Genomic DNA, 172724 nt, shown 5'->3' with positions numbered 1-172724 from the left:
CTTTACAATTAAATTATTAAGTAAGTTGATGTCTATCTAATGCACTTCTTTTCCAAAGACGATTTCGGATGGGGCATATAGAACATCCCTCATTCCTACGAAAATCAGAAAAATTGATAGAAAGAGCAAAACATTTTTCTCATTCTTCGATAAATTTGTATTATCTCATTATTTTTCAACGTATTATATGACTAGTTGATATTCAAAGGATTTTTATTTATTCCTTAGTTTACTGCTGAATTCTTTTTCTTGTTCATTGCGATTCCTCCCTTTTTAGAAAAATGAAAAATACTCACTGTTTTTTCCGCTTGCGCTTATTTTCATCCAAAATGATTTTTCGAAGTCGAATAGTATAGGGAGTTAATTCTACGTATTCATCTTCTTTGATATATTCTAAAGCTTGTTCTATACTAAAAATAACTGGTGGAGATAAATGAACCTTGTTATCGCTTCCTGACGCCCTAATATTTGTTAATTTTTTGGATTTAGTCACATTTACTCCTATATCTCCCTCTTTACAATGCTCTCCAATAATTTGTCCAGCATAAACGTTTGTTTGCGGATGAATAAAAAATTTTCCACGATTTTGCAGTTTATCTAATGCATAAGCATAAACATTTCCTGTTTCTATTGCAATAATCGAACCATTTTTTCTTTTTTCTATTTTTCCTTTCCACGTTTGATATTCTTTGAAACGATGTGTCATAATAGCTTCCCCTGCCGAAGCTGCTAATATGTTATTAGTTAGACCAATAATGCCTCTTGAAGGAATAATAAATTCTATGTAAGTACGATATTTTTTGTATTCCATAGATACCATTTCTCCTTTTCGTTTGGTAACTATGTCAATAATTTTACTGGAATATTTTTCAGGTAAATTTATTGTTAATTGTTCTATAGGCTCCATTTTAATCCCATTTTGTTCTTTAATAATTACTTGTGGTTGTCCTACTTGCAATTCATATCCTTCACGACGCATTGTTTCTATCAAAATAGATAAATGAAGAATCCCGCGTCCATGTACCATCCATACATCTGCAGAATCGGAAGGAAGAACTCGTAAAGCTAAATTTTTATCCATCTCTTGTATTAATCGTTTATAAATATGATGAGAAGTAATGTATATACCTTCTTTTCCAAAAAAAGGAGAATTATTAATAGTGAATAACATGGACATAATTGGTTCGTCAATAGCAATAGGTACCAGTGGTTTTGGATTTGTCGAATCAGTGATTGTATCTCCAATTTCGAAATTTTCAATACCTACTATTGCACAAATATCTCCTGATTTTACAGATTGTATCTTAATTCTTCCTAACCCTTCGAAAACGTTTAGTTCCTTAATTTTTGATTTTAAAATAGTGCCATTTTTTTTACATAGAGCTATTTCCATTCCTTCTTTTAATTTACCACGATGAATACGTCCTATAGCAATCCGTCCTACATAACTTGAATAATCTAATGAAGTAATTTGCATTTGTAACGTGCCTTCTAATATTTTAGGAGCTGGAATATGGTCTATGATTGCATCTAAAACAGGATGGATATTGTTTGAGGATTTTTCTAAGTTATTAGACATCCATCCTTGTTTGGCTGATCCATAAATTGTAATAAAATCTAATTGTTCTTCTGTTGCATTAAGAGAAAACATTAAATCGAAAACTCTTTCTTGAACTTTTTCTGGGAAACAATTAGGCTTATCCACTTTGTTTATTATAACAATTGGTTTCAACCCTAAATTAATAGCTTTTTGAAGTACGAAACGTGTTTGAGACATTGGACCTTCAAAAGCATCTACTAGCAGTAATACACCATCTACCATATTTAACACTCGTTCTACTTCACCTCCAAAGTCTGCGTGTCCAGGAGTATCTATAATATTTATTTTATGATTTTTGTAATTGATAGAAACATTTTTTGCAAGGATAGTAATACCTCGTTCACGTTCTAAATCGTTACTGTCAAGTAATTGATTAAATTCAGTTTTGTCATCCCGAAATAATTTTCCGGCAATAAGCATTTTATCTATTAAAGTAGTTTTCCCATGATCTACATGGGCAATAATAGCAACATTTCTAATTTTTTGCATATTTTTATATATCTTGATTGTGACAAAAATACAAATAAATGTTCGTTTTATTATTTATAAGTAATGCTCGAATAGACAATGTCTCATTTGTAATTTTTGTACATCTTACATTAAAAATAATGATGTACTCATTAAAGTAGAGAAAAATGTATAGAACAAATACTTGCGGAGAACTTCGTGTTACAAACACAAATCAGGAGGTAATTTTATGTGGTTGGGTACAAAAAATACGTAAAATTGGAAAATTAATTTTTATTGATTTGCGAGATAGATATGGAGTTACACAATTAGTTTTCAACCAAGAGGTAAATGCAAATTTGTGCAATAAGGTATTTGAATTAGGTCGAGAATGGGTTATTCAAATAGAAGGGAAAGTTGTAGAACGTTCCAATAAAAATTTAAATATTTCCACTGGTGATATTGAGATAATTGTTTCGAAACTTAACATATTAAATCCTTCAGAAGTTCCTCCATTTACTATTGAGGAAAATACTGATGGTGGAGATGATTTACGAATGAAGTATCGTTATTTAGATTTACGTCGTACATTGATTCATTCTAATTTAGAGTTACGGCATAAGATGGTTTTTGCCATTCATAGTTATTTAAATAAGCACAATTTTATGGAAATAGAAACACCTGTTTTAATTAATTCTACTCAAGAAGGAGCACGTGATTTTATAGTTCCTTCTCGAAAAAATCAAGGTGAATTTTATGCTTTGCCTCAATCTCCACAGTTATTCAAGCAATTACTAATGGTAGCTGGATTTGATCGTTACTTTCAAATTGTAAAATGCTTCAGAGATGAAGATTTTCGTTCGGATCGTCAACCAGAGTTTACGCAAATAGACTGTGAGATATCATTTGTGGAACAAGAAGATATATTGAATATTTTCGAAGGACTGACTAAGTATTTATTTAAAACAATTAAAGGGTTAGATATCCCTAATTTTTCACGGATCTCATATGTTGATGCAATTCGGTTTTATGGATCGGATAAACCAGACATTCGGTTTGGAATGCGACTTATTGAAATAAAAGATATAATAATTAAGAAAGGATTTTCTGTATTTGATAAATCTGAATACATAGGAGCTATTTGTGTAGAAGGTTGTGCTTCTTATAGTCGTAAGCAAGTTGATGAATTGATAGATTTTGTTAAACGTCCACAAATTGGAGCAAAAGAGTTGATTTATGTTCGTTACAATTTTGATGGTTCTTTAAAATCGTCAGTAGATAAATTCTATTCCGCAGAGGACTTACTAAAGTGGAAAGATAAAGTAGGAGCTAAACAAGGAGATTTAATTCTTATTTTGTGTGGAAAAACAAAGGAGACACAAAAGCAATTAGGAGAGCTTCGTCTTGAAATAGGTTCTCGTTTGAAATTAAGAGATAAAAATCAATTTAAATGTCTTTGGATAATTGACTTCCCTCTACTTGAATATGATAATGAATCAAGTCGTTTTTTTTCTAAACATCATCCTTTTACAAGTCCTAAGAAAGAAGATATTCCTTTATTGGAAACAAATCCTGAAACCGTTAGAGCAAATGCTTACGATATGGTAATTAACGGAGTAGAAATTGGAGGGGGGTCTATTCGTATTCATAATTGTGAGCTACAAGAGAAAATATTTACCATACTGGGTTTTTCAAAGAAACGAGCCCAGTCACAGTTTGGTTTTTTAATAAATGCACTTAGATATGGCGCTCCTCCTCATGGAGGTATTGCATTTGGACTTGATCGTTTTGTTGCTATTTTTGCTGGATTAAATTCCATTAAAGATTGTATTGCTTTTCCTAAAAATAATTCCGGTCGAGATGTAATGACAAATGCTCCTTCAGCTGTTTCTTATGAACAACTGAAAGAATTACGGATTAAAGTTGAAAAATAAGCAAATGTTTTAGGGTGAAATTTTATTTTTTGTAATTGTTGATTGATATCTTTTTATATAAAAAGGTTCAAAATACGCTGTGTTTGCAAACTCCTTTTTAGCAAAAGCGCTTTCTGCCAAGTAAATCATAGCATTTGCGGTAGGATGAATATCATTGATAAAAATAGCATTGGTGGATTTGATCACATTAGTACATTTGTTTGAACCATTCCCAAAAAATATGATGGTATATTTTTTTAAAAATTCTTTATAACTACTTTTATCAATGATATCCGCTTTTGTGGAACAAATTTCATTAAGGGTTGCATCATATAGTGCAGTGAAGACTTCCATCCTTCGAGCATCAATCATAGGGCAATATATTGAATTAGGAAATAGGTGAGATAAGCTATGAATAGCTTGAAATGCCATAATTTTTAAAGTTGGAATAGCTATCAGAGGAATGCCGAACCCATAGCATAATCCTTTAGCTTCAGATATCCCAATTCTCAATCCTGTATAGGATCCTGGACCTGCACTTACTGCAATTGCATTTATTTTATAATTGTTTTTACGTGCATATTCTACGGCTTCGAATAAAAAAACTCCTAATAGAGAAGCATGAGAAGTTTTTTTTGTATAAATCCTACTCAAAACAGATTCACCAGTAACAGACAAAGTCACCGAACAGATTTGTGTAGAAGTTTCTATCATCAGTAGGCAAGGCATTTCTCATAGGTATAAATTCAAATATATATAATATTTAGATTTATACTTTAAATAGAGGGAAGAAATTATGTATATTTGTGATAGTATAATAAAAACTCGGAAGTGTTTCATGTCATTTATTATGGATAAAGTTGTTATGGATGGATTGACTTTTGATGATGTTTTATTAATTCCTTCTTATTCCGAAGTTTTGCCTTGTCAAGTAGATCTTTCTACAAAGTTTTCAAAAAATATTTCTTTGAATATTCCGCTAATTTCAGCAGCTATGGATACAGTTACTGAAGCTAAATTAGCGATTGCAATTGCACGTGAAGGAGGAATAGGAGTAATTCATAAGAATATGAGTATTGAAGAACAAGCTAAGCAAGTACGTTCAGTGAAAAGGGCTGAAAACGGTATGATTTCTAATCCAGTCAGTATTAAGAGAAATAAAACGATTGGAGATGCTTTGGCTCTGATGTCTGAATATAAAATTGGAGGTATTCCTGTAGTAGATGAAAATAATCATTTGGTTGGTATTGTAACTAATCGTGATTTGCGGTTTCGAAAGGATACCTATCAATTGATAGATAAAGTAATGACTTCCGAAAATTTAATAACTACTAGCCAATCTACCGATTTAGAAAATGCTGCTGATATTTTACAATCTTATAAAATAGAAAAACTTCCTGTTGTAGATACTCATAATAAGCTGATAGGATTAATTACTTATAAGGATATTACTAAAGCTAAAGACAAACCTTTTGCTTGCAAAGATTCAAAAGGGCGCTTACGTGTAGCTGCAGGGGTAGGAGTTGCATGTGATACATACGACCGTGTTGAAGCTTTAGTTGAAGCAGAAGTTGATGCTATCGTCATTGATACGGCTCACGGTCATTCAAAGAGAACAATTGCTATTTTAAAAGAAATCAAAAGAAAATACAATATAATAGATATTGTCATTGGTAATATTGCAACAGCAGAAGCAGCTATGGCATTAGCGGAAGCGAAGGCTGATGCTATAAAAGTAGGTATTGGTCCTGGTTCTATTTGTACAACACGAATTATAGCAGGAGTAGGGGTTCCGCAATTGTCAGCTATTTATGAGGTTTCAAAAGTATTAAAAAAAATAGATATCCCTATTATAGCAGATGGAGGTTTACGTTATTCCGGGGATATAGTTAAGGCTTTGGCTGCAGGAGGTTCATCAGTTATGATAGGTTCATTATTAGCTGGTGTAGAAGAATCACCAGGAGAAACCATATTGTATAACGGTCGTAAATTTAAGGCCTATAGAGGGATGGGTTCATTGGAAGCTATGCAAAAAGGTTCTAAAGACCGATATTTTCAAGATGTAGAAGACGATGTAAAAAAGTTAGTTCCTGAAGGAATAACTGCTAGAGTACCTTACAAAGGTTTATTATATGAAGTGATTTATCAACTAGTAGGGGGTCTAAGGGCTGGTATGGGATATTGTGGAGCAGTAAATATAAAACAGCTACACGGTGCCCGGTTTGTGAGAATTACAAATGCTGGAATGACAGAAAGCCATCCTCATGATGTGGCTATTATACAAGAAGCTCCTAATTATAGTTTTCATCGCGAGTAATTTATTTTAGTATTCGTCTTCATTGAAAAGAAAATCATCTTTACTTGGGTAGTCTGGCCAAATATCTTCTATATTTTCATAAATTTCATTCTCTTCTTCTAATTCTTGTAAATTTTCTATTACTTCGTCTGGGCAGCAAGTACGTGATGCATAATCAACTAATTCTGATTTGGTTGCAGGCCAAGGCGCATCTTCCAAATATGAAGCTAATTCCAATGTCCAATACATACTTTATTGTTTATTTTTAGTTAAACCTAATTTAATATTTCTTTTTTAACTTTTATGCTTTTTGATGTATGATTTATTTATAAGATTTTCTATAACATAACTTCCCTAGTAGAATGAATAAAACTTTGTTTTCTTGCGAGTAAGAAGAAATAGTCTGATAAACGATTAATATATTCCAATGCTGAAAAGTGAACAATTTCTTGTTCTGCAATGCGAATAATGCATCTTTCAGCTCTTCTACAAATAGTACGACATATATGTGATAATGCATTGGATGAACAACTCCCAGGCAATACAAAAGAGTATAAAGGTGGCAGTGATTTATCTATTTTGTCTATTTCTTTTTCTAAGTTTATTAGTTTTTCATCTAAAATAGAATAATTTTCTTCTTTAATTTCAGTTGCTAAATAACCTCCTAAAGTAAAAAGATTGTGTTGGATTTGTAACAAAAAAATCCGATCATCATTTTCACTTATTTTGTTTAAAAGATAACCTATAAATGAATTTAATTCGTCTATTGTTCCATAAGCCTCTACACGTAAGTGAGTTTTTATTACTCGTTTTCCACCGAATAGTGAAGTATAACCTTTGTCACCAGTACGTGTATAAATATGGGATTTTTTCATAGTTAACACTATTTTTTTGTATCTTGTATTGAATATTTATCAAAATAAAAAACAATTCCTCCTTTATATAATTATAAATCTAAAATAGTTTTTATCGAGATATTTCTCTTTATTTTCTCACAAAAACGTTTCATTTTTTTCATCTGGGGTTATGTTTTTTAATAAAATGTTTTTACAATAAAATTGTAACGATGAAAATATTTTTTTATTTCTAATTCTACTGAGCAAATAATTAATAAAAATTAATTCTAATTTGAGAATTATTTTCAAATCAATAGTAGTAATTATTTCAATAATTGTTTTCTTCCAGACATTGTTTAATCATTTTTATGACATATAATTTCCAATCTTATAAACCATTCTCTATTTTACCATATAACAAATACTTTTGCTCTTTTTCAAAAGCTTATAGCAATGTATAATAGTAGAATTTCTTATTTCAATTGATATAGAAACATAAAAAGACTCATTAAGTAAATGAGAAGATATCTAAACAAAAAAAACAAGAATTCCTTTTTTGTAAAAAAAGCTTATTATATTATTTAGAGATTTTCCCATTCAATTCTCTATTTCTGAAAATGTATAAAAAGATTTTTTTATACATTTTATTTCAATAATGAATTTGGGAACAAGAGGTAAATATATTGTGCAATATCTTTTTTATAATTTTTTTTAGTTTAACTCCAGTTAATCTATTTTACTAGTAGATCTTTTATTCTTAATAAAATTCTCTTATTAAGAATAATTATTCATACAAGATACAAAAGCAATTTTTTGAAATTAATTCACAGTTTTATAGCTAGACTAATTGGATTTTATGTACTTCTATAAAATTATTTCTTTAAATTTAGATTTCAAAATTTTATTAGAATTTTATAGTAACTTTTAATTTTCATCTCGTTAATTACTGTAATAACTGTGGATATAGCAGAAGTTCTGTAAGCAAACTCAAAACATCCTCCCCATCCTCTTTATAAATATTTAACTTGTCATAAACATTAGATTTAAATTTTATTAAAATAGATAATTTCATTATTCTTACTTGTATTGAAAAAAATTAATATACATTTTTCTCTTTTCTTATTTATACTTCTCAGAGAAAGTAATTCCATATTTTAACCCTTAAGTACTAAGAATTAAACTTACATTCTATGTAATAGAATTTTATATCAAAACTTTCTAATTTTACAAAAAAAAGACTAAGCTCAAAGCTTAAACGAATTAGATTATCTCAATAATCTTCTACATTATTTATAATATAATTTCCATATCACAAACAGTCTCCTTTTTTATTCACATGCATATGTGTTTATACATAATTTCTTAAATTGAAACTTAAAAAAGTCCTTTTTATTGGTATTGTATAAAATTGACCCTGCACAAACCTTCTCTGTAAAAGTCAACAAAAGAGCAATAGAAAAGAAATGTACGGGTACGTATACTTTCTAAATTATATGATTGTGAAATCGGATGATAAAACTGGGACTTTTTTCACAATGTTTATTTAATATTTAAGTATAATTAACCTAAGTGGATTTTCTATGATTTTTTTCTAAATTTTCATTATAATTTGTAATTGTGAATCCTGCTTGTGATAAATCCTTCCAGTAATTTGGATAAGATTTACTAACTACGCCAGGTGTATCTATATTAATTTCTTTCAATTTCAGACAAGCTGGAGCAAAAGCCATTGCCATACGATGGTCTTCATAAGTAAAAATAACAGGGTTCTCTTCTCGTTTGCATCTTTCACCTCTCCATTCTATAATATTAGAGCAACTTCTAATAATATACCCTAATTTGCGCATTTCTTTCTGTAGAGCAGAAATACGATCTGTCTCTTTTATTCGCAAGCTTTGTAGCCCTTTAAAACAAAAAGGAACATCAAGTAAACAACAACTTACAACAAAAGTTTGGACTAAATCTGGTTCATTAACAAAATCATAGTCTAATATTTCTCTTCTAATGAGAGGCATAATGGGATACAAAGTTGTTAAAACTTCTTCTTTTCTACCTAAATATTTTGGAAAATTAAATACTGTTTGTACCCCTAATTTTTCGAATAAAAATCTCCCTTTTGAATCTCCTTGTATACTATTTTCTTTTAATCCTAATAATTCTATTGAAGATTTTTTTGAAGCTAAAGCCATTATTTCATACCAATAAGAAGCTGCTGACCAATCATTTTCTATTTTGAAAGGACGTACATAATATGACTGAGGGCGAATCCATATGACATTTTCTTTCCACTCAACTTGAATTCCAAACATTTCCATTAAACGAATAGTCATTTCAATATAAGGTTTTGAAATTATAGTACCCTTCAATTGTAAAGTTAGACCCTGATCTAAAACAGGAGCAATCATCATCAACGCAGAAATATATTGAGAACTAACTTCGCTATTCAAAGTAATCATTCCTCCCTTCAGTTTTTTACCGATAATATGCAAAGGTGGAAATCCTTTTTTTTCAATAAAATTAATTTTAGCACCTAATAGGCATAAAGCATCCGTTAATGTCCGAATTGGACGATTTTTCATTCTTTCTGTTCCTGTAATAATCCAATTTCCTTTTCTTTGAGACAAATAAGCTGTAAGAAAACGCATGGAAGTTCCTGCAGCTCCGATGTCGAAATTAGTACTAGATAATTGTAAAGCATGCTTCAATACCTGAGTATCATCACTATCCGAAAGATTTTTTATAAAACATATATCATTTTTACTCAAAGCATTCAGAATTAAAACACGATTACTGACACTCTTGGAAGCAGGTAGTTGCACGGATGTATGTATATACAAATTAGTAGGTGGTTGTATTTTATAAATCATAATTTAATTTGAGAAGTGAATATAAATTTATGTATACTAAAATTTCCATCAATATTATGATGGAAGACGTATTAAATATATAATAACGTCAATATATAAATATAAAATAAACAGAAATATAAAATTCCCAAAATTCAATTACATTTGTCATGTGACTGAAAAAGTCACCTAAACAAACGATCAGCAAGCATAAATTTAGATAAAAATGAAAAAAGATAGATTGATTTTTAAATTAATAGAGCAAGAAAGTCATCGACAACATGAAGGAATAGAACTAATAGCTTCAGAAAATTTTGTAAGTTCTCAAGTATTGGAGGCAGCAGGTTCGATATTAACTAACAAATATGCCGAAGGTTATCCAGGAAAACGATATTATGGAGGTTGTCAAGTGGTAGATGAAATAGAACAAACGGCTATAGATAGACTAAAGCAACTTTTTCATGCCGAATGGGTAAATGTGCAACCGCATAGTGGAGCACAAGCTAATATGGTTATATTTTTAGCCTGTCTTCAACCAGGTGATTATTTTTTAGGGTTAGGACTTTCCCATGGAGGGCACCTCAGTCATGGAGCTCCTGTTAATTTTTCTGGACTTTCCTACAGAGCTTTAGAATATGGTACAGAAAAAGATAGTGGACAAATTGATTATCAACAACTAGAATACATTGCAACAGAAAAAAAGCCTAAATTGATCATTGCTGGTGCATCTGCTCACTCTCGGGATTGGAATTACCAACGTATCCGATACGTTGCTGATAAAATTGGAGCAATTTTTATGGTAGATATGGCTCATCCTGCAGGATTAATTGCTGCTCAGCTTTTAGAAAATCCACTTCGTTATGCTCATATTGTAACTTCTACTACGCATAAGACACTAAGAGGTCCACGAGGAGGAATTATTTTAATGGGGAAAGACTTCGAAAATCCTTGGGGCAAAACTACTACAAAAGGTAAGATTAAAATGATGTCTGAAATATTAGATTCGGCTCTGTTCCCTGGTGTGCAAGGGGGACCGTTAGAGCATATTATTGCAGCTAAAGCTATTGCTTTTTATGAAGCTTTGCAGCCAGAATACATTGTATATCAAAAGCAAGTAAAGAAAAATGCCCAAGAAATGTCAAAAGCATTAAATAGTAAAGGATATAAGCTTATTTCTGGAGGAACAGATAATCATTTAATGTTGGTAGACCTCCGTTCAAAATTTCCTACATTAAGTGGTAAAAAGGCGGAAATAGCACTTGTCAGTGCGGACATTACTGTTAACAAAAATATGGTTCCTTTTGACAATCGTCCTCCGTTTCTTACTTCCGGCTTACGCTTTGGAACAGCAGCTATTACTACACGTGGAATAAAGGAACCTCTTATGGAGGAGATAGTAGAATTAATAGATACAGTTTTATTCAATGTAGATAATGATAAAGTCATTCGTTCTGTTAAAAAGAAAGTAAATATCTTAATGAAAAATTATCCTTTATTTGCATGGTGATTGAAATACTATAATGAAATACAAGCGTATTCTTCTTAAACTTAGTGGAGAATCTTTGGTGGAAGAAAAGCACTATGGATTTAATGGAGGTCGTTTGTCTAATTATGCCAAACAGATAAAAGAAATAAGTAAAGTAGGTATTCAGGTAGCTATAGTAATGGGAGGAGGAAATATTTTTAGAGGACTGGACGGAATATCCAAAGGATTTGATAGAGTAAAAGGGGATCAAATGGGCATATTAGCAACTGTTATCAACAGCTTAGCTTTAACTTCTATTTTGGAAAAAGAAGGAATGAGAGGAAAAGTGTTCACATCTATAAGAATGGAGCCAATAGGGCGTCTTTATTCTAAAGAAGATGCTATAGAAACATTAGAAAAAGGGGAAATAGTAATTATATCAGGTGGAATAGGTAATCCATTTTTCACAACTGATACAGCTTCTGTTCTACGAGCTATAGAGTTAAATGTTAATATTATGTTAAAAGGAACTCATGTAGACGGAATATATAGTGCTGATCCTAAAAAAAACTTAGAAGCGACTAAATTTGATAGAATTTCCTACGATGAAATATACAACAGAGGGTTAAAAATTATGGATTTAACTGCTACTGCTTTGGCAAAAAATAATCATTTACCGATTATTGTTTTTGATATGAATACTAAGGAAAATTTAAAAAAAATATTACATGGAGAGAAAATAGGAACTTTAGTTCACGACTAAAGCAGAATATATTATTTAATCTAAAGTTTTTACAGAACATGAATACAATAAAAAATATAATTGAGTGTAATGAAAAAAAAATGATCTGTACGCTAACTCATTTTGAAGAGACTCTTTCTCGTATTCGTGCAGGAAAAGCTAGTATCCATATACTGGATGATATAAAAGTGGAATATTACGGAAACCTTGTTTCACTACCTAGTGTGGCTAATATTTCTATCCTTAACGCAAAAACAATTACAATTTTAGCATGGGAAAAATCTATGATAAAACCAATAGAAAAAGCAATACAAGATTCAGATATAGGTATTACACCTGAAAATAATGGAGAAATAATTCAATTAAATATTCCTTCATTAACAGAAGAGCGCCGTAAGCAATTAGTAAAACAATTACGTGGAGAAGCAGAAAAAGCGAGAGTTAGTATTCGTAATATTCGTAGAGAATCGAATGATATAATAAAAAAAATCGTCAAAGAATGTATTTCTGAAGATGAAAGGAAGGGAACAGAAATAGTTGTACAAAAACTTCATGATAAATATTTTAAAAAAATTGACAAAGTATTTACTGCTAAAGAAAAAGAGATAATGACTGTATAAATATACAGATGTAATAATCCTAAAAAAAGTTTTTTTGTTAAACTAAAATTAAAACAATGCAAACAGTTGATAATTTTTCTTTTGATGGACATAAGATTTTTGTTCGTGTAGATTTCAATGTACCGTTAGATGCGAATTTTATAATTACTGATGACACTCGTATTCGTTCCGCAATGCCAACTTTAAAAAAAGTTATCGCTGATGGAGGGAGTTTAATTATCGGTACTCATTTGGGAAGACCCAAAGGAATAGATCCTATGTATTCCTTGAAACACATTTTACCAAGAGTTTCTGAATTATTGGGTACTAGAATAGATTTTGCTGAAGATTGCTTGAGTAAAGAAACTATTAAAAAAGCAGCTTCTTTACAGTCTGGAGAAGCTTTGTTATTGGAAAATCTTCGTTTTTATACTTCTGAAGAAGGTGAATCTTACAACTTGGGGAGTAACATATTTAAAAAAAACAAACAAGCCGGAAAAGAAAACCAAAAGAGTATGGCAAAACAATTAGCATCTTATGCTACAGTTTACGTAAATGATGCTTTTGGTACTGCTCATCGAGCCCATGCTTCTACTGCTATTATGGCAAATTACTTTGATAGAGAGCATAAACTTTTTGGATATTTAATGCAAAAAGAAATCAATGCTGTAGAAAAAATATTAAAAGATACTGCTCATCCTTTTACAGCCATTATGGGCGGATCTAAAGTTTCTTCTAAAATTAATGTTATCGAAAACTTATTAAATAAGGTAGATAATTTGATTATTACAGGAGGAATGACCTATACATTTACTAAAGCAATGGGAGGGAAAATTGGCAACTCTATTTGTGAAGAAGATAAATTAGGGTTAGCTTTGAGTTTAATCCAAAAAGCAAGAGAGACTAACGTTCGTTTGGTTTTAGCAGTAGATTCCAAGATTGCCGACAGTTTTAGTAATGATGCTCGTACACGTATAGTTGAAGTAGACAAAATTCCTGATGGTTGGGAGGGGTTAGATATTGGAAATGAAACAGAAAAAATCTTTGCTGAAATAATAAAAAATTCCAAAACAATTCTTTGGAATGGCCCTGCCGGTGTCTTCGAATTTGATAATTTTTGTAAAGGTTCTCGTTCTATTGGAGACGCTATTGTTTGTGCTACTCAAAATGGAGCATTCTCGTTGATAGGAGGTGGGGATTCTGTTGCATGTGTCAATAAATTTAAAATTGCTGATAAAGTAAGTTATGTGTCTACAGGAGGAGGTGCGTTACTTGAATTTATAGAGGGGAAACAATTACCAGGTATTAAAGCTATACGTGGTTACTGAACCATTAAAAAAATATTACTACATATAGATAATCCCTATATCAACTTGTTATTGTTGATATAGAGATTATCTATACATTTGTTAAGTACATAAATAAGAGCTAAGTCAAAATACATTCTAATATGTACTTTTAGGAAATAACATATTTGAGGCAATTTTTTCTGTTTTTTTCTTCCCTTTCAATTCAGTTATAATGGAAAAAGCAAAATCAAAAATAAACGCAGGACCTTTTCCTGTAATGATATTATCATCTTTTACTATACCATCTTTAACATAAACTGCTCCAAATAGTTTATCTTCAAACCCAGGGTAAACCGTCGCATTTTTCCCTTTTAATAAATGTAATTCACCTAACAAAAAAGGGGCAGCGCATATTGCCGCAATTTTTTTCTTTTTTGAGTCATATTGTTTGAGGAGTTTTTTTAATCCTTCGTGAGCATTTAAATTTTTTGAACCAGGCATTCCTCCAGGTAATACTAACATTTCTCCACAAGAGAAATCAGTTTCAGAAAATAATTTATCAGCTATGACTGAAACATTATGTGCTCCTGTAACCGTATTTTTACTTGTAATAGATACAGCTGTTATTTTTATTTCACCTCTGCGAAGAATATCTATGATACTAATAGCTTCTATCTCTTCGAATCCTTCTGCTAAGAAAATAAAAACTTCTTGCATACTATACTTAATGTTTTTTTTAAAAAAATTGTTCTCATTTAACACTATCCCTATGATGTATTTTTACTAATAAAATGTAACAAAATATCATACCTTATTGAAGATTAATTCTAAATCTGTTTCCAAAGTTACAATTTTTGGTAAAAACTCTTCGTATAAAAACACGAATTTTTATAAATTTAAATAAATATTTATGTTAGAACAAATATTTTTTACATTTTTCCTAAATTTACATAATGGAGTTAAACGAAAAATGTTTTTATTGCTATGAAAATAGGAATATTTGGAAGTAATTATCAGAAAGGTACCCAAAGTTTTATCAAAAACCTCTTTTATCAATTATTAAAATTAGGAGCAAAGATTTGGATAGATGAGCCCTTTTATAATTATTTATCCAAATCTTTTTCTTTCACACCCAAAATAGAGGGATTTGTTCATCAAGAGATATTTCTATTTGATATGATTTTTAGTTTAGGTGGAGATGGAACTTTTTTACGAACAGTAGCTTGGGTAGGAAACAAAAATATTCCAATTTTAGGAATAAATACTGGTTATTTAGGATTCCTTGCAGATATAAGTACATCTGAAATTACTAAAGCATTAGAGGAGATTTTTCATGGGAAATATCGTATAGAAGAACGAAGTTTATTACAATTAGAGGCTTCTCCGAAATGTCATGAACATCATAGCTATGCTTTGAATGAAATTTCTATTTTGAAGAGAGATACTTCATCTATGATTACTATTTATACTTATTTAAATGATATTTTTTTAGCTAAATATTTGGCAGATGGATTATTGTTAGCTACTCCAAGTGGCTCTACAGCTTATAATTTGAGTGTAAATGGTCCAATCATCATTCCTCAAGCTCGTAATTTTGTTCTAAGTCCGGTTGCTCCTCATTCTTTGAATGTACGTCCTTTAGTTATTCCTGAAGATTATAAAATAAGACTTACTGTAGAATCTCGCAGTGAAAATTTTTTAGTTTCTTTGGATGGACGTTCAGAGATTTGTCCTTCTGGAAGTGAATTCCAAGCAAAAAAATCGGATTTTACCATTAAAGTTATTAAAAGACTTAATCAAAATTTTTACAACACTCTACGAGAAAAGTTACTGTGGGGGACAGATGTTAGAAAGAAAAGAGAAGAAGTGTAAATAAAATTTGAGAACTGGCTTGTGTAAAAATATGAGAAATTTAATATAAAAATTTCAGAACAAAATTGTAAGCTTGTGTAAGCTTTTAAAGCAAAAAATGAACACATTTATCTACTAAAAGTAGATAAATGTGTATTTATGCCTATTTAAAATAGGCATAAATAAGTATAAACACGTATAAAGTGTAAAATTTTCTCTACCAAATTGTGTAGTATTAACATGTCCTGCTTGAAAAAATTGTAATTTTTATTTCTGTAATATTTTTTTTAAAAAATCGTTAATAATAGAATTTTTTATATTTACATCAAAAGTTCTCATTATTTCTCAACTATCCAATAAATACATCCTGTAAGGTTATGATAAATTGCGTTTATCATTAATTATGTAATATGGATTCGGGGAAAAATAAATACTAATACCTAGCAAAAGTTTTTTTTTAAAATTCGAATATCAAAAATGTTTTTTTTGAGAGAGATATATAGAAGAAGTCATTGATTCTAAAATGAGTATTTTACTTTCACTTATATAACTCATTTAAAGTAATAAAATTTTATTTTTATATAAACTATGATATTAGGAAACTCTCTTTTACAAGAGCTATATAAACTACATCCAGGAATAAAGCAAATATTACATTCATTAAAAAATGAATGTAATATTTACTTAAAGGGATTATCTGGAAGTGCAGAAAGCCTGGTTTGTTGTTGTATATTTAAAGAAATAAAAAATCAACATTTGCTTTGTGTATTAAATAATTTGGAAGAAGCAGGTTATTTTTACCACGATTGTTGTCAAATATTGGGGGAAAAAGATGTATTATTTTTTCCTTCTCAATTTAAGCAAAATATTCGTTATGGAAAAAAAGATTCTGCAAGTGAAATATTACGTATGAAAGTTTTAAGTCGATTAAATAGTGATATACAACCTTGTATCATTATTTCTTATCCAAATGCACTTGCAGAAAAAGTAGTTGCTTCTAATGAATTAAAAGCTAATACATTAACGATAAATATTTTTGAAAAGATAGATAGCTTATTTGTCATAGATATACTAAATTCTTACAAATTCAAACGTGTTGATTATGTATATGAACCAGGTGAATATGCAGTAAGAGGCTCTATTATTGACGTTTTTTCATTTTCTAGCGAATATCCTTACAGGATAGATTTTTTTAGCAATGAAGTGGAGAGCATTCGCAGTTTTGATATAGAAACTCAATTATCTAAAGAAAAATTAAATTTTATTTCCATTATTTCTGCAAAGCCAGGAAACATGGAAACAACATTATTTTCTTATCTTCCTATAAGAACAAATTTGATATTTAAAAAAGAAGATTGGATTTATGAAAAAATTCATTCTTTGTGGAATAAAGAAACTACGCTAACTAATGAAGAAACTTTTTCATCTATAGAACAAATACAAGTGTTTTTAACTCCAAAAAAAACTATTCAATCGTTAACGGAAAATTATAAAAAAATTCATTTGAGTAATCCTTCTCACAATAAAAAAAATATAACTATTGACTTTTTTACTGAATTACAAGTATCCTATTATAAGAATTTCGATTTAGTATCCTCTTCTTTGAAAGAAAAGTTACAAAAAGGCTATACTCTTTATATTTCAAGTAATAATGAAAAACAAATCAAACGTATTAAATCTATCTTTGAAGATAGGGGAGAATCTATTCCATTTATATTTATTCCCCATACACTTCATACTGGTTTTGTAGATAAAACTTTACGAATTAGTGTATTAACTGATCATCAATTATTTGGCCGTTTTCATAAATATAATTTAAAATCAGAAAAAGCTCGTTCTGGTAAAATCGCTTTGTCTTTGAAAGAATTACAGCGATTTCAATTGGGAGATTACTTAGTACATATAGATCATGGTATAGGTAAATTTGGAGGATTAGTTCGAGTAGAAATCAACGGAAAGATACAGGAAGTTATCAAAATGACCTTCTTAAATGAAGATACCATCTTTATTAGTATTCACAATTTACATAAAATTTCCAAATATAGAGGAAAAGACAATAAACCTTTACGACTAAATAAGTTAGGTTCAGGAGCATGGGAACATTTAAAAGAAAAAGCAAAAAGAAAAGTTAAAGATATTGCTAAAGATCTTATCCAACTTTATTCCAAAAGAAGAAAGGAAAAAGGCTTTGCTTTTTCCTCTGATACTTATTTACAAAGAGAATTAGAAGCTTCTTTTTTTTATGAAGATACTTCTGACCAATCAAAAGTAAATATAGAAATCAAAAAAGATATGGAAAGCGTTAGACCAATGGATCGCTTGGTCTGTGGTGATGTTGGATTTGGTAAAACTGAGATAGCCATTCGTGCTGCATTCAAAGCATCAACAGACGGTAAACAAGTAGCAATTTTAGTCCCTACTACGCTTTTAGCTTTTCAACACTACAATACTTTTAAAGAGAGATTAGCTAATTTTCCAGTAATAATAGATTATATCTCAAGGGCAAGAACTACTAAGGATAGTAAAATTATTACTAAAAAATTGAAAGAAGGAACAATTGATATTCTAATAGGAACACACAGAATGATTAGTAAAGATATGCAATTCAAAGATTTAGGATTATTAATTATTGATGAAGAGCAAAAGTTTGGTGTAAAAGTGAAAGAAAAATTGAAACAAATAAAAGTAAATATTGATTCACTTACTTTAACAGCTACTCCTATTCCTCGTACATTACAATTTAGTATAATGGGAGTAAGAGATTTATCTAAAATATCTACTCCACCATCTAATCGTTACCCAATTCATACAGAATTACATAGTTTTGAAAAAGGTATTATTCGTGAAGCTATTATCTATGAGATGAATCGTAATGGTCAGATTTTTATCATCGATAATCGCATTTCTCATCTAAGAGAACTTGAAAATTTTGTAAAAAGAGAGATACCGGATGGACGAATTGCTATCGGACATGGACAGATGGACTCTGTCAAATTAGAGCAAATTATTACAGATTTTGTTAATTATGAATATGATATTCTGATTTCTACCACTATTGTTGAAAATGGTATTGATATTCCAAATGCTAACACAATTATTATAAATAATGCACAAGATTTTGGACTAAGTGATTTACATCAATTGAGAGGTCGTGTAGGACGAGGTAATCGTAAGGCATTTTGTTTTTTACTTTGCCCTTCTCTTTCTGATCTAACACCTGAAACAGTAAGGCGCTTACAAGCTATTGAAAATTTTTCAGAATTAGGTAGTGGCATACATATAGCTATGCAAGATTTAGATATTCGCGGGGCAGGGAATATACTTGGATCTGAACAAAGTGGGTTTATTGCTGATTTAGGCTACGAAACTTATCAAAAAATACTATCCGAAGCTCTTCAAGAGCTGAAAAATGAAGAGTTTGCATTTTTATATAAAGATGCAAATCAAACTGATACAAGAGAAGATTATGTTATAGAAACCAATGTGGAAAGTGATTTTGAGGTATATTTTCCTACATCATATATTTCTAATGATTCTGAGCGTATTTTGCTTTATCGAGAATTAAATGAAATGGAAGAAGAAAATATAGAACAATTTCGTATTAAGATGCAAGATAGGTTTGGTAAAATTCCTGTTGAAGGAGAAGAGTTAATAAGAATTGTCTGTCTTCGTAGAATAGCGAAAAAACTTGGTATAGAAAAAATAGTTCTTAAAAACGCCAAAATGATATTGTATTTTGTCAAAAATTTTAATTCTCCCTATTACCAAAGCAAATTATTTGATAAAATAATGGATTTTGTCAAAATTAATTATGAGCATTGTAATTTTTTAGAAAAAAATAATCGCAGAATGTTGAATATTCAAAATATTGACACAGTTGGAAAAGCAATAAAGATTTTAAAAAAAATCAATAACTAGTAAATATGACTTACGAGCAAACTATTAAATATATTTGCAATGTTTTTCCTATATTTCAACAAACAGGAAGTAATGCTTATAAGAAAGGAATAAAAAATTCTTTACTAATTGATAAATACCTAAATCATCCACATACTAAATATAAAACTATTCATGTAGCAGGAACAAATGGAAAAGGTTCTACTTCTCATTTATTAGCCTCAGTTTTACAAGAAGCTTATTATAAAATAGGACTTTATACTTCGCCACATTTGTTAGATTTTAGAGAAAGAATAAAAATAAATGGTGTTTCTATAAATAAAAATTTTATAATTGACTTTATTGCTAAACATAAAAAATTCTTTGAATCCATTCGCCCTTCATTTTTTGAATTGACAACAGGCATGGCTTTTTCTTATTTTTCAGAACAAGCAGTAGATATTGCTATTATTGAAGTTGGATTAGGAGGACGACTAGATTGTACCAATGTAATTACTCCTATTTTGACTATTATTACCAATATAAGCTTTGACCACACTAATTTATTAGGAAATACTTTAACCCAAATTGCAAAAGAAAAAGCAGGAATAATTAAACTTAATGTTCCTGTAGTCATTGGTAAAGCAGATGGAGAAGTCAAAAAAATATTTTTGGATGTAAAATCCAAAATGAAAAAGACAAAATTTGTGTTTGTACAAGACGAAAATTTTATTCTTTCCTCTAAACTACTGTTTTCTGGATACTGGAAATTTGACTCAAAAGAATATCCTAATTTAATTGACGAATTGGGTGGGTATGCTCAGATACAAAATGCAGAAACAACTCTATGTGCTATCAATGTATTAAAACAAGATTTTTTAAATATTCCCTCTGAAGCTGTATATAAAGGATTTCGTTATGTAGTAAAAAATACTAAAATTAGAGGACGTTGGCAAATATTGCAATACGATCCTAAAATCGTTTTTGATATAGGGCATAACATCGGAGGATTAGAGTATATTGTACAACAATTAAAGTCAGAAAGATATGAAAAACTCCATATTGTCTTTGGTATGGTTAATGATAAAGACATCACATCTATCTTTAAAATCTTACCTAAAGATGCTGCTTACTATTTTACTCAAGCAAATATTTCCCGTGCGTTGAATGCTCAAGTACTAATGAATTATGCTAAATCTTTTAGATTAAATGGAAATATTTATTCCACAGTTGCCCGTGCATTTGCCTCTGCTAAACATTTCGCTACAAAAAAAGATTTTATTTTTGTAGGTGGAAGTACGTTTGTTGTTGCCGATGCATTATTAACTTTTCAAAATTTTCAATATTACTAAAATAAATTATACAACTGCGCTAGGGAAAGTTTCTTTGCTGGCTTTGTGGTAATGAGCACATCATCCACTGATATTTCAAATGTTTTTGGATTAATATCAATGCGAGGCATATAGTTATTTAACTCCAAATCTTTTTTTGAAATTACACGGCAATCTTTTACAGTATTTAGTATTTTACTAAGTCCATACTCTTTCACATTTTCAAACGAAACTTCGCTTATGAACAAATAGGAAATTGTAGCAGCTGATTTTCCAAATGCACCGTACATAGGACGAGAAATATAAGGTTCTGTGGTAGGAATAGAAGCATTAGGATCTCCCATTTGTGCATAGGCTATTACTCCACCTTTTATGACTGTTTCCGGTTTAGTCCCGAAAAATTCAGGCTTCCAAAGAACAAGATCTGCTAATTTACCTTTTTCAATAGAGCCAATTGCATGAGATAGACCATGTGCAAGAGCAGAATTAATAGTATATTTAGCAATAAATCGTTTTACACGATAATTATCATTTCCTGTATTTTTATCCTGTGAAAGAACTCCTCGTATTTCTTTCATTCGCGAGGCAGTTTGCCACGTACGACATATAATTTCACCTATACGACCCATAGCTTGAGAATCGGAAGTAAAAATAGAAATTGCACCCATATCATGTAAAAAGTCTTCTGCTCCAATTGTTTGCTGACGAATACGACTCTTTGCAAAAGCGACATCTTCAGGATTATTAGAGTCAAGATGATGACATACCATCAACATATCTAGATGTTCATCTACTGTATTTACACTATAAGGGTTAGTTGGAGTAGTAGATGATGGAAGGATATTTACATATTCACAAACTTTCATAATATCAGGTGCATGTCCACCTCCTGCTCCTTCAGTATGATAAGCATGTATTGTTCTTCCATCTATAGCACGAAGAGTATCTTCAATATAACCGCACTCGTTAATAGAATCAGTATGAATACAAATTTGAACATCGTATTCATCAGCAACTTTAAGACTTGTATCGATAACTGAAGGAGTAGAACCCCAATCTTCATGTAATTTCAGACCTAATACCCCCGCTTTTATCTGACGTTCAAGAGTATCTGGTTTACTAGAATTACCCTTCCCAAGGAACCCAAAATTAATAGGAATATTATCGGTTGCTTCCATCATTTTTCGAAGATACCAACCTGGAGTGCAAGTGGTAGCATAAGTACCTGTAGCAGGTCCTGTACCTCCTCCTACAAAAGTTGTAATTCCAGAGGCTAAAGCTTCATCTATTTGTTGAGGACTGATGTAATGAACATGGGTATCAATAGCCCCTGCTGTTAAGATTTGTTTTTCTCCTGAAATAACTTCAGTAATTGTGCCAATAATAAGTCCAGGAGTTATACCTGATTGAATATGTGGATTTCCTGCTTTACCTATACCTTTTATTTTTCCATTTTTGATACCCACATCAGCTTTATATATACCTTTATAATCAATAATCAAAGCATTAGTTATTACCATATCTAATACTTCTTTGTCACAAAAACCTGATGCTTGTCCCATACCATCACGAATAACTTTACCTCCTCCAAAAACACATTCTTCTCCATAAATAGTGTAATCTTTTTCTACTTGTATTTTTAAATTTGTGTCACCCAAAGTTATCGTATCACCTGTAGTAATACCATACACAGAAGCATACAATCTTCTATCAATCTGTGCCATAAAATTAGATTTTTTTTGAATCTAAAATAAAACCTCGTTTTTTCATAGAAAGAATTATTTTTTCTTGTTTACCTTCAAATGAACCATTTACTAATTCATTTCCTCCCCATATTTGTTTATCTCCAGTAATTTCAACTAGCTCTACATTTTTTGTCTCTCCAGGAGAAAATAGAACAGTTGTTCCTGCAGGAATATTCAATCGGAACCCAATAGATTTTAAACGATCAAAAGACAAAGCTTTATTAGTTTCTTCAAAAATACAATGTGAACCAACCTGTATGGGACGTGTCCCTGTATTAGTAACACGAATACTAACCGTTGTACGATTAGTATTATAAAATATAGGATCATCCTTTGTTTCTACAAATCCTGGTATGACTCCCATAGTATTATCCGATTCTATCCGTTTAGACGACCTAGTTAGCCCCGATCCATAAAGAGCAAGCATTGAAGAAACAGTTTCATGACAAATAGGTTGACGGACAGAGACTAATTTAGTCCCATCTATAAAAGTTCCTTCTACTTGTACTTGTAGTAACATTTCTGCTACTCCAGGTAATACATCATTTTTTCCTAGTATTTTTTTCCCAAATTTTACTAATTGAGAAAGATTATACCCATCACGAATCAGTTCAAGTAATTGACCAGATAGAAGAGCTATTGATTCAGGATAATTCAATTTCAATCCTCGTGCATATCTTTTCTGTGCAACTACACAAGCAGTATGTAACATTAATTTTTCTACATCTCTTGGAGTAAGTCTCATAATATTATATGGATAAACATGTCTTTAATTCTTCAAAGTCGACCTCTTCCTTGTCTACGTGTTTGACAATTTTACCTCTATCCATAATATAATAATAATCGGATAGAATACTAGCAAAATTAAGTTTTTGCTCCACCAATAGAATACTTAAACCTTTATCAACTAGATGATTTAATATTTCAGCTATTTCTTTAGTAATAGAAGGTTGTATCCCTTCTGTTGGCTCATCAAGAATAAGCAAACTTGGATTCCCAACTAATGCGCGCGCAATAGCTAATTGTTGCTGTTGCCCACCACTAATATTTCCTCCCAAACTGTTACGAAAATCCTTTAACATAGGAAAAAGTCCATATATTTCATTCTTGTCAAATGAATGAATAGAATCTTTCCGTGATTCTGTTCCTATTAATATATTTTCATAGACAGTAAGTTTAGAAATAATTTCTCTGCCCTGCGGGACATATCCAATTCCCTTTTTAGCTCTCTTATATGTAGGAAGAAATTGTATCTCTTCTTCATTAAAAATGATTAGCCCTTTAATTTTAGTTAAACCCATAATAGTACGTAAAAAAGTTGTTTTACCTACACCATTGCGTCCCATAATAGTAGTTACTTTTCCTCTTTGGACTTTTATATTTATATCCCAAAGGATACGGTTTTCTCCATAAGAAGCCTGAACACTTTTTGTTTCTAATATAATACTACTCATCATTTTATCATTTTATTATCTTCTTTATTTTGGTTGAATTAGGAAAACCTAAATAACAATCAATGACTTCTTTATTATTTTTCACTTCATAAAAAGAACCTTCGGTGAGAATTTTACCACGTGCAAGAACAGTTACTTTTTCTTGAGCTATTTGCTCTACAAAATGCATGTCATGTTCAATAACAATTACACTATTTTCTTTAGCTAATTCACAAATTAATTCACCAGTTTTAGCAATTTCTGAATCAGACATTCCTGCTGCAGGTTCATCTATAAGCATTAGTTTCGGGTCTTGTAAAAGGACAATTGCTAATTCTAACCATTGTTTCTTTCCATGAGAAAGCGAGGCTGCTGAATAGTGAAGTTCATCTTCCAAACAAACATACTTGGCTATTTCATATATCTTGTCCGACTGTTCTCTTGTGAGTTTAAAAAATAAAGAAGAATAAAATCCTCTTTTACCTTTTAATCCTATCATCAGGTTCTCGAAGACAGTGAGCCCTTCAAAAATGGATGATTTTTGAAATTTACGTCCTACACCCATACGAGCAATTTCTATATCAGACTTACCTACAAGGTCTACACCATTAAATAAAGCACTACCTCCATTTGGTTTTGTCTTTCCACATAACACATCCATAAAAGTAGATTTTCCAGAACCGTTAGGACCAATAATAACTCGTAATTCCTTATTTTTTAGCTCAAAGCTATTCAAATTTAGAGCTTGTACCCCTCCAAAAGACACACTTAAATTAGATATTGATAACATAAATATTTATTTTGAAATCGATATTTTTTTTCGTACATAAACACTTACCTCATCTATTAATCCTGTAATACCATTATTCATATAAAGAACTGTAACTAGGTACAACATACCGAGTATGTAAGGCCACACTTCTGGCATCAATGAAGTGAAGATACTATAAAGAGCATTAACTATCAAAGCTCCCATAACAGCTCCTTTCAAATTACCTCTTCCACCAAGAGCTACCCATATTAACATTTCTATAGAGGCCTTTATATCCATACGACCGGGTGTAATAATTCCTGTTTGGGGAAGATAGAGTATACCTGCTATGGACGCTATAAATGCTCCAATAACAAAAATAGCAGTCTGATACTGTATTACTTTATAACCTGTAAATCTTAGTCTCGATTCACTATCACGTATACCAATAAGTATTTTACCAAATTTAGAAACAACTAACTTTTTAGACAGGAGAAATGTTAAAACAAGTATTAATATTGTAATTAAGTAAATTCCCTGTTTCACATTTTCAGAATATAAGTCAAAACTAAGTAAATAGCGAAAATGAGTTAATCCGTTAGAGCCTCCCAGCATAGTTTCATTACGAGAAAAAAGCAAATACATTGCCAAAGAAAGAGCTTGTGTAATAATAGTAAAAAAAACTCCTTTTATTCGTCGGAGAAAAATGAAGTAACTGAACAGAAAAGCAAAAATACTTGTAACTAATAATCCACAAATTAATGATCCTAAAAATGTTTGAAAAGGCAACCAAAAAGCAGGTAACGTTTTTACCTGATTCCACAACATAAAATCAGGCACCAACTGCCCTTTAGGTAAATTGATTATTGTCATATACATTCCCATTCCATAAGCTCCTAAAGAAAAGAAGAAAGCATGGCACATTGTCATAATACCTGTGTACCCCCAAACAAGATCTACACCAATAGCCGCAATAGCGAAGCAACAATAACGTCCCAAAAGAGTCAATGTATTTATTTCAATAAATCCCAATACATTCGCTATAGGAATTAAAATAAGAAAGACAAACAAAAATAATGCATAAAACAATTTATCTCTCATACATTAACGTTAATTGTCTTCTATTCTACCTTTGTCGAAAAAAAACCCTTTTGGTTTATATTGCAAAAATATAATGATTAGCACTAATATAAGTACTTTTCCGTATAATGATTCAAGTCCAATCTCAAATATCTTAGAAAAAACACCAATTCCAATTCCTGCAATTACACAACCAAACAATTTACCTATTCCTCCCGTTACCACCACAAGAAATGAATCTACAATATAAGTTTGTCCCATATCTGGCCCAATATTTCCTATTAATGTGATAGCACATCCAGCAATACCTGCAAAACCTGAACCTATCATAAAAGTAATCATATCTACCTTTTGTGTAGATATACCTACACAAGCACTAATATTACGATTTTGCGTAACTGAGCGAATTTGTATGCCTAATCTTGTATTCTTAAGGATAATATATATCAGAATAAATAAAATAACACTCATCATCATAATAAATAAGCGATTATAAGGCAACATGAATTTACCTTCAATAATTTCGAACCCACCAGACAAAATTACAGGAGTTTTTATGGATGTTAAATCTCCAAAGATATTCCTTGATATTTGTATGAGTATCAAACTTACTCCCCACGTTGCAAGCAGACTTTCTAATGGACGATTATATAAGTGTCTTATAACCAACCTTTCAACAATTAACCCAAAAAAAGCTGACGATAGAAAGGATATAGGCAATGAAACAAAAAAAGCAATATCAATCCATGTAGAAGAGAGAAAAGTAATAAATAATTGTTGAACACAATAAGTAGTATAAGCTCCTATCATAATAAACTCACCATGACTCATATTGATAACACCTGCTAATCCATAGATAATGGACAAACCTAATGATACCAATACAAGAATACTACCCAAACTCAATCCACTAAATATATCCTGCATAATACTCATCTAAATTATTCCTTATACACAGAAAATCTCTAAGTTTGTGAAGCATTTCCAGCTGCATTGTTCACTCTAAACCATCACTAAGAAACAATACAACATCTAGCTCCAACTATTCAATTAAATAAATCAGGATCATACTTCCCCAAAACGCCATTATTTACATAAAAGCAGTTATTTTCCTCCCATTAGCTTTCTAGTTATCTAACTTTATAAAGTTTTTTCACAACCAAATTTTCCTTGGTTATTTGTCAAATAACACATTTATTTTAACTTCATCAATCCATTAAGTAAACTATTATTTAGCAAATTCGCTAAAAGGCTCTGGACTTATTAAGTCTTTCGTTTCCCAAATAATCTTGAACTGCCCGTTCGACAATATTTTCCCTATTAAAACTTTTTTCTCTAAATGATGATTGTCTTTATGCATTTTAACTAAGCCTGAAGGAGATTCTACTTCCATATTAGAAAGAGCTCTTTTAACAGCTTCAACATCAAAAGAACCTGCTTTTTCTACAGCTACTTTCCATAATTTTAAACTTGTATATGACCAACAGATGGGATCATCTGTTACACGATTTATTCCTCCGGGCAAATTATGTCTAAAACAATAATTTTTGAAATCTCGTACAAATTTAGTGTTTGTCTCATTGTTTATAGACTGATAATAATTCCATGCTGCTAAATGTCCAGTAAGGAATTCAGTATCTATTGCTCGTAATTCATCCTCAGCGACAGAAAACGCCATGATAGGACAAGTAGAAGCACTTAATTTTTGACTAGCAAATTCTTTATAAAAAGGCACATTGCTATCTCCATTAATTGTACTTAATACGGCAGTCTTACCAGTTGCAGAAAACTGCTTAATTTTAGAAACAATAGTTTGATAATCTTGATGATGGAAAGGAGTATATTCTTCAACAATATTTCTAGCAGGAACCCCTCTTGCTAATAAAAAGTTTTTAAGAATTTTATTAGCTGTGCGTGGAAATACATAGTCTGTTCCAAGTAAATAAAATTTTTTATAACTCCCTCCTGCTTTACTCATCAAATATTCAACAGCAGGAATAAGTTGTTGATTAGGAGTGGCTCCTACGTAAATGATGTTTGGGGAATATTCTTGTCCTTCGTATTGTACAGGGTAAAAAAGTAACCCATTGTATTCCTCAAAAATTGGCAATACTGATTTGCGAGATACAGAAGTCCAACATCCAAAAACAGCTGCTACTTTATCTTTATTTAATAATTCTCTTGATTTTTCAGCAAACAAATCCCAATCTGAGGCAGGATCTACAATTTTTGGAATAATTTTTTTCCCTAGAATGCCACCTGAAGCATTGATTTCATCAATTTCCATCATTAATACATCACGTAATGAAACCTCAGAAATAGCCATAGTGCCACTAAGAGAATGTAATATTCCTATTTTTATAGTATTTTTATCTGTGTTATTTGATTTTTTCAGAGAACACCCAGTCAATACCATTAAACTTGTTATTATAATGACAAATACATATAATGAGAATTGCTTCATTTTGTAATTATACTTCAGTATACAGCAAAAGTAAAAAAATTGAGTTAAACAAAAAATTTTTGTTCATATATACGAAAATTAATAAAACTAACTGAATAACAAAAAAACACTTTGCTTTTAAGTATCAATTAAATATAATTTTTCTATCCTCATTAAGGAGGAATAAAATTCATCTTTTTTTTATGTATTAACACCCAGATAGGGAATTAATCAAAGCAGATAACATTTATATCCGTTCAATGTTATCTATAATCTATAAAAGTTTTATTATATAAGGAGAAAAAACAGTCACTTATTTTTTTATAGATTTATAATTGTTTCATTTTCTTAAAAGTTGATCATTACATGTAAGTATATATACAATTGAACATGACTATCTATCCCATAACTTAACTTTACTAACAAATTAATTAGAGTTCCAATAAGGATAGTATTTAACTAATTTCATTTTGGTTACCCGCAAAATTATATTCCTTTCAACAATTTTAAATATAATATTTTTCTAGCTTCTTACATTTCCATAAATCTTTGTATACACAATTCTATACAGAATGAATCTGCAATGTTCATATTTGTTTTTATTCCATTAAAAGTTTAAACCACTGGGTTAATCAGTTTTAGTTAGTATCATTAGTGGACTTGTATATTTGTAATTAACATTACTGAAAATACATACCCCTCCTATTAAATGTAATTACGATATCTATTCCAACACTTCATTGAAATCTATATAGTTTTCGAAACTAACTATAACTAATAGAAATATTTTGGAACTATCAATGCAAAAGCAAAATCTTACTTATTTTTTTTATTTTTATTTTACACATTTAGATAGAGAAAATATTTGAAACACTCCACTTTCTATTACCATTATCATCGCAATCTTCCTACTTGTTCCAATATTTTGATGCTTGATAACGAATTAAAGATGATACGTATTATTTGGAATAATTTCCAAGTGAATATCTCTTTCTAATTTTCTGAAATACGCTACACTAATAATATCTAAAACACCTAAACGTGAAAATTGGATTTTAATAATTTATGTTCTGTAATAATTGAACCATCACGGAACTGGTTTTACATCTAAAGTACAGTTTAAAATTTATAAACTCAGTAAGTGATGTTATCTATCAGTCTAATTTTTCCAACATAAACTGCAATACATCCTACAATATGTTTTGAATCCTCCCAATTTATTACAGGTCGTAATGTATCTCTATCTACTAAATCAAAGTATTCTACTTGAAAATCAGAAACACAATTGATTTTATTTATCACTATTTGTTTTAATATTGAAATAGAGAGACGGTTTTTTTCTTTTCGACTTTCAGACAAAGTTTTAAAAATAATCCATGCATTTTTTTTTTGAGCTGAAGTTAAATGAACATTTCTACTGCTTAAAGCCAACCCGTCTAGTTCACGAACAATGGAATGAGAAATAATTTTAATATTCAAGTTTAACTGTTTAACTAATGCACGAACTATTACTAATTGTTGAAAATCTTTTTCCCCAAAATAGGCATGATTAGGTTTTATAATCTCAAAAAGACGGCTTATTACTTGTGCTACTCCATTAAAATGCCCTGGCCGTAATTTTCCTTCCATAATTGTTTCTAAATAGCCAAATTTGAATTGTTTAATTTTTGAATCAGGGTAAATTTCTTTTACTGAAGGTATAAAAACAAAATGATTATCAGTTTCTTTCAAAAGCAGTCTGCAGTCTGCATTCAATGTCCTCGGATACTTCAATAAATCATTTTTGTCGTTAAACTGAACAGGATTAACAAAAATACTAACTATGGAAATGGAATTTTCTAATACTGATTGTTTAACTAATTCAATATGCCCTTGATGCAAAGCACCCATAGTTGGAACAAATCCAATAGATTTATTTTGTTCTCTTATTTTTAATAGTACTGCTTGTAATTCTACAATTGTTTTAATTAGTTTCATAATTAAAAATTTTTGTTAAAACTTGCGAAGTTAATAAATAAGCACCTATTCAATAAGATTTATTGTGAAGTTTCCTATTCTTTTTTTTTAAAATTAATAGTCTTTTTATTATCTTTGACAGTCTGAGTTAAAAAATATGGATCGAAAAAAAGTTTTGTTTATTACAACTGAGATGTCTCCTTTTCTACCAGAAACGGAAATGTCTTTTTTAGTACAAAAACTTTCTCAGGGTATCTATGAACGTGGAAAGGAAGTTAGGAATTTTATGCCCAAGTTCGGTATCATTAATGAGAGAAAATATCAATTACATGAAGTAATTCGTTTTTCTGGAGCAAATCTTATTATTGGAGACTTGGATTATTCTTTGTTTGTAAAGGTAGCTACAATTCCATGCTCTCGTATACAAGTTTATTTTGTACACAGTAAAGAATTATTTCAAGAAAAAAATATTTTACATGATAATACAGGGAATGAATTACCTGATAATGATGAAAAAAGTATTTTTTTTGCTCGTGGAGTAATGGAAACCGTAAAAAAATTAAGATGGTCTCCTAATTTGATTCATTGTCATGGTTGGATGACAGCATTAGTGCCTCTTTATTTAAAAAAACATTATAATACTGATCCCTGTTTTAAAAACACGAAGGTGGTGTATTCTATATATAATGATAAATTTCAACAACCATTTGAAAGGCATTTTCTAAAAAAAATAGAAATAATTACGGAAAATGATATTGATCATATTAATGATAAGGTAGACTTCAAGTCTTTAACCAAATTGGCTATTAATTTTTCAGATGGACTTATTCAATCAAGTATTGAAATTTGTCCGGATATAAAACAATACATACAACAAAAAGAGGGTGTACCTTTTCTTAAACATCAATCAGAAGATATATATATAGATGCATACAATAATTTTTACGACCAAATACTAGATAAGTAATAAAAATAAAATAGAAAGGGTCTTATTAGTTAGCATTTATTTTAAGATTTTTAATTCTTTGCAATAACGTGGGGTGTGAGTAGTGCCAAAATACTACCAATTTATGCGGATTAAGATTACTTAAAGATTGAATTGACAGTTTTTTTAATCCACTTATTAGTGTTTCTCCTAATCCAAAATTAGCAGCATACAAATCTGCTTCATATTCATTTTTTCTTGATAAGAATAAAAAAATCAAGTTTGTAAGTTCTGAAATAGAGGTAAATAAAAAAGAAAAGCCAATTAATCCTAAATGAAAAGAAGAAATATTTCCTCCTAAGGCTTTGGTTAATAGTAGATTATCTAAAAATAAAGAAAGTATATAAAATGCTATTCCTGTAGATATAAAGGAACTAATTATGGAGTACATAATATGTTTTTTCTTGTAATGGCCGATTTCGTGAGCTAGTACAGCTACAATTTCTTCTGTGCTTAATTCGTTGATTAACGTATCAAAAAGAACAATTCGTTTCTTTTTTCCCAATCCTGTAAAATAAGCATTCCCCTTTATACTTCTTTTAGAACCATCTATTATATAGATGGTTCTAATTTCAAATCCAGTTTTTTGAGTAAATATCTCAATAGCATTAAACAAATCACCCTCCTTTAGAAGGGTTTGTTTATTAAATAGAGGGACAATCCATTCAGAGTAAAACATATTTATTAATAAAGAAAATGTGGAAGTTACTCCCCAAGCTAGCAACCAAAACAATTTACCAGTATATTGGTAAACACAAATGATAATTCCTAGAATCAATCCTCCTATAAGTATATTTAATAAAATACTTTTGAACCAATCTGTTATGAACAGCTTATGGGTAGTTTTATTGAACCCAAATTTTTCTTCAATTATGAAAGTTATGTACCAATTAAATGGGAAATTTATGATCATGTTAATCAACATAATGATACAAAAAAATATTAATGGTAATAAAATCATATTAGATAGATGTTTCCTTAAAGTATTATCCAACCAACCAAAGGCTCCCATAAACAGAACTATTAAAATAACTGCAAATGAAAAACCTTTAAATATTAGTTCAAAACGACTGCTTTCCTTTTGATATAGTTGTTGTCTAGCATATGCTTCTGGTTTATAAATTCCTTTTAGTTGTTCAGGGATTTCAATACTCATCTGTTTTCGATTTAGATGACTTAGAATCTGTTCCCAAGTAAAATCAAGAACAACAATCGTAATAATTGTGTAAAAATAAATATTATACATATCAAATAATTATTTGTGCAAAAGGGATAATATTTATTGGACAAAATGTTTTGTCCAAATATTTAAAATAACCGTTTGTTGCTACCATAGCAGCATTGTCAGTAGTAAAAGCAATAGGTGGAATATGGATTTTCCAATTGTATATTTTTGCATATTTGTTAAATGTTTTTCGTAATTCAGAATTAGCAGAGACACCTCCAGCAAGAGCTACCTCTTTAATATTTAAATCGATAGTTGCTTTGTGTATTTTTTTCATTAAAATATCAATAATAGTTTTTTGTAAAGAAGCACTTAAGTCTGCTTTATTTTCTTCTATAAAGTGAGAATTTTTTTTTAATTGATTTTGTAATAAATAAAGGAATGAAGTTTTTAATCCACTGAAGCTGTAATTATATCCTGATAGTAGTGGTTTACTTAAATGAAAAGCATCAGGATTTCCTTCTTTCGCTAAAGAATCGATAATTGGTCCTCCAGGATAGGACATACCCATCATTTTAGCACATTTATCAAATGCCTCCCCAGCTGCATCATCAATAGTTTGTCCAATTACTTTCATTTTGTTTATGGATTTTACTAAAATAATTTGAGAATTACCTCCAGAAACCAATAGACATAAAAAAGGAAATTGAGGTTGATAATTATCTATTTCATTTTGTTTAATAAAATGTACTAAAACATGTGCTTGTAAATGATTCACTTCAATTATCGGAATATTCAAAGCTATAGACAATCCTTTAGCAAAGGAAATTCCTACCAAAAGAGAACCTAACAGACCAGGTCCACACGTAAAAGCTATCGCTGATAGGTCTTTTTTTTGTATTCTCGCTTCTTTAATTGCTCTGTCTACAACAGGAATAATATTTTGTTGATGTGCTCGTGAAGCTAATTCTGGCACTACACCACCATAAAGTTTATGAATTTTTTGACTGGCTGTAATATTAGACAAAATAATACCATTTTTAAGAATTGAAGCCGAAGTATCGTCACAAGAGGATTCTATTCCCAATATTATTATATTCTCCTCCATAATCAGTTCGATTTTAAAATAGCTAAAAACGCTTTTTTCGGAACATCTACATTACCAATTTGTTTCATTCTTTTTTTTCCTTCTTTTTGTTTTTCAAGAAGCTTGCGTTTTCGAGTAATATCTCCTCCATAACATTTTGCAGTCACATCTTTACGAATGGCTTTAATAGTTTCACGTACAATGATTTTTGTTCCAACAGCTGCTTGAATAGCAACATCAAATTGTTGACGGGGAATTATTTTTTTCAATTTTTCGCACATTCGACTTCCAAAATTAATTGCATTTTCGGTATGAGTAAGTGTAGATAAAGCGTCTATCGGTTCCCCATTAAGGAGAATATCTAATTTAACAAGCTTTGAAGGTCGATAATCACGTATATGATAATCGAAAGAAGCATACCCCTTAGAAATATTTTTTAATTTATCGTAAAAATCAATAACTATTTCCCCCAATGGAAGGTCGTAGACGATTTCTATACGGTCTCCAGAAATATAGTTTTGTTCAACTAGAATACCTCTTTTCCCTAAGCAAAGTGTCATAATTGAACCGATATACTTAGTTCTTGTTATAATAGAAGCACGAATGAAAGGTTCTTCTATATAATCTATTAAGGTCGATTTAGGTAAACTGGCAGGATTATGAATGTCTTTACAATTTCCTTGTTTGTTATACACCTTGTACGACACATTAGGGACAGTCGTAATTACATCCATATTAAATTCTCTATCTAGTCGTTCTTGGATAATTTCCATGTGAAGTAGTCCAAGAAATCCACAACGGAACCCAAATCCTAAGGCAATAGAAGATTCAGGTTGGAAGGTTAAGGAGGCATCATTTAATTGAAGCTTTTCAAGGGACGAACGAAGATTTTCAAAAGCTTCGCTTTCTACTGGATAAATACCAGCAAAAACCATTGGTTTAACTTCTTTAAACCCATCTATAGCTGAATCACAAGGATGTTTTACGTGGGTGATTGTATCTCCCACTTTTACTTCTTTTGAAGTTTTAATCCCAGAGATAATATAGCCAACATTTCCACAAATTATCTCTTCTTGCGGAATCATTTTTAATTTTAGAATACCAATTTCGTCTGCCTCGTATTCTTTCCCGGTGGCTATGAATTTCATTTTGTCACCTCTTTTGATAAATCCGTTAACAACTTTAAAATAAATGATGATTCCCCGAAAAGAATTAAATACTGAATCAAAAATGAGTGCTTGCAGTGGTGCTTCTTTATTACCTTTAGGAGCTGGGATTTTTTCTACAATAGTATCTAATAAAGCAAGAATCCCAACCCCAGTTTTAGCACTGGTATGCAAAATGTCTGTTTTTCTGCAATTTAATAAATCTATAATCTGGTCTTCAGTTTCTTCTATTATGGCATTTGTTAAATCAATTTTGTTTAAAACTGGGATAACTTCCATATTATTTTCTAATGCCATATATAGATTGGATATAGTTTGTGCTTGAATACCTTGTGTGGCATCTACAATTAACAACGCTCCTTCGCATGCAGCGATGGAACGTGATACTTCATAGGAAAAATCTACATGTCCTGGAGTATCAATCAAGTTAAGTGTATATTCTTTCCCTCGATAGTTATATTTCATTTGAATAGCATGGCTTTTGATTGTAATTCCTCTCTCACGTTCCAAATCCATATTATCTAATACTTGCGCTTGCATAAGTTTTTCCTCTATAGTTTGAGTATATTCCAATAAACGATCAGCGAGAGTACTTTTTCCATGGTCAATGTGTGCAATAATACAGAAATTTCTGATGTATTTCATGTTATAACAAAGAAAACAATTTTGATTACTTACATTTCTGTAAGCAACAGTTACAAATTTTATTAAGATGATTAAAGACTAAGATGGCAAAGATAGCAATAATTATAAGAAAGTAGTCTTTTAAAAGGTTGATTATTAAACATAAGTAACTTGTAGCCAATAATCATAACAAAACAATATCAATAGTTTTAAATAAAGCTGTTTTTGAAAAAATTAATAAGTTTTTTTAGAGTAATAGAAAATTGAGAACCGGACTGCATATTTTTGATAGTTAATTTATTTTCAATTATTTCAGTAGTTCCTATAAAAGCAACAAAAGGTATTTGATTGTTGTGTGCATAAGATAATTGTTTTTTGATTTTAGCCCCGTGTGGATATAGTTCAGCGTTAATGCCAGCTCTTCTGATAGAAAATAAAATAGGAAGCACATAAGTTTCTTCTTTTTCTCCAAAATTAACAAACAGGATTTGAGTATGTGAACTATTTGTCTCAGGATAAAGATTTAACTGATTAAGAATATCAAAAATTCGGTCTGCTCCAAAAGAAATTCCTACACCAGATAAGTTAGGTAAACCAAAAATACTTGATAAATTATCATATCTTCCCCCTCCTGAAATACTTCCAATGGGAATATTCAAACATTTAACTTCAAAAATAGTACCCGTATAATAATTTAATCCACGCGCTAAAGTTAAATCAAGTTCTATTGTATTTCTAATAGGGACTAGATTAAGTTTATTGAAAATGATTTCAATTTCTTGTAATCCTTTTATTCCTGAAGGTGCTGTAGCAAATACATTTTTTAAAATTGATACTTTAGTTTGGTTTGAACCTTTAAGCATGAAAATTGGTTGTAGTTGATCTATAGCCTGAGTAGAGATTCCTTTTTGGAATAATTCTTCATTTACTCTTAGTAGTCCAATTTTATCCAATTTATCAATGGCAATTATGATATCTACGATTTTTTTTTCTTCACCAATAATTTCAGCAATACCATTTAATATTTTACGATTATTTATTTTAATTGAAATATTGATAGACAATTTATGAAAAATATCATCAATAATTTGTATAAGTTCTACTTCATTTAGTAATGAAGTACTACCAATAATATCTGCATCACATTGAAAAAATTCTCTATAACGTCCTCTTTGTGGACGATCCGCTCGCCAAACGGGTTGGATTTGGAATCGTTTGAAGGGAAACGTAATTTCACTTTGATGCATTGCAACGAAGCGAGCAAAAGGAACAGTTAAATCATATCTTAACCCTTTTTCAGAAATTTGTTGCGTCAGTTTGGAAAATTGGTAATTGTTCCAATCAACAGGATTTATATTAGAGATAAAATCACCAGAATTGAGTACTTTAAAAAGCAACTTTTCGCTTTCTTCTCCATATTTTCCTAACAGGGTGGAAAGATTTTCTAAAGCAGGAGTTTCAATTTGTTTAAATCCATATAAATAAAAAACACCTCGTATAGTATCAAAAATATAATTGCGTTTATCCATTTCATTAGGAGTAAAATCTCTTGTTCCTTTTGGTATAGAAGGTTTTTTCATGGTAATGATTGAACAGTTACATCAATGAATATTATACTCATAGTTATTAAGTTTAGATTTAACTATCATTATTCCATATTTTATTTATTTTAATCAATAGTACTCAGTTTTTAAATCAATTCAAACTTTCACCGTTCTATGCATTACAGATATTCACAACAATAGTCCTGTACTTATCATATAATTCGTTGTCATCTACTATAACTATGGGGAAGCTACTCTTAATATGAAATAATCTATAATATATATCAGATTTTCAATCTGATCCTTTCTATTCAAACACTACTAAACTGTATAATATCTATACTAATACTAAGTGTGTCATTACTAATTATGCAGTCCCTTATAAAACTAAATATTACAAACAATCCACCGAGATGCTTACTTCGAAATGTGTATAAAGATCATCAATTTCTTGTGAGTTAAAAATTTTCCTAAAATTCTTTCTAGGTATCATACCTTCCTTTTCATATTTGCACTAAATCTTATTTTAATTAATCATATTCTTATTATTTTTTAGAGCAATTGTGATAAAAATATAAGAATATGGTTTCTATTTAGGAATTATTTTAAACGTATCAATGTATTTATGTTTCAATTTATTTAAAAAAAACTAAACAAAACAAAATAAGTTCTAAAAGTGGTCTATTAAATTCACTATGGTACATACATAAAAACAATCTAATCAATTCCTACTGGTTTATAAAACCATATATTTTTATATTTATCTTACCTCCTAAATATGTATGGAATTGTAAAAAATGAATTTAAATAATTTACTAAGGTTGAATTCAATATTTCAGCTGGAACGCAGTATGTTTGATTTAGGATTTTTTTGTAACTTAGTTCCTGAAAGTTAATAGATTGAATTGTTTTTTATTGAATCAAATACTGAGGGATGAGATGGATAATCGTCAAGATAAAATTTTACAAGTTGACATAAAAGATCAGGTAGAAAAAGCATACATTGATTATTCAATGTCTGTTATAGTCTCGCGCGCATTACCTGACGTAAGAGATGGGTTAAAACCAGTACATCGCCGAATATTATTCGGAATGAACGAATTGGAAAATCATTCAGATAAACCTTATAAAAAGTCTGCAAGAACTGTGGGTGATGTATTGGGAAAATATCATCCACACGGGGATAGTTCTGTCTATTTTGCTTTGGCTCGTTTAGCACAAAATTGGTTGTTACGTTATCCTTTGATAGATGGACAAGGGAATTTTGGTTCGGTAGATGGAGATGCTCCAGCAGCTATGCGCTATACAGAGGCTCGATTAAGTCATTTGGCGGAAGAAATGTTACAGGATATTAGCAGAGGTACAGTAGATTTTAATCCTAATTTTGATAATACTTTAGAAGAACCTTCTGTTCTTCCAACTCGTATACCTAATTTATTGATAAACGGATCTTCTGGTATTGCAGTTGGTATGGCTACTAAAATGCCCCCCCATAATCTTACTGAGTGTATTAATGGAGTTGTTGCTTATATTGACTCAAAAGGAAAAATTGATATAGATGGGTTAATGAAATATATCAAAGCACCTGATTTTCCAACAGGTGCAATTATTTACGGTTACCAAGGAGTAAAAGAAGCTTTTGAAAAGGGTAAAGGGCGGATATTGTTAAGAGGTAAAACTGATATCGAAATCCATAACAATAGAGAAAAAATCGTTATCAAGGAAATTCCTTATTTAGTAAACAAAAAGGAATTAATAGAATTAATTGCAAAATTAGTTGGCGAAAAAAAAATAGAAGGAGTGTATCATATAAATGATGAATCCGACCGAGAGGGTATGCGTATCGTAATAGATGTAAAAAAAGATTTCAATTCGAATGTGCTTTTAAATAAATTATATAAACTTACTGATTTAGAATTTTCTTTTTATGTCAACAATATTGCTTTGGTTAGAGGCAAACCAAAGACTTTAAATTTAAAAGAGTTAATCTTCTTTTTTTTAGAGCATCGAAAAGAAGTGGTATGTCGTCGTACAAAATATGATTTAAATAAGGCTGAAAAACGAGTTCATATTGTAGATGGTTTGATAATTGCTTCAAATCATATTGATGAAGTTGTTGCTATTATTCGTTCTTCAAAGAATTCGAATAAAGCAATTGAGAGGCTAATTAAATGTTTTAATTTGACAGAAATGCAATCACATGCTATTGTTGAAATGCGTTTAAGGAAATTAACTGGGTTAGAACAAACTAAACTTCGTTTAGAATTCGATGAACTTCAAGAAAAGATTGCTTTTTGTAAGAAAATTCTTTCTAACGAGGAAACTTTAATGAAAGTTATCAAAAATGAACTAATAGAGGTGAGAAATAAATTTGGAGATGTAAGAAAAACAAATATTGTCTATAATACAGAAGATATAGCTCCTGATGATTTTTATATTGATGAAGAGATGATTATTACTATTTCTCATTTAGGATATATTAAACGAACTCCTTTAGTAGAATTTAGGTCTCAAAATCGTGGTGGAGTAGGAGCAAAGAGTTCAGAAACTCGTGAAAAAGATTTTGTCGAATACATTTATGCAGCGAGTATGCATGCTATGATATTATTTTTTACTCAAAAAGGAAAATGTTATTGGTTAAAAGTTTATCAAATTCCAAAAGGATCAAAAACATCTAAAGGACGTGCCATTCAAAATCTGTTGAATATAGATACAAATGATAAAGTAAATGCTTTTATTCGTGTGAAATATTTAAATGATAAGGATTTTGTAAAATCGCATTATTTAATATTTTGCACCAAAAAGGGGATTATTAAAAAAACATCTTTAGAAGCTTATTCTCATCCTCGTCAAAATGGGGTAAATGCAATTATTATTCATGATGGTGATGAAGTAATAGCAGTAAAAATGACCAATGGTAACAATGAAATTATTATTGCTAACCGAAAAGGGCAAGCGTTACGTTTTAGTGAAACCAAGGTACGTAGTATGGGACGTTTGGTCGTTGGAGTAAAAGGCATGACTCTTAATCTTGCAAATGACGAAGTAATAGGTATGATTGTTATTAATAACAATGTTAGAGAAAATGTGTTGGTTGTCTCAGAACAAGGTTATGGAAAACGTTCAATGGTAGATGACTATCCTATTACCAATCGAGGTGGAAAAGGAGTCAAGACTTTAAATGTTACTAAAAGAACTGGTTACTTGGTAGGTATTAAAAATGTAACCGAAAGTAATGATGTAATGATTATTAATAAATCAGGTATTGCAATTCGTATAAAAGTTTCTGATTTAAGTATTATAGGTAGAGCCACTCAGGGTGTTCGTCTTATTAATCTTGAGAAGAGGAACGATGAAATTGCTTCAGTTTGTAAAGTAATATCAGAATCTGATATGGAATAATAATGACAAAAACAACTGAAATATATTGAAATAGAAAATAGGATTAAATACAGATTAATTATTTCAAAAGTGCTAAATGTTAACGCAGAAAATAATTAATAATAGTTTGGATTGCAGGGAGAGTAAACTGAGTTCTGAAGAGCAGAATAGCGGAGTTTGTTTTCATTAAACTAAAAGTTATAGTTGGTTCTCTTTAAGTTTTTTTTAATCTTTAGATGTTTGTTGGTTCTATAAATTATTTTCGCTTTCTAAATTCACCTTTTCCTTCTAGTGTATGTCATGAAATACTTTTTAAAATTAAAAAAAGAAATACCAACAGGAACTGTATTTAGTTAAGAAACTAGGTTGACAAATTTTATTCATTAATTAAAATTCTCATTAAATCGGTAAAATATTTCTAGTTTATATTTTAATTAGCGAAAAGATTGTATTGAGGATTTTTAAAAAAAATCTTAAGAAGAAGGGTTATATTTGAAAATTTCAAAGAAAAAATATAGGAATGATGCAAAGAAATGTTATACTTATATCGTGATAAAGAGCTTATGATTATACGAACCCCACCCAATTATAAATAATAATTATAGCTGATAAATTAAAACATTAATAAAATTAATGTAATACCAAAAATTTCATAATTTTAGATTGAAACATTTTTTTCAAAAAAAGGAAGAGATTGAATAAAACGTTTGTTAATATAGTTTTTTGTTATCAAGTGCTTGTACAATATCTTCTTTCAGGTCTTCAATGTTTTCTAGTCCTACAGAAAGACGTAGCATTTCATTAGGAATTTCTACCATTTTTTTACATTCATCACTCAAAGTTCCATAGATAGTAGATAGAGGATGGATAATGAGAGATTTATTATCGAAAAGATTTGTTGCTCGGCGAATGACTCGTAATTGGTTAAGAAAAGCAAAACACGTTGGACGGTCTTTCAAATTAAAAGTTAGCATAGATCCAAAGTTTTTCCCAAATTGCCTGTTACTAATTTTATAAAATGGATTATTAGACAGTCCGATATAGTTAATTTCTTTAATTTGTGGAATAGTTTGTAAAAATCTTGCTAGTAATAAACAATTTTTAGATGATTTTTTAAAACGTAAACTCAAGGTCTCTAACCCTAGATTTTGTAAATGTGCAACGTAAGGAGACATATAAGTCCCTGTATTTCGAGATATTTCACTGCGAAGTTTAATTGCAAAAGCTTGTTTTCCAGTAGTTTTAGATAATTCTCCCAATCGTGGTGAATCTGACCAGTCAAAAGTTTGATGGTCTATTATTAGACCGCCTATACTAGTTGCTCCACCAGAAATATATTTTGTACTAGAAACAATTTCCAAATCTACTCCTAATTTTTTTGCATTAAAAATAGGCCAAGGGCTCAAAGTACTATCAACTATCAATGGTATATTTTTACTGCGAGCGATCGATGATAGGAGTTGTAAATCAACCACTTCTAGGTGTGGATTCGTTATTGTTTCAACAAATATAGCACAAGTTTTCCTATCTATATTTTTTCCCACTTCCTTTTCATCTAATAGATTACAAAATCTTGTTTCCACTCCAAAAACTTTTAAGGTAAAATTGAATAAAGAAAATGTATTTCCGAACAAATGAGGAGAAGTGACGATATTCCCTCCAGCGTAAGCAATAGTCATAAAAATATTCAAAATAGCCGCCATACCTGAAGATGTTGCTAATACATGCTTAGAACCACTAATTTGTTGTATTCTATCTTCAAATATTTCTACTGTTGGATTGGAAATTCTCGAGTAAGTATGTTTACCATTTTTACCCAAAAAAGCATTTTCCATTTCTTCAGCAGTATCAAATTCAAAAGCTACTCCTCCGTAGATGGGCATTGAAATAGAATTATAGGTGTCTTTTTGTTGAAATCGCCTATTTAATATTAGACTTGAAATATCTTTTTGTTTTTTATTCATTATTTATAATATTAAATGTATAAATACATATCAATGATATGTAAATAAAAAATAGAACTGATTATTTTATAATATTGCAAGATTGATGTTTCTTTTTTTTATAAAAAAATCAATTTTCAACTATATATTGTTAAATTAATTATATTTAATTAACTATTTAAAACGATACAACTACTTAATCTTCAGTGTGAATGTTTTAATATGAATATAGTAACGATAACTGTTTTTATTGAAGAATTATGAAAAAAAATACCACTAAAATTGAACAAAATAAATTTGCCGATAATGTTGAACGTTTTGCCGATGTGGATATTTTACGTTATTGGGTAGAAGGATGGGAAAGTCTTTCTTTAAATCAAAAGAAATTACTTTACTGTCTTAGTGAAGCAGCTTTACAAGGAAGAGATATTATTTTTGACCAAAATAATCATTACAATCTAGCTATTAGACGAATTTTAGAAGCTATTTATTCTAACTATAGAGGTGATGTAATGAGTAAAGATTATAAGGCCTTTGTAATTTATATGAAAAAGATTTGGTTTTCTAATGGTATCCATCATCATTACAGTGAAGAAAAAATTTTGCCAAGTTTTTCTAAAAACTTTTTTGTAAAAGCAGTAAAATCTTTAGATATTTCTCTTGTCCCTACAAAAAAAGGACAATCAGTAGATAATTTCCTTACAGAAGTAATTCCTGTTATGTTCGACATAGATAGTTATGCTAAGAAAGTTAATCAAAACGCTGATCTTGATGCTGTTGTTACTTCTTCTAACAATTATTATGGAGAAAACATTACTCAGGAAGAAGTTGAGCATTTTTACCATACAATGAAAAAATCTCCAAATATCGCTCCTGTTGCTTATGGATTAAATAGTCGTTTGGTTAAGAAAAACGATCTTCTAACAGAAGAAGTGTACAAAATTGGAGGATTATATTCTTCTGCTATAGAACAAATTGTCTATTGGTTGAAAGAGGCAATTCAATATACTGAAAATATGCTACAAAAGAAAGTTATTAGTCTATTAATTGAATATTACCAGACCGGTTGTTTAAATAAATATGATGAATATTCTATTCACTGGGTTCAGGATACGGAATCAAGGGTCGATTTTGTTAATGGATTTATTGAATCTTATGGCGACGCTTTAGGAATTAAAGCAAGTTGGGAATCCATTGTAAATTTTAAAGACTTAGAAGCTACATCCCTTTCTAAACTCATTAGCGATAATGCTCAATGGTTTGAAGATTATTCTCCTATTGCCTTGCAATTCAAAAAAAAAGAAGTAAAAGGTATAACTTCTAAAGTGGTTATTGTTTCCACTTTAGGGGGTGATTGTTATCCTTCTACTCCTGTTGGAATAAATTTACCTAATTCTAATTGGATACGCAAGAATTATGGTTCAAAATCTGTTACTATATCTAATATTGCTGATGTTTATAATAGAGTATCAGCAAGAAATGGACTTATAGATGAATTTGTTTACGGAGAAAAGGAAAAAAAACTAATTAAACAATATGGAAATAAAACAGGTAACCTTCATATTGATTTGCATGAATGTCTCGGACATGCTTCAGGACAACTTTTACCAGGAGTCGATCCTGATGTTTTGAAAATTTATGGTTCTGTTATTGAAGAAGCACGTGCAGATCTTTTTAGCCTTTATTTTATGCCCGATAATAAAATATTAGAACTTGGTTTATTACCTAATTCTGAAGCTTATAAGGCTGAATATTATAAATTTCTAATGGATGGTGCTATTACTCAACTTACTCGCGTTGAATTAGGAAAGCAGATAGAAGAAGCCCACATGCGAGCTCGTGCTCTAATCGTTCATTATATTTTTGAAGTTGGGTATAAAGAAAATATCGCTGAATTGGTAAAAAAAAATGATAAAACTTACGTTATTATCAATAATTATGAAAAAATGCGTGAATTGATAGGTGAATTACTTGCAAAGGTACAACGTATCAAAAGTGAGGGAGATTTTAACAAAGCCCAATATATAGTGGAAAAGTATGCAATTCAAGTAGATATTAACATACATAAGGAAGTATTGAAAAGATATGCACGTTTAAATATTGCTTCTTATAAAGGTTTCATCAATCCTAATTATGAAGCTATTCGTGATGAACATGGTTACATTGTAGATGTAAAAATTAGTTATAATGAAAATTATACCGAACAAATGTTGAGATACTCAAAAGATTATTCCCATCTACCTACTTACAACAATTCATAATAAATATTTAAGAAATTTCTCAGAAGGAAAACTCATATGAAAAGATTCTTAATAATGTCTTGTTTAATATACTTGTATAATAACATTTAGTTAAAAATTTACTTAAAAAATTTACTTAAAAAATGGATGGATTAGTTATTATTAAAGTTGGAGGAGAAATCATCAAAAATCCTGAAGCGCTAAATTCTTTTCTTAAAAATTTTTCGAAAATTGCTGGATATAAAATGCTGATTCATGGAGGAGGAACTGTTCTTACAGAACTTGCTAAAAGTCTTAACATTGAAACCAAAATGATTGATGGACGTAGAATTACTACTAAAGAAATCTTAAAATTAGCTGTTATGGCTTATGCAGGGTTAGCCAATAAGGAGATTGTTGTAAAATTGCAGGCATTTGGTATAAATGCTTTTGGACTTACAGGAGCTGATGCAGATATAATACGTTCTGAGAAAAGGCTAGCTAAAAATAATATTGATTATGGTTTGGTAGGAGATATAGAAAAAATTAATGTACAATTTGTAAATGAATTTCTTAGTAAAGGTTATGTACCTGTTTTTGCTCCAATTACTCATAATGGAAAGGGACAATTGCTAAATACTAATGCTGATAGTATAGCCGGAGAAGTAGCAAAAGTTTTAGCTTACAATTATAGTGTTAAATTAGTTTATTGTTCTGATAAGCAAGGAGTTTTGTATGATGAAAAAGATGAAAATAGCACTATTAGTACATTGAATTATATTGATTTTCAACGATATAAAGAGAAAAAAATCATTATAGGAGGGATGTTACCTAAATTGAATAATGCTTTTAAAGCCCTTTTTGCAGGAGTAAAAGAAGTGGTTATTACGTGTGCTTCTAATATTAATTGTGAGTGCTGTGGTACTCGTTTAGAATTATGAAGTCAAATAAAAATGAAATAGAATCAAAGAAGAAGAAATGAAGAATATTTTATTATTAGGAAGTGGAGGAAGAGAGCATGCTTTGGCATGGAAAATTAGGCAAAGTTCTAAAGTCGGACAACTCTACATTGCTCCAGGAAATCCAGGTACAGCAACAGTTGGAATAAATGTAAATATTTCGATAGTCGATTTTGAAAATTTGAAACAGTTCACTTTAAATAATGCTATCAATATGGTACTAGTTGGACCCGAAGAACCTCTTGTAAGAGGTATTTACGATTTCTTCAAACAAAATGAAAAATTAAGAAATATTCCTGTAATTGGGCCTTCCCGTATGGGAGCAATGATGGAAGGAAGTAAAGATTTCGCAAAATCTTTCATGTTTAGAAATTATATTCCAACCGCCAAATATTTAAGTGTAACTAAAGAAAATTTGCAAGAAGGAATATGGTTTTTAGAAAAAATGAAAGCCCCTTATGTATTGAAAGCTGATGGCTTAGCTTCTGGTAAAGGTGTGCTAATTATTAGTCGTTTAAACGAAGCAATTAAGGAATTGAAACTTATGTTGGGTGGAAGTTTTGGAAAAGCAAGTGAAAAAGTAATAATTGAAGAATTTCTTTATGGTGTGGAATGTTCTGTATTTGTAATAACAGATGGAACGCACTATAGAATTCTTCCAGAAGCAAAAGATTATAAACGAATAGGAGTAGGAGATACAGGTTTGAATACAGGAGGTATTGGTGCTGTAAGTCCCGTACCATTTGTCGATAAAGTATTTATGAAAAAAGTAGAAGAACGTATTATTATTCCAACTATAAATGGGTTAAAGAAAGAAAATATTGATTATAAAGGATTCATTTTTATTGGACTGATTAATGTAAATAATGAGCCAGTAGTCGTTGAATATAATTGTCGTATGGGTGATCCAGAAACAGAAGTTGTTATGCTTCGTATACAATCAGATTTATTTGATTTACTGGATGGTATTGTTAAGGGAAATCTTTTGGATAGAGAATTAATTTTTGATAGTAGAGCAGCTGCAACAGTTATGTTAGTATCTAATGGGTACCCAGGTATTTGTGAAAAGGGGAAAATTATTAGAGGATTAAGCAAAGTACAAGGAAGTATTCTTTTTCATGCTGGAACAAGCCAAAAAGAAGGCAGAATTGTGACTAATGGAGGACGAGTATTAGCAATTAGTTCTTATGGTAAAAACAAGGAAGAAGCTTTACAGAAAAATTTTAAAAACGCAGAATTAATAGATTTTGAAGGAAAATACTACCGGAAAGATGTTGGTTTTGATATTTAATTCTTTATACGGTTGGATACTAAAATAATACACAGAGTAATTACTACCAATTGGGTCGCTATATTCTTTTCTATATTGGTATTTATTGTCTTACGATTATTTGATAATACAAATTTTTGTTCCATTCTATGGTGGATCTCTGCATTTATTCAAATAATAATTGCGTTGCTTCTTTTTTTTCTTTCTAAAACATATGTCATTGTTCGACAAAAATCACTACTTCCTACTTTTTTCTATCTTTTGTTTGTAGGAACGGATCCATTATTATTTGATAATTTGACTGGAAGTATTTTAACAGTACTTATTACAATTTGTTTTTTCTTTTTATTTGCTACATATCAAAGTTTACTACCGCAATTTTATTCTTTTAATATTGCGATATTAATAACAATTGGAAGTTTATACTGGATTCCTTTGTTCCTCTTTTTTCCATTATTTTTGTATGGTATGTATTTATTGAAAAGTCTTAATCATAAGAGTTTTTTTGCCTACCTTCTGGGTTTTTTTATCGTCTATTTATTTTTATGGACACTAAATATTTTTTCAGAAAATGATCTCAGAGTTTTTTTAAAAAATATTTTCATCTTTAAAGATTTTCAGATTGTCCATGCGTTTTTTTTCGAATTAGAGGAATGGATCGCGTATGGAGTTTTATTCATTTTTCTTTTTCTTATTGGATTGAAAATTTTTTTATCTAATATCTCTGAGAGAGTTCGTATTGTAATAATATTAAAATATCTCTGGATACTGTCTTGTGTTCTTTTTGCGCTATTGTTGATACTAAATCAATGGAAAAATGAATGGTTATTACTTTTGTATAGTCCCGTTTCTTTGTTAGTTGCTTATTTTTTTACTTTTTCACAAAAAAAGTCGGTGTCGTGGTTGTTGTTAAGCACAATTACAAGTTTTTTAGTATTATTTCTTTATAGAATATTTTAGAGGAATTTATTCCTCATTTTTGAATCTATAGCGATGCTTGTTGGAAGTTCATTGTCAGTTAATTCTACTTTCATAATAGTTAAATACTCTGAACTATAATAATTTTATTTAATGACAAAATCGAAAACTCTATAAAATTTTTATATAAATAATTGTTTTTTTCCTTTAACTCAAGTATATGAATGGTAATTCCTTTTCTAGTATATGTAAATAAAGTAAATTATGTAATACACAATAACTCTAACTCATCTTTTTCTTTGTCAATTTCTTCAATTCTAATATTAGCAATTCCACAACCTATGTCTTATTGATGATTTTAGTTGACAGACCCACTGCAGGAGATATACGTTTTTTAAAAATTAATACGAAAACGATCACCTTTTTACAGTAAATTCTATAAAAGGGGTAAGCTTTACTACATCGCATCGCTACAACCAACTACCCTTGCTGCTGTCAAACCCTGAGGGATTCGAAGGGAGCTGACCGTGTAGGACTTACCCCAGTGCAAAGCTAGAATATATATCTTAGAATAAGATATTAAATTAATTGTTTTTTTTTATTTTGATAGATTGAATTTGTATTTTTTTATAATTTTATAAGAGTGATTAGTAGAAAACAGTAGATAGTATTTTGTTTTTATGATAAAAAAAGCGGTATACTATACACTTGGATGTAAGTTGAACTATGCAGAAACTTCTACTTTAAAAGAATATTTTTTGAAAGCTGGAGTTTTAACAGTACAGGAAGAAGAAAATCCTGATATTGTAATTATTAGCACTTGTTCAGTAACAGAAGAAGCAGACAAAAAATGTCGTAATTTAATTCGTCGTACTAGGAGAAAATATCCGAGTGCCTTCTTAGTAGTTACAGGTTGTTATGCCCAATTGTATAGCAGAGATATAATGAAAATAGAGGGAATTGATTTAGTAGTAGGTTTAATTAGAAAGAGAGATTTATGTGAATATGTTTTGAATGGAAAAAAGGGAATAATAATATCTTCAGTAACAGACAAGCAGGAATTTATTCCTGCTTGTTCATATAATGACAGAACACGATCATTTTTAAAAATACAAGATGGTTGTGATTACTCTTGTAGCTATTGTTCTATACCTTTGGCGAGGGGAGGAAGTCGAAATAATCCAATATCGGATATAGTTAGAGATGCAAAAAAATTAGGAGAAAAAGGAATAAAAGAGATTGTTTTAACTGGAGTAAATATTGGAGATTTTGGTAAAAGTACTGGAGAAAATTTTTTAGATTTACTGAAAAGTCTGGATAATATTAAAAATATTAGTCGTTTTCGTATATCATCTGTTGAACCAGATTTATTGAGTGATGAGATAATAGAATTTATTGCATTTTCAAATCGTTTTGTTCCCCATTTCCATATCCCATTACAATCCGGTAGTAATGCTGTACTACAATTGATGCACCGAAAATATAATAGAGAGTTATTCCTATCTAAAATAAAGAAAATAAAAACCTTTATGAAAGATGCATTTGTTGGACTTGACATTATTGTAGGAATGAGAGGAGAAACTGAAGAATATTTTAAAGAAAGTCAACTTTTTTTGGAAAATTTGTCATTTAGTCAATTACATGTATTTACTTACTCGGAACGTTTGAATACTATAGCTTTGAATATTAGTCAGGTAGTTCCTTTAAAAAAGAAACAAGAACGAAGTAAAAAATTATTAGAACTATCGGAAAGAAAATATAAAGATTTTTATTTTTCACAGATAGGAACAAATCATAGTGTTTTATTTGAGAGTAGTCGTAAAGGTAATAAAATGTATGGCTTTACTGAAAATTATATTAAAGTGGAAATTGGATACAATGAGAAATTTGTTAATCAATTGGTTGATGTGACTTTAGGTGAATGGAATGAAAATGCAATGGCATTAACATTGAAACTTTAGTATTTAAAGTAAAATATGAAAATAATTTTAATGGGTTACTGTTTTTAATGATGAAGCAGACAGCTATCGTAATTCTTAATTGGAATGGTCATAAATTATTAGAAAATTTTTTGCCTTCTTTGTTAATGCGTGTTCCAAAAGAACACGTAGATATTATTGTCACTGACAATGGTTCTACAGATGATTCTTTAGAGTTTTTACATTTGCATTATCCTATGTTGACAGTTCGAATTTTTAATAAAAATTATGGCTTTGCAGAAGGGTATAATCGGGTATTGTTGAATTTAAATTATAAATATGTTGTATTATTAAATACAGATGTAGAAGTAGGAGAGGGTTGGTTTTATCCAGCAATAAATTATTTAGAAACTCATGAAGATGTTGTCGCTTTGCAACCAAAAATTTTGTCTCTTTCAGATAAATCTTCATTTGAATATTCTGGTGCAAGTGGTGGTTTTTTAGATAAATATGGATATCCTTTTTGTCGTGGTCGTATTTTTCATATGGTAGAAAAAGATAATGGACAATACAATAATCCAATACAGATATTTTGGGCAAGTGGAGTATGTTTATTTATTCGTTTAGAAGATTTTAAAAAAATAGGTGGATTTGATCCTGTATTTTTTGCTCATCAAGAAGAGATAGATTTGTGTTGGCGATTGAGCAACTTACAAAGAAAGAAAATTGTATGTTTACCTTGTTCGTACGTTTACCATTTAGGAGGAGCAACACTCAACAAGAAACATCCTCAAAAAATCTATTTTAATTTTAGAAATAATCTTTTAATGCTTTATAAAAATTTGCCGGATACTTGTTATATTAAAGTGATGATTATTCGTTTTTTTTTAGATAATTTACTTGCTCTGTATTTTTTATCAATAGGACAACTTCATATTGCAAAAGCAATATGGAGGGCAAGGTCAGATTTTAGAAAATTAAAAAAAAACTATCAAATTATTCGAAGTGAAAATCAAAAACTGTCTTCAACTGTTTTTCATGAGTGTATAATTTGGCAATATTATTTCAGAGGTAAAAAAAAATGGAACTCCTTGAATATTTCTTCGAAAACAGATTAATAAATATTGTTTACAATATTTTCAAAAGCAAAATTTTTAATGTATACATTCTGTGCAAGTTCCCAACTTTAGCTACAAATTTATCCTACGTATAATGAAAATTCAAGACTTTGATGCAATTATTAAAAATAATAGAATAATCGCGTATAACAATTATAAGTGGCTTAAATAGTTTAATAAAATCAATAGTTTTGAAACATAATCCAAATCAATTAATATTTTTTGAAATTACGAATTTTGTTTACGATGATATAATTTTTTCAGCAGTCATTTCCTAATAAAATTATTACTAAACAGTAAGTGTAAGCTAAAAATAGCCCATTCACTTCAATGGGTTATTTTATTATGGTATTTTTTTCAAAAGACTGGATTCTTCTCTTCAAAACTTTGAAATACAAAAGATTCTGCTCTTTTTGATACTAATATTCCAGTCTTTATCTGACTTTCTGTTTTTTGGATTTTAATTTAATCTTTACCAGCAGTTCTTTGTTATTCTTGTATTTTAAGTTCCAATGCTTAACTGTTTGGTATTTTTCCATGATTCAAATTTACTTTCAGCGTCTGCTTCAGAGAAAGCGCCTTTGGTAACTCCTTCTAACAAATGTTTTTTAAAAAAAACACCTTCATGAGAAAGGATATTTCTTGTAGTATCTGTCGGCTGAGCCCCTACATTTAGCCAATACAAAGCTCTTTCGAATTTCAAACGTATTGTAGCAGGATTCGTATTTGGATTATAAAATCCAATCCTTTCTATAAATTTTCCATCTCTTGGAGCTTTATTATTTGCAATCACAATATGGTAGAAGGCGTATCCCCTTCGACCGTGTCTTTGCAATCTAATTTTTGTTGCCATTTGATCTAATTAAACAAATTTAAATTAATATTTACATTATAACATGTACAAAGGTAAGATTTTTAATGAAATACTTGAGCATATTAAAAAAATCTCTGTATTTATTTGTATTCACACCCTACCAATTAATTACATATAAAAGTTTTATCAAGATTAAAAGTAATGATACTTAATTGTTTTGAAAAAATTCATAAGAACAACGAATAATATAATTTTTCCTATCTTCAATAGTAAAAAATAAAAGCCGTTTTATATCAAATCTTTTTAATAATCTATTAACCTCAGATTAGTATCTAAACGAACACTCTCTTCAATTTTTTTGATTTCTGTTGCTCATTTTATTTATTACCGTTCGATACTAACTACCAGTACTTTTTATAACTTTTCATACTAAGTATAATTGATATAATCAATACGAAAATGCCTCTGTTTACATAGTACCCCTACATTTGTTCTATTAATAATAAAGGACTATAAAAGGTAATCATCACAATATGATCGTAAGAAAAAACAAACGAATTAAATAAAGAATTCATCAAAAAATAAATTCTTTATTAATTTGTTGGATGAAGAATTATCCGATAATAAAACAGAAGATAATAGTCAAACTAACCCCCACCCACAAATTTTAATATTTCAAGAGAATCTCCTTCTTGTAATAAAATTTTCTTAAATCTTATCGGTCTAATAATATCGAAATTATACTCTATGGCTATTCCCTTATAATCAATATCATTGTATCGCAAAAAATCTTGAATAGTAAGATTTTCTTGAATTTTTTTGTTTTTTCCATTAAGCTTAATAGTAATCATTAATTATTTCCTTTGCTTTATTTAATGTCTCATTAATGTTTTCTGATCCAACAATCTCGGTAACCATGCAAATGTTTTCAGGTTTAAGTTTAGCAACTTCTGAAAGATTAGCAAGCTTTATTCCTCCTATAGCAACTTTAGGAATTTCGATATGCGTAATACAGTATTCCATATATTCCAAACCTACAGCATCTACTACACCTTCTTTTGTAAATGTCTGAAATATAGGTCCTACTCCTATGTAATCAGCACCATTAAAAACAGCCTTATTTGCTTGTTTGAAATTATGTGTAGAAACACCTATAATCATATTTTCCCCTACAATTGTACGAGCTCTTAATAGGGGAAAATCATCTTGCCCAAGATGAAGTCCATCGCTACAGACAGACATCGCTATATCAATGTCATCATTAACGATAAAAAAACAATTGTAGTCTAATGTCAGTTGTCTTATAATTTCGCATTGTTTCAATTTCTCTAATTTTGTTTTTTTCTTTTCACGATACTGTAGAATTTTAATACCAGCATCAAGTAACTCCTTTACTATTTCAATATTGTTTCTACCATTTGAAAAAAATTCAGCAGTAATGGTATATAAGCCTTTTGGAATTGCTCTTTTCATAATATCCAATCCTTCAAAATTGGTTGATAGCCTTTTTTGTAAATCATATCTTTTATTTGTTTCACACTAGAATGATCATTTATTATGAATTGTCCTTCAGTTTTATTCTTGTTAGAATATCCTCCTATTTCTGTTCTTGAACCTGCAGATAGTTTAGTTATACCTAGAGGTATGAGATTGTTCCTTAACTTATTACTTTCTCTGGTAGATATAGAAATGTTTATTCTATTCATAAAAAGTCGAATAGCACAAATGGCTTGTACAAGATTTTCATCTAAAATAATAGTTTTTGGTTGATAATTCCCAACTGCTGGGCGTAATCTTGGAAAAGAAATACCTATTTCTACATGAGGAAAAGTTTTTTGTAAATATTTAGCATGAAGACAGGCAAAGAAAACTTCACTTATAAAGTCATTCAATCCGAGTAACGACCCAACGGTTAAACTAATGTATCCAGCTCCAGCCGCTCTTTCGCAAGTTTCTAATCTATATCTGTAATCTGCTTTTGCTCCTTTGGTATGAAGCATTTTATACAAAAGTTCGTTATAGGTCTCTTGATAAATTGTTAATCCCTGAGCTCCGGATTTTCTCAGTTGTAAATATTCAGTCATTTCAAGTGGATAAACTTCTATATCAATATAATCAAAATGATCACTTAAGATAACAATACATTCTTTGAGGTATTGAACAGACGATTTAATACGACTTTCTCCAGTAACAAGCAAGACATGCCTTATACCGTAATCAGTAAGAACTTTGCATTCCTGTTTTATTTCTTCCAAGGTTAATATATTCCGCCTAATTTTGTTTCTTGAAGAGAATCCACAATAGATACAATCATTAGTACAAAAATTGGATACGTATAAAGGTGCATACAATAAAATAGATTTTCCAAAATATTTATTAACAATTTTATGAGCTTTTTGTGCCATATCTTCAATACAAATGAAAGCCTGTGGAGATAGTAAATTTAAAAAGTCCATCTCATCAAGGGATTCCTTGCTTAGTGAATTTTCTATTGTTTTCTTTGAAAGATTTTTTATGTATTTATTAAAATCAAACTTATCATATTCTTTTTTAATATCGTAAAAATTCATAAAACAATTGTTTTAGGATATTGAATCCGATTTTACAATTAAATCGCTTAATTGTTTTTTTTATTTATCTCTCTATCTTCCCCAAAAGTATCTGTCTCGGTTTGAGACAGATACATCTCCCCATTAGTATTGAATGTTTTTTAACAATATTTTGATTTTTTCTGAAAAACGAGTATTTATATGCTTCTTAATCACAGTTGTTGTAACGCTTCCAACAATTGTTCACTTTCTTCTTTTATTTTCTCTTTTAAAATATTATTTATGAGTTTCAATACCTCTCGTTCTCTACCTTTCAAATCTTTCAACCAGATAGATTTTTTATCATTTAAATTGTCTCTTTGAATAATTAAATTATTAAATGGTTCCCCACTCTTGTTTTGTAACATACGATCTACATAGACCTCTTTATCTATTAATTCTGATAAATGTTGTGATAATTCTTTCGCTTTTTCTCCCATGATTAGTTAGAAACTGTGTATTTGAATTAATTGATTATTATACAGCATAAGGTCTCATTCTCAAATTTTCTATCTGTAATTAATATAATAATTCAGTTACTATTTCTCATTTAAAAAGTTTGTTAAAGGAGACGATGCTTTCGCTGTATTTGAGACTATTCCAAGTTTGGCAAGATATGCCTTTCTACCTGCTTTTACTGCATATTTAAAGGCTGACGCCATTAAAATAGGATTTTCACTTGAAGATATAGCAGTATTAGTCATTACAGCTGTACAACCTATTTCCATACATTCACAAGCATCAGAAGGTTTTCCAATACCTGCATCAACTATTATAGGAGTATCTATTTCTTCAATTAAAATCCGTATCATTTCCTTTGTTTGTAATCCTTTATTTGTCCCTATTGGAGCTCCTAAAGGCATAATTGCTAAAGCTCCAGCGTTCTGCATATCACGTGCTGCGTATAAATCTGCATTCATATAAGCAAATACCTTGAATCCTTCTTTGACGAGAAGTTCACATGCCTTTGCTGTTTGATAATTATCAGGAAACAAATATTTATTATCGGTCATTATTTCTATCTTTATTAAATCAGTTTTTACAACAGTTCGAGCAATATTCGCGATTCGAACAGCTTCTTCTGCATTTTTTGCTCCTGAAGTATTAGGCATTAAAAAAATATTTTTAGGTATAAATTCGAGAATATTTTCATTGGGATTATTGAAATCAAATCTTCTTACAGCTACAGTTATTATTTGAGATTGTGAAGCTTGTATAATTTTAGGAATGAGCCTATTATTAGGAAATTTTCCACTTCCTATAAAAATTCGACTATTTAAAGTCAATCCTGCAATATTCAATAAATCTTTGTTCATAAACGAACATTATAAATTTTAACGAAATACAGTGAGTTAATGATTTGTGATTACATTAAATATCAGTTACTTTGTATTATATTATGTTTTTTTAATTAAAAAAGACAGTTTTCAAAATCTAGATGAAGCCTCCCCTAGTGTATAAATTTAATGATTTTTTCAAAAAAAACATTTCCTATTGATAATTTTTTTTGTTCAATTCTTTTTTTTAAAAAATGTCAAGTATATGAAAATTGCACAATTACAATATATATCTTGTACTATAAACCCCTGTATTTCAAATATTATATTGTTAACTCAAAATTAATGCTTAATGAAAGTTATTATTGGAGGAGGAGGTACTGGAGGACACATTTTTCCTGCCATATCTATTGCTGAAACGTTAAAAGTACGATATCCATCCGTTGAAATACTATTCGTTGGAGCTGAAAATCGTATAGAAATGAGTCTTGTTCCTAATTCTGGCTATAGAATTATTGGATTACCTATTGCAGGATTCAATCGAAAAAACTTATTTCAAAATATTCCCGTACTTTGGAAATTGTTTAATAGTTTGTTAATAGCCTATAAGATTATTAGTGATTTTCAACCCGATATTGCTATCGGAGTAGGTGGTTATGCAAGTGGTCCAATATTACAAGCTGCCGCGGGAAAAGGTATTCCAATTTTAATCCAAGAACAAAATTCATACGCTGGTATAACTAATAGGTTATTAGCAAAAAAGGCAGCGCGAATTTGTGTTGCCTATGATAAAATGGAAAAATTTTTTCCAAAAAAAAAAATTATACTTACTGGTAATCCTATTCGTCAGGATTTGGTAATTACTAAAGAAAAAAAGAAAGAGGGTTATATTTATTTTGGATTAAATCCCCAAAAAAAAACTGTTTTAATAATTGGTGGAAGTTTAGGTGCAAAGACAATCAATGAAAGTATTTTATCTTCAATGAAGATAATAGGAGAAGGGGATTTACAGTTAATATGGCAATCTGGAAAACCTTTGTCCCCTTTTATAGATACATTACCTTCTAATATTTATTTTACAGAATTTATCTCTCGTATGGATCTAGCATACTCAGTAGCAGATTTAGTCGTTTCACGTGCAGGAGCAGAGTCTATATCCGAACTATGTTTGTTAGGTAAACCAACTATTCTTGTTCCATCTCCTAATGTGGCAGAAAATCATCAGGAGAAGAATGCTGCAGCATTAGTACAGAAAAATGCTGCTATTATGGTTTTTGATAGAGAAGCTGTTGAAAAATTAATTCCAAAAGTATTAAAACTTATCCAAGATGAAGGTGCATTAAATGTATTAAGCAAAAACATTTTGAAAATAGTCTTACCAGACTCAGCGAATAAGATTGTAGATGAAATAGAGAAAATATTCCAACTCCATCCTTCAAGAATTGAGAGTTATTGTGAAAATATTTGGTCAAATATCTATTTTATTGGAGCAGGTGGCATTGGTATGAGTAATCTAGTGAGATATTTTCTTGCTAAAGGGAAAAATATTTCTGGGTATGATAAGGAGGAGTCTATTCTTTCTAAACAATTAAATAATTTAGGAGCGTCTATCCATTATGTTGATAACATAGGTTTGATTCCCAATTTATTCAAAGATAAAAAAAAAACATTAGTTGTAGTTACTCCCGCTATTCCACATAATCATTCAGAATGGACTTATTTTCGTAATAAAGGGTTTAACATTGTGAAACGAGCACAACTTTTGGGAGAAATAACAAAAACTAAGAGAGGGATATGTATATCAGGGACACATGGAAAAACTACTATATCTTCTATGATTGCTCATTTGTTAAAACAATCAAAAATAGATTGTAGTGCGTTTTTAGGAGGTATATTAAAAAATTATAATAGTAATTTACTGTTATCAGATACGAGTGATATAACTGTCATTGAAGCTGATGAATATGACCATTCTTTTTATTGGCTTTCTCCTTTTATTGCAGTGATTACCTCTGTAGATACTGATCATTTAGATGTTTACGGTACAGAAGAAAATTACAAAAGAGCTTTTGAACATTTTACTTCTTTAATTCGTAAGGGTGGAATATTGTTAATGGAAAAAGAAGTAGATATTATTCCCCGTTTGCAAGATAATGTGCAGATATATCGTTATTGTGGAGATATTTCAAAAGTAAGAGGGGGGAATAAACCTGATTTTTATGCACAAAATGTACGTATGGATAATGGAAAAATTCATTTTGATTTTTTGACACCTAATACTATTATTGAAAATATTCAGTTAAGTATACCTATAGAAATTAATATTGTTAATAGCATTGCCGCTTTAGCAGTATCTTGGCTTAATGGTGTAACTGTCGAAGAATTAAAGCAAGCTATGCTATCTTTTATGGGAGTTAAGAGACGTTTTGATTTCCACATAAAAACTAATGATTTAGTTTTAGTGGATGATTATGCCCATCATCCACATGAATTAGAAATCTCTGTAAAATCGATAAGGACATTATTTCCTGATAGAAAATTAACAGTTATTTTTCAGCCACATCTTTATTCTCGTACTAATAATTTTTACAAAGAGTTTGCTCAATCCCTATCTTTAGCAGATGAAGTAATTTTATTACCAATTTATCCAGCAAGAGAAAAGCCAATTTTTAATACTTCTTCTCAGATGATACTGGAATTACTAACTATGCCTCATAAACAATTAGTAAATCACGGCGATTTAGTTTCTTTTGTTGTTAAACAAAAGAAAGATGTAATTTTAGTTGTAGGAGCAGGGGATGTTGAACTATTGATAGATCCATTGAAAATGGCTCTAATGACTTGTCGGTAATTATTTCCATGCCCTCAATCTTATCCAACTAATACGATTAGTTTAGTATTAGCTCATAGAGAAATTTTTATTCTTTATGTGTAAAGAGTTGTTATTGCAATAACAAGATTAAATTATTTCATATGTTTTTTAATTAACTTCAATCAAATCGATTTAAAATACCTTAATGGCTTTCCACACAATTTCTTAGATGAAGTAGGTCAACCACAATCACTATGTAATGTAATTCTGTCTATTTCCCCCCCCCTACTAAAATACATTTCCCAACTTTTAAAGCCCTTAAAATGGGTTTTGATATTTATTGCTACTATTATACACGAATATCGGTGGCTCCTCGAGGAGGATACTATCCAAAGTATTTAGTACCGCCCATTAATAAATAATATTTCTGTTTGAATTAAATATTATTTATTACACCGTTCTTGAAAATTGCAATATTTACAATTTTCAATTGTTTTAGTTTGTTGAAAAGGAATATTAGGATTAAACAATTCATGAATTTTTTTAAAGAGTAAATTTTTGAATTCAATTCTAAATTTATTGAAATTGTTTATAGGTGTGTTTTCATAAGTTAAAATTGGAGAATATTTTTCTTTAGTAATTTGTTGGATATATAATAGAGAAGGTATTATAGGTTTCTCTTTCTCTTTTTGAGAAAAGAGCATAGAATAGACAAAAATTTGAAAAATGTCTTTATTTTTGCTACAAAAAAGTTCGGATAATTTTTTGAGAGAATTTTTTTTGTAGCCAGTTTTATAATCTATGATGATATATTTTCCGTCTTTTTTTTGTAATCGATCAATAATTCCATTGATATTAACGCAAATATTTTCTCTTTTAAGTGAGAAAATTCCATTTATGGGATATTCTAATTCAAGAATTGAGAAGGGTATATGTTTTTGATCAAATCGTATTAAACGATCTAACATTTTACAGAGGATATGTAAATTCATTAACTGTTCTCCACTATAATCTTTTTCTTTAACATATCTTTTAAAAAAAATTTTTTGGAAAGCTTCTAACGCAATATTTCGTATGCGTCTTGGAAATTGAATATAAGAGTTAAGAATTTTGAAATCAATTTGTTTTATACCAATCTCTTTGTAAAGAAGTTTAGCAGCTTGATGAAATATAGAGCCAAAAACAGAATTGTCAATTTCAGAAGTTAGCTCTTCTTTATTTTTTAATTCCTGAATATATTCTAAGTAAAAACGATATGAACAAGAAAAAAAACAAGCTAAAGCTGTTGTCGATAAAGCTTTAGCTTGTAAATTAGTATTTAAGTCATATTTATTTTTAATTTTTTCCAACAAAAAACTGTCTTTATCTATTGTGACATGTTGAAAATGCATAGGAATAATACTTGCTTGTAAAGCAAATCGTTCAATGTAATTTTTTAATCGAATATCTACTAATAATTGTAGAAGAAACCGACTTAATTCAGCTTTACCTGTTTGTGTTTTGTTTGTAGTATACATAAGTGTGATATTTTTTGCTCGGGTAATTAGCCGATAGAAATGGTAAGCGTATATAGAATCGTTATGTTCAATAGTATTCATTCCAAAATACTTTCTCAAAAATTGAGGAATAAAAGTGTTTTCGTTTTTACCTCCAGGAATATGTCCTTCGTTAACATTAAAAATTAATAAATTATTGAAGTCCAATGTACGAGTTTCTAGCATACTCATTATTTGTAGTCCTTGTACAGGTTCTCCATTAAAGGAAATTTTTATTTTAGAGAAGTATTTTTTAAACAAACGAAAAAAGGTTGTTTTGTTAATATTAAAATTTTCAGTAGATAGTATTTCATATAAACGATTTATAACTAAATGAGAGTGAAAAATGGAGTCTTGATATAATCCAGCGTATATATTTACATTTTCATTTTTATGAAGTTGTTCTATTTTTTTTATAATATTTAAAAGATATTCTATTAAACTTAATGTGTCTGGGGCATAGGTAAAAAGAATTTCATCTTGTAGTTCAATTAATGTAGGGGAAAGAATATTTTTTTTTATTAATCTTTTTTCTACTTCAGGAGCCTTTGGGAAAATAAGAATTGTATAAGGATGCCTTAATACAGGAAGCACATATTTATATCCAAATGATTGATCTGAAGAACGATACCCTTTAGTTTGCATTTCAATGAGTATTTGTAGAAATCCACTAATAGCTGTTTGTACAATTGGAAAGCCCATTGTAATATTGATATTTTTTATTTTATCAAATGGGATAGTGTGTATTATTGTCGGTAAAATTGCTTCGTTACACAATACAATTGCCGAGTCAGGTTTTGTAAAGGAAGATTCTCTCTTTAAAGAGTCTATCCACTGTGGAATAACTGCCGATTGACCACTTTCAGAAAAAGAACTCAGAAAAGTAATTTTTTTATCTGAGTGTAAAAAAACATCAAATTGCTGAGGAGGTAAAAATGAGCTAAATTTATAAATATTTTTTTTTATAAATTGTCCCGCTTCAGTTTCTAGATAGTATTTATCATAATCCCAATAAAAGGAAGATTTCTCTTTTAATTGTTCAAATAATTGTTCTTCACATTTATTTAATGCATTAAATCCCACAAAGGCATAGTGTTTTTCTTTGAAAAGATTTTTTATATTTTCTATTACTTGCTTCATTAACATTCCGGAATAAGCAATATTTTTTTTTATTAACCTTTTTTTGAAAGAAATATATACTTCACCTAATACATTCCAGATATTGAGAAAATTATTTTGTAATAATGTATTCCCCTGGAAAGTAAATTTGAAATGGCGAATTATAGTTTGAATTTGGGTTTCAGACAAATGAGGAAAGTTATCTCGTAATGCATTTAAATCTTGCAAGTTTTTAAATAAAACCTTTGCATTTACGTTATTTTTATCTATTTCATCAAAATCATTTAGAAGCATTTCTCCGAAAAAAAAAAAATCGTCTAAAGTTTCTGTAAAAGGCTTTTTAAAATGATTATTGTGTATTTGGTTATATGTTTTGTAAAGTTCAAAAATTAATGAAATGTTATCACTAATTTGAAGAGATGAAGATTCCTCGAACAAACTTTCTATAGTTTTGTATTGAGGAGACCATAAAGAAGTCTTAACGTGCTGATAAAGGTAACTATTAAGAAATAATTTTGCCCGCATACCTGGAAAAACCACAACAATATCTGAAAGATTTGTTCCAAAACGAGAAATAAGATTTTTTGCAACCAGATTAAGAAAAGAAATAGGAAAACACTTATTCATTTTTTATACGTGAAAGAAAAATAAAAAAACTTAAATCCTATATTATATTGATAAAAATTCCCCATCAAAATAATAACTTTATATAAAAGTAATCGTTTTTTTAAAAAAAATATTTCACCAAATCCTGTAGATTTTTTAAACTTTTCAAAAGATTTTTTTATAGATATTTATAAAATTGATTGATTTTTAATAGAATTTTGCAAATTTGCATTGTTTAAATGCTTATTGTAGCAAGTCGAAGATTAAAAGATTAGATAAAAAAAGATATGTACAAAGTTGTATAGTTACTTTTTAAATGTAATTATAATGGGACTAAAATTAGAAGAGCTTCCTGTGATTGCAAGAAAATTTGTTTCTTGTATGAAGGATAGCAAAGTATTTGCTTTTATTGGCGGGATTGGAGTTGGGAAAACAACATTCATAAAAGAAATTTGTGATGTATTAGGTGTAAAAGATATGGTAAATAGTCCTACTTTTTCAATTATAAATAAATATTATTCAGAATTTTTAGAAAATTATATTTATCATTTTGATTTCTATCGGATAGAAAATATAAAAGAGGTAATTAATATTGGTATAGAAGATTATTTTGAAAATGAAGAATTGTGTTTTATGGAATGGGCAGACAAAATAGAAAGTATCTTACCTAAAAAGACAATATTTGTGAATATAGAAGAACAATTAGATGGATTAAGAGATATCAATTGGAAATAGCAATTAAATAGTAATTTGAAATTATTTGTTATTTTTTGTAATGTTATAAGTTTTTTAATGAAAAAAATAATATTGTCACTTTTTTTGTTCTTTTCTTTTTTTTGCTTACAAGCAAGGGAAATGGACAAAGATCAGGCTATTACGTATGATTTAAGTAATAATAAAATATATACTATTGCAGAAATAAAAATTAGAGGAGTGGAAAGTTACAATTACGAAGATTCTATATTAACAAATATATCAGGGCTTTCAATAGGAGATAAAGTAAATGTACCTGGAGATAAAGTCACGTCTGCACTTAAATCACTTTTGAGACAAGGTTTATTTTCATGGGGAAAAATTTTAGCAACCAAGCAAACAGCAGATAGCATATGGCTTGAAATTGTTTTACAACCTAATCCGATTATATCCAGTGTTAATTTTATGGGAATTAAAAAAAATGAAGAAGAAGAGTTGAAAACTAATATAGGTATAAATAGTGGTTCTCAATTAACATTGAGCTTAATTAATTGTGTTGAAAAACGAATAAAAGATTATTTTTTTGAAAAAGGGTTCAGCAACACCGAAGTGAGGATAGAACAAAAAAATAATATTGTTGATAAGAGGAAAGTAATATTAGACATTACAGTGAACAAAAATCAAAAAACTAAAATTAGATGTATCCATATTATTGGGAATAATGTATTGTCAGATTACGATCTAAAAACAGTAATGCAAAGTACTAATGAAGAATTTTCTTTAAGAAAAAGACCGAAATTAAGTTTACTAAAAATTTTTAATTCTAAAAAATTTATTAAAAAGAGGTATAATGAAGATATTGAAAATATAATTCTTAAGTATAATGAAAAAGGATATAAAGATGCTTGTATTGTTAACGACAGTATAGCTTTTATCAATGATAGTCAAGTAGATATTTATTTGACAATAAACGAAGGTCGTAGATACTATATTCGTAATATTAATTGGATTGGAAATACATTGTATTCTTCTGAAAAATTGAATAGTATATTAGATATGAAGTTAGGCGATATCTATAATCAGAAAAAAATCAATGAGAGACTTTTGATGAATGAATATGCTGTGTCTAATTTGTATTATAATAAAGGTTATATTTTTTCTTCCATAAGTCCAATAGAAGTATGTATTGAGAATGATTCTATAGATTTGGAAATTTCTGTTTCAGAAGGTATTCAGGCATCTATTAATCATATTTTTATTAATGGAAATGATAGGATTTATGAAGATATTATCCGTAGAGAATTGCTAACAAAACCAGGACAGTTATTTAGTAAAGAGGTACTAGCTCGTTCGTCACATGAGATAGTTCAAATGGGTTATTTTGATTCAGAAAAAATTGATATTCAACCTATTATTGACTCTGAAACTGGTATGGTAAATATTAATTATAATTTAACACCTAAAGCAAATGATCAACTTGAATTTTCAGCAGGATGGGGAGGAAAAGATAATGGAATTGTTGGGTGTTTGAATTTGAAATTTTCAAATTTTTCTATAAAAAATTTGATTAGTCCTAAAAAATATAAAGGAATTGTTCCACAAGGAGAAGGCCAAACATTAACTTTAAATGCTCAAACCAATGGAAATTATCATTCATTTGGTATTTCGTTTTTAGAACCATGGTTTGGTGGTAAACGTCCAAATAATTTATCTTTGAATGCTAACTATAGGACAGAAACGAAAAAAAATACATTAGATACGTTGTTAAACATATTTGGTTTTTCTACAGGTTATAGTAAAAAATTGAATTGGCTCAGTGATTATTTTATTTTAATGTCTGAACTTTCTTATCAACATTATCAGTTGGAAAACTGGCAAGATTTTCCTATTCATAATGGTATAGCACATAGTATAGCTTTAGGATTAGAATTAAGCCGTAACTCTACGAATAACCAGGTATATCCGAGTTATGGTTCTATCTCTTCTTTATCTATTAATACAACTCCACCTTATTCATTATTTCCTTCCTGGAAGGATAAAGAGTGGAAGTGGATAGAATACCATAAATGGAAATTCAAAAGTAAAATATTTGTTCCACTAGTCGATAGGAAAAAATCAAAATATACACCAGTTTTGATGAGTCGTATTGAATACGGTTTTAATTATCCTTTAGGAGATAATCTTTTTGGAAATTTTTGTATGGGAGGTGAAGGAATTGCAGGTTATTCTACAATATGTGCTAATGAAACAGTTGGGTTGAGAGGCTATAAACCTAACACAGATACACCTAAAAATATTTATACAAGATTAGCTCTAGAGTTACGTTATCCATTTGTACTTGAACAAACGACTACTATTTATGGATTAGCATTTATAGAAGCAGGTAATACATGGACGGCTATTAGCCCTTTTACTTCATTTTATTTGAAGCGATCGGCAGGAATGGGCATTCGTATCTTTTTTCCAATAATTGGTTTAGTAGGGGGTGATTTGGCTTATGGTTTTGATGAACCATTTGGTAATTCTGAAATTAAAATTTCAGGATTACAATTTCATTTTATTTTAGGTCAAGAATTTTAAAAAATAGGTCATAACTTCGTAGTTATTTTTTTAAAGTTTATGAATGGAATTAATAATTCCAGTTAAAAATGTTAAAAAATATTGTGTCATTTGCTTTTTTATTGGCTATTACAGGAGTATTTGCACAGCAAAAAATTGCTTACGTTAACTCTTCCGAAATAATTAAAATTATGCCTGAATATATTCAAATGCAAGATTCTATAAAGAAAATCCAAACGGCAATACAAAATGAAATGACTATTTTAGAAGAGGAGTACAAGAAAAAATGCGAATTGTTTCAAAATGAAGTGGATAATCTTGTAGAAAGTGTTAAAATGAGAAGAATGCAAGAAATTAAAGATATTGAAGAGAGATCAGAAATTTTTCGTGAACAATCTCAAAAACATTTACAACAAATGATGGAACAATTATTTTATCCTATTCGGAGGAAAGTGCAAGAGGCTATAAAAATGATAGGTGAAGAACATCAGTGCACTTACATATTTGAGGGAGAAGTATTTTTGTATATTAATCCTACTGCTTTTAATGTTACTTCTCTTGTAAAACAAAAGCTAAAATTAAAATAAACTTATAATTTGTTAATTCCGAAATTATTTAGATGAAAGGATTTATTGGAATATTTGATTCAGGATATGGAGGGTTTACTATTTTTGAAAAAATGCGTCATTGTTTGCCTGAATATGATTTTTTGTATTTAGGTGATAATGCGCGTACTCCTTACGGTACGCGTTCATGTGGAATTGTTTATGAATTTACATTACAATCTGTAAGAAAGCTTTTTGAAATAGGTTGTTATTTGGTCGTTTTAGCTTGTAATACAGCATCAGCAAAAGCATTACGAACTATTCAACAAAAAGATATACCTAATATCGCCCCTCAAAAAAAGGTGTTGGGAATAATTCGTCCTACAGTGGAGGCTGTAGGTACACTAACTAAGACACGTCATGTTGGTGTATTAGGAACACAAGGAACGATTCTTTCTAATTCTTATTCTAAAGAAATACGGAAATTATTTCCAGATATTGTTGTAACTGAAGAAACTTGCCCTATGTGGGTTTCTTTGGTTGAAAATGGCGAATACGATAAACCCGGTGCAGATTATTTTATCAAACAGCATATAGATTCCATTTTAAACAAAGACCCACTAATTGATATACTTATTTTAGGTTGTACTCATTATCCCTTCTTAGAAACTAAAATTAGACAGTGTTTGCCAAAATCAATCTCTATTCTGTCACAAGGAGAATATGTTGCTAAAAGTTTAGTTGATTACTTATATCGACATCCAGAAATTGATATGCATTGTTCTAAAAATGGTGTGGAATATTTTTATACTACTGAATCGGAAAAGAAATTTGCAAGTATGGCTGATATTTTCTTAAAAGGAAAAAAGATTGATGTTCACCGAATTGGTTTAAAATAAAAGAATACTAAAATACTTGGTATCAGTTATTAAAGAAACTAATAGCTAAAAGAAAAGTTCATTGAATTACAAATAAAAAAAAGTTATTTTTGTATCTGATTATATGGTGGTCGTAGCTCAGTTGGTTAGAGTGTCAGATTGTGGTTCTGATGGTCGTGGGTTCGAATCCCATCTTCCACCCAGTTGGTTTTTGTATTATTTTGATTTTAATGGATGTTGGTTCTTCATAACAACATCCAAATCTAGGATTACTTTTTACTAAAAGTCTCATTATTCCGAAATGCTGTAGGGAATTTTTCTCGCTATACATACAGTCAAAATATTTCTAACAAAAATAATGTTGCTAAGAAAAATATAAATATTCAGAATTTTCAAATACAAGAACAGATTGTTTTCGTATACTCTCATACAATGTTTCCCTTCATTTTCTGTGATTGTTCCTTTTTTCTATATATATCTTTGAGATATGAATTAAGATGATTAAAATGCCTTTATGCCAATTGTGACTAATTAACATAAATACAAGTATCAATATAAATAAATTTACTGGGAGACAAATTTATTATTTTCCGATATAATTTATTAAATGTGTATGATTATTATCAATTACGAGGTAAACATAAATAATATTTCTTGATTCTTTTAGCTAATAATTGAATATTTAGCATATCAGATACTTTTGATATGTTTCGTGTAGTACCATCTTTATACAAAATATCTATACTATCGTCAGTTTCGTCATACATATCAGTAGATATTTCATCGTGAGCCATAAGATAAACTGCCTCTTGAAATGAAATATGATAAGTGTCTGCAATTTGTTTTTGCTTGTTCTCAATGTATGAGATGTTAAAAGGAGTAGATTTTATTTTTATTTGAAATAATTTGTGATGTAATAAATTATTGCTTAATAATGAGAGAATTTTATCATCGTGTTGAGACCATACTTTCATTGCAGAAAGAATATCATTATCATCTAAATTGATAAAATGTTCTATTGCTTGCGATTCATTTTGAAAAATAGATTTATCAACAGATTGGTAAAGAAAATAATGTAAAGCAGGAGAAGCAAATAACTCTACTCCCTGTTTTGCTAATTGTTGTGCTCTATTTAGAAGATTTATCAACATTTTCTCTGCTGCAATCACTGTTTTATGCAAATAAACTTGCCAAAACATCAATCGTCTTGCCATAAGGAAATTTTCTATAGAATAAATTCCTTTGGCATCTATAACCAAACGATCATCTTTTATGTTTAACATCTTGATAATACGAGCTGAACCAATATTGCCTTCAGTAACACCTGAGAAAAAACTATCTCTTCGCAAATAATCTAACCGATCTACGTCTAATTGTCCACTAATTAATTGGTGGAGAAATTTCTTAGGATATTCATTTTTAAAAAGTGAAATAGCTAAATCTAGCCTATTCCCAATTTTTTTCTTAATTTTTTCTATCAGTAATAAAGAAATTTCTTCGTGACAAATATTTTTTACTAATATATTTTCCAAAGCATGGGAAAAAGGAGTATGCCCTAAATCATGCATCAAAATACAAGCTAAAGCGGCTTGTTTTTCTTTAAAAGTAATTAAATGTCCTTTAGAACGTAGTTGAATAATAGCTTCGTTCATCAAATACATTGCTCCGAGTGAATGATTCATTCGAGAGTGTTGAGCTCCTGGATAAACTAGATAAGTTAATCCAAGTTGTCTAATACGCATCAAACGTTGAAAATAAGGATGCTGAATAATATTATAAATAAATTTATCATTGATATTAATGAATCCAAAAACAGGATCATTAATTATTTTTTTAGGATGATAGATTTTCATGAATTCAAGGTATATATTTCATCAAATATTCTGCCATTTCTGATTGTAATTTTTTTGCTTCTTGAATGGTTGCTTTTGCAAACTTTTTAGAAGAGTCAGCATAAATAATTTTTCTAGATGAGTTTATTATTAAACCACAATGACTGTTCATTCCGTATTTTGCCACATTTTTTAAATTTCCTCCTTGTTTCCCTATACCAGGTACTAATAAAAAATGATTAGGAATAATTTTTCGGATATTACTTAATGTTTCAGTTTGCGTTGCACCTATTACATACATTATTTGTTCATCTGTTGCCCATGTTTTTGATTTTTGTAATACTTTCTCAAAAAGGTATTTACCTGTTGAGTCAACAGATAGTTGAAAATCATGTGAACCCTCATTTGATGTTAATACTAATAAAATTACCCATCTATTGGAATAAGTAAGAAAAGGTTTGATACTATCTTCTCCCATATAAGGATTTACTGTTACTGCATCATAATCTGCATAGTCGAATACAGAACGGGCATACATCTCTGATGTAGTACTTATATCTCCTCGCTTTGCATCAGCAATTATAAAATGTTCAGGATAACTTTTTCGAGTGTATTCTATTGTTTTTATTAAGCTAATTAACCCGTTAATACCTGATGCTTCATAAAAAGCTAAATTTGGTTTATAAGCTATACAGTACTGCTGAGTGGCATCAATAATGATTTTGTTGAAAGAAAAAATAGGATCTTCTTCTTTTAGTAAATGGGGAGGAATTTTCCTTATATCAGTATCTAATCCTATACAAAGAAAAGATTGTTTTTTTACAATATTATTAAATAATTGTTGCTTGGTCATAAAATGATTTTTTTCTTTTATTAAAGTTCGTTTTCTTTTAATTTTTCATAATTTTCTGCTATAATTAATTGATCTATAAATTCTTGAATATTCCCATTTAAAAATGATAGCAGATTGTATGTCGTATAATTTATACGATGGTCAGTTATTCGTCCCTGTGGATAATTGTAAGTTCGAATTTTTACTGATCTGTCACCGGTAGAAACCATTGTTTTTCTTTTTAAAGCAGTTTCATTTATTCTTTTTTGGTATTCCATATTATAAATGCGAGAACGAAGCTCTGTCATAGCTTTTTCTTTATTTTTAAGTTGTGATCTTTCGTCTTGACATTGGACAAAGATACCTGTTGGGATATGCGTTAAACGAATGGCAGAATAGGTAGTATTTACTGATTGCCCCCCAGGACCAGAAGAACAAAATGTATCAGTACGGATATCCGAATCTTTAATTTTTATATCAACATCTTCGATTTCAGGGAATACGGCTATTGTAGCTGCAGAAGTATGTACTCTACCCTGTGTTTCAGTGATAGGGATACGTTGTACACGATGTACACCAGATTCATATTTTAATATACCGTACACATTTTCCCCACTCACAGTAAAAATAATTTCTTTGAAGCCACCGATAATTCCTTCACTAATACTTGTTACTACCAATCCCCATCCTTTGGATTCACAATATTTAGAATACATCTTATAAAGATCACCAACAAAAAGAGCGGCTTCATCACCACCTATTCCACAACGAATTTCTACAATAGCATTTTTCTCATCTTGAGGATCGGTAGGAATTAAAAGTAATTTTATTTTTTCCTCCAACTGAGGAAGGAGTAAAGCAGATTCCTCTAATTCTTCTTTAGCTATTTCACGCAGTATTGTATCCGATTCTTTTTTTAAAATAGTTTGAGCATCTGCTATACTAGTCAATATTTGTTTATAACGATTTCGGATAAATAAAATTTTCTCAAGTTCACGATATTCTTTACTAAGCTTAACAAAACGTTCCATATTGGTAATAGTATCTGGATTGCTAATTAGCTTACCAATTTCTTCATACCGCATCACTAAAGTATCTAATTTTTCTAATAAAGAAACCATTTTTACATTTTAAGGAGTTTATTATCCCTTTTATCTATTTGTTGTCCCTTTGCTTATACTTGCTGATTTTTTCTTTGATATTTTGATATTCGGAATCTAATTATTTCCACATCTTAACCAAAAATTCTTCATAAAGCAGGAAAAACCTTTCTTCATTTCTTTTTATTTTTTTTAAAACTTTCATTTCAAATTTATACATTTTATTATCAACATATTTACACTTTTTTCCCGTTATATAATAAAATCATATGCCTTGATTAACGTAACTAATGATACAATATGATACAATATGATACAATATAATTCAATATAGGGAAAGGAAGATAAAAGCATTAATACAAATTGGGATGCTCAGAATATTTCATCAGTGTACTTTTTTCAAAGTATTCCTGTTAATAACATTATGCTTTATGAGTAAAATTTAACCATAAGTTATTGTATTTTTACTTTTTAACAGTAAAAAAGGATTTTTTCAAAAAATATTAATTTATTAATTATGATTAATAAATTAATAATAAAAATAGAAGTACGTTATGATTTTGAAGAATTAAATTTTTACGGAAAAATTTTAGTAGCAAATTTTTTCAAATTTTCTGCAAATATTTCCCATGAAAGAGATTTTTTCACTTTTTTAATATGAATAACAAATTTTTCTATTCCAACAGTGAAAATTTTTTCTATTCCAACAGCGAAGTCTCTCGCTTGAGGTTGACAAATTATTCCCGTATTAGATTTTTCTATTATTTCTTTTAAATTTCCTACACTAGTTGCTACAATAGGTATTTCGAAATGGTAAGCAATAGAAATAACCCCACTTTGAGTTGCAGATTTATAAGGCAATACCAAAATATCAGTAGCGGAAAATAATAAAGAAACTTCTTTATCGTCTATGTATCTATTTAAAACTAAAATTCTATCTCGTGTATAAAAAGTATTGATTTTTCGTTGATATTTTTCGAATGAACTATAAGATTCTCCAGCAATTACCAATTGGTAAGACTCGTCTAATAAATAAAATGCATTTATTAATAGGTCTAATCCTTTATAATTACGGATTAATCCAAAAAAAAGCAAAGTTTTCTTATTCGGTAGAAGATTTAATATTTTCTTAGCAGTATTCTGTTCTATTTTTTCTCCAAAATGATTATAAATAGGATGAGGAGATAAGCAGTAAAGAGCATCAGGTTTTAATGCTAATAAATTATTTTTTACAATTTCACTCATTACTATAAACCCATCACTTTGATTAAATACCCAACGAGTGAGACATTTATCAAAAAAAAAGGGTTCGTGAGAGATTACATTATGAAGTAGAAAAATAATTTTTGCCCTGTTTTTAAAATATTTGGAAATATATCCGTAGGGAAGAGCAAGGATTGATATCCAATAAACAATTACTAATATATCTGGTTGAAATTTTTCAATACTTTGACATATTTCACAATAAGAAAATGGATTAATGATATCCAATAATTTTTTAGAAGGGACAAAGATAGCTTTATCTTTTGTTTCCACATACTGTGTCCGGCCAGGGAAAAATAGTTTTGGATATAAACGAGAAAAAGAAAAAGCTTTTACTCGATGTTCTTTTTCTAATGCTCTATAAAGTAAGGCACCAAATTGGGCAATGCCTCCTCTATATGGATAAAATGGAGAAAGGATAGTAATTTTCATAAAAACTAAAATGAATTATAGTAGATATAAGTAAGATTATAAGAGAGAAACTTAAAATTTTCCTTTTTACTTATTAGTAAATTATAACTTTACAAATTTACTTAAAAAGTAATTTAATAATCTCTGATAATCTACAATCAGAAAAATGTAGTTTTTAATATGTTTTTACAGAAACTAAAAATAACATGATATAAATAATTATTTGATAATTAGGATATAAAAACAATTGTTTTACAAATTTTGTTACTGAATGTAAAACAAAATTTCAGTTTTAGAAAAAAATATTAAAATTTAATGAGTAAAAGTTGTAGGAATAATTATTATTTCGTTTTCATACGATAAAAAAAATAATTGCTAAAAAAGTGTGTACCAAAACCAATTTATTTCAAATATCAGTGATACATATGAACACAGATTTCTATTTTCATTATGAATCAATTCTTTAAATCTACATTGCTCAAAAGTTGAAAAAACTTTTGAGCAATGTTCAAAAGAAAAAATGAACCGAAAACAAATATGTATACGAACAAAGTATTTTTTTTAAAAAAAAACTTTCAAAACAGAATAAATATTGATTTCAGAACTAAAGAAACCACAGAAGCAATCATTAAATTCTTTTTTTTTTGAGGGGAGGGGGGGGGAAAATTTAATGCGTTGCAAAATATCAAATATTTTTTTCTAGAACAGACAATACAGTTATTCTTTATCCTAAGATAGACAGGATATGTGTCAATATAGTTAATAAGATTTTGAATAAACGTTCTGAATCGGAAACAAAAAAACTAGTTTTTTTCTAAAATTATATTAATTCGTGTCAATATTTCTTTGTAAAGCTTTTGGTCAAACTGTAGTGGATCTATTTTTTTTATATTACTTTTTAATTTGTAAAAATAAGCGGTATGAAAATGTCCAGTTTTGTAACTGTAAACTTTATTACAAAGTCGAACAGTCTCAAATAAATGCCCTGTTCTTAAGATTGTTTTTATTGAACGTTTATTTTCCGTATCACACATTATTTCAATACGATAAAAACCAATACTAAAAAGATAGTATTCTAATACTAGTATAGCTTCTGATATGTAACCGTACCCGGCATGATTTTTATCTAAAAGAAACCCAATCTCTGCAATTTCATTATGACAATCGATAACAGTTTTAATTTCTCCGATAAAACTATTATTCTTCAAATATATGGCATAACGTAGCTCTTTTACTTCTTGCCAAATATTAACTGAATTCTGAATGTAATGTTTAACATTGGTTTCACTATTCCACTTGTAAATGGTTTCCCTCCAAAAGCCAACATATTCTAAATCTTTATCATAAAACTTTAACAACTCCTCTATAGTTGTTTTGTTGTTAACATATTTTAATAGGGATAATCTGTTACTTTCAATTCTTTCTCGAGGTTTTATGTTGTTCATAGGCCTATTCTACTGTTACACTTTTTGCCAAATTTTTAGGTTTATCTATATTGCAATTTTTCAATTTAGCTATTTGAAAAGCTAACAATTGTAAAGTCAAAATAATACTGAATGGTTGAGCCATCATTGGTAATTTTTTAACAACAATTTTATTATTAAAATCTAGTACGTCTTTATTTGTAATAACCAACACAGTTGCCCCTCTCGCACTAACCTCTTTCATATTGCTAATCGTTTTCTCTCGGATATTATCATCTGTTACAATAGCAATCACAGGAGTGTTTTTTTCGATTAGCGCAATTGTACCATGTTTAATTTCACCAGCAGCGTATGCTTCACAATGAATATATGATATTTCTTTAATTTTTAAAGCTCCTTCCATGGCTATAGCATAATCAACACCTCTACCTAAAAAATATATATGTTCTGCTTTATAAAGTTGATAAGCAGATTTAATAATATCTTCCATTTTACTACTAATAATATAAAATAATTCATTTGTTAGTCCCTCAAATAAAGTTTTATCATTATTGATAAGAAGAGCTATATTCAATAATTGAGCCATGTAAGCTTTTGTTGTGGCAACTGACACTTCTTTACCAGCTTTCGTATAAATAATATTATCGGCTTCTCTTGCAATACTACTATCAATAACATTAACAATAGCTAAAGTTGGTATTCCTGATACTTTTGCTATTCTAGTAGCAGCGAGTGAATCAGCTGTTTCTCCACTTTGAGAAATAATAATTATTAAACTATTGTCTTGTACAATCAACTTTTTGTAACGATACTCACTGGCTATTTCAACATTGGTAAAAATATTGAGTTGTTGTTCAATCCAATATTTAACTAATAATCCAACATTGTAAGAACTTCCACATGCAACGATATCAATACGACTATATCGTTTTAAATCAAAATATTCTCTTGTAAAACTATGTAATGTTTCATAGATTATATCTGGTTCTTCATAAATTTCCTTAAGCATATAGTAATCAAAATTACCTTTATCTTTAAACTCACTAGTATTAATTATTGGTTTGATCATACGACTTACCTGTCTTTTATGATGAAAAATTGTTACGATTGGATCTATTTCGGCAATATCATCATCTTCTAATAAAATATAAGAGTCAGTATAAGAAGCTAAAATAGAAGCATCTGAAGCAAGAAATCCTTCGTTATTATTATAACTAACAACAAGTGTACTATTTCTTTTCATGGCATAGAGTTTTTTGTTCCCTTTAACCATGACACCAAAAGCAAATGAACCAACAAGCATATTATTTGTCAGATAGAGTGCTTCAATAATGTCTTTTGTATCATTATAAATACTATCTGTAAGAGCACATGCCACTTCTGTATCAGTCGTTGAATTAAATTGATAACCTTTGTTTTGTAGATAACTTTTAATCTCTAAATAATTTTCAATAACACCATTGTGCGCTAAAGTAATAGCACCAATATTGTGTGGATGACAATTATCAATATTTACTTCTCCATGTGTTGCCCATCGTGTATGACCAAGCCCAAGATTAGATCTAATATGTTTATTTACTTTACTAATAAGATTATCAACACCACCAACACTTTTGTTTATTTTTAATTCACTATTAAATAAATAAGAAATACCCGCCGAATCGTATCCTCTATATTCCAATTTAATTAATCCGTCTAAAATAACTTTTATAGCATTTCCATTAGCACCACAATATCCAATAATACCACACATAGATATTTTTATTACTCCCCATCAGTAATCATTTTAGCATTTTAGCATTTTAGCATTTTAGTACTATCAGGAGAAGAGTTAATAGATTTTATTTCAATATTTTAAGTATGTACACTATACACATTTTGATTTTTTAGTATCTCAAAGTTAAGCGAATAAATATTAAGATTTAAAGTTGTCTTTTATCTTAATTTTCAAACGTTATCTTAAATTGTGAATTGTATAATCATAATAAAATAAAATTTCTGATACCAAAAAAGTTTATGAAAAAAAACTTCGATCCTTCACTTATTTTTAGTGAAATATTATTTTTATCTACAAAAAATAGCTTTACTAGAAATTTCTCTTTTTTCAATAAAACCAACTTATTAAAGTTACGTATTAGTTTTTTATAATTTAGTATTCGTTGAATAATCTTTGAACAAAGATTATTCATAATAGCTCTTAACAAGAACAAACTCTCTACCAATGTTTTATGGTTTTTCTACAATTCTAAATCAGATATCTACTCTAACTTAGAGTGGTGGTTTTTATAAAAATTAACCTCTTCCTATAAATAATCTCTCCCATAAAATTTAAGAAGAAATTTTTTCTTACAAAATTTAAGAATATACGTAACTATCCTTAAATTTTGTTATGTAAAATATGAGTTACATTAAATTGTGTTACTTGTCAATTTTAAAAGAATAATTGCAGGGTAGGATTTTCTACTAACCTGTGAAAATTTTATCATTTCACTACCATTGTAAGCTGTAATACTTGCAGATATCACAAATTTCTAGCATATCTATTCTAAATTTTGAAAATAATGTCTTATTACCTTTCTTGAACACAATTTTATTCAGTATGGATATAGAACTTATTAGAGTATTGGTTAATATTCTAGTAAATTTTTAGACCAAATTCCTAAAATTTGTGCAACAATTTTAATTACTTTCTTTCTGAAAGTAAAATTTACTTTTTAGTAAGATATTTTAAGAGGTTTATTTTTTATAGCCGTGATACTCGCTGACAACCGATGTCACAGCAAACCTTGAAAAATTTATGGACACTTACTATCACTATCCTTTGTTCACAAAAACATGAGTTATAAAAAAGTTTTTCAAAAAATTGGTATGCTAGATGTATATTGGCTATATGAGATTTAGGAATTATAAGAATATACCAATATATAAATTTTTGAAATAAAATACTCGTTATGTTATAAAACATTATCCAATACTATATACTGTAATAAATGACCGATATTAGAATCGGACGTTTATATAGAAAGGTGAAAAATTAAAGTGTTATTTAGATAAATTTTACTTTTTAAGGAAGACATATAATTTTTTGCTCAAGTCATATTGTTAAGTCTAATATTTTATAGTTCATAATTCATTGAAATTTAATGAATTTCTGTATACTTAGACAAAAATCACACTTAAATTTTCTTTATAGTTACTTTTTAAAAAAATATGAATATTTATTAAATAAATTGTGTATAAGCGTTAGCTATAATATATTTTTGCTATTTTTTTTGAATTATTCTTCCTTAAATAAAACTAAAAGAACTCTGTATTGAATATTATTATCAGAACAATTACTGAGATCCTAAAATATTCATTCGTTAAATATATATACAAGGCTCAGTATAAATAAGTTTAATTCTTCATTAGGAAAAATATAATTTATGATTATTAGATGAGAATCATAAATTATTCCAAAAAAGTAGAGTATCTTTTATAAAAAAAATTAATTGTATTTGCTTAAAGAGATGAATATTCATTATATCTAGTTAATTGTATGAATTATTTGATTGTATCTCACATTCAAGAGTCTTGGAACAATTTATTTTACTATAAATGTATCTTCTATGCATTAAAACTTTTAGAAACTTGATAATAATATCAATACAAAGTATTTTAATTTGAAATTATTGATAGATAGAAAACGTTTAGAGTTAATTTGTAATAATGAAAACATTAATGTTTGGATGGGAATTTCCTCCTCATATTTTCGGAGGGCTTGGTACAGCAAGTTATGGATTAACTAAAGGGATGGCTCTTCAGTCTGATATGGAAATAACTTTTGTTATGCCAAAACCTTTGGGTGATGAAGATAAAAGTTTTTTAAGATTGATAGGAGCTTGTAATACTCCTATTGTATGGAAAAATGTGCATTGGAACTATGTCCAAAATAGGATTGGTAACTACATAGATACTCAGTTATATTATGATTTGAGAAATCATATTTATGCCGATTTTAATTATTGCTATACTAATGATTTAGGTTGTATTGAATTTTCTGGAAAATATCCTGACAATTTATTGGAAGAAATAAATAATTATTCTATTATCGCTGGAGTGATAGCTCGCACAATAGATTTTGATATTATTCATTCACACGATTGGCTTACTTACCCTGCTGGTATTCACGCTAAATATATTACAGGTAAACCACTTGTTGTCCATGTACACGCAACCGACTTTGATAGAAGTCATAATAAGGTTAATCCTGCAGTTTATGGTATCGAAAAAGATGGAATGGATAATGCTGATCACATTATTACTGTAAGTAATTTGACTCGTAATACAGTAATAGAAAAATACTACCAAAATCCTAATAAAGTGACCACTATTCATAATGCCGTGGAGCCAATAAGCTCTAAAGTAGCAGAGATAAAATCTCAAAAAAAAACAGAAGACAAAGTTGTTACTTTTTTAGGACGTATTACTATGCAGAAAGGGCCAGAATATTTTGTAGAAGCAGCAGCAAAAATACTAAGAAAAAAATCAAATATTCGTTTTATCATGGCAGGTTATGGTGATATGATTAATCAAATGATTAGTTTAGTTGCTCAGCTAAGCATCTCTGATAGATTTCATTTTACTGGCTTTATAAAAGGAATAGAAGTGTCCAAAATATTGAAATCCAGTGATGTATATGTTATGCCTTCTATTTCAGAACCTTTTGGTATCTCTCCTTTAGAAGCTATGCAATGTGGTGTACCAAGTATTATTTCCAAACAATCAGGTTGTTCCGAAATTTTAGAAAAAACTATTAAAATTAATTATTGGGATATAGAAGCTATAGCAGATGCTATGTACTCTATTCTTACTTATCCTAGCATAGCAAAATATTTGCAAGTGGAAGGTAAAAATGAAGTAGAAAGAATAACATGGGAAAAAGTAGGGAATAGAATTCGCAGTGTATATAATAGTTTAGTTTAAACTAAATTATTATATACAACTTTGGATAAAATCCAAGATAATTTTTAGTATCGTCTATTAACATAACAATAAAATCTATCAAGATTTTATTGTTATGTTAATAGAAATATCTCGTGGATTTAAACCTCTAGTACGTAAAAAATTGTTTTCCTAATTAATAGTCCTAATGAATTTTTATTAATTTTCATCCTTCGTTTCTACATTGTTTGTTTGGGACAAGTCTTATTAGGTTTTTATTATTTTTACTCACTATTCTTGTACTCTCTTCAATTTTTTAATATCCTTGAAAAAATCATACTAAATTTTTAGTTGTATTTAGAAAAAATGACATCTTTTAACACATTCTTCATTTGTTAGCACAATCAATATCTTATGTTTCTATCTTAGAATTTTAAAATATAACTAAATTCAAGGTAAAGCAAAGAAAACTTTGAATATTATTCAATTACATTTAGCATTACTTGATATATAAGGTGAAGGGAATATTTTTATCAATTTTGTTTTCTATAAATATTTTGTGGTTTTTCAAAAAAAGCTATGTACTATCAGTGATCTCCTATTATTTTTTCTTAATCTAGTAGAAAACAAAAAAATGATTATGAATTTCTATATTTTACCTTTATAAAGGTCACTGCATTATTACCGTTATTTAACTTCCATATAAATCCAATAAGTTTTGTCGATAATTCACTGTTAGATTTCACAATCTAGTTTCAATATTAAATTATTTAGATTTGGATACACATTATTGCATGAATAATCCATAGCTTATTCAAAATTATCAGCTATATGTTGATAATATCCATGCAACTCACAGTTGCACATGTATTTTAATTTTACTCTTGCTGAATTCCTATAAAAAACAACTTTTTAAAAAATTCTATCTCTACAATCAATATGTCTTGCTCTAACAGAAATAGCAGAATTAAGAAATAGAATTTTAATTGTTGAAAAAAACGTTTTATCAATTTGCTTAGAAAAGTATTTCTGTTTTTAGTAATTATTTACTTTTGATAATTTTTTCAAACTTTTTACTAAAAATGTATAATTTGTTAGTTTTTTAGTTTTTTTTAAAAAAAAATGTTCTCTAAAGATAGCAAATTCAATTTTAGTAAAATTTTGTATACATAATACGATGTAAGCAATAAATTTTAGAAATTTCGTTTAATGACATACTGAGATTCAAATTACAGTCAGTAATTACCATTAAGGTGATTTTTTACATTAAGAAGTTTTTTTTGTTTAATAAATAAGACAAAACATAGAAGAAATAGGATTATCCGCATAACTTCTAAATTCTAATTTACATACACAATAAAGCATTTGAACAAAAATTTTAACTCAAATAGTAATTGTAGTAATTATAGTAAACCACGTTTGTCAGCAATTATTATATTCTGAAATATTTAACATAAATGTCTTTTTCTTCTTAATTTCAGTTTTACTTTGCTAGAATGAGATATATTCAGAAATTCATTGATGTCCTAGCTAGTCATAATAATATACCGTTTTCTAAAAGTAGAAGTAGTTAGGGAGACTTGATACTTCCTTGTGCGGCTGAAGGGACTCGAACCCCCATGCCTTTCGACACCAGATCCTAAATCTGGCGCGGCTACCAATTACGCCACAGCCGCTTAATTGCCACAAAAATACAACTTTTCTTTTAAAAAAAAGTTGCATTTTTCTGTGTTATATAAAAATCTCCTATCTTTGTTAAGATTTCGTTCGTCTATGAAAAATGGAATCTAAATAATTTTAGTAGTAAAACAACAAAACGTTTATAATATTCGTAGGTGGAAGAGTACTGTTAATAGCCTGGATATTTAGGATTTTGAAAAATCAAACTATCAGTTACAAAACGGGATTTTCGTGGGTCTCAACCATATAATCATGAAAGCAATTTGTTTTTGTTTCCAAGTTCACCAACCCCTTCGTTTCAAACGATATCGTTTTTTTGATATTGGTACTGAGCACTACTATTATGATGACCTTGTTAACAAAGATTTTATTTGTGGAATAGCAGAACGTACCTATCTCCCAGCAAATAATTTACTATTAAACATGATCAAAAAATATAATGGGGAATTAAAAGTTACTTTTTCTATTTCCGGAACTGTGTTAGAACAGTTAGAAGCCTATGTTCCAGAAGCGATTGAGCAATTTAAGGAATTGGCAAAAACTGGTTGTGTAGAGTTTTTAGCAGAAACATATAATCATTCATTAGCTTCTCTTATTAATCCAGAAGAGTTTGTAAAACAAGTACAAGTTCATTCAGAAAAAATTCAGCTTCTCTTTGAACAAAAACCTAAAATATTCCGAAATTCTGAATTAATTTATTCCGATAATATTGCCTTACAGGTGTCAAATATGGGGTTTGAAGCTATATTAGTAGAAGGAGCTAAGCATATTTTAGGATGGAAGAGTTCCAATTATTTATATTCTTCTGCTTTTGTCCCCACATTAAAATTGTTAACAAGGAATACAAAACTCAGTGATGATATTTCTTTTCGTTTTTCTAGTCATAATTGGATTGAATATCCGTTAGTTGGCGATAAATTTGTAAAATGGGTTACCGATACTCCAGATTCTGAACAGTTAGTGAATATTTTTATAACTTACGATACACTAGGTGGATTGCAAGCCGCATCAACAGGAATATTTGACTTTTTCGAATCAATTCCTCGTTTTGCTTTAGTGAAAAATATTAAATTTTTCACCCTTTCTGAGGTTATTGACAAACTGAATTCAGTAGGTGAATTAACTGTTCCTTATCCTTGTTCATGGGCAGGGGAAAAAAAAGATATCAGCAATTGGATGGGTAACCTTCTTCAAAAAGAAGCAATAAATAAATTGTATGGTATTACTAAAAAAGTTCACCTGATAAGTGACTACAGAATTTTACAAGATTGGAACCATCTGCAAACCACTGATAATTTTCATTACATGAATACAAGACACTTTTCTGGACAAAGTGTTTTTAGTCCCTATGAAAGCGCCTATGATGCTTTTAATAATTATATGAACATACTAAGTGATTTCAGTATTAGAGTAAATGAGCAATCTCCTGAAGAAGTTGAAAACGAAGAACTTAGTTTTTTAAAAAAAACTATTTTAAATCAAAATAAAGAAATTGAACGCTTGAAACAAGAATTAAGAAAACAAAAAAGTAAATCACCGTGAATTAATAAATGAAAGTGTTACTAATAAGGTAATACTGAGACAATCAATACTAGTACTCCTCCGAGTTAGTATCTATTTAGCTTATGTTGGTATTCTTAAGTATATGGAAAAACAATGATGTGCTCTACTGAGAGAATTTTATTTCCTTAATTGCCAATAATGAACTACAAGTGACGGAGTTGATTAGAAATTTAAAGCCTAGTTGTGTTATTAGTTTTATTTCTCTTGTTCCCAACAAACTTGTACAAGAAGCTATCAGTATAAAAAATTTTTGAATTTTACTCATCAAAAATTACCTTCTACTTCTAATTACAGAGTTACTAACTCTACATCTTTTGTTAATCTTTGTTAGCAATGTTTATGAAAATCAGTTATATGTACAATTTTTTAAAAAATTGTACATATAACTGATTTTCAATATCAATTGTTAGACCAATTTTTACTTAATATATACGTATTTTATACCATTTTGAATTGGTACAAAAAAAAATGTTGGAGACAAACTGATCATTATTTATTAGAGTTTTTTGAAAAAATAACCCTTAGTAATTTTTCTAAGAAATTATAATTAACAATATTCTTTTATTTCAAACTTAAGTTTGAAATAAAAGAATATTGTTAATTATAATTTCTTAATTTAGATAAACATAGAAATTTTAACTGTTAGCTTTAAAAATACACCCAATAGAAAAAATAAGATTATGATAACATCAATGGTATACAATACCAAAAAAAAACGTTTAAAATTACCTGAATATGGAAGAAACATTCAAAATATGATAGATTATTGCATTTCTATTCCTGATAAAGGAATGAGGACAAAATATGCAAATGTCATTATTAGTATTATGGGTAGTATGTTCCCGCATTTGAGAGATGTAAATAATTTTAAGCATATTTTATGGGATAATTTGGCAGTTATGGCAGATTTTTCATTAGATATTGATTATCCTTACGAAGTAGTGAAAAAAGAAGATTTATATATTAAACCTTCAAAATTACCCTATCCGCAAAGCTCTATTGCTTATAAATACTATGGGAAAAATATGGAAAAAATGATTCGAAAAGTTGTAGAATATGAAGAGGGCGAACGGAAAAAACGCCTTATTAATCTCTTGGCAACTCATATGAAGAGATCTTTTCTTATTTGGAACAAAGAAGGAGTAGATGACCATAAAATTTTTGAAGATCTTAAACAACTTTCAAATGGTAGCATTGCTTTAGATGAAAATCATTATAAGTTAATAGAAATAAAAAGAACATCATATAAAAACTCCGGAAATAATCGTTTTCTTCACTTGCAAAGATTCAGAAAATGATTTTTATTCATGCGATCTTTCATATTTTGTGAATGAAAGAAAAAAAGGATTTCCTGTATTAGCAGGAATTTTTCTGCAATATGTCTTATTCCATTCACTATAATTAATGATAGGGAAAAAAACATTAGCTTCTGGAAAAGAAGCGTGAATTTTAGTCAAATAAAGCCTATTTGCAATAGGTAATGTTTGTTGATAAATCTGGGAACCTCCAATGATAAAAATCTCTTCTTCATCTATTAATTTTGATAAAGCACAATTTAATGAGGTATAAATCTTGACATTCTTTATTGTCAAATTTCTATTGTGACTGATTATAATATTTCTTCTATCAGGAAGGGCACCGTTAGGAAGAGAATTGAATGTTTTTCTTCCCATAATTATGGTACGTCCTAGTGTTATTTCCTTAAAATATTTTAGGTCAGCAGGCATATGACAAAGCAAATCGTTTCCTTTTCCGATTTCATTGTTTTTCCCTAGAGAAACAATTATAGAAAGTTTCACACTGAATCTGTCATTTACTAAGTTTAAGATTAAAAATAAAATTACACATTTACTTCTCCCTTAATAAAGGGGCTATATACATAGTCTTCTAATTTGAAGTCTTCGTACTTAAAACAAAATATATCTTTCACTTCTGGATTGATAGTCATTGTAGGAAGTACTCTTAGTTCACGGTTTATCTGTAATTTTACTTGATTCAAATGGTTAAGATATATATGTGAATCTCCTATGGTATGTATAAAATCTCTAGGGATTAGATCAGTAACCTGTGCGACCATCATCAGAAGTAAAGCATATTCAGCTATATTAAATGGCAAACCAATAAACACATCTGCACTCCTTTGGTACAGCTGCAAAGATAAACTATTATTGCTAACATAGAATTGGAAAAGGACGTGACATGGAGGAAGTTTCATTTTAGAGAGAGCATAAGTATTCCACGAATTAACTATCAATCTACGAGAATCAGGATTTTTTTTTATCATCTCTATTACTCTCCCAAATTGATTCTGTCTATTCCATTGTTTCCCATATATTGGGCCTAAATTCCCATTTTCATCAGCCCATGCATCCCAAATGTGAATATCATTATCATTTAACCACTTAATGTTTGTATCACCTTTAATAAACCACAATAATTCATAAATAGCCGCCTTAATATTAATTTTTTTTGTTGTTAAAAGTGGAAACCCATCTAGTAAGTTAAAGCGCATCTGATAACCAAAGATGCTGAGTGTACCAGTACCTGTACGATCTTTCTTTTCAACACCTTCAGAAAGTATTTTTTTACAGAGATTTAAGTATTGCTGCATCTATATAATCGTTTTTATTCTGCAAAAATAGAATATTTTTTGTATTTTGATCATTATGGATTTTAATAATATGTCAACAACAGTGGAAAGATTATGATAACAACAGACCAATTACGAGAAGTTTTGAAACGCCAATCCGCGTTAAGGAGGCATCTTTGAAATTGATGATAAAATAATTCAGTTAGAAGAGGAAGAACTCAGTACAAGAGCTCCCGATTTTTGGGAACATCCTGAATGTGCAAAAAAAAAAATAAAAACGATAAGTATTACCAAGGCTTTGGTAATTGCATATAATGAAGTTCAATCAGCTGTCAAAGAATTGCAATTAGCTTTTGATTTTAATAAAGAAAATCTTGTTAGCGAAGAGGAAATTAATAAAATTTATAAAAATGCTATTGTTTTAATTGAAGAACTGGAGTTGAAAAATATACTTCAGTCAGAAGAGGATCATTTAGGGGTAGTATTAAAGATTAATGCTGGAGCAGGAGGAACAGAAGCCCAAGATTGGGCAGCAATGCTTTATCGAATGTATAGTCGTTGGTGCGAAACGAAAAAATACAAAGTAACTATTACTAATTGGTTAGATGGTGATGATGCAGGTATAAAAACAGTTACTTTACAAGTAGAAGGAAATTATGCTTTTGGTTATCTAAAAAGTGAAAACGGTGTACATAGATTAGTACGTGTTTCACCTTACAATGCTCAAGGGAAAAGAATGACCTCTTTTGTTTCTGTTTCCGTTGTTCCTTTAATAGATGATACTATTGAAATTGATATTAATTTGGGAAATATTACATGGGATACTTTTCGATCAAGTGGGGCAGGAGGGCAAAATGTTAATAAGGTAGAAACAGGTGTACGCTTACATTATAATTATAGAAATCCTGATACAGAAGAAGTTAACGAAATTGTGATTGAAAATACCGAATCTCGTTCTCAGTTTGGGAATAAAAATAATGCTATTCGTTTATTAAAATCACAACTGTATAAATTAGAATTAGAAAGACGTAAAAAAGCTTCTGCAAAGATAGAAGCTAACAAAAAAAAAATAGAATGGGGATCCCAAATTCGTTCATATGTTTTTGATGATAAACGAGTAAAGGATCATCGTACTAATTGGCAAACTTTCAATGTACAAGCAGTTATGAACGGAGATATAGATAATTTTATTAAAGCTTATTTGATGCTAACCAGTAATGGACACTAAAAATCTAAGTATATGTATAATCTAAGTATATGTATAATCTAAGTATATGTATAATCTAAGTATACGAGTATACTAATTTAAATAGATCATAAATAATTATCTGTTTAGATTAAACTGTTTAAAATTGAAATTCTATGGAAAAGGAGAATACAAAGTAGCTCCATTGTTAAACTCTCTAGTAGCTCTTTTTAGAGAAAGTGATAGGGGAAGCCTCCCTATTTAGATAAGTTTTTTTATAAAATAAAAAGAGTTTTTACTAATAATTAAGATTTAAATCCTTTACTATTAGTCTAAGACTATTCGAATAGTTTTAGTATACAAATGAAAAATAAAAGTTCTCCGCTTGTTTTAGGAACAGAAAAAATAAGTAAGTTATTAATACAATACGCTGCTCCAGCAACAATTGCCATGACAGTTACTTCGTTGTATAATATTATTGACGGTATCTTTATTAGTCAAGGAGTGGGTGTTCTAGCTTTTTCAGGATTAACGATTACTTTTCCTATAGTGAATTTTGGATCTGCTTTTAGCACTTTAGTCGGTGTTGGAGCATCTACTTTGCTATCTATTAGAGTAGGAGAAAAAGATTATAAAACTGCTAACAATGTATTAGGAAATCTAGTCATTTTAAATTTAATTACAGGTATAACAGTAACATTGATAACTCTTCCTTTTTTGAACGTCATTTTACATTTTTTTGGTGCAAGCTCAGATACATTCCCTTATGCTCACAGTTTTATGTTAATAGTTGTTTCTGGAAATGTTATTTCTCATTTATATTTTGGGTTAAATGCTTTGCTTCGCTCAATCGGACATCCACAAAAAGCTATGTTAGCAATCTTTTTTTCTGTATTTATCGATTTAATATTAAACTCTTTATTTATTTTTTACTTTAACTTGGGAATACAAGGAGCTGCCTTCGCGGAAATTATTTCGCAAACAATTGTTCTTTGTTGGCAATTATATTTATTTAATAATAAAAGCTTTTTTATTCATTGGAGAAAAAGAATATACCGATTGGATAAGAAAATAGTAACTGATTCCTTAACCATTGGATTAGCACCTTTTGTAATGCATGCTGGTAGTTGTTTGATAATTATCCTTATTAACAAACAATTGGTATGTTATGGAAGTGATTTGGCAGCTGGAGCTTATGGAATAGTTAGTAGAGTAGCTTTTTTATTTATTATGATTATTATGGGCTTAAATCAAGGAATGCAACCGATAGTAGGTTATAATTATGGAGCAAGAAAATATGATAGAGTTATTGTTGTATTGAAACAAGCTATTTTCTGTGCGACTCTTGTTATGATTATAGGATTTACAGTAGTTGAACTATTTCCGCATATAGTTGTATCTATGTTTACAAAAGAAAAACAATTAAAGGATATTGCTATCGTTGGATTGCGTTGGGTATTTGCTATTTATCCGTTAGTTGGGTTTCAAATGGTTAGTTCTGCTTTTTTTCAAAATATAGGAGATTCGAAAAAGTCTATTACTTTATCATTAACCCGTCAGATTATTTTTTTAATACCTATTCTTTTTGTTTTACCTCATTATTTGGGAGTATTGGGAGTATGGGTAAGTATATGTATAGCTGACTTTTTATCTGTATTATTATCAGGTGTATTATTGTATAAAAAATTGAGAACTATAATATTATAACTTTTTTTTAAAATTTAGTATTAACATCTCTATACAAGGTATTCAAAAAATATAAAAAGAATTAAAAAAATTTGGATTTATATGAAAAGTTATTTAACTTTCTGTCGATTTGTGTTCCGTCTAGTTAGATTGTTTACTTAGTATAGTAATAAATAATACGAATAATGTATTTGCTTGGGTATGATATTGGAAGTTCTTCTGTAAAAGCATGTTTAGTAGAGGCAGAGTCAGGGGAAGTTGTCGCGCAAGATTTCTCCCCGAAAATAGAAATGCAAATCATTGCTAAGAGAGTGGGGTGGGCAGAGCAAGAACCAGAATCATGGTGGGTCAATTTAAAATTGGCTCACGAGTCAGTATTAAAACAATCGGGTGTTGCTGCCGCAAGTATTAAAGCTATCGGTGTTTCTTGGCAGATGCATGGACTAGTTCTAGTAGATAAATTTAAAAAGGTACTGCGTCCTTCTATTATTTGGTGCGATAGTAGGGCAGCTTCTTACGGTGAAAAAGCTTTTGAAATTCTTGGAAAAGAAAATTGCCTGGAGAATTTACTCAACTCTCCAGGCAATTTTACTGCTGCTAAACTAGCATGGATTAAAGATAAAGAACCTTGTATCTACGAACAAATATACAAGTTCATGTTGCCTGGAGATTATATTTGTATGCGTTTAACAAATAAGATTGTGACTACTGTAGAAGGTTTGTCCGAAGGTATTTTTTGGAATTTTAAGAAAAATTGTCTATCTGAAGAGATTTTAAGTTATTTCGGCTTTGATGAAAGTCTTGTTCCAGAAATTAAACCTACCTTTGGTATTCAAGGGTTTGTTTCTGCTGAGATAGAAAAGGAATTAGGATTGAAAGAAGGGACTCCGGTATCCTATCGAGCTGGCGATCAACCTAATAATGCACTTTCATTAAATGTATTTAATCCTGGTGAAATTGCTTCAACAGCAGGTACTTCCGGTGTGGTTTACGGTGTGTTAGGTCAAATAAATTATGATCCCCTTTCACGTGTAAATACTTTTGCTCATGTTAATCATGAAGACAAGCAAATTCGTTTAGGAGTTTTATTATGTATTAATGGCACAGGAATATTAAATTCATGGATTAAGAAAAATATTGTTTCAGTAGAAACATCATATAATGATATGAACAGTATAGCTTCCAAATCCCCTATTGGTAGTAGGGGAATTTCTATTATTCCATTTGGTAATGGAGTGGAACGTATTTTAGAAAATAAGGGAAAAGGATGTTCTATTCATGGAATTAATTTCAATACGCATAACCGATCAGATATTATTCGAGCTGCTCAAGAGGGAATCGTTTTTTCTTTTCAATACGGAATGAATATAATGAAAGACATGGGAATAAGTATACAGGTTATTCGTGCAGGCAATGCTAATATGTTTTTAAGTCCAATTTTTTGTCGAACTTTGGCAAGTATCAGTGGTAGTATTATTGAGCTTTATAACACTAATGGAGCAGCAGGAGCTGCTAAAGGGGCTGGTATAGGCGCAGGTATTTACAGAAACACCCAGGAAGCATTCGCTGACCTTGAAAAACTTACTATAGTTGATCCAGAAGTTATAGAAAAACAGCAATACCAAGAAGCGTATGAAAGATGGGAGAGTTTTTTAAGTAAATAATCTGCTTGAATTTTTCTTTTAGCAGGGATATAGTATATTTTGAGAAAGGAGTCGGAGGTTATTTCAATGTAGTAAGTAAATAGTAAGATTTTCATCTATTAAAAAGTAACTTTCGATAGATAATAATAGATGACTGGTGCAGAGTTTAATTTTTTGAAATTAAAATTTTTTATGCTATGAATGTATTAAATATCAAAGAGTTTTTCCCAGGGATTGAGAAAGTCAAGTTTGAGGGAATAGAAAGCAAAAATCCATTGGCTTTTCGTTGGTATGACGAGAATAGAGTCATTTTAGGGAGAACCATGAAAGAATGGTTGAGGTTTTCTATGGCTTATTGGCATACTTTATGTGCTGAAGGTTCCGATCAGTTCGGTGGTGGAACTAAAAAATTTCAATGGAATAAAGGTTCAGATATTATTAGTCGTGCTAAAAAAAAGATGGATGCTGCATTTGAATTTATGACAAAAGTAGGTATCCCATTTTACTGTTTTCATGATACAGATTTAATAGAAGAAGGTGATTCTTTTACAGAATATGAAAAGAATTTAGCTAAAATCATAGAGTATGCTAAAGAAAAACAGGTTGCTACTGGTATTAGATTACTTTGGGGCACAGCTAATGTTTTTGGAAATCAGCGTTATATGAATGGAGCTGCCACTAATCCTAATTTTGCTGTTGTCGCCTGGGCAGGAGGTCAAATTAAAAATGCAATCGATGCGACGATTGCATTAGGAGGTGAAAATTATGTATTTTGGGGTGGTCGTGAAGGTTATATGAGTTTGTTGAACACAGATATGAAACGTGAAAAGGAACATTTAGCTCAAATGTTGACTATGGCTCGTGATTATGCACGGAAGCAAGGATTCAAAGGTACTTTTCTCATTGAACCTAAACCAATGGAACCGTCTAAACATCAATATGATGTAGATACGGAAACTGTTATTGGTTTTTTGCGTTATTATGGATTAGATAAAGATTTTAAAGTAAATATTGAAGTAAATCATGCCACTCTAGCAGGTCATACTTTTGAGCATGAATTACAGGTAGCTGTTGATGCAGGTATGCTGGGTTCTATAGATGCTAATCGTGGCGATTATCAAAACGGATGGGATACCGATCAGTTTCCTATTGATATTTACGAATTAGTACAAGCACTTTTAGTCATTGTTGAGGGAGGTGGTTTTTGTAATGGAGGTACGAATTTTGATGCAAAAACTCGTCGTAACTCAACTGATTTGGAAGACGTTTTTATCGCTCATATTTCCGGAATGGATATTTTCGCTCGTGCTTTAGTTTCAGCTACAAGTATACTTAAAGAATCGGATTATAAAAAAATGCGTTCAGATCGTTATGCTTCCTTCAATTCTGGAGACGGAAGAGCCTTCGAAAATGGGGAATTAACTCTTGAAAATTTACGTAATATTGCGTCAAAAAATGGTAAACCTACTCAAATTAGTGCCAAACAAGAACTATACGAAGCAATAGTAAATATGTATATTTAAATTTTAGAGTTGTTAGTGTATTAATTATTGATTTTTAGTTAGCGCATTTTACGTATATAAATTAATTATAAAATTAGAATTATGAAGCAATATAATCCGTTGTATGTTTTTTTTATCACTTTAGTAGCAACCATGGGTGGATTATTATTCGGGTATGATACTGCAGTAATTTCTGGAGCCGAGAAGGGGTTGGAAGGATTTTTTTTAAGATCGGCTGATTTTCATTATAATAAAATTTGGCACGGAATTACGTCTTCCAGTGCTTTGATCGGTTGTGTAATAGGTGGATTAATGTCTGGATTGATGGCATCTAGATGTGGTCGTAGAAATTCATTACGATTTGCATCTGTATTGTTTTTTTTATCAGCACTAGGTTCTTTCTATCCAGAATTTTTGTTTTTTCCAAAAGGAGATCCATCTCGTAATCTTTGGATAGCTTTCAATCTATATCGTATTTTAGGAGGTATTGGTATAGGATTGGCATCTGCTATTGTGCCTATGTATATTGCCGAAATAGCTCCTTCGCAAATTCGTGGAAAATTAGTTTCATATAATCAATTCGCTATTATATTTGGTATGTTGGTGGTTTATTTTATAAATTATTTAATAATGGGAGATCATACTAATCCAATAATATGCAAGGATAGTTTAGGTAAATCTGTTGTCGATATTTCTTCAGACCAATGGACTATTGAGCATGGTTGGCGATATATGTTTGGTTCAGGAGCTTTTATAGCATCAATATTTGGGTTTTTACTTTTTTTTGTACCTAAAACACCTCGTTATCTAGTATTGGTAGGTCAAATACCTCAAGCATTATCTGTTCTTACTAAAATAAATGGGGCAGAGAGAGCAAAAGAAATTTTATCTGATATACAAAATACTTCAAAAGAAAAGACAGAAAAATTGTTTTCTTATGGCATTATGGTAGTAATTATCGGAGTCATTTTGTCAATTTTCCAGCAAGCGATTGGAATTAATGCTGTGTTGTATTATGCTCCTCGTATTTTTGAAAATGCTGGTGCTGAAGGTGGTGGTATGATTCAAACAATTATTATGGGTATTGTAAATATACTATTTACAGTAGTGGCTATTTATATGGTAGATAGTGTTGGACGCAAACCTCTACTTATCATTGGTTCTATTGGTATGGCAATAGGCGCTTTTGGTATCTCTATATGCGATCATTTTAGCTTAAAAGGATTTATTCCTGTGCTTGCTGTTATTGCTTACGCAGCTTTCTTTATGATGTCATGGGGGCCTATTTGTTGGGTATTAATTTCTGAAATATTTCCAAATACTATTCGTAGTAAGATTATAGCTATAGCTGTTGCTTTCCAGTGGGTGTTCAATTATATAGTATCATCTACTTTTCCATCACTTTACGATTTTAGTCCGGTAATCTCATACGGATTATACGGAGGAATATGTATACTTGCAGGTGTTTTTGTTTGGAAATGGGTTCCTGAAACTAAAGGAAAAACTTTGGAAGATATGAGTATCTTTTGGGAGAAAAAGAAGTAGAGAAATTAGGAGGAGTCGTGTCATTATAAAAAAAGAAAAGGGGGGAATTATATTTCACATTCCTCCTTTTCTCTTTTAAATTAAAGAGTTTGATAACTAAAATCAAAAAACCAACTCCATATCAATATCATCCTCACAACTAATGAAAATAAACCAAGAAATTCATTTTTTCAAAAAAATATATAACCTTATTAGTTAATAAACTAACTAATAAAAATATTAATATCCTATTCTTATCCTATATGTTGTAAATAGAATCTACATTTATACAATATTTTGGATTATTAATAACTAGGGTTCCCCCTATTTCACTTCTTCAAAATCTACATCTGTAACATTATTCTCACTATTAGAAGTATTATTTTTTTGTGTGTTATTTCCAGAAGAATCGCTGGCTTTTGCTTGTGCATTATTATACAATTCCTGGCTTATTGCTTGAAAAGTATTATTTACTTCTTCAATAGCAGTATCAATACTCGATAGATCTTGTACTTTGTAGACTTCTTTCAATTTTTTTAAAGCAATTTCAATGGAAGTTTTTTTATCAGACGGTATTTTATCTCCCAAATTTTTCAGTTGTTTTTCTGTTTGAAAAATTACACTGTCAGCATGATTTAATTTGTCAACACGTTCTTTAGATTTAGCATCTGCTTCAGCATTAATAGTAGCTTCTTCTTTCATACGTTTAATTTCAGCATCACTTAAACCACTAGAAGCTTCAATACGAATACTTTGCTCTTTACTCGTAGCTTTATCCTTCGCTGATACACTCACCACTCCATTTGCATCAATATCAAACGTTACTTCAATTTGAGGAACCCCACGAGGTGCTGGCATAATACCATCTAAATGAAATTTTCCAATAGTTTTATTATCTTTTGCCAGTGAACGCTCACCTTGCAAAACATGTATTTCTACCGATGGTTGATTATCTGCAGCTGTTGTAAATGTCTCTGATTTTTTTATTGGAATAGTCGAATTGGCTTCAATTAGTTTTGTCATTACATTTCCCATTGTTTCTATGCCTAAAGAGAGTGGAGTAACATCCAACAATACCATTTCTCCTAAATTACTGTCTCCAGATAAGATAGCTCCTTGAATAGCTGCTCCTACAGCTACTACTTCGTCTGGATTTACACCCTTGGAAGGAGCTTTACCAAAAATCTTTTCTACTTCTGCTTGAATAGCTGGAATACGAGTTGACCCTCCTACTAAAATAACTTCATTTATATCTTTCGCTGTTAGACCAGCATCCTTTAATGCTTTTTCACAGGGTTCAACTGTAGTACGAATCAATTTATCAGACAATTGTTCAAATTTAGAACGATTTAGTGTAACTACTAGGTGTTTTGGCATACCATCCACTGGCATAATATAAGGCAAATTAATCTCAGTAGAAGTTGAGCTCGAAAGTTCAATCTTTGCCTTTTCAGCAGCCTCTTTCAGACGTTGCATTGCCATAGCATCTTTGCGTAAATCAAGACCTTCATTTTTTTGAAATTCATCTGCTAAAAAGTTGATGATTACATAGTCAAAATCATCACCTCCCAAATGTGTATCCCCATTAGTTGATAAAACTTCGAATACTCCACTTCCTAACTCGAGGATAGAAATATCGAATGTTCCACCACCAAGGTCAAATACAGCAATTTTTATATCTTTGTTGGCTTTTTCTAGTCCATAGGCTAAAGCAGCAGCTGTCGGTTCATTAATAATACGTTTCACTTTCAAGCCTGCAATTTCTCCCGCTTCAATTGTCGCTTGACGCTGCGAATCACCAAAATAAGCAGGAACAGTGATAACAGCCTCTGTTACTTCTTGACCCAAGTAATCTTCAGCTGTTTTTTTCATTTTTTGAAGAACCATTGCAGAAATTTCTTGTGGAGAATATAGACGTCCATCAATGTCCACACGTGGAGTATTATTACTACCACGTACAACCTTGTAAGGCACACGATTAATTTCATTGTATACTTTATCATAAGTCTCACCCATAAATCTTTTGATAGAAAAAATAGTTTTGGTAGGATTAGTAATTGCTTGACGTTTCCCAGGATCTCCCACTTTTCGTTCACTATTAACAAATGCTACTATAGATGGTGTTGTCATTTTTCCTTCACTGTTAGGTATAACTACTGGCTTTCCTCCTTCCATTACAGAAACACAGGAATTAGTCGTTCCTAAATCAATTCCGATAATTTTTCCCATAATTGTAATATGTTTAATTGTTTAAATTTAATCTCATTTCAATAGATACTTCGTCAAACGATATGCCAAAACGTAGGACTGACAATAAGTCAGTTCTACGTTTTGGCAATCAGTAAAATATTTCGAGACATAGAGTATACGTTATAAAATTGAATAATAATTAATAATTTCTTTTACTAAATCAAATGATCAAAATTTAATGATTAAAAATTTCTTGTACTCAGATATTTTTTTATAAAAATTTTAAGAAAAAGCATTAAATGTAAAATGAATTAATCCTATTTATAATCTCTTTTAATGCTATGGACAATCCATTTATATTTTTACCCCCTGCAGTAGCAAAATGAGATTGTCCGCCCCCATCTCCTTTAATAGCTTTAGCAGCTTCGCATACAATTTGTGAAGCATTTAACCCGCTTTTTATTAAGTCATTACTAATCATAACAGTAAGTAATGGTTTTCCTTTTGAAATAGTTGCTGCAGCAAAGCAAAATTTTTCTATAAATTCTCTTTCAATTTGAAAAGCAATATCTTTAATCATTGAGGAAGAAAAAGCGCCTTCTAATATGAACAAATTAATTCCATTTAAAGTTCGTTTTTTCGTTTTTATAACTCTTTTTTTAACAAAAATCGTTTTTTCTTTAGTATACTCCTCTACTTGTTTTTTTAATGAAATATTTTCATTAATAAGTTTTTTAATCGTTTGCGACAAATCTGATGTATAATTTAATAAAATTTTAATATTGCGAATAGCATCTTGTTGAGTATAAAAAAAATCCTCTACTGTTTCTGCTGTAATTGCTTCCATACGACGAATATTTGCAGCAATAGAAGATTCTCTTACGATACGAAAACTTCCAATATTTCCAGTTGAAGTAGTATGTGTTCCACCACACAATTCAATAGAAGAACCAAATTTTATTATTCGAACATTTTCTCCATATTTTTCACTAAATAATCCTATTGCTCCATTTTTTTTTGCTTCAACAATAGGAACACAACGTTTTTCTTCTAAAACAATATTTTGACGTATTTTTTCAGTAACACTCTTTTCTATTTGGCGAATTTCTCCCTCTGTTACTTTTCGAAAATGAGAAAAATCAAAACGCAAAATTTTAGAAGAAATATAAGAACCTCTTTGTTCAACATGCATTCCCAACACTGAACGTAACCCCTCGTGTAGCAGATGAGTTGCAGTATGGTTACATTCTATTGACCGTCTTTTCTTAATATCTACTTCCGCTTTAAAAATATCATACAAGTTTTTTGGCAACTGATTGGTTATATGAATTGTTATATTATTTTCACATTTAGTATCTATAATAGATAAACTTATGTTATTAGAATCAATTAATCTTCCACTATCTCCCACTTGTCCACCCATTTCCGCATAGAAGGGTGTTTTATCTAAAATAATATGATAATATTCTATATTTTTTTGTTTAACTTTCCGGTAACGAATGATTTTAGATTGGATTATTGTATTATCATACCCAACAAATTCAGTATCTCCTTCTTGTAAAATTGTCCAATCTTTAATTTCTATTATAGAAGCATTATGAGCCCGTTTTTTTTGTTTTGATAGCTCAGTATTAAAACTGGTCTTATCAATTTTCATATTTTGCTCGCGAAGTATCAATTCTGTTAAGTCAGATGGAAATCCATAAGTATCTTTTAAAACAAAAACATCTGTACCATTAATAATAGTTTTATTTTTCTTTTTTACTTCTTGAATTCTCTGATCTAATAGTTTTATCCCTTTTTTAAGTGTCTGTAAAAATGAACTCTCTTCTTCTTTAATTATTTCTTCAATCATTTTTTTTTGATCAATTAATTCTGGATAAGCTTCTCCCATAGACTTAATTAAAGATGGAATTAATTTATAAATAAATGCTTTTTTTTGTTCTAAAAAAGTATAACCATATCTAACTGCACGACGAAGTATTCTTCTAATAACATAACCAGCTTTTGTATTAGAGGGTAATTGTCCGTCAGCAATAGAAAAAGCAATAGTTCGAATATGATCGGAAATAACACGTATAGCAATGTCCCTTTTAGCATTTTTTCCGTAACTGAATCCTGTAATTATGGCAACTGTTTGAATAATAGTCTGAAAAACATCGGTATCATAACTAGAAATTTTTCCTTGAACAGCCATACAAAGTCGTTCAAATCCCATTCCTGTATCAACTACCTTTTTGGGAAGGTTTTCCAATGAACCATCAACCTTTCGATCAAACTGCATAAAAACTAAATTCCAAATTTCAATTACTTGAGGATGATTTTTATTAATTAGAGTTAAACTATTTACTCTTGCTCGTTCTTCATTTGAACGAATATCTATGTGAATTTCTGAACAAGGACCACAGGGTCCAGTATCTCCCATTTCCCAAAAATTATCTTTTTTATTTCCTTCTAAAATTCGATTTTTAGGAAGATATCTTTCCCAATAATTGGCAGTTTCTATATCTCTCTCCAATTTTTCGGAAAAGCTACCTTCAAAAAAAGTTACATATAATCTGTCTTTATTCAATTTTAATATTTCAGTTAAATATTCCCAAGCATATTCAATCGCTTCCTTTTTAAAATAATCACCAAAAGACCAATTACCTAACATTTCAAACATAGTATGATGATAAGTATCATGTCCTACCTCTTCCAAATCATTATGTTTTCCACTTACACGTAAACACTTTTGCGAATCAGCTATTCTTGTGTATTTAATCGGAAAATTTCCTAAGATAATGTCTTTAAATTGATTCATTCCCGAATTAGTAAACATTAAAGTAGAATCATCTTTAATAACGATAGAAGAAGAAGGAACAATTTTATGATTCTTACTCTCAAAAAAATCTTTAAACGACTGACGTATTTCTTTAGCTATCATACTTAATTTACACTTTAATTCTTTGTGAAAATATAACAAATATTTTATTTTTGTTTAGAGCTGAATAGTAAAAACACTTCTATCTGTTAAATATGGAGTTTAAAAAAGAAAAACTATTTTATTCTATCAAAGAAGTAGCTAGTAAATTGAATGTCAATGAATCTTTATTAAGGTTTTGGGAAAAAAAATTTGCATCTATTCGTCCTGTTAGGACAACTAAAGGAACTCGTCAGTATTGTTTGAAAGATATAAATAAAATTCGTCTTGTACATTATTTGGTAAAAGAGAAAGGAATGACTTTATCCGGTGCTCAGAAAAAACTCAAAGAAAATAAAGATGAATTGATACGAACTAAGGAAATTATCTATCATCTAAAAAATATTCAAACAGAACTTGTCAATTTAAAAGCTGAATTTGATGAATTAGATAAATTTTTATGAAAAATTGATGACAAATGGACATATTTTCAAAAATTGAAAAACTTATATTAATTTCAAATCCTTCAAAAACTCTGGGATGCTTTGTTCAAAGTTGACTCCAAAACGAATATCTGTTCTTGCATCTGCTGTTTTTTTTATAGAAGCAACTGTAAAACGAGTAGCAATAGATGCTGAAATATCTAAAGTAAAATTATTTAATAATCCCGATAACAAAGCCGAGCCAAATATATCACCTGTCCCGTGAAAACAATTTGAAATTCGTTTTTCTAAAACATAAGTTATTTTTCCAACTGAAGTATCATATGTTGCTACTCCCAATTCTTCATCTTTAAAGAATACACCTTTCAAAACTATTTTTTTAGGACCCAATACACTCAATTTTTTCAATATTCCTTCAATATACTCTCTTGTATAAGGTCCTGGATGATACTTTTCTTCTATCAGCAAAAGCGCTTCTGTAAGATTAGGGACAATAATATCTGCTTTTTTACATAATTGACGCATTCCATTTACAAATTGTAGAGTAAATACTTTATATAATTCTCCATTATCTGCCATAACAGGATCTACCAAAATAGTATTATTACTATTTTGGAAAGTTTTTAAAAATTCCATCACCAAATCCAATTGTTTAAAAGATCCTAAAAAACCTGTATAAATAGCATCAAAAGCAACATTAAGACTTTTCCAATGAGCTGTTATGGGCATTATATCTTCCGTTAAATCACGATAAGTAAAATCTGTAAAACCTCCTGTATGAGTAGATAATACTGCAGTAGGGAGAACGCTCGTTTCTATTCCTGCCGCCGAAATAATAGGTAATGCTACTGTTAAAGAACATTTACCAAAACAAGAAATATCATGAATAGCAGCAACTCTTTTTAGTCTTTTCATATCATAGAATATAATTAAATTTTAACATACTATTTAACACACTGAATTCAATTAAAACCTTCTATCCAAATTATTTTATTTTTGTGCACAAATACAACCATCTGAAATTAATTTATAAAGCTTTTCTAAATATATAATTCAAACCATCCTATTCTAATTCAACTTATCATTTACTCACCATATTAACAACAAATATAATAATTTGTTACTTTTCAGAATCCTTTAATTTAAATTATCTATTTCTTCGTTACAATTACTATTCTGGTGTTTAATTACAGAACCCAGCGAACCATTCTATACTCTCTAATATCAATTTTTCAAAAAAGAGACAAAATTCTGAAACTTTTCACTGTATTCCTATATATTTCCAAACAATTTTACTAGAACATAGAACCAATAAGATACTGATGAATATCATTTTCCCCTCTTTTAAAATTATTTAACATCACTTAAAAATCATACAATTATAAAACCTACGATAAACGAAAAACTTCCTCGTTATTACATTCATAACAATTTGCAAGACATATACATTTAATTTATACTAACTGGTAACATACTTTTTCAAAAAAGTATTATTAGTCAGTATATTACAAAATATATCAATCGTAATATTTCTCTATTCAATTTTTTATTCGTTAAATAAATTCAAAAAAATAAAATATCATACTATGATGTTTTAATAATTTAAAATTACCTAATTTTAGGTAAAACAAGATTAACTATGAACACCGTACAAAATAAGTAAATTATGAAGCGTTATTTACAAAGAGGAGTATCGGCTGAAAAAGAGGATGTTTATCGTGCTATAAAAGATGCTGATAGAGGATTATTTCCAAAAGCATTTTGTAAGATTATTCCAGATATTCTAGGAGGTAATATAGAATATTGCAATATTATGCACTCGGATGGATCAGGAACTAAATCTTCACTTGCTTACTTGTACTGGAAAGAAACTGGTGATATTTCTGTATGGAAAGGCATTGCACAGGATGCTTTAGTGATGAATGTAGACGATTTACTTTGTGTTGGTGCTACGGATGATATTCTATTATCTTCTACTATTGGAAGAAATAAGCAATTAATACCTGGAGAAGTTATTTCAGTTATTATTGAAGGAACAAATGAGTTTTGCAAGGAATTAAGTCAATTAGGCATAAATATTTATTCAACTGGAGGAGAAACCGCCGATGTGGGAGATTTGGTAAGGACAATTATTGTAGATAGTACAGTTTTTTGTCGAATGAAAAGAAAAGATATAATTAATAATGCTCATATTCAATCCGGAGATGTAATTGTTGGTTTGAGTTCTTGTGGGCAAGCAACTTATGAAAAGGAATATAATGGTGGAATAGGTAGTAACGGATTGACTTCAGCAAAACATGATATTTTTTCTAATTATTTAGCAACAAAATATCCCGAAAGTTATGACTACAATCTCCCAGAAAAATTGGTTTATTCAGGGGGAAAAAAACTAACAGATAAAATTGAAAATTTGGGAATTGATATCGGAAAATTAGTTCTTTCCCCTACTCGCACTTATGCTCCAGTAATTAAACAGATATTAAACAAATGGCGTCCTTACATACACGGAATGGTACACGTATCTGGGGGAGGACAAACAAAAATATTGCATTTTGTAGACAAAGTGCGAATTTATAAAAATAATTTATTCCCTTTACCTCCATTGTTTCAGCTGATCCAACAGCAATCTAAAACTGAATGGAAAGAAATGTATAAAGTTTTTAATATGGGACATCGTATGGAAATTTATCTCCCTCCACAGTATGCAACTGAAGTAATAACAATTTCTCAATCTTTTAATATTAACGCGCAAATTATTGGAACGGTAGAAAAATCACGACAAGCAGAATTAATTCTTGAAACTCCTTATGGGACTATTGTTTATCCATAAACAAATAAATTCATTGATGTAAAAAAAATAACAGAAAATTTTTATTTGTATAGTTTTTTTAGGTTTTTTATTGTTGAATTATTAATGCGATGGCGAAAACCGCTATACCTTCTTTTCTTCCGATAAAACCCATTTTTTCAGAAGTAGTTGCTTTAATAGAAATATTTTCTTTGTCGGTTTGTATAATTTCAGCAAGACATATCTTCATTTGAGGGATAAATGGATTGAGCTTGGGCTGTTCAGAACAAATAGTAACATCTAAATTATTTAATTCGTATTTTTGGGAGTGAATGATATCCATTGTTTGTTTTAATAAAATTTTGCTATCAATATTTTTAAATTTTTCTTCCGTATCAGGAAAAATTGTTCCAATATTTCCTATATTAGCAGCTCCTAATAAGGCATCACAAATAGCATGAATGAGTGCGTCGGCATCTGAATGCCCCTTTAACCCCTTTTTATAAGGTATTAATATTCCACCTAACCATAATCCGTAGTTGGCCACAAATTGGTGCACATCATAACCAAACCCAACACGTACTCTCATGTTTTTCAATTTTATCAAATTTTTAATTCTAGGGGTATTTTTACCATTATTTTACATAAAAGTCAAGAAATTTTTCATTGTTAATATATCCATGTAGATGATCATTGACGTTTAACCTTCCAATACCTTCTGGTGTACCTGTAAAGATTAAATCACCAACTTTGATCGTAATAAATCGACTTACGTATTCTATGATTTCATCTATTTTAAATACCATATTTGATGTATTTCCTTTTTGAACTGTGTTATTATTAATGTTTAAATGAAATGGCAACTGATTTATATCGCATTTTAATTTTTCTATTTTTATAAATGTACCTACTACTGCTGAATTATCGAAAGATTTACAAAGTTCCCATGGAAATCCATATTTTTTAAATCGTTTTTGCAAATCTTTTGCTGTCATATCTATCCCAATCGTAATCTCTTCAAAATATCGATGAGCAAATTGACGATCTATGTTTTTTCCCAAACGATTAATCCGTATTACAATTTCTGCTTCGTATTGAATTTCTGACGAAAAATCAGGAATGTAAAAAGGTTTTCCATCTTTCAATAAAGAAACATCAGATTTCATAAAAATAATGGGTTCTTTTACTATAAACTTATCATAAGTTATCTCATTATTGTAAGAAGCATAATTCAAAGCTACACAAATAATTTTCATAGATGTTTGTAATTATTTCTAAATAAATACTAATTTTTATTTTAAAGTAATTTATCCTTTTCTTCTATTTGTTTTGTAATTATTTTTCTTGATTATTTTCACGAATTACTAAAATTGAAATGACTGTGCTAATTTTCTTAGAACTACTTCAAATTTATATAAATACCTCTCACTACTCGTAGTATAACTATCTATTGTAAATTATATCTATTTCTTCTATTTTATTTATAAAAAGTCACTTTAGCTTGCAAAACAAATAATACTGATATTATTTGTTTTAAACAAATCTTTTCTACCTAATTTTATCTACTTGCCAAATATAAAAAGTTGTTTTGATTACTTAACATTTTATTTTTTTATCAAAATTTTACATTAACCTTCCTAATAAGGAGAAATTTAAAATAAATCTGCATTGTATATAACCACAATACAAATCAAATATGAAAATTATTTAATAGTTCGTATAACTACAATCACTTTTTAAGAGTTATTATAGGCAAATAAAATAGAAAAGTCTAAAAAGACTTGTTTCTTAGATTTAACGTACTCTTTTCAGTATCAATCTATATGGTACTCCAATAAGATCAATAGTTTGAATCTCTAATTATTTTATTAAATCGTAAAGTATTAATTGTTGTTTAGAGACTGCTTACTTATTTATTCAAAATCTAACGTTTTCTTATTTGTGCTTAATCAATGCTTTTTTTATTTAATAATATATATTCAAAAATTAAGGTTCAAGAAACCACTGCTATTTCTTTTCTTATATTATTTAAGAAACACATACTAATTAGTTTCACTTTATATAATCAAGAACTCCTTATTCTTTCTTTTATAAGAATTAGCTAAACCTTTTAAAAAATTCTAACTTATTGGTGATAAGTTAATTATTTTTTATATAAATGATGATATCAAATTTATTGCTATCAGTTCTGTATTAATTAGCTAGATCTATAATAACAAGCCATGAACTAAAGATAAGAAAATGAGGAGTAAAGACCTACATCTGTTACAAATATCATTAAACTTTTCAAAGGTCAGTGTATACTTTGTAACACACATCATTGGTGTTTGTTTATTAAAATTTTTGATTTTAAATTTGGTGTGCTATGTGAGTCTAATTTTTCAAACTTGATTGGGATGCTTACTATAATGAGATTATAGCAACAAATTACATAGAAAATATAAGCTTTGAGCTTAAAAAAAAGCATGAGTCTATCTAAAATATGTTTAGTATCTTAATTAAGATATAGATATATATAACAAAATATGCTATTAACCAACTAAAAAAAATTAACATTAATTATTACTATTGAGTAAGAGTAGTAAGTAAATACACATACAGTAAAAGCTATTACTACATTAGTAATAATCCAAAAAGAGCACTGGGAACATTGAGTATGATTTCTATCATACATATATGATAACTATTACTGATACCCATTAACTCTATAATAGGGTTGATAACCCTAATAATTTGATATATAAATACGAATTTAAAATAAATTGTAGTATTAGAAAAGGAAGAAAAGGCTTTTATTAGCTAATACTTAGGTTTTCCTATATAATATTTATAACTTTAAATTAAACTAATAATTTGTATTATTCTTTGTTTCCTGGATGCTATAGCTCTATTTTTGAAACTTTGGCTAGCACATCAGACAACTTAGGAATTGAAACCTATGTTGTAGGGGGAGTTGTTCGCGATGGGTTTCTTTACCGTTCATCTAAAGATATTGATGTTGTATGCGTAGGAGATGGTATCCTATTAGCCAGAGAAGTCTCTAAGCGTTTAGAAGGGAGCAGTTTTGCTATTTTTAAGAATTATGGTACAGCTCAATTAAGATATAAAGATATAAAGATAGAATTCGTAGGATCCAGAAGAGAATCTTATTGTTGGAATTCTCGAAATCCAATAGTAAAAGAAGGAACCTTAGAAGATGATATGAATCGTAGAGATTTTACGATTAATACGTTAGCAGTATGTATGAATCATAATCGTTTAGGAAAATTAATAGATTTTTTTGATGGATTAACTGATTTAAAGAACTGTATTATTAGGACACCTTGTAACCCAAATGTTACTTTTTCAGATGACCCTTTACGGATGTTACGAGCAATTCGTTTTGCCTCGCAATTAGGGTTTTTTATAGAATCTAAAACATTTGAAGCTATAAGCAATAATTGTAATCGGATAGCTATTGTTTCAAGAGAACGAGTGGTTAATGAATTAAATAAAATAATTCTTTCCCCTCGTCCTTCAATAGGTTTTGAACTTTTAGAGAAAACAGGATTATTACGTCTTATTCTTCCTGAACTTACTGATCTTAAAGGGACAGAAACCAAAGAAGGTGTGGGACATAAAGATAATTTTTATCATACGCTAGTAGTTGTTGATAATCTTTCTAGAAAGAGTAGTAAATTATGGTTACGCTGGGCAGCTTTGCTTCATGATATAGGTAAGCCTTTTGTCAAACGATTTAATAGACGATTGGGTTGGACTTTTCATGGGCATGAACGTAAAAGTGCAAGTATGTTAAAGGAAATTTTTGTACGTATGAGAATACCAATGAATGATAATCTTCGGTATATAGAAAAAATAGTTTCCTTGCATATGCGGCCTATCGCATTGTCGAATAATGAAGTGACAGATTCTGCTATTCGTCGTTTGTTATTTGAGACAGGTGATGATATTGACGATTTGATGTTACTTTGTGAAGCTGATATTACTTCTAAAAATATTGAAAAAGTAAAAATTTTTTTTTATAACTTTCAGTTAGTAAGAAATAAATTGAAAGATGTAGAAAAAAGAGATAGAGTGAAGAATTTTCGATTTCCGATAAATGGATTGGAAATTATGAGAATGTTTTCTTTACCTGAGGGAAAAAAAATAGGAGAATTAAAATCAGTAGTAAAGGAAGCTATACTAGATGGGAAAATCCCTAACGAATACGAAGCCGCACGTAATTATTTAATCGATTTGTTCAAAACAAAGTAAAACAAAATGAAAATATTTATATTTTTACATTTATAAGTAGTATTTTCATCAAAAAAGCTTCTAATTTATTTGATTGTTAATTATTAGAATTCCTGAAAGTTTATTATTCCATTTTATAACTTTGATCATAAGCGGTTCTTAGTTTATCCGTAATAAAAATAGCATACCTATTATTTTGGAATCGGCACAACTTCTTAATGAAGTTTTTATTATTTACTCTAACCAATAATACCATTACATCAATAATACTTTAATAGTTGCAGTTAATCAATTTTTAGTCATAGTATATATTTTTTTGGGAAAAATCGTACAGGTGAAAAGTAAATAAAAATGAGAAAAACAATATTTATACAAGCGTGTTTTTAGTATCATACACTCAGATAAATTAAGTTCCGCGTTTCCTACAATAAAACTGACATTTTCTTGTTAGTAATAGGGCGCTTTTTAATTTTTTGTAAACAGTTGAAAATAAAAACAAATATCTCTTCTTTTCTAATACTATGAAGTAATGATAGGAAGGGTGAGAGGGAGATTTAGGAAAATAATGTTGGGTGTTTTTAATCCTTACATAGAACTGTAGTGTAATACAAAAAGTAAAATTTACAAAATTCAGTAGATAAGATTAATGTTTTTAAATTCTTTAAAACTGAGATATAGTTTTTATATTACACCAGTCAATTTTATACAATTGACTAAAAAAATAAGAATTTGAACATTCGAACGATATTAAAAAGTAAACCTGAAGATAGTAATTTTTGAGTTTATACCAAAAATTTTCATTAGATACTATCTCTTCTCATATGCTAACGAACATCTCTATAAATTCTCTGACCTAATTGATTAGAGAAGTTTCTACAAATAGGTCTACAAAGATGCAATCTTTGTGATAAAAGCTAAAATTACTACTTCATTGATTATTTGTTCATTCTTTCTTTATCTATAATAAATTCTTTCATCATTCTGTTCCCTGTCCGTTTTTATCCGACAACGAATGTGCGCTTCGCTAATCATTTTACGGATATGATTTATTGATTTTTTTGTTGGTTTTTCTCTTAAAAATGATTCTACATGACGTCGTTTCTTGTCTTCAAAGATATCATGAATGTCTATCAATATCCCAGTTTCTTCTACATTACCAAATTTTTTGTTTAAAACTGTTCCAAAAACAAGCATACTTGGCGATAAATTCATATAAGCATTTATTATAGGAGGAATGTTTATTCCATACTTTCTTACTGCTAAAGAAAGTATTTTATAATCTTCTTTATAAATATTTTTATTAAAAAGATTTTCTAATGCTTGATAGTCTATATGGACTTTTAAAGTATAAATAGGAGTAACTAAATTTTCTTTGTCTTTAAAATATTTGTTAAGAAAGAAAAGAATTGTATTGCGTGCCTCTTTGTTATAAGTTTTATACATTGTCACTTTTCCGAAAAAAAAACGAAGGTGAGGATCTATTACAGACAACGCACCTAAACCATCCCAAAGATTATCTAATGCAAAAAGTCCTTTTGTTCCGATTCTACTAGCTTGATAATTTAAAGATACAAACGATCGTCCTAACTCTACCATTTGTGGCAAATAAATATTCTTAAACTTTTGAGAAAAATAAAACAAACTGCTTGTAGCAATATTATTTGGCTGACCATTATTTCCAAAAGAAATTTCATTTCCACATCGGAATCGATATCCTCCAAGTATCTCTTCATCTTCAGGACTCCAAACAACCAACTGGCGATACGGTATTTTCATTGTATCAAATTCATCTATATCCACTGATTTCCCTGTTCCACCACCATAATACCGAAAAGCTTCTTCTCTCAAACGACCTATTTCTCTCATCAAATGAGGAGCATTATGAGCAGTAAATATATATATTTCATTGCTCGATTTATTGGTTTTCCTAAAAAGTTTTTCTTCCGTTAGTTCAGATTTAATTGAAATACGGTCAATTTTAGGTATTATTTTTTCCATAAAAAATAAAATTTATTGCTTATTATTCATTTTTCATAAGATAAACTTTATTTTTCACTTCATTTGCCCATTGTGAAACTGTTCTAGATGAATCAAATATCTTCCATGGAATAGATTTCCCAAAATGAATAGTAAATTTACTTCCGAATGCCTTAAACATCTCACTAGACAAAAATAGCATTTCCAAATTGAACTTTATACCTAATCGTTTCCGAATATCAGCAATAACATAAAACAAAAAAGAATTAGCAGCTTCGAAATATACTGGAACAACATTTCTACAATATTCAATTGCTTTTGAAACAAACATTTTCTTCCATTCAAGGTCTTTAATTTTTCCTTTAATTTTTCTTGAACAGACTCCTGCTGGAAATATAATGATTTGATTATTAGAAATAAATACTTCATTCAAATAATTAACCGAATTTCTATTTTGTCTCCCACACATGTTGACAGGAACAAAAATACTTTGTAACGGCTCTATAAAATAGAGAACATCATTGACTAGGCATCTAATATTTCCGTTATATTGCTTTCCAAGTATAGTAGATAGACAAATCCCATCCAATCCACCCAACGGATGATTAGATACAAAAATACACTTTTCATCATTTACAGGTAGATTCTCTATTCCTTTTAAATAAAAAGTAACGCGACTATTTCTAATAATATTTTCCATAAACTCTATACCTATAAAACCAGCATTTAGCTGAAAATATTCATTTAGTTTATTTTGACAAACAAGTCGGGCTAACCATTTAATGACAAATGTTGGCATTTTTATATACAAATCAGGATATTTTCTCAAAAAAAATTCCCAAATGTCTATCTGAAAAGCCTTCATCATATTTTACTTACTTAATAAAAGTAATAATCTAATATAAAAACAAACCAATAATACCTGCAAATAAAATCAATAAAATAGGATGTAATTTCCAAAATAAAGTCAAAAAAAAAGCTATAATAAAAAAAATATAACTTTTATAATCGATAAAATTCTCTTTGTTTATCAACATAAGAGTTGTTGTTGCAATTAATCCAACCATAGTAGGACGTAGCACTTTAAAAATACTATCAATGTAACGATTGGAACGGAAACGTTGATAATTCCTAGCAATCAGAATGATAATTATAAAAGATGGTAAACAAATAGACAAAGTGGCAATAATACTGCCCAAAGCACTACCAACAATTGTATAACCCGTATATGTAGCTAAATTAATAGATATCGGTCCTGGTGTCATCTGAGAAACTGCTACAATAGAAGTAAATTCACTAACACTTAGCCATCTATATTCTTTCACTATTATATGTTGTATATAAGACAAAATAGCATAGCCTCCTCCAAATCCAAAAAGACCAATTTTAAAAAAAGTATAAAACAATTGCCAATAAATCATTTCTATTGTATGCATTTCACAATAAAGGCAATCTATTATTATGATTGCCTTTATTGTAATTATCTTCTCAAAATCTATATTCCATATATTTGAGATGCTAAACGCTTATAGCTATTTAATCGCCACTTAGCATTAGCTTGTGTTATGAAAAATAATTCTTGAGCCTTTTTAGGATGTTGTTTCATTAAAGAAGAAAATCGGATTTCATTTTTCAAAAAATCCTGAAATTTACTCCAATCTGGTTCTTTAGAATCTAATTGAAAGGGATTTTTTCCTTCAGCTTCCAAACATGGATTAAAACGCCATAGATGCCAATAACCACATTCAACAGCTAATTTTTGTTCTTCTTGAGCTTTCCCCATCCCTTTTTTTAAACCATGATTAATACAAGGTGCATAAGCAATTATCAATGAAGGACCATTATAAGATTCTGCTTCACGAATAGCCTTTAGAGTTTGCATCTGATTAGCTCCCATTGCTATTTGAGCCACATAAACATACCCATAAGTCGTAGCAATCATACCCAAATCCTTTTTACGAGTACGTTTTCCTGAAGAAGCAAACTTGGCTACTGCACCAACAGGAGTAGATTTAGACGATTGCCCACCAGTATTAGAATATACCTCAGTATCCAAAACAAGAATATTTATATCTTGCCCAGAAGCGATCACATGATCTAATCCACCAAAACCGATATCATATCCCCAGCCATCACCACCTATGACCCATTGCGAACGTTTTACAAAATAGTGTGATAATCCAAATAGTTTTTTACAAATATCATCAACACCACTTTTTATCAGTGGTATCAATTTTGTAGCTACTTTACGTGTTTTTTCATAATCATTGCGATTATCAATCCATTCACGAAATAATTTTTTTTGTTCTTCTGAACAATGAGGAGAAGATAATCCTTCTATCATCAATCGTTCTACACGTCCACGCATTTTTTCAGTACCAATATTCATACCCAATCCATACTCAGCATTATCTTCAAACAAAGAATTTGCCCATGCAGGACCATGTCCCTCTTCATTTTTGGTATAAGGCGTTGAAGGAGCAGAACCTGAATATATAGAAGAACAGCCTGTAGCATTGGCTATCATTTGGTGGTCACCGAATAATTGAGAAATTAACTTTACATAAGGCGTTTCCCCACAACCAGAACAAGCTCCAGAAAATTCAAATAAAGGGGTAGCAAATTGTGAATTTCTTACATTCAACGAAATATCTACCAAGTGTTGCTTAGTTTTTACTTTTTCTATGCAAAAATTCCAATTAGCCTGATTAGTATATTCATTTTCAATTGGAGACATTTTCAAAGCCTTTCCATGTTTGTTCCCAGGACAGACATCAAAACAATTGCCACATCCTAAACAGTCCAGTACATTAACTTGAATTCGAAAATTCATTCCTTCAAATTGTTTTCCTATAGATTTTAATGTATTCAAGTTAACTGGAGCTTTAGCTTGTTCACTATCATTTAATACAAATGGACGAATAGATGCATGAGGGCAAACATATGCACACTGGTTACACTGAATACAATTATTCGAAATCCAAACAGGAACATGAGTTGCTACACCTCGTTTTTCGTAAGCAGAAGTCCCTTGTTCCCAAGTACCATCCTCATAACCACAAAAAGCAGAAACTGGAAGATCATCTCCTTTTTGTGCATTAACAGGATAGACAATCTTAGTGACAAAATTAGGAACATTTTCTTTTATTTTTTCAGTTTTCAACTGAATATTTTCCCATTCTACCGGCACTTCAATTTTCACTACATCACCTCCTCGATCAACCGCCGCGTAATTCATATTTATAACATCTTCACCCTTCTTTCCATACGACTTTACAATAAATTTTTTCATTTGTTCTATTGCTAAATTGTAAGGAATAACTCCTGTTATTTTAAAAAATGCCGATTGGAGAATTGTGTTAGTACGATTCCCTAATCCAATTTCATGAGCGATATTAGTTGCATCGATAATGTAGAAATTAATATGATTAATAGCTAAATATTTTTTTACATTATCTGGAAGATTTTTTTTTACTTGTTTTTCATTCCAAACCGTATTCAAAAGGAAAGTCCCATTTTTTTTTAAACCTTTAGTTACGTCATATAAACGAAGATACGCTTGAACATGGCAAGCCACAAAGTCAGGCGTATTTACCAAATAGGTAGAACGAATGGGGTTATCTCCAAAACGGATATGAGAAGAAGTAAAACCTCCAGATTTTTTAGAATCATAAGCAAAATATGCTTGACAATATTTATTTGTGTTGTCGCCAATAATCTTAATGGAATTTTTGTTAGCACCTACTGTACCGTCTGCTCCTAACCCATAAAATTTAGCTTCAAAAGAACCACGTTCAAAAGCTAACTCTTTCTTCTTTGGAAGAGATGTAAAAGTAACATCATCTACAATACCAACAGTAAAATTATTCTTTGGGTTAGATAAAAACAAATTTTCATAAATGGCAAGAATACAAGATGGAGTCGTATCTTTTGAAGACAAACCATAACGTCCACCTACAATCAAAGGATATTTCTTTAAAGCATAAAAACAACTCTTTACATCCAAATAAAGCGGTTCTCCAACAGCTCCTGGCTCTTTAGTACGGTCAATAACAGCTATACGTTTAGCTGTTTTAGGAACAGTTGCAAAAAAATGTTTTGAAGAAAACGGACGATACAAATGAACAGATACCAAACCCACTTTCTTACCCTTATTAGTCAAATAATCAACCGTTTCTTTAATAGTTTCGGTAACTGACCCCATAGCAATAATTACGTATTCAGCATCTAGTGACCCGTAATAATCAAATAAGCTGTATTTACGCCCTACTATAGCAGAAAGTTGGTTTGTATAATTTTCTACAATGTCTATTACTCTATTGTAATATACATTACAAGCTTCACGAGCTTGAAAATAAATATCCGAATTTTGTGCCATACCACGAGCTACCGGATCATCCGGATTTAATGCTCGTTTACGAAATGCTTCCAAGGCCTTTTGATCAACCAGCGAAACTAAATCCTCATCATTCAATTGTTCTATCTTCTGAATTTCATGAGAAGTACGAAACCCATCAAAAAAATGTACGAAAGGGATACGGGAACTAATTGCTGCCAAATGAGCCACTGCTGACAAATCCATTATTTCTTGTACTGATCCAGTAGCAAACATAGCACACCCCGTTTGTCGAATAGCCATTACGTCTTGATGGTCACCAAAAATAGACAAAGCATGCGAAGCCAAAGCGCGAGCTGAAACGTGATAGACCCCTGGCAATAATTCCCCCGCCACCTTATACATATTAGGAATCATCAACAACAAACCCTGAGAAGCCGTAAATGTAGTAGATAATACCCCCGCTTGTAATGCTCCATGCATGGCACCAGCAGCACCAGCTTCTGATTGCATTTCATCCACACGAACAACTTCTCCAAAAATATTTTTTCTATCTAAAGTTGCCCATTCATCAATATACTCTGCCATAGTAGAAGAGGGAGTAATAGGATAAACTGATGCAACTTCACTGAACATATAAGCAATATGAGCTGCTGCTTGATTACCATCACAAGTCAAAAAAATTTTCTTCTTAGACATAATTAATTATCTGAAATCATGAAATATATTCGTTCCACTCTTTGTTAAAGGTAAAGATATATTTTCAAATAGCAAAGGATTGAAGTAAACTGATTCTGAAATCTCACTTTCGTTATGATATCTGTCGTAAGAAGTAACAGCATAATAACATCCTCCTATGCAAAAACTATCTATTGGAATAGATAATTTATAATTTGTAATTCGGGTAGCAATTAAATTTCTGGAATCATTAATATCTATATATTCATTTTTCGAACGATATACATTGTAAAATACATTTTCTTTTTTAGGACAATTAGCAGATTTCCAATCTAATAATAAGTTAGAAGTATCAACCGTTAATCGTAAGTATTTTGGAGGAATAGGTCTAATTACATTTAGCCATATTAAAGGTGGAAGTAAAGCGGGATAATTATAAAAATTATTTTTGATTTCATCCATAATTCCTTTTTTGTTATCAATTAAAAAACTCGATCGAAAAAAAGCATTCCCTTTTGTATTACATTTGCGAGAACATTGAATTTGTTTCGTTATCATATGTACATCCCAATTAAAATCTTTTTCATCAATTCGGTAAACTCCTAATCCAGGAACCACGAAACGTCCATAACTCCTTAAAATCCAATCTTGAATAAATGAACAAAACAAATTATCAGAATAAGAATAATACATCATGGGAACAATAAAATCATGTTTCCCCATCCGAACCCATTGTTCCACATCTTGACATACTTCATAAGCACTCCAATGTTTTTCTTTATTGCCAGATATTTGAATATATATACTTGCTACTGCACTACTTACTTGCACCCAAGGTTTTTTACTTTTTACTGTATTATATAATTTACTTACAAATCGATTAATGTTATTTTTTCTCCATTCAATTTTATTTTCTCCTTTACCATAACGTTTATAAGTAACATCATCAGGAAATTCTGTGGATTGCTCAGGATAACGAATATAATCCATGTGAATGCCATCAATATCATACTTTGCTACTATTTCTCTTACAATAGAGAGAAGATATTTACTTGTTTCAAAATCACCCGGATCTAAATAAGTTAACCCTTTATATGTTTTTGTTCGCAATTTATTCCGCTTTATAGCATGAGAACAATTGATTCCTTCTTCAATTCCTGACTTTCCTAAAAGATATGTTACTAACCAAGCATGACATTCTAATCCTAACTTATGGCATTCTTCAATAAGAAAAGACAATGGGTCATATATTTCTTCACATTCCATATTTTTTATAAAAGGACTTATTGGTTCTATTTTAGACTCATAGACAACATCTCCCCGTATGCGGGTTTGAAAAAAAATCATATTAAAATTGGCTTTTTTCAAGCAATACAAAATATTCTTCAATTCTTCTTTTTGTTTATCAATATCATCAAACGTTTTAAATGGTTTTGTAGGCCAATCCATTGCATTATTTGTTGCTATCCAAACAGCACGAATTTCATTTTTTGGTATTTGTGCTGTAATTTTTACAGTCAAAAAAAAGAAATAAAAAAAAAATAGAATAATCTGTCTCATAATTAAATACAAATTTATGCATTAATGATATAAACTCAGCAAAAATATATTTTTACACATTGAAAGAGTTGTTGGTAGAATTGGTTATACTTTTGAGATAATCACAAAATTTATAAAAATTAAAATTTTTTATATTCTCCGCTAATTGTAACTTTGTATTGCGTAATATCTTTTTCGGTATTATGTAATTCTTTTGATGAATCTTAAGTTTATGCTATCTTTCATTACATGGGAAATAAATCCTGTTATCTTTACTCTCCCGATTATTGGAAGAGAGGTTCGATGGTATGGTATTTCCTTCGCAACAGGATTTGCACTAGGTACATGGATTGTTCAAAAAATTTGGAGACAAGAAAAATTAAACGTAGTATGGTTTGATAAATTATTCCTTTATGTGGTAATTTCTACCATTATAGGTGCCCGGTTAGGACACTGTTTATTTTACAATCCAAATCATTATTTATCTCATCCTTTTGAGATAATTAAAATTTGGGAAGGGGGATTATCTAGTCACGGAGGAACTATTGGAATCATTATTGCAATTTGGATTTATTCAAAAAAAATAACCCACAAAAGTATATTGTGGACATTTGATAGGTTAGTAATTCCTGTTGGTTTTGTAGCTGCATTGATTCGTTTAGGGAACTTAATGAATCATGAAATATATGGTTATCCAACAAATGTACCTTGGGCATTTCGATTTATAAAAAAAAATCCTGTACAAGATATAAATCCTATCTTTACTCCCCCTTCTCATCCAACTCAACTTTATGAAGCATTTTTTTATGTACTTATTGCCTACGTTTGCCTTTGGATGTATTGGAAAAGAGGATGTCATAAATATCCAGGACTCATTTTCGGTACATTTTTGGTAGGTATTTTTATTCCTCGTTTTTTTATTGAATTTTACAAAATTGTACAGGAACCATTTGAAGAAAATATGCTATTAAATATGGGTCAATTGTTAAGTATTCCATTCATTATCACGGGAATATGGTTTATATATAAAGGATTAAAACTAAAAAACAAAAAATCTATGAAGTTATGAAGTATGAACAATTGATAACTAATCAATATTGCTAACGTAGCAAATTTTCTACAAGAGAATACCAGACACCTAAGCAAATGATAATTCAACTATACTTATTTGTCGTTCACATTTTTATATTATTTTTTTCGAAAAATTATTGTTCAAAACAAAAAACACAGTTAATGAAAGTATGTATCATATCTTTAAATTATGTATCCACATTTTTTCATTACCCTTTATTTTTTATACTTACCTATTCGATGAGTTCCTTTTTTTATGAAAATTAAACTTACTAAGTTAAATTGTAAACGGTGAAATAACTCTTCATTATGTAAAAAACAATTCATTTAAAATCTGCAATTATACATTTTTTGTAGACCTACAAAAAATGAACAAACCTTTAATTCAAAAATCACATATAATGGATAATCATTAATTTTTAACTTAACTATAGTCCATCATCTATTCGGGGTAATAAGGTGAGGAACAATATTTTTAGAATTTTTTAACAAAAACTGACCATTTTCATTTTGAACACGTATTTTAAAACAATATAATTGACAAAACTGCTATTTTACTCATTTCAGACTTTAATTAAGAGAGTATTTATATCATTTAGCTGGTTTAATAATTTTTTATTTTTCCGGTACAATACTCTAAATAAAATAAAACCTAATCATCCTTTAAATTTACCTTTCTCTATAAAAAACTACAATTTTTTATCGATGAGAACATACTTTAATAAGTAATTCAAGTGTAGTCATAATAGCGTAAATTGGATAAGTATTGTCGTAAATTACGAAGAAAACAGAATCCTAAAAATTAGGTATATTGACTTGCTTTTTCTTGTATCAATAAATTGATATCACAGTTTAATATAAAGTTATGCAAATAGTAATGGGGATGGGAATGATATAAATTTTATTTCTTTCAAATTTAAAGACTTTTAACTTCTTTGTGTCATCCAATCAAAATGATTTATTAAGTAGCATTCTGTAATTTACTTTTAGTAATATTAATAATTCCTCGAAAACATAAATTTTTTAATAATTTAAGCAACAATGTATCATTCCCTCTTTTATGATTTTTTTAAAAAAATATTCCCCATAATCTAAATCTATAAAGTAGTATACCAAGAAAAAACAAATTATAACAGCAACTAAATATAAACACTACTTAGAAAATTATAAACATCTAAATTTTACAGAGCTCTTAGATTATCAATCTATTAAATAGATATTTTAAAAGCATTACAAGGAACTTTTTATTTATCATTGAAATTATATACCTTCGTATGTATATAACCTAATTAAAATTAGTATGAATGTTAATTTATATATAGCATTATGAGCTTAAAAATCATTGTATTAGCAAAGCAAGTACCTGACACTCGTAATATAGGAAAAGATGCAATGAAAAATGACGGTACAGTTAATCGTTCTGTCTTACCGGCCATCTTCAATCCAGAAGATTTAAACGCTCTAGAGCAAGCACTTTGTTTAAAAGAACAACATTTTGGTTCCGTAATAACTTTATTAACAATGGGACCTCCTCGTGCAGCTGAAATTATTCGAGAAGGTCTGTTTAGAGGAGCTGATAATGGTTATCTTCTTACTGATCGTGTCTTTGCCGGTGCAGATACACTAGCTACCAGCTATGCTTTACATATGGCCATCAAAAAAATAGGCAGTTTTGATATAATTATATCTGGTCGTCAAGCAATAGACGGGGATACAGCACAAGTAGGTCCCCAAGTAGCTGAAAAATTGAACATTCCACAAATCACTTATGCTGAAGAAATTCAATCAATTAAAAATAAAAAAATCGTTGTAAAACGTCGTCTAGAACATGGAATAGAAATAGTAGAAGGAGAACTACCCATATTGGTAACTGTTAATAACTCTGCTCCTGAATGTCGTCCAAAAAATGCACGACTGATTCAGAAATACAAATATGCAAAAACTCCTTCTGAAAAAGGAACAGAAAACAAACTCTATACCGATTTATATGAATCTCGTCCTTATCTTAATTTAATTGAATGGAGTGCTTCTAACATAGAAGCTGATAATAAACAGTGCGGACTTCACGGATCACCTACAAAAGTAAAAAAAATAGAAAATGTTGTTTTTCAAGTGAAAGAGAGCAAAGTATTTAATTCTTCCGATACACAAATAGAAGAATTAATAATAGAGTTAATTACCAATCATACAATCGGATAATTTATGAATAATTTATTTGTATATCTTGAAATAGAAAATAATAAAATAGGAGATGTTAGTTTGGAATTACTTACAAAAGGTCGTTCATTAGCAAATCAATTAAAATGTCAATTAGAAGCTGTTGCCATTGGCAATCAATTAAATAAAATTGGAGAACAAGTGTTCCCATATGGCGTAGATATACTACATACTTTCGATGATACTTGCCTATACCCTTATACATCTCTGCCTCATACTTCCATACTAGTTAGACTTTTTAAAGAAAAAAAACCACAAATAGTCTTAATTGGAGCTACAAGTATTGGTAGAGATCTAGGACCTCGTATTTCTTCAGCTTTGTTTAGCGGCTTAACAGCCGACTGTACATCCTTAAAAATTGGTGACTATGAAGAAAAAAAAGGAAGCAAAGCATATACTAATCTTTTATACCAAATTCGTCCAGCTTTTGGAGGAAATATTGTAGCAACTATTGTTAATCCAGATAATCGACCACAAATGGCAACTGTTCGAGAAGGTGTAATGAAGAAAGAAATTTACAACGCTAATTATAAAGGTAAAATTATTATACATGAAGTTAGCAAATATGTTTCCAATTCTGATTTTATAGTGAAAATTATTAGACGACATATTGAATCTTCAAAAGTGAATATTAAAAGTGCTTCTATCATCATTGCTGGTGGTTATGGGATTGGATCGAAAGAAAATTTTGGATTACTCTATGATTTAGCAAGAACTATTGGAGCCGAAATTGGAGCCTCAAGAGCTGCAGTGGATGCTGGTTTTGTTGAAAACGAACGACAAATCGGGCAAACTGGAATTACTGTTCGTCCTAAATTATATATTGCCTGCGGAATTTCTGGACAAGTTCAACACATTGCTGGTATGCAAGGCTCTTCCATGATTATTGCTATTAACAATGATCCAAACGCACCTATTAACGCCATTGCTGATTATGTGATTACAGGAAATTTTGAAACTATTGTTCCAAAAATGATTAAATATTACAAAAAGAATAGTGAATAGACTGTAAATTGTGGTAGAAAACTAATTTGATGACATCAAAAAAAGCATACACGATACATATATCACAAAAAAAACTAAGAGTTAAATAATAAAATTATGGCAAATTTTTATTTAGACAATCCTTCTTTAAAACATCATCTTTATCATCCTTTGATGAAACGTATCGCCAAATTAAAAGAACGAAATTACACAGATAAAGATCAATTTGACTATGCTCCAGTTGATTTTGAAGATGCAATAGATAGTTATGAGAAGGTAATGGAAATTGCAGGGGAAGTAATTGGTAATGTCATTGCTCTCAATGCAGAAGATGTCGATCATTTAGATTGTAAGGTAGAAAATAATCGTGTACAATATTCTCCTGGTACAATACAAAACTTACAAATAACCACTCAAGCTGGTTTAATGGGACTTTCAATGCCACGTCGCTTTGGTGGTTTGAATTTCCCGATGGTTACTTTTATCATGGCTTCAGATATGGTAGCTCGTGCCGATGCAGGATTCTGTAATCTCTGGTCACTACAAGACTGTATCATAACCTTATATGAATTTGGAAATGAACAACAGCACAAACAATTCATTCCTCGTGTTTGTGCTGGAGAAACCTTATCTATGGATTTAACTGAGCCAGATGCTGGTTCTGATTTGCAAGCAGTAATGCTAAAAGCTACCTATGATGAAAAGGAAAAATGTTGGAGACTAAACGGAGTAAAACGGTTTATTACTAATGGGGATGCTGATATTCACCTCGTTTTAGCTCGTTCGGAAGAACAAACAAAAGACGGTCGTGGACTTTCTATGTTTATTTATGATAAACGAGATGGAGGGGTTGATATTAGAAGAATTGAAAATAAAATGGGTATTAAGGGATCACCTACTTGTGAATTAATTTATAAAAATGCTAAAGTACAACTGTGTGGAGAACGTAAATATGGCTTAATTAAGTACGTAATGTCCCTAATGAATGGTGCTCGTTTGGGTATTATGGCTCAAGCAACTGGACTTTCGGAAGCTGCCTATCGTGAAGCAGTGGCGTACGCACGAGAAAGAAAACAATTTGGAAAAACCATTATTGAATTTCCAGCAGTTTATGAATTGATTGCTAACATTAAGGCAAAGTTAGATGCTTCTCGTTCTATTCTTTATGAAACTGCTCGTTTCGTAGATATATATAAAATACTGGAAGAAATTTCCAAAGAACGTCAACTAAATGATGAAGAAAAATCAGAATTAAAAAAATATAAAAGGTTGGCTGATGCATTCACTCCGCTCGGAAAAGCTATGAATACTGAATATGCCAATCAAAATACTTACGATTGTATACAAATTCACGGTGGATCTGGTTTTATAAAAGATTATCCTTGTGAGCGTTTATATCGTGATGCTCGCATTACTAATATATATGAAGGAACTACACAATTGCAAGTTGTAGCTGCTATCCGGCATGTGCTGACTAACACTTATCTAAATCAAATGGAAGAATATCAGGCATTGCCCTTAAGATTGGAACTAGATAGTTTAAAACAAAGATTATCTGAATTAGTAGAAATCTATAAACAATTAATTAAAAGGGTTATTTATACAAAAAATACTGAATATATTGATTTTCACTCTCGTCGTCTAGTAGAGTGTGCAGGACATATTATATTAGGTTACCTATTATTATTAGATGCTGACCGAGATTCTGTAAAGTTTACCCATTCTGCGGAAGTATATATCAATTATGGAGAAGCAGAGATAAAAAAAAATCAAAATTTTATCAATCATTTTAATACTGAAAATTTAAAATTTTATAAATAATATATTATTTTCAGAAAATTTAAATAACCCTTTGGGGGTTTGGTATATTTTTTATAGTGCTAGGATACACCCAAAATGAAATGTTTATAAAATCTATCTTTTTAAAAAAATGCTCATTCGACTTTACAAAGTTTGTTTTTTTATTTTTTAAAAAAATCATGGAAAAAAAATGCATGCAAAACAGTTCATTCTTCAACTTCAACAAGTTGCTTAATGCTTTCCAAAACAAAAATATTGAATCTATGGCCGATCTGCAAAATCAGTTTTCAAAAGTATATGAGGCATTTAATTCCAATAAATAATTTTTACAGCTACTTCTAAATCTCTTATGCAAGTGTTTAGTTTATGATTATAATTTTTGTCTCACAGATGTGAGCCTCATATATCAAGCACAATCAATTTGTCTTTTTATAAATTTCCTATTTAAGAAAAGAATATTTATATCAAAAAATACAAAGTAGCTATACATTAAATACTCTAAAAAAGATAACAAAACAAAAAACGTGAGACACAATTTTAGAAAATATGTCTTCTCTCATAATACAACTATCTTAAATTTATTTAAAAATTCATTTTTACTTTTCTACCCTGAACTATGTATTAATTGTTCAAAAATTTTGCTAGATAAATGAGATATTTTTAAAAATATGTTTTCTAAATATATCGAAGCTACATTACAAAATGTAATGATAATTGCTTACATAATAGATTTTATAGAGAAAAGTTCTTGCTTAAAAAAAATACCTTTCACTTACACTAAAAAACTTGTTTTTTTTAAATGGCGTTAATTTTATTTGTTTCAGTTTCATTCTTTACAAAGATTTAATTAGTGTAATATATAAGTTGGCAAAATGTTATATTTATATGAACTAAAGCTAATTTAAATCAAACAAAAAAGAGTATGTAGGACATTTGAAGTAGAAAAAAATTTAGATTAATTTACATTTACAGGTATCATTTAATAATATTTTATTAAATGATACCTGTTTTGCTGTTGCCAATAGCTCTTGAGAGAGGTATGAATATCAAATAAACCTTTTCCTCTAGCAGTTACATGATTTTTTCTGTTCTAGAATAGAACAGTTCAGTATTCATAAATCAATTGGAACAATTATCTAAATATATTTCTCAATTAAACAAATTAGCATTAATTTGTTTAGCAAAATTTTACTTTTTTCAAGAAATCATAATTTAAATAATTAAAATTATGATTTCTTAGTTCTCATTTAAATGATTACCTTTGTAAAAGGTGCGATTTTTTTTAACCAATAAATGTAATGAAAACGTTAAAACGACAATTAGCAAAAAAATTACTTGACATCAAAGCAATAAAATTTCGATTTACTAATCCTTTTACATGGGCATCTGGTTGGAAATCTCCTATCTACTGTGACAATAGAAAGACCCTTTCTCATCCTTTTATTCGCAATTTTATTAAACTAGAATTGGCACGAATTATTTTTGAAAAATATGAAAATGCAAATATAATCGCTGGGATAGCTACAGGAGCCATTGCTCAAGGAGCAATGGTTGCAGAAGAATTAAATCTCCCTTTCATTTATATTCGTTCAATTCCAAAAAACTATGGGCTGGAAAATATTATTGAAGGTGACTTGAACCCAAAAGCCAAAGTTGTAATAATTGAAGACTTAGTTTCCACAGGAGGGAGTGCTCTTCGAGCTATTGAGGCTGTACGTAACGCAGGATGTCAGGTAATGGGAATGATAGCTACTTTTACTTATGGATTTACCATAGCTGAAGAAAAATTTAAAAATATTAAAGTTAAATTAATTACACTTTGTAATTACAATACTATTTTGGAAGAAGCGTTAAAAATGAATTATATTAAGACATCTGAAATTGAAATTCTCCAAGAATGGAGAAAAAATCCATCCAAATGGGGAATCAATCATAATAGTTTATGACTAAACGACAAGCACATAGAAATATCTTTTTGTAGTCAGTCACGAATATGTAAAAAAGAGTCAAATGCGATTAATCTCGATAAAATTCCTGACAATGGAATTCAGGATTTTGCTTTTGAATCAAGTTTTTTCTATGAATCATATTTTGGAGGAAAGTTTCTGTTACCGAACATATTCCTCTAAAAATCACTAAATCTTCTTCTAAGTCAGTTCAGTATAAAAGCCTATATGTAGATTTATCTGGATCAAAAAACAAAAAAAACAAACAATATTATTAATATTTACCCTACACAATGAAATTGTGGCAAAGAAGTACTAGAGTTAATAAAGAAGTAGAAAATTTTACGATTGGTAATGATCGTAAAATAGATTTATATTTAGCAAAATCAGATATTTTAGGTTCTATAGCTCATATTACTATGTTAGAAAACGTAGGATTATTGACTGATAAAGAACTCGAACAATTACTCACTGAACTCAAAAATATCTACCAATTAGCTAATCATGGGCAATTTTCAATTGAAAAAGGAGTAGAAGATATTCATTCTCAAATAGAATTAATGCTCACTAGAAAATTGGGAGATATAGGGAAAAAAATTCATAGTGGGCGTTCTCGAAACGATCAAATATTATTAGATTTAAAACTATTTACACGAGATGCCATTCAAATTTTAACGAAGGAGATTTCTGAATTAGTAGATTTTTTAATTATTCAAAGTGATAAATATAAAAATATCCTGCTCCCAGGATACACTCACTTACAAATAGCAATGCCTTCATCTTTTGGTCTTTGGTTTGGATCTTATGCCGAAAGTTTAGTAGATGATTTATTATTGTTACAAGCTGCTTATAAAATATGTAATCGTAATCCTCTAGGATCGGCAGCTGGGTATGGTTCTTCTTTCCCTTTGAAAAGACAACTTACTACAGATTTATTAGGTTTTGATTCTATGAATTACAATGTGGTATATGCTCAAATGGGAAGGGGAAAAATGGAACGAACAGTAAGTTTTGCTCTAACAGGAATTGCAGCAACTCTTTCTAAATTAGCCTTTGATATGTGTTTATATAATAGTCAAAATTTTGGATTTATTGAACTTCCAAATGAGTTTACTACTGGTTCGAGTATTATGCCCCACAAAAAAAATCCAGATGTATTCGAATTGGTACGAGCAAAATGTAATTGGATACAAAGTATCCCTCAACAGATAACTTTAATTATTAATAATCTCCCTTCAGGGTATTTTCGTGATATGCAAGTCACTAAAGAAATATTTTTACCTTCTTTTGATGAATTGTTGGAATGTATTCGTATGATTTCTCAAGTAATACAAAAAATAAATGTTAACACTTCTATTTTAGAAGACGATAAATATTCTTTTCTATTTAGTGTAGAAAAAGTCAATGACTTAGTCTTGGAAGGAGTACCTTTTCGCGATGCATATAAGCAGGTAGGAACGGAAATTGAGAATAACAATTTTATTCCAAATAAAAAAATAAACCATACACATGAAGGAAGTATTAATAATCTTTGCAATGACAAAATTTCCACAATGAAAAAAATAATTATAGGCGAATTTAATTTTGAAAAAGTTAATAAAGCAATACAAAATTTGCTAAAATAAATAGTTAAGAACTACTATGATTAGTAGCATAAAGGTAAAAGTTCAGAAATAATTTCTCAAAGTTTAAATAACTTTGTAAGTTCTATAAATTCCTCTACCGATAATTGTTCAGGGCGCTTATTAAAAAGTGAGTAAGTGAATCCGTTATTCCATTTTCCAAACAAAGGCCTTAACGAATTTCTTAATGTTTTACGTCGTTTATTAAAAGCCATTTTAACAATGACTTTAAATAAAGATTCATCACAACCTAAATTTTTTCTCTTATTACGAACCATACGAACAACAGCAGATTCAACTTTTGGAGGAGGATAAAAACAATCAGGGGAAACTGTAAAAAGATATTCTATATCATACCAAGCACTTAACAAGACAGTAATAATTCCATAAGTTTTCTTCCCTGGTAAAGAAACTAAACGCTCTGCAACTTCTTTCTGTAACATTCCAGAACAAAAAGGAATTTTATCTTTATGTTCCAATATTTTAAAAAATATTGGAATGGAAATATTGTAAGGATAATTGCCAATTATATAAAAACATCCAGGGAATAAATCATCTAAATTCAATTTGAGAAAATTTGCTTCAATAATTCGGAGATCTAACTGCGAATAATGTTTTTTTAAATAATCTACATATCTTTTATCTATTTCTACAACTACCAAATCTCTTTTACATAACAAAAGAAATTGAGTAAGAATACCCATTCCTGCCCCAATTTCCAATACTGGAAGTTTAGGATAAAAAGAAATAGTTTCAGCAATACGTTTAGCAATCAACAAATTATTTAAAAAATGTTGTCCTAAAGATTTTTTAGGGCGAATCCTACAAATATTTGACATAATAATTAATAAAAATTAAAACAAAGATAAGTTTTCATAATAACTTTGAATTCCTATTCAAAAAAAAAATGATCTATGCGCATATATGAAAATTATTCATTACTAAAACACAATACTTTTCATTTGAACATTAAAACTCGTTGGTTTATAGAATATGAATCAGAGGAAGATTTACAAAAATTACAAAAAGACAAATATTTTTGTTCTCAATCAAGTTATCATATTGGACAAGGCAGTAATATATTATTTTTAAAAAATTTTGAAGGTATAATTATGCATTCCAGAATCAAAGGAATTGAAATAATCGAAGAAGACAAGGAACACATTTACCTTAAAGTAGGAGCTTCAGAAAATTGGGATTCTTTCGTATCTTATTGTGTTGAAAAAGGTTGGGGGGGAATTGAGAATCTTTCTTTAATTCCTGGTGAAGTAGGATCAAGTGCTTTTCAAAACATTGGTGCCTACGGGGTAGAAGCTTCTAATGTTATAGAAAAAGTATATACTTATTCCATCGAAACAAAATCAAAACAAATATTTTCGCACAGAGAGTGTAACTATTCTTATCGTAATAGTTTTTTCAAAAAATCAAGAGGGATGTTTTACATTACACACGTGGTATATCGGCTTTCTAAAAAGCCGCAATTCAAATTAGATTATGATAACATAAAATTTTTAAAAAAACAAAATAATAGTTTATCTACCATACGAAAAGCTATTATTTCTATTCGTCAATTATATCTTCCTAACCCAGAAGTTTTTGGAAATGCCGGTAGCTTTTTTATAAATCCATACATTTGTATTACTCATTATAAAAGAATAAAAAAACAATACACAGATATTCCTTGTTACCCTATTAATAAAAAAATAGTAAAAATTCCAGCAGCTTGGCTTATTGAACAATGCGGATATAAAGGAAAAAAATTAGGAGGTGCGGCTACTTACGAAAAACAGCCTTTAGTCATTGTTAATCTCGGAGATGCTACTAGTAAAGACATTGCACAATTGGCAGAAAAAATTCAAACCATAGTAAAAAATACTTTCGGAATAGAACTTCAATTAGAAGTAACTTACTTATAACCCTAACACATCACATATAATTGCTTGCCGAGCGAAAATACCATTTTTAGCTTGTTTGAAATAGTATGCTTTAGGACTAGCATCTACATCTGGAGTAATCTCGCTTACACGAGGTAAAGGATGTAATATTCGAAGATTATCTTTACTATCAGCAAGCATATCATTAGAAAGAACATATACATTTTTCACCTTTTCATATTCCATAAAATCAGTAAAGCGTTCACGCTGCACACGAGTCATATATAATATGTCAGATTGGTTGATTATGTCTACCGAAAAATCTGAATGTTCAAAATATTGAATACCATTTTTATTCATAAATTGCTTATAAATAACGGGTAGCTCCAATTCTTCAGGAGCAATAAAATGAAAAGTAGGATTAAAATAAGACATACCATTAAGAAGAGAATGAACAGTTCTACCATATTTCAAATCTCCTACTATTGTAACAGTCAAATTACAAAGCGTTCTTTGTGTTTTATATATAGAATAAATATCTAATAAAGTTTGTGAAGGATGTTGATTCGATCCATCACCAGCATTAACAATAGGTACATTTGTTATTTCAGAAGCATAACGAGCTGCTCCATCCAAATAATGCCTTATAATAATAACATCAACATAGTTGCTTATTATTTTTATCGTATCTTTTAAAGTCTCACCTTTAGAACTGCTTGTGGTAGCAGCGTTAGAAAATCCAATAACTCGACCATCTAAACGATTAATAGCTGTTTCAAAACTCAAACGGGTACGCGTAGATGGCTCAAAAAAAAGTGCAGCACAAACTTTATCTTTTAGTAAACGCTGATCTAGATTTTGTTCAAAATATTCTGTTCGTTCAATCAAATGTAAAATATCTTGCTTGGAACTATCTGTAATAGACACAAAACTCTTTTTTCTCATAAAGAAATAAAACCGTTTTTACAAAAAAACTTAAAAGAACTAAAATCTGTTTTTTTTAACCAAACTCTTTCTTTTAATTTTTCTTTCATTCATAATATCTTTTCAATCATAACTATTCAATTAGATTTATACCCTATTCAAATAATCTATCTTTCCAGAGATAGGCGTTTTACAATAAACGAAATACTCAAAAGAAACTATAACTACAATATTTAAATACTTTTAGTAATAGTTTTTTTTATTTATTACGATTTTTAGTACCCCCCTATTCTAGAGGTGAAAATACTCAACTTTTGTCAAACATAAAAATCCTACACTCAATTCTTATCTCAAGAAAAAATCAAAACAAATAACAGTTTTTCACTTCTTTCAAAAAGTATTTATAATATTTGAATTTATTATTTACCGTATGATATGTCCACTGTTTTTCTCTCTATTTTTACTTCAAATGTTTTTAAATCGTTAGTGGGAAATTTTTTAATGAACTTTTAACATGGCCTTTGATTTCCATTCTTTTTCAAAATCATAGTAAAAATTTATTAAAATGTGATGAACTGATTATTGCTGCTCCCACTATATTCTTATGATTTTTTCGTTGATTGTATTGCCTCATACGATTTAGTGTGATAATTCGTTGATATAAAAAAATCTTCTATAAATCATGGAAATTAAAATCAAATTTAAAATGAATAGTTTAAACTATTTTGTAAACTTTTATAGAAAACTGATATAATTATTATTGCTATTTTTTTTGCTTTTTTAAATAGGATACCATCTATATGATATAATAGGGTGAGAGTGACATTAAATTTATAGCTCTTCTTTAATAGGAAGAGAACTCTTTCTCATTAAATATTCTCGTTTGTAAAAGTTAATAAAAATTACCTATTACATATTCTTAAAAGTTATATAAATATTTATACAACTTTTCACTATTCCTCTTATCTTTATGAGTGAAGAAGTTTCAAAAATACGATCAGAAAAACATAAATTTCTTGTATTACCAACGAATAAAAGAGTTAATTTAGAAACACTTTTTTAGATAGTGTTTGTATATGGAAAATAGTATTAATTAACTGCATAACTTTTAAAAATTTTCTTTGAAATAACATGTAACGAAAATAATGAAAATGACTATTTCAAATGATTGATATAAAACCAGAATTAAGATTCTAAAATGATAGAAAATTGTAAATGCACAATAGACAAATTAAACTCCAAGCTTTTTCTCATTTATTAGATATATTAGATGAGTTACGAGTAAAATGTCCTTGGGATAGAGAACAAACTAACGAAAGTCTTCGTACATATACAATAGAAGAAACTTATGAACTTTCTAATGCTCTTATTCAAAATGATATTTTAGAAATAAAAAAAGAACTTGGTGATGTACTTTTTCAGATTATCTTTTACTCAAAAATTGCAGAAGAAAAACGGCAATTTGACATTGCTGATGTTTGTCAATCAATTTGCGATAAATTAATTTTTCGACATCCTCATGTTTTTGGAAATGTGGAGGACATGGATAATGTTTCACAAGTATCCAAAAATTGGGAACAACTTAAACTCAACGAAAAAGGAACTCAACATACAATACTTGGAGGTGTTCCTACTTCTTTGCCTTCTTTAGTAAAGGCTTGTCGTATTCAAGGTAAGGCTAGTAGTGCTGGATTTAATTGGAATAGAAAAAAGGATATTTTGGAAAAAATTCAGGAGAATTTCTCTGAACTAAAAAAGGAAATACTTCGAATGGATAAAGATAGGATGGAAAATGAATTTGGTAATTTATTTTTCATCCTTGTTAAGGCTGCTCAACTTTACAAAATCAATCCAGACAATGCTCTAGAACGTATTAATCAAAAATTCATTTCTCGTTTTAATTATATAGAACAAAAAGTTTATGAACAAAATAAAACTTTAAAAGATATGATCTTTTATGAAATGGAGACACTATGGAAAGAAGCAAAAAAAAAATATAAATAGATTTTTGATATTTTCTTATTATTGATTTCTTACAGTGATACCTTCTTTCCAGAGGTAATTTTTCAATTCTTTTATACTAATTTCTCCGAAATGAAAGATACTTGCGGCAAGGGTAGCGTCAGCTTTTCCTAAAAAAAAAGCATCACGAAAATGCTCTCGTTTTCCAGCTCCACCAGAAGCAATAATCGGAATATGTAGTGAATTTGAAAGGATAGAAAGAGCTTCGTTCGCATAACCATTTTTTACTCCGTCATGTGTCATACTAGTGAATAGTATTTCTCCAGCACCACAATTTTCCACTTCATTAGCCCATTCAAATAAATGCTGATTTGTTTGGATACGCCCACCATTTAAGTAACAAAGCCATTGTCCGTCAGATTCAAGTTTAGCGTCAATGGCAACTACACATACTTGACTTCCAAAGTTTTTTGCAATATTTTCAATTAAAGATGGCTTATGTAAAGCAGCAGAATTTATCGCTATTTTATCTGCACCAGCGTTAAGTAGTATATCCACATCTTTCATTTCACTAATACCACCACCCACAGTAAAGGGGATATTAATATTTGCTGCTACTTTTTTTACTAATTCGGTAAGAGTTTTACGTCTTTCGTATGACGCAGTAATATCCAAATAAACTAATTCGTCAGCACCCTGCTTACTATATTGTTTTCCTAATTCGGCAGCATCACCAGCATCACGAAAATTAATAAAATTAACTCCTTTAACAGTTTTTCCATCTTTTACATCAAGACAAGGAATGATTCTTTTAGCAAGCATATTTTTCTAATTCTTTCAAGTGTATTTTATCTTCGTAAATAGCTTTTCCAATGATTACCCCAGATAATCCAGCTTCTTGTAGCATATCTATATCATGAATGCAACTTACTCCTCCACTAGCTATTAAATATATATTTGTATCTTTCTGTTTAATTATCTTATACAGCTCTATGCTCGTACCTTTTAACATTCCGTCTTTGCTTATATCCGTACAGATAACTTTTGTAATACCACATTCACGCCATTTTTTTATAAATGGAATTATCTCTTCATTAGTTTTTTCTGTCCAACCATTTACTGCAATTTTGTTGTTTTTACAATCAGCTCCTAACAAAATGTGTTCTCCACCAAAATTATTAATCCAATTTTGAAAAATTTTTGGATTTTTTACAGCAATACTCCCTCCTGTAACCATTTTTGCTCCATTATTAAAGGCAATTTTTAAATCAGAATCAGATTTCAATCCTCCACCAAAATCAATGATAAGAGATGTATGAGAAGCTATTTTTTCAAGTATTTTATAATTGATTATACAATTAGCTTTTGCACCATCCAAATCTACCAAATGAAGACGACGAATTCCATAGTTTTCAATTTTTTTTGCCATTTCCAATGGATCCTTATTATAATTTTTTTTTTGTCCATAATCACCTTGAGACAAACGAACAACCTTACCTTCGATAATATCAATAGCAAGAATAATTTCTATCATAATCCTATACAATTAAAGTAAAAAGCAAGTAAAAGATTTTTCATAAAGAAAGAAAATTATTTAATATTTTTTCGCCAATTTTTCCACTCTTTTCAGGATGGAACTGAGTTGCATAAAAGTTATTCTTTTGTAAAGAAGCACTAAAGGATTCTACGTATTGTGTTGTAGCAATTGTATACTCATTCGTAGGAACATAATAACTATGTATAAAATAAACAAATGATTCTTCTTTAATTCCTTTGTATAGATGTTTTTTAAGGGATGTAAGTGTATTCCAACCCATATGTGGAATTTTATATTCATGATTTTTTGACTGAATTTTTAGTACCGGAGTATCGAAAATTCCCAAACAATTTACATTTCCTTCTTCAGAAAAACGACACATCAGTTGCATACCAATACAAATACCTAAAACGGGTTGCTTTAATTCTTTTATTAATTCGTCTAGACGATATTTTTTTAAGTATTGCATAGTTTTAACTGCTTCTCCCTGGCCAGGAAAAATTATCTTATCAGCCTTTTGCAATAATTCTTTCTCGTCAGTAATTATCGGGTTGATCCCTAAACGTTTAAGTGCATAATGAACTGAATAAATATTACCTGCATTGTATTTTATAATTGCAACATTCATAATTGTAAAAAGTTTAACAAAATTCTTTACGGAAAATTGTTATTTGGCAAATGCTACGGATCTAGTTTCTCGGATTACCGTAATTTTTACTTGTCCTGGATAAATTATCTCACTTTGTATTTTACGAGCTATTTCATTAGATAATTTTTCAGTTTCAACATCATTAATTTTATCTGCTCCTACAATAACTCGTAGTTCTCTACCGGCTTGAATAGCATACGTTTTGATTACACCAGGGTAAGAAAGAGCTAATTGCTCCAAATCGTTTAACCTCTTAATATAAGATTCTATAATTTCTTTTCTTGCTCCTGGTCTTGCACCAGAAATTGCATCACAAACTTGAACAATAGGAGCTAACAAGGTCTCCATTTCCATTTCATCATGATGAGCACCAATAGCATTACATATATCAGATTTTTCTTTATGTTTTTCAGCGAGTTTCATACCTAATATGGCGTGTGGTGATTCAGGTTCGTTATCTGGAACTTTACCGATATCGTGTAGTAGCCCTGCTCGTTTAGCTCTCTTAGGATTTAATCCTAATTCCGAAGCCATAACTGCACATAAATTAGCTGTTTCACGAGAATGCTGCAATAAATTTTGTCCGTAAGAAGAGCGGTATTTCATACGACCTATCATGCGAATCAATTCAGGATGTAATCCATGAATACCTAAATCAATAGTTGTACGTTTCCCTATTTCTATAATTTCATCTTCCACTTGCTTACGCATTTTTTCTACTGTTTCTTCTATGCGTGCTGGATGTATGCGTCCATCTTGAACTAAATAATGCAACGCTAAGCGAGCAACTTCTCTTCTCACTGGGTCGAATCCAGAAAGAACGATTGCTTCAGGGGTATCATCTACAATAATTTCTACGCCAGTAGCTGCTTCTAATGTACGTATATTTCGTCCCTCACGGCCAATAATTCGTCCTTTTATTTCATCAGAATCAATTTGAAAAATGGTAACTGAATTTTCAATAGCAGTCTCCGTTGCTATTCTTTGTATAGAGTGAACAACAATTTTTTTAGCCTCTTTATTTGCTGTCATTTTTGCTTCCGCCATTACTTCATTAATATAAGCATCTGCAGATGTTCTTGCTTCTTCTTTTAAAGATTGAATCAAATATTTTTTACCTTCTTCTGCAGATAATCCAGAAAGAGATTCTAATCGTTCTATTTCCATTTTATGAATTTTATCCATTTCTTTCTTTTTCTTTTCTATAATTTTTAATTGATTAATTAAGTTTTCACGAACAACTTCCAATTCATTATTCTTTTTGTAAAACTCTTCCTGTTTTTGTCTAAGAATTGATTCTCTTTGTTTTAAATCAACCTCATACGATTGGAGTTTTGTATTACGTTCGTTTACTTGACGCTCTATATCAGCTTTCATAGAAAGAAATTTACTTTCCTGTTTTAAAATTTCAATTTTTTTAGCTGATTCCAATTCTTTTTTTGTTTCTTCAAGCATTTTTTTACTTTTTATTTCATATATCGAACTGATTTTCAGCCATGCAATATACCCTAGTATTGCAAGAAATAACATTATTATAAGTACTATTGTTGTTGTCATAAATTTTTGTCTATTATAATTATTAATAATTGAGTTTTCAATTAAATAAAAAGGCACCAATTCTTTTCTTAAGTATAAATTAAACTTCAAAAAGATGATTGGTACAAAAAACATTAAAATAAACAACTATTCAGAATTTTTTATGTATTCCTCTAGTTCTCTATTAAGTTGCTCAATTATACTAAAAATTGGTGATTTATCCTGTTGGTTCTCTTTGTTAAAAACTTCTAAAGCAAAGTGAAAACTTACTAATACAAGTAAATCAGTTTTTTCTAGAGAAGGATAACAAGAACTATAAGCCAAAAACTTTTCGGTAAGATTCGCTGCTGCCTTTCTTATATTTTCTTCTTCTGAACGTTTACACGTATATGGATAATATTTATCGAGTAACTTTAATTGTATTTTAAAAAAATCTTTACTCACAATATTGTTCTATTTGTTTAATAATGCAATGCATCTATCAACTTCTCTTAAAAGTTTTGTTAATTTATTTTTAGTAATCTTAAAAGCATCTTGCTTTACTGAAATAATTCGTGCTAATTTAAGATTGCTATATTTATCTTTCAATATTTTATTTTCTTGTTCTAATTTTTTACATATCCCTCGTAACATTTCTTTCTGAATTTTTAGATCATTGTACAAAAACAGTAAGCGACGTACACGACCTTCAAGAACAGACAGCAACTTACTCTCTTCTTCCGTCATAACGAGAAATAAAATAAAGATAAGAAATGAATAATAATATTTCAATAAAGAAAATGTAAAATACCTAACACATTTTACAAAATCCCCTTTGTGCTTGGCAACTCGTAATTAAAAATATCACGATGGATAGCCATTTTGATAGCACGAGCAAACGATTTAAATATTCCTTCTATTTTATGATGTTCATTTAGTCCTTTTGCTTTGATGGTCAAATTTATTTTAGCAGTATCACTTAAAGATTTAAAAAAATGAGGAAACATTTCTGTTGGCATATCTCCTATTTTTTCCCTATTAAAATCCACTTCCCAAACTAACCAAGAACGACCTCCAAAATCTACAGAAACTAAGCATAAACAATCATCCATTGGTAAACAAAAACCATATCTTTCTATTCCTCGTTTATCAGTTAAGGCTTGTGATAAAGCACTCCCTAATGCGATTCCTGTGTCTTCTATTATGTGATGTTCATCTATATTTAAGTCTCCTTTTACTTTCACAACTAAGTCTATACCAGAATGTTTACCGATTTGTTCCAATAAATGGTCAAAAAAACCAATTCCGGTAAAAATATCAACTTTACCTTTTCCATCTATATTTATTTCTATGTAAATATCTGTCTCTTTAGTCATTCGTTGAATAACAGCTTTTCTTTCTCCAGCAAATAAAAATTCACTTATTTTATCCCAATGAACTGTTATTAAAGAAGTGTTCATAATTGGATTTGTTTCATGACTCAATAAAATAGACTTACATCCTAAGTTTTTAGCTAATTCTACGTCTACTAAACGATCACCGATAACATATGAACCATTCAAATCATAGCTATCGGAAAAGTATTGAGTGAGCATTGCTGTACCAGGTTTGCGAGTAGGCAAATTATCTTCTGGAAAGGATTTATCAATAAAAATATTATCAAAAAAAATTTCTTCGTTTTGAAAAATATTCAACATTTTCTTTTGAACTATATCAAAATTATTCTGTGGATAAACCGATGTTCCTAACCCATCTTGATTAGTAACCATTACTAATTCAAAACTTAAATATTTACGAATAAAATACAGGTTGCGAATTACACCTGGTAGAAATTCCAACTCTTCCAAATTGTTTATTTGGAAAGTTATAGGTGGCTCTACAATTAATGTCCCATCTCTATCAATAAACAAAACTTTTTTTTTCATTTTATATTTTTTAATGCTTCAATCAATTTCTTATTCTCTTTCTCAGTACCTATTGTTATTCGTAAACAATTACTACATAGTGAAATAGAGTCTCGATTACGAACAATAATACCTTTTTTTACTAAATTGTTATAAGCAGTAGTAGCATTTTTTACTCTTATTAAAAGAAAATTAGCATCGGAATGATAAACTTTTTCAACTATGTTATTTAATGATCGCAACTCCTTAGTGAGTATTTGTCTCTGGGTTAAAATTATTTTTACCCATTCGTTTTTTTTATTTTCTTCATTCAAACGTTCGTTAATGAAATTTTGAGTAAAAAAATTAATGTTATAAGGATACTTCACTTTATTAAAAAAGTTGATAATTTCTTCTGAAGCAAAAGTCAATCCACAACGGACAGAAGCCATTCCCCAAGCTTTTGAAAAAGTTTGCAAAACAATCAAATTTGAATGCTTATCTAAATTAGATAACCAAGAAACATGGTTAGAAAAATCAATATATGCTTCATCTATAACCACAATTCCTTGAAAAATAGAAATAATTTTCATTATTTCTATTTCGTTTAACAAATTTCCAGTTGGATTATTTGGAGAACAAAGAAATATCACTTTTGTGTGTTTATTAGTCGCACTTAAAAGTTTTTCAGCACTTAACTGAAAATTTTCATCTAATAAAACTTTTTTATATTCTACATGATTAATATCTGCAGCAACTTGATACATTCCATAAGTAGGTTCAATAGTGACTGCATTATCTTGTTTGGGTTCGCAAAAAATACGAAATACCAAATCTATAGATTCATCACTACCATTACCTATCATAATTCGACAAGGATGTATTTTTTTTAGTTTTGCTATCTTTTCCTTGAGCGAATACTGTAAAGGATCCGGATAACGGTTGTAAGGTTGATTATAAGGATTTTCATTAGCATCTAGATAAACAGAAGCTTCACCTTTAAATTCATCTCTAGCACAAGAATAAGGGTTAAGATTTAAAATGTTCTTTCTAACCAAATATTCTAATTCCATAGTTTAATTATTACAAAAAGTGTATTCGTCTATCATGTCAAATACTAATATTTGACATGATAGACGAATGATTAAATATTATTAGCTAGTTTTCTAAGAGTAATTGCATTTTTATGTGCTTGCAGTTGTTCGCTTTCTGCCATAATTTCTATTGTAGAAGCTAATTGTTTTATTCCCTCTTTAGTTATTTCTTGAAAAGTTATCTTTTTTATAAAGCTATCAAGATTAACCCCACTATAGGATCTGGCATAACTGTTAGTTGGAAGAGTATGATTAGTACCAGAAGCATAATCTCCTGCACTTTCCGGAGTATAATGTCCCAAAAATACAGAACCAGCATTGACAATTTTCTCTGCTAATTCTTTATAATTTTTAGTTTCAATAATTAAATGTTCAGGAGCGTATTGATTAGTTAGTTCCATAATTTCTTGTTGATTTTGAAGAATAATAATTTTACTGTTTGACAATACTTTTTGAATTATCATTTTTCGAGGGAGTACTTGTAATTGTTTAGTAAGTTCCGAAAGAACTTGTTTCACAAGTTTCTCAGAGAGAGTTAGCAAAATGACTTGACTGTCTACACCGTGCTCTGCTTGTGATAATAAATCAGAAGCGACAAAAGCAGGGTTAGCTGTTTCATCTGCAATGATCTCTACTTCAGAAGGTCCTGCAGGCATATCAATAGCAACTCCTTCAATAGAAACTAATTGTTTGGCAGCTGTTACATACTGGTTCCCTGGTCCAAATATTTTATAAACTTGAGGAACAGACTTTGTCCCATAAGCCATAGCACCAATTGCTTGGATACCTCCTATTTTAAATATTCTATCTACTTTTGCTTCTTTTGCTGCAAAAATAATCGCAGGATGAATATTTCCTTCGGAATTAGGAGGAGTGCAAAGAACAATTTCTTTACAACCGGCTATTTTTGCCGGAATAGCCAACATCAAAACGGTAGAAAAAAGCGGAGCTGTTCCTCCAGGAATATATAAACCTACTTTCTCAATAGGAGAAGCTTTTTGCCAACAAACTATACCCGTAGATATTTCTACTTTTGGAAAAAGATTTTTTTGAGCAGAGTGAAATTTTTCTATATTTTTTTTTGAAACAAGAATAGCTTGTCTAAGTTGATTGGAAACTAAATGATCAGCAATATTTTTTTCTTCCAACGAAACTTCCAATCTGTCAAGGTGTACATTATCAAATTCTAACTCATGTTCTTTTATTGCTATATCTCCTCGTTGTTTTATATCCTTTAGAATATTTTGTACAACTTTAAATAACCGAGTGTTATCAATTAAAGGACGATGAATAATTTCATTCCATTGTTTTTTATGAGGAAGTCTTAATATTTGCATAAAAATTATAAAATCATTTTTTCAATTGGAATAACGAGTATTCCTTCTGCACCCGCATTTTTTAATTTAGCAATAATTTCCCAAAATTGGTTTTCATTAATCACAGAATGAACAGAACTCCAACCTTCTTGGAGCAAAGGAAGAACAGTTGGGCTTTTCATACCAGGAAGAATTCGAAATATTTTTTGTAAACTGTCATTCGGAATATTTAAAAGAATGTATTTTTTATCATTAGCTGTTTTAACAGCATCTATACGAAAGATTAGTTCTTGAAGTATTTTATTCTTTTCTTTATTTAAATTTTTGTTACTAATTAATATTGCTTCAGAACGCATCACTATTTCTACTTCTTTTAAGTGATTACTAATCAATGTACTTCCAGAACTAACAACATCAAATATTGCATCAGATAATCCTATCCCTGGTGAAATTTCTACAGAACCATTTATAAAATGAATATCTGCTTCAATAGCATTTTTTTTTAAAAAATTAGACAAAATTCTTGGGTAAGAGGTTGCTATTTTCTTTTTGGAAAACCAATGCAATCCGGTATACTCTTCCTCTTTTGGGATAGCCAATGAAAGCCTACAATGACTAAATCCTAACTGTTTTGTTACAATTGCTTCTTGCTTTTTTTCTTGAAATTCATTTTCACCAACAATTCCTACATCGGCTACTCCATTAGCAACTGCCTGAGGAATATCATCATCTCTGAGAAAAAGAATTTCTGCAGGGAATGTGTTGGATTGTATCAATAAAGTCCTTTTTGCTGCTGGAAGTCTAACTCCAACTTCATCAAGTAAAACAGTTGTCTTTTCGTGTAGACGACCTTTTGTTTGAATTGCAATTCGTAACATAATTTTATTTTTGATATATTTTGGGAGTTTATTATTTCTTGAAGTTTCAATTAAATTAATTGACAATCATTATCATATTATATAACGAATTTTCCACCCCCCCCTTTATTTTATGAAAGGAGCTCTACCTTTCCAATTATTCACATCCGATTTTTGGTTTCCCATAATTACAATTAAGTATTTTTTTCAAAAAAAATACTTAATTACTCCTTTTTGATTAATTCAGCACCCTCAAATTAAATGACATTAATTTATGCAATTAATACCTTTCATTCATTGCAATCTCTTCGAAAAATTATAATAGTTGTGGAATCTAATTAGCCTGTAATAAAACATATACTAGTAAATTCTGTACGATTGAATTTTATCAAAAAACCATTTTTTTGAGGTGCTTATTAGGAATAAATTCTAAATGAATTAAGCACACATAGATCTACTTATTTTTTTCTTTCTTTTCGACCAAAAAATATTAAATCCACACAATTAATTATTTAACACACAAGAACCGTGCAAAAATAAAATACTCAATCCTTCTATTTTCTTCACTCCCAACAAAACCAACTATCACAATCTTGATCCAAAAAAGCAAGAAATTTCATAATCTAATCGCTAATTCACTAACCCAATTTTAAATATAACTTCCCCAAAAATTATACTTTAGTTGTCCTTTTCGTACTCTTCAGAAGAAGAGCATCAATCATAAGTATTAAATAAATTTTACATACCAAACAGAAGCCACCCTGATTTGTCGGCAATAACACTAGTAGAACACTGCCAGAAAACACATCGGTGAAGTTACTATTTTTTTTATACAAAGTATAAAATATTTGAAAAATATAACTGCTAAATATATTTATTTATTGATTTTTTACTGTTATAATAAATATTAATATGTTTAGTTTAATTGATTTTTATTAAAAAATGATTAACTTAGGATATTATGTTATTTTTTCAAAATGAGACATATTAATCTTGAGGGGATGGGTGTAGCTCTCATTACTCCATTTAAGTCCGATGGTTATGTTGACTACTCTGCTTTATCTTGCTTAGTAGATTATCAGTTACAGAATGGTACAGATTATTTAGTTGTTCTGGGTACAACAGCAGAAACTTCTACGCTTACTTCTGAAGAACAAAAAAAAATCATCCAATTAGTTGTCTCTAAAATTAACGGAAAGATTCCTATTGTTATAGGTATAGGAGGAAACAATACACAAGAGGTAGTTCATAAGCTTCGTGTGGAAGAGTTTATAGGAGTTGATGCTATACTTTCAGTAGTTCCGTATTACAATAAACCTGCTCAAGAGGGAATATACCAGCATTATAAACATATTTCGGAAGCTACATCTTTACCTGTTATTCTTTATAATGTTCCAGGTAGAACAGGTGTAAATATGACTGCCGAAACTAGCTTACGTCTTGCTAATGAATTTGAAAACATAATTGCAATAAAAGAAGCTTCTGGGATAAAAGATCAAATAAATACAATTATTGAAAATAAACCTAACAATTTTCAGGTGATTTCCGGAGATGATAAACTTGCAGTATCTCTAATAGAAATAGGAGTAAGAGGTGTAATTTCAGTTATAGGAAATGTTTTTCCTAAGGAATTTAGTAAAGTGATACATTTTGCTTTAAATGGAGATAATAGTAATGCTTGTACTGTTAACAATCAATTTTCAGAATTATTCGAATTGTTATTCATAGAAGGCAATCCATCTGGTGTAAAAAGTATGCTAAATATAATGGGTTATATTGAAAATAAACTCCGTTTACCCTTAGTACCAGTCTCAAAAGCAATATATAAAAAAATACAGAAAGCTTTATTGATGTTCAGAACGCAATAAATCGTTAACTGTTTTTACAGGATTGAAAGTTTCTATTGGAACTTCCACGAGTACTGTATTCCAATCCGACATAGCTCCATTCCATAGGCCAGGTAACTCTAGTATTTTGAGTTGTTTCCCATTTTTTGATTTCAAAGAGACAAAACCAGTGTTTTTATTTACATACTTAAGTAAATCAAATCTTTTCCCTCTATAATTTTTTAAGGAACAAACTAAATCTACAGGGTTAAAATGTGTTCCACTTTCAAATAAAGCTTTTTTTTCGAGATTTTTTAAATCTATTTGAGAATTTTCTAATATTTGCAAAGAAGTTGTACCATCTGGATTAACTGCTAAAAATGGACCACCTCCTGGTTCTCCTTCATTGCGCACCATCCCACAAACTCGCAAAGGACGATCTAATTTAGATTTAATATATAATACGAGTTCCCTCTCCTCTAATTTTTTAGTTTCTGAATTTTTGATACACAAATCATTTTGAAGAAAAAGTAACATTTCTAACAAATTTTCATGTATATGTTTTCCGGAATCAATTAAATTTAGATAATTGAATATTTTTTGTTGATAGGTTATTAATACACCAGCAAGTAATTGTTTATATCGGATAGTTGTTGCTTTAAATGAATCGGGAACAACATTATCTATATTTTTTATAAAAACAATGTCAGCAACGATATTATTTAAATTTTCAATTAATGCTCCATGTCCTCCTGGACAGAATATTAATCCATTTTTGTCACGAAAAGGACGATTTTCTTCATCTACAGCTAGAGTATCAGTAGATGACTTTTGCTCACTAAAATTTACATAATATTTCACATTAAACAGACGAGTATAAATATCAATTTTTCCTCTAAGGAAAGATTCAAAAAAAAATTGGTATCCAGGTGGAATAGTAAAATGTACTCTTACCTCTCTATCCTTGTTCCCTGCATAAAAAGCTCCTTCTACTAAATGCTCTTCCATTGCTGTACGATAACCATTGGAGCTAACATGAAAAAGTATCAACCCTTTAGGAAGTTGTCCATAATTAAGCCCCCATTCAAAAAGTAAATTTTCAACAATAATTTTATAATTGTTATCAGTTATCAATTCAGCTATTGATTTCCCTTTATTAGTAGTACAGATTTGGTTTAAATCTTCATAAAAGGCAAAACGACGAATTTCAGAAAAAAATTTTTGTTCAAAATCAGTAGTTGGGACAGCATACTTGGATGATAGAAATTTAAATAAATTTTTAAACATTCGACTGGCACTTCCTGAAGCTGGAACAAATTTGACTATTATTTTACTTTGATCTAGATAAGAAAACCACGCATTTGTGTAAATTTGTTTTTCTTTATCAGATATAGCTTTTATTTCTCTGTTTATAGAAGCTGATGCAACAATAGGTAGATAAGGAGGCTCTTTTCGGAAACATTCTAATTGTTCTCTAATTTGGTAAATGGATATACCTTTAGACTCAATTTGTTTGATATCTGCCTGCGAAAACATAATTTTTCATTATCTACATTCTTATATACAGCAACAACTACTTTAGCATTGAAAGCTACGAAGATAAACTCTCATTCGATATTTTACAAGTAAATTTTAGATATTTTTTTTACTTTTACTTTTATACGATTATACATTTATACATCGATAATGCAATAATTCAGAATTAATTTTCGTTTAGAATTTAAACATTAAAAATTATGATACAAAAGGAACAGTTTGAAAATATAATAGCCATTTGTCGTAATTTATTTAAAAATAAACTCAAAGATTACGGTGCTTCTTGGCGTATAATGCGTACGCAGTCTATTGCCGATCAAATTTTTATAAAAGCTAAACGTATTCGTAACATAGAAACAAAAAAATGTTATATGGTAAACGAAACTATAGAGGATGACTTTATAGCAATTGTCAATTATGGGATTATTGGATTAATTCAATTGGAGATGGGATTTTCTGATACAGTGGATATTCACAATGAACAGGCGTTGAATTTATATAATAAATATATTGTTGAAACGCAAAGGTTGATAATTGAAAAAAATCATGATTATGATGAAGCTTGGAAAAATATGCGTACAAGTTCTTATACTGACTTCATTTTGACAAAAACCTTCCGTATCAAAAAAATAGAGGAAAATGAAGGTGAAACTTTGGTATCAGAGGGAGTATATACAAATTATATGGATATAATCAATTATGCGCTATTTGCACTAATTAAATCCGGATCATGAAGAAACAATTATGATTAAGATGAAGTATTGAAGAATACATATCATAATAATATTATGACATGCATTATTTCCGCTATTATAAATTAATAATAGTAGAAATAAGATAGATAGATAGATAGATAGATAGATAGATAGATAGATAGATAGATAGATAGTATAGCTCCTTATACCATTTTAAAAAAAACCTAGATCTGGAGTTCTCTTTTATTAATTATGAAATAGAATATTTCATTAATTTTTCAAATTTTGGATATTTATTATCTCTTATTTATGTTTGGATAATTGTTCAAGAACGAAAACTTCATTGCAAAAGATAATTCTTAAATTCGAAGAAATTCTTCTCTAACTTAACTTTTTGTTTTTTACCTATAATAAAAGCTTGTAGTTTGATTGGAATATCTATATTAATTCCTAATATACTATCTACAGTACTTTTAAATTTAGCAGGATGCGCAGTTTCTAAAAAAAGACCACCTTTATCAATATTAAGGGATTCATCTATCAATGCTTGATAGGCAATAGCTCCGTGAGGATCAAGTATATAGTTATATTGATCATATACATGTTTCATAATTTTGGCAATTGCTTTGTTATTGTAACTATATCCAGAAATTTGTTTAGTAATAAATCGGTGGGGATTAGGATAATTACTAAATAAATCTATAATACGTTTAAAATTGCTTGGATCACCCACATCCATGGCATTAGCATAAGTAGTAACAGAAGGTTTTGGAATATACATCCCTGTATTTAGATAATTAAGAAATACATTATTTTTATTATGAGCTGCAATGAAGTGTCTAATAGGTAATCCCATTTTTTGAGCTACTAATCCGGAACAAAGGTTCCCAAGATTTCCACACGGAACACTAACTACCAATTCTTTTGCTTTATTTATTTTGTCCAATTGAGCATAGGCGTAAAAATAATAAAAAGATTGAGGAAGAAAGCGTGCAATATTGATGGAATTTGCAGATGTCAATCGTTTCTTTTCATTTAGTTCTTTATCTATAAAAGCAGCTTTTACGAGAGCTTGACAATCATCAAAAGTTCCATCTATTTCTAATGCAAAAATATTTTTTCCTAATGTGGTAAATTGGGATTCTTGTATATCACTCACTTTATTTTTAGGATAGAGTACATATACGTTGATACCTTCTACTTCAAAGAATCCATTTGCCACAGCACTACCTGTATCTCCTGAAGTGGCAACCAATACATTTATATCCTTCACTTCTTCTTTTTCGATAAAGTACCTAAGTAAACGTGACATAAACCGAGCCCCTACATCTTTAAATGCCAATGTAGGTCCATGAAAAAGTTCAAGAGTATATATATTGCTATGTATTTTTACAACAGGCACTTCGAATTGAAGTGTTTCGTTTACAATATGCTCCAAGACATCTGCTTCTACATCACTACCAAAAAATGATTGTGCTACAATGTTTCCTATTTGTTGGAAGTTCATGTTTTTCATATTACTTATTATACGGCTATCTATCAAAGAAATATTTTCTGGCATATACAATCCCTTATCTCCCGCTAACCCATTGATTACTGCTTGTCCCAATGAAGCAAAAGGAGCTTGTTTACTCGTACTATAGTATTTCATTTTTTATTTTATTAATATTTTTCATTTACAGGGTTTAATACATTTCTTAGATCCAAACAGTTATTTGAAACTAAGTGATTATGATATTTTTTTGTCAAAAAAAATATCATAATCACTTAGTTTCAAATAAACAAGGAATTTCCAACACACCCTGCATCTTCTAGAACCTATCATACATATTTTGTATGAGCTAGACTTAACCCTTCCTCCATTTTAGATGACAAAAGACTTATGATTCAATCAACTATTTCAAAATTTAAATAATTCTTTAATAAAAGAATTACCTTTTATTATACCAAATGTCCCATCTTTCACAGAAAATTCATTAAACTCTTCAACAGAGTCCGGTTGATTCCCTTGTTTATAAATAAGAAAAGGAACAGGTTTATTAGTATGGGTACGGATAGCACAAGGGGTAGGATGATCAGGAAGAACACTGATAGTAACTAAATTACTGTATTGCTGTAAAGTCTCATAAATTGGGCGTACAACACGACTGTCTATATCTTCTATCGTTTTTACTTTTAACATAATATTCCCTTCATGTCCTGCTTCATCGCTGGCCTCTATATGGAGATAAACAAAATCGTTTGTTTTAAGTGCCTCTATAGCTGCTTTAACTTTTCCTTCGTAATTGGTATTGTAAAGCCCTGTAGCACCTTTAACATAAATATTTTCTAATCCTGCGTATATTCCAATACCATGAATTAGATCTACAGCTGATATTACAACACCTTTTTTTAATCCATACATTTTTTGCAATGTTTCCATTGCTGGTCTGTATCCTGGAGACCATGGCCAAATACTGTTAGCAGGATCTTTACCCGCAATTGATCGTTGCTGATTTATTGGATGATTTCTTAATATCTCTTGCGAATGAAGTATCATATTGTTTATCAAAATAGCCGTTTCTTCAGCTTCTGGTTTTGTTGCTTGTATCATCAATGAATGGAAATAATGTAATGGCACATCGTGCGGAGGAATACATTTTAAATATTTATTTCCACCTTTAATTAATAGAAGATGACGATATGAAACGCCTGTGTGAAATTTTACCTGTTTTGAGCCTAATTCTCTATTTAAGTATTGGATTAAAACATCTGCTTCTTCACTATTAATATGTCCAGCCGAATGATTTTTTATTAAATTATCAGATATACATATTAAATTACAACGCATTGCTAATTCGTCAGGTTGCAACGTAACACCCAAGCTTGCAGCTTCTAATACACCACGCCCTTCATATACTTGAGTTAAATCGTATCCCAGTATAGAAAGATTGGCTACTTCACTCCCTGGATGAAATCCATCAGGTATTGTTTGTAATCTTCCTGTAATACCTTGTTTTGCCAACTTATCCATATAAGGTGTATAAGCATATTGTAAGGGTGTTTTTCCTCCCAACATATCTATCGGTTCATCTGCCATTCCATCTCCCAATATAATAATGCTTTTCATAGTTTAAATACGATTTAATTACATGTACATAAGTTCTGCTATTCCATAACTGGCTTCATACTTCCTGTACTTTAATATAGTTAAAACTATTACATATGAATTTTGTGTTAGGACGCTAGATTAAACGACAACTATTACATTTTCAATAAAAACGTAATTACTAATAAAAGTATTCATATTTTTTTATTCTTATTATTTAGTAAAGTTTTTTAACGTATGTTTGCTATGGAAATGATATCTGAAAATACTCCTGCAGCAGTTACGTCATCACCCGCTCCATAACCTTTAATAACTATTGGGTAGTCATTATACCTCTTAGTAGATATCATAATAATGTTGTTACTCCCTTCTAATTCATAGAAGGGATGATGACTATCTACCTCTTGCAATCCAATTTCACATCTACCTTTTTCCATTTTTGCAACTAATCGAATTCGTTTTTTTTCAAACTCTACTCGTTGTCTCCTATTTTCAAATTCTGCGTCTAATTCTCTAATATTTTTCCAAAAATCATCTAGTGAACCTCTAAAATATTTTTCAGGAATGAATAGGTTAATTTTAACATCTTCTTGTTCTATTTTGTACCCAGCTTCACGTGTGAGAATAACAAGTTTACGAATTACATCGCTACCATTTAAATCTATACGAGGATCTGGTTCAGCATAGTGAGCTTCTTCTGCCATACGGATAGCTTTACTAAATGGAATTTCTAAACTCAAAGTATTGAAGATAAAATTAAGAGTTCCAGACAAAACAGCTTCCATTCGTAGAATACGATCACCACTATTTATCAAATTATTTATAGTATTAATTATTGGAAGACCAGCGCCTACATTTGTTTCAAACAGAAATTTCACGTCTCGCTGACGAGCCGTTTCTTTCAAATTTAAATAATCAGTATATCTAGATGATGTTGCAATTTTATTTGATGTAACTACCGAAATATTGTTTTTTAACAAAGGTACATAAAGATTTGCAATGTCTTTGCTAGCAGTACAGTCTACAAATACAGAATTGTATATATTTAATTCTAAAATTTCTTTGCACAAATAATTAGGGAAATTATCTTTTCCTTTTTCTTTTAATTCTGATATACAAGTACTAATGTTAAGTCCATCTCGACAAAATAAACATTTCTTGGAATTAGCAATACCCACCAAACGTAAATTTAGACTATTTTGCTCCATTAAAGTTATTTGCTGTGTGCGAATTTGATCCAATAATTTCCCACCTACTGTTCCTAAACCTATAATAAAAAGATTTAGTACTTTATATTCAGACAGAAAAAAAGAATCATGAATAGAATTAAGAGCTTTACGTAAATATTGTAATTTGATAACAAAAGAAATATTGGTTTCTGAAGCACCTTGAGCACAAGCAATTACACTGATACCTGCACGTCCCAATGTTCCAAATAGTTTACCAGCAATACCCGGCGTCCGTTTCATATTGTCACCTACAATAGCAACAGTAGCCAATTCTTTTTCAGCTTTTATAGCACTTATCTCACCATGTTCAAGCTCTAATACAAATTCTTCTTTTAATGCCTTTACAGAAAGATACGCATCTACATTTCGAACAGCGAAAGAAGTATTATTTTCTGAACTTGCCTGAGATATCATAAATACACTGATGCCATTATTGGCTAATGTTTTAAATATTCTATAATTAATACCAATAATACCTACCATTCCCAAACCTTGCACAGTAATCAAACACGTGTCATCGATAGATGATATCCCTTTTATTAAAGATTTACTAACAGTTATTTTTTTTTTATTAGAAATAAAAGTACCTGATGTACTTAAATTGAATGTATTAAGAATTCGTATTGGAATATTTTTATGATATACAGGGTAAATTGTAGGTGGATAAATTACCTTAGCTCCATAATTACACAGTTCTATTGCTTCATTAAATGTAAGATGTTCTATTACATAAGTAGAACTGATTATTTTTGGGTCAGCAGTCATGAAACCGTCTACATCTGTCCATATTTCCAAGATGGAAGCATCAAGGGCTGCAGCCAGAATAGATGCTGTATAATCTGACCCTCCACGTCCTAAATTAGTTATTTCGTTAGTTTCTTTATCAGAAGAAATAAAGCCTGGAACTAACGATATTTTTGGAAATGAGGTGAAAATACTCTTGATTAACTGATTTGTTAATTCAAAATCTACGATGTGTTTGTCAAAATGTTTTTCTGTTTTAATAAATCTTCGAGAATCAAATAGTTGAGCATCTTTTATTACGTATAATAAAATTAGAGAGGATATACGTTCTCCGTAACTTACGATTGCATCAGAAGTCTTAATTGACAAATCCTTAATCAGATACACTCCTTTAAATATATTAAGCAATTCGTTTACTAAATTTATTACTCCATTCTGCGCTGAAGTACAGAGTTGTGGACAAGGAATTACTTCTTTAATAAGCTCCAAATGTCGGATAGCTATTTTAGATAATTTTTCTTCATATTCATCATTACCCAATGAAGCTATTTTAGATATATTTATCAATTGATCTGTAATACCTCCTAAAGCAGATAAAACTACTATAACCGGCTCGTTTGTTTCTTCTATTATTTTTTTTACATTCAAGATACTTCGTTTACACCCTATGGAGGTCCCTCCAAACTTCAATACTTTCATATTTGCTGTTCAATTTTGATTTACAATTATAAAGACAATTGGCTTTCCTCCCTTGATAATTAATTTTCCTGATTGATTGATGAAAATATTGTTTAGGGATTAAGATGATATAACAAAATTCAACTATTCAAGACAACTCACAAAACAATTTGCAAATTTAGGTATTGTTTTTGAACATACAATTATTGAACTCAACAAATGAGATTTTATTTTTAGTTACTTTTTTTGCCTCAACTACTGTTCCATTATCTAGCTTTATTTATGGAATAATAAATGATTCCAACACAATTTTCAGAAAATTAACACAACAATTTTACGTTTTCTAATTAAAATGGAAGATTTGTCTTGATTCGTTTATATACAGCTTTTCCAAAAAAAGGATAAATATTTTAAATATTTCTTTTACAGCTATTTACAGAATTTTAAAATAATCAATCTAGAATATTTTCCAGAATTTCAGATAATACTAAAATATTCTACATACAAATTTGGAAGGCAATATGAAAAATATTTATCCATTGAAAAATTGTCTATAAATTTAACAAAAACGCAATGAATATTTAGCTGACTTACTGAATTCGCGTAAAATTTTCAAAATAAACTTGCTCAATCTCTTACTATTCTGAAACATTAATTTTAAAAGACAGTTGAAAATTAGCCAATACTTTGTCATTTGACTAGTACAAAAAATAAGCTGAAAATATTAGTTGAATATTATTTCGGTAAGTATTTTTTTAGATGATTTTCTTAAAATATTCTAAAAAAGTGAGATGTAATATGAAATATTTTTTTGAAATACTCTTCAAGCAATGCTATAACACGATAGTTGAGTTGGAAAAAAGCTGTGCAAAATTTATCAAAAAAATTACAGTAACATACAAATGACTAGAGAAGAATATTTTTTTTGTTCAAAAAATACAATTCATGAATAAAATAAAAAAGTAAAATAAAACTTATGAGTTTCAGGTATTACTTCTTTTTGTTAATGTTAGGTACCAATGATGTTAATCTATTATAGTTATTTTATTGAATGAATATATAAATAATTTGTTACATCTCTGGGAAAAACAGCTATTACTATTCTCTGAACCAGCAAATAAATGAATTTTGAAAGAAATTATACTAAAATTTTACTCTATTATAAAACTTGGAAGATTTATGAGACTATGTACGTATAATCAATGTGACATTATGTATGTCACATTGATTATACGTGAGAAACTTTTATTAGTTCAGTATATTTTCAATTCTATGCTTAGATCTATGAAATACGAAAAAGTTGTCAATAAAATTTTCACGAAAATAAAATGGGAAAAATTACTCTTTTAAGCCTAGGATAGAATTAAAAGAGTAGGGTAGAGGAGCTTTATTCAAAGTAAGATGGATGTCTCTGAACTTTTGTCTATTCTAGATATACAAGCAAGCATCATACTCATTCCTGTGTATGAGTATGATGGAAAATCATGAGAGAAACAAAAGTTTACAAAATAACATAACGATGATAATAAATCCCTATCCAGGTAGAATGACACAAAGCTTATCCAATCTAGAATCATCTAAATTACAAATCTACACATAGAGTTAGTTTAATAGATTAGACAATCAGAGAAAGCATAAGCTACTAAGGGACAAAGAGAACTACCCGATTATAGTCTCCTTATTTTCCTATTTTGAAGTTATTTTTCTTTTCATAGATACACTTACTAACTCTATCAGAATATTCATCCACAAGAGTTGCTACTCCCTTGCTATGATCCTTATCTTCATAGATATCTTTATACATCATCCTCAATATATCAATTGAAAGACCACCCTTTATTTGTCCTTCAAACACTGTGATATAATGAGCTAAACTCACTACATTCTTTATTTTCTCTGTTGGACTTACTCTAAGTCTATTTGTTAAAAAACCAATATAATGTTGAGCATTCTCCCTAGATGAATAAAGTTCCATAATTTCACTGAGAGACGTTCTATTCAAATCATAATATATCAGGAGCACAACACCAAATCCTGCAATAGCTCCGTCTTCGAGTGTATCAAAAATTGCAACCCCATTCTCTTCTTTTAGATACCCATGCCTTACTTTAACGAAATCACTCCCCTTAACATTAAATGGATTGTTTCGTTCATTTTGTAAAATTCCCGTAATTTTCAACATAACAAATAAAATTTAATTTTTATTAATTCTCAAATTCATGCACAATTATTCACTTAAAAAATTTGCATTATATTTTATCTTTCACAAATATTTTAGATTATTTCATTATTAAATCGAGTCTTTTAAAGTCTAAATCTTACTATGTAGATTACTGTCAACTTTTTAAGTTTGCATTCCCCAAGTTCCAAGTGCAAAGATACTTAAATTAAACAGTTTTTTTATTATAAAGCAGTCAATTTATAAGCCGGATTCTGTTGCCTAATAACTCAGACAAACTGTCATTTATCTAGATTTAATGTTTCCATTAAATTCAAGCGATCTACCCCCCGACATCGGACGAGTAGTCCTAAATAGGCGTCGGTATACACGACCTTGCAACCCCCAAGTAGTACAGACTTTTTGCATTTCTGCAAAAACTGGTAAGCTCTTACCTCACCTTCTCACCCTTACCTTAAAAAATTTAAAAGGCGGTTATTTTCTTCTACTTAAACTCTATTCTTGCAAATAGCTATCTGTTAGATAGTAAGGTACTCTACGTTGTCCAGACTTTCCTCTTTTCAATAATGTAAAGAAAAGCGACAGTTAAATTAACTACTTTATAGTAATGAATGTACGAAACATATATAATATATACAAACATTTAGATACGTAAACAAATTCGATTAATTATTTTTATATATAGAAAAATAAAAATATATAATGTATTAAAAATCAGTATGATATATATTAATAATTAAACTTTCAATCTAAATATTTATTGTAATTTATATATTATTAATTACGTGAATTACAGTAAATATATTATTTATAATAATATATTTACTGATAATCAATATATTAGCTTAATTTATTAAATTGATAAATTAAGCTAATATAGTACGCATAGATATTGCAAACCATAGAAACATCTACAAATGCAAAGTATACATTTGTCTGTAATTTTATATACATTTGTCTGTAATTTTATATACATTTGTCTGTAATTTTATATACATTTGTCTGTAATTTTATATACATTTGTCTGTAATTTTATATACATTTGTCTGTAATTTTATATACATTTGTCTGTAATTTTATATACATTTGTCTGTAATTTTATATACATTTGTCTGTAATTTGTTTATATGATAAAAGATGAATTTGGGAACAGAATTAAAATACTAATGGAAAAGGAAAACATTAGCCTTACATCTTTTGCTAATGAAATAGGTATTACCCTAGGAGGATTGAATCATATTTTAGCTGGAAGGAATAAACCAAGGTATGATATGTTAATAAAAATTATTAGTAAATATAGGAATATAAGTTTGGATTGGTTGATGCTGGGTTGTCTACCTATGTACAAAAAAGAGGATTCAATTTTGCCTCCTACAACAAAATTAACTTCATTTAATACAAGTTCTTTGAAGAATATTAGTGAACCAAAAAAACCACCAATTGAATCTTTTAAGTCCTTCGTAGGAGAACTTTCTATATCTGAAGCTATCGAAGAAATAAGGATTTTTTTTAAAAATAGAACTTATTTAGTATTAAAACCAGAAAAATAAACATAATAAACATTATCCATCCAATTTTAATTTAATTCCAACAAATTCGTATAAATAAATTTATGAATAAATACATATCAGATTGGAAAATCAAAGAAAATATACTTCTAAATAGCAATTATTTTTTGCTAAAATTAGTTTCAACAAAGTTTTTGCCAGAAATTTTACCAGGTCAATTTGTTCAAATTAAAGTAAAAAATTTGGAAAATGTATTTTTGCGCAGACCTATTTCAATTCACTACGTGGATAGAAAAAACAACGAAATTTGGTTATTGATCCAAATTGTAGGAAAAGGAACTCGTAAATTATCTGAAATACAACCAAATAAATATCTAAATTTAATTTATCCTTTAGGAAATGGTTTTACTATTTTTTCTAACTTGGATAAAGATAAAAAATTACTCTTGATTGGTGGAGGAGTAGGTATTTCTCCTTTACTATATTTGGGGTCTTATTTAAGAGATAGAAATCTCAACCCCACTTTCTTGCTTGGGGCAAAAACAAAAAATGATCTACTTCAATTATCTGAATTTCAAAAATTCGGAACTGTACATATCACTACTGAAAATGGGATGTTTGGAGAAAAAGGGTTTGTAACCAATCATTCTTCACTATTTACAACATATGCTGATTTTATTTATTCTTGTGGATCCAGACCAATGATGCTTGCTGTAGCTCGATATGCGAAACAGCGCAATATACCTTGTGAAGTTTCTCTTGAGAATTATATGGCTTGCGGGTTTGGAGTCTGCCTTTGTTGTGTTGAAAACACAACAAAAGGGAATATCTGTGTATGTAAAAAAGGTCCAATATTTAACATAGACCAATTAAAATGGCAGATCTGAATATCAATATAGGCAAATTAAAATTTAAAAATCCAGTACTAACAGCTTCCGGAACATTCGGCTATGGAATAGAATACTCAGATTTTGTAGATTTATCTCAAATAGGTGGAATATTCATAAAAGGGATAACCACTTATCATAGAGAAGGTAATGATTATCCAAGAATGGTTGAAACATCTTCAGGAATGTTAAATTCTGTAGGTTTGCAAAATAAAGGAATAGATCATTTTATTAATGATATTTATCCAAGAATTAAAAATATAGATACCAACATAGTAGTAAATATTGGTGGTTTAACTGTTGAAGATTACGTTACTTGTTCAGAAAAAATTAATGAATTAGATAAAATTCTTGCTATTGAATTGAATATTTCTTGTCCTAATATAAAACAGGGGGGGATGACTTTTGGGACCAGCCCTTCTAATGCTTCAAAGGTTGTTAATGCTGTTAGGAAAGTGTATCGTAAAACATTAATAGTTAAACTATCTCCAAATGTAACAGATATTACTGAAATTGCTAAAGCTGTTGAGGAAGTAGGAGCTGATGCTATTTCTCTAATCAACACGCTAATAGGAATGGCAATCGACATTAAGAAAAAGAAACCAATATTATCTACGATTACAGGAGGATTATCCGGTCCTTGCATTAAACCAATCGCCTTACGAATGGTTTATCAAACTTATAGAGCTGTGAAAATTCCTATCATTGGGTTGGGAGGAATATCTAATTCCGAAGATGCCATCGCATTTATTTTAGCAGGAGCTACTGCTATACAAATAGGTACTTACAATTTTATTGATCCTACAATTTCTCTGAAAGTGGTGAGTGAAATAAACAAATATTTAGACAAAAATCGACTCAAATCAGTAAAAGAATTAATAGGAACATTAATAATTTGACAAGTATACCCAACCAAGCGCATCTATACATACATTAGTACTTGGATGAGATTTTATTATATCTTTTAATAACTAATTGATTTTATTGGATGAAAATTCCACTACATCGTCACGCTTAGTATGACATATACTAAACTCTTCAAAAAGTTAAAAAAACAGAGACATCTTTTGAAGATACAGATATATTTACTGATAGCATCTTTATTCAAATCAGCAACTAAAATAGTTGATCACTGATAAAAGTACATAAATATTTCACGGAAATTAAATGACACATTTCGAACAATATATTGTTAAAACAACAATAAAAGAACTTACTATTAAAGGAATTTTAAATATCTTTAGAAGATACACCATTAACACAAAGTACAAAAAAAAGATAAGTAATTTCAAACATTAGTGAAAATAAAAAATTTGAAAAATAAAACTATTCATACTAACACAATAGCAAACAACAAATACAATTTAACCTATTAAAATTCAACAAAAAAAATAAAACAAATAAAGGATTAATTACCTTATATCCACCATCATTAAAATTCTACAAGTCCTTATTTTTTGACAATTACTTCCTATTTAACTAATTTTATACATAACTTTTTTACAAAACAAAATTAGGATTATGTTTGAATATTTAGCCGATAAATTGGATCGATCTTTAAAATTACTAAAAGGAGAAGGGAAAATTACTGAAATTAATGTTGCTGAAACTATCAAAGATATTCGTAAAGCATTACTAAATGCAGATGTTAACTACAAAGTAGCCAAATCATTCACCGATACAGTTAAGAAAAAAGCATTAGGACAAGATGTACTTAAATCAATAAAACCGGGCGAGTTGATGGTGAAAATTGTTCACAATGAACTATCCGAATTAATGGGAAGTGCCACTTCTGAATTGGACTTATCCAGCAAACCAACAGTCATTCTAATGTCTGGCTTGCAAGGTTCAGGTAAAACAACCTTTTGTTGCAAGTTAGCAAAAATGCTAAAAGATAAAAAAAACAAAAATCCACTTTTAGTTGCCAATGATATTTATCGTCCAGCTGCAATAGAACAGCTAAAAATTTTAGGTAATCAGATCGGTGTGTCTGTTTATTTAGAGTCTAACAACAAAAAACCGGTGCAAATTGCTCAAAATGCTATTAAACAAGCCAAACAAAATGGAAACGATGTAGTGATAATAGATACAGCAGGACGTTTAGCTATAAACCAACAGATGATGGAAGAGATTACATCTATCAAAAAAGCTATTAATCCTGATGAAATATTATTTGTAGTGGATTCTATGACCGGACAAGATGCTGTAAATATAGCAAAAGAGTTTAATAGTCGTTTGAATTTTAGCGGAGTTGTTCTTACTAAATTGGATGGAGACATGAGAGGTGGAGCTGCTTTATCTATTCGTAGAATTGTTAATAAACCTATCAAATTTGTAAGCAAAGGAGAAAGAATGGAAACAATTGATGTTTTTCATCCAAAACGTATGGCTGACCGTATCTTAGGTATGGGAGATATAGTTTCTCTAGTAGAAAAAGTACAAGAACAATACGATGAAAAACTTTCTAAATATTTGCAAAAAAAAATCGCTAAAAACAAATTCGATTTCAACGATTTTCTTACTCAAATAAAACAAATTAAAAAAATAGGAAATTTAAAAGATTTGGTTTCCATGATTCCTGGTATTAGTAAAATGATAAAAAATATAGATATTAATGATAATTCTTTCAAAAAGATTGAAGCAATTATTTATTCTATGACACCTACCGAAAGAGCTAATCCGTCTATTTTAAATGTAAGTCGAAAAAATCGTATAGCCAAAGGTAGTGGAAGAGGAATGTCAGAACTAAATCAATTACTCAAACAGTTTGACCAAATTCGAAAAATGATGAAAACGAAGACTATTCAAAATTCATTAAATAAAACATTCCAACACAAATAAAAATGATATAATGAATATCTCATATAATTGGTTAAAAGATTATCTCTCATTTGACCTATTTCCTAATCAATTGGCAAATGTTTTGACTTCCATTGGTTTAGAAACAAGTAGTATAAAAAAGGTAGAAGCTATTAGAGGTGGATTAAAAGGATTAATTATTGGGCAAGTACTTACATGTAAAAAACATCCTAATTCTGACTATTTACATATTACAACTGTTGATTTAGGTATGAATAATCAACAACAAATTGTATGTGGGGCACCTAATGTAGGTGTTGGTCAAAAAGTGGTAGTAGCAACTGTTGGTACTACTCTATATTTTGGTGACAAAACTTTCACTATCAAAAAATCCAAAATTAGAGGTATTGAATCTAATGGGATGATTTGTTCCGAAAATGAAATAGGTATTGGATCAAGTTATGATCAAATTATTGTTCTTCCTGAAAGCACCAAAATTGGTATTTCTGCAAATGAATATTATCACTTAGAAAGTGATTACATTTTGGAAATAGATATTACTCCTAATCGTATAGATGCAGCTTCTCACTATGGAGTTGCCCGTGATTTAGCTGCTTATTTGTCTTTTAATCATTCCCAATCAGTTGTTCATAATTTTAATATAGATGCTTTTAAAATAGAAGATACAACACCAGCAGTTATTGTTAAAGTTGAAGATGCTTTAGCTTGCCCTCGTTATACTGGAATTACTATCAAAAATGTACAAGTAAAAGAAAGCCCTCAATGGATAAAAAGACGTCTGGAAGCTATTGGAGTACGTCCTATCAATAATGTTATAGACATTACTAATTATATTTTATACGAAATAGGCCAACCTCTTCATGCTTTTGATCTAAAAGCAATTAAGGATAACAAAATTTTTATTAAAACATTACCAAAAAGGACACCTTTTATAACACTAGACGGCGTAAAAAGATTACTTTCTGATAAAGACTTGATGATTTGTAGTGATAGGAAAGGTATGTGCATTGGTGGAGTCCTAGGTGGATTAAGTTCTAGCGTGACAACATCTACAAAAGACATATTCCTTGAATCGGCTTATTTCAACCCAACTTACATTCGCAAAACTACTCGTTTTCACGGACTAAATACAAAAGCTTCATTTTATTTTGAACGTGGAATCGACCCTAATAATACTTTATATGCATTGAAACGAGCTGCACTTTTAATTAAAGAAATTGCTGGTGGAATTATTACCGGAGAAGTACAAGATATCTATCCAAATAAAATTACCAACCGAATTGTGGAATTGGATATTCACAAAGTTAATAATTTGATAGGAAAAAATATACCAAAAAAAGATATAGAAATTATTTTCAAAAGTCTTGAAATAACTATTTTAGGTAAGAAAAATTATACATGGAAATTATGTATTCCTACTTATCGTGTAGATATTACACGCGATGTAGATGTTATTGAAGAAATTCTTCGCATCTATGGATATAATAATGTAGAAATAAAAAAAGAAATAAAATCCACATTTTCTTTTCAGACCTTTACAGATAAAAGCCACGAATTACAGAATCTCATATCGGAACAACTTATAGGGAAAGGATTTAATGAAATTTTAAACAATTCACTTACTTCTGATACTTATTATGATGGGTTAACTTTCTTTCAAAAAGAAAAATGTATATCACTGTATAATCCATTAAGTTCTGATTTGAACGTAATGCGTCAAACGTTGTTATTTGGAGGATTAGAATCTATTAAATACAATTGTAACCGTAAAAATTCAGATTTGAAACTTTACGAATTTGGGAATACTTATTTTTATTCCTCCAAAAGAAAAAAAGGAAATGATTCTTCACTCTCTGTTAAAGAAAAAAAAAAATTAGCTTTGTGGATTACAGGTAATTCAATAGATGGAAATTGGGTACGCTCAACAGAAAAGTCTTCTATATATGAATTGAAATCTTATATAGAAAATATTCTATATCGATTAGGTATCAATCCAAAAAAAAATGTTTATACCTTGTGTGAAGATGATATTTTTTCATCTAATTTATCTATTAAAACACTTTCTGATAAACAATTAGGAGTCTTAGGAATTTTGAAAAAAAGTATTTGTAAAAAGTTCACTATTAACACAAAAGTCTATTTTGCTGAATTAAATTGGGATTTATTAATGGAAGAAACCAATAACATACGTATAAAACAAACTGATTTACCTAAATTTCCATTTGTAAAAAGGGACTTGTCATTATTACTCGATAAAAGTATTCTTTTTTCTGAAATAGAAAAAATTGCCTATCAAGTAGATAAAAAAATCTTAAGAGAAATAAAATTATTTGACGTATATGAAGGGAAAAATTTACCAGAAGGAAAAAAATCATATGCTGTAAGTTTTATTTTGCATGATGAAAAAAAAACACTAGACGACAAACAGATAGAAAATTTAATGAATCTTATTAAAAATAATATGGAAGAAAAACTTAATGCACAATTAAGATAACTCTAAAATAGTATGGGGAGAGCATTTGAATATAGGAAAGCAACAAAATTAAAACGATGGGGTAATATGGCTCGTGTATTTACTAAATTTTGTAGACAAATTACGATTTCCGTAAAAGAGGGTGGTACTAACCCAAATATTAATCCGCGCTTGCGAGTTTTAATACAACAAGCAAAAAAAGAAAATATGCCAAAAGAAAATGTGGAAAGAGCAATTAAAAAGGCTTTCTCTAAAGAGATGATAAAATATAAAGAGATAATTTATGAAGGGTATGGTCCTTACGGTATAGCCTTTATCATAGAAACAATAACAGACAATCCAACTCGAACAGTAGCCAATGTACGAAGTTATTTCAACAAATATGGTGGTTCACTAGGAACAAGTGGGAGTTTACAGTTTCTTTTTAGTCGTAAATGTGTATTCAAAATTACACATAAAAAAGAAATAGATTTGGAAGTATTAGAATTAAAATTAATTGATTTTGGAATAAATGGAGTTGAATTAGACAAAGAGGAAAATGCCATACTAATTTATGGAGAATTTCAGTCTTATTCAGTTATCCAAAAATATTTGGAAGAAAATGACTACGAAATTCTCTATGCTGAATTTGAACAAATTCCTAAGAACTACAAAGAAGTTACGAAAGAAGAGCGTATTTTACTCGAAAAGCTTTTCTTAAAATTTAAAGAAGATGAAGACGTACAAAATATCTTTCACAATATGAAGTAATCTAGTCATCTATTTTACCTTTATTAAGTTTTTCCCTGTCATCTCTTTAGGTTGTTCTAGTCCTAAAATATGAATAATAGAAGGTGCTACGTCAGATAATTTCCCAGACTCTACTTTTAAATTCCTATTTTTGGATACAAAAATAAATGGAACTGGATTCAGTGAATGAGCAGTATTAGGAGTTCCATCATTATTTAAAGCATAATCAGCGTTCCCATGATCGGCGATTATAATGACTTCATATCCATTAACTTTAGAAGCTTCAATAGTTTCTTTTAAGCATGCATCTACAGCTGATACGGCTTTTTTGATAGACTCATAGACGCCTGTATGTCCTACCATATCTCCGTTAGCATAATTAACCACAATAAAATCAAATTGTTGCGATTGAATCTCTTCTACCAACCTATTTTTAATTTCATAAATAGACATTTCAGGTTTTAAATCGTAAGTAGTTACTTTAGGAGAAGCTACTAAAATACGTTTTTCATTTTTATACGGTACTTCTCTACCTCCATTAAAAAAAAAAGTAACATGCGCATACTTTTCTGTTTCCGCAATATGAAGCTGCTTTAACCCCAAATTAGAAAGAAATTCTCCTAAAGTATTATCTACATGTTCTTTGTCAAAAATAACATGCACATTTTTAAATGTAGAATCATAAGGAGTCATTGTAAAATATTGAAGATCAGGAATAGTTGTCATCCCTTCCTCAGGCATATTTTGCTGAGTAAAGACAACCGTTAATTCTCTGGCTCGGTCGTTTCTATAATTAAAGAAAATTACTACATCTCCTTTTTCCACTAAAGCAACAGGATTTTCATTTTTTACATGAACAAGAGGTTTAATAAATTCATCTGTTATACCTTCTGAATAGGCTTGCTCTAAAGATTTTATTAAATCCTCAGTAGGTGTACCTATCCCCTTCACCAACAAATCATATGCTTCCTTTATTCGTTCCCAGTGTTTATCTCTGTCCATAGCATAATAACGCCCTACAATAGAGGCAATTTCTCCAACAGTTTGCTTTAAATGAATCCCTAATTTCCGAATAAATCCAAGTCCACTTTTGGGATCCGTATCTCTTCCATCCATAAAACAGTGTACAAAAACTTTATCTATACCATAAAATTTACTAATGTCTATCAATTTAAACAAATGTTCCAAACTACTATGAACACCTCCATCAGAAACTAAACCAATTAAATGTATTTTTTTATTATTTTCTCTAGCATATGAATATGCTTTTTGAATGGAGTGATTTTCAAGTATAGAATTATTTTGTATGGCAATATTAATTTTTACTAAATCCTGATAAACTATACGTCCAGCACCAATATTTAGATGGCCTACCTCCGAATTTCCCATTTGTCCTATAGGCAATCCCACATCTTCCCCTGATGCTTGCAACAGGGAGCTAGGATAATTTTCCAGCAGATAATCCCAATAAGGAGTTTCTGTACTGTATATCACATCCCTTTTAGTATGGTCACCACACCCCCATCCATCAAGAATGACTAAAAGTACTTTTTTTTTATCCATAAACCTCATATTTCGGAATTTTCTCAATATAAAATCGAAAAAATAAATATTTATTTCTACCAATTCTTAATATTTTTTTTCTAGTCTAGAACAAATACGCTACAATGTAACTTTAAAAATATTCATTATTTCAATAACTTCCTTCTAGATTTCAAATCAAAACCATAACAGAATTCTAATTGTGTATATAAAACCACTATGCTGCCAACCATAAATCTAACTCATTTAGATTTATTCTCATTACTTACTTTTCTCATGTTAAACTAAATCATATTCAAAATAAAATCCTATATAAACAAGTTAATTTATACTATTTAAGTACGCAAATACTTCTAACTTAGAAAGGAAATTATTTACTTCAAATATCATTATTAGGGAAATTTTACTAAGATCTAAATAACAAAAAAAATTATCAATTTGTCAAATTATACCGAATATTTATCAGTATAATTAATTATCAAAAACTATTTTTTACTAAAAGTAACTAGCAGTACATTCTATGGTTTGAAGCAAATTTTTCTATGATACCCTAAGAATTCTGAAAATACTATTATGAGTTGAAATAGTCATATTTTCATTATTATCTAACAAGGGTTTTTATAAATTTAACTCAAATTATTTCTTTCTGATTTTTTATTCCGAATCTTCATAATTTTGACTTAATTTTTCTACTTAAATCTTTCGAAGGTTGAATTGAAATATATAAGCACGGAGCATATATATTTCAATTCTTTTTTCTTAAATCGTTTGTTTTGCTAAAACAGTGAGATTCTTTAATCTCTTCTCGCTACAATTTATTCAAATAATAATTACTGTTCAACTGTCAATAGAATCCCTATACAATTCCATTTTTACAGAATTAAGAGTGAAATTTTATTCACTAAAACGATCTGCATTTGCAAAATGAAGAATAATCAAGTATTCATAATTAGGAAACAGTGATTTATTGCTAATCAAAAAAACATAATTTACCTTCATTCATCCTTATAGAATAATGATTTATGCATAGAAAAAGCTGCTTTACGTCCATCTCCCATTGCTAAAATCACAGTTGCACCACCCCTTACTATATCACCTCCTGCATAAACATCAGTCAAATCAGTCTGTAAGGTATCTTGATTTACAATAATTGTTCCTAATTTATTTACTTTAAGTCCTTTAAAGGAATTAGGCACAAGTGGATTAGGAGAGACTCCAATGGCTACGATGACTATATCCACATCTAAAACTTCAATTGCATTAGGAACCGACACGGGTTTTCTTCTACCAGAAGTATCTGGTTCTCCTAAAGCCATTTGCTGAAGAATTATTTGTCTTACCTGTCCTTTTTCATCTCCAATATACTCAATTGGATTGTAAAGATTCATAAAAATAATACCTTCTTCTTTAGCATGTTTTACTTCTTCTATGCGTGCCGGCATTTCTTCTTCTGAACGACGATAAATAATCATAGCTTTTTCAGCTCCTAAACGTCGAGCTGTTCTTACAGAATCTATTGCTGTATTTCCCCCACCAATAACTGCTATATTTCTACCAAAAAAAATAGGAGTATCGTTTTCTTTCCGATTAGCACCCATTAAATTAACACGAGTCAAATATTCATTAGAAGATAAAATCTTTGAAAAATTTTCTCCAGGAATATTCATAAAATTAGGCAAACCAGCACCTCCAGCAACAAAAAATCCTCTATAGCCCTCGTTATGTAAATCTTGATAGGTAATAGTCTTACCTACAATTATATTTTTAATAAATCGAACACCCATTTTATTCAAAATATCAATCTCTACATCTACAATGTAATTTGGCAAACGAAATTCAGGAATACCATACTTCAATACCCCACCAAATTCATGCAAAGCTTCAAAGACTGTTACTTCGTATCCTAATTTAGCCATACCTCCTGCAAAAGATAATCCTGCAGGACCTGAACCAACCACAGCAATTTTAATTGCATTCTTTTCTGCAATTTCAGGAATAGATACTAAACTATTTTCTCGTTCAAAATCGGCAGTAAAACGTTCTAAATAACCAATAGCCACCGGATCTCTTTTAGTTTTTAAATAAATACACTTGCTTTCACATTGTTTTTCTTGAGGGCAAACCCTACCACAAACTGCTGGCATAGCAGAATTTTGTTTCAATATTTTGGCAGCTTTCAAAATATTATTCCTCTCAATGTTTTTAATAAATTTAGGAATATTGATTTCTACAGGGCACCCTGTTATACACTTCGGGTCAAAACAATCCAAACAACGTTTAGCTTCCAATAGTGCTTGCTCTAACGATAATCCTAAACTTACCTCATCGTAACTATGACTCCTATAATCTGGATTCATTTCTCTCATATTAACACGTGGAATACTAATACGTTCTCGATTTTTCATACTCTTGCGTAAATTTTCTCGCCAAGATTCATTCCGTTGAGATTCCAAATATTCCTTATCAATCATGATTTTCCTTAATTTATAATTAATTATAAGCATTTAGCCGTATTATCATTTCATCAAAATTAACCTTATGAGCATCAAATTCAGGTCCATCTACACAAACAAATTTAGTTTCTCCATCCACTGAAACACGACAAGCACCACACATTCCCGTTCCATCAACCATAATAGTGTTCAAAGAAGCAATCGTAGGAATACTATATTTTTTTGTCAAGAGAGCAACAAATTTCATCATAATAGCAGGTCCAACCGTTATACAAAAATCTACTTTTTCTTTCTTGATAACTGTCTCTACACCACTAGTTACAAGCCCATTTGTCCCGTAGGAACCATCATCAGTCATTATTATTACTTCATCCGAAAATTTCCTAATTTCTTTTTCCAAAATAATTAACTCCTTAGTTCGTGCAGCTAAAATAGCAATTACTTTATTTCCTACTTTTTTCATTGCTTCTACAATTGGCAACATAGGAGCAGCTCCAATTCCACCACAAGCACAAACAATAGTCCCAAACTTATCAATATGAGTTGCCGTACCTAATGGTCCAACTAAATCAGTAATTTCATCTCCTTCATTCATGGCGCAAATCTTTTTAGATGATTCTCCAACTCGTTGAATAATAAGAGTAATCGTACCATTTCGAACATCTGCATTTACAATAGTTAATGGAATACGTTCCCCATTTTTACCTACTTTTACTATTACGAAATGTCCTGCTTTTCTTGATTTAGCAATTAAAGGAGCTTCTACTTTCAATTTAATCACATTTTCAGAAAGAATTTCTTTTTTAACAATTTTATTCATTTAGTATTTTTTTAGAAAAAGTATTACAACAAGAGTAATCAAAAATAAAGATTTTAACTGTACTTTTATCAATCTACAAGTTCATTTTTTCTTAATTAGAACTGATTCAACAATTTACAAAAATGCTCATTTTAAGAAAACAACTTTGAGATAATTAAAAACAATTGAAGATGGTAACATTAAACAACTTATCTATCTTGCTTATAAGTTGTTTTTTCAGCAGCTGCAATTACGAAACTATCTAACCCAATAAAGGGAAATTCCTCAATTTTTAAAATCAATAGGATATAAAAAACCAACCCAATTATAATTATCCTGTAAACGAATATGAGAAATTCATTAAAATTACAAATGACAGATATTATTTTTCTATATCATAATCTGATATTCCAATATAAGTATTGGAATAAATATTTTTGACAGGATTTTTCGATAGACTTGGTTGTCAAATAGTATGAAAATATCTGTACATCACCTTAGCAAAAATATTTTATTATATATAAAACAATAATTTTATTACTACTAACTCACTTTTTAGAAAAAAAAGAAAGCAAATTCAATCATCCTTTAAAAAGTATAGCAAGCGTATTATGCTACTTACAAGGATAAAAGAAGAAAATTGAATACTAAATCTTTAATTGAAAAATAACTCAAAACTGAAATAAACAACAAAATACATAATAACATTTAATAGTAAAAATATAACGACAGACTAGAAAAACTAAAGAAACTGAAAAATAAACGGAAATAAACGAAGTAGTCGAGTATGTACTAATTATTTAATTTATTATAATTTATGAAAAGTTTAATAGTAGTGTTAGGTCCTACTTCAGTAGGTAAGACAAAGATAGCTCTCTTTTTAGCAAAATATTTTCAATCGCCTATCATTTCTGTGGATTCTCGACAATTTTACAAAGAAATACCTATTGGAACAGCAGCTCCATCTATTGTAGAATTATATCAAGTAAAGCATTATTTTATAGCTAATCTTTCAATTTTTGATTATTACAACGCTAACAAATTCGAACAAGAAGCAATAAAGCTTATTTCTCATCTTCACCAAAAACATCAAACAATCATTGCCTGCGGTGGATCTATGCTATACCTTGATGCTCTTTGTCAAGGTATAGATGAAATTCCAACAATAGATCCTCAATTGCGTATGGATATTTCTTCTCTTTACAAAAAAGAAGGCATATACTCTATTCGCCAACAATTAAAGATTCATGATCCTACTTTCTACAACACAGTAGATCTAAAAAATCATAAAAGAGTAATTCATGCTTTAGAAATTTGCCTCATGACAGGAAAACCATATTCTCAATTTCGTTGTAAAAATATAAAAACACGTCCATTCAATATTATTAAAATTGGATTAAATAGAGAACGTCAAGAGCTTTATAATAGAATTAATACCCGTGTAGATATGATGGTAAAAAATGGACTTGTTGAAGAAGCTAACAAAGTTTATCCCTATCGTTACCTTAACTCTTTAAATACAGTCGGATACAAAGAGCTTTTTCAATTTTTTGATGGAAAATATACTCTAGATTTTACTATTGAAAAAATCAAAAAAAATACAAGAAATTATTCTCGCAAACAGATGACGTGGTTTAAAAAAGACAAAAAAATTAATTGGTTTTATCTACATAAAAATGATGAATTTATAGTCAATCATTTACTTGATAGTATTGAAATTTCTTTATCCCATTTACCATATCAGACGCCAGTCAGTTTAAAATCCCATTCAATTCAGTAGTTATTAAATACATTCTACCTTTTATCTTTAAAAAAATTCCTCATTAAAAGACTGGATTCCTCTGCCAATACTCCATTAGTAACTCTCGTTTTAGGATGTAGAATAGAAGGAAACACCTTGTTATATCCTCGCTTCTTGTCTTCTGTTCCATAAACAATACGTTTTATTCGAGACCATGCTAAAGCTCCAGCACACATTAAACATGGCTCTAGTGTTACGTAAAGTATACAATCTGTCAAATATTTTCCTCCCAAAGCTCCTGCTGCAGCGGTAATTGCTTGCATTTCTGCATGTGCTGTTATATCATTAAGCATTTCCACAAGATTATGTGAACGAGCAATAACTCGTTCATCCAAAACAATCACTGCTCCAATGGGAACTTCTGCTTTTTCAAAAGCTTTTTGAGCTTCAAACAAAGCTTGCCTCATATAATATTCATCCTCTTGTAGCATCATCATTAACTAATAAAAGAAATTACTCATTTTAAATACAAATACAATTTTCAAAATTGCATGCACATTTTATATTACAAAAAAAAATAACATGAAAACATAATCGAATAAATACCAACAGTCACAAAAATATTCAAGAATAATCCCTCCTCACGCAAGGTACAAAAAATGAAGGAAGCTTTCAATAAGAAAAATTTCCTTTTCATTTTTATACAAAAAAAGTATTATTTTTGTTGGGTTCTACTCGAGTATGTAAATAAGTGAAAAAGAGAGTTTTGTCAGTGAACGTATTTATGATAGAAACATTAAAAAATAAAATTTGAAAATCTTATTTATAAATACTTCCTTAACTATAGTACAAGAAGGACATGCTCAATTAAATAGTCATATTGGAATTATATAATTCTGTATTGGGCTCAGTTTGTAGCTTTTTTGAAAAATCACTAAACTACAAAAATTCAATAAAAAATGAAATAACAATAAGCCACAGAATAAAATTGCGTTTATCACTTTTAAAGCATGTTACAAATTATAGAAAATTTATTGAATAATGTTGACTTAATAGAAATTAAGACATACTATGAATAAGAAAAAAAACAATAGAAATATATTTTCGGGTAATAGAAAGCCTATCAAATTTGGAATCAACTGGGTATTTTTTTTAATACTAGCTGTATTTGCTTACATTTTCTTTTTCAACCGTAGTACAGTAAATAATAAAGATGTTAATTGGACTGAATTTCAACAGCTTGCTCGGAAAAATTTTTTCAGTAAAATGGTAGTCAATCTGCATGATAATAAAGTAACAGCTAAAATTAAAAAGGAGAAAGCTTTAGATATTTCAGACATAAATACTTTTCCTCATTCATATCCATTCATAGGAAAAAAAATAGAAGGGACTGTTTCTACAACAGTCCCTTCTACAGAGTTTGCAAGCTTTTACAAAGAAGCAGTCTCCCAAAGTAATATAGATGCTACAGTAGAATATGACGAGGGGCATAATTTATTATGGTATCTATTTGGAAATCTTTTACCAATTCTTTTCTTCGCTTGTATTTGGATATTCATTATGAGGAGGATGTCTGGAGGAGGGGGAGGAGGAATATTTAATGTAGGTAAAAACAAGGCACAAGTATATGATAAAAGTTCATCCGATTCTAAAAAAATCACATTCAAAGATGTAGCCGGATTGTCAGAAGCTAAACAAGAAGTAGAAGAAATTGTTGATTTTTTAAAAAATTCTAATAAGTATACAGGGTTAGGAGCAAAAATTCCGAAAGGAGTTTTATTAGTTGGTCTTCCAGGAACAGGAAAAACGCTTTTAGCAAAAGCCGTGGCAGGAGAAGCTGATGTTCCATTTTTTTCCATGTCAGGTTCTGATTTTGTAGAAATGTTTGTAGGAGTAGGGGCTTCTCGTGTTCGAGATTTATTTCGTCAAGCTAAAGAAAAAGCACCATGCATTATTTTTATTGATGAAATAGATGCTGTTGGAAGAGAACGTGGAAGAAATCCAAATATAGGAGCTAATGATGAAAGAGAAAACACATTGAATCAGTTACTAACTGAAATGGATGGCTTCGGTTCAAATAGTGGTGTAATTATTTTAGCAGCTACGAATCGTGTAGACATTTTAGATAAAGCATTATTGCGTGCCGGTCGTTTTGATAGGCAAATCAACGTAGATTTACCAGAACTAAATGATCGAAAAGAAATTTTTGTAGTTCATTTACGAGATATTAAAACAGACAATTCTGTAAATATGGATTTTCTGGCTCGTCAGTCGCCAGGATTTTCAGGAGCAGATATTGCAAATGTTTGCAATGAAGCTGCTTTAATAGCAGCTCGTAATGGAAAAGAATTTGTTCAAAAAGAAGATTTTACAAATGCTATAGATCGCATTGTTGGAGGGTTGGAAAAAAAATCAAAAATAACAACTACAGGAGAGCGTCAAACCATAGCTTTACATGAGGCAGGTCATGCTACTTTAAGCTGGATGTTAGAGTATACCAATCCTCTGGTAAAAGTGACCATTGTCCCTCGAGGAAAAACTTTAGGGGCAGCTTGGTACGTACCAGAAGAGCGAAAAATCACTACTTGCCAACAGTTACAAGACGAATTATGTGCCACTTTAGGTGGAAGAGCTGCTGAAGAATTATTTTTAAAAAAAATTTCTACTGGTGCTGCTAATGATTTAGAACGAATAACAAAGCAAGCATACGCTATGGTTGTTTACTATGGGATGAGTAAATATCTACCAAATGTAAATTACTATGACGCTACAGGCCAAGATTGGGGATTTTACAAACCTTATAGTGACGAAACAGCCTATCTAATAGATAAAGAAGTACAACGAATAGTGGAAGAACAATACAATAGAGCAAAAATAATTCTTACAGAGTATAATAAGCAACATCAACAATTAACAGATATTCTACTGGAACGAGAAGTAGTTTATGCTGATGATTTAGAACAAATATTTGGGAAACGCAAATGGTTATCTCGATCTCAAGAAATATTGGAACAGCAAAACTATCCGAATCAACAAAATAATCAAGAGGATAAACAAAAAGTTTTTGAATGAAAAATTTCTTAATAAGAGCTTTTTCCAGTCTTATATATGTTTTTTTTATAATATTAGGCATCTTGCATTGTTATACATTTCTCATTGTATTTTCTATGATAACTTTTCTTTGTTTGCATGAATTTTACAGACTAGTTAATATTAAACAAAAAACTGTCATTCATTATTTACATTGTTTAGGAGGTGTATTGCTGTTTGTTATCACTTATTTATATACTTCGGGTATCTTTCCTCATCTTAATATTTTTCTATTTTATTTGCTCTACATTGTAACTATATTTACCCTAGGATTATACGATAAATACAAAAACCCTATTACTCATATAACATTTATTTTGTTTGGACAATACTATGTAGCACTTCCCTTATCATTACTAAATGCTATAGCTTTTGAAAAAAACATTTACTCCTACAAATTACTGTTAGCTTTATTTGTATTTATTTGGATAAACGACTCCGCTGCTTATATCGTAGGAACTAACTTTGGAAAGCACCAATTATTAAAACACATTTCTCCTAAAAAATCGTGGGAAGGATTTTTTGGCGGATTTATTCTTACTCTTATTTCTTCCTTTATATTTGCCCGTTTTTTTTCAAAAATATCTCTTTATAATTGGATAGGAATGGCTATTGCCGTAACAGCATTTAGCACATTAGGTGATTTAATAGAATCTCTTATAAAACGTACATGGAGAATAAAAGATTCAGGATTTACTATCCCTGGGCACGGAGGATTTCTCGATCGTTTCGATAGTTTACTTTTTGCTACATATGCTCTACTTTTTTATGTGAAATGGTTCATGCAATAACTCTTGCTTATACAAAAGCAACTAAAATCATCATTTTGAAAAATATTTGTATCTTTGTCCTAAAACGATTATTGAATAATGACGAAACAGAATGAAAAAGATAGAGTGTTCGTTTTTGATACTACTCTACGAGACGGTGAGCAAGTACCTGGGTGTCAATTGAGTACTATTGAAAAAATCCAAGTTGCACAATCCTTAGAAAATCTTGGCGTAGATGTTATTGAGGCAGGGTTTCCTATTTCTAGTCCAGGAGATTTTAATTCAGTAGTAGAAATTTCTAAATCTGTAACGTTGACTACAATATGTGCATTAACTCGTGCAGTGGAAAAAGACATCGATATAGCTGCCGAATCACTCCAATATGCTAAAAGAAAAAGAATTCACACTGGAATAGGTACGTCTTACTATCACATTAAATATAAATTCAATTCAACACAAGATGAGATTATAAAAAGGGCAATAAAAGCTGTAAAATATGCTAAAAAATACGTCGAAGATATTGAATTTTATTGTGAAGATGCAGGGAGAACAGATAATGTTTATTTAGCAAAAGTAGTAGAAAGTGTTATAAAAGCCGGAGCAACAGTAGTAAATATTCCCGATACTACAGGATATTGTCTTCCAGCAGAATATGGAGCAAAAATTAAATTCCTTATGGAAAATGTAAAAGGCATTCAGAATGCTGTTCTCTCTACTCATTGTCACAATGATTTAGGTATGGCAACAGCTAATACTGTTTCTGGAATTATAAATGGAGCGAGACAAGTAGAAGTGACTATTAATGGTGTAGGAGAAAGAGCTGGGAATACCTCTTTAGAAGAAATAGTAATGATCATTAAGAGTCACAAAGAATTGAATGTCAAAACTAATATCAATACCAAACATATTTGTCCTATTAGTCGTACAATTTCTAATTTGATGAATATGCCGGTTCAACCTAATAAAGCTATTGTCGGAAGAAATGCTTTTGCTCATTCTTCAGGAATTCATCAAGATGGTATATTAAAAAATCGGGAAAATTACGAAATCATGGATCCAAAAGATGTAGGAATTAACGATAATACTATTGCTTTAACCGCTAGGAGTGGTCGTGCTGCTTTAAAACACCGATTAAATATTTTAGGAATTAAATTTTCTCAAAAAAAACTAGATAATATTTATGAAGAATTTCTCAAGTTAGCTGACCAGAAAAAAGATATTAATGATGATGATTTATTAATACTTACTGGCAAAGACCGAACCAAATCTAATCGTATAAAACTAGAATATTTGCAAGTTACTTCTGGAATAGGAATTTTACCGGTAGCTTCTGTTTGTTTAAATATTGCAGACGAAAAATTTGAAGCTGCCTCTTCAGGAAATGGACCTATAGATGCAGCTATTAAAGCAATAAAACAGATTGTTCACAGACAAGTAGTTATCCATGAATTTCTAATTCAAGCTATAAACAAAGGTAGTAACGATATAGGTAAAGTTCATATGCAAGTAAAGCATAATGATATCAATTATTACGGTTTTGCAGCCAATACTGATATTGTTGCCGCTTCAGTAGAAGCATTTATAGATGCGATAAATAAATTTGTAGAATAATAAAAAAATTGCCTTTATGGGACAAACTCTATTTGAAAAAATTTGGAATAAACATGTTGTAATTACTGTAGAGAATGGTCCTACACAATTATACGTAGATCGCATGTATTGTCATGAGGTAACTAGCCCACAAGCATTCGAAGGATTGCGAAAGAGAGGATTGAAAGTTTTTCGTCCAAAACAAATTACTTGTATACCTGACCACAATGTTCCAACTCAAAATCAAAATCTACCTATTCAAGACTCTATTTCAAGAAAACAAATATATACTTTAGAAAAAAATGCTAGGGAATTTGGAGTTAATTATTATCCAATAGGACATGCTTTCAATGGTATTGTACATGTAGTTGGACCTGAAATAGGACTTTCTCTACCAGGAATGACGATAGTATGTGGTGATTCTCATACTTCTACACATGGAGCCTTGGGAGCAGTAGCTTTTGGTATCGGAACAAGTGAGGTAGAAATGGTTTTGGCTACACAATGTGTTTTTCAAATTCCTCCAAAAACTATGCGAATTACAGTAAAAGGGAAGCTAAAATCAAGTGTTAGCGCTAAGGATATAGCACTATATATTATTTCTCAGATTACTACTGGAGGTGCAACTGGATATTTCATAGAATATGCTGGAGAAACGATTGAAAGTCTCTCTATGGAGAGCCGTTTGACATTGTGCAATCTTTCCATAGAGATGGGAGCAAGAGGAGGAATAATTGCCCCAGATGAAATAACATATGAGTATATTAAAAACTGTGAATACGCTCCAAAAAGGAGAGATTGGGATAAATCTCTAGCTTATTGGCAAACACTAAGGAGTGATAAGGATGCCTTTTTTGATAAAGAAGTTATTTTTGATGCAGATAACATTGAACCTATGGTGACTTATGGAACAAATCCTGGAATGAGTATAGGTATTAATGATACTATTCCTTCAGTAGAAAATATAGGAGAAACAAGTCGAACCTCTTTTTTAAAATCGTTGAAATATATGAATTTTAATCCTGGAGAAAAAATCATAGGAAAGTCTATTGATTATATTTTTTTAGGAAGTTGTACTAATGGACGAATAGAAGATTTCAGAGCATTCTCTAATTTCGTAAAAGGGAGAAAAAAAGCAGATAATATCACTGCATGGCTTGTCCCAGGTTCACAAAAAGTAGATAAACAAATTAAAAAAGAAGGATTAGATAAGATTTTAAAAGATGCCGGATTCGAAATTCGTCAGCCAAGTTGTTCTGCATGTTTATCTATGAATGAAGACAAAATTCCTGCAGGTAAATATGCTGTATCCACTTCCAATCGTAATTTTGAAGGTAGGCAAGGACCAGGAGCAAGAACGATTTTATCAGGAGTATTAGTTGCTGCTGCTTCATCTATAACAGGGAAAATAACAGATCCAAGAACAATTTTCTAATAAAACAATTTAAAATATCTCAAGAAAATTTAATTTATATATTATTAATAATTATATAAAGAATATAAAACTATCACATGGAAAAATTTGTAATATTAACAAGTACGGTTGTACCTTTACCAATACAGAATATTGATACTGACCAAATTATCCCAGCACGTTTCCTAAAAGCTACTTCTAAAGAAGGGTTTGGCAACAATCTTTTTCGAGACTGGCGTTATGATAAAAATAATAATCTGATATCGTCTTTTGTATTGAATGATTCTATTTATAGTGAAAGTAAAATATTAGTAGCTGGGAAAAATTTTGGTAGTGGATCTAGTAGAGAACATGCAGCATGGGCAATTGCAGACTATGGATTCAAAGTGGTAGTTTCCAGTTTTTTTGCAGATATCTTCAAAAATAATGCAATGAACAATTTTGTCCTTCCAATAGTTGTTTCAGAGATTTTTCTTTTTCAAATATTTGAAAAAGTTAATAAAGATCCAAAAACAACATTAACTATAAATCTTGAAAATCAAACAATTATCAATAATACTACTAAAAAATCGGAAAAATTTGAGATTAACACTTATAAAAAAGAATGTTTTTTAAACGGACTTGATGATATTGATTATTTGCTGAAAAAAAAAGATAAAATAGAAGAATACGAAGTTAACTGTGAATATTGAAATATTAGATACAACTTTACGCGACGGAGAACAAACTTGTGGTGTCTCTTTTTCTAGTAGTGAGAAGTTGCATATTGCTCGTATTTTGTTGGTGGATTTAAACATTGATCGCATAGAAATTGCTTCAGCAAAAGTATCAGAAGGGGAATATGAAACTGTAAAGCGAATTGCTCATTGGGCTATCTCCAACAATTATATTGACCGTATAGAAGTATTAGGTTTTGTAGATAACAAAATTTCTTTGAATTGGGTAAAAAATGCTGGGTGCAAAGTAATGAATTTACTGTGCAAGGGTTCGCTCAAACATTGTACTAAACAACTCAAAAAAACGCCTGAACAGCATCTTGCTGATATCAAAGAAGTATTGAAAAATGCGAAAAAAATGGATATTACTATTAATATTTATTTAGAAGATTGGTCAAATGGAATGTTGGATGATCAGGATTATGTTTTCTTTTTGATGGATAACTTAAAAAATACAAATATCAAACATTTCATGCTTCCAGATACATTAGGAATTCTCAATCCATTTAATACTAACATATTTTGTAAAAAAATTCGAGAAAAATACTCTGATATTCAGTTGGATTTTCATGCACACAACGATTACGATTTAGCAGTAGGGAACGTTCTTGCTGCTGTTAATGCTGGAATTACAGGAATTCACTCCACTATTAATGGTTTGGGAGAAAGAGCAGGCAATGCTCCATTAGCAAGCGTTATTGCTATTCTCCATGATCAATTGAAAATAAAAACTAATATTGCAGAAGAACATTTAAACTGGTCAAGTCGTATAGTAGAATCCTATTCAGGTATTCGAATCCCAAATAATAAGCCGATAATTGGAGATAGTGTTTTCACTCAATGTGCTGGAATTCATGTGGACGGTGATAGTAAAAGTAATCTCTATTGCAATGATCTATTACCAGAGCGTTTTGGACGATTAAGAGAATATGCTCTTGGTAAAACTTCTGGAAAATCCAATATTAAAAAAAATCTAGAAGAAGTAGGTATTGAATTAGAAGAAGAGTCTATGAAAAAATTAACTGAACGAATTGTAGAACTTGGAGATAAAAAAGAAATCGTTACTCAGGATGACTTACCTTATATTATCTCAGATATTCTTAATTCTGGAAATACCGAAAAAATACGAATTGTTAATTATTCATTGTCTTTAACACATGGTCTGAGACCAATTGCTACTGTAAGAATTGAAATTAATGGAAAAGAATATGAAGAAACAGCAGCAGGTGATGGGCAGTATCATGCTTTTTCTAAAACACTTTGGAAAATTTATACCCAATTAAATAAACCAACACCAATTTTAAAAGACTATAATGTATCTATTCCTCCAGGAGGACGCACTGATGCCTTAGTCCAAACAACTATTGTTTGGAATTTCAACGATAAAGATTTTAAAACACATGGGTTAGATGTAGACCAAACAAAATCTGCTATCAAAGCAACCATCCGAATGTTAAACAGAATAGAAAGTATGTGGAAATATAATGAATAAGTATCCAACACAATAATTAAATTCATTTTGCTTTTAACCCATCCAAATTTACTATATAGAACACAGATTAGAACTATAACTTAAAGATTAATAACGCTAGCCTCCTGTGTCAATTTCATTCAAAAGCTATATTAACTTCAAAATTTAGCTCCCTATAAATACTAAAAACATAATTTTTAACCCTTATTTATTTATTTTTAGGAATAAAAAATTCCTAAATTAAAACCTAAAATAAGATATTTTTTTACTGAGCTCATCTAAACGCTTGCAGAGAATGTGTCGCATATACCCAATTTTACCAATGTAATTCTCTGATTCAGAATTCAATTACATATAAGCTCGAGAAATGAACACAACACCTATACAATAACAGAAATTTATTTTTTAATGTTTTTTTTCTGTAATTCACAATTCCATTTTAGAGAGAGAAAAAGAAAACTATTAAAGCTCTAAAATTCATTGAAAGAATAATTCTCTATATTATGTTGCATTCTTATCTATATCGTGCTATTCCTCATAAACTTTCCAATATTTATCTCATTATTATTATTAATATCTTAGTTTTAAAAACTAAATTCTGAATTATTAACACATGTCTAAAAACAAAAAATCAAATAAGCGCAGCAAATTTCCATTATTTATTATAAATTTTATACTTAAAATTTATAATTGAGGCCCTGCCAAGACTAAATCTTTTCCTTCTGGCAAATATTGTTCAAAATTCTTAATATATTTCAAAGCAAGTGATTTTGCCTTTATCTTCCACTCTTCTTGATTAGTATATGTATCACGGGGGTCAAGAATACCTTCAGAGACACCTTTTAGTAGTTTTGGAACATATAGATTAAGAATAGGAATATGTACCTTTTCTTCTTTTTCAATAGATCCGTCAATAATAGCATCTATAATAGAGCGCGTGTCTTTAATAGAAATACGTTTATTTGTACCATTCCAACCAGTATTCACCAAATATGCCGTGGCATTATGCTCTTTCATTTTCTTAGAC

120 protein-coding genes, 2 tRNA genes, 1 other RNA gene and 2 pseudogenes (1 of these 125 only partly in view) are annotated in these 172724 nt (G+C 29.6%); 57 read left to right on the top strand and 68 right to left on the bottom strand.

Translation table 11 applies throughout. The features are described 5' to 3' along the window. Window positions 1–292 precede the first annotated feature (292 nt). Window positions 293–2089 (bottom strand): translational GTPase TypA, encoded by a 1797-nt coding sequence (gene typA, locus ACZ5QM_RS03885; RefSeq protein ID WP_464182780.1) that lies wholly within the window; start codon window positions 2087–2089, stop codon window positions 293–295. A 146-nt stretch (window positions 2090–2235) separates the two neighbouring features. Here typA and aspS point away from each other — a divergent pair, with 146 nt between their 5' ends. Further along, window positions 2236–3981 (top strand): aspartate--tRNA ligase, encoded by a 1746-nt coding sequence (aspS, locus tag ACZ5QM_RS03880; RefSeq protein ID WP_464182779.1) that lies wholly within the window; start codon window positions 2236–2238, stop codon window positions 3979–3981. 9 nt (window positions 3982–3990) lie between these two features. Here the strand turns inward: aspS and tsaB are convergent, their stop codons facing one another. Continuing rightward, on the bottom strand, window positions 3991–4689 hold the full coding sequence (gene tsaB, locus ACZ5QM_RS03875; protein ID WP_464182778.1) for a tRNA (adenosine(37)-N6)-threonylcarbamoyltransferase complex dimerization subunit type 1 TsaB: 699 nt from the start codon (window positions 4687–4689) through the stop codon (window positions 3991–3993). Between the two features lie 109 nt (window positions 4690–4798). Between tsaB and guaB the strand changes: the two genes are divergently transcribed. Beyond that, complete coding sequence (gene guaB / locus ACZ5QM_RS03870) at window positions 4799–6277, top strand: IMP dehydrogenase (protein ID WP_464182776.1); 1479 nt, start codon at window positions 4799–4801, stop codon at window positions 6275–6277. 6 nt (window positions 6278–6283) lie between these two features. On the opposite strand, the gene ACZ5QM_RS03865 is transcribed toward guaB, so the two are convergent. From ACZ5QM_RS03865 to ACZ5QM_RS03855, 3 genes are all read right to left on the bottom strand, one after another. Further along, a complete protein-coding gene (locus tag ACZ5QM_RS03865) occupies window positions 6284–6505 on the bottom strand; it encodes a DUF2795 domain-containing protein (protein ID WP_464182775.1) in 222 nt (73 codons plus the stop codon). Window positions 6506–6594: 89 nt separating this feature from the next. Continuing rightward, on the bottom strand, window positions 6595–7131 hold the full coding sequence (locus ACZ5QM_RS03860) for a cob(I)yrinic acid a,c-diamide adenosyltransferase (protein WP_464182774.1): 537 nt from the start codon (window positions 7129–7131) through the stop codon (window positions 6595–6597). 1526 nt (window positions 7132–8657) lie between these two features. Further along, window positions 8658–9959, bottom strand: coding sequence for a 3-phosphoshikimate 1-carboxyvinyltransferase (locus ACZ5QM_RS03855; RefSeq protein WP_464182772.1), 1302 nt, complete (start codon window positions 9957–9959; stop codon window positions 8658–8660). 205 nt (window positions 9960–10164) lie between these two features. Here ACZ5QM_RS03855 and glyA point away from each other — a divergent pair, with 205 nt between their 5' ends. The 4 genes from glyA to ACZ5QM_RS03835 are packed head-to-tail and all read left to right on the top strand — an operon-like array spanning window position 10165 to window position 14072. Beyond that, window positions 10165–11445 (top strand): serine hydroxymethyltransferase, encoded by a 1281-nt coding sequence (gene glyA / locus ACZ5QM_RS03850; protein WP_464182770.1) that lies wholly within the window; start codon window positions 10165–10167, stop codon window positions 11443–11445. 10 nt (window positions 11446–11455) lie between these two features. After that, entirely contained in the window at window positions 11456–12166 is a 711-nt protein-coding gene (pyrH, locus tag ACZ5QM_RS03845) for a UMP kinase (RefSeq protein WP_464183335.1), read from the top strand. Window positions 12167–12204: 38 nt separating this feature from the next. Further along, the gene (gene frr, locus ACZ5QM_RS03840; protein WP_464182769.1) at window positions 12205–12765 is read left to right on the top strand and encodes a ribosome recycling factor; all 561 of its coding nucleotides are present in this window, start codon (window positions 12205–12207) and stop codon (window positions 12763–12765) included. 56 nt (window positions 12766–12821) lie between these two features. Then, the gene (locus ACZ5QM_RS03835; RefSeq protein ID WP_464203012.1) at window positions 12822–14072 is read left to right on the top strand and encodes a phosphoglycerate kinase; all 1251 of its coding nucleotides are present in this window, start codon (window positions 12822–12824) and stop codon (window positions 14070–14072) included. Between the two features lie 117 nt (window positions 14073–14189). On the opposite strand, the gene ACZ5QM_RS03830 is transcribed toward ACZ5QM_RS03835, so the two are convergent. Further along, complete coding sequence (locus ACZ5QM_RS03830) at window positions 14190–14750, bottom strand: DJ-1 family glyoxalase III (protein ID WP_464182767.1); 561 nt, start codon at window positions 14748–14750, stop codon at window positions 14190–14192. Between the two features lie 267 nt (window positions 14751–15017). Here ACZ5QM_RS03830 and ACZ5QM_RS03825 point away from each other — a divergent pair, with 267 nt between their 5' ends. From ACZ5QM_RS03825 to ACZ5QM_RS03815, 3 genes are all read left to right on the top strand, one after another. Then, entirely contained in the window at window positions 15018–15905 is an 888-nt protein-coding gene (locus ACZ5QM_RS03825) for an NAD kinase (protein WP_464182766.1), read from the top strand. Between the two features lie 567 nt (window positions 15906–16472). Next, a complete protein-coding gene (gene mfd / locus ACZ5QM_RS03820) occupies window positions 16473–19802 on the top strand; it encodes a transcription-repair coupling factor (protein ID WP_464182765.1) in 3330 nt (1109 codons plus the stop codon). Between the two features lie 5 nt (window positions 19803–19807). Next, the gene (locus ACZ5QM_RS03815) at window positions 19808–21112 is read left to right on the top strand and encodes a bifunctional folylpolyglutamate synthase/dihydrofolate synthase (RefSeq protein WP_464182763.1); all 1305 of its coding nucleotides are present in this window, start codon (window positions 19808–19810) and stop codon (window positions 21110–21112) included. Here ACZ5QM_RS03815 and ureC read toward each other — a convergent pair. The 8 genes from ureC to panC form a co-directional block, all read right to left on the bottom strand. Next, window positions 21109–22815, bottom strand: a complete 1707-nt coding sequence (ureC, locus tag ACZ5QM_RS03810) for an urease subunit alpha (RefSeq protein ID WP_464182761.1) — start codon at window positions 22813–22815, stop codon at window positions 21109–21111. The two genes, ACZ5QM_RS03815 and ureC, sit on opposite strands and share 4 nt — an antisense overlap. Window positions 22816–22819: 4 nt before the next feature. Next, entirely contained in the window at window positions 22820–23581 is a 762-nt protein-coding gene (gene ureB, locus ACZ5QM_RS03805) for an urease subunit beta (RefSeq protein ID WP_464182759.1), read from the bottom strand. A gap of 4 nt (window positions 23582–23585) precedes the next feature. Continuing rightward, the gene (urtE, locus tag ACZ5QM_RS03800) at window positions 23586–24293 is read right to left on the bottom strand and encodes an urea ABC transporter ATP-binding subunit UrtE (RefSeq protein ID WP_464182757.1); all 708 of its coding nucleotides are present in this window, start codon (window positions 24291–24293) and stop codon (window positions 23586–23588) included. 4 nt (window positions 24294–24297) lie between these two features. Next, complete coding sequence (gene urtD, locus ACZ5QM_RS03795; protein ID WP_464203011.1) at window positions 24298–25059, bottom strand: urea ABC transporter ATP-binding protein UrtD; 762 nt, start codon at window positions 25057–25059, stop codon at window positions 24298–24300. A gap of 6 nt (window positions 25060–25065) precedes the next feature. After that, complete coding sequence (gene urtC / locus ACZ5QM_RS03790) at window positions 25066–26121, bottom strand: urea ABC transporter permease subunit UrtC (RefSeq protein ID WP_464203010.1); 1056 nt, start codon at window positions 26119–26121, stop codon at window positions 25066–25068. 9 nt (window positions 26122–26130) lie between these two features. Beyond that, window positions 26131–27027 (bottom strand): urea ABC transporter permease subunit UrtB, encoded by an 897-nt coding sequence (urtB, locus tag ACZ5QM_RS03785; protein ID WP_464203009.1) that lies wholly within the window; start codon window positions 27025–27027, stop codon window positions 26131–26133. A 301-nt stretch (window positions 27028–27328) separates the two neighbouring features. After that, window positions 27329–28564, bottom strand: a complete 1236-nt coding sequence (urtA, locus tag ACZ5QM_RS03780) for an urea ABC transporter substrate-binding protein (RefSeq protein WP_464203008.1) — start codon at window positions 28562–28564, stop codon at window positions 27329–27331. 1113 nt (window positions 28565–29677) lie between these two features. Continuing rightward, window positions 29678–30520 (bottom strand): pantoate--beta-alanine ligase, encoded by an 843-nt coding sequence (gene panC, locus ACZ5QM_RS03775; RefSeq protein WP_464182749.1) that lies wholly within the window; start codon window positions 30518–30520, stop codon window positions 29678–29680. 136 nt (window positions 30521–30656) lie between these two features. On the opposite strand from panC, the gene ACZ5QM_RS03770 reads away from it, so the two are divergent. Continuing rightward, a complete protein-coding gene (locus ACZ5QM_RS03770; RefSeq protein WP_464182746.1) occupies window positions 30657–31466 on the top strand; it encodes a glycogen/starch synthase in 810 nt (269 codons plus the stop codon). A 25-nt stretch (window positions 31467–31491) separates the two neighbouring features. Here the strand turns inward: ACZ5QM_RS03770 and ACZ5QM_RS03765 are convergent, their stop codons facing one another. From ACZ5QM_RS03765 to hisS, 4 genes are all read right to left on the bottom strand, one after another. Then, window positions 31492–32640, bottom strand: coding sequence for a M48 family metallopeptidase (locus ACZ5QM_RS03765; protein WP_464182745.1), 1149 nt, complete (start codon window positions 32638–32640; stop codon window positions 31492–31494). A gap of 91 nt (window positions 32641–32731) precedes the next feature. Continuing rightward, window positions 32732–33757: a tRNA (adenosine(37)-N6)-threonylcarbamoyltransferase complex transferase subunit TsaD gene (tsaD, locus tag ACZ5QM_RS03760; RefSeq protein WP_464182744.1), complete on the bottom strand. Its 1026-nt coding sequence runs from the start codon at window positions 33755–33757 to the stop codon at window positions 32732–32734. Window positions 33758–33759: 2 nt separating this feature from the next. Further along, window positions 33760–35547, bottom strand: a complete 1788-nt coding sequence (gene lepA, locus ACZ5QM_RS03755) for a translation elongation factor 4 (RefSeq protein ID WP_464182742.1) — start codon at window positions 35545–35547, stop codon at window positions 33760–33762. Between the two features lie 188 nt (window positions 35548–35735). Then, complete coding sequence (gene hisS / locus ACZ5QM_RS03750; RefSeq protein ID WP_464182740.1) at window positions 35736–37106, bottom strand: histidine--tRNA ligase; 1371 nt, start codon at window positions 37104–37106, stop codon at window positions 35736–35738. A gap of 903 nt (window positions 37107–38009) precedes the next feature. Here hisS and gyrA point away from each other — a divergent pair. Continuing rightward, on the top strand, window positions 38010–40472 hold the full coding sequence (gene gyrA / locus ACZ5QM_RS03745) for a DNA gyrase subunit A (RefSeq protein ID WP_464182738.1): 2463 nt from the start codon (window positions 38010–38012) through the stop codon (window positions 40470–40472). A 689-nt stretch (window positions 40473–41161) separates the two neighbouring features. Here the strand turns inward: gyrA and ACZ5QM_RS03740 are convergent. After that, on the bottom strand, window positions 41162–42415 hold the full coding sequence (locus ACZ5QM_RS03740) for a PLP-dependent transferase (RefSeq protein WP_464182737.1): 1254 nt from the start codon (window positions 42413–42415) through the stop codon (window positions 41162–41164). Window positions 42416–42654: 239 nt separating this feature from the next. Here ACZ5QM_RS03740 and ACZ5QM_RS03735 point away from each other — a divergent pair, with 239 nt between their 5' ends. The 5 genes from ACZ5QM_RS03735 (at window position 42655) to ACZ5QM_RS03715 (ending at window position 50797) form a co-directional block, all read left to right on the top strand. Next, window positions 42655–44655: a dipeptidyl-peptidase 3 family protein gene (locus ACZ5QM_RS03735; RefSeq protein ID WP_464182736.1), complete on the top strand. Its 2001-nt coding sequence runs from the start codon at window positions 42655–42657 to the stop codon at window positions 44653–44655. A 122-nt stretch (window positions 44656–44777) separates the two neighbouring features. Further along, window positions 44778–45554, top strand: a complete 777-nt coding sequence (argB, locus tag ACZ5QM_RS03730; protein WP_464182735.1) for an acetylglutamate kinase — start codon at window positions 44778–44780, stop codon at window positions 45552–45554. Between the two features lie 37 nt (window positions 45555–45591). Continuing rightward, window positions 45592–46863 carry a phosphoribosylamine--glycine ligase gene (gene purD / locus ACZ5QM_RS03725; protein ID WP_464182734.1) on the top strand — a complete coding sequence of 424 codons (1272 nt, stop codon included), beginning with the start codon at window positions 45592–45594 and terminating at the stop codon, window positions 46861–46863. A 1577-nt stretch (window positions 46864–48440) separates the two neighbouring features. Continuing rightward, window positions 48441–49721 (top strand): tRNA (N(6)-L-threonylcarbamoyladenosine(37)-C(2))-methylthiotransferase MtaB, encoded by a 1281-nt coding sequence (gene mtaB, locus ACZ5QM_RS03720; protein WP_464182732.1) that lies wholly within the window; start codon window positions 48441–48443, stop codon window positions 49719–49721. A gap of 50 nt (window positions 49722–49771) precedes the next feature. Next, the gene (locus ACZ5QM_RS03715; RefSeq protein ID WP_464182731.1) at window positions 49772–50797 is read left to right on the top strand and encodes a glycosyltransferase family 2 protein; all 1026 of its coding nucleotides are present in this window, start codon (window positions 49772–49774) and stop codon (window positions 50795–50797) included. Window positions 50798–51317: 520 nt separating this feature from the next. Here ACZ5QM_RS03715 and rpsP read toward each other — a convergent pair. The 6 genes and pseudogenes from rpsP to ACZ5QM_RS03685 all read right to left on the bottom strand — a co-directional run. Further along, window positions 51318–51650, bottom strand: a pseudogene (rpsP, locus tag ACZ5QM_RS03710) (30S ribosomal protein S16); the annotation flags it as partial. A 608-nt stretch (window positions 51651–52258) separates the two neighbouring features. Then, window positions 52259–52462 (bottom strand): sulfur carrier protein ThiS, encoded by a 204-nt coding sequence (gene thiS / locus ACZ5QM_RS03705; protein ID WP_464182730.1) that lies wholly within the window; start codon window positions 52460–52462, stop codon window positions 52259–52261. Further along, a complete protein-coding gene (gene thiE, locus ACZ5QM_RS03700; protein WP_464182729.1) occupies window positions 52449–53084 on the bottom strand; it encodes a thiamine phosphate synthase in 636 nt (211 codons plus the stop codon). The genes thiS and thiE overlap by 14 nt, the downstream gene beginning before the upstream one ends. Next, window positions 53081–54181 (bottom strand): 2-iminoacetate synthase ThiH, encoded by a 1101-nt coding sequence (gene thiH / locus ACZ5QM_RS03695; RefSeq protein WP_464182728.1) that lies wholly within the window; start codon window positions 54179–54181, stop codon window positions 53081–53083. The genes thiE and thiH overlap by 4 nt, the downstream gene beginning before the upstream one ends. 191 nt (window positions 54182–54372) lie before the next feature. Next, window positions 54373–54639 carry a hypothetical protein gene (locus ACZ5QM_RS03690; protein ID WP_464182727.1) on the bottom strand — a complete coding sequence of 89 codons (267 nt, stop codon included), beginning with the start codon at window positions 54637–54639 and terminating at the stop codon, window positions 54373–54375. 99 nt (window positions 54640–54738) lie between these two features. Further along, complete coding sequence (locus tag ACZ5QM_RS03685) at window positions 54739–55515, bottom strand: thiazole synthase (protein ID WP_464182726.1); 777 nt, start codon at window positions 55513–55515, stop codon at window positions 54739–54741. A 313-nt stretch (window positions 55516–55828) separates the two neighbouring features. On the opposite strand from ACZ5QM_RS03685, the pseudogene murG reads away from it, so the two are divergent. Then, window positions 55829–56875 (top strand): annotated as a pseudogene (gene murG, locus ACZ5QM_RS03680) (undecaprenyldiphospho-muramoylpentapeptide beta-N-acetylglucosaminyltransferase); the annotation flags it as partial. A gap of 63 nt (window positions 56876–56938) precedes the next feature. Continuing rightward, complete coding sequence (gene murC / locus ACZ5QM_RS03675; RefSeq protein ID WP_464183334.1) at window positions 56939–58327, top strand: UDP-N-acetylmuramate--L-alanine ligase; 1389 nt, start codon at window positions 56939–56941, stop codon at window positions 58325–58327. A 404-nt stretch (window positions 58328–58731) separates the two neighbouring features. Here the strand turns inward: murC and ACZ5QM_RS03670 are convergent, their stop codons facing one another. Then, complete coding sequence (locus ACZ5QM_RS03670) at window positions 58732–61569, bottom strand: PD-(D/E)XK nuclease family protein (protein ID WP_464182724.1); 2838 nt, start codon at window positions 61567–61569, stop codon at window positions 58732–58734. A 306-nt stretch (window positions 61570–61875) separates the two neighbouring features. On the opposite strand from ACZ5QM_RS03670, the gene tsaE reads away from it, so the two are divergent. The 5 genes from tsaE (at window position 61876) to ACZ5QM_RS03645 (ending at window position 66425) form a co-directional block, all read left to right on the top strand. Continuing rightward, entirely contained in the window at window positions 61876–62283 is a 408-nt protein-coding gene (tsaE, locus tag ACZ5QM_RS03665; protein ID WP_464182722.1) for a tRNA (adenosine(37)-N6)-threonylcarbamoyltransferase complex ATPase subunit type 1 TsaE, read from the top strand. 57 nt (window positions 62284–62340) lie between these two features. Further along, window positions 62341–64821 (top strand): BamA/OMP85 family outer membrane protein, encoded by a 2481-nt coding sequence (locus ACZ5QM_RS03660; RefSeq protein WP_464182721.1) that lies wholly within the window; start codon window positions 62341–62343, stop codon window positions 64819–64821. 68 nt (window positions 64822–64889) lie between these two features. Continuing rightward, the gene (locus tag ACZ5QM_RS03655) at window positions 64890–65387 is read left to right on the top strand and encodes an OmpH/Skp family outer membrane protein (protein ID WP_464182720.1); all 498 of its coding nucleotides are present in this window, start codon (window positions 64890–64892) and stop codon (window positions 65385–65387) included. 32 nt (window positions 65388–65419) lie between these two features. Beyond that, window positions 65420–66244, top strand: coding sequence for a glutamate racemase (gene murI, locus ACZ5QM_RS03650; RefSeq protein ID WP_464182719.1), 825 nt, complete (start codon window positions 65420–65422; stop codon window positions 66242–66244). Window positions 66245–66349: 105 nt separating this feature from the next. After that, window positions 66350–66425 (top strand) — tRNA-His (locus tag ACZ5QM_RS03645). 421 nt (window positions 66426–66846) lie between these two features. Here the strand turns inward: ACZ5QM_RS03645 and ACZ5QM_RS03640 are convergent. The 6 genes from ACZ5QM_RS03640 to glmS all read right to left on the bottom strand — a co-directional run bounded on the left by ACZ5QM_RS03640 (window position 66847) and on the right by glmS (window position 74838). Beyond that, window positions 66847–68076: an HD domain-containing protein gene (locus tag ACZ5QM_RS03640; RefSeq protein WP_464182718.1), complete on the bottom strand. Its 1230-nt coding sequence runs from the start codon at window positions 68074–68076 to the stop codon at window positions 66847–66849. Between the two features lie 4 nt (window positions 68077–68080). Next, window positions 68081–68908 (bottom strand): orotidine-5'-phosphate decarboxylase, encoded by an 828-nt coding sequence (pyrF, locus tag ACZ5QM_RS03635; RefSeq protein WP_464182717.1) that lies wholly within the window; start codon window positions 68906–68908, stop codon window positions 68081–68083. A 20-nt stretch (window positions 68909–68928) separates the two neighbouring features. Further along, window positions 68929–70008, bottom strand: a complete 1080-nt coding sequence (prfA, locus tag ACZ5QM_RS03630) for a peptide chain release factor 1 (RefSeq protein WP_464182715.1) — start codon at window positions 70006–70008, stop codon at window positions 68929–68931. Window positions 70009–70563: 555 nt separating this feature from the next. Next, window positions 70564–71682 carry a glycosyltransferase gene (locus tag ACZ5QM_RS03625; protein ID WP_464182714.1) on the bottom strand — a complete coding sequence of 373 codons (1119 nt, stop codon included), beginning with the start codon at window positions 71680–71682 and terminating at the stop codon, window positions 70564–70566. 782 nt (window positions 71683–72464) lie between these two features. Continuing rightward, window positions 72465–73106 (bottom strand): GNAT family N-acetyltransferase, encoded by a 642-nt coding sequence (locus ACZ5QM_RS03620; RefSeq protein WP_464182713.1) that lies wholly within the window; start codon window positions 73104–73106, stop codon window positions 72465–72467. A gap of 4 nt (window positions 73107–73110) precedes the next feature. Continuing rightward, window positions 73111–74838, bottom strand: coding sequence for a glutamine--fructose-6-phosphate transaminase (isomerizing) (glmS, locus tag ACZ5QM_RS03615; RefSeq protein ID WP_464182711.1), 1728 nt, complete (start codon window positions 74836–74838; stop codon window positions 73111–73113). A 1955-nt stretch (window positions 74839–76793) separates the two neighbouring features. On the opposite strand from glmS, the gene ACZ5QM_RS03610 reads away from it, so the two are divergent. Next, the gene (locus tag ACZ5QM_RS03610) at window positions 76794–78050 is read left to right on the top strand and encodes a glycosyltransferase (RefSeq protein WP_464182710.1); all 1257 of its coding nucleotides are present in this window, start codon (window positions 76794–76796) and stop codon (window positions 78048–78050) included. Between the two features lie 1552 nt (window positions 78051–79602). On the opposite strand, the gene ACZ5QM_RS03605 is transcribed toward ACZ5QM_RS03610, so the two are convergent. Then, window positions 79603–79684: transfer RNA gene (locus ACZ5QM_RS03605), tRNA-Leu, on the bottom strand. Between the two features lie 256 nt (window positions 79685–79940). Between ACZ5QM_RS03605 and ACZ5QM_RS03600 the strand changes: the two genes are divergently transcribed. Together ACZ5QM_RS03600 and ACZ5QM_RS03595 are read left to right on the top strand one after the other, a co-directional pair. Continuing rightward, window positions 79941–81230, top strand: a complete 1290-nt coding sequence (locus ACZ5QM_RS03600) for a glycoside hydrolase family 57 protein (RefSeq protein WP_464182709.1) — start codon at window positions 79941–79943, stop codon at window positions 81228–81230. Between the two features lie 713 nt (window positions 81231–81943). Beyond that, complete coding sequence (locus ACZ5QM_RS03595) at window positions 81944–82549, top strand: DUF4290 domain-containing protein (protein WP_464183333.1); 606 nt, start codon at window positions 81944–81946, stop codon at window positions 82547–82549. Between the two features lie 3 nt (window positions 82550–82552). On the opposite strand, the gene ACZ5QM_RS03590 is transcribed toward ACZ5QM_RS03595, so the two are convergent. Then, window positions 82553–83050 carry a dihydrofolate reductase gene (locus ACZ5QM_RS03590; RefSeq protein ID WP_464182708.1) on the bottom strand — a complete coding sequence of 166 codons (498 nt, stop codon included), beginning with the start codon at window positions 83048–83050 and terminating at the stop codon, window positions 82553–82555. A 41-nt stretch (window positions 83051–83091) separates the two neighbouring features. Next, window positions 83092–83862, bottom strand: coding sequence for a thymidylate synthase (locus ACZ5QM_RS03585; RefSeq protein WP_464182707.1), 771 nt, complete (start codon window positions 83860–83862; stop codon window positions 83092–83094). 93 nt (window positions 83863–83955) lie between these two features. Here ACZ5QM_RS03585 and prfB point away from each other — a divergent pair. The 5 genes from prfB to xylE all read left to right on the top strand — a co-directional run bounded on the left by prfB (window position 83956) and on the right by xylE (window position 91403). After that, window positions 83956–85069, top strand: a protein-coding gene (gene prfB / locus ACZ5QM_RS03580; protein WP_464182705.1) for a peptide chain release factor 2 whose coding sequence is annotated in 2 segments (ribosomal slippage) — window positions 83956–84018 and window positions 84020–85069 — 1113 coding nt in all. Because the reading frame shifts where the segments join, the coding sequence is not laid out codon by codon here. A gap of 321 nt (window positions 85070–85390) precedes the next feature. Then, window positions 85391–86734, top strand: a complete 1344-nt coding sequence (locus tag ACZ5QM_RS03575) for an MATE family efflux transporter (protein ID WP_464182704.1) — start codon at window positions 85391–85393, stop codon at window positions 86732–86734. A gap of 164 nt (window positions 86735–86898) precedes the next feature. Then, window positions 86899–88377 (top strand): xylulokinase, encoded by a 1479-nt coding sequence (locus ACZ5QM_RS03570; RefSeq protein WP_464182702.1) that lies wholly within the window; start codon window positions 86899–86901, stop codon window positions 88375–88377. Between the two features lie 176 nt (window positions 88378–88553). Then, window positions 88554–89879, top strand: coding sequence for a xylose isomerase (xylA, locus tag ACZ5QM_RS03565; protein ID WP_464182700.1), 1326 nt, complete (start codon window positions 88554–88556; stop codon window positions 89877–89879). 81 nt (window positions 89880–89960) lie between these two features. After that, complete coding sequence (xylE, locus tag ACZ5QM_RS03560) at window positions 89961–91403, top strand: D-xylose transporter XylE (protein WP_464182699.1); 1443 nt, start codon at window positions 89961–89963, stop codon at window positions 91401–91403. A gap of 303 nt (window positions 91404–91706) precedes the next feature. Here the strand turns inward: xylE and dnaK are convergent, their stop codons facing one another. Both dnaK and alaS read right to left on the bottom strand, forming a co-directional pair. Further along, on the bottom strand, window positions 91707–93611 hold the full coding sequence (dnaK, locus tag ACZ5QM_RS03555; protein ID WP_464182697.1) for a molecular chaperone DnaK: 1905 nt from the start codon (window positions 93609–93611) through the stop codon (window positions 91707–91709). A 256-nt stretch (window positions 93612–93867) separates the two neighbouring features. Next, complete coding sequence (gene alaS, locus ACZ5QM_RS03550; protein ID WP_464182695.1) at window positions 93868–96498, bottom strand: alanine--tRNA ligase; 2631 nt, start codon at window positions 96496–96498, stop codon at window positions 93868–93870. 92 nt (window positions 96499–96590) lie between these two features. On the opposite strand from alaS, the gene ACZ5QM_RS03545 reads away from it, so the two are divergent. Next, on the top strand, window positions 96591–96938 hold the full coding sequence (locus ACZ5QM_RS03545) for a MerR family transcriptional regulator (RefSeq protein WP_464182693.1): 348 nt from the start codon (window positions 96591–96593) through the stop codon (window positions 96936–96938). A 42-nt stretch (window positions 96939–96980) separates the two neighbouring features. On the opposite strand, the gene ACZ5QM_RS03540 is transcribed toward ACZ5QM_RS03545, so the two are convergent. Beyond that, window positions 96981–97832, bottom strand: coding sequence for a pyridoxamine kinase (locus tag ACZ5QM_RS03540; protein ID WP_464182692.1), 852 nt, complete (start codon window positions 97830–97832; stop codon window positions 96981–96983). Window positions 97833–98583: 751 nt separating this feature from the next. Here ACZ5QM_RS03540 and ACZ5QM_RS03535 point away from each other — a divergent pair. Continuing rightward, complete coding sequence (locus ACZ5QM_RS03535) at window positions 98584–99747, top strand: AIR synthase related protein (RefSeq protein WP_464182691.1); 1164 nt, start codon at window positions 98584–98586, stop codon at window positions 99745–99747. A gap of 67 nt (window positions 99748–99814) precedes the next feature. Here ACZ5QM_RS03535 and ispF read toward each other — a convergent pair whose 3' ends face one another. Together ispF and ACZ5QM_RS03525 are read right to left on the bottom strand one after the other, a co-directional pair. Beyond that, on the bottom strand, window positions 99815–100294 hold the full coding sequence (gene ispF, locus ACZ5QM_RS03530; RefSeq protein WP_464182689.1) for a 2-C-methyl-D-erythritol 2,4-cyclodiphosphate synthase: 480 nt from the start codon (window positions 100292–100294) through the stop codon (window positions 99815–99817). Window positions 100295–100340: 46 nt separating this feature from the next. Further along, the gene (locus ACZ5QM_RS03525) at window positions 100341–100961 is read right to left on the bottom strand and encodes a fumarylacetoacetate hydrolase family protein (RefSeq protein ID WP_464182688.1); all 621 of its coding nucleotides are present in this window, start codon (window positions 100959–100961) and stop codon (window positions 100341–100343) included. Window positions 100962–102606: 1645 nt separating this feature from the next. Here ACZ5QM_RS03525 and ACZ5QM_RS03520 point away from each other — a divergent pair. Next, window positions 102607–103959: a CCA tRNA nucleotidyltransferase gene (locus ACZ5QM_RS03520; protein WP_464203007.1), complete on the top strand. Its 1353-nt coding sequence runs from the start codon at window positions 102607–102609 to the stop codon at window positions 103957–103959. Between the two features lie 933 nt (window positions 103960–104892). On the opposite strand, the gene ACZ5QM_RS03515 is transcribed toward ACZ5QM_RS03520, so the two are convergent. The 5 genes from ACZ5QM_RS03515 to ACZ5QM_RS03495 all read right to left on the bottom strand — a co-directional run bounded on the left by ACZ5QM_RS03515 (window position 104893) and on the right by ACZ5QM_RS03495 (window position 112489). Then, the gene (locus tag ACZ5QM_RS03515) at window positions 104893–105936 is read right to left on the bottom strand and encodes a GNAT family N-acetyltransferase (protein ID WP_464203006.1); all 1044 of its coding nucleotides are present in this window, start codon (window positions 105934–105936) and stop codon (window positions 104893–104895) included. 22 nt (window positions 105937–105958) lie between these two features. Next, on the bottom strand, window positions 105959–106783 hold the full coding sequence (locus ACZ5QM_RS03510) for a 1-acyl-sn-glycerol-3-phosphate acyltransferase (RefSeq protein WP_464182684.1): 825 nt from the start codon (window positions 106781–106783) through the stop codon (window positions 105959–105961). A 28-nt stretch (window positions 106784–106811) separates the two neighbouring features. After that, window positions 106812–107336, bottom strand: a complete 525-nt coding sequence (locus tag ACZ5QM_RS03505) for a chromate transporter (protein WP_464182682.1) — start codon at window positions 107334–107336, stop codon at window positions 106812–106814. Window positions 107337–107410: 74 nt separating this feature from the next. Then, on the bottom strand, window positions 107411–110950 hold the full coding sequence (nifJ, locus tag ACZ5QM_RS03500; protein WP_464182681.1) for a pyruvate:ferredoxin (flavodoxin) oxidoreductase: 3540 nt from the start codon (window positions 110948–110950) through the stop codon (window positions 107411–107413). 6 nt (window positions 110951–110956) lie between these two features. After that, a complete protein-coding gene (locus tag ACZ5QM_RS03495; RefSeq protein ID WP_464182680.1) occupies window positions 110957–112489 on the bottom strand; it encodes a glycoside hydrolase family 10-like protein in 1533 nt (510 codons plus the stop codon). 211 nt (window positions 112490–112700) lie between these two features. Between ACZ5QM_RS03495 and lgt the strand changes: the two genes are divergently transcribed. From lgt to argH, 6 genes are all read left to right on the top strand, one after another. After that, the gene (lgt, locus tag ACZ5QM_RS03490; protein WP_464182678.1) at window positions 112701–113537 is read left to right on the top strand and encodes a prolipoprotein diacylglyceryl transferase; all 837 of its coding nucleotides are present in this window, start codon (window positions 112701–112703) and stop codon (window positions 113535–113537) included. 1328 nt (window positions 113538–114865) lie between these two features. Then, window positions 114866–115738 carry an electron transfer flavoprotein subunit beta/FixA family protein gene (locus ACZ5QM_RS03485; protein WP_464182676.1) on the top strand — a complete coding sequence of 291 codons (873 nt, stop codon included), beginning with the start codon at window positions 114866–114868 and terminating at the stop codon, window positions 115736–115738. A gap of 3 nt (window positions 115739–115741) precedes the next feature. Then, window positions 115742–116761, top strand: a complete 1020-nt coding sequence (locus ACZ5QM_RS03480; RefSeq protein WP_464182675.1) for an electron transfer flavoprotein subunit alpha/FixB family protein — start codon at window positions 115742–115744, stop codon at window positions 116759–116761. A 96-nt stretch (window positions 116762–116857) separates the two neighbouring features. Next, window positions 116858–118561: an acyl-CoA dehydrogenase family protein gene (locus tag ACZ5QM_RS03475; protein WP_464182674.1), complete on the top strand. Its 1704-nt coding sequence runs from the start codon at window positions 116858–116860 to the stop codon at window positions 118559–118561. A 1277-nt stretch (window positions 118562–119838) separates the two neighbouring features. Continuing rightward, window positions 119839–120486, top strand: a complete 648-nt coding sequence (gene pyrE / locus ACZ5QM_RS03470; RefSeq protein ID WP_464182673.1) for an orotate phosphoribosyltransferase — start codon at window positions 119839–119841, stop codon at window positions 120484–120486. 293 nt (window positions 120487–120779) lie between these two features. Continuing rightward, window positions 120780–122111, top strand: a complete 1332-nt coding sequence (argH, locus tag ACZ5QM_RS03465; RefSeq protein WP_464182672.1) for an argininosuccinate lyase — start codon at window positions 120780–120782, stop codon at window positions 122109–122111. 56 nt (window positions 122112–122167) lie between these two features. On the opposite strand, the gene rsmA is transcribed toward argH, so the two are convergent. Continuing rightward, window positions 122168–122947: a 16S rRNA (adenine(1518)-N(6)/adenine(1519)-N(6))-dimethyltransferase RsmA gene (rsmA, locus tag ACZ5QM_RS03460; RefSeq protein WP_464182671.1), complete on the bottom strand. Its 780-nt coding sequence runs from the start codon at window positions 122945–122947 to the stop codon at window positions 122168–122170. Window positions 122948–123022: 75 nt separating this feature from the next. Between rsmA and murB the strand changes: the two genes are divergently transcribed. Next, window positions 123023–124024, top strand: coding sequence for a UDP-N-acetylmuramate dehydrogenase (gene murB / locus ACZ5QM_RS03455; protein ID WP_464182670.1), 1002 nt, complete (start codon window positions 123023–123025; stop codon window positions 124022–124024). On the opposite strand, the gene pyrB is transcribed toward murB, so the two are convergent. Beyond that, window positions 124019–124927, bottom strand: a complete 909-nt coding sequence (pyrB, locus tag ACZ5QM_RS03450) for an aspartate carbamoyltransferase (protein WP_464182669.1) — start codon at window positions 124925–124927, stop codon at window positions 124019–124021. The two genes, murB and pyrB, sit on opposite strands and share 6 nt — an antisense overlap. 1194 nt (window positions 124928–126121) lie before the next feature. On the opposite strand from pyrB, the gene mazG reads away from it, so the two are divergent. Then, entirely contained in the window at window positions 126122–126910 is a 789-nt protein-coding gene (gene mazG / locus ACZ5QM_RS03445) for a nucleoside triphosphate pyrophosphohydrolase (RefSeq protein WP_464182668.1), read from the top strand. Window positions 126911–126928: 18 nt separating this feature from the next. On the opposite strand, the gene hisF is transcribed toward mazG, so the two are convergent. The 10 genes from hisF to hisG all read right to left on the bottom strand — a co-directional run bounded on the left by hisF (window position 126929) and on the right by hisG (window position 135740). Beyond that, window positions 126929–127690, bottom strand: a complete 762-nt coding sequence (gene hisF / locus ACZ5QM_RS03440) for an imidazole glycerol phosphate synthase subunit HisF (protein WP_464182667.1) — start codon at window positions 127688–127690, stop codon at window positions 126929–126931. Next, window positions 127680–128402: a 1-(5-phosphoribosyl)-5-[(5-phosphoribosylamino)methylideneamino]imidazole-4-carboxamide isomerase gene (gene hisA / locus ACZ5QM_RS03435; protein WP_464182666.1), complete on the bottom strand. Its 723-nt coding sequence runs from the start codon at window positions 128400–128402 to the stop codon at window positions 127680–127682. The genes hisF and hisA overlap by 11 nt, the downstream gene beginning before the upstream one ends. A gap of 40 nt (window positions 128403–128442) precedes the next feature. Further along, on the bottom strand, window positions 128443–129033 hold the full coding sequence (gene hisH, locus ACZ5QM_RS03430) for an imidazole glycerol phosphate synthase subunit HisH (protein WP_464182665.1): 591 nt from the start codon (window positions 129031–129033) through the stop codon (window positions 128443–128445). A 39-nt stretch (window positions 129034–129072) separates the two neighbouring features. Then, a complete protein-coding gene (gene rny, locus ACZ5QM_RS03425; RefSeq protein ID WP_464182663.1) occupies window positions 129073–130611 on the bottom strand; it encodes a ribonuclease Y in 1539 nt (512 codons plus the stop codon). Between the two features lie 126 nt (window positions 130612–130737). Next, window positions 130738–131034 carry a cell division protein ZapA gene (locus ACZ5QM_RS03420; RefSeq protein ID WP_464182662.1) on the bottom strand — a complete coding sequence of 99 codons (297 nt, stop codon included), beginning with the start codon at window positions 131032–131034 and terminating at the stop codon, window positions 130738–130740. 9 nt (window positions 131035–131043) lie between these two features. Continuing rightward, on the bottom strand, window positions 131044–131316 hold the full coding sequence (locus tag ACZ5QM_RS03415) for a hypothetical protein (protein ID WP_464203005.1): 273 nt from the start codon (window positions 131314–131316) through the stop codon (window positions 131044–131046). 74 nt (window positions 131317–131390) lie between these two features. Beyond that, window positions 131391–132494, bottom strand: coding sequence for a bifunctional histidinol-phosphatase/imidazoleglycerol-phosphate dehydratase HisB (hisB, locus tag ACZ5QM_RS03410; protein ID WP_464182660.1), 1104 nt, complete (start codon window positions 132492–132494; stop codon window positions 131391–131393). Beyond that, window positions 132491–133525: a histidinol-phosphate transaminase gene (gene hisC, locus ACZ5QM_RS03405; RefSeq protein ID WP_464182659.1), complete on the bottom strand. Its 1035-nt coding sequence runs from the start codon at window positions 133523–133525 to the stop codon at window positions 132491–132493. Before hisC ends, hisB begins: the two co-directional genes overlap by 4 nt. A gap of 71 nt (window positions 133526–133596) precedes the next feature. Continuing rightward, on the bottom strand, window positions 133597–134883 hold the full coding sequence (hisD, locus tag ACZ5QM_RS03400; protein WP_464182658.1) for a histidinol dehydrogenase: 1287 nt from the start codon (window positions 134881–134883) through the stop codon (window positions 133597–133599). A 5-nt stretch (window positions 134884–134888) separates the two neighbouring features. Then, window positions 134889–135740, bottom strand: coding sequence for an ATP phosphoribosyltransferase (hisG, locus tag ACZ5QM_RS03395; protein WP_464203004.1), 852 nt, complete (start codon window positions 135738–135740; stop codon window positions 134889–134891). Between the two features lie 956 nt (window positions 135741–136696). Between hisG and dapA the strand changes: the two genes are divergently transcribed. Further along, complete coding sequence (gene dapA, locus ACZ5QM_RS03390) at window positions 136697–137587, top strand: 4-hydroxy-tetrahydrodipicolinate synthase (RefSeq protein WP_464182656.1); 891 nt, start codon at window positions 136697–136699, stop codon at window positions 137585–137587. On the opposite strand, the gene ACZ5QM_RS03385 is transcribed toward dapA, so the two are convergent. Further along, window positions 137564–139081: a DUF4301 family protein gene (locus tag ACZ5QM_RS03385; protein ID WP_464182654.1), complete on the bottom strand. Its 1518-nt coding sequence runs from the start codon at window positions 139079–139081 to the stop codon at window positions 137564–137566. The two genes, dapA and ACZ5QM_RS03385, sit on opposite strands and share 24 nt — an antisense overlap. Window positions 139082–139281: 200 nt before the next feature. Between ACZ5QM_RS03385 and ACZ5QM_RS03380 the strand changes: the two genes are divergently transcribed. Then, a complete protein-coding gene (locus ACZ5QM_RS03380; RefSeq protein WP_464182652.1) occupies window positions 139282–139815 on the top strand; it encodes a DUF1599 domain-containing protein in 534 nt (177 codons plus the stop codon). Between the two features lie 301 nt (window positions 139816–140116). On the opposite strand, the gene thrC is transcribed toward ACZ5QM_RS03380, so the two are convergent. The 5 genes from thrC to rnpB all read right to left on the bottom strand — a co-directional run bounded on the left by thrC (window position 140117) and on the right by rnpB (window position 148292). Further along, window positions 140117–141427: a threonine synthase gene (gene thrC, locus ACZ5QM_RS03375; RefSeq protein WP_464182650.1), complete on the bottom strand. Its 1311-nt coding sequence runs from the start codon at window positions 141425–141427 to the stop codon at window positions 140117–140119. A 249-nt stretch (window positions 141428–141676) separates the two neighbouring features. Beyond that, window positions 141677–142885 carry a cofactor-independent phosphoglycerate mutase gene (locus ACZ5QM_RS03370; protein WP_464182649.1) on the bottom strand — a complete coding sequence of 403 codons (1209 nt, stop codon included), beginning with the start codon at window positions 142883–142885 and terminating at the stop codon, window positions 141677–141679. A gap of 209 nt (window positions 142886–143094) precedes the next feature. Then, complete coding sequence (thrA, locus tag ACZ5QM_RS03365; protein ID WP_464182647.1) at window positions 143095–145536, bottom strand: bifunctional aspartate kinase/homoserine dehydrogenase I; 2442 nt, start codon at window positions 145534–145536, stop codon at window positions 143095–143097. A 1657-nt stretch (window positions 145537–147193) separates the two neighbouring features. Continuing rightward, entirely contained in the window at window positions 147194–147697 is a 504-nt protein-coding gene (locus tag ACZ5QM_RS03360; RefSeq protein ID WP_464182646.1) for a hypothetical protein, read from the bottom strand. A 224-nt stretch (window positions 147698–147921) separates the two neighbouring features. Then, window positions 147922–148292: RNase P RNA component class A (gene rnpB, locus ACZ5QM_RS03355), an RNA gene on the bottom strand. A gap of 568 nt (window positions 148293–148860) precedes the next feature. Between rnpB and ACZ5QM_RS03350 the strand changes: the two genes are divergently transcribed. From ACZ5QM_RS03350 to ACZ5QM_RS03325, 6 genes are all read left to right on the top strand, one after another. Continuing rightward, window positions 148861–149244, top strand: a complete 384-nt coding sequence (locus ACZ5QM_RS03350) for a helix-turn-helix domain-containing protein (RefSeq protein ID WP_464182643.1) — start codon at window positions 148861–148863, stop codon at window positions 149242–149244. Between the two features lie 62 nt (window positions 149245–149306). Then, entirely contained in the window at window positions 149307–150089 is a 783-nt protein-coding gene (locus ACZ5QM_RS03345) for a dihydroorotate dehydrogenase electron transfer subunit (RefSeq protein ID WP_464182641.1), read from the top strand. Continuing rightward, entirely contained in the window at window positions 150077–150988 is a 912-nt protein-coding gene (locus ACZ5QM_RS03340) for a dihydroorotate dehydrogenase (protein ID WP_464182639.1), read from the top strand. The genes ACZ5QM_RS03345 and ACZ5QM_RS03340 overlap by 13 nt, the downstream gene beginning before the upstream one ends. Before the next feature lie 622 nt (window positions 150989–151610). After that, entirely contained in the window at window positions 151611–152930 is a 1320-nt protein-coding gene (ffh, locus tag ACZ5QM_RS03335; RefSeq protein WP_464182638.1) for a signal recognition particle protein, read from the top strand. Window positions 152931–152940: 10 nt separating this feature from the next. Beyond that, window positions 152941–155403, top strand: a complete 2463-nt coding sequence (gene pheT / locus ACZ5QM_RS03330; protein ID WP_464182636.1) for a phenylalanine--tRNA ligase subunit beta — start codon at window positions 152941–152943, stop codon at window positions 155401–155403. A 12-nt stretch (window positions 155404–155415) separates the two neighbouring features. Continuing rightward, entirely contained in the window at window positions 155416–156132 is a 717-nt protein-coding gene (locus ACZ5QM_RS03325; protein ID WP_464182634.1) for a YebC/PmpR family DNA-binding transcriptional regulator, read from the top strand. A gap of 9 nt (window positions 156133–156141) precedes the next feature. Here ACZ5QM_RS03325 and gpmI read toward each other — a convergent pair whose 3' ends face one another. The 3 genes from gpmI to ACZ5QM_RS03310 all read right to left on the bottom strand — a co-directional run bounded on the left by gpmI (window position 156142) and on the right by ACZ5QM_RS03310 (window position 160926). Next, the gene (gene gpmI, locus ACZ5QM_RS03320; RefSeq protein WP_464182633.1) at window positions 156142–157674 is read right to left on the bottom strand and encodes a 2,3-bisphosphoglycerate-independent phosphoglycerate mutase; all 1533 of its coding nucleotides are present in this window, start codon (window positions 157672–157674) and stop codon (window positions 156142–156144) included. A gap of 974 nt (window positions 157675–158648) precedes the next feature. Next, entirely contained in the window at window positions 158649–160124 is a 1476-nt protein-coding gene (gene gltA, locus ACZ5QM_RS03315; RefSeq protein ID WP_464183332.1) for an NADPH-dependent glutamate synthase, read from the bottom strand. 19 nt (window positions 160125–160143) lie between these two features. Continuing rightward, the gene (locus tag ACZ5QM_RS03310; RefSeq protein ID WP_464182632.1) at window positions 160144–160926 is read right to left on the bottom strand and encodes a sulfide/dihydroorotate dehydrogenase-like FAD/NAD-binding protein; all 783 of its coding nucleotides are present in this window, start codon (window positions 160924–160926) and stop codon (window positions 160144–160146) included. A 796-nt stretch (window positions 160927–161722) separates the two neighbouring features. Between ACZ5QM_RS03310 and miaA the strand changes: the two genes are divergently transcribed. Then, the gene (gene miaA, locus ACZ5QM_RS03305) at window positions 161723–162685 is read left to right on the top strand and encodes a tRNA (adenosine(37)-N6)-dimethylallyltransferase MiaA (RefSeq protein ID WP_464182630.1); all 963 of its coding nucleotides are present in this window, start codon (window positions 161723–161725) and stop codon (window positions 162683–162685) included. A gap of 14 nt (window positions 162686–162699) precedes the next feature. Here miaA and ACZ5QM_RS03300 read toward each other — a convergent pair whose 3' ends face one another. Continuing rightward, entirely contained in the window at window positions 162700–163137 is a 438-nt protein-coding gene (locus ACZ5QM_RS03300; RefSeq protein WP_464183331.1) for a nucleoside deaminase, read from the bottom strand. Window positions 163138–163717: 580 nt separating this feature from the next. On the opposite strand from ACZ5QM_RS03300, the gene ftsH reads away from it, so the two are divergent. The 6 genes from ftsH to ACZ5QM_RS03270 all read left to right on the top strand — a co-directional run bounded on the left by ftsH (window position 163718) and on the right by ACZ5QM_RS03270 (window position 171718). Continuing rightward, a complete protein-coding gene (ftsH, locus tag ACZ5QM_RS03295; protein ID WP_464182629.1) occupies window positions 163718–165718 on the top strand; it encodes an ATP-dependent zinc metalloprotease FtsH in 2001 nt (666 codons plus the stop codon). Beyond that, on the top strand, window positions 165715–166527 hold the full coding sequence (locus ACZ5QM_RS03290; protein WP_464182627.1) for a phosphatidate cytidylyltransferase: 813 nt from the start codon (window positions 165715–165717) through the stop codon (window positions 166525–166527). The genes ftsH and ACZ5QM_RS03290 overlap by 4 nt, the downstream gene beginning before the upstream one ends. A 78-nt stretch (window positions 166528–166605) precedes the next feature. Continuing rightward, window positions 166606–168117, top strand: a complete 1512-nt coding sequence (locus ACZ5QM_RS03285) for a 2-isopropylmalate synthase (protein WP_464182626.1) — start codon at window positions 166606–166608, stop codon at window positions 168115–168117. A gap of 16 nt (window positions 168118–168133) precedes the next feature. After that, window positions 168134–169531 carry a 3-isopropylmalate dehydratase large subunit gene (gene leuC / locus ACZ5QM_RS03280; protein WP_464182624.1) on the top strand — a complete coding sequence of 466 codons (1398 nt, stop codon included), beginning with the start codon at window positions 168134–168136 and terminating at the stop codon, window positions 169529–169531. Between the two features lie 77 nt (window positions 169532–169608). Then, window positions 169609–170202, top strand: a complete 594-nt coding sequence (gene leuD / locus ACZ5QM_RS03275; protein WP_464182622.1) for a 3-isopropylmalate dehydratase small subunit — start codon at window positions 169609–169611, stop codon at window positions 170200–170202. Continuing rightward, window positions 170192–171718, top strand: a complete 1527-nt coding sequence (locus tag ACZ5QM_RS03270) for an alpha-isopropylmalate synthase regulatory domain-containing protein (protein ID WP_464182621.1) — start codon at window positions 170192–170194, stop codon at window positions 171716–171718. The genes leuD and ACZ5QM_RS03270 overlap by 11 nt, the downstream gene beginning before the upstream one ends. A 663-nt stretch (window positions 171719–172381) precedes the next feature. Here ACZ5QM_RS03270 and pckA read toward each other — a convergent pair. Continuing rightward, on the bottom strand, window positions 172382–172724 hold the 3' portion of the coding sequence (pckA, locus tag ACZ5QM_RS03265; RefSeq protein WP_464182620.1) for a phosphoenolpyruvate carboxykinase (ATP). It continues 1247 nt past the right edge of the window; 343 of the gene's 1590 nt are visible here — the last part of the coding sequence; its start codon lies beyond the right edge, outside the window; the stop codon is at window positions 172382–172384.

This window comes from Azobacteroides sp. (SeqCode) (assembly GCF_055395615.1).
Note: the sequence above shows the minus strand (reverse complement) of the source record. Positions and strands in the feature narration are given on the sequence as shown.

Excerpts from the sequence above, each read along its gene's own strand:
- ACZ5QM_RS03345 (WP_464182641.1), top strand. The coding sequence starts at position 149,307 with ATGAATAAATACATATCAGATTGGAAAATCAAAGAAAATATACTTCTA.
- ACZ5QM_RS03535 (WP_464182691.1), top strand. The coding sequence starts at position 98,584 with ATGAAGCGTTATTTACAAAGAGGAGTATCGGCTGAAAAAGAGGATGTT.
- ACZ5QM_RS03285 (WP_464182626.1), top strand. The coding sequence starts at position 166,606 with ATGACGAAACAGAATGAAAAAGATAGAGTGTTCGTTTTTGATACTACT.
- ACZ5QM_RS03865 (WP_464182775.1), bottom strand. The coding sequence starts at position 6,505 with ATGTATTGGACATTGGAATTAGCTTCATATTTGGAAGATGCGCCTTGG.
- lgt (WP_464182678.1), top strand. The coding sequence starts at position 112,701 with ATGCTATCTTTCATTACATGGGAAATAAATCCTGTTATCTTTACTCTC.
- ACZ5QM_RS03770 (WP_464182746.1), top strand. The coding sequence starts at position 30,657 with ATGGATCGAAAAAAAGTTTTGTTTATTACAACTGAGATGTCTCCTTTT.
- ispF (WP_464182689.1), bottom strand. The coding sequence starts at position 100,294 with ATGAGAGTACGTGTTGGGTTTGGTTATGATGTGCACCAATTTGTGGCC.
- gpmI (WP_464182633.1), bottom strand. The coding sequence starts at position 157,674 with ATGGATAAAAAAAAAGTACTTTTAGTCATTCTTGATGGATGGGGGTGT.
- purD (WP_464182734.1), top strand. The coding sequence starts at position 45,592 with ATGAAGAATATTTTATTATTAGGAAGTGGAGGAAGAGAGCATGCTTTG.
- ACZ5QM_RS03765 (WP_464182745.1), bottom strand. The coding sequence starts at position 32,640 with ATGAGTATTGAAATCCCTGAACAACTAAAAGGAATTTATAAACCAGAA.
- ACZ5QM_RS03575 (WP_464182704.1), top strand. The coding sequence starts at position 85,391 with ATGAAAAATAAAAGTTCTCCGCTTGTTTTAGGAACAGAAAAAATAAGT.
- ACZ5QM_RS03835 (WP_464203012.1), top strand. The coding sequence starts at position 12,822 with ATGCAAACAGTTGATAATTTTTCTTTTGATGGACATAAGATTTTTGTT.
- urtD (WP_464203011.1), bottom strand. The coding sequence starts at position 25,059 with ATGTTATCAATATCTAATTTAAGTGTGTCTTTTGGAGGGGTACAAGCT.
- ACZ5QM_RS03525 (WP_464182688.1), bottom strand. The coding sequence starts at position 100,961 with ATGAAAATTATTTGTGTAGCTTTGAATTATGCTTCTTACAATAATGAG.
- ACZ5QM_RS03610 (WP_464182710.1), top strand. The coding sequence starts at position 76,794 with ATGAAAACATTAATGTTTGGATGGGAATTTCCTCCTCATATTTTCGGA.
- pyrB (WP_464182669.1), bottom strand. The coding sequence starts at position 124,927 with ATGAGAAAAAAGAGTTTTGTGTCTATTACAGATAGTTCCAAGCAAGAT.
- thiH (WP_464182728.1), bottom strand. The coding sequence starts at position 54,181 with ATGAATTTTTACGATATTAAAAAAGAATATGATAAGTTTGATTTTAAT.
- ACZ5QM_RS03685 (WP_464182726.1), bottom strand. The coding sequence starts at position 55,515 with ATGAACAAAGATTTATTGAATATTGCAGGATTGACTTTAAATAGTCGA.
- ACZ5QM_RS03715 (WP_464182731.1), top strand. The coding sequence starts at position 49,772 with ATGAAGCAGACAGCTATCGTAATTCTTAATTGGAATGGTCATAAATTA.
- ACZ5QM_RS03290 (WP_464182627.1), top strand. The coding sequence starts at position 165,715 with ATGAAAAATTTCTTAATAAGAGCTTTTTCCAGTCTTATATATGTTTTT.
- hisH (WP_464182665.1), bottom strand. The coding sequence starts at position 129,033 with ATGAATGTTGCAATTATAAAATACAATGCAGGTAATATTTATTCAGTT.
- hisD (WP_464182658.1), bottom strand. The coding sequence starts at position 134,883 with ATGCAAATATTAAGACTTCCTCATAAAAAACAATGGAATGAAATTATT.
- ACZ5QM_RS03545 (WP_464182693.1), top strand. The coding sequence starts at position 96,591 with ATGGAGTTTAAAAAAGAAAAACTATTTTATTCTATCAAAGAAGTAGCT.
- ACZ5QM_RS03660 (WP_464182721.1), top strand. The coding sequence starts at position 62,341 with ATGAAAAAAATAATATTGTCACTTTTTTTGTTCTTTTCTTTTTTTTGC.
- tsaB (WP_464182778.1), bottom strand. The coding sequence starts at position 4,689 with ATGCCTTGCCTACTGATGATAGAAACTTCTACACAAATCTGTTCGGTG.
- typA (WP_464182780.1), bottom strand. The coding sequence starts at position 2,089 with ATGCAAAAAATTAGAAATGTTGCTATTATTGCCCATGTAGATCATGGG.
- ftsH (WP_464182629.1), top strand. The coding sequence starts at position 163,718 with ATGAATAAGAAAAAAAACAATAGAAATATATTTTCGGGTAATAGAAAG.
- ACZ5QM_RS03515 (WP_464203006.1), bottom strand. The coding sequence starts at position 105,936 with ATGGAAAAAATAATACCTAAAATTGACCGTATTTCAATTAAATCTGAA.
- urtB (WP_464203009.1), bottom strand. The coding sequence starts at position 27,027 with ATGCAGGATATATTTAGTGGATTGAGTTTGGGTAGTATTCTTGTATTG.
- mtaB (WP_464182732.1), top strand. The coding sequence starts at position 48,441 with ATGATAAAAAAAGCGGTATACTATACACTTGGATGTAAGTTGAACTAT.
- ACZ5QM_RS03495 (WP_464182680.1), bottom strand. The coding sequence starts at position 112,489 with ATGAGACAGATTATTCTATTTTTTTTTTATTTCTTTTTTTTGACTGTA.
- thrA (WP_464182647.1), bottom strand. The coding sequence starts at position 145,536 with ATGAAAGTATTGAAGTTTGGAGGGACCTCCATAGGGTGTAAACGAAGT.
- ACZ5QM_RS03860 (WP_464182774.1), bottom strand. The coding sequence starts at position 7,131 with ATGAAAAAATCCCATATTTATACACGTACTGGTGACAAAGGTTATACT.
- ACZ5QM_RS03385 (WP_464182654.1), bottom strand. The coding sequence starts at position 139,081 with ATGTTTTCGCAGGCAGATATCAAACAAATTGAGTCTAAAGGTATATCC.
- ACZ5QM_RS03670 (WP_464182724.1), bottom strand. The coding sequence starts at position 61,569 with ATGAATAAGTGTTTTCCTATTTCTTTTCTTAATCTGGTTGCAAAAAAT.
- hisG (WP_464203004.1), bottom strand. The coding sequence starts at position 135,740 with ATGTTACGAATTGCAATTCAAACAAAAGGTCGTCTACACGAAAAGACA.
- ACZ5QM_RS03415 (WP_464203005.1), bottom strand. The coding sequence starts at position 131,316 with ATGACGGAAGAAGAGAGTAAGTTGCTGTCTGTTCTTGAAGGTCGTGTA.
- tsaE (WP_464182722.1), top strand. The coding sequence starts at position 61,876 with ATGGGACTAAAATTAGAAGAGCTTCCTGTGATTGCAAGAAAATTTGTT.
- rsmA (WP_464182671.1), bottom strand. The coding sequence starts at position 122,947 with ATGTCAAATATTTGTAGGATTCGCCCTAAAAAATCTTTAGGACAACAT.
- ACZ5QM_RS03815 (WP_464182763.1), top strand. The coding sequence starts at position 19,808 with ATGACTTACGAGCAAACTATTAAATATATTTGCAATGTTTTTCCTATA.
- dapA (WP_464182656.1), top strand. The coding sequence starts at position 136,697 with ATGAGACATATTAATCTTGAGGGGATGGGTGTAGCTCTCATTACTCCA.
- ACZ5QM_RS03640 (WP_464182718.1), bottom strand. The coding sequence starts at position 68,076 with ATGAAAATCTATCATCCTAAAAAAATAATTAATGATCCTGTTTTTGGA.
- ACZ5QM_RS03690 (WP_464182727.1), bottom strand. The coding sequence starts at position 54,639 with ATGGGAGAAAAAGCGAAAGAATTATCACAACATTTATCAGAATTAATA.
- alaS (WP_464182695.1), bottom strand. The coding sequence starts at position 96,498 with ATGATAGCTAAAGAAATACGTCAGTCGTTTAAAGATTTTTTTGAGAGT.
- ACZ5QM_RS03340 (WP_464182639.1), top strand. The coding sequence starts at position 150,077 with ATGGCAGATCTGAATATCAATATAGGCAAATTAAAATTTAAAAATCCA.
- ACZ5QM_RS03325 (WP_464182634.1), top strand. The coding sequence starts at position 155,416 with ATGGGGAGAGCATTTGAATATAGGAAAGCAACAAAATTAAAACGATGG.
- xylA (WP_464182700.1), top strand. The coding sequence starts at position 88,554 with ATGAATGTATTAAATATCAAAGAGTTTTTCCCAGGGATTGAGAAAGTC.
- ureB (WP_464182759.1), bottom strand. The coding sequence starts at position 23,581 with ATGAGACTTACTCCAAGAGATGTAGAAAAATTAATGTTACATACTGCT.
- glyA (WP_464182770.1), top strand. The coding sequence starts at position 10,165 with ATGAAAAAAGATAGATTGATTTTTAAATTAATAGAGCAAGAAAGTCAT.
- ACZ5QM_RS03735 (WP_464182736.1), top strand. The coding sequence starts at position 42,655 with ATGAAAAAAAATACCACTAAAATTGAACAAAATAAATTTGCCGATAAT.
- xylE (WP_464182699.1), top strand. The coding sequence starts at position 89,961 with ATGAAGCAATATAATCCGTTGTATGTTTTTTTTATCACTTTAGTAGCA.
- aspS (WP_464182779.1), top strand. The coding sequence starts at position 2,236 with ATGTATAGAACAAATACTTGCGGAGAACTTCGTGTTACAAACACAAAT.
- rny (WP_464182663.1), bottom strand. The coding sequence starts at position 130,611 with ATGACAACAACAATAGTACTTATAATAATGTTATTTCTTGCAATACTA.
- ACZ5QM_RS03475 (WP_464182674.1), top strand. The coding sequence starts at position 116,858 with ATGGCAAATTTTTATTTAGACAATCCTTCTTTAAAACATCATCTTTAT.
- miaA (WP_464182630.1), top strand. The coding sequence starts at position 161,723 with ATGAAAAGTTTAATAGTAGTGTTAGGTCCTACTTCAGTAGGTAAGACA.
- ACZ5QM_RS03830 (WP_464182767.1), bottom strand. The coding sequence starts at position 14,750 with ATGCAAGAAGTTTTTATTTTCTTAGCAGAAGGATTCGAAGAGATAGAA.
- ACZ5QM_RS03825 (WP_464182766.1), top strand. The coding sequence starts at position 15,018 with ATGAAAATAGGAATATTTGGAAGTAATTATCAGAAAGGTACCCAAAGT.
- ACZ5QM_RS03595 (WP_464183333.1), top strand. The coding sequence starts at position 81,944 with ATGGTATACAATACCAAAAAAAAACGTTTAAAATTACCTGAATATGGA.
- mazG (WP_464182668.1), top strand. The coding sequence starts at position 126,122 with ATGCACAATAGACAAATTAAACTCCAAGCTTTTTCTCATTTATTAGAT.
- ACZ5QM_RS03740 (WP_464182737.1), bottom strand. The coding sequence starts at position 42,415 with ATGAATAAAAAACAAAAAGATATTTCAAGTCTAATATTAAATAGGCGA.
- pyrF (WP_464182717.1), bottom strand. The coding sequence starts at position 68,908 with ATGACCAAGCAACAATTATTTAATAATATTGTAAAAAAACAATCTTTT.
- nifJ (WP_464182681.1), bottom strand. The coding sequence starts at position 110,950 with ATGTCTAAGAAGAAAATTTTTTTGACTTGTGATGGTAATCAAGCAGCA.
- frr (WP_464182769.1), top strand. The coding sequence starts at position 12,205 with ATGAATACAATAAAAAATATAATTGAGTGTAATGAAAAAAAAATGATC.
- pheT (WP_464182636.1), top strand. The coding sequence starts at position 152,941 with ATGAATATCTCATATAATTGGTTAAAAGATTATCTCTCATTTGACCTA.
- thiS (WP_464182730.1), bottom strand. The coding sequence starts at position 52,462 with ATGATTACTATTAAGCTTAATGGAAAAAACAAAAAAATTCAAGAAAAT.
- hisS (WP_464182740.1), bottom strand. The coding sequence starts at position 37,106 with ATGAAAAAACCTTCTATACCAAAAGGAACAAGAGATTTTACTCCTAAT.
- ACZ5QM_RS03620 (WP_464182713.1), bottom strand. The coding sequence starts at position 73,106 with ATGAACAACATAAAACCTCGAGAAAGAATTGAAAGTAACAGATTATCC.
- panC (WP_464182749.1), bottom strand. The coding sequence starts at position 30,520 with ATGAAACTAATTAAAACAATTGTAGAATTACAAGCAGTACTATTAAAA.
- ffh (WP_464182638.1), top strand. The coding sequence starts at position 151,611 with ATGTTTGAATATTTAGCCGATAAATTGGATCGATCTTTAAAATTACTA.
- hisC (WP_464182659.1), bottom strand. The coding sequence starts at position 133,525 with ATGGAATTAGAATATTTGGTTAGAAAGAACATTTTAAATCTTAACCCT.
- ACZ5QM_RS03510 (WP_464182684.1), bottom strand. The coding sequence starts at position 106,783 with ATGATGAAGGCTTTTCAGATAGACATTTGGGAATTTTTTTTGAGAAAA.
- gltA (WP_464183332.1), bottom strand. The coding sequence starts at position 160,124 with ATGATTGATAAGGAATATTTGGAATCTCAACGGAATGAATCTTGGCGA.
- ACZ5QM_RS03350 (WP_464182643.1), top strand. The coding sequence starts at position 148,861 with ATGGAAAAGGAAAACATTAGCCTTACATCTTTTGCTAATGAAATAGGT.
- tsaD (WP_464182744.1), bottom strand. The coding sequence starts at position 33,757 with ATGGAGGAGAATATAATAATATTGGGAATAGAATCCTCTTGTGACGAT.
- argB (WP_464182735.1), top strand. The coding sequence starts at position 44,778 with ATGGATGGATTAGTTATTATTAAAGTTGGAGGAGAAATCATCAAAAAT.
- urtE (WP_464182757.1), bottom strand. The coding sequence starts at position 24,293 with ATGATGAGTAGTATTATATTAGAAACAAAAAGTGTTCAGGCTTCTTAT.
- ACZ5QM_RS03655 (WP_464182720.1), top strand. The coding sequence starts at position 64,890 with ATGTTAAAAAATATTGTGTCATTTGCTTTTTTATTGGCTATTACAGGA.
- ACZ5QM_RS03300 (WP_464183331.1), bottom strand. The coding sequence starts at position 163,137 with ATGCTACAAGAGGATGAATATTATATGAGGCAAGCTTTGTTTGAAGCT.
- leuC (WP_464182624.1), top strand. The coding sequence starts at position 168,134 with ATGGGACAAACTCTATTTGAAAAAATTTGGAATAAACATGTTGTAATT.
- thrC (WP_464182650.1), bottom strand. The coding sequence starts at position 141,427 with ATGAAATACTATAGTACGAGTAAACAAGCTCCTTTTGCTTCATTGGGA.
- ACZ5QM_RS03505 (WP_464182682.1), bottom strand. The coding sequence starts at position 107,336 with ATGATTTATTGGCAATTGTTTTATACTTTTTTTAAAATTGGTCTTTTT.
- ureC (WP_464182761.1), bottom strand. The coding sequence starts at position 22,815 with ATGGCACAGATTGATAGAAGATTGTATGCTTCTGTGTATGGTATTACT.
- ACZ5QM_RS03485 (WP_464182676.1), top strand. The coding sequence starts at position 114,866 with ATGAGCTTAAAAATCATTGTATTAGCAAAGCAAGTACCTGACACTCGT.
- ACZ5QM_RS03570 (WP_464182702.1), top strand. The coding sequence starts at position 86,899 with ATGTATTTGCTTGGGTATGATATTGGAAGTTCTTCTGTAAAAGCATGT.
- prfA (WP_464182715.1), bottom strand. The coding sequence starts at position 70,008 with ATGGTTTCTTTATTAGAAAAATTAGATACTTTAGTGATGCGGTATGAA.
- argH (WP_464182672.1), top strand. The coding sequence starts at position 120,780 with ATGAAATTGTGGCAAAGAAGTACTAGAGTTAATAAAGAAGTAGAAAAT.
- murI (WP_464182719.1), top strand. The coding sequence starts at position 65,420 with ATGAAAGGATTTATTGGAATATTTGATTCAGGATATGGAGGGTTTACT.
- ACZ5QM_RS03855 (WP_464182772.1), bottom strand. The coding sequence starts at position 9,959 with ATGATTTATAAAATACAACCACCTACTAATTTGTATATACATACATCC.
- urtA (WP_464203008.1), bottom strand. The coding sequence starts at position 28,564 with ATGAAGCAATTCTCATTATATGTATTTGTCATTATAATAACAAGTTTA.
- glmS (WP_464182711.1), bottom strand. The coding sequence starts at position 74,838 with ATGTGTGGTATTATTGGATATTGTGGTGCTAATGGAAATGCTATAAAA.
- ACZ5QM_RS03585 (WP_464182707.1), bottom strand. The coding sequence starts at position 83,862 with ATGCAGCAATACTTAAATCTCTGTAAAAAAATACTTTCTGAAGGTGTT.
- pyrE (WP_464182673.1), top strand. The coding sequence starts at position 119,839 with ATGAAAACGTTAAAACGACAATTAGCAAAAAAATTACTTGACATCAAA.
- mfd (WP_464182765.1), top strand. The coding sequence starts at position 16,473 with ATGATATTAGGAAACTCTCTTTTACAAGAGCTATATAAACTACATCCA.
- ACZ5QM_RS03480 (WP_464182675.1), top strand. The coding sequence starts at position 115,742 with ATGAATAATTTATTTGTATATCTTGAAATAGAAAATAATAAAATAGGA.
- murB (WP_464182670.1), top strand. The coding sequence starts at position 123,023 with ATGCGCATATATGAAAATTATTCATTACTAAAACACAATACTTTTCAT.
- guaB (WP_464182776.1), top strand. The coding sequence starts at position 4,799 with ATGTCATTTATTATGGATAAAGTTGTTATGGATGGATTGACTTTTGAT.
- ACZ5QM_RS03380 (WP_464182652.1), top strand. The coding sequence starts at position 139,282 with ATGATACAAAAGGAACAGTTTGAAAATATAATAGCCATTTGTCGTAAT.
- ACZ5QM_RS03540 (WP_464182692.1), bottom strand. The coding sequence starts at position 97,832 with ATGAAAAGACTAAAAAGAGTTGCTGCTATTCATGATATTTCTTGTTTT.
- ACZ5QM_RS03360 (WP_464182646.1), bottom strand. The coding sequence starts at position 147,697 with ATGTTGAAAATTACGGGAATTTTACAAAATGAACGAAACAATCCATTT.
- hisA (WP_464182666.1), bottom strand. The coding sequence starts at position 128,402 with ATGATAGAAATTATTCTTGCTATTGATATTATCGAAGGTAAGGTTGTT.
- leuD (WP_464182622.1), top strand. The coding sequence starts at position 169,609 with ATGGAAAAATTTGTAATATTAACAAGTACGGTTGTACCTTTACCAATA.
- lepA (WP_464182742.1), bottom strand. The coding sequence starts at position 35,547 with ATGAAATACATCAGAAATTTCTGTATTATTGCACACATTGACCATGGA.
- ACZ5QM_RS03310 (WP_464182632.1), bottom strand. The coding sequence starts at position 160,926 with ATGAATAAAATTGTTAAAAAAGAAATTCTTTCTGAAAATGTGATTAAA.
- thiE (WP_464182729.1), bottom strand. The coding sequence starts at position 53,084 with ATGAAAAGAGCAATTCCAAAAGGCTTATATACCATTACTGCTGAATTT.
- gyrA (WP_464182738.1), top strand. The coding sequence starts at position 38,010 with ATGGATAATCGTCAAGATAAAATTTTACAAGTTGACATAAAAGATCAG.
- hisB (WP_464182660.1), bottom strand. The coding sequence starts at position 132,494 with ATGAAAAAAAAAGTTTTGTTTATTGATAGAGATGGGACATTAATTGTA.
- ACZ5QM_RS03625 (WP_464182714.1), bottom strand. The coding sequence starts at position 71,682 with ATGAAAATTACTATCCTTTCTCCATTTTATCCATATAGAGGAGGCATT.
- urtC (WP_464203010.1), bottom strand. The coding sequence starts at position 26,121 with ATGAGAGATAAATTGTTTTATGCATTATTTTTGTTTGTCTTTCTTATT.
- dnaK (WP_464182697.1), bottom strand. The coding sequence starts at position 93,611 with ATGGGAAAAATTATCGGAATTGATTTAGGAACGACTAATTCCTGTGTT.
- hisF (WP_464182667.1), bottom strand. The coding sequence starts at position 127,690 with ATGCTTGCTAAAAGAATCATTCCTTGTCTTGATGTAAAAGATGGAAAA.
- ACZ5QM_RS03600 (WP_464182709.1), top strand. The coding sequence starts at position 79,941 with ATGAAAGCAATTTGTTTTTGTTTCCAAGTTCACCAACCCCTTCGTTTC.
- ACZ5QM_RS03370 (WP_464182649.1), bottom strand. The coding sequence starts at position 142,885 with ATGAAAAGCATTATTATATTGGGAGATGGAATGGCAGATGAACCGATA.